Origin of the sequence: Aeromonas sp. S8(2024), assembly GCF_041403085.1 — a bacterium.
Lineage (GTDB): Bacteria > Pseudomonadota > Gammaproteobacteria > Enterobacterales > Aeromonadaceae > Aeromonas > Aeromonas dhakensis.
Window position 1 is genome coordinate 1 of record NZ_JBGLRF010000004.1, and the last position, 221,810, is coordinate 221,810.

The 221,810-nt window shown below is 59.6% G+C and carries 236 protein-coding genes, 5 tRNA genes, 3 pseudogenes, 1 riboswitch and 1 other annotated feature (1 of these 246 running past the window's edge); of the genes and pseudogenes, 107 read left to right on the plus strand and 137 right to left on the minus strand.

Annotated features, from left to right (window positions below; all coding sequences use genetic code 11):
* Positions 1 to 121: 121 nt before the first annotated feature.
* The 3 genes from ACB031_RS12730 to ACB031_RS12740 form a co-directional block, all read right to left on the minus strand.
* On the minus strand, positions 122 to 370 hold the full coding sequence (locus tag ACB031_RS12730; RefSeq protein ID WP_371139684.1) for a hypothetical protein: 249 nt from the start codon (positions 368 to 370) through the stop codon (positions 122 to 124).
* Between the two features lie 186 nt (positions 371 to 556).
* Positions 557 to 1,075: a type VI secretion system effector Hcp1 gene (hcp1, locus tag ACB031_RS12735; RefSeq protein ID WP_010634822.1), complete on the minus strand. Its 519-nt coding sequence runs from the start codon at positions 1,073 to 1,075 to the stop codon at positions 557 to 559.
* Positions 1,076 to 1,305: 230 nt separating this feature from the next.
* Complete coding sequence (locus ACB031_RS12740) at positions 1,306 to 2,076, minus strand: LuxR family transcriptional regulator (protein ID WP_371139685.1); 771 nt, start codon at positions 2,074 to 2,076, stop codon at positions 1,306 to 1,308.
* A gap of 310 nt (positions 2,077 to 2,386) precedes the next feature.
* Between ACB031_RS12740 and ACB031_RS12745 the strand changes: the two genes are divergently transcribed.
* Positions 2,387 to 2,635 carry a hypothetical protein gene (locus ACB031_RS12745; protein WP_336291066.1) on the plus strand — a complete coding sequence of 83 codons (249 nt, stop codon included), beginning with the start codon at positions 2,387 to 2,389 and terminating at the stop codon, positions 2,633 to 2,635.
* A gap of 5 nt (positions 2,636 to 2,640) precedes the next feature.
* Here ACB031_RS12745 and ACB031_RS12750 read toward each other — a convergent pair.
* Positions 2,641 to 2,728 (minus strand) — tRNA-Ser (locus tag ACB031_RS12750).
* A gap of 198 nt (positions 2,729 to 2,926) precedes the next feature.
* Here ACB031_RS12750 and ACB031_RS12755 point away from each other — a divergent pair.
* Positions 2,927 to 3,676: a DsbA family protein gene (locus tag ACB031_RS12755; protein WP_005303647.1), complete on the plus strand. Its 750-nt coding sequence runs from the start codon at positions 2,927 to 2,929 to the stop codon at positions 3,674 to 3,676.
* Positions 3,677 to 3,849: 173 nt separating this feature from the next.
* Here the strand turns inward: ACB031_RS12755 and galE are convergent, their stop codons facing one another.
* From galE to ACB031_RS12860, 21 genes are all read right to left on the minus strand, one after another.
* On the minus strand, positions 3,850 to 4,875 hold the full coding sequence (gene galE / locus ACB031_RS12760) for a UDP-glucose 4-epimerase GalE (protein WP_371139686.1): 1,026 nt from the start codon (positions 4,873 to 4,875) through the stop codon (positions 3,850 to 3,852).
* An 86-nt stretch (positions 4,876 to 4,961) separates the two neighbouring features.
* Positions 4,962 to 5,981, minus strand: a complete 1,020-nt coding sequence (locus ACB031_RS12765) for an FAD-binding oxidoreductase (RefSeq protein WP_371139687.1) — start codon at positions 5,979 to 5,981, stop codon at positions 4,962 to 4,964.
* Positions 5,982 to 6,092: 111 nt separating this feature from the next.
* Positions 6,093 to 7,742, minus strand: coding sequence for a hydroxylamine reductase (gene hcp / locus ACB031_RS12770; RefSeq protein WP_371139811.1), 1,650 nt, complete (start codon positions 7,740 to 7,742; stop codon positions 6,093 to 6,095).
* Between the two features lie 289 nt (positions 7,743 to 8,031).
* On the minus strand, positions 8,032 to 8,499 hold the full coding sequence (locus ACB031_RS12775) for a Dps family protein (protein ID WP_371139688.1): 468 nt from the start codon (positions 8,497 to 8,499) through the stop codon (positions 8,032 to 8,034).
* 125 nt (positions 8,500 to 8,624) lie between these two features.
* The gene (locus ACB031_RS12780) at positions 8,625 to 9,182 is read right to left on the minus strand and encodes a DUF3833 domain-containing protein (RefSeq protein ID WP_371139689.1); all 558 of its coding nucleotides are present in this window, start codon (positions 9,180 to 9,182) and stop codon (positions 8,625 to 8,627) included.
* Positions 9,182 to 9,673, minus strand: a complete 492-nt coding sequence (locus ACB031_RS12785; protein WP_371139812.1) for a chalcone isomerase family protein — start codon at positions 9,671 to 9,673, stop codon at positions 9,182 to 9,184. Before ACB031_RS12785 ends, ACB031_RS12780 begins: the two co-directional genes overlap by 1 nt.
* A gap of 16 nt (positions 9,674 to 9,689) precedes the next feature.
* Positions 9,690 to 9,908: a TIGR02450 family Trp-rich protein gene (locus ACB031_RS12790; protein WP_005303669.1), complete on the minus strand. Its 219-nt coding sequence runs from the start codon at positions 9,906 to 9,908 to the stop codon at positions 9,690 to 9,692.
* Positions 9,905 to 10,384 carry a DUF2878 domain-containing protein gene (locus tag ACB031_RS12795; RefSeq protein WP_371139690.1) on the minus strand — a complete coding sequence of 160 codons (480 nt, stop codon included), beginning with the start codon at positions 10,382 to 10,384 and terminating at the stop codon, positions 9,905 to 9,907. Before ACB031_RS12795 ends, ACB031_RS12790 begins: the two co-directional genes overlap by 4 nt.
* Positions 10,385 to 10,386: 2 nt before the next feature.
* Positions 10,387 to 11,643: a class I SAM-dependent methyltransferase gene (locus ACB031_RS12800; RefSeq protein WP_371139691.1), complete on the minus strand. Its 1,257-nt coding sequence runs from the start codon at positions 11,641 to 11,643 to the stop codon at positions 10,387 to 10,389.
* Positions 11,643 to 12,425, minus strand: coding sequence for a DUF1365 domain-containing protein (locus tag ACB031_RS12805; RefSeq protein WP_371139692.1), 783 nt, complete (start codon positions 12,423 to 12,425; stop codon positions 11,643 to 11,645). The genes ACB031_RS12800 and ACB031_RS12805 overlap by 1 nt, the downstream gene beginning before the upstream one ends.
* The gene (locus ACB031_RS12810) at positions 12,422 to 13,681 is read right to left on the minus strand and encodes an NAD(P)/FAD-dependent oxidoreductase (RefSeq protein ID WP_371139693.1); all 1,260 of its coding nucleotides are present in this window, start codon (positions 13,679 to 13,681) and stop codon (positions 12,422 to 12,424) included. The genes ACB031_RS12805 and ACB031_RS12810 overlap by 4 nt, the downstream gene beginning before the upstream one ends.
* The gene (locus ACB031_RS12815; RefSeq protein WP_371139694.1) at positions 13,678 to 14,412 is read right to left on the minus strand and encodes an SDR family NAD(P)-dependent oxidoreductase; all 735 of its coding nucleotides are present in this window, start codon (positions 14,410 to 14,412) and stop codon (positions 13,678 to 13,680) included. The genes ACB031_RS12810 and ACB031_RS12815 overlap by 4 nt, the downstream gene beginning before the upstream one ends.
* Complete coding sequence (locus ACB031_RS12820; protein ID WP_371139695.1) at positions 14,409 to 14,837, minus strand: nuclear transport factor 2 family protein; 429 nt, start codon at positions 14,835 to 14,837, stop codon at positions 14,409 to 14,411. The genes ACB031_RS12815 and ACB031_RS12820 overlap by 4 nt, the downstream gene beginning before the upstream one ends.
* 1 nt (position 14,838) lies before the next feature.
* The gene (gene phrB, locus ACB031_RS12825) at positions 14,839 to 16,260 is read right to left on the minus strand and encodes a deoxyribodipyrimidine photo-lyase (RefSeq protein WP_371139696.1); all 1,422 of its coding nucleotides are present in this window, start codon (positions 16,258 to 16,260) and stop codon (positions 14,839 to 14,841) included.
* Positions 16,257 to 17,144 (minus strand): MerR family transcriptional regulator, encoded by an 888-nt coding sequence (locus ACB031_RS12830; RefSeq protein WP_371139697.1) that lies wholly within the window; start codon positions 17,142 to 17,144, stop codon positions 16,257 to 16,259. Before ACB031_RS12830 ends, phrB begins: the two co-directional genes overlap by 4 nt.
* Before the next feature lie 63 nt (positions 17,145 to 17,207).
* Entirely contained in the window at positions 17,208 to 18,152 is a 945-nt protein-coding gene (locus ACB031_RS12835) for a YbgA family protein (RefSeq protein WP_371139698.1), read from the minus strand.
* A gap of 172 nt (positions 18,153 to 18,324) precedes the next feature.
* Positions 18,325 to 18,954 carry an outer membrane beta-barrel protein gene (locus ACB031_RS12840; RefSeq protein ID WP_010634840.1) on the minus strand — a complete coding sequence of 210 codons (630 nt, stop codon included), beginning with the start codon at positions 18,952 to 18,954 and terminating at the stop codon, positions 18,325 to 18,327.
* 183 nt (positions 18,955 to 19,137) lie between these two features.
* Positions 19,138 to 19,686: a DUF3157 family protein gene (locus ACB031_RS12845; protein WP_005303701.1), complete on the minus strand. Its 549-nt coding sequence runs from the start codon at positions 19,684 to 19,686 to the stop codon at positions 19,138 to 19,140.
* Between the two features lie 94 nt (positions 19,687 to 19,780).
* Positions 19,781 to 20,653 (minus strand): hypothetical protein, encoded by an 873-nt coding sequence (locus ACB031_RS12850; protein ID WP_017784403.1) that lies wholly within the window; start codon positions 20,651 to 20,653, stop codon positions 19,781 to 19,783.
* Positions 20,654 to 20,698: 45 nt separating this feature from the next.
* Entirely contained in the window at positions 20,699 to 20,977 is a 279-nt protein-coding gene (locus tag ACB031_RS12855) for a DUF6482 family protein (RefSeq protein WP_201880242.1), read from the minus strand.
* Positions 20,978 to 21,001: 24 nt separating this feature from the next.
* Entirely contained in the window at positions 21,002 to 21,601 is a 600-nt protein-coding gene (locus ACB031_RS12860; protein WP_017779208.1) for an HAD family phosphatase, read from the minus strand.
* 169 nt (positions 21,602 to 21,770) lie between these two features.
* Positions 21,771 to 21,905, plus strand: a sequence feature (Phe leader region).
* Between the two features lie 39 nt (positions 21,906 to 21,944).
* Between ACB031_RS12860 and pheA the strand changes: the two genes are divergently transcribed.
* A complete protein-coding gene (gene pheA, locus ACB031_RS12865; protein WP_017763932.1) occupies positions 21,945 to 23,117 on the plus strand; it encodes a prephenate dehydratase in 1,173 nt (390 codons plus the stop codon).
* Positions 23,118 to 23,223: 106 nt separating this feature from the next.
* Here pheA and ACB031_RS12870 read toward each other — a convergent pair whose 3' ends face one another.
* Positions 23,224 to 23,652, minus strand: a complete 429-nt coding sequence (locus ACB031_RS12870) for an LPP20 family lipoprotein (protein ID WP_005303718.1) — start codon at positions 23,650 to 23,652, stop codon at positions 23,224 to 23,226.
* A gap of 15 nt (positions 23,653 to 23,667) precedes the next feature.
* Positions 23,668 to 24,288: a FlgO family outer membrane protein gene (locus tag ACB031_RS12875; protein ID WP_214454159.1), complete on the minus strand. Its 621-nt coding sequence runs from the start codon at positions 24,286 to 24,288 to the stop codon at positions 23,668 to 23,670.
* 194 nt (positions 24,289 to 24,482) lie between these two features.
* Between ACB031_RS12875 and ACB031_RS12880 the strand changes: the two genes are divergently transcribed.
* The 7 genes from ACB031_RS12880 to ACB031_RS12910 all read left to right on the plus strand — a co-directional run bounded on the left by ACB031_RS12880 (position 24,483) and on the right by ACB031_RS12910 (position 32,647).
* The gene (locus tag ACB031_RS12880; RefSeq protein WP_005303724.1) at positions 24,483 to 25,637 is read left to right on the plus strand and encodes a flagellar assembly protein FlgT; all 1,155 of its coding nucleotides are present in this window, start codon (positions 24,483 to 24,485) and stop codon (positions 25,635 to 25,637) included.
* A gap of 50 nt (positions 25,638 to 25,687) precedes the next feature.
* Positions 25,688 to 25,764 (plus strand) — tRNA-Arg (locus tag ACB031_RS12885).
* A gap of 968 nt (positions 25,765 to 26,732) precedes the next feature.
* The gene (locus ACB031_RS12890; RefSeq protein ID WP_371139699.1) at positions 26,733 to 27,929 is read left to right on the plus strand and encodes a transcriptional regulator; all 1,197 of its coding nucleotides are present in this window, start codon (positions 26,733 to 26,735) and stop codon (positions 27,927 to 27,929) included.
* A 571-nt stretch (positions 27,930 to 28,500) separates the two neighbouring features.
* Positions 28,501 to 29,757 carry a transcriptional regulator gene (locus ACB031_RS12895; protein WP_371139700.1) on the plus strand — a complete coding sequence of 419 codons (1,257 nt, stop codon included), beginning with the start codon at positions 28,501 to 28,503 and terminating at the stop codon, positions 29,755 to 29,757.
* A 166-nt stretch (positions 29,758 to 29,923) separates the two neighbouring features.
* Positions 29,924 to 30,484: an outer membrane beta-barrel protein gene (locus ACB031_RS12900; protein ID WP_139725348.1), complete on the plus strand. Its 561-nt coding sequence runs from the start codon at positions 29,924 to 29,926 to the stop codon at positions 30,482 to 30,484.
* 77 nt (positions 30,485 to 30,561) lie between these two features.
* Entirely contained in the window at positions 30,562 to 31,605 is a 1,044-nt protein-coding gene (locus ACB031_RS12905; RefSeq protein WP_371139701.1) for an OmpA family protein, read from the plus strand.
* A gap of 151 nt (positions 31,606 to 31,756) precedes the next feature.
* Entirely contained in the window at positions 31,757 to 32,647 is an 891-nt protein-coding gene (locus tag ACB031_RS12910) for an alpha/beta hydrolase (RefSeq protein WP_371139702.1), read from the plus strand.
* A gap of 2,919 nt (positions 32,648 to 35,566) precedes the next feature.
* Here the strand turns inward: ACB031_RS12910 and ACB031_RS12915 are convergent.
* The 21 genes and pseudogenes from ACB031_RS12915 to ACB031_RS13015 all read right to left on the minus strand — a co-directional run bounded on the left by ACB031_RS12915 (position 35,567) and on the right by ACB031_RS13015 (position 50,622).
* Positions 35,567 to 36,577, minus strand: a complete 1,011-nt coding sequence (locus ACB031_RS12915) for a reverse transcriptase domain-containing protein (RefSeq protein ID WP_371139703.1) — start codon at positions 36,575 to 36,577, stop codon at positions 35,567 to 35,569.
* Positions 36,570 to 37,097: a fimbrial protein gene (locus ACB031_RS12920; protein WP_371139704.1), complete on the minus strand. Its 528-nt coding sequence runs from the start codon at positions 37,095 to 37,097 to the stop codon at positions 36,570 to 36,572. The genes ACB031_RS12915 and ACB031_RS12920 overlap by 8 nt, the downstream gene beginning before the upstream one ends.
* A gap of 67 nt (positions 37,098 to 37,164) precedes the next feature.
* Positions 37,165 to 37,908 (minus strand): fimbria/pilus periplasmic chaperone, encoded by a 744-nt coding sequence (locus ACB031_RS12925; RefSeq protein WP_139725346.1) that lies wholly within the window; start codon positions 37,906 to 37,908, stop codon positions 37,165 to 37,167.
* Between the two features lie 32 nt (positions 37,909 to 37,940).
* Positions 37,941 to 40,433: a fimbria/pilus outer membrane usher protein gene (locus ACB031_RS12930; protein WP_371139705.1), complete on the minus strand. Its 2,493-nt coding sequence runs from the start codon at positions 40,431 to 40,433 to the stop codon at positions 37,941 to 37,943.
* A gap of 88 nt (positions 40,434 to 40,521) precedes the next feature.
* Entirely contained in the window at positions 40,522 to 41,082 is a 561-nt protein-coding gene (locus ACB031_RS12935) for a fimbrial protein (protein WP_371139706.1), read from the minus strand.
* Positions 41,083 to 41,763: 681 nt separating this feature from the next.
* Positions 41,764 to 42,123, minus strand: a complete 360-nt coding sequence (locus ACB031_RS12940; protein ID WP_371139707.1) for a hypothetical protein — start codon at positions 42,121 to 42,123, stop codon at positions 41,764 to 41,766.
* Positions 42,124 to 43,014: 891 nt separating this feature from the next.
* The gene (locus ACB031_RS12945; protein WP_309946063.1) at positions 43,015 to 43,434 is read right to left on the minus strand and encodes a hypothetical protein; all 420 of its coding nucleotides are present in this window, start codon (positions 43,432 to 43,434) and stop codon (positions 43,015 to 43,017) included.
* Positions 43,435 to 44,165: 731 nt separating this feature from the next.
* Positions 44,166 to 44,588 (minus strand): type IV toxin-antitoxin system YeeU family antitoxin, encoded by a 423-nt coding sequence (locus tag ACB031_RS12950; protein ID WP_371139708.1) that lies wholly within the window; start codon positions 44,586 to 44,588, stop codon positions 44,166 to 44,168.
* Between the two features lie 2 nt (positions 44,589 to 44,590).
* Entirely contained in the window at positions 44,591 to 44,905 is a 315-nt protein-coding gene (locus ACB031_RS12955; protein ID WP_371139709.1) for a hypothetical protein, read from the minus strand.
* Between the two features lie 49 nt (positions 44,906 to 44,954).
* On the minus strand, positions 44,955 to 45,347 hold the full coding sequence (locus tag ACB031_RS12960; protein ID WP_371139710.1) for a hypothetical protein: 393 nt from the start codon (positions 45,345 to 45,347) through the stop codon (positions 44,955 to 44,957).
* A 1-nt stretch (position 45,348) separates the two neighbouring features.
* On the minus strand, positions 45,349 to 45,891 hold the full coding sequence (locus ACB031_RS12965; protein WP_371139711.1) for a hypothetical protein: 543 nt from the start codon (positions 45,889 to 45,891) through the stop codon (positions 45,349 to 45,351).
* An 82-nt stretch (positions 45,892 to 45,973) separates the two neighbouring features.
* Positions 45,974 to 46,261, minus strand: a complete 288-nt coding sequence (locus ACB031_RS12970) for a hypothetical protein (protein WP_371139712.1) — start codon at positions 46,259 to 46,261, stop codon at positions 45,974 to 45,976.
* Positions 46,258 to 46,620, minus strand: a complete 363-nt coding sequence (locus tag ACB031_RS12975; protein WP_371139713.1) for a hypothetical protein — start codon at positions 46,618 to 46,620, stop codon at positions 46,258 to 46,260. Before ACB031_RS12975 ends, ACB031_RS12970 begins: the two co-directional genes overlap by 4 nt.
* Positions 46,617 to 46,832 (minus strand): hypothetical protein, encoded by a 216-nt coding sequence (locus ACB031_RS12980; RefSeq protein WP_371139714.1) that lies wholly within the window; start codon positions 46,830 to 46,832, stop codon positions 46,617 to 46,619. Before ACB031_RS12980 ends, ACB031_RS12975 begins: the two co-directional genes overlap by 4 nt.
* Positions 46,832 to 47,338, minus strand: coding sequence for a hypothetical protein (locus tag ACB031_RS12985; protein ID WP_371139715.1), 507 nt, complete (start codon positions 47,336 to 47,338; stop codon positions 46,832 to 46,834). The genes ACB031_RS12980 and ACB031_RS12985 overlap by 1 nt, the downstream gene beginning before the upstream one ends.
* A 183-nt stretch (positions 47,339 to 47,521) precedes the next feature.
* Positions 47,522 to 48,019: a DNA repair protein RadC gene (radC, locus tag ACB031_RS12990; RefSeq protein WP_371139716.1), complete on the minus strand. Its 498-nt coding sequence runs from the start codon at positions 48,017 to 48,019 to the stop codon at positions 47,522 to 47,524.
* A gap of 87 nt (positions 48,020 to 48,106) precedes the next feature.
* A pseudogene (locus tag ACB031_RS12995) lies at positions 48,107 to 48,407 on the minus strand (hypothetical protein).
* Complete coding sequence (locus ACB031_RS13000) at positions 48,382 to 48,810, minus strand: hypothetical protein (protein ID WP_323943754.1); 429 nt, start codon at positions 48,808 to 48,810, stop codon at positions 48,382 to 48,384. The pseudogene ACB031_RS12995 and the gene ACB031_RS13000 overlap by 26 nt, the downstream one beginning before the upstream one ends.
* Positions 48,811 to 48,820: 10 nt before the next feature.
* The gene (locus ACB031_RS13005) at positions 48,821 to 49,246 is read right to left on the minus strand and encodes a DUF2787 family protein (RefSeq protein ID WP_371139717.1); all 426 of its coding nucleotides are present in this window, start codon (positions 49,244 to 49,246) and stop codon (positions 48,821 to 48,823) included.
* 86 nt (positions 49,247 to 49,332) lie between these two features.
* Positions 49,333 to 49,779 (minus strand): hypothetical protein, encoded by a 447-nt coding sequence (locus ACB031_RS13010; RefSeq protein ID WP_371139718.1) that lies wholly within the window; start codon positions 49,777 to 49,779, stop codon positions 49,333 to 49,335.
* A 51-nt stretch (positions 49,780 to 49,830) separates the two neighbouring features.
* On the minus strand, positions 49,831 to 50,622 hold the full coding sequence (locus tag ACB031_RS13015; protein ID WP_371139719.1) for a hypothetical protein: 792 nt from the start codon (positions 50,620 to 50,622) through the stop codon (positions 49,831 to 49,833).
* 147 nt (positions 50,623 to 50,769) lie between these two features.
* Here ACB031_RS13015 and ACB031_RS13020 point away from each other — a divergent pair, with 147 nt between their 5' ends.
* Positions 50,770 to 51,114 (plus strand): helix-turn-helix domain-containing protein, encoded by a 345-nt coding sequence (locus tag ACB031_RS13020; RefSeq protein WP_043118721.1) that lies wholly within the window; start codon positions 50,770 to 50,772, stop codon positions 51,112 to 51,114.
* Here ACB031_RS13020 and ACB031_RS13025 read toward each other — a convergent pair.
* From ACB031_RS13025 to ACB031_RS13040, 4 genes are all read right to left on the minus strand, one after another.
* On the minus strand, positions 51,103 to 51,672 hold the full coding sequence (locus tag ACB031_RS13025) for a lecithin retinol acyltransferase family protein (protein ID WP_371139720.1): 570 nt from the start codon (positions 51,670 to 51,672) through the stop codon (positions 51,103 to 51,105). The two genes, ACB031_RS13020 and ACB031_RS13025, sit on opposite strands and share 12 nt — an antisense overlap.
* An 11-nt stretch (positions 51,673 to 51,683) precedes the next feature.
* A complete protein-coding gene (locus ACB031_RS13030) occupies positions 51,684 to 52,634 on the minus strand; it encodes a DUF932 domain-containing protein (protein ID WP_371139721.1) in 951 nt (316 codons plus the stop codon).
* 139 nt (positions 52,635 to 52,773) lie between these two features.
* Positions 52,774 to 54,612 (minus strand): DUF262 domain-containing protein, encoded by a 1,839-nt coding sequence (locus ACB031_RS13035; protein WP_371139722.1) that lies wholly within the window; start codon positions 54,610 to 54,612, stop codon positions 52,774 to 52,776.
* Positions 54,613 to 55,029: 417 nt separating this feature from the next.
* Positions 55,030 to 57,033, minus strand: coding sequence for a UvrD-helicase domain-containing protein (locus tag ACB031_RS13040; protein ID WP_371139723.1), 2,004 nt, complete (start codon positions 57,031 to 57,033; stop codon positions 55,030 to 55,032).
* A gap of 379 nt (positions 57,034 to 57,412) precedes the next feature.
* Here ACB031_RS13040 and ACB031_RS13045 point away from each other — a divergent pair.
* The 3 genes and pseudogenes from ACB031_RS13045 to ACB031_RS13055 all read left to right on the plus strand — a co-directional run.
* Positions 57,413 to 57,676, plus strand: a pseudogene (locus ACB031_RS13045) (transposase); the annotation flags it as partial.
* 67 nt (positions 57,677 to 57,743) lie between these two features.
* Positions 57,744 to 58,895, plus strand: a complete 1,152-nt coding sequence (locus tag ACB031_RS13050; RefSeq protein WP_371139724.1) for an IS30 family transposase — start codon at positions 57,744 to 57,746, stop codon at positions 58,893 to 58,895.
* 9 nt (positions 58,896 to 58,904) lie between these two features.
* A pseudogene (locus ACB031_RS13055) lies at positions 58,905 to 59,798 on the plus strand (IS3 family transposase); the annotation flags it as partial.
* Between the two features lie 63 nt (positions 59,799 to 59,861).
* Here the strand turns inward: ACB031_RS13055 and ACB031_RS13060 are convergent.
* The 3 genes from ACB031_RS13060 to ACB031_RS13070 form a co-directional block, all read right to left on the minus strand.
* Positions 59,862 to 61,562 carry an ATP-dependent endonuclease gene (locus ACB031_RS13060; RefSeq protein WP_371139725.1) on the minus strand — a complete coding sequence of 567 codons (1,701 nt, stop codon included), beginning with the start codon at positions 61,560 to 61,562 and terminating at the stop codon, positions 59,862 to 59,864.
* 241 nt (positions 61,563 to 61,803) lie between these two features.
* The gene (locus tag ACB031_RS13065) at positions 61,804 to 62,682 is read right to left on the minus strand and encodes an inovirus-type Gp2 protein (RefSeq protein ID WP_371139726.1); all 879 of its coding nucleotides are present in this window, start codon (positions 62,680 to 62,682) and stop codon (positions 61,804 to 61,806) included.
* A gap of 258 nt (positions 62,683 to 62,940) precedes the next feature.
* Entirely contained in the window at positions 62,941 to 63,153 is a 213-nt protein-coding gene (locus ACB031_RS13070) for an AlpA family transcriptional regulator (protein WP_125729704.1), read from the minus strand.
* A 476-nt stretch (positions 63,154 to 63,629) separates the two neighbouring features.
* On the opposite strand from ACB031_RS13070, the gene ACB031_RS13075 reads away from it, so the two are divergent.
* Positions 63,630 to 64,697: a hypothetical protein gene (locus tag ACB031_RS13075; RefSeq protein WP_371139727.1), complete on the plus strand. Its 1,068-nt coding sequence runs from the start codon at positions 63,630 to 63,632 to the stop codon at positions 64,695 to 64,697.
* A gap of 295 nt (positions 64,698 to 64,992) precedes the next feature.
* Here the strand turns inward: ACB031_RS13075 and ACB031_RS13080 are convergent, their stop codons facing one another.
* Together ACB031_RS13080 and ACB031_RS13085 are read right to left on the minus strand one after the other, a co-directional pair.
* Positions 64,993 to 66,261, minus strand: coding sequence for a site-specific integrase (locus ACB031_RS13080; RefSeq protein WP_139725321.1), 1,269 nt, complete (start codon positions 66,259 to 66,261; stop codon positions 64,993 to 64,995).
* Between the two features lie 340 nt (positions 66,262 to 66,601).
* Complete coding sequence (locus tag ACB031_RS13085; RefSeq protein WP_017763931.1) at positions 66,602 to 67,402, minus strand: DeoR/GlpR family DNA-binding transcription regulator; 801 nt, start codon at positions 67,400 to 67,402, stop codon at positions 66,602 to 66,604.
* Positions 67,403 to 67,657: 255 nt separating this feature from the next.
* Here ACB031_RS13085 and ltnD point away from each other — a divergent pair, with 255 nt between their 5' ends.
* The 10 genes from ltnD (at position 67,658) to ACB031_RS13135 (ending at position 79,699) form a co-directional block, all read left to right on the plus strand.
* On the plus strand, positions 67,658 to 68,566 hold the full coding sequence (gene ltnD / locus ACB031_RS13090; protein WP_371139728.1) for an L-threonate dehydrogenase: 909 nt from the start codon (positions 67,658 to 67,660) through the stop codon (positions 68,564 to 68,566).
* Positions 68,563 to 69,813 (plus strand): 3-oxo-tetronate kinase, encoded by a 1,251-nt coding sequence (gene otnK / locus ACB031_RS13095; RefSeq protein ID WP_017784398.1) that lies wholly within the window; start codon positions 68,563 to 68,565, stop codon positions 69,811 to 69,813. The genes ltnD and otnK overlap by 4 nt, the downstream gene beginning before the upstream one ends.
* The gene (locus tag ACB031_RS13100; RefSeq protein ID WP_010634854.1) at positions 69,806 to 70,438 is read left to right on the plus strand and encodes an aldolase; all 633 of its coding nucleotides are present in this window, start codon (positions 69,806 to 69,808) and stop codon (positions 70,436 to 70,438) included. The genes otnK and ACB031_RS13100 overlap by 8 nt, the downstream gene beginning before the upstream one ends.
* A 61-nt stretch (positions 70,439 to 70,499) precedes the next feature.
* On the plus strand, positions 70,500 to 71,273 hold the full coding sequence (gene otnI / locus ACB031_RS13105) for a 2-oxo-tetronate isomerase (protein ID WP_371139729.1): 774 nt from the start codon (positions 70,500 to 70,502) through the stop codon (positions 71,271 to 71,273).
* A 35-nt stretch (positions 71,274 to 71,308) separates the two neighbouring features.
* Positions 71,309 to 72,253, plus strand: a complete 945-nt coding sequence (gene denD / locus ACB031_RS13110) for a D-erythronate dehydrogenase (protein WP_371139730.1) — start codon at positions 71,309 to 71,311, stop codon at positions 72,251 to 72,253.
* Positions 72,250 to 73,752 (plus strand): GntP family permease, encoded by a 1,503-nt coding sequence (locus ACB031_RS13115; RefSeq protein ID WP_371139731.1) that lies wholly within the window; start codon positions 72,250 to 72,252, stop codon positions 73,750 to 73,752. Before denD ends, ACB031_RS13115 begins: the two co-directional genes overlap by 4 nt.
* A 94-nt stretch (positions 73,753 to 73,846) precedes the next feature.
* On the plus strand, positions 73,847 to 74,743 hold the full coding sequence (locus ACB031_RS13120) for a DMT family transporter (protein WP_371139732.1): 897 nt from the start codon (positions 73,847 to 73,849) through the stop codon (positions 74,741 to 74,743).
* Between the two features lie 118 nt (positions 74,744 to 74,861).
* Positions 74,862 to 76,799, plus strand: coding sequence for a methyl-accepting chemotaxis protein (locus ACB031_RS13125; RefSeq protein ID WP_371139733.1), 1,938 nt, complete (start codon positions 74,862 to 74,864; stop codon positions 76,797 to 76,799).
* A gap of 507 nt (positions 76,800 to 77,306) precedes the next feature.
* Positions 77,307 to 78,752 carry an OprD family outer membrane porin gene (locus tag ACB031_RS13130; protein WP_017763925.1) on the plus strand — a complete coding sequence of 482 codons (1,446 nt, stop codon included), beginning with the start codon at positions 77,307 to 77,309 and terminating at the stop codon, positions 78,750 to 78,752.
* Positions 78,753 to 78,871: 119 nt separating this feature from the next.
* Entirely contained in the window at positions 78,872 to 79,699 is an 828-nt protein-coding gene (locus tag ACB031_RS13135; RefSeq protein WP_371139734.1) for an SDR family oxidoreductase, read from the plus strand.
* A gap of 144 nt (positions 79,700 to 79,843) precedes the next feature.
* Here ACB031_RS13135 and ACB031_RS13140 read toward each other — a convergent pair whose 3' ends face one another.
* Positions 79,844 to 80,176 carry a DUF1904 family protein gene (locus ACB031_RS13140; RefSeq protein WP_362850388.1) on the minus strand — a complete coding sequence of 111 codons (333 nt, stop codon included), beginning with the start codon at positions 80,174 to 80,176 and terminating at the stop codon, positions 79,844 to 79,846.
* Between the two features lie 87 nt (positions 80,177 to 80,263).
* Here ACB031_RS13140 and ACB031_RS13145 point away from each other — a divergent pair, with 87 nt between their 5' ends.
* From ACB031_RS13145 to ACB031_RS13160, 4 genes are all read left to right on the plus strand, one after another.
* Positions 80,264 to 81,157: a TraB/GumN family protein gene (locus ACB031_RS13145; protein WP_371139735.1), complete on the plus strand. Its 894-nt coding sequence runs from the start codon at positions 80,264 to 80,266 to the stop codon at positions 81,155 to 81,157.
* Between the two features lie 167 nt (positions 81,158 to 81,324).
* Positions 81,325 to 81,474: a DUF3149 domain-containing protein gene (locus ACB031_RS13150; RefSeq protein ID WP_010634864.1), complete on the plus strand. Its 150-nt coding sequence runs from the start codon at positions 81,325 to 81,327 to the stop codon at positions 81,472 to 81,474.
* A gap of 153 nt (positions 81,475 to 81,627) precedes the next feature.
* A complete protein-coding gene (smrA, locus tag ACB031_RS13155) occupies positions 81,628 to 82,206 on the plus strand; it encodes a DNA endonuclease SmrA (RefSeq protein ID WP_010634865.1) in 579 nt (192 codons plus the stop codon).
* 133 nt (positions 82,207 to 82,339) lie between these two features.
* Entirely contained in the window at positions 82,340 to 83,818 is a 1,479-nt protein-coding gene (locus ACB031_RS13160) for a carboxypeptidase M32 (protein WP_371139736.1), read from the plus strand.
* Positions 83,819 to 83,889: 71 nt separating this feature from the next.
* On the opposite strand, the gene ACB031_RS13165 is transcribed toward ACB031_RS13160, so the two are convergent.
* The gene (locus ACB031_RS13165) at positions 83,890 to 84,291 is read right to left on the minus strand and encodes a VOC family protein (protein ID WP_005303759.1); all 402 of its coding nucleotides are present in this window, start codon (positions 84,289 to 84,291) and stop codon (positions 83,890 to 83,892) included.
* Positions 84,292 to 84,492: 201 nt separating this feature from the next.
* Between ACB031_RS13165 and ACB031_RS13170 the strand changes: the two genes are divergently transcribed.
* The 3 genes from ACB031_RS13170 (at position 84,493) to ACB031_RS13180 (ending at position 87,436) form a co-directional block, all read left to right on the plus strand.
* Complete coding sequence (locus tag ACB031_RS13170) at positions 84,493 to 86,046, plus strand: AlkA N-terminal domain-containing protein (protein ID WP_371139737.1); 1,554 nt, start codon at positions 84,493 to 84,495, stop codon at positions 86,044 to 86,046.
* Positions 86,043 to 86,522, plus strand: a complete 480-nt coding sequence (locus tag ACB031_RS13175) for a methylated-DNA--[protein]-cysteine S-methyltransferase (RefSeq protein WP_371139738.1) — start codon at positions 86,043 to 86,045, stop codon at positions 86,520 to 86,522. The genes ACB031_RS13170 and ACB031_RS13175 overlap by 4 nt, the downstream gene beginning before the upstream one ends.
* 125 nt (positions 86,523 to 86,647) lie before the next feature.
* A complete protein-coding gene (locus ACB031_RS13180) occupies positions 86,648 to 87,436 on the plus strand; it encodes an SIR2 family protein (RefSeq protein ID WP_371139739.1) in 789 nt (262 codons plus the stop codon).
* A 177-nt stretch (positions 87,437 to 87,613) separates the two neighbouring features.
* Here the strand turns inward: ACB031_RS13180 and ACB031_RS13185 are convergent, their stop codons facing one another.
* From ACB031_RS13185 to ACB031_RS13200, 4 genes are all read right to left on the minus strand, one after another.
* Positions 87,614 to 87,985: an ASCH domain-containing protein gene (locus tag ACB031_RS13185; protein ID WP_017763918.1), complete on the minus strand. Its 372-nt coding sequence runs from the start codon at positions 87,983 to 87,985 to the stop codon at positions 87,614 to 87,616.
* A gap of 110 nt (positions 87,986 to 88,095) precedes the next feature.
* Positions 88,096 to 89,955, minus strand: a complete 1,860-nt coding sequence (locus tag ACB031_RS13190; protein WP_371139740.1) for a U32 family peptidase — start codon at positions 89,953 to 89,955, stop codon at positions 88,096 to 88,098.
* Between the two features lie 102 nt (positions 89,956 to 90,057).
* Positions 90,058 to 90,666 (minus strand): LysE family translocator, encoded by a 609-nt coding sequence (locus tag ACB031_RS13195; RefSeq protein WP_026140962.1) that lies wholly within the window; start codon positions 90,664 to 90,666, stop codon positions 90,058 to 90,060.
* Between the two features lie 128 nt (positions 90,667 to 90,794).
* Complete coding sequence (locus ACB031_RS13200) at positions 90,795 to 91,736, minus strand: LysR family transcriptional regulator (protein WP_324038818.1); 942 nt, start codon at positions 91,734 to 91,736, stop codon at positions 90,795 to 90,797.
* A gap of 201 nt (positions 91,737 to 91,937) precedes the next feature.
* On the opposite strand from ACB031_RS13200, the gene ACB031_RS13205 reads away from it, so the two are divergent.
* From ACB031_RS13205 to ACB031_RS13255, 11 genes are all read left to right on the plus strand, one after another.
* Positions 91,938 to 93,026, plus strand: a complete 1,089-nt coding sequence (locus tag ACB031_RS13205; protein ID WP_017763914.1) for a ketoacyl-ACP synthase III — start codon at positions 91,938 to 91,940, stop codon at positions 93,024 to 93,026.
* Between the two features lie 299 nt (positions 93,027 to 93,325).
* Entirely contained in the window at positions 93,326 to 94,540 is a 1,215-nt protein-coding gene (locus ACB031_RS13210; protein ID WP_005303776.1) for a methyl-accepting chemotaxis protein, read from the plus strand.
* Positions 94,541 to 94,549: 9 nt separating this feature from the next.
* On the plus strand, positions 94,550 to 94,918 hold the full coding sequence (locus ACB031_RS13215; protein ID WP_005303778.1) for a response regulator: 369 nt from the start codon (positions 94,550 to 94,552) through the stop codon (positions 94,916 to 94,918).
* A gap of 14 nt (positions 94,919 to 94,932) precedes the next feature.
* Positions 94,933 to 95,259 (plus strand): STAS domain-containing protein, encoded by a 327-nt coding sequence (locus tag ACB031_RS13220; protein ID WP_017779183.1) that lies wholly within the window; start codon positions 94,933 to 94,935, stop codon positions 95,257 to 95,259.
* Between the two features lie 26 nt (positions 95,260 to 95,285).
* Entirely contained in the window at positions 95,286 to 97,499 is a 2,214-nt protein-coding gene (locus ACB031_RS13225) for a chemotaxis protein CheA (RefSeq protein WP_371139741.1), read from the plus strand.
* Between the two features lie 15 nt (positions 97,500 to 97,514).
* Positions 97,515 to 99,437, plus strand: a complete 1,923-nt coding sequence (locus ACB031_RS13230; protein WP_017782066.1) for a methyl-accepting chemotaxis protein — start codon at positions 97,515 to 97,517, stop codon at positions 99,435 to 99,437.
* Positions 99,438 to 99,449: 12 nt separating this feature from the next.
* Positions 99,450 to 100,022 (plus strand): chemotaxis protein CheW, encoded by a 573-nt coding sequence (locus ACB031_RS13235; RefSeq protein ID WP_017763910.1) that lies wholly within the window; start codon positions 99,450 to 99,452, stop codon positions 100,020 to 100,022.
* A gap of 65 nt (positions 100,023 to 100,087) precedes the next feature.
* Positions 100,088 to 102,259, plus strand: coding sequence for a methyl-accepting chemotaxis protein (locus tag ACB031_RS13240; protein WP_371139742.1), 2,172 nt, complete (start codon positions 100,088 to 100,090; stop codon positions 102,257 to 102,259).
* Between the two features lie 56 nt (positions 102,260 to 102,315).
* Positions 102,316 to 103,119 (plus strand): protein-glutamate O-methyltransferase CheR, encoded by an 804-nt coding sequence (locus ACB031_RS13245; RefSeq protein WP_010634880.1) that lies wholly within the window; start codon positions 102,316 to 102,318, stop codon positions 103,117 to 103,119.
* Between the two features lie 10 nt (positions 103,120 to 103,129).
* Positions 103,130 to 103,600: a chemoreceptor glutamine deamidase CheD gene (gene cheD / locus ACB031_RS13250; protein ID WP_017779177.1), complete on the plus strand. Its 471-nt coding sequence runs from the start codon at positions 103,130 to 103,132 to the stop codon at positions 103,598 to 103,600.
* A 10-nt stretch (positions 103,601 to 103,610) separates the two neighbouring features.
* Entirely contained in the window at positions 103,611 to 104,672 is a 1,062-nt protein-coding gene (locus ACB031_RS13255) for a chemotaxis response regulator protein-glutamate methylesterase (protein ID WP_371139743.1), read from the plus strand.
* A gap of 47 nt (positions 104,673 to 104,719) precedes the next feature.
* Here the strand turns inward: ACB031_RS13255 and ACB031_RS13260 are convergent, their stop codons facing one another.
* Complete coding sequence (locus tag ACB031_RS13260; protein ID WP_371139744.1) at positions 104,720 to 105,952, minus strand: cysteine desulfurase-like protein; 1,233 nt, start codon at positions 105,950 to 105,952, stop codon at positions 104,720 to 104,722.
* Positions 105,953 to 106,287: 335 nt separating this feature from the next.
* Between ACB031_RS13260 and ACB031_RS13265 the strand changes: the two genes are divergently transcribed.
* From ACB031_RS13265 to ACB031_RS13295, 7 genes are all read left to right on the plus strand, one after another.
* Positions 106,288 to 106,372, plus strand: a tRNA-Tyr gene (locus ACB031_RS13265).
* 31 nt (positions 106,373 to 106,403) lie between these two features.
* Positions 106,404 to 106,488 (plus strand) — tRNA-Tyr (locus ACB031_RS13270).
* A gap of 31 nt (positions 106,489 to 106,519) precedes the next feature.
* Positions 106,520 to 106,604, plus strand: a tRNA-Tyr gene (locus ACB031_RS13275).
* Between the two features lie 134 nt (positions 106,605 to 106,738).
* Positions 106,739 to 107,011, plus strand: coding sequence for a hypothetical protein (locus ACB031_RS13280; RefSeq protein ID WP_005303800.1), 273 nt, complete (start codon positions 106,739 to 106,741; stop codon positions 107,009 to 107,011).
* A gap of 738 nt (positions 107,012 to 107,749) precedes the next feature.
* Positions 107,750 to 108,487, plus strand: coding sequence for an EAL domain-containing protein (locus ACB031_RS13285; RefSeq protein WP_258120208.1), 738 nt, complete (start codon positions 107,750 to 107,752; stop codon positions 108,485 to 108,487).
* 219 nt (positions 108,488 to 108,706) lie between these two features.
* The gene (gene yegQ / locus ACB031_RS13290; RefSeq protein WP_005303943.1) at positions 108,707 to 110,071 is read left to right on the plus strand and encodes a tRNA 5-hydroxyuridine modification protein YegQ; all 1,365 of its coding nucleotides are present in this window, start codon (positions 108,707 to 108,709) and stop codon (positions 110,069 to 110,071) included.
* 1 nt (position 110,072) lies between these two features.
* A complete protein-coding gene (locus ACB031_RS13295; RefSeq protein WP_005303946.1) occupies positions 110,073 to 110,321 on the plus strand; it encodes a YfhL family 4Fe-4S dicluster ferredoxin in 249 nt (82 codons plus the stop codon).
* Between the two features lie 81 nt (positions 110,322 to 110,402).
* Here the strand turns inward: ACB031_RS13295 and alr are convergent, their stop codons facing one another.
* Positions 110,403 to 111,476, minus strand: a complete 1,074-nt coding sequence (gene alr, locus ACB031_RS13300; RefSeq protein WP_017784372.1) for an alanine racemase — start codon at positions 111,474 to 111,476, stop codon at positions 110,403 to 110,405.
* Positions 111,477 to 111,652: 176 nt separating this feature from the next.
* Positions 111,653 to 113,047, minus strand: a complete 1,395-nt coding sequence (dnaB, locus tag ACB031_RS13305) for a replicative DNA helicase (protein ID WP_010673258.1) — start codon at positions 113,045 to 113,047, stop codon at positions 111,653 to 111,655.
* A gap of 445 nt (positions 113,048 to 113,492) precedes the next feature.
* Between dnaB and ACB031_RS13310 the strand changes: the two genes are divergently transcribed.
* The 6 genes from ACB031_RS13310 (at position 113,493) to ACB031_RS13335 (ending at position 119,999) form a co-directional block, all read left to right on the plus strand.
* Complete coding sequence (locus ACB031_RS13310) at positions 113,493 to 114,353, plus strand: Tim44 domain-containing protein (protein ID WP_005303956.1); 861 nt, start codon at positions 113,493 to 113,495, stop codon at positions 114,351 to 114,353.
* A gap of 158 nt (positions 114,354 to 114,511) precedes the next feature.
* The gene (locus tag ACB031_RS13315; protein WP_371139745.1) at positions 114,512 to 116,053 is read left to right on the plus strand and encodes an EAL domain-containing protein; all 1,542 of its coding nucleotides are present in this window, start codon (positions 114,512 to 114,514) and stop codon (positions 116,051 to 116,053) included.
* 233 nt (positions 116,054 to 116,286) lie between these two features.
* On the plus strand, positions 116,287 to 118,125 hold the full coding sequence (locus ACB031_RS13320) for a bifunctional UDP-sugar hydrolase/5'-nucleotidase (protein ID WP_371139746.1): 1,839 nt from the start codon (positions 116,287 to 116,289) through the stop codon (positions 118,123 to 118,125).
* Positions 118,126 to 118,211: 86 nt separating this feature from the next.
* Positions 118,212 to 118,553, plus strand: coding sequence for a DUF2956 domain-containing protein (locus tag ACB031_RS13325; RefSeq protein ID WP_005303965.1), 342 nt, complete (start codon positions 118,212 to 118,214; stop codon positions 118,551 to 118,553).
* A gap of 127 nt (positions 118,554 to 118,680) precedes the next feature.
* Positions 118,681 to 119,016, plus strand: coding sequence for a hypothetical protein (locus ACB031_RS13330; protein WP_005303968.1), 336 nt, complete (start codon positions 118,681 to 118,683; stop codon positions 119,014 to 119,016).
* Positions 119,017 to 119,129: 113 nt separating this feature from the next.
* Entirely contained in the window at positions 119,130 to 119,999 is an 870-nt protein-coding gene (locus ACB031_RS13335) for a tetratricopeptide repeat protein (protein WP_274437888.1), read from the plus strand.
* 81 nt (positions 120,000 to 120,080) lie between these two features.
* Here ACB031_RS13335 and ACB031_RS13340 read toward each other — a convergent pair whose 3' ends face one another.
* On the minus strand, positions 120,081 to 121,487 hold the full coding sequence (locus ACB031_RS13340) for a sigma-54 dependent transcriptional regulator (RefSeq protein WP_005303974.1): 1,407 nt from the start codon (positions 121,485 to 121,487) through the stop codon (positions 120,081 to 120,083).
* Between the two features lie 139 nt (positions 121,488 to 121,626).
* On the minus strand, positions 121,627 to 122,433 hold the full coding sequence (gene fkpA, locus ACB031_RS13345) for an FKBP-type peptidyl-prolyl cis-trans isomerase (RefSeq protein ID WP_005303977.1): 807 nt from the start codon (positions 122,431 to 122,433) through the stop codon (positions 121,627 to 121,629).
* Positions 122,434 to 122,552: 119 nt separating this feature from the next.
* Here fkpA and ACB031_RS13350 point away from each other — a divergent pair, with 119 nt between their 5' ends.
* The gene (locus tag ACB031_RS13350; RefSeq protein WP_371139747.1) at positions 122,553 to 123,521 is read left to right on the plus strand and encodes a WD40 repeat domain-containing protein; all 969 of its coding nucleotides are present in this window, start codon (positions 122,553 to 122,555) and stop codon (positions 123,519 to 123,521) included.
* A gap of 14 nt (positions 123,522 to 123,535) precedes the next feature.
* Complete coding sequence (locus ACB031_RS13355) at positions 123,536 to 123,751, plus strand: SlyX family protein (RefSeq protein ID WP_005303987.1); 216 nt, start codon at positions 123,536 to 123,538, stop codon at positions 123,749 to 123,751.
* 61 nt (positions 123,752 to 123,812) lie between these two features.
* Here ACB031_RS13355 and ACB031_RS13360 read toward each other — a convergent pair whose 3' ends face one another.
* Together ACB031_RS13360 and ACB031_RS13365 are read right to left on the minus strand one after the other, a co-directional pair.
* Positions 123,813 to 124,451 carry a peptidylprolyl isomerase gene (locus ACB031_RS13360; protein WP_005303992.1) on the minus strand — a complete coding sequence of 213 codons (639 nt, stop codon included), beginning with the start codon at positions 124,449 to 124,451 and terminating at the stop codon, positions 123,813 to 123,815.
* Positions 124,452 to 124,683: 232 nt separating this feature from the next.
* Positions 124,684 to 124,890 (minus strand): YheV family putative zinc ribbon protein, encoded by a 207-nt coding sequence (locus ACB031_RS13365; RefSeq protein ID WP_005303994.1) that lies wholly within the window; start codon positions 124,888 to 124,890, stop codon positions 124,684 to 124,686.
* Between the two features lie 39 nt (positions 124,891 to 124,929).
* On the opposite strand from ACB031_RS13365, the gene ACB031_RS13370 reads away from it, so the two are divergent.
* The 4 genes from ACB031_RS13370 to ACB031_RS13385 all read left to right on the plus strand — a co-directional run bounded on the left by ACB031_RS13370 (position 124,930) and on the right by ACB031_RS13385 (position 128,088).
* The gene (locus ACB031_RS13370) at positions 124,930 to 125,616 is read left to right on the plus strand and encodes a hypothetical protein (protein WP_371139748.1); all 687 of its coding nucleotides are present in this window, start codon (positions 124,930 to 124,932) and stop codon (positions 125,614 to 125,616) included.
* A 182-nt stretch (positions 125,617 to 125,798) separates the two neighbouring features.
* A complete protein-coding gene (locus ACB031_RS13375) occupies positions 125,799 to 126,698 on the plus strand; it encodes a chemotaxis protein (protein ID WP_005304001.1) in 900 nt (299 codons plus the stop codon).
* Positions 126,699 to 126,754: 56 nt separating this feature from the next.
* The gene (locus ACB031_RS13380; protein WP_267996555.1) at positions 126,755 to 127,738 is read left to right on the plus strand and encodes a hydrolase; all 984 of its coding nucleotides are present in this window, start codon (positions 126,755 to 126,757) and stop codon (positions 127,736 to 127,738) included.
* Between the two features lie 107 nt (positions 127,739 to 127,845).
* Positions 127,846 to 128,088: a YheU family protein gene (locus ACB031_RS13385; protein ID WP_005304010.1), complete on the plus strand. Its 243-nt coding sequence runs from the start codon at positions 127,846 to 127,848 to the stop codon at positions 128,086 to 128,088.
* A gap of 425 nt (positions 128,089 to 128,513) precedes the next feature.
* Here the strand turns inward: ACB031_RS13385 and ACB031_RS13390 are convergent, their stop codons facing one another.
* Positions 128,514 to 129,860 (minus strand): UDP-glucose/GDP-mannose dehydrogenase family protein, encoded by a 1,347-nt coding sequence (locus tag ACB031_RS13390; RefSeq protein ID WP_005304013.1) that lies wholly within the window; start codon positions 129,858 to 129,860, stop codon positions 128,514 to 128,516.
* Between the two features lie 221 nt (positions 129,861 to 130,081).
* Between ACB031_RS13390 and arnB the strand changes: the two genes are divergently transcribed.
* The 9 genes from arnB (at position 130,082) to ACB031_RS13435 (ending at position 139,137) form a co-directional block, all read left to right on the plus strand.
* Entirely contained in the window at positions 130,082 to 131,218 is a 1,137-nt protein-coding gene (gene arnB, locus ACB031_RS13395) for a UDP-4-amino-4-deoxy-L-arabinose aminotransferase (protein WP_005304016.1), read from the plus strand.
* A 6-nt stretch (positions 131,219 to 131,224) separates the two neighbouring features.
* Entirely contained in the window at positions 131,225 to 132,202 is a 978-nt protein-coding gene (gene arnC / locus ACB031_RS13400) for an undecaprenyl-phosphate 4-deoxy-4-formamido-L-arabinose transferase (RefSeq protein WP_201892860.1), read from the plus strand.
* Complete coding sequence (gene arnA, locus ACB031_RS13405) at positions 132,202 to 134,193, plus strand: bifunctional UDP-4-amino-4-deoxy-L-arabinose formyltransferase/UDP-glucuronic acid oxidase ArnA (RefSeq protein ID WP_371139749.1); 1,992 nt, start codon at positions 132,202 to 132,204, stop codon at positions 134,191 to 134,193. Before arnC ends, arnA begins: the two co-directional genes overlap by 1 nt.
* Positions 134,186 to 135,085: a 4-deoxy-4-formamido-L-arabinose-phosphoundecaprenol deformylase gene (gene arnD, locus ACB031_RS13410; protein WP_371139750.1), complete on the plus strand. Its 900-nt coding sequence runs from the start codon at positions 134,186 to 134,188 to the stop codon at positions 135,083 to 135,085. Before arnA ends, arnD begins: the two co-directional genes overlap by 8 nt.
* Positions 135,086 to 135,154: 69 nt before the next feature.
* The gene (gene arnT, locus ACB031_RS13415; protein WP_371139751.1) at positions 135,155 to 136,798 is read left to right on the plus strand and encodes a lipid IV(A) 4-amino-4-deoxy-L-arabinosyltransferase; all 1,644 of its coding nucleotides are present in this window, start codon (positions 135,155 to 135,157) and stop codon (positions 136,796 to 136,798) included.
* Positions 136,798 to 137,142, plus strand: coding sequence for an EamA family transporter (locus ACB031_RS13420; RefSeq protein WP_005304030.1), 345 nt, complete (start codon positions 136,798 to 136,800; stop codon positions 137,140 to 137,142). Before arnT ends, ACB031_RS13420 begins: the two co-directional genes overlap by 1 nt.
* Positions 137,139 to 137,552 (plus strand): 4-amino-4-deoxy-L-arabinose-phosphoundecaprenol flippase subunit ArnF, encoded by a 414-nt coding sequence (arnF, locus tag ACB031_RS13425; protein ID WP_126882488.1) that lies wholly within the window; start codon positions 137,139 to 137,141, stop codon positions 137,550 to 137,552. Before ACB031_RS13420 ends, arnF begins: the two co-directional genes overlap by 4 nt.
* A 166-nt stretch (positions 137,553 to 137,718) precedes the next feature.
* On the plus strand, positions 137,719 to 138,588 hold the full coding sequence (locus tag ACB031_RS13430) for a phosphoribulokinase (protein ID WP_010634905.1): 870 nt from the start codon (positions 137,719 to 137,721) through the stop codon (positions 138,586 to 138,588).
* Between the two features lie 15 nt (positions 138,589 to 138,603).
* Positions 138,604 to 139,137 (plus strand): DUF4136 domain-containing protein, encoded by a 534-nt coding sequence (locus ACB031_RS13435; protein WP_010634906.1) that lies wholly within the window; start codon positions 138,604 to 138,606, stop codon positions 139,135 to 139,137.
* 62 nt (positions 139,138 to 139,199) lie between these two features.
* Here the strand turns inward: ACB031_RS13435 and ACB031_RS13440 are convergent, their stop codons facing one another.
* A complete protein-coding gene (locus tag ACB031_RS13440; protein ID WP_005304042.1) occupies positions 139,200 to 139,496 on the minus strand; it encodes an MliC family protein in 297 nt (98 codons plus the stop codon).
* Between the two features lie 49 nt (positions 139,497 to 139,545).
* A complete protein-coding gene (locus ACB031_RS13445; RefSeq protein WP_005304045.1) occupies positions 139,546 to 139,950 on the minus strand; it encodes an OsmC family protein in 405 nt (134 codons plus the stop codon).
* A 311-nt stretch (positions 139,951 to 140,261) separates the two neighbouring features.
* Here ACB031_RS13445 and crp point away from each other — a divergent pair, with 311 nt between their 5' ends.
* Both crp and ACB031_RS13455 read left to right on the plus strand, forming a co-directional pair.
* Positions 140,262 to 140,900, plus strand: a complete 639-nt coding sequence (crp, locus tag ACB031_RS13450) for a cAMP-activated global transcriptional regulator CRP (protein ID WP_005304048.1) — start codon at positions 140,262 to 140,264, stop codon at positions 140,898 to 140,900.
* 126 nt (positions 140,901 to 141,026) lie between these two features.
* Entirely contained in the window at positions 141,027 to 141,827 is an 801-nt protein-coding gene (locus tag ACB031_RS13455) for a putative RNA methyltransferase (protein ID WP_043171033.1), read from the plus strand.
* Between the two features lie 59 nt (positions 141,828 to 141,886).
* On the opposite strand, the gene ACB031_RS13460 is transcribed toward ACB031_RS13455, so the two are convergent.
* The 4 genes from ACB031_RS13460 to ACB031_RS13475 all read right to left on the minus strand — a co-directional run bounded on the left by ACB031_RS13460 (position 141,887) and on the right by ACB031_RS13475 (position 152,814).
* Positions 141,887 to 143,809, minus strand: a complete 1,923-nt coding sequence (locus ACB031_RS13460; protein ID WP_371139752.1) for a glycoside hydrolase family 19 protein — start codon at positions 143,807 to 143,809, stop codon at positions 141,887 to 141,889.
* A 75-nt stretch (positions 143,810 to 143,884) separates the two neighbouring features.
* Positions 143,885 to 146,263, minus strand: a complete 2,379-nt coding sequence (locus ACB031_RS13465; RefSeq protein WP_371139753.1) for a M66 family metalloprotease — start codon at positions 146,261 to 146,263, stop codon at positions 143,885 to 143,887.
* A gap of 68 nt (positions 146,264 to 146,331) precedes the next feature.
* Complete coding sequence (locus ACB031_RS13470; protein WP_371139754.1) at positions 146,332 to 148,941, minus strand: glycosyl hydrolase family 18 protein; 2,610 nt, start codon at positions 148,939 to 148,941, stop codon at positions 146,332 to 146,334.
* A gap of 110 nt (positions 148,942 to 149,051) precedes the next feature.
* Positions 149,052 to 149,139, minus strand: a riboswitch (cyclic di-GMP riboswitch).
* 174 nt (positions 149,140 to 149,313) lie between these two features.
* Positions 149,314 to 152,814, minus strand: coding sequence for a NahK/ErcS family hybrid sensor histidine kinase/response regulator (locus ACB031_RS13475; RefSeq protein ID WP_371139755.1), 3,501 nt, complete (start codon positions 152,812 to 152,814; stop codon positions 149,314 to 149,316).
* 219 nt (positions 152,815 to 153,033) lie between these two features.
* Between ACB031_RS13475 and ACB031_RS13480 the strand changes: the two genes are divergently transcribed.
* Genes ACB031_RS13480 through ACB031_RS13490 form a run of 3 tightly spaced genes read left to right on the plus strand, consistent with a single transcriptional unit; the run spans position 153,034 to position 155,077 of the window.
* Positions 153,034 to 153,645, plus strand: coding sequence for a DUF2975 domain-containing protein (locus tag ACB031_RS13480; RefSeq protein ID WP_042009128.1), 612 nt, complete (start codon positions 153,034 to 153,036; stop codon positions 153,643 to 153,645).
* A 7-nt stretch (positions 153,646 to 153,652) separates the two neighbouring features.
* Complete coding sequence (locus ACB031_RS13485) at positions 153,653 to 153,862, plus strand: helix-turn-helix transcriptional regulator (protein ID WP_005304071.1); 210 nt, start codon at positions 153,653 to 153,655, stop codon at positions 153,860 to 153,862.
* Between the two features lie 6 nt (positions 153,863 to 153,868).
* Positions 153,869 to 155,077 carry a hypothetical protein gene (locus ACB031_RS13490; protein ID WP_319909785.1) on the plus strand — a complete coding sequence of 403 codons (1,209 nt, stop codon included), beginning with the start codon at positions 153,869 to 153,871 and terminating at the stop codon, positions 155,075 to 155,077.
* 74 nt (positions 155,078 to 155,151) lie between these two features.
* Here ACB031_RS13490 and ACB031_RS13495 read toward each other — a convergent pair whose 3' ends face one another.
* Positions 155,152 to 156,306 carry a 3-phenylpropionate MFS transporter gene (locus ACB031_RS13495; RefSeq protein ID WP_371139756.1) on the minus strand — a complete coding sequence of 385 codons (1,155 nt, stop codon included), beginning with the start codon at positions 156,304 to 156,306 and terminating at the stop codon, positions 155,152 to 155,154.
* Between the two features lie 266 nt (positions 156,307 to 156,572).
* Positions 156,573 to 158,666: a TonB-dependent hemoglobin/transferrin/lactoferrin family receptor gene (locus ACB031_RS13500; RefSeq protein ID WP_279700420.1), complete on the minus strand. Its 2,094-nt coding sequence runs from the start codon at positions 158,664 to 158,666 to the stop codon at positions 156,573 to 156,575.
* A 188-nt stretch (positions 158,667 to 158,854) separates the two neighbouring features.
* Between ACB031_RS13500 and ACB031_RS13505 the strand changes: the two genes are divergently transcribed.
* The 3 genes from ACB031_RS13505 to ACB031_RS13515 are packed head-to-tail and all read left to right on the plus strand — an operon-like array spanning position 158,855 to position 160,894.
* Entirely contained in the window at positions 158,855 to 159,838 is a 984-nt protein-coding gene (locus ACB031_RS13505; RefSeq protein WP_371139757.1) for a ChaN family lipoprotein, read from the plus strand.
* 60 nt (positions 159,839 to 159,898) lie between these two features.
* Positions 159,899 to 160,450 (plus strand): cysteine hydrolase family protein, encoded by a 552-nt coding sequence (locus ACB031_RS13510; RefSeq protein ID WP_005304086.1) that lies wholly within the window; start codon positions 159,899 to 159,901, stop codon positions 160,448 to 160,450.
* A 39-nt stretch (positions 160,451 to 160,489) separates the two neighbouring features.
* A complete protein-coding gene (locus tag ACB031_RS13515) occupies positions 160,490 to 160,894 on the plus strand; it encodes a hypothetical protein (protein ID WP_005304090.1) in 405 nt (134 codons plus the stop codon).
* A 71-nt stretch (positions 160,895 to 160,965) separates the two neighbouring features.
* On the opposite strand, the gene hutZ is transcribed toward ACB031_RS13515, so the two are convergent.
* Positions 160,966 to 161,523 (minus strand): heme utilization protein HutZ, encoded by a 558-nt coding sequence (gene hutZ, locus ACB031_RS13520; RefSeq protein ID WP_005304092.1) that lies wholly within the window; start codon positions 161,521 to 161,523, stop codon positions 160,966 to 160,968.
* Entirely contained in the window at positions 161,520 to 162,032 is a 513-nt protein-coding gene (gene hutX, locus ACB031_RS13525) for a heme utilization cystosolic carrier protein HutX (RefSeq protein ID WP_005304096.1), read from the minus strand. The genes hutZ and hutX overlap by 4 nt, the downstream gene beginning before the upstream one ends.
* 168 nt (positions 162,033 to 162,200) lie before the next feature.
* Here hutX and ACB031_RS13530 point away from each other — a divergent pair, with 168 nt between their 5' ends.
* Genes ACB031_RS13530 through ACB031_RS13545 form a run of 4 tightly spaced genes read left to right on the plus strand, consistent with a single transcriptional unit; the run spans position 162,201 to position 165,737 of the window.
* Positions 162,201 to 163,040, plus strand: coding sequence for a hemin ABC transporter substrate-binding protein (locus tag ACB031_RS13530; protein ID WP_371139758.1), 840 nt, complete (start codon positions 162,201 to 162,203; stop codon positions 163,038 to 163,040).
* The gene (locus tag ACB031_RS13535; RefSeq protein ID WP_005304101.1) at positions 163,037 to 164,068 is read left to right on the plus strand and encodes an iron ABC transporter permease; all 1,032 of its coding nucleotides are present in this window, start codon (positions 163,037 to 163,039) and stop codon (positions 164,066 to 164,068) included. Before ACB031_RS13530 ends, ACB031_RS13535 begins: the two co-directional genes overlap by 4 nt.
* A 14-nt stretch (positions 164,069 to 164,082) precedes the next feature.
* On the plus strand, positions 164,083 to 164,871 hold the full coding sequence (locus ACB031_RS13540) for a heme ABC transporter ATP-binding protein (RefSeq protein ID WP_126882500.1): 789 nt from the start codon (positions 164,083 to 164,085) through the stop codon (positions 164,869 to 164,871).
* A 50-nt stretch (positions 164,872 to 164,921) separates the two neighbouring features.
* Positions 164,922 to 165,737: an ABC transporter substrate-binding protein gene (locus tag ACB031_RS13545; RefSeq protein ID WP_139431513.1), complete on the plus strand. Its 816-nt coding sequence runs from the start codon at positions 164,922 to 164,924 to the stop codon at positions 165,735 to 165,737.
* On the opposite strand, the gene ACB031_RS13550 is transcribed toward ACB031_RS13545, so the two are convergent.
* A complete protein-coding gene (locus ACB031_RS13550; RefSeq protein WP_005304112.1) occupies positions 165,725 to 166,351 on the minus strand; it encodes a YitT family protein in 627 nt (208 codons plus the stop codon). The two genes, ACB031_RS13545 and ACB031_RS13550, sit on opposite strands and share 13 nt — an antisense overlap.
* A gap of 323 nt (positions 166,352 to 166,674) precedes the next feature.
* Between ACB031_RS13550 and ACB031_RS13555 the strand changes: the two genes are divergently transcribed.
* The 4 genes from ACB031_RS13555 to ACB031_RS13570 all read left to right on the plus strand — a co-directional run bounded on the left by ACB031_RS13555 (position 166,675) and on the right by ACB031_RS13570 (position 170,095).
* Positions 166,675 to 167,694 (plus strand): NAD-dependent epimerase, encoded by a 1,020-nt coding sequence (locus ACB031_RS13555; protein ID WP_017782096.1) that lies wholly within the window; start codon positions 166,675 to 166,677, stop codon positions 167,692 to 167,694.
* Between the two features lie 210 nt (positions 167,695 to 167,904).
* Entirely contained in the window at positions 167,905 to 168,093 is a 189-nt protein-coding gene (locus tag ACB031_RS13560) for a hypothetical protein (protein WP_005304119.1), read from the plus strand.
* A 208-nt stretch (positions 168,094 to 168,301) separates the two neighbouring features.
* Positions 168,302 to 169,156 (plus strand): transglycosylase SLT domain-containing protein, encoded by an 855-nt coding sequence (locus tag ACB031_RS13565; protein ID WP_371139759.1) that lies wholly within the window; start codon positions 168,302 to 168,304, stop codon positions 169,154 to 169,156.
* A 108-nt stretch (positions 169,157 to 169,264) separates the two neighbouring features.
* Complete coding sequence (locus tag ACB031_RS13570) at positions 169,265 to 170,095, plus strand: 5'-methylthioadenosine nucleosidase (RefSeq protein ID WP_371139760.1); 831 nt, start codon at positions 169,265 to 169,267, stop codon at positions 170,093 to 170,095.
* Between the two features lie 89 nt (positions 170,096 to 170,184).
* Here ACB031_RS13570 and ACB031_RS13575 read toward each other — a convergent pair whose 3' ends face one another.
* From ACB031_RS13575 to ACB031_RS13585, 3 genes are all read right to left on the minus strand, one after another.
* On the minus strand, positions 170,185 to 170,694 hold the full coding sequence (locus ACB031_RS13575) for a YgjV family protein (RefSeq protein ID WP_324043799.1): 510 nt from the start codon (positions 170,692 to 170,694) through the stop codon (positions 170,185 to 170,187).
* Positions 170,695 to 170,751: 57 nt separating this feature from the next.
* Positions 170,752 to 171,327 carry a Crp/Fnr family transcriptional regulator gene (locus ACB031_RS13580; RefSeq protein WP_201970388.1) on the minus strand — a complete coding sequence of 192 codons (576 nt, stop codon included), beginning with the start codon at positions 171,325 to 171,327 and terminating at the stop codon, positions 170,752 to 170,754.
* 326 nt (positions 171,328 to 171,653) lie between these two features.
* A complete protein-coding gene (locus ACB031_RS13585; RefSeq protein WP_371139761.1) occupies positions 171,654 to 171,938 on the minus strand; it encodes a hypothetical protein in 285 nt (94 codons plus the stop codon).
* Positions 171,939 to 172,120: 182 nt separating this feature from the next.
* On the opposite strand from ACB031_RS13585, the gene ACB031_RS13590 reads away from it, so the two are divergent.
* A complete protein-coding gene (locus ACB031_RS13590; RefSeq protein ID WP_337076708.1) occupies positions 172,121 to 172,495 on the plus strand; it encodes a helix-turn-helix transcriptional regulator in 375 nt (124 codons plus the stop codon).
* A gap of 27 nt (positions 172,496 to 172,522) precedes the next feature.
* On the opposite strand, the gene ACB031_RS13595 is transcribed toward ACB031_RS13590, so the two are convergent.
* Genes ACB031_RS13595 through ACB031_RS13640 form a run of 10 tightly spaced genes read right to left on the minus strand, consistent with a single transcriptional unit; the run spans position 172,523 to position 180,193 of the window.
* The gene (locus ACB031_RS13595) at positions 172,523 to 172,705 is read right to left on the minus strand and encodes a hypothetical protein (protein WP_317676483.1); all 183 of its coding nucleotides are present in this window, start codon (positions 172,703 to 172,705) and stop codon (positions 172,523 to 172,525) included.
* Between the two features lie 12 nt (positions 172,706 to 172,717).
* Positions 172,718 to 173,347 (minus strand): hypothetical protein, encoded by a 630-nt coding sequence (locus tag ACB031_RS13600; RefSeq protein ID WP_337076707.1) that lies wholly within the window; start codon positions 173,345 to 173,347, stop codon positions 172,718 to 172,720.
* 24 nt (positions 173,348 to 173,371) lie between these two features.
* A complete protein-coding gene (locus ACB031_RS13605; protein WP_337076706.1) occupies positions 173,372 to 173,632 on the minus strand; it encodes a hypothetical protein in 261 nt (86 codons plus the stop codon).
* A gap of 44 nt (positions 173,633 to 173,676) precedes the next feature.
* Complete coding sequence (locus tag ACB031_RS13610; protein WP_371139762.1) at positions 173,677 to 175,155, minus strand: hypothetical protein; 1,479 nt, start codon at positions 175,153 to 175,155, stop codon at positions 173,677 to 173,679.
* The gene (locus ACB031_RS13615) at positions 175,155 to 175,808 is read right to left on the minus strand and encodes a putative phage tail protein (protein ID WP_337076704.1); all 654 of its coding nucleotides are present in this window, start codon (positions 175,806 to 175,808) and stop codon (positions 175,155 to 175,157) included. The genes ACB031_RS13610 and ACB031_RS13615 overlap by 1 nt, the downstream gene beginning before the upstream one ends.
* A complete protein-coding gene (locus ACB031_RS13620; RefSeq protein ID WP_371139763.1) occupies positions 175,799 to 176,854 on the minus strand; it encodes a baseplate J/gp47 family protein in 1,056 nt (351 codons plus the stop codon). The genes ACB031_RS13615 and ACB031_RS13620 overlap by 10 nt, the downstream gene beginning before the upstream one ends.
* Positions 176,847 to 177,257, minus strand: coding sequence for a phage GP46 family protein (locus tag ACB031_RS13625; protein WP_337076703.1), 411 nt, complete (start codon positions 177,255 to 177,257; stop codon positions 176,847 to 176,849). Before ACB031_RS13625 ends, ACB031_RS13620 begins: the two co-directional genes overlap by 8 nt.
* Positions 177,258 to 177,261: 4 nt before the next feature.
* Positions 177,262 to 177,777, minus strand: coding sequence for a phage baseplate assembly protein V (locus ACB031_RS13630; RefSeq protein ID WP_211067186.1), 516 nt, complete (start codon positions 177,775 to 177,777; stop codon positions 177,262 to 177,264).
* Entirely contained in the window at positions 177,777 to 178,844 is a 1,068-nt protein-coding gene (locus ACB031_RS13635) for a phage baseplate assembly protein (RefSeq protein WP_371139764.1), read from the minus strand. The genes ACB031_RS13630 and ACB031_RS13635 overlap by 1 nt, the downstream gene beginning before the upstream one ends.
* The gene (locus tag ACB031_RS13640) at positions 178,841 to 180,193 is read right to left on the minus strand and encodes a DNA circularization N-terminal domain-containing protein (protein WP_337076701.1); all 1,353 of its coding nucleotides are present in this window, start codon (positions 180,191 to 180,193) and stop codon (positions 178,841 to 178,843) included. The genes ACB031_RS13635 and ACB031_RS13640 overlap by 4 nt, the downstream gene beginning before the upstream one ends.
* A 207-nt stretch (positions 180,194 to 180,400) precedes the next feature.
* Between ACB031_RS13640 and ACB031_RS13645 the strand changes: the two genes are divergently transcribed.
* Positions 180,401 to 180,697: a TM2 domain-containing protein gene (locus ACB031_RS13645; RefSeq protein ID WP_337076700.1), complete on the plus strand. Its 297-nt coding sequence runs from the start codon at positions 180,401 to 180,403 to the stop codon at positions 180,695 to 180,697.
* Positions 180,698 to 180,739: 42 nt separating this feature from the next.
* Here ACB031_RS13645 and ACB031_RS13650 read toward each other — a convergent pair whose 3' ends face one another.
* The 23 genes from ACB031_RS13650 to ACB031_RS13760 all read right to left on the minus strand — a co-directional run bounded on the left by ACB031_RS13650 (position 180,740) and on the right by ACB031_RS13760 (position 196,442).
* Positions 180,740 to 182,821: a phage tail tape measure protein gene (locus ACB031_RS13650; RefSeq protein ID WP_337076699.1), complete on the minus strand. Its 2,082-nt coding sequence runs from the start codon at positions 182,819 to 182,821 to the stop codon at positions 180,740 to 180,742.
* Positions 182,822 to 182,970: 149 nt separating this feature from the next.
* Positions 182,971 to 183,246, minus strand: a complete 276-nt coding sequence (locus tag ACB031_RS13655; RefSeq protein ID WP_317676494.1) for a phage tail assembly protein — start codon at positions 183,244 to 183,246, stop codon at positions 182,971 to 182,973.
* The gene (locus ACB031_RS13660) at positions 183,243 to 183,599 is read right to left on the minus strand and encodes a phage tail tube protein (protein ID WP_371139765.1); all 357 of its coding nucleotides are present in this window, start codon (positions 183,597 to 183,599) and stop codon (positions 183,243 to 183,245) included. Before ACB031_RS13660 ends, ACB031_RS13655 begins: the two co-directional genes overlap by 4 nt.
* Positions 183,600 to 185,093, minus strand: coding sequence for a phage tail sheath subtilisin-like domain-containing protein (locus ACB031_RS13665; protein WP_371139766.1), 1,494 nt, complete (start codon positions 185,091 to 185,093; stop codon positions 183,600 to 183,602).
* Positions 185,093 to 185,317, minus strand: coding sequence for a DUF2635 domain-containing protein (locus ACB031_RS13670; RefSeq protein ID WP_337076696.1), 225 nt, complete (start codon positions 185,315 to 185,317; stop codon positions 185,093 to 185,095). The genes ACB031_RS13665 and ACB031_RS13670 overlap by 1 nt, the downstream gene beginning before the upstream one ends.
* A 2-nt stretch (positions 185,318 to 185,319) precedes the next feature.
* Positions 185,320 to 186,003, minus strand: coding sequence for a hypothetical protein (locus tag ACB031_RS13675; RefSeq protein ID WP_076362403.1), 684 nt, complete (start codon positions 186,001 to 186,003; stop codon positions 185,320 to 185,322).
* A complete protein-coding gene (locus ACB031_RS13680) occupies positions 186,000 to 186,521 on the minus strand; it encodes a hypothetical protein (RefSeq protein WP_317676500.1) in 522 nt (173 codons plus the stop codon). Before ACB031_RS13680 ends, ACB031_RS13675 begins: the two co-directional genes overlap by 4 nt.
* Before the next feature lie 12 nt (positions 186,522 to 186,533).
* Entirely contained in the window at positions 186,534 to 186,899 is a 366-nt protein-coding gene (locus tag ACB031_RS13685) for a head-tail adaptor protein (protein WP_371139767.1), read from the minus strand.
* Positions 186,896 to 187,216: a head-tail connector protein gene (locus ACB031_RS13690; protein ID WP_371139768.1), complete on the minus strand. Its 321-nt coding sequence runs from the start codon at positions 187,214 to 187,216 to the stop codon at positions 186,896 to 186,898. Before ACB031_RS13690 ends, ACB031_RS13685 begins: the two co-directional genes overlap by 4 nt.
* Positions 187,217 to 187,218: 2 nt before the next feature.
* The gene (locus ACB031_RS13695) at positions 187,219 to 187,350 is read right to left on the minus strand and encodes a hypothetical protein (RefSeq protein ID WP_371139769.1); all 132 of its coding nucleotides are present in this window, start codon (positions 187,348 to 187,350) and stop codon (positions 187,219 to 187,221) included.
* An 83-nt stretch (positions 187,351 to 187,433) separates the two neighbouring features.
* Positions 187,434 to 187,583: a hypothetical protein gene (locus tag ACB031_RS13700; protein ID WP_371139770.1), complete on the minus strand. Its 150-nt coding sequence runs from the start codon at positions 187,581 to 187,583 to the stop codon at positions 187,434 to 187,436.
* 159 nt (positions 187,584 to 187,742) lie between these two features.
* Positions 187,743 to 189,029 (minus strand): phage major capsid protein, encoded by a 1,287-nt coding sequence (locus ACB031_RS13705; RefSeq protein WP_371139771.1) that lies wholly within the window; start codon positions 189,027 to 189,029, stop codon positions 187,743 to 187,745.
* Positions 189,030 to 189,097: 68 nt separating this feature from the next.
* Complete coding sequence (locus tag ACB031_RS13710) at positions 189,098 to 190,036, minus strand: S49 family peptidase (protein WP_371139772.1); 939 nt, start codon at positions 190,034 to 190,036, stop codon at positions 189,098 to 189,100.
* A complete protein-coding gene (locus ACB031_RS13715; protein ID WP_371139773.1) occupies positions 190,024 to 191,271 on the minus strand; it encodes a phage portal protein in 1,248 nt (415 codons plus the stop codon). The genes ACB031_RS13710 and ACB031_RS13715 overlap by 13 nt, the downstream gene beginning before the upstream one ends.
* Complete coding sequence (locus tag ACB031_RS13720) at positions 191,271 to 191,456, minus strand: hypothetical protein (protein WP_367581761.1); 186 nt, start codon at positions 191,454 to 191,456, stop codon at positions 191,271 to 191,273. Before ACB031_RS13720 ends, ACB031_RS13715 begins: the two co-directional genes overlap by 1 nt.
* Positions 191,450 to 193,171, minus strand: coding sequence for a terminase large subunit (locus tag ACB031_RS13725; protein WP_371139774.1), 1,722 nt, complete (start codon positions 193,169 to 193,171; stop codon positions 191,450 to 191,452). The genes ACB031_RS13720 and ACB031_RS13725 overlap by 7 nt, the downstream gene beginning before the upstream one ends.
* 9 nt (positions 193,172 to 193,180) lie before the next feature.
* Positions 193,181 to 193,666 carry a phage terminase small subunit P27 family gene (locus tag ACB031_RS13730; RefSeq protein WP_033136783.1) on the minus strand — a complete coding sequence of 162 codons (486 nt, stop codon included), beginning with the start codon at positions 193,664 to 193,666 and terminating at the stop codon, positions 193,181 to 193,183.
* A 103-nt stretch (positions 193,667 to 193,769) separates the two neighbouring features.
* Positions 193,770 to 194,030: an HNH endonuclease gene (locus ACB031_RS13735; protein ID WP_232092738.1), complete on the minus strand. Its 261-nt coding sequence runs from the start codon at positions 194,028 to 194,030 to the stop codon at positions 193,770 to 193,772.
* Between the two features lie 110 nt (positions 194,031 to 194,140).
* On the minus strand, positions 194,141 to 194,425 hold the full coding sequence (locus ACB031_RS13740) for a hypothetical protein (RefSeq protein WP_182951511.1): 285 nt from the start codon (positions 194,423 to 194,425) through the stop codon (positions 194,141 to 194,143).
* Positions 194,426 to 194,522: 97 nt separating this feature from the next.
* Complete coding sequence (locus ACB031_RS13745) at positions 194,523 to 195,065, minus strand: DUF2514 family protein (protein WP_371139775.1); 543 nt, start codon at positions 195,063 to 195,065, stop codon at positions 194,523 to 194,525.
* Positions 195,062 to 195,523: a glycoside hydrolase family 104 protein gene (locus ACB031_RS13750; RefSeq protein WP_371139776.1), complete on the minus strand. Its 462-nt coding sequence runs from the start codon at positions 195,521 to 195,523 to the stop codon at positions 195,062 to 195,064. The genes ACB031_RS13745 and ACB031_RS13750 overlap by 4 nt, the downstream gene beginning before the upstream one ends.
* Entirely contained in the window at positions 195,510 to 195,839 is a 330-nt protein-coding gene (locus ACB031_RS13755; protein ID WP_124242064.1) for a phage holin family protein, read from the minus strand. Before ACB031_RS13755 ends, ACB031_RS13750 begins: the two co-directional genes overlap by 14 nt.
* 225 nt (positions 195,840 to 196,064) lie before the next feature.
* Positions 196,065 to 196,442: a hypothetical protein gene (locus ACB031_RS13760; protein WP_371139777.1), complete on the minus strand. Its 378-nt coding sequence runs from the start codon at positions 196,440 to 196,442 to the stop codon at positions 196,065 to 196,067.
* A 1,273-nt stretch (positions 196,443 to 197,715) separates the two neighbouring features.
* Between ACB031_RS13760 and umuD the strand changes: the two genes are divergently transcribed.
* From umuD to ACB031_RS13775, 3 genes are all read left to right on the plus strand, one after another.
* Positions 197,716 to 198,138, plus strand: a complete 423-nt coding sequence (umuD, locus tag ACB031_RS13765; RefSeq protein WP_371139778.1) for a translesion error-prone DNA polymerase V autoproteolytic subunit — start codon at positions 197,716 to 197,718, stop codon at positions 198,136 to 198,138.
* Positions 198,139 to 198,141: 3 nt separating this feature from the next.
* Positions 198,142 to 199,416 carry a translesion error-prone DNA polymerase V subunit UmuC gene (umuC, locus tag ACB031_RS13770; RefSeq protein ID WP_371139779.1) on the plus strand — a complete coding sequence of 425 codons (1,275 nt, stop codon included), beginning with the start codon at positions 198,142 to 198,144 and terminating at the stop codon, positions 199,414 to 199,416.
* A 106-nt stretch (positions 199,417 to 199,522) separates the two neighbouring features.
* Positions 199,523 to 200,008, plus strand: a complete 486-nt coding sequence (locus tag ACB031_RS13775) for a hypothetical protein (protein WP_371139780.1) — start codon at positions 199,523 to 199,525, stop codon at positions 200,006 to 200,008.
* A 256-nt stretch (positions 200,009 to 200,264) separates the two neighbouring features.
* On the opposite strand, the gene ACB031_RS13780 is transcribed toward ACB031_RS13775, so the two are convergent.
* On the minus strand, positions 200,265 to 200,663 hold the full coding sequence (locus ACB031_RS13780; RefSeq protein WP_371139781.1) for a hypothetical protein: 399 nt from the start codon (positions 200,661 to 200,663) through the stop codon (positions 200,265 to 200,267).
* Between the two features lie 475 nt (positions 200,664 to 201,138).
* Between ACB031_RS13780 and ACB031_RS13785 the strand changes: the two genes are divergently transcribed.
* Positions 201,139 to 201,357, plus strand: a complete 219-nt coding sequence (locus ACB031_RS13785; RefSeq protein WP_371139782.1) for a hypothetical protein — start codon at positions 201,139 to 201,141, stop codon at positions 201,355 to 201,357.
* Positions 201,358 to 201,522: 165 nt separating this feature from the next.
* Here ACB031_RS13785 and ACB031_RS13790 read toward each other — a convergent pair whose 3' ends face one another.
* The 4 genes from ACB031_RS13790 to ACB031_RS13805 form a co-directional block, all read right to left on the minus strand.
* Entirely contained in the window at positions 201,523 to 202,065 is a 543-nt protein-coding gene (locus ACB031_RS13790; protein ID WP_371139783.1) for an antitermination protein, read from the minus strand.
* An 86-nt stretch (positions 202,066 to 202,151) separates the two neighbouring features.
* Positions 202,152 to 202,505, minus strand: a complete 354-nt coding sequence (locus tag ACB031_RS13795; RefSeq protein WP_371139784.1) for a DUF1064 domain-containing protein — start codon at positions 202,503 to 202,505, stop codon at positions 202,152 to 202,154.
* The gene (locus ACB031_RS13800; protein WP_371139785.1) at positions 202,502 to 203,491 is read right to left on the minus strand and encodes a DUF968 domain-containing protein; all 990 of its coding nucleotides are present in this window, start codon (positions 203,489 to 203,491) and stop codon (positions 202,502 to 202,504) included. Before ACB031_RS13800 ends, ACB031_RS13795 begins: the two co-directional genes overlap by 4 nt.
* A complete protein-coding gene (locus ACB031_RS13805; protein WP_211067171.1) occupies positions 203,488 to 203,754 on the minus strand; it encodes a hypothetical protein in 267 nt (88 codons plus the stop codon). The genes ACB031_RS13800 and ACB031_RS13805 overlap by 4 nt, the downstream gene beginning before the upstream one ends.
* Before the next feature lie 569 nt (positions 203,755 to 204,323).
* Here ACB031_RS13805 and ACB031_RS13810 point away from each other — a divergent pair.
* Positions 204,324 to 204,872 (plus strand): hypothetical protein, encoded by a 549-nt coding sequence (locus tag ACB031_RS13810; RefSeq protein ID WP_371139786.1) that lies wholly within the window; start codon positions 204,324 to 204,326, stop codon positions 204,870 to 204,872.
* 98 nt (positions 204,873 to 204,970) lie between these two features.
* Here the strand turns inward: ACB031_RS13810 and ACB031_RS13815 are convergent, their stop codons facing one another.
* The 13 genes from ACB031_RS13815 to ACB031_RS13875 form a co-directional block, all read right to left on the minus strand.
* Entirely contained in the window at positions 204,971 to 205,564 is a 594-nt protein-coding gene (locus ACB031_RS13815; protein WP_371139787.1) for a 3'-5' exonuclease, read from the minus strand.
* The gene (locus tag ACB031_RS13820; RefSeq protein ID WP_323938689.1) at positions 205,561 to 205,851 is read right to left on the minus strand and encodes a DUF3850 domain-containing protein; all 291 of its coding nucleotides are present in this window, start codon (positions 205,849 to 205,851) and stop codon (positions 205,561 to 205,563) included. Before ACB031_RS13820 ends, ACB031_RS13815 begins: the two co-directional genes overlap by 4 nt.
* Positions 205,848 to 206,657 carry a Bro-N domain-containing protein gene (locus ACB031_RS13825; protein WP_182951501.1) on the minus strand — a complete coding sequence of 270 codons (810 nt, stop codon included), beginning with the start codon at positions 206,655 to 206,657 and terminating at the stop codon, positions 205,848 to 205,850. The genes ACB031_RS13820 and ACB031_RS13825 overlap by 4 nt, the downstream gene beginning before the upstream one ends.
* Before the next feature lie 48 nt (positions 206,658 to 206,705).
* On the minus strand, positions 206,706 to 207,089 hold the full coding sequence (locus tag ACB031_RS13830; protein ID WP_182951500.1) for a DUF4406 domain-containing protein: 384 nt from the start codon (positions 207,087 to 207,089) through the stop codon (positions 206,706 to 206,708).
* Between the two features lie 101 nt (positions 207,090 to 207,190).
* The gene (locus ACB031_RS13835; RefSeq protein ID WP_371139788.1) at positions 207,191 to 207,397 is read right to left on the minus strand and encodes a hypothetical protein; all 207 of its coding nucleotides are present in this window, start codon (positions 207,395 to 207,397) and stop codon (positions 207,191 to 207,193) included.
* Positions 207,394 to 207,624 carry a hypothetical protein gene (locus ACB031_RS13840; RefSeq protein ID WP_076362432.1) on the minus strand — a complete coding sequence of 77 codons (231 nt, stop codon included), beginning with the start codon at positions 207,622 to 207,624 and terminating at the stop codon, positions 207,394 to 207,396. The genes ACB031_RS13835 and ACB031_RS13840 overlap by 4 nt, the downstream gene beginning before the upstream one ends.
* Positions 207,621 to 208,319, minus strand: coding sequence for a phage antirepressor KilAC domain-containing protein (locus tag ACB031_RS13845; RefSeq protein ID WP_371139789.1), 699 nt, complete (start codon positions 208,317 to 208,319; stop codon positions 207,621 to 207,623). The genes ACB031_RS13840 and ACB031_RS13845 overlap by 4 nt, the downstream gene beginning before the upstream one ends.
* 16 nt (positions 208,320 to 208,335) lie before the next feature.
* Positions 208,336 to 208,596, minus strand: coding sequence for a hypothetical protein (locus ACB031_RS13850; RefSeq protein ID WP_371139790.1), 261 nt, complete (start codon positions 208,594 to 208,596; stop codon positions 208,336 to 208,338).
* Positions 208,596 to 209,090 carry a hypothetical protein gene (locus ACB031_RS13855; protein ID WP_371139791.1) on the minus strand — a complete coding sequence of 165 codons (495 nt, stop codon included), beginning with the start codon at positions 209,088 to 209,090 and terminating at the stop codon, positions 208,596 to 208,598. Before ACB031_RS13855 ends, ACB031_RS13850 begins: the two co-directional genes overlap by 1 nt.
* Positions 209,068 to 210,189, minus strand: coding sequence for a conserved phage C-terminal domain-containing protein (locus ACB031_RS13860; protein WP_371139792.1), 1,122 nt, complete (start codon positions 210,187 to 210,189; stop codon positions 209,068 to 209,070). The genes ACB031_RS13855 and ACB031_RS13860 overlap by 23 nt, the downstream gene beginning before the upstream one ends.
* Entirely contained in the window at positions 210,182 to 210,448 is a 267-nt protein-coding gene (locus ACB031_RS13865) for a hypothetical protein (protein WP_371139793.1), read from the minus strand. The genes ACB031_RS13860 and ACB031_RS13865 overlap by 8 nt, the downstream gene beginning before the upstream one ends.
* 67 nt (positions 210,449 to 210,515) lie before the next feature.
* On the minus strand, positions 210,516 to 211,022 hold the full coding sequence (locus ACB031_RS13870; RefSeq protein ID WP_371139794.1) for a phage regulatory CII family protein: 507 nt from the start codon (positions 211,020 to 211,022) through the stop codon (positions 210,516 to 210,518).
* Positions 211,006 to 211,254, minus strand: coding sequence for a hypothetical protein (locus ACB031_RS13875; RefSeq protein WP_216989049.1), 249 nt, complete (start codon positions 211,252 to 211,254; stop codon positions 211,006 to 211,008). Before ACB031_RS13875 ends, ACB031_RS13870 begins: the two co-directional genes overlap by 17 nt.
* A gap of 105 nt (positions 211,255 to 211,359) precedes the next feature.
* Here ACB031_RS13875 and ACB031_RS13880 point away from each other — a divergent pair, with 105 nt between their 5' ends.
* The gene (locus ACB031_RS13880; protein ID WP_324002473.1) at positions 211,360 to 212,043 is read left to right on the plus strand and encodes a S24 family peptidase; all 684 of its coding nucleotides are present in this window, start codon (positions 211,360 to 211,362) and stop codon (positions 212,041 to 212,043) included.
* 23 nt (positions 212,044 to 212,066) lie between these two features.
* Here the strand turns inward: ACB031_RS13880 and ACB031_RS13885 are convergent, their stop codons facing one another.
* Positions 212,067 to 212,855: a hypothetical protein gene (locus ACB031_RS13885; protein ID WP_371139795.1), complete on the minus strand. Its 789-nt coding sequence runs from the start codon at positions 212,853 to 212,855 to the stop codon at positions 212,067 to 212,069.
* Between the two features lie 1,634 nt (positions 212,856 to 214,489).
* Between ACB031_RS13885 and ACB031_RS13890 the strand changes: the two genes are divergently transcribed.
* The 12 genes from ACB031_RS13890 to ettA all read left to right on the plus strand — a co-directional run.
* On the plus strand, positions 214,490 to 214,627 hold the full coding sequence (locus tag ACB031_RS13890; protein ID WP_252412540.1) for a hypothetical protein: 138 nt from the start codon (positions 214,490 to 214,492) through the stop codon (positions 214,625 to 214,627).
* 35 nt (positions 214,628 to 214,662) lie between these two features.
* Complete coding sequence (locus ACB031_RS13895) at positions 214,663 to 215,418, plus strand: hypothetical protein (protein WP_371139796.1); 756 nt, start codon at positions 214,663 to 214,665, stop codon at positions 215,416 to 215,418.
* The gene (locus ACB031_RS13900; RefSeq protein ID WP_371139797.1) at positions 215,415 to 216,491 is read left to right on the plus strand and encodes a phage N-6-adenine-methyltransferase; all 1,077 of its coding nucleotides are present in this window, start codon (positions 215,415 to 215,417) and stop codon (positions 216,489 to 216,491) included. Before ACB031_RS13895 ends, ACB031_RS13900 begins: the two co-directional genes overlap by 4 nt.
* The gene (locus ACB031_RS13905; protein WP_371139798.1) at positions 216,488 to 218,299 is read left to right on the plus strand and encodes a DNA cytosine methyltransferase; all 1,812 of its coding nucleotides are present in this window, start codon (positions 216,488 to 216,490) and stop codon (positions 218,297 to 218,299) included. The genes ACB031_RS13900 and ACB031_RS13905 overlap by 4 nt, the downstream gene beginning before the upstream one ends.
* The gene (locus ACB031_RS13910; protein WP_324002468.1) at positions 218,296 to 218,454 is read left to right on the plus strand and encodes a hypothetical protein; all 159 of its coding nucleotides are present in this window, start codon (positions 218,296 to 218,298) and stop codon (positions 218,452 to 218,454) included. The genes ACB031_RS13905 and ACB031_RS13910 overlap by 4 nt, the downstream gene beginning before the upstream one ends.
* Positions 218,454 to 218,891, plus strand: coding sequence for a hypothetical protein (locus tag ACB031_RS13915; protein ID WP_324002467.1), 438 nt, complete (start codon positions 218,454 to 218,456; stop codon positions 218,889 to 218,891). Before ACB031_RS13910 ends, ACB031_RS13915 begins: the two co-directional genes overlap by 1 nt.
* The gene (locus ACB031_RS13920; protein WP_216989039.1) at positions 218,867 to 219,061 is read left to right on the plus strand and encodes a hypothetical protein; all 195 of its coding nucleotides are present in this window, start codon (positions 218,867 to 218,869) and stop codon (positions 219,059 to 219,061) included. Before ACB031_RS13915 ends, ACB031_RS13920 begins: the two co-directional genes overlap by 25 nt.
* 85 nt (positions 219,062 to 219,146) lie before the next feature.
* On the plus strand, positions 219,147 to 219,404 hold the full coding sequence (locus tag ACB031_RS13925) for a hypothetical protein (protein ID WP_324002466.1): 258 nt from the start codon (positions 219,147 to 219,149) through the stop codon (positions 219,402 to 219,404).
* Positions 219,404 to 219,868 (plus strand): single-stranded DNA-binding protein, encoded by a 465-nt coding sequence (gene ssb / locus ACB031_RS13930; RefSeq protein WP_276846221.1) that lies wholly within the window; start codon positions 219,404 to 219,406, stop codon positions 219,866 to 219,868. Before ACB031_RS13925 ends, ssb begins: the two co-directional genes overlap by 1 nt.
* A 66-nt stretch (positions 219,869 to 219,934) precedes the next feature.
* A complete protein-coding gene (gene xisR / locus ACB031_RS13935; protein WP_033130544.1) occupies positions 219,935 to 220,144 on the plus strand; it encodes an excisionase family protein in 210 nt (69 codons plus the stop codon).
* Positions 220,120 to 221,427, plus strand: coding sequence for an Arm DNA-binding domain-containing protein (locus ACB031_RS13940; RefSeq protein WP_317676548.1), 1,308 nt, complete (start codon positions 220,120 to 220,122; stop codon positions 221,425 to 221,427). The genes xisR and ACB031_RS13940 overlap by 25 nt, the downstream gene beginning before the upstream one ends.
* Positions 221,428 to 221,455: 28 nt before the next feature.
* Positions 221,456 to 221,810, plus strand: partial view of an energy-dependent translational throttle protein EttA gene (gene ettA, locus ACB031_RS13945; protein ID WP_010634931.1) — the 5' end (the start) only. It continues 1,313 nt past the right edge of the window; only the first 355 of its 1,668 coding nucleotides appear in the window; it begins with the start codon at positions 221,456 to 221,458; its stop codon lies off the right edge, out of view.

The following is a 221,810-nucleotide window of genomic DNA, read 5'->3' on the forward strand; positions in this document are numbered from 1 at the left end:
GTTGAACGGCCGGTTGAGCGCTTCATCCAGTGCAAACTCGGCCACCACAAAGGTACTCTCGGGCAGGGCCCCCACCTTGACGGTAAATTGTAATCCTGTGCTGTCTGCCATGAAGCGCTCCTTAACCTGCCAGTCCGCTGCCCGAGCCAATCACCACGCCGCCGCAGCCGACGGCGGTACCGGTCACGGCGATGGGCTTGCCGCCACACCGTAAAGTACGCAGGCGACCAGAGCTGCTGCGCGGATAGAGGGGATTGTCGGATTTGTCGTAAGGGGCCAGCGGCTTGCCATCGATTCTGGCAACTGTCGATGGGGGAATCCCATCCTGATAGGTGAGCACGTCACCGGACGATGCAATGGTGGAACACATGACGACTGGCCTCTGTTGTGCTTTGCAATAAGGTCGGCTCGCAGCCATATGGCAAAACACAAAAGCTCCGACCGCATCCAGCTGAACGGGTCGGAGAAAGCTTGCACTGGCCTGACGATGGCTGACACTGCCATCACCAGGCCATGGGGTGCACTACAAGGAATAACGGCAATCAGAGATCGAGAATTAGGCCTCGATCGGTGCGCGCCAGTCATCCGCACCGGAAGTACCGGCAACGGTGTGCTCCCAGTCAATCTTGCGATAGGCCAGAGAGACCTGGATCAGCTGGGTGAAGTCAGACTTCGCCGGATCCTGGCAGTGCGGCATCTGGCAATCGATGTCAACGATGGTGGCATCGGTCAGCACGGTAGAGAAGAAGTGCTCCTGCTTGCCCTCGACGGAGGTGCGGTACCACTTCAGGGTCACTTTCGGCAGCATTTCGCCGGAGGCCAGGGAGTTGTACATCAGCGGTACGGCCTTGTTCAGCGCAACGGTGAACTTGAACGGCTTGTGGACACGCTGACCAGCAGGCTGACCGGATTGCGGATCGGTCGGTACGGTGACGACGTGTTGGAATTCTTGCACCAGCATCTCGTCTTCGTGGCCCTGCACGAAGATGTTGCCGACGGAATCGGAAGTGAAGGCACCGGCGGTAATATTGCCCTGGGTTTTACCTTCGATGCTGATATAACATGGAGTTGGCATGAGTTTGCTCCTGATTGGTTGAACGGTAATGACACTCGACCGAACCAGTTAGCAGCGACCATGCCACTCTTTTTTATTCATATTTTTCAAAGCATTAACTAACAATCAAGCAAGCTGGTCTGATGCGTGGCGCAAGAAGTTGCAACCATCAGGTTATTGCACCATAAATTCTTGCACATGCAGTGGAACATCTTGCCATCTACGCAACAAGTTGCTTGCCACAAACAGAATCACTGCTCCTCATCCACATTGGCCACCAGCGCCATCTCCACGTTCAACCTGACCATCCCCTGTTTCAATGCCCATGAGATGGCCTGGCTCTTGCTGCTCGCCCCCAGCTTGTTGACCACATTGTTCAGATGAAACGTCACGGTACGGGGCGTGATCCCGAGGATCTGGGCAATATCGCTCACCTGCTTGCCCTCCGCCGCCCAGCGACACACCTCCAGCTCCCGCAAACTCAACGCATCGTGCGGTGACTGCCCCGCCAGACAGACCCGGGCCACCGCCTCAAAGATATGCATGGAGAGCCAGCTGATAAAGCGCACCGCAGAGAGCCATTGCTGGCTGGTACGAGGCGTACTGGTAATAAAGGAGAGCAGGCCGACATGGCCGTTGGCACCGTGCCAGGGCAGGGTGATACCGTCGCGAATGCCGTACTCGCTGGCCAGCTGCATCACCTCCCAGCCCTGTTCATTACAACGCTCATCATCGTTCACCACATCGGCCCACAGAATGGGCGTGCTTCTGGTCATGGCGCACTTGACGATGGGGTCGATGGCAAAGAAGCCGCTGCCGGTGTAGGTATCCACCCAGGCCTGTGGGCAACCGTTGAAGATGATGACGTCCGGACGCTGGATGGTGCTGGGAAAGATCAGGGCCAAGCGAAAATAGTCGAATCCCATGCGGCCGCTCAGTTCGCGCAGCAGGGTCACGATGGCGCGCTCGTCAGCCGCCGTCTCGAACTGACCGATAAGCTCCAACGCGTGCAGGGTATTCATTTCCGGGGTATGAGGATCATGCACAAGATAAGGTGGCCAAACATGGAAACATACTGAATGTTAACAAGCGTCAATAGATGACACACCCCGGCACATAGGAAAATCAGAACTGCCCCACACTTTATGCTATCGAACCGTAATTTTTGTAATGAAATGCTACAGAAGAACAAGATCGTTCCACCAGCGACCAGTCATGACTCCTACGGATGTTAATCATTGCAACATTCGTCATGGCTGACCTCTCACCGGCGGACCAGCAGTCCTCCACGCTGCCTGCATTACGCAACAAAAGGAGTCTAAGTTGTGGCGGATGAGCCAGCGAGACGGGATCCCCACCGAACTGTGCGAATATCAGGGCCAACGGAGACGATCAAGACGCTGGTTGCCCGGTGATAGTCTCGCAATGAACGCGATCAAACAGGCAGGAAAATCGCAAGCGTCAGCCTTGGCCAACTGTCTGAAAAACGTGGATAAAGATGGCTTGCACAATCAGAGGCAGAATGACAGCGGGGATTTGAATAGCAAAAAGGCCATCCTTTCAGATGGCCTTTTTGGCTGAATAAATGGCGGAGGAGGTGGGATTTGAACCCACGGATGGTCGCCCATCGCCGGTTTTCAAGACCGGTGCATTCAGCCGCTCTGCCACCCCTCCGCGACAGTGCGGCGAATATTACCCATGGCGATCGCCCTTGTAAATCCCCTCACCGCTCGTTTGCCGATTTATTGGGCTAAATGACGTACAAAGCCGTCGATTTGAGCATAACCAGCGCTTTTTCAACCAGATAACTTGACTTGAAAACAGACTCACCCACTATAGTCAGCATCCCGAAATCCCCAGCAAGATGGACTTATGAAAATCAAACATGCCCTGCTTTGTGCCCTGACGGGTGCCACCCTGCTTGCGGCGCCGGTTCAGGCGAGCGAACTGACCAAGAGCGACGTGGAACAGATAGTGCGCGACTATCTGGTCAAGAACCCGGAGATCCTGGTCGAGATGTCCAACGCCCTGCGCGCCAAGCAGGAGAGCCAGCAGGCCGAGAGCGACAAGACCTTGATCAAGGCTCACGCCAAGCAGCTCTATAGCAACCAGGACCCGGAAACCGGCAATCCCAAGGGCAGCCTGACCGTGGTCGAATTCTTCGACTACAACTGCGGCTACTGCAAACGCGCCCACCCGCTGATCAAGCAGCTGCTGGCGGAAGACAAGGACATTCGCTACATCTACAAGCAGTTCCCGATCCTGAGCGAGACCTCCTACTTCGCCGCCCGCGCAGCCCTGGCGGTACAGCTGGGTCAGCCCGACAAGTACCAGGCCTTCCACGAGAAGCTGTACGCCCATCAGGGCCCGCTGGCCGACGAGGCACAGGTGAAGCAGCTGGCAGAAGCAGCTGGCGTCAACTGGAGCAAGGTTGAAGCCAAGATCAAGGATGGCAGCATCGATCAGAATCTCGGCACCAACCGGGCGCTGGCCGAAGCAATGAGCATCTCGGGCACCCCGGCCTTCATCATCGGCGATCAGATCCTGCGCGGCGCACCGCGTGATCTGGCCAGCCTGAAAGGCTTCATCAAGGATGTGCGCGCCGGCAAGAGCATTCAGTAATCCCGCTCCGGTACATAAAAAACGCCCCGGCATGCCGGGGCGTTTTGCTATTCAGGCTGCAAACCATCAGGCCTGATGTGCCGTCGCGAGAAGCTGTCAGCAAGGCGAAGAGCTGCGCAGGGACCCGAGTTTATATGAATAAATGAGGTTCCCGAGCAGCGCATGACCCTTGATCACGGCTTCGCAGCAGGGCCATAACCGTTCGGGTTCTGGCTTTGCCAGCGCCAGGTATCCACCATCATCCGCTCCAGACCGCGCTCGGCCTGCCAGCCCAGCTCGGCACGAGCCTTGTGCGGCTCGGCCCAGCACTCGGCGATATCGCCGGGGCGACGGGGTTTGATCTGGTAGGGAATGGTACGGCCGCTGGCCGCCTCGAACGCCTTGATCATCTCCAGCACCGAATAACCCTGACCGGTCCCCAGGTTGTAGGTAAAGACGCCGGTATCCGACGCGATGCGCGCCAGCGCTTTCAGGTGACCGATGGCGAGATCCACCACGTGGATGTAATCGCGCACCCCGGTACCGTCCGGTGTCGGGTAGTCGTTGCCAAACACCCCCAGCTCCTTGAGCTTGCCCACCCCCACCTGACTGATATAGGGCAGCAGGTTGTTGGGAATACCGTTGGGATCTTCCCCGATAAGGCCGCTCTCGTGGGCGCCGACCGGGTTGAAGTAGCGCAACAGCACGATGGCCCAGCGGGGATCGGATTTGGAGAGATCCCGCAGGATCTCCTCCACCATCAGCTTGGAGCGGCCATAAGGGTTGGTGGCGCTGGTGGGAAAATCTTCCCGCAGCGGTACCGAGGCCGGATCGCCGTAGACGGTGGCCGAGGAGCTGAATACCAGCCGGAACACGCCGGCTTTTGCCATCTCTTCGCACAGCACCAGGGTGCCGGTGATGTTGTTCTGGTAGTAGGTGAGCGGGATCTGGCTCGACTCGCCAACCGCTTTGAGCCCGGCGAAATGGATCACCGACTCGATCTGGTGATCGGCAAACAGCTGTTGCAGGCAAGTCCGATCCAGCACATCCCCTTCGACGAAGATGACCGGCTTGCCGGTGATCAGCTCGACCCGCTTGAGAGACTCGGGGGAGGAGTTGGAGAGGTTGTCCAGCACCACGACCTGTTGCCCGGCGTTCAATAACTCAACCAGGGTGTGGGAGCCGATGTAGCCGGCGCCCCCTGTGACCAGAATTGTCATTTTGTATCCCGCGTTCGACTGAAACTGGAGCTGAGTCTACCCGCCCGGCCCCGCTGCGAAAAGAGCGGGATGCCCATTACCTTCCCTCAATAGTCGACGCAAACATCCCCCCTGACGGTACAGGAGCAGGCCAGTGCCACCCCACTCTCCAGATCCTGCGGGCTGAGAGTCATCACGCTCTGGCGCTCGATCTCGCCCTCCGTGGTGCAGCGACAGGCCCCACATACCCCGGCCCGGCAGGCCGCCATCATGGTCTCCCCCGCCCCCTCCAGCGCCGCCAGCAGGGTCTGCCCCGGCAGTATCTTCACCTTCTTGCCGCTCTTTTTGAGGGTCAGCCAGAAGTGGTCGCTGCCGGCCGCAACTGGCGCCGTGCTCGATGTTGCAGCAGGCAGGCCGAACGACTCCTGGTGCAGCTGCCCGGCGGGCAACCCGAGCGCTGCCAGCATGGTGCTGGCCGCTTCCATGTAGGGGGCTGGCCCGCACAGATAGACGTGGCGACTCAATAGATCCGGTGCCAATTCCTTGAGCATCTCCGGGCTGAGCCGGCCGACCCAGGGATAAGCCGCCGGCGCCTCTTCCCCAACTTTCTCCAGCACTAACGCGTGGCGAACGCCGGCATGAGCAGCGGCCAGCGCAGCCAAGTCGTCTGCGAAGATCACATCCTCTGGCGAGCGGGCGCTGTGAATGAAGCGGATGTCGGCGTCCGGCCGTTTAGCCAGCTCGTCGCGCAGCATGGCCCACATGGGGGTGATGCCGGAACCGGCGCTCAAGAGCAGCGGCCGCTCGCAGGGCAAGGCCGTCAGATTGAAGTCGCCGAACGGGCCATCCACCCGGATCTCGTCCCCCACCTGCAGGGTCTGGTGCAGATGGTGGGAGACCAACCCGACATCCTTGATGGTGACCTGCCAGAAAGGGTCCTGCGGGCTGGAGGAGAGGGTATAGGCACGGCAGTGGGGCTTGCCGTCAATCTCGGTGTGCAGCGTCACGCACTGGCCCGCCAGCACGGCAGACAGGCTGCCCGTCTGCGGCACGAACTGCCAGCTCGCCACGTCGTGGGTATCCGCCCGGCGGCCGATGCACCTGAGGGTGAGGGAGGTGGAGGTCATCGCAAGGCTCCTCTTGTTGAAAAATGTTGGAAAGGGATCGCTAAAAAAAGGCGAGCCATCAGGCTCGCCAAAGGCTTACAACATGCTGAGCGTGTAAGGCTGTCTCTTTGCTCAGGCCGCCAGGATCTCGGCGAGATCGGCTTCTGCAGTGGTGGTGCCCTTGAGGCCAAATTGCTCTTCCAGCACCTTGAGCAGAGCCGGGGTGAGGAAGGCCGGGGCGGTCGGGCCGGTACGGATGTCCTTCACACCCAGCGCCAGCAGGGTGAGCAGAATGACGATGGCTTTTTGCTCGAACCAGGAGAGCACCAAGGTCAGCGGCAGATCGTTGACGCCGCACTCGAACTCTTCGGAGAGCGCCAGCGCCAGCTGGATGGCGGAATAGGCATCGTTGCACTGACCCACGTCCAGCAGACGGGGAATGCCGCCGATGTCGCCGAAGTCGAGCTTGTTGAACTTGTATTTGCCGCAGCCCAGGGTCAGCAACAGGCTGTCCTGCGGGATCGCCTTGGCAAACTCGGTGTAGTAAGCGCGCTCGGCACGGTCACCGTCACAGCCACCGACCAGGAAGAAGTGGCTGATTTCACCGGCCTTGACCTTGTCGATCACCGCAGGGGCAGCCTGCATCAGGGCGTTGCGGGCAAAGCCGATGGTGATGAAGTGCTCCAGCTCAACGTGCTTGAAGCCTTCCAGCGCTTGCGCCTTGGCAACGACGGCGGAGAAATCTTCCCCTTCCAGGTGGGTCACGCCCGGCCAGCCGACGATGGAGCGGGTGAAGATGCGATCCGAGTAGTTGCCCACGTTCGGGTCGATGATGCAGTTGGAAGTCATCACCACCGCGCCCGGGAAGTTGGCAAACTCCTTCTGCTGGTTCTGCCAGGCGGAGCCGTAGTTGCCCACCAGATGCGGGTACTGCTTGAAGAAGGGGTAGGCCAGCGCCGGCAGCATCTCGCCATGGGTGTAGACCTTGATGCTGGTCCCCTTGGTCTGCTCCAGGATGAGCTTGAGATCCACCATGTCGTGACCGGAGACCAGAATGCACTTGCCCGGTACTGGAGTAACGCGTACCTGAGTCGGCTCGGGGTGGCCGAAGGCGGTGGTTTCACCGAGATCCAGCATCTCCATGATTTTGAAGTTGAGCAGGCCAATGTCCATGGCGCACTTGAACAGGGGATCCAGATCGCTCGGATCCGTACCGAGCCAGCTCATGATGCGGTGGAATTCGGCGGCTACCTCGCTGTCTTGCTGATCCAGCACCCGGGCGTGCTCCATGTAGGCGGCAGCGCCCTTGAGGCCGTAGAGGCAGAGCAGGCGCAGCCCCATGATGTCTTCGTTGACCTCGTTCTTGCCGCGGTTGACCGCGGTCTGCGGTGCCTGGGCCAGCTGTTCCAGCAGCTCGCTACCCGGCTCGAAACGGGCGGCAGCAGGAAGTATGTCGGCCTGCACCGCCAGCGGTGCTAGCTTGGCAGCCAGCTGCTGGCGATAGGCCAGCGCCTGATTGACATAGGCCACGATGCGGGCGGAATCGAAGTTGACGTTGGTGAGGGTGGCGAAGAAGGCCTTGGGCACGAAGGCGTCGATCTCGCTGTCGACGATGCCGTGATCGCGGGCGGCCAGCGCCCAGGCGCTCAGCCCCTGCAGGGTATAGATCAGCACATCCTGCAGATCCGAGGTTTCTGCCGTCTTGCCACACATACCTTGTGCATAGGCGCAGCCGTTGCCTGCCGGAGTACGAATTGTCTGTTCACATTGCACACAAAACATCATGCCTCTCCTAATTGGACATTTCAGTTGTTTGTTTTGTGGCGATTCTATTCCCCTCGTGGAAAACTTAATAGGCATTCAATTTGCCAATTCAATTTTCATTGATGCAGATCAAAAACAAAAAAAGCCGCCCAAACAGGGCGGCAAGCGGGTGGATAAAAGGAGAGACAACTCAGGTTTGCAACAGAACACGGTAAGGGAACGGGTCGGGCTGGCGTCTGGTCAGGTAGCACCAGCCCTTGACTTCATCAAGCCGGCATACTTCGTATGCATCCGGCTTGGTTAACTATCAGGCTAAATAAGCGCGCAGCATCCAGACCAGTTTCTCCTGCTGCTGCACATAGTCGGAGAGAATGGACGCGGTCCCTTCATCACCGGCATCGGCGGCCTGCCCCAAGATGCGGCGCTGGGCCACCAGCAGTTCGCGGAAACTCTCCAGCAGGGATTCGACGCAGGCACGACCGTCGTGCAACCCCTTCTGCTCGGCAATGGCGGAAACGTTCAGGTAGTCGCTGAAGCTGTGCAGCGGTACGCCATCCAGGGTGAGGATACGCTCGGCCAAGGCATCGACCTTCAGCAACAGGTCGTTGTAAATCTCTTCAAACTTCAGGTGCAGCTCGAAGAACTGGTTGCCGCGGATGTTCCAGTGGAAGCCGCGAACGTTCATGTAAAGGATCTGGTAGCTGGCCAGCAACTTGTTCAGTTCGGCGACCAACGCTTGTGATTGAACGGTATCAAGACCAATCGGACTCTTCATGTTTCACCTCCAGATTTGACGACCTGGTCATCTTAGAACCCATCAGACTCGAAAGGTAATCGTTAAGACCTAACTGATTGATAGCGAGCGACTATCGTCCACGTTGCCGACTGGGTGAGGCGCACTCATTCAGGCTGCCGCTCGATATAGAGGATCACCTCCCCCAGCTGGATGCCGAACTTGCTGATGGCGGCCCGGTTGATCAAACGATCCTGGTCGAGCAGGTACATCCAGTCATCGAAACTCACCCGCACCACGCTGCCGTCGGGCAGCGCCAGATCGAGCTGATAGCGCCAGTTGAGGGCAAAGCCTGCCGTCTTGCCTACCGCCTCCCCCACCACGTCGGCGGCCGTGCCGCGCCAATGGCCATCCGCCCCCTTGCTCAAGAACCAGGTGCGGGTCTGCTGGCGCCCGTCGTCAAAGTAGAACTGCTCGAACAGCTCCCCCTTGCCCCCCTGCCAGTGCCCGCGCATCTCCACCCGAAAACGGCTGGTCACCTCGCCGCTGCGATCGGTTACCAGACCATGCGCCGTCAGCTTGCCATCGAAGAAGCGAGCGAGATCCCACTCGGGGCCCCGATCGCGATACTCCTCCAGACTGCTGCCACAGCCGGCCAGCAGCAGGAACGGCAACAACAGCAGGTAGCGCCAGGTGCGGGTGTACGACATGAACCTCTTTTGCATCAGAACTCTCCTCGCAGGCTACGGGTAAGCGCCGGATCACGGCTCCCTTCTGCCAGCCAGATGGCGAGGAAGGCCGCCGAAAATTGCGGATCGGCGAGGGTGCCGAGCGGCTTGTCCCGCCACCAGAAATGGCCCGCGCCCCCCTTGTCGACATAGAAGGTGAGCCGATCACCCGCCTTGACATCGGGCCAGAGCGTGGCGAGCCGGCCAAGCCACTCCTGGCGCTGCTGCTCGCTGCCAAGCCCCAGTCGCTGCCACTCGGCGGCGGTGGCGCGCAACAGATCGTCCCGTTCGATGGCTCTGGCGTAAGTGAGGCTGAGCGCCTGAGGATAGTGACCCGGCAGATAGCGGCCGTTCTCGCTGTAGAGGGTGGCGTCATAGAGCTTGAACCAGAGCCAACTCATCTCGCCGCGCCCGACCGGGTGCAGCTGCTGCCAGGGGGTGATCGGGGCTTGCCCGGTCTGGGCGAAAGGGGTCAGCGGTAGGCTCAAGCCTGCCAGCAGCAGGCTAATTCCACCCCATGTGCCAATGGGCAGGATCTTCGAGTTCATGCCAGTCCATCTCCTGTTCCAGCAGCGTGTTGATGTCCTGCATCACCACCTGCTGCAGCTGCCCCTGCGCATCGCGCTGACAGGCCACCACCAGATAGAAACGCTCGGTCAGCTCGTGCTGGCTCTCTTTGGTCCATTTGGAAAACAACAAGGTGTCGGTCGAAAAGGTGTTCATCTCGCTTCACCCTCCAGCTTGACCGTTACCCACAGGAGTACGGGTAACCACCACATCCAGATCACCGCCAGCAGTGCCGCACTGACCCCGATGCCCCAGGGTAAGTGTACTGCCCCCATGGCGGCGCCCGCCACATAGGAGGAGCTGCCACCGACCATGCCGAACAGCCCCTGCTGCCAGCGCGGCAAGGGCCGCAGCCAGCGCAGACCGTGGCAGAGAGTCAGGGCAAAGCCGCACCAGAGCAGCACCAGCCAGAGCGGAAAACCGGCGTTGAAATCAAACAGCCCGAGCTGCCAGAGCAGGGCATCGAGCAGGCTGCCGGCAAGGGCAACCGGGATGAGCCGCCAGTCGTGCCAGCGGCGGGGGGAGAAAAGAAAATGAAGCAGCAGCAGTGCCAACAGCGGGCCCGGCTGCTGCCACTTCACTGCCAGCAACCAGTAGAGGTTGAACCCCAGCAGATGGGCCCACTGCCACATGATCAGAGACCGCCTACGGGCAGATCCCCACTCCAGCCGAGTGGGCCCGGCTTGGCCGCTTCCAGCTGCACCAGGCTGATGGTGCGCTCCCAGAAGCCCCCTTCACAGTAGGCGAAATAGAAGTGCCATAACCGAATGAAGTCCTGGCTGTAGCCGAGAGCGGGCAGCTCGGGCGCCAACGCCAGGAAGCGCTCGCACCAGTGGGTCAGAGTGCGGGCATAGTGGTGGCCGTGATCGTGCAGCCGCACCAGCTGCATGTCGGTCTCGCGCGCCAGCAGCCCCGCCATCTGGGATACGCTCGGCAGGCAGCCGCCGGGGAAGATGTAGCGCTGGATGAAATCAACCCCGCGCAGATACTGGGCGTGGCGCTGATCGGCGATGGTGATGGCCTGAATGAGCAGGCGGCCACCGGGTTTGAGCAGCCGCGACAGCTGGCGGAAATAATCGGGCAGGAAGGCGTGGCCCACCGCCTCGATCATCTCGATGGAGACCAGCTTGTCGTAAGTGCCCTCCAGCTTGCGGTAATCCTCCAGCAGCAAGGTGATGCGATCCCCCAGCCCCTCCCGCGCAATCCACTCCTTGGCATAGTCGTGCTGGGCCCGGGAGATGGTGGTGGTGGTCACCCGGCAGCCGTAGTGACGGGCCGCATAAACAGCGAGGCCACCCCAGCCGGTGCCGATCTCCAGCAGATGATCGTCTGGCCCCAGTGCCAACCGCTCGCAGATGGTGCGCAGTTTGGCCTGCTGCCCCTCTTCCAGGCTGGCCTTGGCATGGGGATAGATGGCACTCGAGTACTGCATGTGGCTGTCGAGAAAACCCTGATAGAGGCTGTTGCCGAGATCGTAGTGGGCGGCGATGTTGGAGCGCGACCCGGTCAGGGTATTGCGGTTAAGCCAGTGACGCACCTTGTTGAACGGGAAGCTGAGCCAGCCGAGGCGCCGCTCCAGACTGTCGAGCAGCGCCAGGTTGCGGGCCAGCAGCCGCACCAGCGCCACCGGATCCGGGCTGGTCCAGAGCCCCTCCACCCAGGTTTCCCCGGCGGCGATGCTGCCCCCCAGCAGCAGGCGGCGATAGAAGGCCGGATCCTGCACCACCAGCTCGGCGTGCAGGTCGGTGCCCGCCACGCCAAAACTGTGACGCTCGCCGCCATCCCACAGCAGCAGCTGGCCGTGTTCGAGGCGCCCCAGCAGATTGAGCAGCAGTTGCCTGGCCCCCTTGTCGATGAAAGAGGCAGAGAGGGTTGATTGCACAAGTTCCATTAGCGGCTCTCCGGATGGCTAAAAATGGGTGTTCGTTTGATAAAAAGACGCAGGGCCTGCCAGTAGATCCCGAGCAGCACCTTCATGGTCATCCAGGGCCAGCGGGCCAGCAGGGCCGCCAGCCCCTTGCGCGACAGCGGCGCCCGGCGCAGTGCCAGGGTTGCGTCAAACAGCTTGGCTTCACCGGATACGGGGTGGCTCTCGATGTGGATCAGTGTCTCCTGCGCGGGCGGGCGAATGCGCCAGTGGTAGCGCATCGCCAGCCCCATGAAGGGGGAGACGTGAAAATCCTTGTCGTGGGGGGCCAGCGCCGCCAGATCCAGCAGGTAGCAGTGACGCTCGTTCCAGGGGGTGTTCGACACCTCTGCCAGCAGATAGCGCGCCTCTCCCTGCCGGTAGCAGAAGTAGAAGTTGACCGGGCTGAAGTAGAAACCGAGGCAACGCACGTTGCCAAGCAGCAGCACCCGCCCCTCGGGTTCGGCATCGCCACCCAGTTCGCTCACCTTCTGCCACACCGCCTGTTTGAGCGGCCCCTCGCTGCCGCGCAGGTAGTCGTCACGTCGAAACGAGAGCAGCCCTGCTCGCTCCACCCCGAACCAGCGCCCGCGATCGAGTTGTGGCAGCTCGTCGAGATCCAGCCCCAGCATGAAGAGGCTGTAGGAGAAGGCATGGGCGCGCGGCGCGAAGCGGCGATGGCGCACCGACCCCTGCCAGATGGCGCTGAGGGTGCCGGTCATGGCCTCGGCACTCGCCTTCTGGCCTGCCAGGACTGCATCGTTCATAGCTCGGCCCCGAACCGCCTGGCTACGTCCAGCGCGCTGCGCACCCCGTCTTCGTGAAAGCCGTTGTACCAGTAGGCGCCGCAGAAGTGGGTGTGCTGCTGGCCGCAGATCTCGGTCCGCCGCTGCTGGGCGGCGATGGAGCTCTGATTGAACACCGGATGGTGGTAGACGAAGCGGCGCAGCACCTTGCTCTCGTCCACCTTGCCTTGCGGATTGAGGCTGACACAGAAGGGCTCTGGCGAGCTCACCCCCTGCAGGATATTCATGTTGTAGCTCACCAGCGGCCGCGCCCCGTCATCCTCCCCCAGCTGATAGTTCCAGCTGGCCCATGCCTTGCGCCGCACCGGCAGGCAGGAGGCATCGGTGTGCAACCAGACATCGTTGGCCTGATAGGGCATGGCGCCGAGAATGGCCTGCTCCCGCTCGCCCGGGTCCGCCAGCAATGCCAGCGCCTGATCGCTGTGACAGGCGAGGATCACCTCGTCAAACCACTCCTCGCCGTAGCTGCTCTGGATCAGCACCCCGTCCGCCAGGCGCCGGATCCCCTGCACCGGGCAGGCCAGGCGAATGTTTGCCTGCCAGCCGGCCGTCAGCGGGCCTATGTATTCCCGCGAGCCACCCGGGATCACATACCACTGGGGGCGATTGGCCACCTCGAGCAGGCCGTGGTTGGCGAAAAAACGCAGAAAAAAGCTCAAGGGGAAGGCGTGCATATCGGCCAGGGTCGATGACCAGATAGCGGCTCCCATCGGCAAAATGTAGTGGCGGGCGAAGTAGTCGCTGAACTCACCCACCTGCAGAAAATCCCCCAGGGTCAGCTCGAGGCCGGCCCCCTGATGTTGCCCATCGGCCAACCAGGCCCGCGCCTCCCGGTTGAAACGCAGGATCTCGGCGACGAAGCCGTAGAAGCGTGGGCTCAGCAGGTTGCTGCGCTGGGCGAACAGGGTATCCAGGTTGTGGCCGTTGTACTCCAGCCCCTGCGGGCTTTTCACCGAGAAGCTCATCTCGGCCGGCTGCCGTGCCACCCCGATCCGTTCAAGCAGCCTCAAGAAGTTGGGGTAGGTGCGATCGTTGAAGACGATGAAGCCGGTATCGATGGCATAGCGGCGCCCCGCCTGCTCCACATCGACCGTGGCGGTGTGCCCACCCAGGGTCGGCGCCGCCTCAAACAGGGTGATGTCGTGCAGCTTGTGGAGCAGAAAACCGGCGGTCAGGCCTGAAATGCCGGAGCCGACGATGGCGATCTTTTTCTTCATGAAGGGCGTCCTTTCGATACGAGTGCGCGGCCAAGGCGCAGCCAGAGCCCCACCGGCAGCGCACCGAGCAGGCGCAGCGACCAGATGAAGCGGCGGGGAAAGTGGATCTGGTGGCGACCGGCGGCGAGCCCGTCCATGATGGCGCGGGAAGCCTCCTCCACCGTCACCAGGCAGGGCATGGGAAAATCATTTTTGGCGGTGAGCGGGGTCTGGACAAAGCCGGGGCGGATCAGGGTCACCCCAATCCCTTTGCCGGCCAAATCCAGACGCAGGGTATCCGCCAGATAGTCGAGGGCCGCCTTGGAGGCGCCATAGGCCTCGGCCCGTGGCAGCGGCAGCCAGCTCACCGAGGAGCTGACGATGGCCAGCCTTGACCCAGCCCCGAGCAGCGGCAAGAAGGCAGCCAGGGCGTGGCCGGTGGCGATGAGGTTGGTCTCGATGACCCGGGCAAACAGGGCGCCGTCAAACCCCTCGTCCACCGTCATGTACTCGCAGTTACCGGCATTGAGGATCAGCAGGTCGATCCATGGCAAGCCGGCGGCCGCCTCGCTCACGGCGTTTGCAGAGCGCCCGTCAAACTGCAGCGGCGTGATGCCGTGGCGCCCCAGTGCCAGCAGCCGCTCACCATCGCGACCACAACCCCACACCTGCCAGCCTGCGCGCCGATAATCGAGCGCCAGCTGAAAGCCGATGCCGGAGGTGGCGCCGGTGATCAGCACCCGGCCGCTCATGCGCCCAGCCTCCCCTTGATGGTGCGCACCACGGCCCCAAGCAGCGGCAACTGCTCGTAGAGCATGGCGCCAAGGTCAAAGTAGTCGCGATGCAGGCACACCTTGCCCGTCTCGTCGAACTCGAGGCGGGTGGCCCCCTCCACCGTCACCGGGGCGCCGCCGCGCAGCCTGGGATGGGAGAAGGTCATGGTCCAGCCGAGCCAGGCCTGTCGCCCCTGTTGCAGCTGGCTGGTGATGACGAAATGGCAGTAGGCCAGGCGCTGATAGAGGGTGGCAAAATAGTCGGTGAGCGCCGCCAGCCCCTCGATGCGGTGAGCAGGGTCGGTAAAGACCACCTCGTTTGCGTAGACCTCGGGCAAACGGTGCAACTCATCTCGGTTTAGCTGCTGATAGAGGGCCACAAAGCGAGCCAGCGACTCATCCATGCTATTTCTCCAGGGCGCGAAACATCTCGATGGCTCTCACCCGGGCAACGGCGTGGTCCACCATGGGGGCCGGATAATCGCGCCGCCCCTTGAGCCGCAACCAGTCGTGGGGCTGGTGCAGATAGGCGGCAGGCAAATCAGCCAGCTCAGAGACCCAGGTACGAATGAACTCCCCTTGCGGATCAAACCGTTGTCCCTGGGTGGTGGGGTTGAAGACCCGGAAATAGGGCGCCGCATCGGCGCCGGTGCCCGCCGCCCACTGCCAGCCGCCGTTGTTGGCCGCCAGGTCGCCGTCGATGAGCTGACTCATGAAGTAATCCTCCCCGAGCCGCCAGTGAATGTGCAGATCCTTGGTGAGAAAGCTCGCCACTATCATCCGCAGCCGGTTGTGCATCCAGCCGGTGGCGTTGAGGCAGCGCATCGCCGCATCGACGATGGGGTAGCCGGTACGTCCCTCACACCAGGCGGCGAAGGCGTCCGGATCCCAGCTCCATGGCAGGGCCGATGTTTCCGGCTTGAAGGGCCGATTCATGGAAAGGGTCGGGATCAGCACCAGCAGGTGGCGATAGAACTCGCGCCAGATGAGCTCATTGAGCCAGACAAAACCGGGCTGGGCCTTGGACTGGGGCCGGTAGCCAAGCCTCTGCTGGAGCGCCGCCACACACTGGCGCGGGCTGATGATGCCGGCCGCCAGATAGGGGGAAAGCACGGAGGTACCCGCGATGGCAGGGAAATCCCGGGTCTCGCCATAATCGAGCACCGCCTGCTCCAGAAAGTCATTCAAAAGACGGCTGGCCTCGGCCTCCCCCACCGGCCAGCGGGGGTCTGCCGTCAGCTCGCCGAGGGCGGCATCCACGAAGTCCCGCTCGGCCAACGGCTGCCACGGCAGCGGCTCGCCACGAGCAGTGGGCGCGCGATGAATGACGAAACCATCCTCGTCGAGGGCCTTGAGCCAGGCACGGCTGAAGGGGGTGAAGACCTTGAACATCTCGCCAGAGCCGGTCAGCACCCGACCGGGCGGCAATACGCAGCAGCCGTTGAACCAGTGACAACCAATCCCCTGTTCTGCCAGCGCGGTAGTGACGGCCTGATCCCGGCGCAGCTCGTCGATCTCGATGGCCTGATTGGCGTAGAGCTGGGTTACCCCCAGCTCGCGGCAAAGATCTGCCAGCACCGCCGGCACCTCGGCAAAAGTCTCCACTCGCAGCAGATGGAGCGGGATGCCGAGCGCAGCCAGCTCGTGGCCCAGCGCATCGACCTGGGCCAGTAGAAAACGCTGACGGACGGGGGCCAGCTTGTGCTGCCGCCACTGGGTGGGGGAGAGGATATAGAGCGCGGTGACCGGTTCATCATTGGCGCAACCGTGACGCAAGGCCGGGTTGTCGGCCAGGCGCAGATCATTGCGAAACCAGACCAGCTTCATGATTTTTTCCTCCCGCGTCCGCCGGCACCAGCCGCTGCTGGCATGTTTGCCATCACCTCGGCAAGGCTCACCTGCCAACCGTGGGCTTGCAGCCACTCGCCATCGTAGAGGCGCCCCAGCTCGCCAAAGAAGCGGGTACCGGCGGGCCAGCCGGCGGCCAGATCCGGCTTGCCAAGGCCGGCCCCCAGCAGCACCAGCCAGGGGGTAACGGCACGCCCCTCCAGCAGGCTGGCATGGCGCGGCTCCACCGCCCCCAGCAGTTGCACCTCATGGCCCTGACCGATCAGCTCGTAGGCGGCCCAGACCAGGTCGAGCGGGCCCACCTGTCCCCAGCTCGCCAGGGTGACCGGCACGCCCTTCTCCTGCTCGATCAGGTGGCGGGCGAAGCGGGTGTGCAGCCAGCCCAGCCACACCTGTTGCAGCAGCTCGCCATCCGGCCGCTCGCGCCACAGCCCGAGCAGCTGCTCCACCAAGGGTTGCAGTACCCGGCTGCGCACCAGCTCGAACGGGTAGCTCGCCAGCAGGTCGTTGAGCTCTGCCTCCGCCTTGCGCTGGTTGAAGGCGAGCAGCGCCTGACTGAACTGCTCCAGGGTCTGCTGCCAGTGATCGCTCACCGGCTGGGCCTGGGGTTCGCTCAGGAGTCCCTTCACCTGCCCGATACTCACCCCCCGCTCCAGCCAGCTCAGGATCTCGCCGATCTGGCGAATGTCCTGTTCGCTGTAGAGGCGGTGGCCCTTCTCGGTGCGGGCCGGTTGCACCAGCCCGTAGCGACGCTGCCAGGCGCGCAGGGTCACGGCGTTGACGCCGGTGAGGCGGGAGACCTCGCGAATGGGGTAGATCCCCTCCTCCGGCGAAGGAGAAGCGGCGTGCGGTAAATCAGACATAACGGCATCCAGCAAAGGTTGAGGGAGAGGCCCCGGCCATCAGTCGGGACCTGCACAGAAAATTCAGAGCCCGTAGCGCAGTTTCAGCGTGTCGGGGTGCGGATTGAGATAAACCTGCTCGGCAAGGTAGGGATTGGGGTACTCGCGCAGGTAGTGGCGGATCAGGGTGAGCGGCACCAGCAAGGGGAATATGCCGGTGCGGTACTTGTCGATGGTATCGGCCAGCTCCTGCTTCTGGGCCGGGGTCAGCACCCGTTTGAAGTAGCCCTGCAGGTGCATCAGCACATTGGTGTGGCTGCGGCGGTTGGCCCGCAGGGTCAGCGCAGTCATCAGCCCCTTGATGTAGCTGTCGGCCACCTGCTGCAGGTCGGCCCTGGCCAGATTGCCGAGCAGCTTGCCAAGCGTCCGGTAGTGGGTGGTGGCGTGGGAGAGCACCAGATACTTGTAGCGGGAGTGGAAGCGGATCAGCGCAGAGGCGGTGATGCCGCGCGCGCAGAGCTGCTGCCAGTCGTGGTAGGCGAAGACCCGCAGCACGAAGTTTTCCCGCAGGATGGGATCGCACAGGCGGCCATCCTCTTCGACCGGCAGCAGGGGATTGGCCTCCATCAGCGCCTTGGCAAACAGGCCGACCCCCTCCTTGGCACTCCCCTCGTTGTTGGCGCCATAGATGCGCACCCGCTCCATGCCGCAGCTGGGGGATTTGGCGCAGAGGATGTAGCCGGAGATGAAGTCGAGCTGGCGCGCCTTCTGCTCGCTGAAGGCGATGAGCTGGTCGGTGACGTCGAAGCTGCCGTTGCTCGCCTCGGCACGGATCTCGCCGTGGCGCTTCACCAGCCGGATGGCGGCGCGGGGCGCGCCGAGACCAATGGCCATCTCGGGACAGACGGGGTGATAGTCAAAGTGGGCACCGAGATCCCGCTCGCAGAAACTGGAACGCTTGTGGCCCCCGTCGAACCGAACCTCCTGCCCCAGCAGGCAGGCGCTGATACCAACCTTGATCTTGTACATGCCATCACTCCTTGTATAAGTCTGAATCAGTTATAGCAGTTATACAAAAAAACGGAAGTTGTATAACTATTGCGGACTGATACGGCGCAAGGATGAAGGGTGGATCAACCGGAAATGAAAAAACCCATGACCGAAGTCATGGGTAAAAATGAAGACACTACAGGAAGGATGATTAGAAGCTGTACTTCACACCCAGGCTGGTGATGGAACCCTGTTGCAGATCCCACTTGCGATAGGTGTAGTCGGCGGTGAGGGCCAGGTTCTGGCTCACCTTGTAGGCGGCGCCCACTTTGAAATCATGCATGTCGTCGGTCATGTTGGCGTAGCGGTAGGCGGTGGAGAGCTCGACGGCGCCGATGTCGTAGCGCAGGCCGGCCTCACCGTACATGCTGCCGCTGTTCTTGCGGGTGATGACGTCCCAGCCGCTGTCTTTGACGTTGGCAGCCACCTGACGCTCCATGGTGTAGCCCATCAGGCCCGCTTCCCCATACAGGTTCAGACCTGTGCTGAGCGGGGTGTAGACACCCAGACCCAGGCTGGAGATGCCCATGCTGTCGTTGCCGCTGTTGCGGGAGGTGTACTCGCTGCCCAGACGACCGTAGAAGTTGGAGCCGAAGCTCTTGGAGAGATCCAGGTTCAGACCGCCGAAGTCGCGGTTGTTGCTATCTTTGCCGCCAATGTAGTCGGACTTGGTGTGCGCCCAGGTCAGACCGCCTTTGGCGTAGCTGAAGGCATCCTCAGCCAGAGCGGAAGTAGAAGCGAAACCGGCCAGAACCAGAACAGAAAGTGCAACTTTTTTCATTTTGATGACTCCATCGTTGAGCTAGTTGAGACCTAGCTGGAATGGGGTCATTGTGCAGAGGACGGGGAGAAATGCCGAGCGGCAAGCTGTTGCCAAACCATGTCAGATGTAAGCAACTGTTGCTGGCGGTTACCGGGTTAACAATCAAGACAGGCTCCGCGAAGGAGCCTGTTGCATGAGGGATCAGCGAAACTCCACTTCCTCAATCTCGACCCGCACCAGGGGTTTGCCGGTGAGACCGGCCGGGCGCGGCACCTCCAGCACCATGGAGGGGCGCTGCTGGCCCTTGCGCAGATAGGACTCCGGCAGACGGTTCTCGCCAACCCAAAAGCGGGCCTCCTGCTTGGCCAGCTGGGCCCCCTGCTCGCTGAACAGGGTGATGCTGCCGCGCACCCGCACCACGTTGCGGGTGCCTGTGTTGCTCACCATGAATTGCAGTTGCAGGGGATCCGAACCTTCCAGCTTGGCGAGCTTGACGCCGATCCCGTCCTTGACGGCCTGGGCCAGCAGATCCGGGTTGTTCATCGCCTGCTCGGTCAGCACCGGCACGGCCACCGTGCCCTGCACCGCGCTGCCGTCGGCGGCGGGCTTGAGCAGCAGGTATTCCCAGGTGAAGTCATCGTTGAGCTGCACTTGGCGACCATCCGGCAGGGTCACCTGGGTGAGCGGGGCGGCCTGTGCCAGCAGGGGCGACAAGCAGAGGGCAACCAGCAGACGGGACAAGGGTTTCATAGGGTGGTGACTCGCGTCGATGGAAAAGGGCGTCAGTATAAAGAGTCCGCCGCACCTTGCCTATGACCGCTCTCACGTTCCTGCCCTCGGCTGCCTAGACCACCAGCTCCTGACGCTCCTCCGCCGGCATCATGTCCAGGGTCACCAGATCGAAGGCCGTGCTCTTGAGGGCGGTGAGGATATCCGGCTGCAGATCGAACGCCCGGGCCCGCAACCGGGCCGGCAGCCGTACCCGGGCCAGGGTGGTGGCCCGATCGCCCAGGGTATGGAAAAACACCTGTGCCTCCTCCAGCCCCATGTCGGCCAGCATCTGCTCCGCCATGTCCACCATCCGCAGATGACGGCGATCCACCAGCTCGGGATCGGAGAAGCGGTGGCTCAGGCAGCCATGGGCGCTCTTGCCCCAGCGTCCCAGCTGACGCTTGTTGAAGCCGTAGCGAAAGTCCCTGTGGGTCATGCCCTGTTTGGCGAACAGCCAGAGGGTGTTGTCCGGCAGGCTGCCGAAGCGACGCAGATACTCCCGCAGCTCCTCGACCGGCGCGGGCAGCAGCATGGGCAGGTGGCTCCAGTCGGTTTCCAGCGCGGTGAGGTGACAGATGTAACGCACCGGATCTATCACCTCGTTGAGGTGGCGCAGGTGATCGCAGAAGATCATCTCATCGGTCTTGATGACCCGCTGCTCGATGCCGTAACGCTGGCAGTAACGCTTGGCGCGGGCCACTTCCTTGCGGCTGCGGGTCGGGCTGTCCAGAGTGATGGCGCGGATCCGGATGCCGCTAGCGCGGCACAGATCCATGCTGTAGCAGGACTCCAGTCGACCGGAGAAGGAGACCGCCAGTTCGCCGTAGCCAGCCAGGGTCTCGATAAGTGACTGCTCCCTGGTCTGAAAGGTCTGATCGTATCCTCGATTCAGCACAACGATATTGGCATCCATAACAACGGCACCGGATGATGAATTGGGCGCCATTGTGCAGTAATAATCCTGAATAAACCCTTAAAGAATGCGGATAAACTAGAATTTAATGATTATTTCATACCAATTATCATCATATTCATCCAGTTGCGCGTCATAAATCCGCAGTTTCGCCTGATGAACCTGGTGCATGCGCAGAAAACCCTCGGCCTGCTCGAGGGAGGCGAACGTCAGCCTGCCCCCCTCGCTGTCGGTGAGGCACTGCATCTCCCCATCCACCTCGACACAGAGCTGATAACCGCTGCCATCCAGACAGGCGATCAGCAGCCCCGCATCCGGATAGTGACTGAGCCAATTGCGAAACCTGCCGTGTTCCATAACTTACCCCGCGTTCCCGCCCGCTCAGGCCGGCAGGTAACCCTGTGTTACCAGCTGCTGGCGACAACTGTATGCATCGGTAAACACCAGGCCGCCGATCCCCTGCGTCTGTGCAGCGGCCACGTTGGCCGGGCTGTCATCGATGAACAGGCACTGCTCGGCCCGCAGATCGAACGACACCAGCAGATAGCGGTAGATATCCGGCTCCGGCTTCATCATCCGTACCCTTGCCGACACCACCTTGCCGCTGAAGAAGCGCCAGAAATCCTGATGTTGCTCCAGCCAGTCGATGCTGGCATGGCCCATGTTGGAGAGTGCGTAAAGAGTGTGCCCCTCCCCGTGCAGTGCCTCTATCAGGCTCAGCATAGCGGGATCCGGCACAAGGGATGGCGGCACCGCCTGCAAAATGGCCAGATTCTCCGCCGTCGACAGGCCGGTTCGCGCCTGTGCCTGACGGGCCATGGTGTGCAGCGACAGGGTCCCCCGGTCCACCTCCAGCCAGTCGCCATGGTTGAACAGTTGCTCCGCCAGCTGCTCCGCCCCGTGCGGCCCCCGTACCGAGCGCACGATACCGACCGGATCCCAGCTCACCACCACTCGTCCCAGATCGAAAATAATCGCCATTCTCACCTCCAGCTCTCTGCATCATTGCGACGGCAAGCGGGTTCATCCGACACGCATTTGCCCCCGCAGGCTCACGCCCTTACCCTGCCCCGTTCGCCACCCACGGGCAAGTTTTACTTGCATCGCACGGTCAAATCCCTTAATGCTTATGGCGTTACCTCAAGGACACACTCATGCACGCACCATTCTTTTTTGCTTTCTCGTTTATCCGGCCCTCATGAGGGAAGGCCAGTCGTCACGTGAAGCACTCGCGTAAACAGAAAGCAAAGACGAATCGAGCCTCCCCTAGCGGAGGTTTTTTTTTTGCAGCCACCACAATCGATTACTTGGATAGGGAACCATCATGGCAACGCTCGACGAGATCAGACAAGACATCACCCAGTTGGATCAGGAGCTGCTCGCCCTGCTGGCCAAACGCAAGACCCTCAGCATCGAGGTCGCCCGCGCCAAGCAGGCCAACCCGCGCCCGATCCGCGATCCCCAGCGCGAGCAGGATCTGCTGGTCGCCCTGATCCAGAAAGGGCGCGGACTGGGGCTGGATGCCCAGTACATCACCCGCATCTATCACACCATCATCGAAGACTCGGTGCTCTCCCAGCAGGCCTATCTGCAGAGCCTGCTCAACCCGGAGCAGCAGGAGCCGATGACCAGCGTCGCCTATCTGGGGCCGCGCGGTTCCTATTCCAGCCTCGCCGCCCGCAAGTACCTGGCTCGCTACAAGGATCAGGTGATCGAGGTGAACTGCCAGAATTTCCGCGAGGTGCTGGATGCGGTGGAGTCGGGCCGTGCCGCCTTCGGCGTGCTGCCCATCGAGAACACCAGCTCGGGCTCCATCAACGAGGTGTACGACGTGATGCAGCACACCAGCCTCTCCATCGTCGGTGAGCTCACCTACCCCATCGAGCACTGCATCCTCACCGCCGTGCCCACCGAGCTGTCCCGCATCAAGACCTTCTACGCCCACCCGCAGGTGTTCCAGCAGTGCTCCCATTACCTCAGCAAGCTGGAAGGGGCGCGCCACGAGATCTGCGACTCCTCCTCCAGCGCCATGATGAAGGTCAAAGAGCTGGCGAGCCCCGAAGCGGCGGCCATCGGCAGCGCGGCCGGCGGCGAGCTGTATGGGCTGGACGTGCTGGCCGAGCAGCTGGCCAACCAGAAGGAGAACTACAGCCGCTTCATCGTGGTGGCGCGCAAGCCCATCGACGTGGCGCCGCAGATCCCGGCCAAGACCACCCTCATCATGTCCACCTCCCAGAAGCCGGGCTCGCTGGTGGAAGCGCTGCTGGTGCTGCGCAACAACGAGATCAACATGACCAAGCTGGAATCCCGGCCGGTGCAGGGCAACCCGTGGGAGGAGATGTTCTACCTGGATGTCTCCGCCAACCTCAACACCCCGTCCATGCAGGCCGCGCTGATGGAGCTGACCAAGATCACCCGCTACATCAAGGTGCTGGGCTGCTACCCGAGCGAAGATGTCAAGCCGACCACAGTGCCGCCGGTGCTGATGGGCGGCTGATCCGCCAAGGTTGGGCCGGCCCGGGTATCAGCCGGCCGACACCGCCCATGAAAAAGGCGACCCTGCGGGGTCGCCTTTTTGTGGTCCATTCGCTGCGGGCAGGCCGTCAGAACTGGCCTGCCATCAGCTGGTTGATGTTGTAGAGGGCGCGAGTATCGAGCTCCATCTCGGTGGCATAGGTGTTGCCGCGGGGATAGGAGGCCACCACCCTGGCGCCGCGCACCATGCCCGCCACCGACACGTCCAGCGAGTTGGAGGTCTGGGTCAGGTCCTTGTAGCTGCTCTGGCCGCGCACCTGCTGACCGTTGAGCTGCTCGGCCAGCTCGCGATAGGCATCCATCTTGGAGGCGCGGATGGCCTGCAACATCTTCTCGGACTGGGAGGGGCCGGGCTGGATGTCGATCACCGCGTAGCCGACCGCCTTGAGTACCGGGAAGTCATCCGGCTTGTTGTTGCCGCCGTAGTTGACCACCCGATTGCCGCCGCTGCACGCCGTCAGCAGCAGGGCCAGCAGGCATCCGAACAGGATTCTCATTGCGTCTACTCCTTGTCAGGGCGTCAGGTTGACCAGATGGCCGCCGGGACGCGCCTGGCTGTCACGCATCAGGTAACCGCGGTTGATCGAGGCCCGGCCAAACGAATTGTTGGCACCGAACAGGTATTTCTGCGGGATCATGCTCTGGGCCGTGGTCTCCACCATCTTGGTCCGCAGGTCGATGATGCGGGCGTTGACCAGGATCCCCTTGCTGTTGCGGCTGAAGGTGCCGACCAGGATGCGGGAGATGGGCAACCGGGGAGAGAGATCCTTGTAGTTGCGGCTCAGCACGAAATCCCCCTGCGGCGTCACCTTGATGCTGCCGGTCAGCTTGAAGTCCACCACCACTTCCCCGCGCCGGTTGAGCTCGTAGATGAAACTCTCCTCAATCTGCTGGCCCATCCAGTTGGTGTCCTGCAGGGTGTCGAGATCGACGAAAGAGGCGACCGCGATGGGCTCGGTCAGGGTGGTGAGCGACTTGCGCTCCATCAGCTGATCGGTCATGCGAGCCACCAGCCAGTTGAGTTCCATCCCCTGCGCCGCCTGGCGCGGATCACCCAGCTCCCGGTTGATGGGGTCGGTGCCGCAACCGGCCAATGCCAGAGCGAGCGCCAACGCCGTGATAAGTTTGTTCATGGATACCTTTCCTGTATCTGCACCTGATTTGTTATCGGTTCGACCGGCCAAAGCTTGAGCCGGGAATGAGGCATGGATCTTGCTAATATTCGCAGTGTGCTGTGCAACCGGCACGGCTCTGTGATCTGTATCGGCCGGCGACTTCGCTTCGACAGGGGTGAATCGCGCCGACCCGCATATTCAAGGTGCTTGTCATGAAATTACCGCTGCTGTTAACCCTGCTGCTGGCCAGTCTGTCGGCCCGGGCCGAGATCATCGAGGCGCAGGGCAGTGCCGCCATCCTGGGTGGGGACGAGGTCTACGCCCGCGAGCAGGCGACCCGCGATGCCCTGCGGCAGGCCCTGCTGGCGAGCGGCGCCGCCGTCTCCAGCATCCAGCGCCTGGAAAACGGCAGCCTGCGCTCCGAGCAGATCCAGATCCGCTCCGGCGGCGACATTCGCCAGTACCGGCTCAAGCGGGAAGAGGTGCGCAACGGCCGCATGTACATCACAGTGATGGCCGACATCCAGGCCGAGCGCCAGATCTGCCAGACCCAGCACTACGCCAAGGATTTGACGCTGGTGCGGCTGCGGCTGCGCTACCCCGAGCAGGCGAGCTACGGCGCCCTCGACGACATGCCCGCCAACCTGTCACGCCGCATGTTCGAGGCGCTGGCCAGCGCGCCGCAAGGGGTGGCCGTGCGCCAGTGGCTGGACGAAAACCTGCGCATCGATCCACTCCACCTGCAACAGGGGGATCGCAGCGCCCTCGAGGAGATCAAGGCGCTCAGCCTGCGCACCGACAGCCAGTACCTGGTGCTCGGCAGCATCGACGATCTCTCCATCGAGCCACAGGGTAACCAGCTGACCAGCTGGTATGAAGATCCCATCCGCAACTTTCGCATGCAGCTCTATCTGTTCGACGGCATCAACGGCAGCCTGCTCGGCCGCAAGGAGTACCAGGGCAGGGCCAACTGGACCTTCGCCAAGCGGGATCAGGTGGGCAGCAGCAGCGGCCAGTTCTGGCAGTCGAGCTACGGTCAGGAGGTCAACTACCAGATCCAGGAGGCGGTGCAGGATCTGGTGGCCCAGCTCAGTTGCGCCCCGGTCACCGCCCGGGTGGTCAGCCAGAACGAGCGCGGCCCCTACATCAATCTCGGCCGCCGCAACGGCGTCCGGCTCGGGGATCAGTTCCGTATCCAGCACGATGCCGATTTCATCGATCCCTATGGCAAGGCACGCATGCTGCGCAACCCGGCCGACGGCCTGTTCGAAGTGGTGCAGGTATTCGAGGATGGCGCCATCATCAGCAGCCAGAACAAATATTCGCCGTTTAACATCCAGATCGGCGATCTGGCAGTATTGGAATAAGAATCAAGGGTTTAAAAGGGAGCCGCTTCTTGTATAATGCCGGCCACAAGGTTCCCGTAGCTCAGCAGGATAGAGCGGTCCCCTCCTAAGGGACAGGCCACTGGTTCGACTCCAGTCGGGAGCACCATATAAAACAAGGGGTTGGCATCGTCATGGTGCCAATCCCTTTGTTGTTTTTGGCTCTGGCGTACTTGTTGGCGTACTTGTTTAACCAGGCTTGCATATCCGGCGTACCGCCTCACCCAATCGTCGGTCACTCCACAGCAAACCCGGCCACTGAGCTGGCGGGCGCAGAACAGGCATGTGTCACTATCATTTCTTGCCATCCAGACACCAAGAAGGCCATCAGGTGTCGTACTGAACAAAGATATTCTGCTTTCTGAATCCAGGCACTTCGCATTGCTAACATGGCCACCAAATTGAGCAACACCTAAAACCCCATTAAGCGTCACACGACGCGTTGAGCCAAGTCCGTGAAAACCATACACGAGATCCTGTCAAACCAGACAAGGTACACAGCACTCAAGCACAAGGTCCAGGTGACTTGAACTCGACCTCACACGCCAGAACAGCGGCACCCTACTGCGATGGCGGATTGACAAAGTAAGGAGGCAGCCCGCTTGGGCTGCCTCCTTCAATTTTTGGCTGTTACTTGGCATAGCCTGGTTGAAATATAACCACCGGTATGAAAATGGTATTCACCTCACAGTTTCCCACAAAAGGGTGTGGTCATCCGACTTTAAACCGAGTAACTAGATTTGGACACACACCGCATTCGCTGGAGTTTTAAATACCAGATACCGGTATGCCTTGCTGACGACGACACCTCCCTCATTAAAATAGCCATACCTCCCCAAGTCTGATTGGAACAAGAGCTCGGATTTAAGCATCGAGTGTCACTCATGTATGAGAAAATAATTTAAATCCGCTGCCAACTTTTAAAAATCGGGTATAAGTATTAAAATAAAATCAGCAAATAACAACAAAAAACACATTAGCACAAGGAACTAACTGGTAGCTATACAACTCACCAATTTGATATGTTACATATAGCAACTATAATTACAGTCATTCTCAGCAGGGGAAAAGTAAATTATGAAAAATGGCTTTATCATAGATGGTTCAATTACTTTCGAACCAGCAAACTATAAGCTGACAATAAATAACAAAGACATTCGACTAAGCCAAAAAGAGTGCCAGGTACTAGAGATTTTATGTTTCAACAGTAATACCGTCGTTGAACGAACTGCATTTATTGAACCAATTTGGGGTAACAGTGCCAGCGGTGATATTGGCCTTAATAAAGCAATCTTGCTACTTCGCAGAAAATTTGAGTCACACAATCTAACAAATTTAATCAACACGGTTCCTAGAGTGGGCTATTCCCTCAATGCTATCATAACGGAACTATCTTACAATGAAGATGATGGATTGATCAGCCAAAGTGTGGATGATGAACAACATACTTCTGAAGATAGTGAGGATGCTGGCAATATAAAAAACAAAAATAAAACACTTTTCTTTATTGCAGCAACAATATTTACACTTCTATCAACAGGATACTTTACCTTAATTAAAAATGACAGTATTGATATTGAGGAGGAAATTGAAATCGGTGAAAACAAAACCTACTTCACCATAGAAAAACCAAACTTTTCTCTATTGGAAAAAACAAACAAACTGCTCAACGATGAAAATAATTATGATTTTCGTGCGCTACTCTCATCTAAAATGTTAAGCATTATATTTTACAACAATCGTATTCCAGTCAACCAGAAAGCTTTCTTGATTGACCAGAGTACTGATATGCATGCACAACTGGTTTGTATTGATGAATACCTGTCAAAAAATATGAAGTATGACAGTGATACACAAAGCGACATACTCAAAGGCATGACCCACAGCATCATTCAATTCTATGGTACATGCCATAAAAATACTATATCGATACTGGCTACACTTTATACCAAGGCCTCACATCTAGGGCATGAGATGGAAAAAGATCATATGGTCCTACAAGAATTTTTATTACAAAACAAAAGTGATGAAGATATATTCCATATCAAAAAATATGTTAATTACATTGGAATTGGTTCTGATAAAATGAAAATGATACAAAAAAGCGTTCTTTCAGATAGTATCAACATAAAGCAAATACACACCCATGAGTTCTATTCTGAATTATTATCAGAGCTTACCAAGAATGAGGTTTCCCATGTTAAAATAGAGCCTCAGCTTTACATTAGCGAAATTTTCGATGGTATGCTTTATTACGCCCAAAAATACCAATAAACAGCCCCCGCCTAATCATACAATATTCCCGTACATCGAAAACCCGTCGGTGTACGGCTATCATCATACCAATATGCTCACCTTTACTATATTAAAAACCATTTGAATCGCCCTTCTCAAGAGCGCGCTGTATGCACGACACATTGTACATATATTGCTCACAACGCTATATTTAAACACCAAAAATTAAGTAATACACTGATTTTAAATGGATTTTTAACGAATCAATAGTAAGTTAAAAATCCATTTCGCATGCGTAAAATATGCAAGTCAAAATAGTCACACGGTTTTTAAAAAATGCGATATATCAACCATAAGCGGCCAAGCCAACATACCATGCAAAAAGATGCATTTCATAGATATAAAATAACTCTCAGGTGTAGATATCTCAGGTGTAGATATAGGCAGCCGAGCATGATGTCTATTATTCTGCTTTCATTTTTTATCACTGCTGTGTTGGAAGTACTTATAGCCTTGTACTTGAATAGTCAGCCAGTTCAGTTTTACAACCTTCCCTAGCATTATATTTCGCAGACTATAGCGTTAGGTCAAGCGCATCATGAGGTACCGTATGAATCAGCACTATATCATCAATAACAATATAACATTTGAATCAAAGCGATACCGTTTGGTCATCAACAACAAGGAAATTACACTGAGTCAGAAGGAAACCGAGCTATTGGAGATGCTCTGCATATCCAGCCTGGCCGTTGTAGAAAGAAACCAATTACTGCAATCAATATGGGGCTCTAGCGAGTCCGCAGACATAGGTCTCAACAAGAATATATTGATGCTAAGACGAAAATTTGAATCTATTGGCATCAATAATGCCATCAAAACAATCCCAAGAATTGGTTACATGTTGCTTTTAGAAGTAAAAAATATAAAAGATGAAGATATACATCAAGCTATCTCTATAGATGAGTCAGAGCACTTAACGCTGGTAGGCGAACAACCAGCCATGGATAATATTTTAATTAGTAAACGAGAGAGCATTACTCCTTACATCCGTATTTCCAAAAAAGTATATATTTATATTGCGGTACTGGTACTCTGCTTCACCGCGATATACTTTTTCATCACTCATAATACAGACGGCGTTTTCAAAACACCACTGGATGATTTCGATCTGTATACCAACCACACCCTTTCACTTTTTCTAAAAAAGGGGTTGAACGTTGACAAACACACAACAATCAAAGCCATCAATGACGTTTTGATACGTGCCAAGCTTAATGCCAAGTTTTATCTGCTGGCTACAGATAGCAATATTTCTATCGCCTCAGTCTCTGGTAATGGCGTGCGCAAGCAATCTAATTTCATTTTGGATAATACAACTGCAGATCTTAACAGAGAACTACCTTGCGCAGTGAATAATTTCATCGAGCATGGCAATGGAGAGAGTAGCCATCATGATCGCTATGGGGAAAAATTAATATCGATGCGCTTTTTTAAAGGTTGTCATGCACAAGACTTCTTGGTTGATGTGCACGTTGTACGCAGCGGGCACCCAGAAAAAATAAAAACGGTTTTGCAAAGTATTTTTGCCAACGACAGCCATCATCGCGCTCTATTCCATTTTGACAGAACCAGTGAGTATGAAAGCATTACCCTACCAGATGGAACCAGGAAGATCATTTTTCATAATGCTCCCTCTCCCCTTGACATCGATAATCTCAATCTAATTGGAGAGAATGAACATATCATAAAACTCATCGCTGAGTTTACGTCAGCAAAAACGACTCATGTTTCGATCGACCAGAAGAACAACATTTACATGAGCGATATCATGGGCGGCATACTCTATGCTGCATCCGAAAAATTATAATAAATTACGAATTATATATAATTACCATTTTTACCAAAAATCACTAGACTGCGATATCGCTTGGTCATGGGTAAAACTTGGCCAAGGAAAATATTTTCATGACTTGACCTTGAAGCGATAGCATCAGGCTGGTTTAGCTTACTTGATTTATTTTAAGGTATACACGATGTCACAAGTAACAAATAGGTACTTGATACTGACCACATTTGTCCTTGGTGTTGGAACCGCTGGCATTTCTCACGCCAATGAAAACTATCTTAGCGAAGGTACTCAAGAAGTCGGCGTTCAGGGTTCCGTTGACTTCGACTACGCAGATAAATACCAGGTCCTGCTCAACACTAACTATGGCTACTTTATTGATAATGGCTGGGAAATTGGTGGTGACATGGATATCAACGCCACCAAATCTTACAAATCCGCAGCCGTCGGTATATTTACCGAATATAACTTCGTCAACTCAAGCAACTTGACGCCCTATATGGGGGTAGGTACCCAGCTCTTGGCTGCCAATTACAACGATGTTGAAAATCATTCCTCAACTGATTCATTCGATGCAACAGCCATGAATATCAAGTTGAGTGCCGGCGTCAAATACTTCATTAACAAAAACGTGGCGCTTACCGCTGAAGTCAACCACAACATAGCAACGGATGACCTGCATATGTCTGGCGGTGATCCAAAACGTTCACTGACCAAGTTTTTGATCGGTACCAAGTTTTATTTCTAATAAACGTAGGCACCTACCACCAACGCCGTTGGTGGGTAATTGCAACAACTGACCTAGTCGAAGATGAGGAGTTAAACATGATCGGAAGAACTCATTATATTATCAGTGGCTTGATGATCGGCCTGGTGTCGCTCCATGCGTCAGCAGATGGTACCTCCAACATCTCTGATGTCTATATGGGGGCCGGTGCAGGATTCACCCATTTTCATGGGCTGAATAAAATAGAAGGGGTTGACTCTGGCAGTGAGGATGCGGCGGCAGCAGACGCATTCCTGGGGTACAACTTCAATGACTATCTCGGGGCCGAGGTTGGTTATCTTTATGCCGGAAGAGGTAATACGGACGGTAACCGGTTTGAAAACCAGGGGGGGACAGGCACCCTGATTGGCCGCCTGCCGCTCGGTGATAACCTCTCCCTCTTCGGGGAGGCCGGTGGTTACTGGAGTCACACCGATGGGCTGGGCGCCAAAGACACCAAGGTCTCGTCGCTCTTCGGCGCAGGTCTGACCTATCAGCTCACCGACTCGCTCGACTTGCAAGCCCGCTGGCGCTACATCCAGGATGTCGCCGATCTGCATAGCAGCGACTACCAGACCAGGATCAAACCCAACCAGAACATGACCACGTTGGAAGTGGTCTACCACCCATTCAGAAGCCATGATGCCCCACCGGTTGCGGTAGCTCCCCTGCCAGCCCCGGCCCCCAAACCCGTGATGGTCGACAAGACCTTCGAGCTCAGCTCGGACGTGTTGTTTGCCTTTGGCAAGGCAGACCTCAAAGAAGAGGGGTTCAAAGCGCTCAAGCAGCTGTATCAGGAGTTGTCAGACAACAGACCCAAAGATGGTGAAGCTCTTGTGATCGGCTATACAGACCGGATAGGTTCTGACAAGGTCAATCAGCGGATCTCCCGGCAACGGGCTGAAACTGTGGCCAACTTCCTGGCCGCACAGGGGCTACCAGCCGGCAAGATCCGGGTAGAAGGCCGTGGTGCGGCCGATCCGCTGACTGGCAGCGAGTGTGACGCCATCCAGAAAAAATCGGCCAAGATCACCTGTCTGGCACCAGACCGTCGGGTAGAGGTTCGCATCAAGGCCATGAAGACAGTGCAAGAGCAACATTGATAAGGAGTCGACACACAAGGGCAAGGATGCCCATCCCGCTCGGCACATCGAGCCAGGTGCGCAGCTTCACCCTGTTAGCCCCTCTACGTCATCATGAACAACGCCTTTTGGATGGATATGAATCACATCCAGCTGTTTAGGAATGCCCGTCATGAAAAGCACCATTCATCAACTCAGTAACGGCATCGTACTGACACTTCGCCATCTGCCACACCAGCGCAACGCTCCCGTCATCATTCTCTGCAATGGCTTGCTCGGAGGCATACAATCAGCCCTGCTGCCCCCCTTTGCCAACGCCTTTACTCGTGCCGGCTTTGCCACCATCACCTTTGACTATTTGGGGATGGGGGAAAGCAGAAGCAGAGCAGGCCCGCAGACACCTGCTGGCCAAGTGGAAGATATCTTGTCGGTTATCGCCTGGGTCAAACGGGGCTCCCCAAAAAGCCTTGATCCTGAGCGCATCGGGCTCTGGGGGCACTGCCTCGGCGCAGGCCATGTGATCACGGCGGCCGCGAACCAGCCTGGTGTGCGCTGCATCGTCAGCCAATCCCCCTTCAGCGACGGGGAAGCGATACTAGCTCCCCTCTTGCATACCGCTGACGCCACCTATCGGGAACAACCTAGCGGCAACCTGCCTCCACAGAGAGCAATCATGGGGGATGATCCCCGGATCCCGTTGGAGAGCCTGCTGACAGACAGGGAATCACGCTATTTTCTTGATGACTTATCGCACCTGCATCCCGACGTGGAGCACCACCTCCCGCTTGCAACATTGCGAACCTTGCTGCGCTACAAACCCATACAGGTAGCCTCGCAAGTTACTTGCCCCAGCCTGGTCGTGCTGGCGCAGGACGATGCCATTACCCCCCTGCGCCAGGGTCAAGCACTCTACGAAACACTGGCCAGCGATGATAAACAGCTCTGCATTATAGGTGAGGCAGGTCACTACCATCTCCATTACGGTGCTGTATTCCAGCAGGTCTTGCGCGCAGCCCTGCAATGGTTTCGTGCTCATATGCTGGCCACTTCCCCCCTCTCTTAGTAAGCAGGCAAGGCCAGGGATCGTCTAATCCCCCTTTCTTACTCCATCATATAATCACCGGGTGGGCGTAGACCTATTTCGTATTACCGGCCGCTGATGATGACGGTCATTGTCACTCGCACGCGCTGATAGCCCCGTCATCATACTAGGGGTTAGCCCCCCCCCATTCCTCTGCTTACTGCGCTTTCGACATCCCCACCACCATATATTACGACTACGAGGTGCGCATACGGTGCATTACTCGGGGGCGGCCGTTTCATAACATGGGTAAGAGTGCCGCCGGGAGCAATCCGAGTGTCGCGGTTCAGCAGGCACTCGCTCGTGATGGATTGCGTTGTGATTGCGCCGCGGGCCAGCAAGTCGGACGAAAAAATTGTTGTCATTTGACAAAAGAAGCCGGGTTGGTATCCGTTCAACCCTGTACCCACAGCTTTCCGATTGGCCAAAAAGGAAGGTGTTATTTCCCAAACAGCAAGTGCCCGTGAAAGAAGTGGTGTATCCCGGCCTCCGCGCACCAAGGGCAATCACCAGCGAATAGCATTCCCCGGGTACTGAACTGAAGGGGGATACGCCGTTCGATGCCTGACTGCATGATTCTCCCCAAGGGGCGACCGGTTATAGCGAGGAAGATTGCTGCCCGATTGGATACGGGGGTGATTCACCAACTCAGTCGAAAGAGATGGTGAGGAGGGAAAGGTGAGAATGCGCGTGAGCCGGTGCATCATTCATTCCACCAATGCCAACCAGTCGTGTTCCGCAGCAGGATGCGGTTAGTGCGTCGCCCGTAAAGCGCGTTCCAGGTGTCTCCCGCATCAACTACTACGCGGGAGCGAGATACAAACGACCCCGCCCGGTGCGTCGTTGGGGCCTTAGAAATTCAGGTGAACACGTGTACACCACGGGATCTGTCATTCGTCATTAGTAGGATTGACGAGCAAGGTGGAGAGGGAGTACATCTCAGTGGGCGACGAGTTTTGAGCCCCTGAGCGTAAGGTGAGACAGGTACGTCAGGGGGGGGTGGCAAAGGAGGGGGGACCGTCAGTCACGTAAGGACCAACTGCCGAGGGTAGGCGGTCACTGGTTACCGTTCCGCACGAGGATGCGCCTCTTCAGTCGGAGAGAAGGCTGAGGATGCCTAACGAGCCGATGCGCGTCTAAGTACGAATCGAGTGCAACATGTAAATGTCGAGTGTCCGATCGGAACAACGAGTTATCTCGGGGGCGTTTGTGCCTTTCGTCCACCCCCTGAGCGTCGTGATTGCCGGTCACCAACAACACAGCTGCTCATCTCCCACAGGCCCAGATAAACGCGGATACTCTGACCATCGCCCAGTCCAATCACCTCCCCTTGGCGATCCATTCGGATCGCAGATATCGACGGCCTAGCACAAGGGGCCCAGGTCACACGCCGAACAGCTGTCCCATCGGAAGGCAGATAACGGTGAATCGTAGCGGACCACAATCCCGCAGGACCGCAAGCACGATCGTTCGGGATATCGTCGGAAACGGCGGAGTGGATAAGGGAGGCAATTGTGGTAAGGGACGTATTGTGTTTGACCAGTGTCCGATCCCCCAAATTCTCCCCCTGTCGGATTGGCGTACATCCCCGTTCCCGCAACGCCGCAGCCAAGTCCGGTTCAGTCAATATGAATGGCCAATGGGAAGAGATTTGGAGCCGAAGTTCCGAGATGTTGCGGATTGGCCGACAGGGTGCAGCATCGTGCACCGTCAACAATCCATCGGCTGGTCACGCTCGTCAGCGATTAGGGTTGGGGGGAGGACGGATCTATACGGGAAGGTGAGGCTCGGATCCATATTGGCTTTCCACCATGCTTATCAGATAGTCGGAATACCCCGCCGAAGGGCGGGGGTTGGTGATAAGAGAGGGAGCCCGGTTGGAGGTCGGTGGCATGTGGTGAGCCGAGCTATACCAAGTGGGAGGGCGTAACACCCCGGGCGCCCGTTGTGAGGCAACGGCTATGTTGAGTCTCTCCGCCGGTCCGGGACCGGGACCCAGGTTTTAGGCAGGATTCATCAGGGTATGTCAATACGAAGCACCCGCTGCGTTGAGAGGAATCCTTCAGACGACACTTTGGCCTCCACTTCGATGATCAGGTTTTCGTTAGCCTGAGTACCGGGAGAAACGTATGGCAGGGGCACCCCTTGAACGGTAAGCGTCACGATCTGCAGCGAAGCGGGGTCGGCGGGGCCAGGCAGCTCGGACACCCGGTACACGACGGGCCGCGAACAGCTGACGTGGACCGCTGTCGTTCCACCCCGCGAACCCCTCCCTCCCGACCCGAGCGAAACGGTGCCGTCAGGTGACTCGAACTGGCAACTAACCTCGGATGGAGGGATCCCAGAGCACAGCCCCAGCGGAAATGTCACAGGGTCTTTAGTATGATGTTTACCCATCGCGGGGGACACAAAAACCCCTACGCACTCCCGCGCCCCATGGTCAGCGGCACACCATCCGTCGTGCGATACGGTGATCGTTTTCGTCATTCCAACAGTAGGTTCATACACCCCGAATATAACAGCGTTTATTGTCCGGAGTTTTTCGATCGGTGTTCCCCTCATGGCATAATCAGTGCGCCAGCTACCACTATTGCCACTACCAACATGGAAGTGATCGCCGGTCGAGTACCATTCATTGGGTACTAGTTGTTGGAGAACGCTGCTAGGGACAGGCACTGCGGTGTAGGTCTCTTTTATTTGCCATTTCTTGCAGTTGTTGTAGTCCACACTGATGCTGGGGATTGGTACAACTACCATACCTGCGGGTTCCGTGGCATGTGTGCTGTGAGCAACCCCTGAAGCACAGACACAACACATCAGGTTCCATATACGCGCGTATGTTTTAATCATGGTGATTGGATTATTTAACACCCTCGTTTGTCGGCTCCAACTCATATTTGTCTATACCCCAGCTGATGAAGATTCGCAGTGCGCCCCGAAGCAACCTTGTGCTGTCGTAGCGCTGCTGCCCCACCGTCGCCGATACATCCGCACTCTTGCCTGGCACTCCTCCTCGGAGTGCCCCTGACGAATAGCTTGCTCATAAAGCCGCAGGGATCGGGTTCGGTATTGTTGCAGGGAGCGGGGGGCTATACCCACCAGTCCCCGCAGGTTAAACCAGCCACCCAGCCAATCGACCCCCTTGGCCAACTTGCCAATCCGGGTCTTGTCCGGGTGCAGTGAAAAGCCCCCCTCGGCCAGATGGCCGCGCAGGGTGGCGATGGCACGACGCAACCGCCAACGGGTGCGAGCCAAAATAATGAAATCATCCATATAACGGGCATAGTAGAGATCCGGCTGCCCGGCAAACTCCGCATCTATGTGATAGAGGAGACTGGCACCAATCAGCGGACTCAATGCGCAGCCACGGCCTATGCCTGTGGTCGGCGTATGAAACTCGCCCCCCTGCTCCACGCTGTAATAGAGATACTGACGGATCAGCTCTCGCCAAACCGGCGAGGGGAGCAGACTGACCACTCGCGCCATCACCTGTTCTTTATCAATATGCTGGTAGTAGCCCCGAATATCGGTACGCATCACAAAGGGGTAGTCCCCTTGCGCTTCGGTTAGAAAGGTATGTAAACGCTGTTTGGATGCTTTTACTCCCATGCCAAGGCCATGCTCGCAGCGTGGATGCAAGGGGAGCCAGGGAGCACTTTGCAAAGCAACCCATTTGAGCACCAGCGCATCTTGCGCCGACCAGATGGCATGCTTGCCCACCACCTGCATGGGGCTCAGGCGATAGCGCCCAGCGAGCACAGACTCCAGCAGTCGTCGCGAAAGTGCGGGCCAATGAAAGCGCACGTGCCAGATATCGGCGTTGGCCGGGTAGTGGCGACGCCGTTTGCAAACCCACTCATAGGCCAGCTGCCAAGCGTGCTCCAGGTGCAACACGGGATACGGATTAGTCATAGTCGATCGTGAAGTTGGCGGTGGCGTTGAACGCGCCCGGAGTCAGACTGGCCTGCCCCGAGGGCAACAGCTGCACATAGGCACCAAAATCAAGCACATTGCTGCCGCTTGCCAATACCTGCGCCCTGCTGGCCTGGTTGAGCGGCAGGGGTTGTCCCCCCTGTTCAAGCCCGATGGCGATACCCTTGGCAGCGCTATCCCCCGCCAAGGCAAGCAAGCTGCTGTTTTCAGCGGCCCCCTGCCCGGCAAAGGTCACCTTGACACTGCCGGCAATGGCCGGGTCGCACTCTTCCAGATGTAACTGAAACGCCTTGCTGGGAGTACGCTGATCACGGAGCAAAGCCTTGTTGACGATGCCACCAAAATCCACCTGGATGGTTTCATCCCCGGGGCGCAGGGAGCAGGGCTGGCTAACCACTTCGGCTGTAATGGTCAGCAGCAGGGTGTCGCTACCCGCCTGTGCGGGTAGCGAAGCCATGAAGAGCCCGCTGAGTGAGAGCAGCAAGAGATGGGGCTTCACACTCCTTGCGTTTTGTCTGGAGGTACGTCTTGCTCGCTGGCTTGACCACAACTGCATGATGCTCCCCTTATCTGGCGTCTTTGACTGGCAACAGGTGACAAGTGCCGGCACATCGATAGCTCAGGGTACGGCGGCCACCGTAGTCATCTACATAGGTGAAGGTGGGTTGCTGGCCGAGTTTGGCAACCCCCAGATTGACCATGGCACTGCTGTTGGGAGAGATCATCACAGGCTCAAAACCCTCTGCACTGCCGGCCTTGATCGAGGTGGCCCCTGCCACGATGGATACGTAGTAAGGCGTCGGGTTGTTGAGCTGGTACTTGCCACCCACCGCTTGTAGCGTGACTTTTTCTTGCCACGGCGCCTTGTTGCTGCCGGGTTCGACCAGCAAGCTGGCCGGGCGATAGAAGAACTTTATCCGGGTCTGCAGCGCCAGTTGCAAGGTATTCGGCTTGTCGCTGCGCGGCGGGATCTCCCGCAAGTTGAAGTAGAACAGGCTCTCTTTATCCTGTGGCAGCAAAGAGACGGCAGGCAACGCCTGCACCTTGAACAGGCTCTCCATGCCCGGTTCCAACCGCTGCACCGGTGGCAACAGGGTAAAGGGACTATTGACCTTCTGACCATTGGCATCCTCCAGCCAGGCTTGCGCCAGATAGGGCAGGGTTTTATTGTTGTTGCGAATAGTCAGACTCATGGACTTGGCCTCTCCCGGGTAGATCACCCGGGTGCGATCCAGTGACACGGCTGCCTGTGTCTGGCCAGCAAGCAGGGTCATCAGCAGAGGCATGGTGTAAAGCAATTTGTTGTTCATCTCGGTTTATCTCAATCAGATTAAAAACAGTATTACTGACAGGTTAGTCTTGCCATCGCCTCCATGGCAGGCAGCGGCGACGGTATATAGAAGCGACAATGCTGATCGCTGCCCCAGCGAGCCTCCACAGCGCTGCCTTCGTGCAAGCCTGCCAGATAAGCCATGCCTTCATCCCCGACCATCCCCAATTGCTGCCCCTTGTCATTGAAGACTTCAGCTGCAAACGGCAGATGTTTGCCATCCCCCTTGACCAGCACAAGCATCCGCTTACTACCCGACAGCATGTCGAAGTGGCGATAGCCGATGGCCCCTTCGGTCAACGTCCCCATGGAAACCGGGGTGCCTATGGGTTCCGCATCATCACTCAATTGATCCACATCGATACTGGTACGTTGACGATAATAACTGGACACGTCAGCCACAACGGCCTTGCCATGCTTGTCAGTAAAGGTGGCGGGGCCGCCTGAATGTACCGGCACCTCGCTGACACCGTCAGTATCAACCATGATCCGGCTCCCCCCCATCATACCCACCCTGTGCATGGTCACCCCCGCCCCCGTCGCGGTGATCCCTCCGTTGATCGAGAGGCCTGCGGCCGTCGAACTACCCGCCTGATGGCTGATATTTGCCATCAGGGTGGTCTTGTCACCGATATGGGTATAAAAACCGCTGGCACTTTCGCCCGTCGGCGAGGTAGATGCGGTGACAGAGTAGCTATTACGCTCATCGGCCCTGTTAAAGAAGCTCACACTGTTGGTGGTTTTCCCCCCCAAACTGGAGGCGCTATAGCTGACATGTTTGTTCAGGCCAAAGGGCACTGACAGGGTGAAATACATGCCGTTATCCGTCAGGTTGCTCTGCTCATTGCGATAAGCAGTCAGCGATGCCGTCAGACCACGCCACTCCATTACGTCAAAGTAATGGGATAACGACACGCTGATACGATCACTGTCCATCTGGGACCAGTAGGACTGATGGGTGTAATCAATATAGGCACCCAGTTGGGCAGCCTTGAACTGCTTGCTGAGCACCACGCTGTACATCTCCTTGGCTCCCCCAAGGTAGTAACGCGAACCTATCTGCTTGGCTGCCATAAAATCGTTCATATTCATGAAGTCGCGTTCGGAAAAACGATACCCGGCAAACGCCACCTGGCTGTCATATTCTTCGAAGTTCTTTGAGTAGTTAACCCGGTAAGAGCCACCGGTTTTTGTTCCTTCTGCCAGATGAGCCCTGGACTCGGTGATATCGAATGAGATAGCACCAAACTGCAATAGATCACGCCCCACCCCAATTGACAGCGCGTCATAACCATCGCTGAGCAGTGCCCCCCCCAGCAGTGACCAGCCATTGCTGACACCCCAGGAAAATTCACCACTGGCAAAAACAGGGCCATCCACTTCATGAGGCTGGCTGCTGACCTTGCCACTGTTGAACTTGTATCGCACAGACCCTGGGCGGGAGAGATAGGGAATATTGGCCGTGTTGACTTGAAACCTCTGCACAGTGCCGTCTTGCTCCTCAACCTTTACATCCAGTTTGCCACTGACACCACTGCCCATGTCCTGGATCCGAAAAGGACCTGACGCCACTTGGGTTTCGTAGATCACACGTCCCTGCTGGCTGATCACCACCTTGGCATTGGTCTTGGCAATGCCAACCACTTCCGGTGCATAGCCTCGCAAGTTCGGGGGCAACATATTGTCATCGGTTATCACGGAAGCACCGGTAAACTGAAAACCGTCAAACATCGAGTTGCCAAGGTCTTGCTCACCCACCATCAGCTTGGCGCCGAGCTCTGACAAGGCCCGATAGGCATATACACGATTGACGTCAAAGTCGCTTTGGGCGTGCTCATCTCCTCCCTGGCTCTCATTACGCTGATAGCGCCCCTGCCAGTCGGCACGTAATCGCCACGTGCCCGTATTTATCCCAGCCACACCATAGGCACTCGCATTGGTACTGTTGCCATTACCATGAGCCGAGTGGCTCTCTTGCAGATTAAGGCCGTAATCAAGCAGTGCACCATTGACCCCCTCATCCCAACGGGAGGGAGGATCCCAAGAATCACTGGCATAATCGCGATAAGCTTGAGGCACAGAGATAGTCAGAGTGTCTTTATTGATCTCCCCCTTGATGACTATGCCTTCGAGAATTGCAGGGTCAAAACAGGCTTGTTCATCCGCCAGCAAACGGGGCTGGCTGGCAAGCAGACGTTTTAACTCTGGTTTCTTCAATCCAAGCTCGCTAGCCAATTCAGCAGTCAGACACAGTTGTGAGCTGTTTTCTGTTTGCTCATAAAAACGAATCTTGCGCTCACCAACCTGCACATTATTCACGATTAGTTGCATGGTATAATCACCAGGAATAATATATCCGGCACGTTTAAATGCACCTGACTCAATACTTTCCTTGTCTTTTACATCGAGAAGGTCAGTATTGAATATAATATCCCCAGCATAAGAACTTTCAGTCCAGCTGAGCATCATGAAAGAAATTGTCAAATATATCAATGTTTGCTTCATAAAATTCAAGTCACAGCTAGGCTAAAGAAATCACGCGTCCCTGCGTGTCATTATCCACATGAACCTTTCGGTATATTTACATTACTATTTACTGATAAGTCATGATGAAGTCGCTGGTCGCGGTAAATTCACCAGGAGTAGCCTTTTCACCACTTTTTAAATTACTGACCAGCTTGGCACCAAACTTCAGATGATTGTCACCGTCAACAAGTGACAAGGCTTTAGTTGGAGTTCCCAATACCACTTCAGAGCCATCCCGCTGACTCACCATGGCAATGGCAGCGCCTTTAGCAATACCATTAAGGGACAGGTGCTTCTTCTCGCTATCATCGGCAATCCCGTTGAAAGTGATCGATGCTGTTTTTGCCGTATCCAAGGAACAACCTTCAAGATGGATATCAAATGGACGCAGCGGACCTTCGCCCTGGTGTTCCAACAAGCTATTTGCTATCTGACCCATTTGAATGGTTTGATCTACACTTTCCGGCGCAATAGAACAGGGAGCATCAATAATGGCACCAACGAACTTGATGACTCCATGTCCTTGGTCAGTCGGTGCACTAGCTGCCGGAGTGCCAGTTCCTTCAGCAAACACAGAAGCTGAAAGCATCAACATCATCATAGTGGAAGCAATAGTTGTTTTTTTCATACTTTATATCCTATTAATAAAAGTTTCTTAATAGTGGTAAAACAGTTAGTTCAATAACTTTCCACCCACCCCTCCAACCTCTGCATGGTTTTAAATGCATAGGTTAAAAGCATATGTATCTTGAAGCAATTCTTTATTGTTCGCTTCCAGATGCATTATCACGTTTTCACGCTGACTCTCGAAATGATCAGGAATCACAACCTGCCAATCGACGACAGCAATTATCAAGATGTTTCACCGACAAATAAACATCCTTTAAAATAATTAAAAATACAAACCAAAACAAACACTTAGAGGCAAACCAAAGGGAATTACGTGTTTGTTTAAAATGCGATTACATGAGCATAATCATGGATGCAATAAATCGTAACCGACCGGAATTCCCATCACCGCCACTTGCATGCTGATTGCAATTTTTTATGGTTATCCGGGAAGAAAACTCTATCTTTATGGCTGCCAGTTTGTCAGGCGAGTTGGCGCTCCATCACACGGCTTTGTGCTTGCATCGGTGCCCCACATTAGATTTCACTCATTGCTCAAAGCACGTAAAAAAAAACGGATTGCACATGCAATCCGTCAAGCCACGATGGGCAACACACACACGGGGTATATTCAGGAACAAGCAACAACAACATTACTGATACAACCTATTCTTTATACTACCTTCAACCTCCTTTCATTTCATACTTGGCTTGAGATATACATTTTGCACCATGGCTTGCTGATCAGCTCACGCCAAATATCAGTCATGCTATAGCGGCCTCCTTGAAAGCAATGCCACACATTTTCCGTTAGAATTGGCCCTCTTCCGGAGATCAATTTATAAGGTCTGATAGCAAGCACTCTGATTGCATACTGCTTACGTTCAACATCCTCTAGCTGGCAAATTTTCACCTGGAAGATATGTTCATACTTAAGGATGGCCTTAATATAATGTTGAATACCATTCAGAGTGACATTCATAAATTTTGCAGCTTCTGTCAAGGCAACCATGCGATTTTCCTCATACAGCCAGTGCACAAGCTTTATGTAGTTGGGCATCTATACCTTTGCATGCATAACAGGAACACCGGCAAAGCCGGGCTTAACTGAGGACCAAGCAAGGTTAAAATTGAACTTGCTCGGGTGCTGTTTTAAGTGGGGAGCCCTGACAATCTGAGCGAAGAAGTTGGCCCCCCCTATCCAATGGGGGACAAACAATCCCTTTTGGATTTTCATATCTTAAAACAGCAATAGCAGACCTTTAAGTTATATAAAAATACTTAGAAATACATGGCACATCATGGTTATTAACCATCCTCCCTGCACTCGCCAAGTCACATTTCTGATTGAATAAACAAGATTCCAAAACATTCCTGTGGCGATTCACCTTTGGCAACTGAGACTTGCCAACTCCCCGCTCATGTCTTACTCGGATATATTGAACAATTGCTATCTCGGCAACCGAGTAAAACACTGATTTCAATGTCACGTCACCGGCACAAGGTCGCAAGAGCTGTTCGCAGATATAACAGTAAGCCCACCATATGCGGTTGGTGAACGTTTCTAAATAGAGAGCGGGCAACAGGCAATACCAATGACCAGTGCAGATAGACACAGAGAGCCGCATTAGCGACTCATTTTGGAAAGATGGGGAATTTAGGTGGCGTGACAAGAGGCAAGAAAGTTAAGACCAGTGAGCAGATGATGCACTGGGGTTCATCATCTGTTCACTGACTTCGACGCCCCGCAATGAGACTTGTGCGTCACCCGACAAGGGACATGTACTATACGGATAGGTGGACATCCGGTACGGCCATCACTCCACCAAGATGGAAAGTGTATCGGCGGCGGTGGATCAAGATCGGAGCTAGGGATATGCACAAGGGCATTCCCCTCACAGGGAGTTATACACTGGATATATTTCCGCTTGCTATTAGACCCATATTGGGTTCACACCACAAGATCATTTGTTGTCCAAACATTATTCACCATTTGCACAACTTGCTTAAATGTAAATGGCTTGGTGATCAAGTATGCATCGAGAAAGCATACCTTTGACTGTAGCTTCCCCAACTGCACATCACTCGCAACGACCACCAGGGATGATGCTCCGTGTTTGGTCAATGACTTGGTCGCTATTACCTCTTCCATTCGTTCAAGCTGCTTCTCTGGTGAATGCTGGTAGGAATCAAGATCATACACGATCACGTCGGATGCATTTTGCTGACTCCTGGCATTGACATGCGATTGCGCTTTGACTCCTGTCCCGCTCAACAGTTTTATTTCATCTACATAGGGATGATTTCTCAATGCAGACCTGATTAACTCTCTGACAGGGTTATAGTCACTGACCACCAATACATTAAACATACTAGATTCCAATTATTATATAATTGCCTCGTAACACGATTTACGTTAATCATTAAAATACGAAAACCTTGATTGTAAATCACATGAAAAAACACAGTAAACTAAAAGTAAAACCAATGAATTTTCATGTGACTTTAGCGTATGCTACGGCAATTCCTACACAGATCCTCATTCTCTAACAATAAATAAAAATACCAATAAAAACAGAAGGTTGATGGCAACCTGGTCATTGTGCACATCGACCCACCCAACCTGCATTTAAAGTAATAATACACAACCCTGGCAATTTCTAAAGCAAACACATCAGCCCGGCCCTCTCATTAGCATTCCATCACGACACACATCGATTTAACCCGATAAAAAACACAGGCCATCTTCTATGGCAACACTCACATCTAATCGAGCAATAGCATCCCTTACAAGAAAAATAACTTTCATACATCTTAAATTATAAGCCACCGACCACGCAGAAATTTATAGGAGGGCCTAAAGCCCCTCTACATTCTGCAATGTTCCTATCAATGCATTGCATTGGCAGCTCAACCAACCAATATCAACAACATGTTGCATACCAGCAGCACGTTATTTGTCTGTAACCACCAGTGGGTCTCACACGAACACGTGATATTACTAAACCGATGACGCGGATTGTCTACCCAAAAAATGAAGGCCACCGATTGGCCTTCCCCATGCTAAACACAGCGCCAATACGAGTAGGCACAAGCACATTGCTACCGTAGGACCTGAGGTGACGCCTGGGTGTCGTGTGTGACGCTCTCGTTTGCAACAGCGTAAATCACTATATAAATGTAGCCATGGCTACCGAGAGAATCGGCTTCACAGGTGAACCCACAGTGCTGAATTGTGGTGCACTGCTGACGTTGGGCGTCCAGTTTACCGGTCAGCAGATCGGTCTCAAGTGCTTTGATAATCTCCGGGAAGTTGGCTTCCAGCCTATCTATTGCCTCCTCTGCCCACTCGCCTACCAGTGAGGCCCGATCTGACAGAAAGTGCAGGCGATGATGCTCTTGAATGAGACGAGCGCCAAAGCGCGGGGTAACGGTATGGGGTAGGCCCCACTGCGCAAAAATCCGGGTGGGCTGGTCTGCTGCTTCATGTTGTTGGCTATTGGTGTGGGTAGTTGTCGTGGTCATGATTAGCGATACCTCAGTTGAATGTCGATGATGGTGCCGGGCACGTTGTGGCGCTGGCGTAGTCTTGTCAGATGCGCCGGGAGGTTGGACAGGCTGGCCAGCCTTCCCCTGTAGAGCCGAGAAAGATTGATGTAGTCGGGATGGCTCACTGTGATGGTCACCTGATGCCCTGACTGCCAGCGACCAAACAGGTGGGCTTTGGCTTCCTTGATGGTGGTGATGCCGGGTACTGGTAAGGTCTGCCGATTGCGCAGATGCAGCTTGTTCAGCTCGGGGGCATAGCAATGCACCTCGAGCCCGGTGATAAGGCGGTTCATGTTCGGTGACTCCAATGATGTCAAGGGCCATCCTGTGAGGGCTGGCCCTTTATGCTATTCGTGGATGAGTAAGACTGTGTTGGGGGCAACGAGCGCAGTCAGCCGTCTCATTGAGCACAGGTTTGCCATTGAGCCGGTCCAGCAGGTGCAGCGAGCCGTACTGGGCTATCAGACGGTCTATGGCCATCTGAGCGCAGGCCGTTCTGCTGGGCTTATTCTCAGGAATTGCGTAACGAGCGGTGAGCCAGCCGCCGAGTAGAGCAATGCGATAACCGCTCGGGATGTGGGTGAGCGAGGTGCTGATGCCCCTCCCGTGAATGAGGAAAGGCACGGCCTGCCCGCCAATGTCGATATCGATGCGTTGACCCTTGAGCTCGAAGGTGGTGAGCTCGCCGGTCTGCGGGTGTTTGCCAGGCACCTTGATGGTGATGTGTTTGGCCATTTCACACCTCCGGCTTGGTTTCAAAGTGGCGGGCAACAACGCCCGCCTCCGGGTCGATGCTGATAAAAGCCGGGGCTTGCGGGTGGTACTGGTAGAGCCGCGCCAGCTCGGCACGAAACGCATCAACGTTCGGCGCAATCACATGACTGGTATCACCCTCGGCATAGGTAAAGGTTTCGAGTTGCTCGGTGTGAATCCACATACCGAAGTACCACGCATCTTCCTCGGTGTCGTACTGCTGCCAGCCTTGGGCCAGTAGCGTCCGGTCGTAGTAGTAACGGTCTGCTTGATGGCTGCCTCGGTCGATGCGGCAACCGGTCACGGTGAGCTCGAACGGGATACGCCCTGCCTTGTGAACCTTCTTGACTCGGCGCAGCAGCTTGAGCGCCTTGGCTCTGCTGCGTTGATTACCGAGTGGATGCGGCTGAGCGGCCCGCAATGCAAGGTGGGTCATTATCTTCGGCGCAGTGTTGTGGTTGAGCTGACCGATGGCAGCAGTCATCTGCTTAGGCGTCAGGGTCTTGTAATCACGCAGGTCGTGCATGGTGTGGTTCCTTCAAATGCAAACAGCCCTTCGGATGTGAGGGGCTGCATGGGGGGGTGGTGTGCAGTTGTGGGGGGATTGTCTATAGCGATTGCTTGAGGTGGATGATGTCTCGCTGATAGCGGCGGCGGTGGCTGTGCCAAATCACCCGCTCGGCAGCAGCCTCCAGTAGCGCGGTGGTCACTGTGCGGGGCAGGACCAGATTTGCCCCGTTCCAGTTATCCAGCTCCAGCACGCCGGAGCTCACCAGACTGGCCAACTGTGTATCGAGCTTGTCGGTCAGCTCCAACGCAATGAACTCCTCGATATGGGCCCGGAGACTGGCGATAGCACTCTCTTGAGCCATTAATGATGCAGTGGACGTTGTCATGTATGGCTGCTCCAATCTGGCGCGTCGTTGCTGCCATGGTTAACGTAGGCACCGACTATCACCCGCTGCCACTCGCCGACCGGTTGGCCCACAGCATTACAGGCGCAGCGAAAGCGAGCGAAGTTAATCTCACGTGGCAGGTGCTCACGCATATCCCGTGGACTGACAAAGAGCGTGGTCTTGTGCAGCACCGGGTTGGGCGCTACCAGTGGGCCGCCGATACGCCGCCCCTCCACATCGTGGGCATAGGCGAAGCTCGGCAGCATCAACTGCTGACTGATGAGTTTGGCAAGTGCTGGATGGGCACACATGGCCTCTGCCACGGCGGCCTGGCTAAAGCTATCGTTGAACTCAATCATTGGTGTTTCTCCAATTCTGCCGATGAACGGTAAGCCGCTGCCAGCAGCGCAAACTGTTCGACTAGGTAACTGATGCTGATGCCAAGCTCATCGCTGACCCCATCACCCAGACGGTGATGCAGGTGTGCCATGTCATCGGCGATGCGTTGAGCCAGGTGGGCCGTTGAGCTCGGTGGTGAGCTTGTCACTGTCAGGGTGATGGAGAGATCCATCACATCTCTCCCCAAGGTGCTTGCTCCCACAGTGACAACCGGGCCAGTACGTCTTGCGCCAGCGCTTGCTGCAACTGCAGTATCACCTTCACCAGCCGGGGAGCCTGCTCAGGGCTGCCGCTCCATTCGCTCGACTGGTACAGGGCGCAGCAGGCGAATTTGTAGAGGGCTATCAGTTCGGTATCGTTAAGTGGTGCCTGGTGGTAACGGTGGGCAGGTTTAAGCGGACTCAGCTTGGTAGATTGGTGCTGGCGTGGTTCCTTCTGGTCCTGCTGACGTCCTAACTGATAGCGATGCCAGACCGCCCGCTGATTGGCGAGCATCATCAGTCGCACTAACCGATCTACCCGCCACGTCCAGGTACTGGTCGTGTCTGCTGGCGGCAGCCACCAGAGGGTGCGCAACAACTCAAGGGTGTAATGAGGCGGCATCGGGGCATTGCAAAAGCGGTGCAACTGCACGGCAAAGGCAAGGTAGTCCTTGCGGTCGATCATGAAGGCAGACATGGGGGTGACTCCTTGAAATGAAAAAGGCCACCTGCAGGGAGGTGGCCTTTTGGGTGATGTCGGAATATCCGGATCATGGTGTTGGACCTGATGATCCGGATTGGCTAATTGCGCAGCTGATGCAGCAGCGCAACTCGATGAGGATATCGAGGGCGGTGAGGTGTGATTTGCCTGGGGTCTGGTTCATAGCAGGTTTCGTTCAGCCAGCGAGACTACGCCCTCGGCACCGACCACCAGATGGTCAAGCAACCGCACATCCACCAGCGCCAATGCCTCTTTGAGGGCCTGGGTAAAGACCCGGTCACAGTGGCTGGGTTCAGGGTCGCCGCTGGGGTGATTGTGCACCGCGATAATGGCCCCGCTGTTAAGCAGCAAGGCCCGCTTGACCACTTCCCGTGGGTAGATACTGGCGCTGTCCAGGGTGCCACGAAACAGCTCCTCAAAAGCCAGTACGCGATGTTGGGAGTCAAGGAACAGTGCACCAAACACTTCGTGCTCCCGATCTTGCAGCAGGGTTTGCAACCGCTCTGCGGCCTGCGTGGTACTCGTAATGGCAGTGCCTTTGGCCAGGCGCTTGCGGGCAATCTGGTTGGCCATATGCAGCAGGTCTTGCTCGGTCACCGGTTCGGTAACGACATAGGTGCCGGGGTATTCCCCTGCCTTGAGTTTGTGGTAACGCATATGGGTTTCTCCAAATAAACAAAACCCCGACACGCATACAGCATGTCAGGGTCAAAGAGAGGTAATTGGGGCACACCGAGGGGGCGTTCAGGTGGCTGTGGGAATGGCTCCGGCTGTCGCGACGGGTTCACTTCACCGGTATCAGCGGTTCGGGCACCAACACGTCTAGCGGGATGGCCAGCGCCAGACTTAATCGCTCTGCCAGTTTGTAAGCGGGGCCGATAGTGTCGTAGTCAGCTACCCAGGTAGCTAGGGCAAGGCCACTGGTCTCTACCACCCGCAGGTAGACGCTGTAGCCCTGCACGGTCAGGCCACTGTCGCGCACCACCTGCGTCTCACCATCTCGATTAATCGCTTCAAGCTCAACGGCGATCGGTTGTTTTGGCATCTTTCGCCTCCTCTTGAGGTAAGGAGTCACTCTCCACGCGATAGCCGTGATGAATGCAGGTACGCTGCAGGTCGGCCAGAAAGCTGCCCAGTACACGAGGCTGTTCAGAGAGCGGGATGGGGCCTGCTTGGCAGCGCCAGAAACATTGGCGCTTGGGGTCCACGCAGATTTCATCCACGGGCTGACTCATGGTGCGCCAGTCCTCGGCATTGGTGAGGGAGAGCAGTTGCCACTGCACGCCAGACCAGCGCACTTGTAAGGTGACTGTGCGGGCTGGTGGGCTATCCGGTGTCAGGTGCAGCAACCAGCGCTCGCCTTGGCGAGTTGGCTGTAGTTTGGCCTTGGCAGCAACCAGCCCCAGCCACTGGCGTGAGAAGTGGGAGAGCGGCAGTTCGTTAGTCATCACACACCTCCTAATCCCCACTGACCGTGACGGTGAAATAGCCCAACTGGGCGTAGCTAATGAAATTGCTCTGCCACATCGCGAACAGTTCGCGAGCTTCCACGCTGGGCAGTGGTCCCCACCCTTGCAGATAGTGTTCGTCATCCAGGAAGTTGAAATCGAGCTCCTTGCAGAGCTCGGCATCCTGGCCCAGTCCCTGGTAGCTGAAGTCGGTGACGTAATCGAACAGCCAGCCATCAAGGCCGCGTATCAAGCGGATCTCGACCGGGTGAGCCCCTCCCTGCTCGGGGCTGTAGGTGGGGCTGCGAAAGTTGAAGGTGAGTTGGGTCAGGCGCTCAAGGTTGAGGCCGATATTGGCAACCTCCTGATTGAGTAACGTGAGCAGCGCTTGGGTAACTGGCAGGGCAAAGCCATCCCGGAAAAAGGGAATAGTCATAAGCGTTCCTTGTCATATATCCAATAAAACGAGGGAGGCATTAGCCTCCCTCTGGGTGTGGTTGAAATGGTGGGTGTAAGCCATCGTCACGGTGTGCCAAAGTCCGGTGATGACCCAGGCGCAATACAGTTGTTATCTGGCGAGCCAATGGCTGGCAGTACCTCTGCAAGGTGGCTGGTGGGCAAATCGATGGGGGGATTTGACGGCAGCAATAGCTCCACCGAGGTTGCGTTGCGAAGTGCTTCCCAGAACGTGGGGAAGTACCCTTGCCGGTAAGGGGCGTCATAGCGTTGACCGTCCACCAGCAAGGCAAACTGACGTTTGCTTTCGCTGCCATAATCACGACCATTCACCGTCGCCAACATGGTGAGCGGCGCATCATCCCGGCAGATGATAGTGAGCAGGGTGGTGCCTGCGAGGGTGACGTTGTAATTCGCCTGCGTACCAGGCCCCCAACTGCGAGACCAGCCATTTTCCTCTGCCCCGACACCACTGGTGGCAAGAGCCACCAGCAGCGCGATAAGTCGGTTCATTGTGGTTACCTTTTAAAAATAACAGGGAGGCTGTTGCCTCCTTGGGTTGGGTTATTGGTCAAACGACAGCGTCTGCTCGCCACCCAGGGTGGTCACAGTGACCTCAAGGGGGTTACAGTCCTCCGGCAGCAGAGAGAGCGTCACTTTGCCGCCAAAGCCCATCCGAAATGGCAGCTTGGCTTTCGGATCGATCTTGCAACTGCCCCGGTTGATCTTGAGGTCGGTGATCACCATCCGGTTGCTGCGGCTGGTGATATCGAGCAGGTACTTGTTCCAGGTCGTTTTGCCGTAATAGGGATTACCGCGTTTTCTCAACTGTACATCGCCCTCCTTCAGCGGTTCGATGTTAGCCAGGTCTTCGTCGAGGACGGCGGCGTCATAGGTCTCTTGTGATTGGCAAGGAAAGCCTGGCGAGCCCAGCGCCGGTAGCGTGCTTGCAATGTTCGCTGTTGGGAACGAAAATTTGCGGCTGCCTTTTTCGCGTTGATATACGCCTAGTTCTTTCGCATTTCTCAGTGCGGTCCAGAGTTCCTCAAAACTTTTCTGGTCTTGAAGAACCCGGTGGCCAATGAAGATCTTGCCATCCACTTCAAAAACGAAATCACTTTGATAGTCCTGAGAGCCGTATTTTCCGACATTCATGATGTCCACATTGATGGTGGCGGGTTTGTTAGGATGACACCGAATGGTGAATGAATCCGCCCGGTTATAGACACCATAGCTATATCCCTCAGTAGCGTTACCAAACTGCTTCCAGCCTGGGGCATCAGCGGCTGACTCACTGAGGGCATGTGCTTGCTGAGTAGCTGCCAGCATTACCAGCAATACCATGGATTTCTTCATGTTTGTTTCCTTCTAAATTGTCTTGATGTAATTCGACCCATTTGGTCCACACTCAACCAAAATCAACCACAAAAGGCGATCCTCATCGTTTTGAGTCCTTCATGTCAACAAGTCCAGGTGTCAACTTTTAGAGTTGAATCTGGAGGTGTGATGGATATCAATCAGGACGCGTTAGCCAAAGCAGTGGGCAGAGCCATTGCTTATCAACGTCAACAACGGGGAATGACCCAAGAGGAAGTCGCGGAACGGCTGCAGATTGGGATGGAGGCGGTATCTCGCATGGAGCGGGGTATTGTGGTTCCGACTATCGTGCGACTGGCTGAGTTGGCACAGATATTTGGATGTGAGCTGACGGACTTGCTCCGTGAAACCAGTTCGCGTCCCCTTGAGCAAGCCGTCAGATTAGCTCACCAACTCGAGCAACTCACCGACGATGATCGTCAGTGGGTCACCGATACCATGACGGCCCTGATGAGCCGCCTAATCCGTTAACCAGTTCCACAGCTTGTGTGCGCCGTAGGCTGCAGCAGCCCCGACAGCCAACGGTGCCCACGCTGGCGCTGTGGACACCCCTACCAATGATGTCAGTGCCGCCGTGGTGGCACCACCAGCTACGGATGAGCTCAGGGAGGCACCTGTTACCCCTGCGGTTGCCACTGAGGTCAGGTGCCCCAGTGAAGATCGCGTGACTTGAGCCGCCAGTAACGTGGCAGCGACCTCAGTGACTTGAGCAGAATGGTGCTGATCTTTGATACACCACATCACGAAGTGCTCACAGTTGTTGAACAGCAGGTTATAACTGCGTTCGCCCAGACGGCTGTGCGCTCGGTTGACACTGTGATCCGGGCTCAGTCGCTGAGGATGGCTCCTGATAATAAAGTCCTTCTCCTGGCAAAACGCCCCTAACGTAGACATGACAACCTGACACGCGTCATGACCAGAAAACGGGCCTTGGTAGTGGATCACCCAATCGTCACCGACGTAGATCCCGTGATGCTCATACCCGATGCGCGGGGAGATAAGGTGGTCGCCATAGTGCAATGAAGACATGTTGCTCTCTCCTATTGCAGCAGGCTGATGGCTTGCGCCAAGGCACGGGATTTGAGTTGTGCCCCTTGGCCAAACCAGGCTGAATCCAGCCGATGATCCTGGCTGCGGGTACGACGATGGTGATCGACGTACTCGGTTACCGCATTGACCAATCCCCACGCGGTGTTGTGCGAGCTGGCCAGCTCGGCACCCATTCCCGCCCCTTGGTAGAGCTCATGCAAACGCTGTACAGGCCGGGTGAGCACAATGCTCTCTTCCTCCACAGGCTGTGCCAGCAGATCACTGAAAAAGCGCAGTGCCTCTTGAGGTGCCACAGGGCGTTGGCTGAGTGCTTTAGCATGCTGACCGAAATGGTCCCACTGGCTTATCCCCAGTCCCAGCGCCTGTTTCACGGCAGTTGCGTCGAACTGGGTTGAGTGGGGCACCTTGATGGCGGCGGACTGGTTACCTACTGCTACCTGCAGGGTGTTGTTGCAGACTACCCGCACCGAGGTGAACTGCGCCGTGGTGCAGAGCGTGCCATCACAACTGGTCGCCAGCAGCAGATAGGACTTCACCAGGTCATCGCCTTTGAGCATCAGGTCCTGGCCAGTCTTGGCCAAAGCCCAGAGTTTGCGACCACCTTTGAGTGAGCCTGCGGTCTCCAGCTCGAAACCACCGGCCTCTACCAAATCTTGATAGAAGTGCAGCACCTCATGGGGCTGTACCACGTTGTAGCGCTGCGATACCACCGACAGCGGTGCTAGGGTATCGGAGCGGTAGAGCACTTTGCTGTCTGGGTAGGTATGAAGGATCGGATTGTCAGGCGAGCCCTGATACAGCACATCGCTTTGCTCGATGGTCCAGTCCATCCCGGCGGCTTGCAGCCAGACATCGAGGGACTGTTGTGGGGGTAAGACATGGCCGAGGCCATGCCAAGGGGTTTGGCCGGTGTAGGCCATAGAATCAATCAAATGAGCCATAGAGATCTCCAATGAAAAAAGGGACTGCCGAAGCAGTCCCTGAGGTAGGTTCATGGAGATAACATATGTCTGACATTTGGTTCACTAGGGGTCTGCGTGCACGTAGTAATAACGCCTAACCTCAATCAATTCACCTATATCAAGGAACATCAACAGGAGTCGTCTTCCAGACATCTTGCGCCAAAGAGATCAGCAGTCCGTGACGTTTTTCGATAGATAAAGCATTCCATGACGGAAACGATTCAAGTTTTGCATTGATCCGCGAGATCGAGGTGTTTTGCCCTACGTTAGTAAGCGTCACCAAACTGCGGGTCAGATAGTTGCCACTCTTGCTGTACTCGACTAGTTTGCCTGTATAGAAGTCATTGCCTGCGACAATGTTAATGGGTTTCTCAAGTAAGGTCAGGTTACCTAATCGATTCTTGTAGTCGTCGTAAAGCATACCTGGATTCTCGGTGTTCCACTTGTCGCGCAGATCATTCTCTGGTTTGTTGGGCAGGATATGCTCTATGTCCAGATTGGTGAACGACGCTAAGCTGCCTGGCACCTTCAATCCACTAAAGGCCATTTCAACATGCTGAGCTAGTCGCGCTAGAAGGTAACGTGTTCTGTACTGCTGCATTGAATACAAGGTGAAGCGTTTGAGAGCATCGGCTAGTTCCTGCGACTTACCAGCCATGTTCCTTTCGAAGCGATCGGCGACGAAAGTATTGAGCTGAATTTTCTGCTTAACAGGGTCAATTATCTCAGCAATCGCACGAAGCTCGTCGGCCCATTGGGAAAAGTTGCGCTCCAGTGCCTTGGTTGGGGTTTTGGTGAAGATATAGTAGAAGAGAAAGCTCTCTAACTGCGCGACAAAATGGTCGAATAAGGACTTGGGAAAATTGGCGGCAGCCAGTAGCAGAACGTAGTGCAAGCTGAATGCTCCCCCGGTCAGCCGCTTGAGACTGTCCATCACTAAACTGGGCTTATTGTTATTACCCAACCCACTGGCAAATGCGAGGTAATGCTCTACGTTGCGGGTCACCTTTCGGACGAACTCAAAAGGCTTATTGGCATAATCACACAAGGCCGCGTTTTCCCCGACTACGAACCAGTCGTAGATTTCATCTTCGCGCACAACTGAGTCACCGCGCTCATTTTTGATAACGTAGTTGGCCATCAAGAAGTAGCGCAGGAAGCGTAGCGGCTTTTCCTTGGACTTCTCCAGTGGTTTGGTAATCCTCTTCCACTCATCTTTGAGTTGAGTGAACTGGGTTTGTTTGACCTGCGTGAATAGCAGGTTTTTCAATAAATCCATCGGGTTGAGACCTACGCCGCGCTCGTTAATCGTCTCGAAAATTTTCAGAGCGCTGCTGACATCGGTTGATATCTGGATGAATACCACGTTGTTGGCTAGATAGCCCCAGTATTTTTTAAGCTTGGCGACATCGTCGTAGTTGTCTTTCAGGTAGCGGTATAGGGTACTGTAGGCATTGACCAAATTTTCCAGTGACCCAAAGCTGGCGATGCCTGCAGCCTGAATACCTGATCGAACCGTCTGTGGCTCAGAGTCCAATTCCACCAGTTTAGCCATCACTTCACCTGCGTTCTCGTAACGCGGCTCCAGTTTTAAATTGGAACGAACCTCGCCATCGCTGTCCACATAGCTGGTCGAGATCAGCCCGGAAATCATCTGCCGTTGAGGTTCACCTTGAAACAAAAGTTTTAGAGCACACAGTAGCAGGAAGAAGGTAGTCAGACGTTGCTGACCATCGATGACTTCGTAATGATTCTTTTGATCCGTTGGGGACACCAGTATTGTTCCGATGAAATATTCCCGCGTAGTGCCAACATCAATCTGTTCGCCGATGTCCTCCAGCAACTGATGTACTTCTTTATCCGTCCAGACATACTCGCGCTGGTAGTCTGGGACTATGTAGAAGCATTCTCTGAACGCTTCCTCAATACTGTATTTATGATTTTCGATACGAGCCATGCTTGTCCCAGTTTCCTTCTGATATAGCCTTGACTAGGGCTGTTGTCTTTTTAGCGAAAAAACGCATGGCATGGTGATGGGTAAAATCTACTTCAGCAAAAAAGTAATCTCCTTAGCCACGCATACCGAGAAGATGCTATCAGATAATCAATTGAAGCTGCTATTCCACGTCATGTTGAACTCCACAGAAACCCCCTGACAGCAGTTCAGGGGGAAACTGGTGAAGAAGGGCAGACCAGTCAAGCTCTCGTGGTACAGCTCAAATACACTGTGTGTGGCTCTGGCAAGTTGCTGTACCGTCATTCGTGGTTCCAAGTCGGGAGCCAATAAGATACTCCCCCCGAAAGTCCCAGAGAACCCAGCTCTTGAGCTGCTTTATCTAAATACACAGGTGCCTCAGCGAAATTGCGACGTGGTTTATTGCACCGCAGAATCAGTTGTCAGTTCTAAAATTGTCCATCCTGCAGCCTGGAGTGCAGCCCTCCGCTTTTCTCCTGCAGCACCCTCTCCCAAAGTGCTCTGGCGTATGGCCAAGCACAGCATATGGGTTGGCCGGGTCATCCCCACATACATCAACATCATGTCTTTCTTAGCACTGTCCGGTGGCCTCTTGAGCGCGCCTTTCCCTTGCTCGATCCACGGCATGAGCTTTTGAATGAAGTGAGTCTTTCTGAAGGTTTCCAAGATCAGGGTCGCAGAGTGGGTTTTGCCCTTCTCCGAATGGATGGATGACATCCGGATATCGACCCCATCGTTGCCATCTTGGAAACGGTACGTGTTGACTAGCGGCCCTCCGCTTTCTCCGGCTTCAGTCGCTACTGGAACAGGCTCCCAGGCAAGGTATTGGTGGCTCTGGTGATTAGCGGCCACGCCCTCGGCATCATGAAGAGCCGAGGCCAGTAGCAACAGTTTCGGAGTGATAACTGTCACCCAATCTTGCTGCGTAACTTCAGATGATACGAAGAGCATCTGTTGCAGGTTCTCACGATACAGTGCAAAGGCCTCTGGCTTGGTTGCGAGCTTCTCCTCTATTGAGGCTTTATGACGGCCTCTCAATTGCACCGAGCTGTTTGGGTACGCCAGCTCGCCGAGGTTGGCCAGGCAGGAAGCCAGCAATTCGACAGCTGATGAGGCAGTGGGCTCTCGCATTACATAACGTCGAGCGATGTGGGCGCCTTCTGCAAACGAACGTGGCTTGAAAGAAGTCTTGGTCGTATCAGACCGATAGGATGGCCAGTAGTGCTCCAAGGCTTTTGGGTACTGGTTCTGTTTGAAGTTTTCAAGTCGATGCACGGCGCCGACGGCGAACACACCCGCTTTTCGGGTTTCTTTCGGCAGATGCTTCAGTACCAGTTTGCCGAATTCATCCAACACCCCAGACGCATCGTCATCTGGGAAGACAATAATCGTATTTGGAACAGTGCCTGGGGTACGTGGTGCTCGAAGACCTATCAATCCATTGGTGATGGGGACGTAGGCAAATGGGTTGGCGATTGATGCAATTGCCTGATCAAAGCGGAAACTACTGGCGATCTCCAGCTGACGCCCACTGTCAGGGAACGGATCTGACAGAGGCGCCTTCTTCTCGAAGATTTCCTGGTTTGGGTCGCCCACTCTAATGACCCTAACGTCCGGATCATCGCGGGGAAAGACCCGCTCAAGGACGCCAGCTTGGTCAAGTTGCGTGTCTTGCATCTCATCAATCAGAACGCATGGGAAGCGGATGCGCAACGCGGCTCCCACCTCCTCTTCCTGATCGAGCAATGCGTGCCCTAGTACAAACACTTCATCGAAGCAGAAGTAACCGGCCTTGGCTGCCCCACTGAATGATTTCACAACACTCTTGTAAGTCGGGGTATGCGGTGCAAACCCAATGTCTTCATCACCAAGCGGCTGATCGAAATCGGCAGATCGGACCCGCAGGCTGAGAAGGCTTTTGAATTTTTTCTCGAAGGCTGCTTGTGCACCTAAATGTTCGCGGTACGTGAGTTCCCTACGACGGGCTTTATGGGTGGCCTCATCATCAATGGCCTGCAGCGAAATCCCTTTCGAACGTAGCCATGGCGAGGCTAGGAATCGGCCAGTGAAGCCATGAATAGTGTCGATGTAGTGAGGAAAGCGCAGCAGCCGTTGCCCGACCTCAGTGCCGCCGAGACGTTTTTCGATCTCCTCTCGGGCGGCATTGGTGTGCGAAAGCACGCAGATACCCTGTATGCGGCTCTTCCAATGACGAGCCAGGATCGCGAGCTTTGCGACAACCAGCGTTGTCTTGCCGCTCCCAGGACATGCGGCCACGTCCACGGTACCCATGGACTTCAAGAAATTGCGACGGGGTTCATCCAACACCTCCAAGCCCATCAACTCAATGACCCAGTCCACATCTGCATCGGTGATAGGGGCAACCAGTTGGTTTAGTGTCATTTGGCAGCCTCTTCCAGCGAATCTTCGGTGTCAAAGCTAGGGGCGGTGGGGATAATCGCCGGACGAACGGGCCTGGTAGTGCTCAAGCTAGAACCCTGAGTCGCATATTCAATCGCGTGAACAACATAGGCGGGTAGCAGGCCCCGAAGCTTGTTGACATCCAGGGAACCATCTTCGAACCGCTGCTCGACCAAGTCAATCAGGTGCTGCGCCGCGATCGCTTTAGAAGCTCTTTTGAACAGCTTGTAGATCGCGGAACATCGAGCTTCCGCGGAATCATAAGTGGTCTGGATCGTTTCGAAGGCTATGTCTGTAGTGGTCTAATCATCCCGGACACCATTTTAGGTGGTACAGTCGCCACCCAGACCTGAGGTGTTCAATGACAAGATTACGTCTCTCATTTACTGCCGAGTTCAAGCTGGAAGCCGCATCCCTGGTGCTCGACCAGGGATATTCTGTCCCCGAAGCCAGCCGTTCACTGGATGTCGGTGAAACCGTGCTTCGCCGCTGGGTTCAGCAGCTTCAATCCGAACGAACTGGCACAACCCCGATCAGCAAGGCGCTGACCCCGGAGCAGCAAAAAATCCAGGAGCTGGAAGCCCGTATCAACCGGCTCGAGCGCGAAAAGGACATTCTAAAAAAGGCTACTGTAGATTCAATTGATCAACGCAACAACCATGTGAAAGCATGCCGTTGCGGAGGATTGTTGAATGAAGCGAACATTTACAGCAAAGGAAAAAGCGTTTGTTTTTGATCTGTGGAAGCGCGGAACAGGCTTCAGTGAGATAGCGAGAGCCTTGGATTCGAAGCCCGGTACCATTTTCACCATGTTGAGGGACACGGGAGGCATCAAACCGCGCGAGCGTCGTCGAGCAGTGGCTCACCTGACGTTATCTGAACGTGAGGAGATTCGAGCCGGTCTATCAGCAAAAATGAGTATTCGTGCCATAGCGCGCTCCCTTAACCACTCTCCTTCAACAATCTCTCGGGAAGTTCAACGCAATCGTGGCAGACGCGGCTACAAAGCTGTTGATGCCAATAATCGCGCTAATCGAATGGCTAAGAGACCCAAGGTATGCCTTCTGGAGCGGAACCCACAACTGCGAAATCTGGTGCTGGATAAACTCGAGTTAAAATGGTCTCCGGAGCAGATATCTGGGTGGCTCAGAAGAACGTTCCCTCGCCAGAACATGATGCAGATATCCGCCGAGACGATTTATAAAACGCTCTATTTTCGCAGTCGAAGTGCGCTGCACCACCTTCTTGTCAAACATCTGCGCCGTTCTCATAGCCTACGCCATGGAAAACGTCATACACGCAAGGGGGAAAGAGGCACCATCAATATTGTTAACGGCATGTCAATCCACGAGCGCTCCAAGCACATCGATAACCGACGATCTTTCGGCCACTGGGAGGGCGATTTGGTGTCCGGTACGAATAACTCTCACATAGCCACACTTGTAGATAGAAAATCGCGCTATACAGTTATTCTCAAACTAAATGGAAAGGATGCAGGATCAGTAAATCAAGCACTTATAAATAAATTCCAAGAACTGCCACCCACGCTTAGGCTGTCCCTGACGTGGGATCGCGGCATGGAACTGGCCAAGCATCTTGAGCTTACTGCTAGTACAGGAGTAAAGGTTTACTTCTGCGATCCTCAAAGTCCCTGGCAACGGGGCACGAACGAGAACACCAATGGACTGATACGACAGTTCTTCCCCAAAAAGACATGCCTTGCCCAATATTCCCAGCAGGAGCTGGATATGGTGGCGGCCCAACTAAACAGCAGACCGAGGAAGACCCTGAAATTTAAAACACCCAAAGAAGTTATTGAAAAGGGTGTTGCGTTGACAAGTTGAATCTACAACTGCTCTCTTGATGGCGGACGAATTCACACGTACGCGCTGATAGACCGATTAAGGGAGCAAGCCCCCATCACCCTGGTCTGCTGCGCTTTTGATGTTCCCACGTCCTGTTTTTACGACTATCAGGCTCGCAAACGGGTGATTAACCGTGAGCGGATGCAACAACGCAGCGAGTTGCGCCGCTTGTTCAAAGCGAGCCGGGACTCGGCTGGCAGCCGCGCCTTGATGTCGATGATGCAAGAGTTGGGACATCAGATTGGTCGATTCAAAGTGCGCAGTCTGATGGAGGAAGCCGGGCTGGTATCCAAGCAGCCCGGCGCTCATCGCTATCAGGTTGCCCGGTCTGAACGACAGGATATTCCCAATCTGCTGGCCCGTGAGTTTGATGTTCAGCAGCCCAATCAGGTGTGGTGCGGCGATATCACCTATGTCTGGACCGGTGGCCGTTGGCATTACCTGGCAGCTGTGCTTGACCTCCATGCCCGCCGGGTCGTGGGCTGGGCGATGTCTGACAAGCCCGATGCAGAGCTGGCAGTAAAAGCGCTCGAGATGGCCTATCAGCAACGAGGTTGCCCATCAGGCGTGCTGTTTCACTCCGACCAGGGCAGCCAATATGGCAGCCGGGCATTTCGGCAACGGCTGTGGCGCTATCGCATGACCCAGAGCATGAGTCGTCGTGGTAACTGCTGGGATAACGCCCCGATGGAGCGGTTGTTCAGGAGCCTGAAGTCAGAGTGGCTCCCTGTGACGGGATACATGAGCCTGCGGGAAGCGAAACGGGATATCAGTTATTACCTGATGGATTACTACAACTGGCGGCGTCCACATCAACACAATGACGGGATACCGCCAGCAAAAGCCGAAGATCGGCCTAACCAAGTGTCCGGATTTAGTTGACCACTACAGTCCGCCTTTTCTAGCAAGGTGACTTTGGTCTCCTTGCCTTCTTCGACCTTCTCCTCATTGAGAGCGAAGTACGCTGCGTGATGGACTTCCTTCGAGAGCCCCTTGAATGCCAAGTCGTATTCTAGTGTCCAGTGATCGGCCACGAAGGTGCGCACACATTGTCCATCGCTCTCCGTTCGCTTCTCGCGGTGCTCCTTTAGACCAGTTTGACTGGTCAGCAAGGGTTGTACCGAAATCTTTCATTGCACGCCAGCGTCGATTGGCCTTGTCTGGCCAAACATCCTCATTTACTCCCTTCAGGTTTAAAATCTTGGGGGCACAGTCCGGCATCACATCCATATCAGTTATACATGCCGTCGGTACGGTGATCTCGCCCTTGGACGTATCCTTACGCTGCAGAATCTTTGAATAGCGCCGCAGCCCCACTCCCCCCACGTTGATGATTGAAACGCCGTGCTTGGTGAGATCCCTCCCCAGCCGTCTTGCTAGTGACGGCAGCAGAATAGCTTCTGCATCGCCTTCAACGACGAGCAGTCCCTTGGCGAAGAAAAGGCTCGCCTTGGTAACGTCCAGAAAGCGACTGAGGAAGCGATAGTCATCTGGTGCTAGGCAGGTTTGCTCTTCCGCCAGGGAGAACGCCTGCTGCCGTTGCATTAGAATTAGGTTCTGTAGAGGAATTTTCGAACTTAGGTTGGGACTGTGGGTGCTCAAAATGATTTGAACTGGTCTCAAACCTGTAGTTGGTTGAGCCGCAGCCTCAAGAAATTCCATCAATTGGAGCTGGCGCTGCGGATGCAAGTGCGCTTCTGGTTCTTCAATGAGGAGAAGCGGAAGGCCATCAGGCTCTTTGCCGAGAAGCAATAACTCACAGGCCATGAACAAAACATTATTTGAACCAAGCCCGTAGACTCCACGGGCTTCACCTGTGGTTTGATCCAATAGTCCCAGTTCCAAGCGTTCCAGAATCTGTTTGAGTTTGGCAGGATCAGAGCCTGCCTCGCCAAACCCGATGCGGCTTGTCAAAGGCTGACCAGCAAGTGATAGCGGGCGCAGGTACGTGTCGTTGATTTCCTTCTGGGCGGAGACAATTGCGCTATGACTGTTCACCAAGTGGCGAAGATAGTCGCCCATGCCTGCAATGCTGAGGGCTTCAGCGTCAGCAAGAGCAGTCGGAAGTGCTGCAGGATCAAATAGATTGCCAGCGTCAATATTGGGAAAACTGCTCAGTACTTGGGACAACCGAGAGTTTCTGCCTGGTGACATCTCCCGCTCTGCGTCGCGCAGCGGTTTCAGATACGCAGTGGCTAGTAGTTGCCGCACACCTACGTCCAGAGATGGCCCTTCTCCGTTTTCACCAGAACGAACCGAGATATCGACCCATTTGCGGGTTGAGGCAGAGGCAACAATACGGCGAGCTGACCAGTGAACGTAGAGTCTTCCCACGCCGCCCTTGTAAGTCACGTATTCAGCGAAAGCGCCGAGTTCCGCAGGGCTCAGCCCTGAGAGAGTGCATCTGAGGGTGATGACATCCGCCTGGGTACCATCGTTGGCGATGTGAAAATCCTCGATCTGCAGTCTGAGATATTCAGCATCACGGGTTTGCAGAACGTAGCGGATCGCATCGATGACGGCAGTTTTTCCTGCGTCGTTTTCACCAAGGAGGGCAGTGACACCTTCGTTGAACTGTATGTTCAACGCATGGCCTGCAGCGCCAAACTGGCGAAAGTTTTCGATTTTCAAAGCCGAAAGGTACATAACACAACCTTGATCCTGAAGTAGGAGCAGAATGAGTCGTTCTGCCCCTGCTTAGTTGGGATTATTCTTCCTGGGAGCGGCCGCTATGTGTCATGAAAGCCTGTAAAAAGGCTGCTCAATGAGCGCATAAGGCATCACACGTAGTTCCGCAGGAAGATGTGTCGTAATCAACATCCTGTATTACACCAGTCGTCTACCTAACCGTATCACCCGATTAGAAGATGTGGGAGTCAATAAGATACTATCCCCAGCGTTCCCTGAGAACCCTGGGTCTCCCACCTTTCCCTCTTCTGTGAGGCATCTCCATTTTTCCCACGCTCCTAAAGCGCTCATGCATCTCAGCCAGTAGTGCTTCATCAAACTTGAGCAAATAGCTCAGCGCATTATGCAATAGCAGATGACGTTTTTCTAAGTCATCGCAACGCACCATCCCAATACCGTATGCTCCCCACTCCTCATATTTATTCCTGCCCGCATTACAGTTGTAATATGTCCTGGGTTCACGACTCAGTGATTTCCAGCCCTCACCTAATTGACGCCCAAGGCTAATGTCACCCTGGACTTTATTGCCATTGAATATAAACGCCATATGGTAGTGATAGCCTCTGGCCACTCCATACTCTAACTTCCATACATACCCTAAAAGATTACGATAGCGACGTTTTACCGCTCTTAGGTACGTGTCTCTATCATATATCGCTTCCTCGATAGTCATGGTGCCTTTAATTTCATCACCATAGTGAACATCCACCCTGACCACCAGGAGTTTAGAATGTAGCCTAAATAGTTTGTTGATATAATCGTGGACACTAGTGCTATTACGTGCTTCAGACCGTTTCAGATTGCGTAATCGCTTCTGATGCAGAGGCATATCCAACTCCTCCAAGAACTCCTCTATAACGTCTTCTAGTTCGGGAGATAAGTGCCTATCTACATGTATCTCTCGATAAGGGTAAAAGTATCTCAAGAACAGCTCAACCGAGGGATGAGCAGACTTAGCATCTCTGTAGTGATAGTAATGTCTGGCAACTGAATTCATTGCTTTTTGGAAATCATGGATATTTATATTTGAATAGTTAGATTTCAAGGCTTTAATAAACTGCAGGATATGGACAGACATGAGTAATCCCTCAATGAAGAGTAGGCTTAATGTTATAAGGGGAGAGTATGGTTAACTAAGGTTAAGTAGTTAGTAGATGGGTATAATGTTGATTGACATTAAATAATATAAACACCTTAACCTGCGTTAATTAATGCGTATCTCTCCGTAGGCATGCTTGCGAAGATAAAGACATTTAACAATGTGTGTTTGTCGTTATAGCTGTTAGTTGGGAACAAACAATCAACAGGTTAACTTATGGAGCCTTTATCGCTTAAATTAAAACCCTCTCATTGATGCTTGTACTTGAAACCAAGCATCAATTTCATGTTCAAACCAGCCGACAGCTGACAAGCCCAACTTAAGTGGCTTTGGGAAATTTGGGTCATAGCGAGGGGATTTCTTGCTGATACGGTCATATATAGTTGAGCGGGCAAGGCCGGTCTTTTGGATAACGTCTTTGATGCGCAGTACTTTGGGGGAAGTGTTCATGGTGTACTCCTGATGGTATGGGTTTCGTTCATCAGAAGGGATTAGTCGTTAGAAAAAACAGTAATCAGCCTCGGTACGGGGGTATCAGGAAGGCCAATGATGAAGACCCGCGATCTAGGGTCAGCATATGAGGTGGTTGCATTGATGGTGGCGAAGGCTGATCGTCGATGACTTAAACAGGACGTAGACTAGGGAGAAAAAGAGGCGTTTTGCACGGGGTTCAAGAGTGTTTGCGTCTTCACTTAGCACGCATAGAGATACATTAAATCATCATTGCATGGACTTATTTTCTTCTTTAGATGTTGTGCAAATAACATTAAGATATACTAAAAAAAATCATGATATCTACACACAAACAATACGACGATAGAGACCCACAGGAGTCATCGCGGCACCATACGAGACCCCGCAGGGGGGGGAGGTTTTATGTGCGAAACTTGTGACTTTATTGTTTGAATTTTTTGATGGAGGTTGGTATGGGAACTCAAAATAACTTGTGGTTTGAAAAGAAAGATCACAGAGCGATGTTGTTTCTCTACAATAGATTTATTGAGAATGCGGGTTTTTATAATGATAATTCGCCAAGATTTATGGCTAGGGAGACTACTTCTGCTACACCCCCAAAAATAATCAGTGAGTTGACCGACTTTGTGGGTTTTGTTGTAGATAGGAAAGGCGAGAGACAAGACCTTATAGATGCATTGACGTTTTTTAAAATAAATTTCAATAGAGATGAGATCAATGACCCGATTAAGGTAAAAAATTTAATGCTAGAGGTTTTTTATCAGTCATGCCTTGGGGATAAGGACTTTGCTTGGATCTCTAATTCTGATGATAGGCTAGTAAATTTCATCTGGGCATCAATTTTATTAATTAATGATGAAGTTCAATTTCGCGATGGTGTATTTCAGTCTATATCAATAGATAAGACTGAGCCACGAAGTAGACTTGCAGACGCATTTACTAATGAGTCATTATATTCTTCACTATGTTTAGTAAATCACCCAACATCTAATCGGGATAAGATTTTAAATATAACCTTGTTTTTCGATTTGTGTCGACTTAGCCTAAGAAAAAAAACAAGCCTGATGAATATTTTAAAATCTCGCTGGGGCGAAATAAAAAACAGTTCTAAAATTATAAATTGGTTATCCAAGAATGAAGGTCTATGGGGTTGGGCATGGGACTATGCTTTTTCAAGGTATTTAAACTGCAGAGAGCCATTATGGTTAGAGTTAAACTCAACCGAAAGTTCTGAAATAGAAAAAAGTAAAAAAATGGCTTTGATAACTTTTTATGATCTTCTAAGGCTAGAGCATCAACTGTTAGTTATCAGTGAATTGAAAAAGTCAGGTGCTCAGCAAAAATACAGAATGAAGCTACAAGGGGAAGATGCACAACGGAAGATGGTTCAAATATCCATGAGCGTTTCGACTAAAGAAAAATTGAAAAAATTAGCAGAAAGAGAAAATCAAAAAATGAATACCATTGTTGAAACGTTAATCAACGAAAGGTATTTGCAATTGTATGGTGACAATAAGTAACTCTTTCAATAGATGTACAGATCTAAATAGCTGTTCCGAATAGTAGATCACTGGAGGAAGGGAACTCAGTCCAGTTTGTGCGATCTCATTAGTCGCTGTACATGTGTACAGATCTAGTTATCACCTGACACCGGCCTCAAACCGGTGTCTTGTTTACGCTACTTTAGTGCGCACTTCCTTCGGTATCAATTTCATCCCTTCTTAAATATGCTCTAGGGGGCCTGCCCTTACATTATCTTGCACTGATGTGGCAGCTGGGTGCTGTAGATAGACGCTACTTCACCCTATATTTGCTCTATATTACGATCTCGGTGGCAACAAGCTCCCCCCAGCTCAACCACAGTGCCCGAGTCTTCTCCTCATGCTTTGACCGGTGGTAGATCCTCACCAGCTTGTTTACCGGCTGGTGGTTCAGACAGACTTCAATTATCCGCTCTTCAGCACCAAGCCGCTCAGCCCAATTCGTTGCTGCACTGCGTCTCAGGTCATGCACGGTGAAAGGTTCCATATCGGGCAACAATCGAGCTTGTAGTCTCCTCACTGCTCTGGTGATCGAGTCTTCCAATATCGGTTTGTCAGGGGTTCTGACTGATTCGAACACAAACTCTCCGCTCCGCTGGGTCTGGATAATATCCAGCGCCAGTTGGCTCAAGTACACTGTGTGAGCTCTGCCATTTTTGGTTTCAGGAATAGTCCAGACACCATTCACTACATGTGAGCGTTGCATCTGGGCTACCTCTCCGCGTCGCGCTCCCGTCAGAATGAGCAACTTGATCGCAGCCGCTGCAGATGGAGAAATGAGATTAAACCGCTTGGCACCTTCAACCACTGATTGATCCGCAAGCTCTCCATCTATGGCTTTCCACAACTGCCGCAGTTCAGGGATAGTCAACCAACGCTCGCGGGTCCGGGTTTCGATATTGAAATCTTTAGGCCGTAATAAGCGAGCAGGATTATTCGGGATTAGGTGGTGAATTCTCGCATAATCCAGGGCTAGACTGATCGTCGTGAGCGCTTTGCGGATCTCTTCTCCACGGCTTTTAAGGGCTTTTCCTGATGCTGGCTTGGATGTTCTTCTAGCCAATTCCAAAGCTTGGGCCAGATGAGCGGTGGTGAGATCAGATAACCGTACGTTATCAAGATGTTTCTTGAGATGTCGCTCCCAGCGCTGGCGGTGACGCAGTAAGGTCAGGGGCTTCAAATCACCGGTTTCCTCGCGAAAATCCAGCCAACGTTCAACAACCACTCCGACCGTTAACACAGCTTCATTAGCCGCTTTTTCTGCAGCTTTCTGAAGCCTTGGATCGATCCCTCTGTCCACAAGCGCAATGGCCTCTTTATGAGCTTGCCTCGCTTCTGCCAAACTCATTGCCGGATAATTACCGAGTGTCATTTTTTGCTGCTTACCGGCGATGTAATAGCGATAAAGCCAGCTCTTAGTTGGTCTACCCAACCTGGCCTCAACGGAAAGGCCGGAGCCATAACGAGACTTCACTGCACAAACGATCCGATCCTTCCCCTCCGGTGGAGTGAGGGCTGCAATCTCTCGGTCTTGGTTAAACATCAAAACTCCAATCTGGCGTACTTGCTGGCGTACTTGCTGGCGTACTTGTTTAGCATCCTATAAGATTAAATAAATTTGTACAGCCTTAGACAACAAAACAACTAAGATACTGATAAATGAGGATTTACAATGAAATCAAAAGATACCTTTAGACAGCATAAAACAGATTAAAGCGCCCCTCCTAAGGGACAGGCCACTGGTTCGACTCCAGTCGGGAACGCCATACAAAACAAGGGGTTGGCATCGTCATGATGCCAACCCCTTGCTCGTTTTCGGTCAAGGCCGCCGTTCGGCCGATGGCGGGTGCGTCGGCAGCCCGTCGCCACCGACCCAGCCCGGACTAACCTGCCAGCTCAGTGGAATAGTGTGCATCCCCTCCCAGCGGAACCAACGTGAGCCTGACACCGTGCTGGGCCAGCACCTCGCGCGCACTCTCGGGCAGTTGCCCGTCGCTGATGACCTGATCGATTGCTTCCCAGCCCACCACGTTGAAGGTACCCACCTTGCCGTATTTGGAGGAGTCGCAGATAAGTATTCGGGTCGCTGCAGCCTCCACCACGGCGCGCTTGACCGGCACCTTCTGCTCGCTGGGAGTGGAGATCCCCAGGGCATCCCAGGAGGAGGCCGACAAGAAGGCCACATCAAGGTGCAGATTGCGCAGGAAGTGGGCGGTCGCCTCGCCGGCGCAGGACTGGTTCTCCCGAATGACCTGCCCACCGGTGTGGTAGAGGCGGCCACGGCCGTGCTCGATCAGGTAGGCACACACCATGAAATCGTTGGTCACTATCATCAAGTCTTCCCGCGGCGCCAGCTCGCGGGCCAGCTCGAGGGAGGTGGTACCCGCATCCAGATAGACGGAGCTGCCCGCGGCCACCTGCGCCGCGGCACTGTGCGCAATGGCGAGCTTCGCCTCCTGCATCAGGCTGCGCTTGGTGGCGTGGGAGGGCTCGCTCTTGATCCGCTCGGAGAGGCTCACGCCCCCCGACACCGAGAGGACTCGCCCCTGCTCTTCGAGCTTCTGGATATCGCGCCTGATGGTCATGTGGGATACCTGCAGCCGTTCGGTCAGTTCCGTGATGCTGACGGCACCGCGCTCGGCCAGCAGGTGCAGGATCTGTTGCTGTCTCTCTACGGGGATCATGGGCAATCCGTAACGCTAAAACGAGCACCCATGTTACCCCAGCGGGATGGGAAATTTTGATAAAAAAGCAAATCAAGGCTCACAATTCACAACAAATCACATCTCAATCGCCACCAAAGTCACTCAATCGGCTCCCAATCGCTTTGAATAACAAAAATTAACATCATTGAAGTTAAATTTTGTGACAGCTGCCTGATATTTCACCACCACAAGCCCCTACTATCGGTTCATTCGTTGTAATCGAGGAACTGACAGATGAGCAGACCCTATCACGTTGCCGTCATCGGCCTGGGTGCCATGGGCATGGGCGCCGCCCGCTCCTGCCTGCGGGCCGGGCTCACCACCTACGGCATCGATCTCAATGCAGAGGCGCGCAACCAGCTGCAACAGGCCGGCGCCGCCGCCGTCATGGCCGATGCCCGCCCCCTGGCGGAGACGCTCGATGCGGTGTTGCTGCTGGTGGTCAACGCCGTTCAGGTGCGCAAGATCCTGTTTGGCGAGCACGGCCTCGCCGCACATCTCAAACCGGGCACCGGCATCATGATCTCCTCCACCATAGCCGCAGAAGAGGCCGCAAGCTTGGCTCGCGAGCTCGCCGCGCTGGATCTGCCGATGCTGGACGCCCCGGTCTCCGGCGGCGCCATCAAGGCCGAGGCCGGCGAGATGACGGTGATGGCCGCCGGCGCCGATGCCGCCTTCGACAAGCTGGCTCCTGTGCTCGATGCGGTGGCCGGCAAGGTCTACCGGGTCGGCAGCGAACCGGGCCAGGGCAGCACGGTCAAGATCGTTCACCAGTTGCTGGCCGGCGTGCACATCGCCGTGGCCGCCGAGGCCATGGCGCTGGCCAGCCGGGCCGGCATCTCGCTCGATCTCATGTACGACGTGGTGACCCACGCCGCCGGCAACTCCTGGATGTTCGAAAACCGCATGGCCCGGGTGCTGAGCGGCGACTACCAGGCCCGCTCGGCGGTGGACATCTTCGTCAAGGATCTCACCCTGGTAGCCGACACGGCGCGAGAGCTGCACTTCCCGCTGCCGCTGGCGAGCACCGCCCTCAACATGTTCCTCGCCGCCAGCAACGCCGGCCACGGCAAAGAGGATGACAGCGCCGTCATCAAGATCTTCGACGGCATCACCCTGCCAGGCGCGGAGGAGGCACGATGAAACTGGGCGTGATTGCAGATGACTTTACCGGGGCCACCGACATCGCCGGTTTTCTGGTGGAAAACGGCCTTGCCACCCTCCAGCTTGCCGGCATCCCACCGGCGGTGGATCTCAGCGGGATCGATGCCGTGGTGATCAGCCTCAAGAGTCGCTCCTGCCCGGCGGACGAAGCGGTACGCGACTCGCTGGCGGCCCTCGACTGGCTCAAGGCGCGCGGCTGCCCGCGCATCTATCAGAAGTACTGCTCCACCTTCGACAGCACGGCGGCCGGCAACATAGGCCCGGTCACCGATGCCCTGCTGGCAGCACTGGAGAGCCGATTCACCCTGATCTGCCCGGCCCTGCCGGTAAACGGTCGCACCGTCTATCAGGGCAACCTGTTTGTCGGCGCCCAGCCACTGGCCGAGTCGGGCATGCGTCACCACCCCATCACTCCGATGACCGACAGCAACCTGCTGCGGCTGATGGAAGGGCAGGGTTCAGGGCACGCCGGACTGGTGCCCTTCACCACCATAGCGCAGGGCCCCGCAGCCATTGCCGACGCCTTCGAGCAGCTAACACAAGCTGGTGTGCGCTACGCCGTGGTCGACACCCTCACCGAGCAGCACCTGCTGGATATCGCCGCGGCCGCCATCGAGATGCCGCTGGTGACCGGCGGCTCCGGGCTCGCCATCGGCCTGGCCAGGTTGCTCGGCAACGGCAATCCGGCCGCCGCCCGCGCCGCGGGAAGACCGCTCGGCACCCGCGCCGTGGTGCTGTCAGGCTCCTGTTCCGAGATGACCAATCGCCAGGTGGCCCGCTATCGGGAGGTGGCACCGGCACTGGCCCTCGACGTGGTCGCTTGCCTGACGCAAGCCGACTACCCGGCCGAGCTGGCCCGCTGGGTGCTGGATCAGCCTTCGTCACCCGCCCCCATGATCCACGCAACCACCAGCCCGGATCGGCTGGCCGAGATCCAGGCCCGCCATGGCCGCGACGCGGCGAGCGAGGCGGTGGAGCAGTGCTTTGCCCGCCTCGCCGTGCTGCTGCGCGCCGCCGGCATAGACAGCTTCATCATCGCCGGCGGCGAGACCTCGAGCCGGGTCACCCAGGCCCTCGGCGTCGCCGCCTTCCACATAGGCCCGCAGATCGCCCCCGGCGTGCCCTGGGTGCGAGCCACCGACGCCCCCCTCTCGCTGGCCCTCAAATCGGGCAACTTCGGTGACGAGACCTTCTTCAGCCGGGCACAGGAGTTTTTCCATGACTGAACAGGCACTGCGCGACACCATGGTGATGCTGGGTGCATCCCTTTTCCAGCGAGGCTATGCCACCGGCGGCGCCGGCAACCTCTCCGCCAAACTGCCGGACGGCACCCTGCTCGCCACCCCGACCGGCTCCTGCCTCGGCCGGCTCGATCCTGCGCGTCTCGCCCGGGTGAGCATGAGTGGCGAGCACCTGGGGGGCGATCGCCCCTCCAAGGAGGTGGCCTTCCACCTCGCCATCTACCACAACAAGCCGGACTGCCAGGCCGTGGTGCACCTGCACTGCACTCACCTGACCGCCCTCTCCTGCCTGGAGGGGCTGGATCCGGCCAATGTGATCCGCCCCTTCACCCCCTACTACGTGATGCGGGTCGGCCAGCTGCCGCTCATTCCCTACTACAAGCCGGGGGATGCCCGCATCGCCGAGGAGCTGGGGCGCCGCGCCCCCGAAGGCAACGCCTTCCTGCTGGCCAACCACGGCCCCGTGGTGACCGGCAAGGATCTGGTGGACGCGGTCAACAACATGGAGGAGCTGGAGGAGACGGCGCGTCTGGCACTGCTGCTGCACGGCCAGCGGATCCGCTACCTGAGCGAACCCGAGATCAACGAATTGAGGAGTCTGAAGCCATGAGCCAACTCTGGTCCGTCCCTCTGACCCGATACAAAAACAACGTATTGAGGAGCATCACATCATGAGCAAGTTTGCCGCCAACCTCACCATGCTGTTTACCGAGCTGCCGTTTCTGGAGCGCTTCGCGGCGGCCCGCGAGGCCGGCTTCGCCGCGGTGGAGTTTCTGTTCCCCTATGAGTGGCCGGCCGCCGAGCTGGGGCGCCAGTTGCAACTGCACGGTCTGACCCAAGCGCTGTTCAACATGCCGCCGGGCAACTGGGCGGCAGGGGAGCGCGGCATGGCCGCCATCCCGGGGCGGGAGGCCGAATTTCGCGCCCACCTGCCAAGCGTGCGCGACTACGCCCTGGCGCTCGGTTGCAGCAAGGTGCACGCCATGAGCGGCATCGTCGATCCGGCACAGAGCCTGGCAGCCCACCGCCAGACCCTGATCGACAACATCCGCTTCGCCGCCGACTTCCTGGCCGAAGACGGCATCAAGGTACTGCTCGAGCCTCTCAACGATCGGGACGTGCCCGGCTACTTCCTGGCCCACCAGCTCGACGCCCTGGCCCTGGTGCAGGAGATAGACAGGCCCAACGTGGGGGTACAGCTCGATCTCTACCACGCCCAGATCATGGACGGAGATCTCACCCGTCTCATCGGCAAGCTGGGCCCGGCCATCGGCCACGTCCAGATCGCCTCGGTGCCGGATCGCCACGAGCCGGACGAGGGGGAGATCGCCTACCCACACCTGTTCAAGGTGCTGGAGCAGGCGGGTTACCACGACTGGATCGGCTGTGAATACAACCCCAGAGGCAACACCCGGCAAGGCCTGACCTGGCTGGCACAACAATAACGACCCTACACACGAACGAGTCTGAGGATAGCAAGATGCAGATCATCATCACTGGCGGAGGCGGCTTTCTGGGACAGAAGCTGGCCCGCGCCCTGTTGCACAGTTCCTTACCTTTCAGCGAGCTGCTGCTGGTGGACATTCAGGCGCCACCAACCTTGGCCGACCCGCGAGTGCGCTGCCTGCAGGCGGATCTGACCGCCCCCGGGGTGGCCGAGTCTCTCATCAGCGAACGCACCGCCGTGGTCTATCACCTCGCCGCCATCGTCAGCAGCCACGCGGAGCAAGATTTCGATCTCGGCTGGCAGGTCAATCTGGACACCACCCGCAGCCTGCTGGAGGCGTGCCGCCATGCCCGGCCGGGCATCCGCTTCGTCTTCACCAGCTCGCTGGCCGTCTATGGCGGCCCGCTGCCCGAGCTGGTGAATGACGGCACGGCGCTGACCCCCACCTCCTCCTACGGCGCCCAGAAGGCGATGGGGGAGCTATTGGTCAACGACTACAGCCGCAAGGGTTACGTCGACGGCCTGGCGCTGCGCCTGCCCACCATCTGCGTGCGGCCGGGCAAGCCGAACCGCGCCGCCTCGTCGTTTGTCAGCAGCATCATCCGCGAGCCGCTGCAAGGAGAGAACGCCCTCTGCCCGGTGAGCCCGGAGCTGCGCCTGTGGCTCTCGAGCCCCGCCACCGTGGTGGCCAACTTCCTGCTGGCCGCCACCCTGCCAAGGGGGGATGCCCGCAGCATCAACCTGCCCGGCATCAGCGTCACCGTCGGCGAGATGCTGATGGCGCTGACCCAGGCGGGTGGCCAGGCGGCGCGGGATCGGGTGCAGTTTGCCGCCGACCCGGCCATCGAGCGCATCGTGGCCAGCTGGCCGGGACGCATCGACAACCAGCGCGCCAGCGCCCTCGGTTTCATGGCAGACAGGACGTTTGCCGAGATCATCGACAGCTTTATCACCCATGACATGCAGGAGGCATCATGAGCGACATCCCAACCCCCATCATAGGTCTCATCATCGCCGTCTTCGTGCTGGTGTTTCTGGTCATCCGCACCCGGGTGCACGCCCTGATCGCCATGCTGGCGGCAGCCTGCATCGCCGGGATCACCGGCGGCATGAGCATCGACAAGACCCTCACCGTCATCACCCAGGGCTTTGGCTCCACCCTCGGCAGCATCGGCATCGTCATTGGCCTGGGGGTCATGATGGGCCGCCTGCTGGAGGTGTCGGGGGCCGCCGAGCAGATCGCCTACAGCTTCATCAAGTGGCTTGGCAAGCGGCGTGAAGAGTGGGCGCTGGCCATCACCGGCTACATCGTCAGCATCCCCATCTTCGTGGACTCCGCCTTCGTCATCCTCTATCCGGTGGCCAAGGCGCTGGCGAAAAGCGGCAAGCGCTCCCTGCTCACCCTGGGGGTGGCGCTGGCGGGCGGTCTGGTGGTGACTCACCACACGGTACCACCGACCCCGGGCCCGCTCGGCGTAGCCGGCCTGTTTGGGGTGGACATAGGCGCCATGCTGCTGATGGGCATGGCCCTGGCCATCCCCTGCGTGGTGGGCATCGTCTTCTACGCCCAGTGGCTCGACAAGAAGTACCCCGAGTTTGCCCAGCAGGTGCAAAAGACCCCGGACGAGCTGCAGGTCACCTATGAGCAGTACCTCAAGGAGAAGGAGGGCAAGACCCTGCCGAGCCTGACCCTGTCGCTGCTGCCGATCCTGGTGCCCATCGTGCTCATCTTCCTCAAGGCCATCTTCACCACCCTCGCCACCCTGGAGGGGATGGACGGCCTGATGGCGAACCCGCTGGTGCAGGGCATCAACTTCATCGGCACCCCCATCATAGCGCTGGCCATCAGCGTGCTGCTGGCGGTCTACACCCTGGTGCCGCACATGGACAGACACGCCACCGCCGCCCGCCTCGAGGAGGGGCTGCAATCCGCCGGCATCATACTGCTGGTGACCGGGGCCGGTGGGGCGCTGGGGGCCGTGCTGCGCGACAGCGGTGCGGGCCAGCAACTGGCCGAGCAGATCGCCCTGCTGCCCATCTCCCCCATCCTGATCCCCTTCATCGTGGCGACCCTGGTGCGCCTCATCCAGGGATCCGGCACCGTGGCCATGGTGACGGCGGCCTCCATCTCCGCCCCAATCCTGGCGCAGATCCCCGGGGTCAACATGCTGCTGGCCGCCCAGGCCGCCACCATGGGGTCGCTCTTCTTCGGCTACTTCAACGACAGCCTGTTCTGGGTGGTCAACCGGATGATGGGGATCTCGGACGTGAAACAGCAGATGATCGTCTGGTCCATCCCGACCACCATCGCCTGGGCCATCGGCGGCACCGGCGTCGCCCTGCTCAACCTGCTGTTCGGCTCCGGCGGCACCTGGCTGGATCCCTTGCTGCCCCTGCTGGTGCTGGCGCTGATCATCTGGGGCGTGCGTCGCCAGCAGTTGCCCGCCATCAGCAACGCGGTGGCCGACAGCAAATAATCGCACTGCCATACCACCGGGGTATGGCCACCAGGGAGGGCCGGTCTGCTAGACTGGCCCTCTTTTTGTTCATTCATCTGCAAAGGAGTGTCGGATGTCTGCTGCTTCGTGGTGGGACAAGTCCACCGGGCTGGCGCTGCTGACCATAGTGCTGTGGGCCTCGCTGGCGGCGCTCACCTCCCGGGTCACCAGCGTGTCGCCGCTGGTGCTGGTGGGGCTGGTGCTGTTTTTCTGCGGGGCGGGCGCCCTGCCGTTCTGGCGTCAGTGGCGGGCTCGTCCGGTCAACTGGCTGGTAACCATCAGCGCCCTGCTGCTCTACCACCTGCTGCTGTTCATGAGCTTTCGCCACGCCCCCGTGCTGGAGGCGAACCTCATCAACTACCTCTGGCCGCTGTTCATCATTCTGTTCACCCCCTTGCTGCTGCCGGGTCACCCGCTGCACGGCCGTCACCTGCTGGCCGGCGCCCTGGGTCTGGCCGGCTCGGTACTGGTGATGGTGAACGGCGAGCTGCAGCTGCAACAGGCCTATCTGCCGGGCTATCTGCTGGCACTGGGGGCCGCCATCGTCTGGGGTGCCTACTCGGTGCTCTCGCGCCGGCTGCCGCCGGCCCCGGCGGTGATGACTGCGGCGGCCTGCCTGCCCGCCGGGCTGCTGGCGCTGTTGCTGGCCTGGCTGCTGGAGGGACCGCTGCCGGTGGCCCGCATCCCGACCGGTGACTGGGGCCTCATCATCGGGCTGGCACTCGGCCCCATGGGGGCGGCTTTCGTCACCTGGTATCTGGCGCTGCGGGACGGGGATCCGCGCCGGATCGGGGCGCTGGCCTATCTGACGCCGCTGCTGAGCACCCTGCTGCTGGTGCTGCTCAATGGCGAGCAGCTGACCCCCCGTCACCTGCTGGCCGGCGCCCTCATCATGGGTGGCGCCCTGCTCGGCATGCTGGGCAAGCCCCCGGCCCGCCACCAGCAGGAGGCCCCCGCCCTGCGGCCGTAAGCCAGCCCTCTCGACAGTCAGTCCGGGCAGCCGGGCTGACTGTCATAAAAGCGCCATCTCTGCTGCTTAAGCTCACGCCGACGCCCATCGCCGTGGTTCAACAAGCAGGAATGCTGCCGTGAAAATTGCCCATTACGCCTCCCTCTCTTCTCTCGCTCTGCTGCTGGTCGCCGCCGTGCAGGTCGCTGCCCTCTGGCACGGCTGGCAACAGCTGAACCTGGCCGAGCAGGCCCAGCACCAGCACGAACGGCTGCAGCAGCGGCTCACCGGTACCCTGCAGGGCACCCTGCGCGACTACCTCGCCAGCGGCGATCCGCTGCGGCTGACCGAGGCCGAAGGGGTGCGCAAACAGGCGCTCGCCCAGCTCTCCCAGCAGGATGGGGCGCTCACCGCCCCGCTGCGCACCCTGCTCGAGCAGATGGGAGCGCGCATCGACAGCGACTATCTGGCGGCGGGCAAGCTCTCTGGCAACAGCCAATGGCTGCTGCAAAATGCCGAGAACGAGCTGACCAATCAGGCCAGGGCGCTGCTGCGATACGGTCAGCAAGGGGTGACGGGGAGCGACCCGGCCAGCGCCGAGCGCTATCGCCAGCTGGCAGGCGACCTGCTGGCGGCCCTGCCGGGGCTCGCTCACCTGCGCCAGAGCTACATGGAGCAGGCCAGCCCCAAGCTGCTGGAAGGGTTGCGGTTCGAGCTGGCGGCCCTGCAAAAACAGGCCGAGCAGCTGGCGGCCCTGCCGAGTCTGGCGCTTTTCGAGGCTCCTCCCGCCGACGAGTTCACCCTGGGGGAGCCGGAGCGCAAGGAGCTGGGAGATCTCCCCAAGGCCGAGCTGATCTCCCTGCTCAAGCGCTACCCGCAGGAGCTGGAAAACAGCCGCAAGGCGCTGCAACAGCAGCAGCAGGCGCGCCAGGCGGTGCAGCAGGACATTGACCAGATGCTGCAGGCCACCGGCCAGATGGGCAGCGAACTGGCCGCCGCCCGCCAGGCGGTGAACCAGCGGCTGGCCGCCATCCTCGGCAGCCTGGCGCTCTGTCTGGTGCTGGTGGCTCTGCTGTTTGCGCTGGTGCAGCGCCGCTGGCTGGTCAGGCCGCTGCTGCGCCTGCGCGCGGCCTTCCTGCAGCTCGACGAGACCGGGCAGGCCGAGACCCTGCCAGAGGGGCGCGAGCGCAACGAGCTGGCCGACATCGTCGCCAGCTACAACCGCCTCATCCTGCGCCTGCAACAGGATCAGCAGCAGAAAGAGGGCCAGCTGTCGGCGGTGTCGCAAAGCCTGCAGGGAATGGTCAACCAGGTGCAGGAGATCCATCACAGCACCCGCACCACGGAGCAGGCGGTGGACGAGAGCGATCTGATGATGAGCGAGCTGAACCAGCTGGCCGGCGAGGTGCACCAGGTGGCCGCCGAGATAGCGCAGCACGCCCAGCACAACGAGCACTCCATGAGCCAGAGCGAGCAGCTGGTGGGGGGCATGTTGCAGGCCACCGCCCAGACCGGGCTTGCCATCGACGAGAGCGGTGGCGCCCTGGCCCAGCTCAAGCGTTCGGTGGAAGATGTGACCGCCATCGTCGACGTGATTGGCCACATCTCCCAGCAGACCAACCTGCTGGCGCTCAACGCGGCCATCGAGGCGGCCCGGGCCGGGGAACAGGGGCGCGGTTTCGCGGTGGTGGCCGACGAGGTGCGCCACCTCTCCGCCGATACCCAGCGCTCCCTTGGCCAGATCACCGAGATCCTGACCAGACTGACCCAGGCGGGGGATCAGCTCGGCACCGTGCTGGCGCGGATCACCGCAGAGGCTGCCGCCCAGCGTCAACAGGCGGAGCAGCTGCGCCAGACCACCCAGGCGGTGCGGGAGATGGCGCGCAGCACGGCGGTCATCGCCCTGCAGGGGGCCGACAATGCCAAGAGCCAGGAGCACAAGCTGGCCAGTTTTGCCGATCTCATCGGCCGCATCAGCCAGCACGCCCGCCAGGGCAGCCGCCTCTCGGTGCAGGTGTCGGAGCACATCCACCACCAGGCCAGCCAGATCCCGCGCATCCTCGGCCACCAGGCCTGAGCCGTGCCGGTTTGCCCGGCGCCCCCTACCCGGCCCCTACCATCGCGCAGGGGTTTATCTTTTTTTGTGGCACAAAATTATCTGTTATCCGCAGGTTAACGAGGAAAGATCCCTCTGCACAGTGCGATCCGTCCGGATCGGCCGGCAATTTCATCTGAAAACGTTGTCATCGCCGTTATGAGCGGGCTGGGAGTGTCCACAACGAGCGTCATGATTATTTGCACTCGGTCATATTTTTGAAACTTGGTGGGAACTTTCCATTGATATTTCGCACCGCGAACGTACTCTTGAGCTGTCCGATAGCCAAGTATCGGAACACAAAAAACAAACTATGTGATGAACAGAACTGCACCCACCGCAGATGTGCCAAGACGTCGCGGCCGCAGCCGACATACTCGAACTTTTTGCCCTTCGGGGTCTTGATTGCAATGCCAATACCGAGCGGCGGGCACCTGCCTGACTGCCGGACAAAAAAAGCTAAGTCCATAAAATCAGGAGCAATACAAAATGGAAAAAGTGATCTTCAAACGTGCCGCATTGAGCGCAGCCGTCGTTGCGGCCATGCTCGCCCCCGGTATGGTGTTGGCTGCCGACGAAGCAGGTCCCGCCTATGCAGCCGCCGCCAGCAAATTCTATGAAGAAGGCAAACTCAACGGTGGTCTCTTCTACTTCCAGCGTGATCGTCAGCGTATCGACGGCGACCCCACTGCCAAGAACAAGGAAGGCAAGTACCAGTCCAACCTGAGCCACGCCACTACCCAGGCCTCCCTGAACTTCAACTCCGGCTACGCCTGGGACGTGGTGGGTATCGATGTGGGCGGTTTCGGTGCCTATGACCTGGCCGTGACCGAGAACCATCCGGTCAACCAGGAGAACGAATTCTCCTTCGCCGGCAACAAATGGGGCGAAAACTACAAGGACGGTTCCCCGGAAGGCGGCTTCAGCCTGGCCAACGCCTCACTGAAATTCAAGGCGCTGGACGGTGCCCTCACCGCCAAGGGCGGTCTGACCCAGCTCTACGTACCGGGCGTGATCGGCGTGAACTGGTCCTATCAGCCGGGTACCTACCGTGGTGGCCAGATTGAAGGCAACTTCGGCGGCCTCTACCTGACCTACGCCATCGCCGACGAGTACAAATCCCCCTGGTACAAGGAGACCCAGAAGTTCTCCCGCGCCAAGGCATGGATGGATCCGTTCGCCGATGAAAACGTCATCGACTACATCCAGGGCGTAGCGGCCCGTTACACCTTCGAAAACGGCACCTCCATTACCGGTTCTTACGGTAACTCCGAAAACTACATGGACAGCTACCACTTCAAGCTGGCCCACAAGTTTGACGTGCTGGGCGGTCTCTCCACCAGCTACCAGTTCTACGGCTCCGACACCGAGACCTATCAGAAGGGCGGTGCCGACATAGAGACTTACGACGGCCTGGCATGGCAGCAAGCGCTGACCGCCGCCTGGGGCATGGGCCCGTACGGCTTCCGTCTGGAAGGTCTGTGGACCAAGGCCGAGGGTAACGAAGGCAACTACCTGCCCCGTCTGACCCGTGGCTACGGCAACTCCCAGGGCGCGAACGAAATCTGGTGGGATTCCCGCTCCGACTGGAACGCCAACAACGAAAAAGCGCTGTTCTTCGGCGTGACCCGCTCCCTGGATGACCTGGTGGGTGCACCTGGCTGGTCCGTCGGTGTCTCCGGTGCCTACGGCTGGGATATCCAGAAAGGCGACGGCACCAAGGCCACCAACGGTGAAGATACCGAATGGGCAGCCAACTTCGACGTCATGTACACAGTGCAGGATGGCAAGCTGAAGGGCACCCTGTTCAAGCTGCACTACACCGATTACAACAACGACATCAGCCAGGGCGGCGGTTGGACCGAATACCCCAACATCTTCGCCTCCGAGAAAGACGTCAAGTTCCACATCATCATGCCGTTCACCATCCTGTAAGCAAGTGGTTGAAGTTAGCAAACCGGGCCGATTGGCCCGGTTTTCTTTTTTCTGATCAGCGGGTTAACATGCAAAGCCGCAGACGCTTATGCCTGCACCGTCACCACAAGGATGCGTCCATGTCCCGCTTCGTTCTGATCACCGGCTGCTCCAGCGGCATCGGCCTGGCCGCCGCCAAGGCGCTCGGCCAGCACGGCTACACCGTCATCGCCTCCGCCCGCAAGGCCGAGGACGTGGAGCAGCTGCGCCAGCTGGGTTTGCTGGCCGTCGAGCTGGACTTGGCCAACGAGGCCAGCATAGAGAGGGGCGCGGCCGAGGCGCAGGCACTGGCTGGCGGTCGCCTGTATGGCCTGTTCAACAACGGCGCCTACGGTCAGCCCGGCGCGCTGGAGGATCTGCCCACCCAGGCACTGCGCGAGCAGTTCAACACCAACCTGTTCGGCTGGCACCACCTGATTCGCCAGCTGCTGCCGGCCATGCTGGCGGCCGGCGAGGGGCGCATCGTGCAGAACAGCTCGGTGCTGGGACTGGTGGCCATGAAGTATCGCGGCGCCTACAACGCCAGCAAGTTCGCGCTGGAAGGGTATACCGATACCCTGCGCCTGGAGCTGGCCGGCAGCGGCGTGCAGATCAGCCTGATCGAGCCCGGCCCTATCGATACCCGCTTTCGGGCCAATGCCCGCGCCGCCTTCCTGCGCCACATAGATCCCGCCACCAGCCGCCATCAGGCCGCCTATCAGCAGACCCTGGGCCGGCTGGAGCGTGAAGGGGGTGCCCGCGGTTTTACTCTGCCAAGCGAAGCCTGCATCGCACCGCTGCTGCACGCACTCGGCAGCCCGCGCCCAAAACACCGCTACCCGGTCACCTTCCCGACCCGGCTGTTCGGAGTACTGCGCCGCCTGTTGCCAAGCCGCCTGCTCGACCGGATCCTCGCCAAGTCGGCCTGACGGCAACCGCTTCGCCACCCGGCACGCCCGCAAGCAGCCTGCAGCCAGGGGCGACGACGAGCATCGTCGCCTTTCGTCTCATCTCCACCAACCGACACCAGAGTGGCCTGAATCAGCCAAGCCGCCATCCCTGGCAGTCCCCGCTCAGTAGTGCTGGCCGTTGCTGTAATAGCAGCTCTTGACGATGGGCAGCACCTGCACCACCACATAGGTCTGCTCCCCCAGCACCGCTTTCAGATGGCGGGTGATCAGCGCCGCAGCCGCGTCCTGCAGCTCCTGCGGGCGTTCGAACCAGACCAGCTCGACAAACGGAAAGCCGGTTTCGCGCTCCCCCTCGCGCACCCAGTGGCTGTCGATGCACTCCAGAGTGACGAACTCAGGTTTGCCCCCGGTGAGGGTGCAGAGATCTGCCAGCAGAGGGGTGCTTATCTGCTTGAGGGTGTCGACGGAGACGGCCCGAAAACGAAGGTGGGGCATGGGAAAACCTCTTGGCTGTGACAAATGAGGACTTATCATAGGGGTTATTGTGACGAAGAGAAGCCATCCGCTGACATAAGGTGCCCCATGAGACTCCATCGCCTGCTGCTCCCCTTCCTGCTCTGCCTGCTGCTACCGCTGAGCGCCTTAGCCGACCCCGCCTTCTATCGGGTCAGCAAGGGCGATCAACAGCACTGGCTGCTGGGCTCCATCCACGCGGGCAAGCCCTCGCTCTATCCGCTGCCCGACCCCATCGAGCGGGCCTGGCAGCAGAGCCGCGCCCTGGTGCTGGAGGTCGATCTGACCCACATCAGCCAGCAGCAGTGGCAGGAGATGGGGGCCATCACCCGGCTGGTGGACGGCAAGACCCTCAAGGAGCACATACCGCTCGACCTCTACCGGCGCACCATCATCGCCGCCGGCCAGAACGGCCTGACCGAGAACATGCTGGCCCCGCTGCGCCCCTGGTTCGCCGCCATCACCCTCACCCAGGCGGCGCTGGAGCGCACCGATTTTCGCAGCGCGCTCGGGGTGGATCAGCACTTCGCCAAACAGGCCACCGACGGCGGCAAGCCCATCATCGGCTTCGAGACCCTGCTCGAGCAGCTTGGCTACCTCGCCAGCGTCGGTGACAACCAGACCCTGATGCTGGAGAGCACCCTGGACGAACTGCCCGAGCTCGAACGCGGTTTTGGCGAGGTGATGAAGGCGTGGGAAGAGGGGGACGAGGCGACCCTCATCAATCTGCTCAAATCGGAGATGGCACCGCCCAAACTGCAGGCCTGGCTGGAACAGACCCTGCTGGCGGAGCGCAACCACAACTGGCTGAAGAAGTGGTCCACCCTGCCGAACGAGAGTTTCATCGTGGTAGGGGCGCTGCATCTTTACGGCGACCAGGGGCTGCTCGCCCTGCTGGAGCAGCAGGGCTGGCGCATCACCCCGCTCACCGAGCCAGGCCCGCGCAAGCCTGCCCGCCAATAGGCGCCGACGGGGCCACACCGGCCCCGTAAGGGTCTTGAACTGGGAGGAGGCTCACAGATCCGGCTGCCGATTAAATAACCACAAGGGGACTTGATCGAGATCATCTCTTTGCTCCCAAAGAGGTATCTATCATGCCTGTCATCAATGGGATGACAGGAGTGCACGAGATGGATTTTTGGATGAACCTGATGTTCGGCAACAGCGTGGGACTGATGTCCATGTTGGTGATTATCGGTACCTTCCTGCTGATCAGTTCCTACGCGGCCTATTTCATCTACAAGGTGATGAACGCCAAGCCGCCGAAAGAGGGCCAATAAGCCTGCGTCAGGCGATCCCCGATCGCCTGATCCCGCCCTCGCCTCCCCTTTGCTCAGGGTCTGAGCAGACCCGCGCCACTGCCGCGCCCGCCACTTTCAGATCCGCCCCCGCCCGCTATAATGGCCGCTCATTCCACCTGCGGGGAGCCTGCCGTGTCTCAAAACGACGAACTCTCACTGTTTCGCAATGAAGTGGCCGATGTGCGCCCCATTCGCAACGACCATGTCCGCCTCCAGACGGCCAGCAGCCCGACCGACGCCCAGCTGGCGCGGCGCCAGGCCGCCACCGCCGAACAACTCGCCCTGGATCACCTCAGCATGGAAGCGGTCGAGATGCTCGACCCCCACGCCATCGTCGGCTTCAAGCGTGACGGGGTGCAGGAGGGGGTCTACAAGAAGCTGCGGCTCGGCAAATACGAGCTGCAGGCGAGCCTGGATCTGCACCAGAAGACCCTGAACGAAGCGCGCCAGAGCCTGGTGCAGTTCATTGCAGATTGCGAACTACGCGACATCCGTTGCCTGCTGATCCTGCACGGCAAGGGAGAGCGCAGCACGCCGCGCGCCCTGCTCAAAAGCTATGTCAGCGCCTGGTTGCCGCAACTGCCGGCGGTGATGGCCATGCACAGCGCCGAGCGTCGCCACGGCGGCGGTGGCGCCCTCTACGTACTGCTGCGCAAGAGCGAGCGCAAGAAGGCGGAGAACCGCGAACGCCACCAGAAGCGGCTCGGCTAGCCAGCGCCCGTCATCTGGTCAGTCATCCTAGGCCAGGGTGGTAAAACGCACGAGGGCAGTGTTAGCATCGATCGGCCCCGAGCATGCCAGGTACGGGGTGTACGCCATCAGGGACGATAACAAGGATAATCCCATGTCATATCAGAAACTTGAACAACATCAGCAACAGCTGCACCGGCTCTCCCACCTCTCGGCCATCTGTGGCTGGGATCAGGCCGCCATGATGCCGGAGGGGGGCAACGAAGCCCGCGCCGAGGCCATGGCCGAACTGGGACTGCTGATCCACCACAAGCGCACCGCCCCCGAGCTGGGCGACTGGATTGCCAAGGCCGAGAGCGAGCCGCTGGACGAAACCCAGCGTGCCAACCTGCGCGAAATCAAGCGCCACTGGCAGGATGCAAGCCTGCTGCCCGGGGATCTCGTGGAGGCGCTGTCGCTCGCCGGTAGCAAGTGCGAGCACGCCTGGCGCCGCCAGCGCAAGGAGAACGACTGGGCCGGCTTTGCCCCGAACCTCGCAGAAGTGGTGAAACTGTCGCGGGAGGTCGCCTCCTTACGTGCCGAGGCGCTCGGGGTGCGCCCCTACGACGCCATGCTGGCGCTCTATGAGCCGGGCATGACCAGCGCCCGGCTCGACGAGATCTTCGGCGATCTGACCGGCTGGCTGCCGAACCTGATCCAGACCGTGAGCGAACAGCAAAAGAGCGAAACCATCCTGATCCCGCAAGGCCCCTTCCCCATCGCCGCCCAGCAGGCGCTCGGCCAACAGGTGATGGGGCTGCTCGGCTTCGATTTTGCCCATGGCAGGCTCGATGTGAGCAGCCACCCGTTCTGCGGCGGGGTGCCGACCGACGTGCGCATCACCACCCGCTACAACGAGCAGGAGTTCGTCTCCAGCCTGATGGGTATCGTCCACGAAACCGGTCACGCCCGTTACGAGCAGGGCTTGCCGCGCCAGTTGCTGGGCCAGCCAGTGGCCGAGGCGCGCTCCATGGGCATTCACGAGAGCCAGAGCCTGTTCTGCGAGATGCAGCTCGGCCATGATCCCGCCTTCCTCACGCTGCTGGCGCCGCACATTCGCGCCCACTTCGGCGAGCAGGCGGCGTTGGCGCCGGCAAACCTGGTCAAGCTCTACAACCGGGTCGAGCCCGGCTTTATCCGGGTCGATGCGGACGAGGTGACCTACCCGGCCCACGTCATCCTGCGCTACGAGCTGGAGCGCGATCTGATGGAGGGTCGTATCGAGGTGGCAGACATCCCCGCGCTGTGGGACGCCAAGATGCAGCAGTGGCTGGGGCTCTCCACCCAGGGCAACTACCAGAATGGCTGCATGCAGGACATTCACTGGACCGACGGCTCGTTCGGCTACTTCCCGAGCTACACGCTCGGTGCCATGTATGCGGCGCAGCTGCGCTTCGCTCTCGAGCGGGAGCTCGGCAACATGGGCGAGCTGATCGCGGCGGGCCGCCTGCCGGAGATCTTCGCCTGGCTGGGCCGCCACATCTGGTCCCAGGGCAGCCGCTACAGCACCGACGAGCTGGTCAGCCGCGCCACTGGCGAGGCGCTGAATCCGCACTGGCTGCGCAAACACCTCGAGCAGCGCTATCTGAAATAAGGGGCCGGCTCGCCCGCCAGCTGATAACAAACGGGGCCTCGCGGCCCCGTTTTTCATGGCGGCGTGGCGCCTCAGCGCCCGTCCGGCACGCCAATAAACTCGCGCAGCTGCAAGATGTTGCCCTCGGGGTCAAACGCATTGCGCACCACGAAGCCTGGGCCTGACCACTGCTGCGGCAGCAGGCCGCCACCGAGATCGGCCGCTTTCGCCTCCGCCCAGGCGAGGCTAGGCACGGTGAAAAACAGCTTGATAGCGCCCTGCTCGCGCAGCTGCGGCGGCGTGGTGATGACCACCTGCTCAGCATAGGGAGCGGGGATCGCGTGCAGCAACAGCTGGATGTCGGCGTTTTCTTGCACGATCAGCTCGTCACTCTGGCTGCGGATCTCCATCTGCAGCAGGGTGCGATAAAAGTGGCTCAGCAGGCCGGGATCCCTGGCGTAGATCAGGGCGCCGGCACGTGCGGGTCCTGGCATGGCTCTCTCCTCCTTGGATGTTGTCAGCCCAGATTCGCACACTTGCCCCCTCAAACCGATCTGTTTTTCATACCGTGCACACGGCATCGGCTTTATTTCAATTGCTGTCCGTTTCTGGCTAGTCATAGCCTTCGTTCCTGCTTAGTCTCTCACTCATCCGGGCCGCCGTGCCCACCCCGTTTTCGGCACAAGGAGCCACCGATGCCAACAGATCCCGCCATGACGATGCCGCCGGCCCCAGAGGATGAGGCAGACCTGCCGCTCAGCGCCGAGCAGTGCCATGCCGCCCGCCTGGCCCGCGATGCACGTTTCGACGGTCGCTTCTTTACCGGCGTGCTCTCCACCGGCATCTACTGCCGGCCTGTCTGTCCGGCGCGGCCACCGCACGAGCACAACGTGCGCTACTTCCAAAGCGCCGCCGCAGCGGAGCAGCACGGCCTGCGCCCCTGCCTGCGCTGCCGGCCTGAGCTCGCGCCCGCCGCCCTCGGCGATCTGCCACCGACGCTGGCACGCCTGCTGGCCCGGATCGATCGCGGCGAGCTGGCGGAAGGCTCGCTCACTACCCTGGCAGAACAGGCCGGCATCAGTGAGCGCACGCTGCGCCGCCAGTTCGAGCAGCACCTCGGTGCTTCGCCAAAACAGGTGGAGCAGACGCGCCGGCTGCTGCTCGCCAAGCAGCTGTTGACCGAAACCCGGCTGCCCATCACCGACATCGCGTTTGCGGCAGGTTTTGCCAGCATTCGCCGCTTCAACGACGCCTGGCAGCAGGCGTACGGCTTGGCGCCGCGGGCGCTGCGTCGTCAGTGTGAGCCAACCGACGACGCCACCGCCCTGCCGCAGGCTGAAGATGGCGCACTGCTCACGCTGCAACTGCCCTACCGCCCCCCTTACGACGTGGCGGCCATGCTGGCGTTCTACCGGCTGCGCGCCATTCCGGGGTTGGAGCGGGTAGATGACGAGGTGTATGAACGCTGGCACCGGGTCGGCGATCGGCTCGCACGGGTGCGCATCAGCCAGGGCAAGGGGCACAGCCTGCAGCTCAGCGTCCATGATCTGCCGCCCGCCGCACTGCCGGATCTGCTGTATCGGGTGCGCCGGATGTGGGATCTCGATGCCGACATGCAGCGCATCGGTGCGCGGCTCGGGCAGGATCCGCTGCTGGCACGCCTGCAGGCATGCTGGCCGGGCGTTCGGCTGCCCGCCGGCTGGGACGAGTACGAGGTGATGCTGCGCGCCATCGTCGGCCAGCAAGTGTCAGTCAAGGGGGCCATCACCATACTCGGGCGGCTGGTGGCACGCACCGAGGCGCAATTCGGGGTGGCGCAGTTGCCCACCCCCACCCAGCTGTGCGAGCTCAATCTGGACGGTATCGGCATGCCCGGCAGCCGGATAAGAACGCTGCAGGGGCTGGCACAGGCGCTGGCCAGCGGCGAGTTGAACTTGACCTGCGCCAGCGATGAACAACTGCTGGCGCTACCCGGCATCGGCCCCTGGACGGTCGCCTACTGGCGGCTGCGCTGCGGACTGGACCCGGATGCCTTCCCCGCCTCGGATCTGGTATTACAAAAAGCGCTGGGAGGCGGCACCAAGTTGCCGGTAAAGGAAGTACTGGCCCACAGCAAAGGGTGGCGACCCTGGCGCGGCTACGCGGCGAGCTGGCTGTGGCATGCCATGAGCGAGCAGCCGGCACTGTTGACCGAGTCAGCACCAGGCGGCGCAGCAAGCGACAACCAAGCTGAGGAGACAACCCCATGATCCGTTACGACTTCTTGCCCAGCCGCTGCGGCGATCTGCTGGTGGCCATCGACGAGCGCGGTCTGGTGCACGTGGACTTTGTGGCGGGGCTGCGCGCACTGCCCGAGATGCGCGACTGGCAACAGGACAAGACGGCGCTGGCCCCTTTTCTCGCACAATTTGAGGCCTATTTTGCCGGCAGCCTGCAACGCTTCACCCTGCCGCTAGCACCAAGAGGCACGGCGTTTCAGCAAGCGGTCTGGCAGGCGCTGTGCGACATCCCCTACGGCGAGACCCGCAGCTACAGCGACATCGCCCGCGCCATCGGCAAGCCCAATGCGGTGCGGGCGGTGGGGGCTGCCAACGGCCGCAACCCGCTCTCGATCATCATTCCGTGCCATCGGGTGATCGGCCAGAACGGCAGCCTGACCGGCTATGCGGGGGGACTGGAGATTAAAAAGGTGTTGCTGCAACTGGAGAATATCAGTGAAAGATAATGTAATGCCTATAAGCCATAGACACTATCTATCATAAAATAATATCCACCGCAGATTTACGATTTCATCGATTTTTCTAACCCGAGTATAGTGGCAGAACCATATTTATTAAGGAGAGATTAAATATGGAGCAGCTACTATCTGCCTTTAGACAAGGCAATGTCATTCTTTTTGTAGGGGCCGGGGTATCGATGAACCTTGGTCTTCCATCATGGTCAACCCTGCTCGACAAGATCGCCAAGGATCTGGGCTATGAGCCTGAAATATACAAGTCTTTTGGCGATCACTATGCGCTGGCAGAATATTATCGTTTGCAGAAAGGCAGCATAGGCCCTTTAAGAAGCTGGATGGACAGAGTTTGGCATTCGCCTGACATTGATATTTCAACGTCCAAAGTCCATGAATACATTGCCAAAGCTAACTTTCCGATAATATACACCACCAACTATGACCGCTGGATAGAGCATGCCCTCTCATATTATGGCAAGCCATTTACCAAAATCGCATCGGTATCAGACTTTACCAGAATCAAAAGTGACAAGGTGCAAATTGTAAAATTCCATGGTGATTTTGATGATGACAAGTCCATTGTCATTGATGAGACAAGCTATTTTGAGCGGCTTGAATTTGAAACACCACTGGATATAAAACTGCGTTCGGATGTGCTGGGTAAATCAGTGCTGTTTATCGGGTATAGTTTGGCCGATATCAACCTGAGGCTTTTATTTTACAAACTTTCCAAATTATGGAAAGCCAACCGGGCGGGTGATGCCCAGCCGAAATCGTATATTTTCTCGGCCAGGTCGAATCCGGTACAAGAGGCCGTCCTTGAGCAATGGGGGATCAGCATGATCTCATCTGAAAAAGAGAACCCAGGAGAGGCATTAGAGGCGTTTCTGAATAAATTCCAATAATTGAAAATCTTGAAGGCACCTCCCCGCACCGGCAATCCAGCAGGGGCGCCATCCTTGTACATGCTGCTCGCACTGCGCAGCATCGAAGGGGCTGTGCGGCCACCTCACCACCTCCGATAACACTCTCCATGGGGATCAACCCACAAGCCGATGCCTGTTCCTCTACCCAGCCCTGTTTTAGCCGCAATGTGCGCCCAGAACGCCCGAGCCGTCTACCTCATACAACTTCCTCTGCGCCGGCACCACGGGCCCATCGACCACAGGACGCACGTTGGACAGCCGCCATGCAAAGTAACCCGGCTCCCAGCCCCCGGAGCAGGCGGCCAACACCTCATCGGGTTGCCACTCATGGGCCTCCTCGATATCAACCAGGGCGACCGCTCGACCGGCCGGATCCACAGGATGATCGGCGCTGAGGTATCGGCCATTTTCAACGATCAGCAGGTCGCGAATGGGCAGTGAGGGAGGCAACCACGAGCGAACTTCGAGCGTCTTCTTGCCCGAAGCAATATTGGCGCCATGGGGCGCCACGATGGAGAGTGCGAGCATAGGTCCTTCCTTGCAGCTTGCTGGGGATCCCTGGCACAGGATGATACCTCAAGGTAAAGCGGGTCACACAACCCCAGCCATGTGCATGAAACCTGACTGCGTCATGCTCCTCAGCGTTTCAAACTCCCCATCACGTGCATTTCACAGCGGTGACAGTCAAAGCGCAGGCGGAAGGTGTCCTTGCCCATCTTGAGCTCCAGTGGCTCGGCTTTGAGGCCGGGTACCTCGTTCGGGCAGAGGTTCTGGCTGTAACGGATGCAGTGTTTGGTGATCATCAGCACCACTTCCCGCTCCTCCTTGTTCGCCTCATAGGCGGGGGCGATGCGCTCCACCCCGTGCTCGCGGAAGAACTGCTCGGCCGCGCTGTTGAGCACGTTGCCAAGGTAGGAGAGACGGTGCTGGGGATAGTGGATATCCCGCAGCGCGATGCGCCGCTCGGGGCGCGGGTAGCCGGCCAGACGGGCAGCCTCCAGCGCGGCGATGCCATCCCGGCGCAAACCGTTGAGCATGGATGCGGCAATGAATAGCGGGTGAGTAAACGCCAACTCAACCTTGCGCGCCACGAACAGGGTATTGCCGAGTTTGCCGAGCTGATCCCGCGCCTGTTGCAGTGCCCGTTCCGGGTTGTCGGCCGGCTGCTTGTCGCAGGGGAGCGTCACCGCGGCGCTGATGCCCTGCTCGTCGGTAAGCGTGAGGCGCAAGCCCTCATCACACTCTGCCAGCACCATATCGACCCGGATGCGGCGATCGGCGCTCGCCTTCTCCAGCACCTTGCTGAACTCCTGATCGTGGTTGCGGTAGATTTCGGTACCCACCTTCAGCCCCGGCATGCGCTCTGACAGGAGTAACTGCTTACCTTCTACTTTGTTCAGGCGCATCCCCACCAGCTCGTTGTTCGACTTGAAGAAGCCAAGGCCATCGCCGTTGTTGAGGGTGACCTGCTTGCCGTCGATCTCGATGCCATCCCTGGTGATACTGGTGACCCGGCCCAGCGGCTCGCCCACGTATTTCGGGCTCTTGGTGGCGTCGATCCCGGGCTGGCGACCATGGAGGAAGTAATCGGTGCTGCCGCGGTTGAAGCTCTTCTTCGGATCCGGCGTGAAGCTGTAGCTGCAGCGGCCGGCCGAGGAGGCCACCAGATCGCTGCGGCGCTCCAGAATGGCGTCGAGCTTCTGCCGATACCAGGCGGTGACGTTCTTGACGTAATCGAGCCCCTTGAGGCGCCCCTCGATTTTGAACGAGCGGATCCCCGCTTCGATCAGCGCCTCCAGGTTGTCGGTCTGATCCATGTCCTTGAGGGAGAGCAGGTGGCTGTCAGCCACCAGCACCTCGCCATCCGGCTTTTGCAGCGAGCAGGGCAGGCGGCAGAGCTGGGCACATTCGCCGCGGTTGGCGCTGCGGCCGGTCCGGGCATGGCTGATGTTGCACTGACCGCTGTAGGAGACGCAGAGCGCACCGTGGATAAAGAACTCCAGCTGCACATTGGTGGCCGCACTGATCTCGCGGATCTGCGCAAGGGACAGCTCGCGCGCCAGCACCACCTGGGAGAAGCCCACATCCTGCAGAAATTTCACCTTCTCCGGGGTGCGGTTATCGGTCTGGGTACTGGCATGGAGCGCGATGGGGGGCAGGTCGAGCGCCAGCAGCCCCATGTCCTGCACGATCAGCGCATCGGCCCCCGCTTCGTAGATCTGGTGGGTCAGCCGTCGGGCCTGCTCCAGTTCGTGATCGTGCAGCAGGGTGTTGAAGGCAACGAAGACCTGGGCGCCGAAGCGATGGGCATGGCGCGCCAGCGCTTCGATATCCTCGAGGGAGTTGCCCGCCGCGCTGCGGGCGCCAAAGGCAGGGCCGCCCATGTAGACGGCGTCGGCACCGTGATTGATGGCTTCGATGCCGTAGGCGAGGTTCTTGGCCGGAGCCAGTAGCTCCAACCGGTTGTGGTGGCTTAACGGGTGCTTGTTCTGGTGCATGGTCTCGGAGTCAGAGCGGACAGCAAATGGGCGCCACTCTAGGGCATTGCCACCCTCCCCGCCTTGATCCCGCTTAAGATCACCGCAAAATACAGGATTGGATCAGAGCACCACCTTCAGGGCCAGCCCCAGCAGCACCAGACCGCTTACCTTGTCGATGACGAAGGACTTGGCCTTGAGCCAGGCCAGCACGGGACCACGAGAGAGCACCAGCGCCACCAGCACATACCAAATCGCATCTATGCCACCGGCGGTGAGCATCATGATGCCCCCCTCGCGCCAGCCGGTGTCGGCATGCACAAACTGACTGAACAGGGCGATGAAGAAGACCGCGAGCTGGGGGTTGAGAAAGGCCACCATAAAGCCTTCGAAGGCGCCTTGCCGACCGCGCAGCTGGTGCACCTCTTCACTCACCTCCCCCTTGACGGGTTTGGCCAGCAACGCCTTGACCCCGAGCCAGGCGAGAAACGCCGCACCGCCGTAGCGAATTACGTCAAACAGCAGCGGGGTCTGAGTGATCAGGATGGCGAGGCCCAAAGCCGTTATCAGCGCATAGATGCCGACTCCGAAGCCGTGGCCAAGGGCGGTGGCCACGCCGTGCCCCTGCCCTCCCTGCACCGTGTTGCGGATGATCAGTGCCAGGCTCGGCCCCGGGCTGATGGCGCCCATCACGCAGATTGCGGCCAGAGCCAGCCAACTCGTCAATTCCATTGTGTTCCTTGTCTCAAGCGGAATATGAATGTCTGCGCTCAGGGTAAAGGGCCCCTGGTTATGCCAGAAGTGAAAGTTGGGAATAGAACCCATAGCCAATGGCTATAGGCCAACACAAGCGTCTGTTGCTAGCGGGGCGGGTTCAACACCTTGCGGCTCGCCGCCACCGTGCGCTGCAGGTGCTCGCGCAGGAAGGGATAGGCCAGTTCGCGAAACCACTTGTGGGCCGGATCCTGATGGTGGCGCTGATGCCACAGCAGATGATACTGCTGGGTGCGGCTGGCAAACGGCAGATCACAAAAGTGCAGAGCATGCTCGCAGGAGAGCTGCCAGGCGATATGGGCCGGGGTGGTCAGCAGGCAGTCGGTGCGCAGCAACACCTCCACCGCCGCCTGAAAGAAGGGCACCCGGGCAAACCAGCGCCGACTCAACCCCTGGGGTGCCAGCACCTGCTCCACCGGGCTGTCCTTGTCGCCCCCGCCGCTCACCTGCAGGTGGGGCCAGGCGAGGTAGTCATCGAGACTGAGCGAGCGCCCCGCCAACGGATGGTTGCTACCCATCAACACCACCAGCCGATCTTCCCCCTGATGCAGGCCGCGGATCTGATCCGGCACCAGTTCGGTGATGGTGGAGACCATGTCCAGCTCGGATTGCCACAGCTGCGGCAGCAGGCGCTTGTCCCACAGGCTGTACTCCAGCGCTGCCAGCGGCGCCTCCCTGGCCAGCGCCGCGCAGATGTCCGGCAGGATATGCTGGGCCACGTAATCGGAAGAGGCGAGCCGGAACACCCGCTCGCAGCGGCTCGGGTCAAAACCGGGAGCCTCGTAGAGTCGCTCCAGCGCACCGAGGGAATCCGCCAGCTGGGCGGCCAGCGCCTCGGCCCGTGGCGTCAGCAGCCAGCGCTGCCCCTCCCGCACCAGCAACTCGTCGCCAAACTCGCTGCGCAGCTGGCCCAGCTGCTTGCTGATGGAGGGCTGGCTCAGGTGCAGCAGCTCCGCCGCCCGGCTGATGTTGCGGGTCTCCAGCAGCACCTTGAGGGTGGGCAGCAGGTTGAGATTGGCTTTGTGCAAGGGGAGGTTCCATCCAGTGGCGAAGCCCTATCTTAGGGCAGCCAAGCCTCGTGGTTTAAGCGAAATTTCCCGCCGGCCCCCGCAACCTGGCGTGACCCTGCAGCCAGATAACCATGACCACAAGATGACAGTGGTTGCCCCGTGCGGCATAATTGCGCGATTTTCCGCCCGCGGGCGATCCACTTGAGAAGCGGTAACAAGATGAAATACGCCAATATCACAGGCTGGGGCAAATGCTTGCCTCCCTCCGTACTGACCAACGACGACCTCAGCACCATCATGGATACGTCGGATGAGTGGATCTACCCGCGCACCGGCATCAAGGCTCGCCGCATCTCCCACGTCAGCACTTCCGATCTGGCCACCCTGGCCGGCCGTCGTGCACTGGCCTGCGCCGGGCTGGAAGCCAGCGACCTCGACGGCATCATCTTGGCCACCGCCACGCCGGACAACCTGCTGCCGAGCGCCGCCTCCGCAGTGCAGAAGAAGCTGGGCGCCACCAATGCCGCCGTGTTCGACCTCAACGCCGCCTGCACCGGTTTCGTCTACTCCCTCTCGGTCGCCACCTCGCTGGTACAGACCGGCATGATGAAGAAGGTGCTGGTGATCGGCGCCGAGCGCCTCACCTATCTGCTGGACTGGGCCCGTCGCGATACCGCCGTGCTGTTTGGCGACGGCGCCGGCGCCGTGGTGATCGAGGCGAGCGAGCAGGAGAGCGGTCTCATCGCCAACAAGCTGGGCTGTGACAGCGAGGCGCGCGAGATCCTGCACGTGCCGAACTTCGGTACCGACCGGGTGCGTTTTGCCGACATCGACGGCCTCTTCACCTTCAACTTCGAAGGCCAGGAGATCTTCAAGCGGGCCGTACGCGGCATGGGCGAAGCCACCAACACGGTACTGGCACAGGCCGGTATCGCACCGGAGCAAATCGATCTGATCGTGCCGCACCAGGCCAACATCCGCATCATCGAGACCCTCGCCAAGCGCATGAACGCGCCGATGGAGAAGGTGATGGTCAACATCGAGCACTACGGCAACACCTCCGCCGCCACCGTGCCCATCGCCCTGTGCGAGGCACTGGAGCAGGGCCGCGTCCAGCCGAACAGCTATCTGCTGACTGCCGCCTTCGGTGCCGGCCTGACCTGGGGCGCCGCCATCATCAAGTGGGGCGATCGCGTGACACCCATCAAGGCGTGCGAGGCCGAACTGCCGCCGTGCGACAAGAGCGCGCTTGAGCTTATCGCCCATGCCGTGGAAGGGTGCCAAAAAGCCCACGCCAACGAGGCATAAAGCCGCCCGCACAACGCCGAGAGCCTGTCATATGCAGGCTCTTTTTCGTTCTATCCTCCTTCCTTATTGTGCAGATACGCCATTCCCCGCCAGCAAGGGGCTGCAAGCTGCCAAGCGTCCCCTCCATATTCCATTTTTCTCAGTAACCCCAATCAAGAAAGAGCAATTTGTAACCAGGCGATTTTTTTGCGCTAACCTTACTGAGTTATTGATAATTAGCGGGTTGCGCTTGGCTCATTCAGTCTGACTGAAATGACGGCTCACCCTCTTCACATTCAAGAGCAGGGGCGAGTTTGCGTATGACAGACAACACACGGGCACACACCTTAGCCTTCTGGGAGCCGGTCAGCTGGGCTTGCGGCCTTGGCCTGGGCCTGTTCAGCACCCTGCTGTTGCTGCTCGCGGGCAGCCCCCTTCCTTATCTGCTGGCCAACCTGGCGGCTGCACTGGCCGCCACCCTCTGGAGCGCCCGCCACTACCACGCCAAACCTGCCGACAAAGAGAGTGAGGCGAAGCAGACCCATCCATTTGCCGATAACGGACTCAACCACTCCATCATCGGGCTCGAGCAGGTATGTGAAAAAGCGGTGCCTATCTGGTCGCAACAAATTGAAAACTCTCGCCAGCAAACCGAAGGAGCCATGATCGATCTCACCCAGCGCTTCGCCGGCCTGACCACCAAACTGGAAGAGGCGGTCGCCGCCTCCCACAATGCCGCCGGCGATCTGGGTGGTGAAAAATCGGCCGGCATGGCCGCCGTGCTGGCTCAGAGTCAGGCCCAGCTCAATCAGGTAATCACCATCATGCACTCCACCCAGGCCAACCGCGATGCCATGCTGGCGGAGATCAAGACGCTCACCGCCTACACCATAGAGCTCAATACCATGGCGCTCGACGTGGCCAAGATAGCCTCCCAGACCAACCTGCTGGCCCTCAACGCCGCCATCGAAGCGGCCCGGGCCGGTGAGGCTGGTCGTGGCTTCGCCGTGGTGGCTGACGAGGTGCGCACCCTGTCGCGCCTCTCCAGCGAGACCGCCCAGAAAATGACCGACAAGGTCGACACAATCAATGCCGGTATCGGCCGCGCCTTCCAGATTGCCGAAAGCGCGGCCGGGCGCGACCAGGTTGCCGTCAGCGATGCCGAGCACGCCATCGAGCAGGTACTGGAACGCTTTCGGATGGCCACCACCAGCTTGGCAGAATCCGCAGCCCTGTTGCAGAGCGAGAGCAGCGGGATCCATCGCGAGATCTCCGATGTCATCGTTTCGTTACAGTTCCAGGATAGGGTCAGTCAAATCCTCAGCCATGTGCGTCAAAACATGGACAGCCTCAACGACCACCTGGTCTCGTCACGCAACAGAACACACCAGTCAGGCCCTATCCGGATCGATGCGGAGAGCTGGTTGGCGGACATGGAGCTCTCATACGCCACCGATGAACAACGCAACATTCATCATGGTCGCCAGCACCAGGCGGCAACCCCATCCAGCAATGCTGATGTCACTTTTTTCTAGGAGAGAGATATGCCCAAAACAGTCCTGATCGTGGATGACTCGGCCACCATACGCCAGGTCGTAGGCATGACGCTCAAGGGAGCCGGTTACGAGGTGATGGAGGCCAGTGACGGCAAGGATGCCCTCAAAAAGCTCGACGGCAAGAAGATCAACCTCATCATTAGTGACGTCAACATGCCGAACATGGACGGCATCAGTTTCGTCAAGGAGGCCAAGAAGCTGGCCAGCTACAAGTTCACTCCGGTGATCATGCTGACGACAGAGTCCCAGGACAGCAAGAAGCAGGAGGGACAGGCCGCGGGAGCCAAGGCCTGGGTAGTCAAGCCGTTCCAGCCGGATCAGATGCTGGCTGCCGTGGCCAAGCTCATCATGCCCTGAGCCGGGAGGCGTTCATGCCGCTGCAAATCGAAACGGGTGAGCACAAGTGTGTCGTGACCATCTCGGGCGAGATGACCATCTACACAGCAGCCGAGCTGAAACAGGCGCTAACACCCCTGCTCTATCGCCAGCAGGAGCTGGAACTGAACCTCTCCCAGGTCAGCGAAATGGACAGCGCCGGTTTGCAGCTGCTGCTGGCGGCCAAGAAGACGGCGCAGCAGGGAGGCTATCCGCTGCATCTGGTCATGCACAGCCATGCCGTGCTCGATGCCCTTGAGCTATGCCAGCTGGCGGCCTTCTTCGGTGATCCCACCCTCATTCCCCACGCCGATCACGCCTAACCGGTTCCGCGGACAAGGAGTCATTCGTGAGCATCAATCTTGATCAGGCCCTGCAAACCTATATCGCCGAGGCGCGCGAGCTGCTGGAGGAGATGGAGTCCGCGCTGCTGACCCTGGAGAACGACCCGGACAATGGCGAGCTCATCGGCGCCATCTTCCGGGCGGCGCACACCATCAAGGGTTCCGCCGGCTTGTTCGGCCTGCAACCCATCGTCAGCTTCACCCACATCGTCGAGGACCTGCTTGATCAGGTGCGCAACCAGCAGCTGGCGATCAGTGAAGCGCTCATCAAGGATCTGCTGGAGAGTCGGGATCACATCGAACGCCTGGTCAGCCTGGTAGCTGAACAGGGGGAAGCCCTTGGTGCGGATGAACAGGCTCAGGATGAGTTGCTGCGGCGCAATCTGGCCCGTCACCAAAGCGGCAACCAGACCACGCTGCCGGAGCGGACCCAGCCTGCCGATGCCGATCCGGTCAGCAAGGAGGAGGGTCATGTCAGCGCTACCTCCCTGTGGCACATTTCCCTGCGCTTTGGTCCTGACGTACTGCGCAACGGCATGGATCCCACCTCTTTCCTGCGCTACCTCGGTACCATGGGCACCCTCTGCGCCATCGAGACCATTCACCATGCCCTGCCGGAGTGGGAACACTTCGATCCGGAGAGCTGTTACCTCGGCTACGAGATCGATCTGGACTCCCAGGCCGACAAGAGTGCCCTGAGCGACGTGTTCGAATTCGTGCGAGACGACTGTCTCATCAGCATCTTGCCGCCCCACAGCAAGATCGCCGAGTACATAGCGCTCATCAACGCCCTGCCGGAAGACAACGAGATGCTGGGGCAACTGCTGGTCAAAACAGGCGCACTGACGGCCGGCGAGCTTGCGCTCGGCCTGCAAGCCCAACATGAACAGCCGCAGGCCGACACCAACAAGCTGGGGGAGATCCTGATCGCCCAGGGTGCCGTCAACGAAATGGTGGTGGACGCCGCGCTCAAGAAACAGAATCAGAGCAAGGAGAACAAGAACAAGGAAGGACGTTATGTCCGGGTCCACGCCGACAAGCTGGATGAGTTGATCAATCTGGTGGGAGAACTGGTCGTGGCCAGCTCCGGCGCCAACCTGCTGGCCCAGCGTTCACGGGACAGCCAGCTGCAGGAGGCCAATTCCACCATTGCCATGCTGGTCGAAGAGATCCGCGATGGTGCCCTGCGCCTGCGCATGGTGCCCATCGGCGATACCTTCAACCGCTTCCAGCGGGTGGTGCGGGATGTCAGCCACGAGCTGAACAAGGACATAGCGCTGGTGATCACCGGCGGCGACACCGAGCTGGACAAGTCTGTGGTGGAGAAGATCGGCGATCCCTTGATGCATCTGGTGCGCAATGCCATGGATCACGGCATAGAAGCGGCCGAGAAACGGCTGGCGGCCGGCAAGCAGGCACGGGGCACCCTGACCCTCAACGCCTATCACGACTCCGGCAGCATTGTCATCGAGATCCAGGACGATGGTGCCGGCCTCAACAAGGCCAGGATCCTGCAAAAAGCGCAGGAGCGGGGGCTGGCAGCAGCCAATGCCACCCTGTCGGATCAGGAGATCTACCAGCTCATCTTCGAGCCCGGCTTCTCCACCGCGGAGGCCATCACCAATCTCTCCGGACGCGGGGTGGGCATGGATGTGGTCAAACGCAATATCCAGGCCCTGCGTGGCAGCGTCGAGCTGGACAGCAAGCCTGGCCTCGGCACCCGGGTGCAGATCCGGTTGCCGCTGACTCTGGCCATCATCGATGGTTTTCTGGTGCGCGTCAGCACCACTTACTACGTTATCCCCCTCGACATGGTGATCGAGTGCGTGGAGCTGACCCAGAGCGCGCTGGCCGATACCCAGGGGCGCAACTACATCAATCTGCGTGGTGAAGTGCTGCCATTCGTCCGGCTGCAGCACTACTTCGATGTCGAGGGAAGCCGTGGCCGCCGGGAAAATATCGTGGTTGTCAGCCACGGCGGCAAGAAATCTGGATTGGTGGTCGACGAGCTGCTGGGAGAGTTCCAGACCGTCATCAAACCGCTCGGCAAGCTGTTCCAGCGCCTGCAGGGGATCAGCGGCTCCACCATTCTGGGTGGCGGCGAGGTAGCCCTCATTCTGGATATTCCCTCTCTGATCCAGCATGCCATCGACCAGGAGCTGGGCCAGCTGAGCCAGTACGCCATTCCACGTCTGCAATCCCAACCAAGAGTCAATTAACATCAGGAGCCTGACATGTTCAAAAACTCCACCATCAAGATACGACTCACCATTCTGCTCTGTCTGCTCTGCGTACTGCTGTTCGGCGTAGGAGTGCTCGGGCTCTACAACATGCATAGCAGCAACAAAGGGCTGCAGCGGGTCTACAACGACCGGGTGGTGCCGCTCAAGCAGCTCAAAACCATCTCGGACAACTACGCCGTCGCCATCATAGACAATGTCAACAAGGCCAATGCCGGTCTCGTCAGCGCCGAGGAGGCGTTGCAGCAGATCCAGCATGCCCAGCAGCAGATCAAGCTGGAGTGGCAACACTATCAGGCCACCAAGCTGACCGCAGCCGAACAGAAGCTGTCGGCCGAGGCCAACAGCCTGTTCAATACCGCGGATCGAGACATCACCAGGCTGGAGGCCTTTCTCTCAAATCAGCATGGTGTCATTGCGGATACGCTCAATGAGTTTGACGGCAAGCTATATAGCTCCATCGACCCCATCGGCAGCAAGATAACCGAGCTGGTCAGCCTGCAGCTCGACGTTGCCAAATCAGAATACGAACAGGCCCAGGCCTGGTATGACGTCATGCTGCTTACCATGATGGCTGTGGTCGCCGCCGGCATGGTGGCTGCAGCCTGGTTTGGCATCGTCCTCATTCGCAGCATCATCTCTCCCATCAACCAGGCCCTGCAGGTTGCCAACCACCTGGCGGACGGCAATCTCGACGTCACCATCGACATCGGAGCCCACGATGAAGCCGGCCAGCTGTTGCTGGCCATGCAGAACATGGTCAACAAGCTGACGTCCCTCATTACCGACATAGAAACGCTGGTGACCGCCGCCGTCGAACAGGGGGATTTCAGCTACAAGATTGAACTGGACGGACGGCAGGGTTACATCAAGCGCCTCTCCGAACTGCTCAATCGTCTCTCCAACGTGACCGACACCAGCCTCAACGACGTGATGCGCATTGCCACCGCCCTGTCGCAGGGTGACCTCACCCAGAAGATTGAGCAGCCCTACCCGGGAATTTTCGGTCAGACCAAGGATGGCCTCAACAGCACCATCGCCGCGCTGACCGCCATCATCGAGGAAGTTCGCAACGCCGCCGACAACCTGACCAACGCCTCCAACCAGGTCAGCACCACGGCCCAGTCCCTCAGCCAGGCCACCAGTGAGCAAGCGGCCAGCGTGGAAGAGACCAGCGCCTCCATCGAACAGATGAGCGCCAGCATCAACCAGAACACGGACAACGCCAAGGTGACCGACAACATGGCGAGCAGCGCCGTACTGGAGGCCACCGAAGGGGGCCGTTCGGTACAACAGACGGTTGCCGCGATGCAGCAGATCGCCCGCAAGGTCAGCATCATCGACGACATCGCCTACCAGACCAATCTGCTGGCGCTCAATGCCGCTATCGAGGCGGCCAGGGCCGGTGAACATGGCAAAGGCTTTGCTGTGGTCGCCGCCGAGGTCCGCAAGCTGGCCGAACGCAGCCAGATCGCGGCGCAGGAGATAGGCGAACTCTCGTCAAGCAGCGTCGATACCGCCGAGAAGGCGGGCAGTCTGCTCGACAAGATAGTGCCCTCCATTCGCAAGACCTCCGATCTGGTGCAGGAGATCAACGCCGCCTCCGGGGAGCAGGCCAGCGCCGCCAACCAGATAAGCCTTGCCATGAGCCAGCTCAATCAGGTGACCCAGCAAAATGCTGCCAGCAGCGAGGAACTGGCCGCCACTGCAGAAGAGATGAGCTCCCAGGCCAACGAGCTGCAGCAGACCATGGACTTTTTCTCCCTGCAAGGCAGCGGCCGCTCACCCAGACAGGTCGAAAACCTGCACAAGGGGGTGCCTCCCAGAGGCAAGTTTGTGATGCCGGCCCAGCCCCCGTTGCATGGCAATGCGGCTGCGCAACCGCAGGTTGACGAAACCGATTTTGTCCGCTTTTAACCGGAGAGCCTCATGAGCATGTCTACCGAAGTGGTCGCCCAGCCTGGCACGCTGGTACATGACAATCAGGGTGATGCCCAGTACCTGACTTTTCTCATCAACGGCGAGATGTTTGCCATCAACATTCTCGGGGTCAAAGAGATCATCGAATACGGCAACATCACCCCCATCCCCATGATGCCGAGTTTTATCCGGGGTGTGATCAACCTGAGGGGCGCCGTCGTCTCTGTGGTGGATCTCAACGCCCGTTTTGGCAATGCCCCCTCCAGCATCACTCGCCGCAGCTGCATCGTGATCATCGAGAACGTGCACCCGGACGACCCGGAACACGGCAATCAGGACATTGGCGTGGTGGTGGACTCCGTCTCCGAGGTACTGACCATCCCCTGCAACGAGATTGAGCCGCCACCAAGCTTCGGGGCCCGCATCCGGGCCGACTTCATCAGCGGCATGGGCAAGGTCAACGGCAAGTTCGTCATTCTCATCAATACCGAGAAGGTGCTCTCCATCGACGAGATGGCCCAGCTCAGCGAGCTGACCCAACAGCAGGAACGGCTGCTGGAACAAAAACCACAAACGCCATGACAACAACATAAATCAGCGTTTCGCTCCACCACACAGCAATGACATGTCGCACAAGGATAAGGCCCATGACTCAATCACTCTTTGGCAATCTGTTTGGCAACGGCAATGCTCATGCCTTGCTGCAGGAACAACTGCGCCAGTTGACTGGTGCAACCCGCACCCTGGCTCAGGGGATCCAGCAAGGCAAACAGTCCGCCCAGCTAGAGCTGGATACGCTCACCGGCCCTCTCAAGGAGCTCTGCCAGGAGTTCAATGCCGTACTGGGGTTGCTAGGAGATCGCCTTGGCAGTGCGCTCGCCGCCCGCGAGGCCAATCAGGCGCTCTACGAAGAAAACCTGCGAGTGCGCAAGGCGCTGGATGGTGCCTCGACCAATGTGATGATCGCCGATACCAATTTGAACATCGTCTACATGAATGAAGCCGTGCTGGCCATGCTGGGACTGGCAGAGTCGGATATTCGCAAGGATCTGCCGAGCTTCGACGTCAGGCACCTGATGGGCAAGAACATCGATACTTTCCACAAGGAGCCCTCCCACCAGCGCAACATGCTGGCCAAGCTGGACAAGACCTACCGCACCCAGATCACGGTCGGAGGCCGCACCTTCTCCCTGATCGCCAACCCCGTTTTCAATGACAGTGGCGAGCGGCTCGGCTCCGTGGTTGAGTGGGCCGACCGCACCAAGGAGATCGCCATCGAGAATGAAGTGAAAGCTGCCAATGCCGCCGCCAAGCAGGCGGCCGCCGAAAGTCTGCGAGTCAAGAAGGCGCTCGACGGGGCCAGCACCAACGTGATGATCGCCGATACCGATCTCAACATCATCTACATGAACGAAGCGGTCAGGGAAATGCTGGGCCAGGCCGAAACCGACATCCGCAAGGAGCTGCACCACTTCAACTCGGCCAACCTGATGGGCGCCAACATCGACAGCTTTCACAAGAATCCGGGCCATCAACGCAGCATGCTGGCCAAGCTGAACAACACCTACCGTACCCAGATCATGCTGGGGGGACGCACTTTCGCCCTCATCGCCAACCCGGTATTCGGCGACGATGGCGAGCGGCTGGGCTCCGTGGTCGAGTGGTCGGATCGCACCAAGGAAGTCGCCATCGAGCGGGAGATGTCGGAAATCGTCCAGTCCGTCATCAATGGCGAACTGCACCGCCGCATGGATCTCACCGGCAAGAGCGGCTTCTTCCAGAACCTTGGGGAGGGGATAAATCGTATCGCCGAGGTGATCGACACCAGTCTCAACGACGTGATCAGGGTGGTTCAATCACTGGCGCGCGGGGATCTGACCCAGCACATAGAGGCCGATTACCCCGGCGTATTCGGCACGACCAAGGACTCCCTCAACCAGACCATCGTCTCGCTCACCAACATTGTCACCGAGGTGCTGGGGGCATCCGACAACCTCTCCAGCGCCGCCGAGCAGGTCAGCGCCACCGCCCAGTCCATCAGCCAGTCCAGCAGCGAGCAGGCTTCCAGCATGGAGGAAACCAGCGCCTCCATCGAGCAGATGAGCGCCAGCATCAACCAGAACACCGACAACGCCCAGGTTACCGATGGCATGGCCAGCAAGGCGGCCAAGGAGGCGGTGGAAGGCGGCGAGGCGGTCAAGCTCACGGTCGATGCCATGAAGCAGATTGCCAAGCGCATCGGCATCATAGATGACATCGCCTACCAGACCAATCTGCTGGCCCTCAACGCCGCCATCGAGGCCGCCCGGGCAGGCGATCACGGCAAGGGTTTCGCCGTGGTGGCTGCCGAGGTACGCAAGCTGGCGGAGCGCAGCCAGGTAGCGGCCCAGGAGATTGGCGAGCTGGCCTCAAGCAGTGTCGACATGGCGGAGAAAGCGGGCCGTCTGCTCGATCAGATGGTGCCCTCCATCAACAAGACCTCGGATCTGGTGCAGGAGATCAGCGCCGCCTCCGCCGAGCAGTCAACCGGCGTCAGCCAGATCAACATCGCCATGAACCAGTTGAGCCAGGTGACCCAGCAGAACGCATCCTGCAGCGAAGAACTGGCCGCCACCGCCGAGGAGATGAGCAGCCAGGCCGAACAGCTGCAACTGGCGATGGAGTTCTTCACCCTGGAGCGGCACAAGCTCAATGCCGGCCAGAAGGTGGCAGCCACCCGCACCGGCCCCCGTGGCCGCTTCATACTCGAGAACAGTGCCGCAGAGGGTAGTGGCAACCTGCCCCGACCCCACAATGACGGTGACTTTGTTCGCTTCTAACCCGGATGCGGGTGAGTGGAACTCACCCGCATCCCGTTTGTATCGGGAGTCCTTCCTTGTATCAGACCCAGTTGCATGATGATGAATTTGCGCAGTTTCAACGCTGGATCCACCAGACGGCGGGGATCGATCTGTCGCCGGCCAAGAAGGCCCTGGTCGCCAGCCGATTGTCAAAACGGCTCTGTTACTATGAGCTGGAGAGCTATGGCGACTATTTCAGCCTGATCATGCACAACCGCGGCAGTGAACTGCAGATTGCGCTCGATCTGCTCACCACCAACGAGACCTACTTTTTTCGCGAACCCAAGCATTTCGAGTTTCTCGGGACCAAGGTGCTGCGCCAGTTGCCAAAAGAGCGGATGGTTCGGATCTGGAGCGCAGCCAGCTCTTCCGGCGAAGAGCCCTACAGCCTGGCCATGACCCTGGCCGACCATCTGGAGCTGGGTAACTGGGAAGTGATCGCCTCGGATATCTCGACCCGGGTACTGGAACAGGCGAGAACGGGGCTCTATCCCATCGAACGGGCCCACAACATCCCGCTGCCATTGTTGATGAAGTACTGCCTGAAAGGGGTCGGCTTTCAGGAGGGCACCTTCATCATCGATCGCAAGCTGCGCGAGAAAGTGCAGTTTTACCATATCAACCTGAATCAGGAGTTGCCTGACATCGGGCTGTTCGACGTCATCCTGATCCGCAACGTGATGATCTATTTCAACCGGGAAACCAAGGGACAGGTGCTGCAGCGGCTGGTGCCGCGCCTGAGAAAAGGGGGCTATCTCATCGTCAGTCACGCCGAGAGCCTGAACGGCCTGCCCCACGGCCTGCAACTGGTATCCCCTTCCATCTATTTGAAACCTTGAGTTTTTCAGTATGAAAGAGGTCATGCTGCAACCGGGCGAGTTCTTCTTTGGGCAGGATGACGCCATCATCCGCACCCATCTTGGCTCCTGCGTGGCCATTACCATGTGGCATCCGGAGCAGAAGCGAGGTGGCATGTGCCATTACATGCTGCCCAGCCGCGGCCACAGCGCACCGGGTCTGGACGGTCGTTATGCCGATGAGGCAATCCAGCTTTTTATCCACGAAATAGGCAAGCACCCCGCCCCCATCCACGAATACGAGGTCAAGCTGTTTGGCGGCGGCAACATGTTTATAGAACAGCAAACGCTCAACACCATGAATGTGGCCATCAAGAACATCAAGGCGGCCTGGCAGCTGACCCAGCACCTGGGCCTGACCATCAAGGCCCATCATCTTGGCCATGCGGGACACAGAAGTCTGATTTTCGAGCTGGCCAACGGCAATGTCTGGGTACGTCATCATCGCTTGCCACACCGCTAAGGGGACGGGAATGAAACAGATAAGAGTCATGCTGGTGGATGATTCCGCCGTGGTGAGGCAGGTGTTGCAGGCCATTCTCGAGCAGGAGCCCGATATCAAGGTGATTGCCACCGCCTCCGACCCGCTGTTTGCACAAGAGAAGCTGAAGAAGGAGTGGCCAGACGTGATCGTGCTGGACGTGGAGATGCCACGTATGGATGGCATCACCTTCCTCACCAAGATCATGGCCGAGCACCCCACCCCAGTGGTGATCTGCTCCTCCCTGACCGAGAAGGGGGCGGAAACCACGCTGCAGGCGATGGCCGCCGGCGCCGTCGACATCATCACCAAGCCCACGGTCGGTCTGAAAAGCTTTCTGCAGGAGTCGGCGCAGGAGCTGGCCATGGCGGTGCGCGCCGCCGCCCAGGCCAATGTCAGACGCCAATTCAGAACCCAGTCCACCACGGTCGCCCCCAAGCTCAATGCCGACGCCATCATGGCGCCAGCCAGCCAGCATGCCATGGCCCAGACCACGGAGCGGATCGTGGCGATCGGCACCTCCACCGGCGGCACCCAGGCACTGGAGGCCGTGCTGACTACCCTGCCCCGGGTCTGCCCGGGCATCGTCATCGTGCAGCACATGCCGGAGAAGTTCACCGCCTCCTTTGCCGAGCGGCTCAACAACCTGTGCCAGATAGAGGTGCGGGAGGCCAGAAGCAACGATCGGGTGATCCCCGGGCTCGCGCTCATCGCCCCCGGCGGCAAGCACATGCTGCTCAAGCGCAGCGGCGCCTACTATCACGTCGACGTGATGGACGGCCCCCTCATCAACCGCCACCGTCCTTCGGTGGACGTGCTGTTTCGCTCGGTGGCCAAGTTTGCCGGCAGCAATGCCACCGGCATCATCATGACCGGGATGGGAGATGACGGTGCGCGTGGGCTGCGCGAGATGCTGGAGGCAGGTGCCAATACCTTTGCCCAGGATGAGGCCTCCTGCGTGGTCTTCGGCATGCCCAAGGAGGCCATCAAGCTCGGCGCCGCCCGCCATGTCCTGCCACTGCAGGATATCCATCACGCCATCGTGGGCCGCTAGCAGACAGATGAGCTGACACAGCCCGGCCTGACCCGGGCTGTGTTGTTTCAATGTGGCATGTCGTCGAGCAGGGCGAACAGGCGATCAATCTCCGCCGAGGTGTTGTAGTGCATGCAACCTATTCGCAGCACACCGTCGCTCACCCCCAGCTGCTCCACCAGCGCCAGCGCATAGAAGTGGCCGGCCCAGCTGCACACCTGATGCTGCCCCAGAAACTCGGCCATCTCGGCTGGGCTATGACGGCTTGAAGTGAGGGCGAAGGTAGGAGTGCGCCCCTTGCTGCCCTGAATGCCGTGCAGGGTGAACCAGGGGCGCTCGGCCAGCCTGGCCAGCAGATGCTCGCTAAGCTGCCGCTCATGGGCCTGGCTGCGGGCAAACGCCAGATCGAGGCGAGCTTCCAGCTCATGCTCGGTGCCGTCCAGCCCGGATAGGGATGCCAGATACTCTACGGTCGCTTCTACTCCCGCCAGCGCCTCCCAGCTCTGGGTACCGGTTTCCCACTTGTAGGGCGCCACATCTTTGGCCGGTTCAACCTTGTAGGGGGTGAAATGCGCCAGGTGGCGATGCTTGCCGAAGAGGATGCCGAGGTGCGGGCCGAAAAATTTGTAGGCGGAACAACCGAGGAAGTCGCAATCCCAGGCCTGCACGTCGATGCGCTCGTGGGGCGCAAAGTGCACCGCATCTACATAGAGCAGGGCCCCCACCCCGTGCACCGCATCGGCGATACGCGGAATGTCGACCAGACTACCCGTGGTGTTGGAGGCCGCTGTCACCGCCACCAGCCGGGTTTTGGGCCCGAGCAGGCTGAACAGATGCGCATAGTCCAGTCCGCCGGTGGCCAGGTCCACCCTTGCCTGATGCACCACCACGCCGCGATCCGCTGCCGCTTGCTGCCAGCTGGAGACGTTGGAGTAGTGATCGAGCGCGCTGACGATAATCTCGTCCCCCGCCTGCCACTCTCTGGCCAAGGCACGACTCAGCGCAAAGGTCAGGGTGGTGAAGTTGGCGCCGAACACTATCTCTTCAGCCCGCTCCGCCCCCAGCAAGGCAGCCACCGCCAGCCTGGCCCGCAGGGCCTGCTGCTCGGTCGCCCTGGCCGAGAAAAAGGGGCCGCCCAGATTGGCGTTGAAGCGGCCGAGGTAATCTGTCATGGCCGTGAGCACGGCGTGTGGTACCTGGGCCCCGCCGGGGCCGTCAAAAAAAACGGGGGTTTTGCCTTCAACCAGCTGATTGAGAGCGGGGAACTGGCCGCGCAACACGGCGATATCGAGAGCCTGCATAGGAGAAGTCCACAATCCATGTTAACAGTTGAATAACATGGCGAGAGTAAAATGCGGCAGCAGCAATGTCCATCAGCGAAGCGGTCAGCCATCACACTTACAAAATAAGGTGAGTTTTTCAGTATAAAACGCTGCCTGATGGCAACCGGCTGGTACGGCACCCAGCCTCGCCACCATCGTGATCAATGCCAGACAGCAGCAGGGAAGTCGTTGATAAGCGTGAAAAATGAGCGACAAATATCAAAAAATGACCGAATGATACTTTTTTGTCGCCAGATATGCCCGCAAGGGGTTCACAAAGAGCGAAGATCTGATAGTATGCGCCTCGCACTTGGGGAGGGGTTCCCGAGCGGCCAAAGGGATCAGACTGTAAATCTGACGGCTCTGCCTTCGAAGGTTCGAATCCTTCTCCCTCCACCATTCAAGTGCAACAATCAGGAAAATACCCCGTGGAGGGGTTCCCGAGCGGCCAAAGGGATCAGACTGTAAATCTGACGGCTCTGCCTTCGAAGGTTCGAATCCTTCTCCCTCCACCATCTTCCTGAACAATTTGTGTAGTACCCCTGTGGAGGGGTTCCCGAGCGGCCAAAGGGATCAGACTGTAAATCTGACGGCTCTGCCTTCGAAGGTTCGAATCCTTCTCCCTCCACCATAATTCAAGAAAACCCGGCCTAGTGCCGGGTTTTCGCTTTTCACGCATCTATCCATTTGACACTGTCAGATCTGACAATTGCCTGTGGGCCCGCTTTTAGAAACAGTATTGCCATATCGTTCAAGGACATGACCATGTTTGAGATCTGGGATGAAGCAGGGCAGGCGAAAGGATTGAACCTGCAGCAGTTGCAGCAGCGGCTGACCAGCTACCGGGGTGAGGTGATGGTGCGTTATATCAACCGCATCGGCTTGCCGACCACCCTGTTTCTGACGGTCGACAAGGGCCTCGCCTATCAGCGTTTCAAGGCAGACACCCCCCTGCTCGACTGGGACTGGCTGGCACAGGCCATAGAGCCAGAACAGCGCAAAACCCCATTGCTGCCGCTTGAGGCCGTTGCCCGCTGATAGTCAGCGCCCGCGATACCGTTACATGCAGAAAAGAATTCAATCTCGGCGTTTATTTTAAAAATTCTGTCCAAGACTTTTACCACAAGCTATTCACTATAGCTGGCCATGCGGCGGGATATATTTTATCAACCAAGCAGTACATTTTTTTAATTCCCACCACCATCCCCCCCATCATTATCCCTGCGAAACATCCCGCCAAGCTATGGCTCAATAAAAACAACCTTGATAAAAGACATTGAAAACTCGCCATCAATATTTTTGATCAGTCACCAAGTCTGTTTCTCATAAACATTCGATTTTCCCCTCCCCTGCTGGCCTGGTTGATGACCCCAGAGGGAACGCCACCTAAGCCCTGCCGGCTTTGCTCTGCTCAAGTGGTAACCAAGGCAGGCCGGCTAGCAGGTAATCCAATGAATGGCAACCCTCGCCAACAGCTTGGCACCCGCCAGTTTGCGTGCCCAATTTTTACCAAATCATGCTGACCTGCCATACAGCGTTGACATACTTGTTCAAGCCGACATTTAGGTACTGTTATTTAATTCCAGAATCCGGTTAACTTCTCTTCTGCATTACTATATGCAGTCAGGAAGCATTGATTTTATATAAACATATTTCATCTAGGCACGTAAATATATCCATTCGGCTAACTCACCCATATTATCAGAGAATTCCTACAGAACATTCCGCGCTCCCTCCGCTATTATCCACGGCCATATCCGTCAACAGGTGAGTGCCGTGTTTGCATTTCAAGAAGAGTACCCAATGAGTGACATGGCAAGCATCCCGGTGGCCGAGCTTGCTGTGCCCTTCTATCAGCCGATCATAGGGCGAGATCATCAGGTCAAGGGTTATGAAGTGCTGGCCAGACGCTGGGATCCGGCTCAGCTGAGTTATCAGGGCATCGATTTTCTCTCCCTCAGTGAGGAGCAGTCACTGCATCTGGACATCGTCATGCTCAGAGCCGTCATGCGGGATCTGCCGACCCTGGCAAAGGCGGGCTCCTATCTGCTCTCCATCAACCTCAACCCGACCCTGAGCAGCCCCACCTATCAGAACCTGTTGCTGCTGGTGTTGATGCAGGCGCGCAAGCTGGGGATCGAGATCTGGTTCGAGGTGCTGGAGCACGCCCCGCTGCACCCTCCGCATCGGGCGCTGATCGAGGTGCTGCGCGAGCACGGTGCCCACATCGCCTGCGACGATTTTGGCACCCAGGCCTGCAACTTCCAGCGAGTGATGGCGCTACCCTACGAGATCATCAAGCTGGATCGCTCCCTGCTGCTGCAAGCCAGCAAGACACCCCATGCCCTGCGCATGCTGACCGGTCTGGTGGAGTACCTGCAGCGGCTTGGCATGAAGGTGGTGTGCGAAGGGGTCGAAACCCTGCAGCACATCGAGACAGCCAACCGGCTCGGCTGCGACTATCAGCAGGGCTACGCCTACGCCATGCCTTCCCCCCTCTCCCGCTGGGCCTGAGCGGCCCATTTTACCCGTCGACTCGCGCCGGGGATGATTCCCTGCCAAATTGCATGATGCGGTGAGGGCGAGTACAATCTCGCACCCGGTTTATCCGGCCGATGCCGGGTATGCCGTGACCTGGTGTACGGTGTGAGTATCCACTCCCGGCGCAGCTCAACCCATACGACGCCATCAGGTGGCGCCGTCCTGATTTGCAATCAGACATAAGAGTCCGACATGTTTAAACCAGAATTGCTCTCCCCCGCAGGTTCCCTCAAGAACATGCGTTACGCCTACGCCTATGGCGCCGATGCCGTCTATGCCGGCCAGCCCCGCTACAGCCTGCGGGTGCGCAACAACGAATTCGATCACGAGAACCTGCAGCTCGGCATCAACGAAGCCCATGCCCTCGGCAAGCAGTTCTACGTGGTGGCCAACATCCAGCCCCACAACTCCAAGCTCAAGACCTTCATCCGCGACATGCGCCCCGTGGTGGAGATGAACCCGGATGCGCTGATCATGTCCGACCCCGGTCTCATCATGATGATGCGTGAAGCCTTCCCGGACATGCCCATTCACCTCTCGGTGCAGGCCAACGCGGTCAACTGGGCCACGGTGAAGTTCTGGCATCAGATGGGCCTGACCCGTGCCATCCTCTCTCGCGAGCTGTCGCTGGACGAGATCGAAGAGATCCGCATGCAGGTGCCGGAGATGGAGCTGGAAGTGTTCGTCCATGGGGCGCTGTGCATGGCTTATTCCGGCCGCTGCCTGCTCTCCGGCTACATCAACAAGCGCGATCCCAACCAGGGCACCTGCACCAACTCCTGCCGCTGGGAGTACAAGGTGCACGAGGGTAAAGAGGACGAGGTGGGCCAGATCGTCCACCGTCAGGAGCCTATCGCCGTGCAGAAAGTGGACCCGACCCTGGGTGCCGGCAAACCGACCGATGCGCTGGTGCTGCTGGAAGAGTCCAACCGCCCGGGCGAGTACATGAGCGCGTTCGAGGACGAGCACGGCACCTACATCATGAACTCCAAGGATCTTCGCGCCGTCGAGCACGTGGAGCGGCTGACCAGGATGGGCGTCCATTCGCTCAAGATCGAAGGCCGTACCAAGTCCTTCTACTACTGCGCGCGCACCGCCCAGGTCTATCGCAAGGCCATCGATGATGCGGTAGCCGGCCGGCCGTTTGACCGCAGCCTGATGGGCACCCTCGAGAACCTGGCCCACCGCGGCTATACCGAGGGCTTCCTGCGCCGTCACAACCACAGCGAATACCAGAACTACGACTACGGCTACTCTGTCTCCGACACCCAGCAGTTCGTCGGCGAGATCACCGGTCGCAACGGCGACATGGTGGAAGTCGAGGTGAAGAACAAGTTCCTGGTGGGCAACAGCCTGGAACTGATGACCCCGCAGGGCAACCTCAGCTTCAATCTGGAGCAGATGCAGAACCGCAAGGGCGAGCTTATCGACACAGCGCCGGGCAACGGCCACGTGGTCTACGTGCCGGTACCGAAGGAAGTGGACGTTAACTACGGCATCCTGCTGCGCAACCTCGGCGAGCGCGAGGACACCCGTCAGCCCCACTCGGCCGCCTGAGATGTCCCTGCTCATCACCGACAAGTGCATCAACTGTGACATGTGCGATCCCGAGTGTCCGAACCAGGCCATCAGCCTTGGCGAGGAGATCTACGAGATCGACCCCAGTCGCTGCACCGAGTGCGTCGGTCACTACGAGAAGCCGACCTGCATCAGTGTCTGCCCTATCGACTGCATCATCTGGGATCCCGCTCACGTGGAAACCGAAGAGCAGCTGATGGAGAAGTTTGTGCGGATGCACCGGCAGTAACATCGGTAATCTGCAGGTCGCAACAACATCATAAAAAAAGCCCCGCATGCGGGGCTTTTTCACGTTTGGCGCTCACGGCACCTAGACGTATTCCATAAAGACCCGGGAGGTAAGCTTGGTGATGAGCTCGTAGGGAATGGTGCCGATCTGGTCGGCCACCCGCTCCACCGGCAAGCCCTCACCCCACAGCACCGCCTCGTCGCCCGCCTTGTCGGTGGCGCCTGGGCCGAGATCCACCGTGGTCATGTCCATGGAGACCCGCCCCACCAGGGGTACGATGCGGCCATTGACCAGCACAGGCGTGCCGTTGGGGGCCATCCGTGGATAACCGTCACCGTAACCGATGGCGATGACCCCGAGCCGGGTATCGCGATCCGACACCCAGTTGGCGCCATAGCCCACCGGCTCGCCCGCCTTGTGATCCCGCACCGCAATCAGTTGTGTCTTGAGGGTCATCACCGGCTGCAGGTCGTAATCCGCCGCCACCGTATTGGGGAAGGGCGAGACGCCGTAGAGGATGACGCCCGGGCGCACCCAGTCGCAGTGGGAGTCCGGCCAGGCCAGGATGCCCGCCGAGTTGGCCATGGCCCGCTCACCCAAAAGCGGCGCGGTCAGCTGGCTGAACAAGTCGATCTGCTCGCGGGTGGTGGGCTGCTCCAGCTCATCGGAGCGGCTGAAGTGAGTCATGATGTTGAACGGCTGCACCACGTTCTTGCACTTGCCGAGCCGCTCGATAAAGGCAGGCATCTCGTCGGCCCGTACCCCGAGCCGGTGCATGCCGGTGTCGAGCTTGAGCCAGGCCACCACGGGGGCAGGCAGCTCGGCCTGCTCCAGCGCTTCGAGCTGCTCCCAGGTGTGCACCGCGGTCTGCAGGTTGTTGGCCGCCAGCACCGGCAGGTCGGCGGCGCTGAAGAAGCCCTCCAGCAGCACGATGGGCTTGACCACGGCGCAGGAGCGCAGCATCAGCGCCTCTTCGATGCGGGCCACCGCGTAGGCGTCCGCATCCACCAGGGTGCGGGCGACCGGCAGCAGACCGTGGCCATAGGCGTTGGCCTTGACCACCGCAATGATCTTGCATTGGGGAGCGTGTCGTTTGACCACGGCGAGGTTGTGGCGCAGGGCCGCTGTATTGATTTGGGCGATAGCCGCTTTCATCTGTTTTCCCTTACGAGGGCATGATAACGCGCCAACGCGTCAGGCACCGGGTGGTGTCAGCCCTCAAATGTCATCGTCTAAGGCCGGACCGGCAGAATTGTCGAACCGGGAAAACTGTTTATGGAACTCTCTTTACCATCATCAGGGGGACGCACGCAGAGCGGGTCACCTGATGATCAGTAGTCATCATCAAACGCCGGACCCGCGTAGTTGTCAAAACGCGAGAACTGCCCCTGGAAGGTGAGCCGCACTCTTCCTATCGGGCCGTTACGCTGTTTGCCGATGATGATCTCGGCGATCCCCTTGTCGGGGCTGTCGTCGTGATAGACCTCGTCGCGGTAGATGAACATGATCAAGTCCGCATCCTGCTCGATGGAGCCCGATTCCCGCAGGTCCGAGTTGACCGGGCGCTTGTCGGCGCGCTGTTCCAGGCTTCGGTTGAGCTGGGAGAGCGCCACTACCGGGCACTGCAGCTCTTTCGCCAACGCCTTGAGGGAGCGGGAGATTTCACCGATCTCCAAAGTACGGTTGTCGGAGAGGCTGGGCACCCGCATCAGCTGCAGGTAGTCCACCATGATCATGCTGATGCCGCCGTTGTCCCGCGCCACCCGACGGGCGCGCGAGCGCACTTCGGTCGGGGTCAGGCCGGAGGAGTCGTCGATGTACATCTTGCCCTTCTCGAGCAGCAGCCCCATAGTGGAGGAGAGACGGGCCCAGTCCTCGTCATCGAGCTGACCGGTCCGCACCTTGGTCTGGTCAATGCGCCCCACCGAGGCGAGCATACGCATGATGATCTGCTCGGAGGGCATCTCGAGGGAGAAGATCAGCACCGGCTTGTCGGCGGTGAGCGCCGCGTGCTCGCACAGGTTCATGGCAAAGGTGGTCTTGCCCATGGAGGGACGGGCCGCGACGATGACCAGATCCGAGCGCTGCAGGCCGGCGGTCATCTTGTCCAGATCGTTGTAGCCCGACGAGACGCCGGTCACCCCGTTGTGGGGGGTTTTGAACAGCTCTTCAATCTTGTCGACGGTCTGCTCGAGGATGAGCTTGAGCGGCTGGGGGCCCTCGTTGGCGCTGGTGCGCTGTTCGGCGATCTGGAACACCTTGCTCTCGGCAAGATCCAGCAGATCGTTGGAGGTGCGGCCCTGGGGCTCGTAACCCGCTTCGACTATCTCGTTGGCGACCGAGATCATCTCCCGCACCACCGCCCGCTCACGCACGATCTCGGCGTAGGCGCTGATGTTGGCGGCACTCGGGGTGTTCTTGGCGATCTCCACCAGATAGGCGAAGCCACCGGCCTCTTCCAGTTGCTCGGAGCGCTCGAGCTCCTCCTGCAAGGTGATGAGGTCAATGGGGTTGCCCGCGTTGGAGAGGCGGGTCATGGCCTGGAAGATCAGGCGGTGCGGGCGGCTGTAGAAATCCTTGTCGATCACCCGTTCGGCGACCCGATCCCAGGCCTCGTTGTCCAGCATCAGGCCGCCCAGTACGGACTGTTCGGCCTCAAAAGAGTGGGGAGGTACTTTCAGCTGTTGTGTCTTGGCGTCTTTTTTCGCCGTCACTTGCTCTGCCATACACATAAAAACCGCAGCGGGAAGGGGACGGGAATTTTACAAAAGAAACCCCGCCATCGCGAGCGCAAATACGCGCTATTCACTTCTCTGTGGCCCAACCGCCCTCCTGTTGGTTGCTGCCATCGCCTCCTGATGTCCGTTGCCGCGCAAAACGGGGCTCAAACCACGATAAAGGGCCAGACCAGGGTCAGTTCACCCTTGCTCTGTCTGGCTTTGCTGCGCAGTTTGCGCTCCTTGCGGCTCAACCGTCTGTTTTTCATGGGACACACTCCTGCCATTGACACCCACACGACGTGGTTCTTCGTTCATGAATAATTCATGCCAATCATGGTACATATCGGCCCAAGCTGCGACACATTTAGGGACATGCAGCCTGCCATGCGCCTCGCTTAGCTTGCCAAAGCAGAGCATGCCCCACCCACAGACGAGAGTGAAAAGAGTCAAAATGAAAAAGATGCTGACCCTGTTTGCCGTGATCCTGGCCATTGGCCTGGGGGCACCTCACGCCGAAGCCAAGAAGTTTGGCGGCGGCAAATCCTTCGGCAAGAGCTACAAGACGGCGCCGGCCCAACCCGCCGCCAAGCCGGTCGACACCAAGAACCCCACCGTGGGCGCCCAGACCCCGCCGAAAAAGAGCGGCATGATGGGTGGTCTGCTGGGTGGTCTGCTGGCCGGCGGCCTGTTCGCCTACCTGCTGGGCAGCGGCGCCTTCGAAGGCCTGCAAGGGATGGACTTCCTGCTGATCGCCCTGCTGGCACTGGGCGGCGTGTTCCTGTTCCGCACCCTGCGCAAGGGCAAGATGGCGGCATCGCAGCAGCAACAGACGGCCTATGCCGGCTATCAGCCGCCCCAGAGTGCGGCTCCCCAGCAGTTCGAGCAGAACCACAGCGCCCCGCAGGCCACCGGTTTCGCCGACAGCGACGTGCCGTTCCGCCTGCCGCCAGGTTTTGACATGAACGGTTTCCTGGCCGGCGCCCGCGATCACTACCGCACCCTGCAGGAAGCCTGGAACAAGAACGATCTGGAGAAGATCCGCGAATACGTCAGCCCCGAGCTGTTCGAGCAGCTCAAGGCCGACCGCGCCGAACTGACCGGTGAGCAGCACACCGAGGTGATGTATGTGGATACCCAGCTGGTGCGCGCCGACTACGGCAGCGACTGGGCCCAGGTGAGCGTGCGCTTCAGCGGCCGCTACATGGATCGCCAGGAGCAGGTCGAGGAGGACATCAAGGAGGTGTGGCACCTCGAGCGCAACCTGGCCAAGGACAATGCACCCTGGCACATCGTCGGCATCGAGCAGCTGTAAGCTCGACCAGCCAGTGATGATGGATAAAGGCGGCCTGCGGGCCGCCTTTGCTTTTTGGTGGTCGCTGAAGCCCCTTGTGGTGGCTAGGAGATTGAGGTGTGATTGTGTAGTATGTCCGACCTTTTTTTGTTCAATTGAACCTTCACGAGGCGTGGTACATGATGTTCCCCTTTCTGCGTAGCAGCAACATGCCTCGTCTCCTGGCCAGCCTGCTCTGCTGCGCCACCCTGATCCTCATCTCCCTTGCCACCCTCTACTGGCAAACCTGGTCGATGACCCGGCAGCAGGCCCAGACCGCCGCCGAGCGCGCCATCACGCAGATCGACAGCGCTCTCTCCCATTCGACCCAGGCGGCCATGGCGGCCCTGCCGCTGGCCAGCCGCCCCTGTCGCGAGGTGGCCCGCGAGCTGCGGGTGCTGGTCGCCACCTCCCCCTATGTGCGCTCGATCAACCTCTCCCGCAACGGCCGCCTCTACTGCTCCTCCATCTTCGACGAGATCGATCTCGAGGACCGGCTGCAGGACGATCGCCACGAGCGGCTCAGGCTGGAGGCCGTGACCCGGCTCGGACGCAAGCCGTCGCTGCTGTTTTATCACCTGAGCGAGGGGAACAACGCCGTGGTGGTCGCCATCAACCCCTATCACCTGAGCAAGCCGCTGCAGTGGCGCCTCGCCGGGGCGCACAGCTGGGTACAGATAGGCGAGCAGTGGCTCGACCTGCGTGGCAAGGTGCACGATGGCCAACCGCCCAGGCTGCGAGGCTTCAACTACCGGCTCGACTCGGCGGCATTCAACTACAGCCTCAATCAGGGATTTTCGCTGAGCGCCGTGCTGACCACCACCTTGCAAAAACAGAGCACCATCATACTGCTGATCCTGCTCCTGGGAGGGCTGGCCGGCCTCGCCACCTACCGCTGGTGGAGCCATATCTCGACCCCTACCCAGGAGCTCAGACGCGCCATCATCAAGCAGGAGTTCATCCCCTATCTGCAACCCATCGTTGTCAGCCAGAGTGGCCAGCTGCACGGCTGCGAGGTGCTGATGCGCTGGCAGCATCACAGCCAGGGGCTGATCCGGCCGGATCTCTTCATCCCGCTGGCGGAGGAGAGCGGCCTCATCATCCTGATGACCCAGACCCTGATGCAGCAGGTGCGGCTGCAGTTCGCCCCCCATGCGGCGGCGTTGCCACCCCGCTTCCACTTCAGCTTCAACATCTGTGCCCGTCACTGCCAGCAGCTGAGCCTGGTGGATGACTGCCGCACCTTTCTCGCCGCCTTCGCCGCCAGCGAGGTCACCCTGGTGCTGGAGCTGACCGAGCGCGAGCTCATCACCCCCAACCAGCTCACCGGGCAGCTGTTTGACGAGTTGCGGCAGATGGGGGTCAGGATAGGGCTGGACGACTTTGGTACCGGCCACTCCAGCCTCACCTATCTGCAGCAGTTTCACGTGGACTATCTCAAGATCGATCAGAGCTTCGTCGCCATGATCGGCACCAACGCCCTCTCCCGCCACATTCTCGACAGCACCATCAACCTGGCGACCCGGCTGGGGTTGAAAACCATCGCCGAGGGGGTCGAGACCCGGGAGCAGGCCGACTTCCTCACCGAGCGTCACGTCGACTACCTGCAGGGCTATCTCTATGGTCGCCCGCTCACCCCGCAACAATTTCTGCAGCGGCTGAACATCATTTCGGCCCCCTGAATCCCGCTCGGGTACGGCAGGGTTGCATCACCCGCCGTGCTGATGGAAAATCCCCGCCGCGCCCCTGTCCTGCTGCGCAAAATCACGCAAACGTTTATTTGCTTTATTAATGTGCAGTAGCTCAAAGGAATCAGCTCTGTTTATTTCCAATTATTACTTTTTGCCTAGAATCGCCACACTCCTGTCATGCAGGAACGATATACAGGACTATAACAACAAGAGGAATATTACCGATGAAGAAGACGCTACTGGCCGTCACTGTCTCTATTACCCTGTTCGGGCTGACCGCCTGCAATTCAGAAAACAGCAGCAAGGAACATATTCCGCTGGATCTGACCATTGCCCACATCAATGATACCCATGCCCACCTCGACCCGACCGAAAATGCCCTGGCGATCCAGCCGAGCGGGCAGGAGCTGTTCAAGTTCAACGCCAAGCTGGGCGGCTATCCGCGTCTGAAGTTCAAGCTGGACGAGCTGCGCAGCCAGGCGACCAGCGAAGGCCGCAACTTCATGGTGCTCAACGGTGGTGACGCCTTCCAGGGCACCCTCTACTTCACCCAGTTCAAGGGGGAAGAGGAGTCCCGACTGCTCTCCGACATGGGTATCGATGCCATGGTGCTCGGCAACCATGAATTCGATCTGGGCAACCAGGCAATTAAAGACTTCGTCTCACGGGTGAATTTCCCGGTATTGGCTTCCAATATGGTGAAATCCAGTAGCGCCACCCTGAAGGACAGCGAGAATATTCACGAATATGTCATTAAGGAAGTCAATGGCGAGAGCGTGGGCATTTTCGGACTGGTGCTGGAAAATATGCATGATATTTCCTCACCGGACAAAGACACCCAATTCCTGCCGATGATTGAGACCGCCCAGAAAATGGTCGACACCCTCAAGTCCAAGGGTGCCAACAAGATCATCATGGTCACCCATATCGGCCTGCAAAATGACCAGGCGGTCGCCAAGGCTGTCAACGGCATCGACCTGATCGTCGGCGGTCACTCCCAGACCTTCCTCGGCGACATCACCGAGCTCAACAGCATCGGCTACACCGCCCACAACCAGAACCCGGCCGACGACAACACCTATGCCCAGATCGTCAACAACCCGGACGGTGGCAAGACCTGTATCGTGCAGGCCGGTGAATGGGCCAAGGGCTACGGCCTGGTCAACGTCTCCCTGAGCAAGGAAGGCGAGCTCACCAAGTGTGAAGGGCGCAACACCCTGATGACCGGCGACGACTTCACCAAGGAAGTGGCCAAGAAGAAGGTTCCGCTGAGCGGCACCGAGCAGACCAACGTGGTCGACTTCATCAGCAAGTCTCCGGTCATCGAGATCGTGCCGGAAGACACCGCCATGCGCGACGTGATCGACACCGAGTACAAGCCGGCCGTGGCCGAGCTCGAGGCCAAGATCATCGCCGACGTGCCGACCAAGTTGCCCCACGTGCGCGTGCCGACCACCCCGGACGGCGCCGGCCTCATCGATCCCCTGGTGGCCGAATCCCTCTACTGGAAGCTCAACAAGCTCAACACCAAGGTGGACTTCACCATCCAGAACGCCGGTGGCGTGCGTGCCGACGTGAACGCGGGCCCGCTCTCGGTCGGTTACGTGATGGGGACCCTGCTGCCGTTTGGCAACAAGATCGCCGCCTTCAACCTCAAGGGCAAGGACGTGCGTGCCACCCTGGAGTATGCCGTTGACTACTCCATCGGTCTGGAGACCGGGATTGCCGCCTCCAGCGGTGCCTTCCCCTACGTCGGCCACCTGAGCTACACCTACGACGGCAAGCTGGCCAAGGGCTCCCGCATCACCAAGCTGGAGATGCTGGACGCCAACGGCCAGTGGCTGCCGCTGGATGACGAGAAGGTCTACCGCGTTGGTGCCAACACCTACATCGCCTCCGGCAAGGATGGCTACAGCGGTCTGCTCAAGCGCGAAGAGCTGCCCAACAAGGGTGACTACGTCGACTCCGGCGTGGGCGAGAACGAGATGTTCATGGAGTACGCCGAGTCCCAGGGCACCCTCAATCCGCTGCCCTATGCGACCGTGACCTACTACAAGCCCTGATCCGGCTCACAAGCTGTTGCAACGGCGCCTGAGGGCGCCGTTTTTATGGCATACTCCCCGCCAATCGATGCCGAGGAGACCTTTTGATGGCGAAGTACGACAAGATTTCCCCCGAGACCCAGCAGGAGGCGATGAAAATTGCCCGCGCCAACCAGAAACCGGGACAGACCAAGGAGCAGACCCAGCTGATCGCCCAGGGGATCCAGAAAGGCATAGACGAATACAAGAAGCAGATGAAGGCGCGGGCCCGCGAGGCCAATCGCCAGAAAAAACTGCAGGCCAAGGCCAAACAGTCTCACCCAGCGCAGCAGGATGAGGAGCAGGACGACATCGTCGAACTGGTGGAAGTGACCCGCCAGCATCCCCTGCCCTGGCTGCTGCTGGGATTGAGCTGGCTCGGCTTTGCCGCCTGGTACTGGCTGCGCTGAGACGCCGCCGGCAAACCTTTGCCTGGGATCTTCTTCACAGCCCGGGCCCTTGTGGCTGGTCATCCCGGCTGCGGGCTGATTAAATCCCACCACTGCTGTTTACCCCCCCTTTTTCAGGATACCCGTTATGAACCCGGCTCCCCTCTATCTGTTGGCCCCCCTGGTGCTGTTTATCGTGACCCTGCTGCTCTATCGCATCTCGCCGCTGCGAGCGGTCGCGGCCGGCAGTGCCCGCTGGTTCATCCTGCCCGCCTTCACCCTCTTCATTCTGCTCATCATCATCAATGGTGCGGCAGACCCGAGCCTGCGCAACCCGGCCTTCCACTGGCTGATGCCGGGGCTCGGCTTTGCCCTCAGCCTGTTTCCGGCCCTGCCCAAGGCACTGGTGCCGCGCCTCGCCATCAAGGAGGGAGCCTTCGCCGCCCTCGGCCTGATGCTGATGAGCCTGGCCATGGTCTACTGACCGGCTGGCCGCTGCCATTGCCATGACTCAAGGGGCGCTCTGTGACGAGGGCCCCTTGTACAAACAATGGCTTGCAGGCATCTTGGTGAAAGGATCGCCAGCAAGGAGGCCAGATGGACAATCCGCCTGATTTCATGGCGCAGTGGGATTACAAGGACCCCGCCGCCACCGCCCTGCGTTTTCATGCTCTGCTGCCCGAGGCGCGCGCCGCCGCCGACCTGCAATACGAGCTGGAGCTGCTCACCCAGATAGCCCGCACCCATTCGCTGCAACGCCAGTTTGCCGAGGCGCACCAGCTGCTCGACGAGATAGAGCCCCGCCTCACCGAAGCGACCCCGCGGGCCCGCCTGCGCGCCCTGCTGGAGCGCGGCCGCACCTTCAACTCCGCCGGCGACAAGGCCAGCGCCAGGACGCTGTTTGAACAGGCGTGGCAGCTTGGGCTCAAGCACAAGGAGCTCTATCTCGCCATCGATGCGGCCCACATGGTGGCCATCGCCGCCCCGCTGGAGGAGCAGAGCCGCTGGCATCAGCTGGCGATGGAGCTGGCGGAACGCAGTCAGGATCCAAAGGTGCGCGGCTGGCTCGCCACCCTCTACAACAATCAGGGTTGGACCCTGTTCGAACTGGGCCGGCTGGATGAGGCCCGTCAATGTCAGCAAAAATGCCTGGCCTGGCACGAGCAGCACCACAATCAGGCCAAGGCCTTTATCGCCCGCTGGAGTCTGGCCCGCCTGAGCCGGGCCCAGGAACAACACGAGCAGGCCCGGGCCGAGCTGACCCAGCTGAAGGACGACATGGCCGCCGCAGGCGCGCCCGAGGATGGCTATGTGTTCGAAGAGCTGGGGGAGAATGCGCTGGCGCTGGATGATCCGGCCGCCGCCGAATACTTCGCCCGCGCCTGGTTTCTGCTGTCGCAGGATCGCTGGCTCAAGGCCAACGAGGCCGAGCGGCTGGCCAGGCTCAAGGCGCTGGGCAAGCTCTAGTCAACCATCGTCAGAAACGCAGCGGGGCGGCCAATGGGCCGCCCCGCACGCTTCATCCCCCGAGGGGGTAGCCTCAGGACGTCAGACCAGGCTCGCCTCTTCCCAGCTCTGTTTCTTGCGATAGATGGTGGAGGGGCTGATCTCCAGCAGGGCCGCCGCCTTGGGAATGTTGCCGTCACAGCTGGCGATGGCCTGCTCTATGGTCTCTTTTTCCACCAGCCAGAGCGGGCGGATCGGGGCATTGGACATCACAGGCTCGGTGCTGCCGACCGGCGCCGGTGCGGATACCGCCAGCGGCAGGCCCCCCCGGCTGCCGTTGAGGGGCGGCGGCAAGATGTCAGGGCTCACCAGCTCGCGGTCGTTGAGCACCACTATGTTGCGCACCACGTTCTGCAGCTCACGCACGTTGCCGGGCCAGGGGTAGTCGAGCAGCACCCGCGCCGCCTCGGCATCGAAATCCTTGAAACGCTTGCTCTCTTCCTTGGCGTAGCTCTGCAACAGGTTGCGCGCCAGCAGCAGTATGTCCTCGCCCCGCTCGCGCAGCGGCGGCAGGCTCAGCGGGATCACGTGCAGCCGGTAGTAGAGATCCTCGCGAAAACGCCCTGCTTTCACCTCCACCAGGGGATCCCGGTTGGTGGCGCAGACGAAGCGCACATCCACCGTCTCCAGCTTGCCGCTGCCGACCCGCTGCAGGGTGCCGGTCTGGATGAAGCGCAGCAGCTTGCTCTGCAGGTCGAGATCCATCTCGCAGATCTCGTCGAGGAACAGGGTGCCGCCATCCGCCAGGCTGGCCGCCCCCTTGCGATCCCCCTGGGCGCCGGTGAATGACCCCTTCACGTGACCGAAGATCTCGCTCTCCATCAGGTCATGGGGAATGGCGGCGCAGTTGAGGGCGATGAAGGGTTGCTCGCGACGCGGGCTGCACTGGTGGATGGCCTCGGCGCACACCTCCTTGCCGGTGCCGCTCTCGCCGGTGATGAACACGGTCGCCTTGCTCGGCGCCGCGCTCTCGATGATGCGATAGACCGCCTGCATCGGCATGGAAGCACCGATGAAACCGGCAAACGAGCTGCGCTCAAAGTTCTCCCGGTACTGGGCCACCAGCGAGCTGAGTTGCTGGTGCTTGAAGGCGTTGCGAACGGTGGCGCACAGCCGCTTGCCGTCAAATGGCTTGGTCAGAAAGTCGAAGGCGCCGAGCCGCATCGCCTCCACCGCCACGTCCACCGAGCCGTGGGCGGTGATCACCACCACCGAGCAGGGCAGCTGCTGTTCGGTGATCTGTTGCAGAATGTCCATGCCGGACATGTCGGGCAGCTCGAGATCCAGCAGCACCACGGGGGGCGGGCTGCTCAGCAGCTGGGCCAGGGCCTGCTGGCCGCAATCAGCCCCCAGCACCTCATAGCCATCCTGGGCCAGATACTGTTCATAGACCACTGCCAGACTGCGGGTATCTTCCACCAGCAGGACTCGGGGTTTGCTTTCCGCCACGGCGCCATCCTTGCAATTGATTTTGTTGTCTATTTCGCCATCTTAGCACAGTTGGCGACTCTCTCTTTTATCCCGCCATTCGGCAGGATATACAAGCAAAAACGGCTCCCTAAGGAGCCGTTTTTTCAACGCGGGCCGTTTACTTCTTGGCGTTCTCGCCATCGGCAGCCGGCTTCTCGATGGCCAGCAGCTCAACGTCGAACACCAGCACGGCGTTGGCCGGGATGGAGCCTGCACCGTGCTCGCCATAGGCCAGCTTGGACGGCAGGAAGAACTTGAACTTGGAACCGACCGGCATCAGCTGCACGCCTTCGGTCCAACCCGGGATCACCTGGTTGAGCGGGAAGGTGGCCGGCTCGCCACGATCGACGGAGCTGTCGAACTTGGTGCCGTCGGTCAGGGTACCGGTGTAGTGTACCTTGACGATGTCGGTGGCCTTCGGCTTGGCGCCGGTACCCATCTTCTCGACCTGGTATTGCAGGCCGGATTCGGTGCTCTTCACGCCCTCTTTCTTGGCGTTGGCAGCCAGGTACTCTTCACCCTTCTTCAGGTTCTCCACCGCATCCTTGTCAGCCTTGGCCTTGGTCAACTCGTTGATCTTGGCATCGTATTGCTGCAGAACCTTCTGGATATCCTCGTCGGTCATCTTGGCTTCTTTGCCCAGACCGTCGGTGACGCCCTTCAGGATCACGGCATTGTCCAGCTTGATGCCGAGCTCCTGCTGGCGCTCCAGGGTATTGGCGATATAACGACCCATGGAGAGGCCAATTGCATAGCCGGATTGCTCTTCAAAGCTCTTGGCTTCAGCCTTGGGGGCCTCTGCCGGCTTGCTGGCTTCTGCCTTGACCTCTGCGGTATTCGCAGCAGTCTTCTCGTCTTTTTGGCAAGCAGTCAGACCTACGGCAACCGCCGCAGCCAACAGGGACACCTTCAGAAAATTGTTCATCAGTTTCTCCAAAACTCTAAATACCGCTCTCGGTTCCTTCGTGAAATGAGAGGTTTATCGTGATAAGCGCCTTATACTAACGCCGTGATCGCAGGTAACGAAAGCATGAGACAGGAAAAATGATAAAAAGTGCCATTTATCTCGTCGCGGTTTGCCTGATACTGACAGGCTGCGAACAGAGCTCATCGCCGGACCGGCAACTGACCCTCGCCAGCCAGGGGCTGCTGAGCGCCGATCTGGCCAGTGACGGCAAGCAGGCCATCGTCTCCAGCCTGGGCCAGGGCACGGTAGTGTGGGACCTGGAGCAGGACAAGGAGCGCTGGCGCTGGCGCCAGTCCGGCAATCCGGACGACTTCGTCATCATTACCCGCTTCTCGGCGGACAACAGCCACGCCGTGACCGCCAGCCTGAATACCTTCGGGATCTGGCGCCTCAAGGATGGCCAGTCCCAAGGCTACTATTCGCTTCCTGAATCCAGGCTGAGGGACATCGCCCTCTCCGCCGACGGTCGCCAGGTGCTGATCGGCCGGGAGGACGGCAAGGCGGAGGTGGTGGACACCCGCACCGGCCGCAGATTGCAATTCCTCGGCCACACCGAGCAGGTCAACACAGTCGACATCTCCCCCAACGGCCGTTACGCCCTCACCGGCGGCAACGACTACAGCGCCTACCTGTGGGATACCCGCAGCGGCCAGGTGGTGTGGCGCTTCAACCACGCCGGCCGGGTGGTATTGGCCAGGCTCGACCCGAGCGGACGGCTCGCCTTCACCGCCGACAGCCGCCAGGCCAGCATCTGGGATCTGACAACCGGCAAGGAGCTGAGCCGGCTGCAATTCGACCACCGCTTCGAGGTCTACACCACGGCGCGCTTTGCCAACGACGGCAAGTGGCTCATCACCGGCGCCCCCTCCCGCCAGCTCTCCCTGTGGCAGGTGAGCGACGGCAGCCTGCTGCAGAGCTGGCGCGTCTCGCCCCATCCCAAGGTGAAACCACCGAGCGCAGTGGTCTACGGCGTGGCTTTGCGCGACAATAGCCACCTTGTCAGCGCCAGCTCCAGCGGCCTGGCCGAAATCTGGACTATCAAGTAAGGACCAAAAGGCCCATGAGTCAGCAATTAAACGATCGCCTCGAAACCCTGGAAAGCCGCCTCGCCTTCGCCGAATACACGGTGGAGCAGCTCAACGAGGAGGTCACCACCCAGGGGCGCGAGCTGGATCGGCTCAAGCATCGGATCCAGCTGCTGGTGGACAAGCTGCAGAGCGTGCAGCCAAGCCAGATCGCCAGCATGGCCGAAGAGACCCCGCCGCCGCACTACTGAGTACGCAGCCATAAAAAAACCCGCGCCAGGCGCGGGTTTTTTATCATCGGCAATGCCGTGATCAGTGCTGATGGCCCTTGCCACCGCAACCGCCGCCACCGCAGCAGCCGCCGTGACCATGGTCGTCGCCGTGGTCATGACCGTGATCGTGGCCGTGATGGCCACCGCCGCAGCAACCGCCGTGTTCATGGTCGTGACCATGATCGTGGTCGTGGCCATGATCGTGACCGCAACCACCGGCACCGTGCACGTGGCCGTGGGCCAGCTCTTCGGCAGTGGCGGCGCGCACGTCCTTGATCTCGACCTTGAAGCCCAGGGTCACGCCGGCCAGCGGATGGTTGCCATCCACCTTGACGAACTCTTCGGACACTTCGACCACGGTCACCGGACGGTGACCTTCGTCGGTCTCGGCCACAAAAGTATCCCCTTCAGACACTTCCATGCCGTCGAACAGCTCGCCCGGCACTTCTTGCACCAGGTTCTCGTCGTACTCGCCATAGGCCTGGCTCGGCGTCAGGGTGACGTCGAACGCCTCGCCCACGCTGCGCCCTTCCAGCTCGGCTTCGAGGCCAGAGACCAGATAACGGGTACCGTGCAGATACACCAGAGGCTCTTTACCGACAGTGGTGTCGATGACTTCACCGTGTTCGTCGGTGACCGTGTATTCCAGCGTAACCACGCTCAGGGGAGCTACTTTCATGTCAGGGATCCTGCGGATAGAAAAAAACGGGCCCAGAATACCTCAAAAAGGCAGACAAGCATATGGTGGGCCCGGCTCAGTCGTGATGAAAAAGCCAGCAGGGGATGGCAATGCAAAGCCGCCCGCCATCCCGTTGGCCGGCACTCATGGGAGTGAGCGGCGCGCTGGCCCGTGCAGACTGGCGGCCGCCATCAGCCCGAGGGATAGGCACCATCTGCGCTCTGCCCCTCCATTATTCCGGGCGAAACACCCCGATCACCTGCTCGGTCTCGCGGGTTACCCTGGCCACCTCGGCCTCGGTCTGCACCTGGGTGTCCCCGCACTCGACGCAGGTCACCTTCTCGACTCCATGCTCCATATACAGCATCATGGTGTCCATTTTGCCGCACGCCGGGCAAACAGCCCCGGCAATGAAGCGTTTTTTACGTCTGGTTTCCATTTTTGTTACCTCCAGGCAGCATCATATCAGGGTTTTTACATGCATCACGCCATCGAACATCAGCATTTTTTCACCCCCCATCTGCAAGTCGGCGTTCGCAAACGCGTGCCGGCAGGGCAACTGCTGCGGATTGCACGGGGTGCGGCACTGCTGCGACTCGGCGCCCATGAGCTGCTGCTGACGGCGGGAAACCACTTCTGGCTCTGTGCCGATGCCCTGGCCGCGTTCAGCCCGCTGGCCGGCTGCCGTTACGATCTGCTGACCTGCTCGGTGCGTGTCGACCAGCCCGCCCAGGCGGGCTGGCTGCAACCCGGCCCGCTGCTGGATCCCCTGTTCGACAGCCTGGCCGACTGGCAACGCCCCCGCGACTGGCACGGCGCCTACGGTCACCGGCTGCAGGTACTGCTCGACGAGCTACAGGGCTGCCCCATCCAGCCGCAGGCGGATGTTGCGCTGCAGACTGCCTGGCAGGGGCTGGCCGCTGGCCTGGCTGGTGGCAACGAGGCATGGCAGCAGGCGCTGGCGCAGCGCGGCCTCAGCGAGCCGGCACTAGCGGCCGATGCCCTGCGGGCGCAGTGGCAGCTGCTGCAGGCGGTGCGTCTGCTCAAGAGCGGCAGCAAGGCTCCTCAGGTGGCGAGCAAACTCGGTTACGAGGATGAGAGCACCCTCGATTGCGCCAGCCAGCAGTGGCTCGGCTGCCCGCTGGCAACCCTGCTCGCGGTCTGACCGCCCCCTCGCAGCTCGGCCCCCGGCGGTTCGCACCAGGGCGGATCGCCGCAATAAATGGATGAAATGAGTCCAGTTTTACGGCAAACGGTCGTTAATAACGGAAGGGCCATTTCTCCTATAATCCTTTATGCTAGGGGCCTGAATCGACTGATACCGTTTTGACTCACAGGACATCTGCCATGAAAAGCAAGGCCAACCAATCCCAGGGCATGTTGCTGTTTCATCTCTCGGCCAAGCAATCCTTCGCCATCGGCACCCTCAAGGTAAAAGAGATAGTGCCCTACACCCAGCTGACGGCCATGCCGCACTCGCACCCGACCGTGCTCGGTGCCGCCAGCATGCGTGGCACTACCATCCCGGTGATCGACATGGCCATGGCGGTGGGTTATCGCCCGATCAGCCAGGAAGAGATGCCGCACTGCTTCATCATCATCACCGACTGCCGCCGCACCCTGGTGGGCTTTCTGGTGCGCGGCATCGACAAGATCACCGAATGCAACTGGCGCGACATAGCGCCGCCCCCCGCCTCCCTCGGCCACAACGTGTTCGTGACCGGCGTGACCCGGGTCAATGACCAGCTGATCCAGCTGCTGGACGTGGAGCTGATCCTCTCCCGGGTCTACCCGGACGACCCCAGCCACCTCTACCCGGTGCTGACCGACGTACAGCGGGAGCGGATCAAGCCGATGCGGATACTGCTGGTGGATGACTCCTCGGTCGCCCGCCGCCAGCTGATGGCAGCGCTCGATTACATCAACATCCCCTACGAGGTGTGCACCAACGGCAAGGATGCGCTGACCCTGATGCAGACCCGGGCCGCCCAGAAGACTCCCATCGACATCCTGGTGAGCGACATCGAGATGCCGGGGCTGGATGGCTACGAGCTGGCCTTCGAGGTGCAGAGCGACGCCAAGCTGGCGGGGGCCTACATCATCCTGCACACCTCGCTCTCGAGCGAGATAAGCGTGGAGCGGGCCCACCAGGTGGGTGCTCACGAGGCGCTGACCAAGTTTGAAGCCAACGAGCTGATCCAGGCCATGCTGCGCGGTGCCGAGCACCACGACAGCCTGCCGGCCTGATCCCGACGGCGGGCAGCCCGGCTGCTCGCCGTTTCCTTTTCTGTCCCGGACCCAGCATGCTGATCGAAAGCCACTTTCACGCCCCCTGGTGGGCGCGCAATCCCCACCTGCAAACCATCCTGCCCAAGTGGCTGCGCCGCCAACCGGCCCGCTTCGTGGCCGAGCGCTTCGAGCTGGCGGACGGCGACTTCGTCGATCTCGCCTGGAGCGGCGAGATCAGCCGGGATGAGCGACCGCTCATCGTGCTGTTTCACGGGCTGGAGGGAAGCATTCACTCCCACTATGCCAAGGGGCTGTTCGCCCACCTGCAACGCCAGGGCAACGAGGCGGTGCTGATGCACTTTCGCGGCTGCAGCGGCGAGCCGAACCGGCTGCTGCAGGCCTATCACTCCGGTGCCATCGAGGATGCCCAGGCGGTGATCGCCGAGCTCGGCCGCCGCTTTCCCGGCAAGCCGCTCATCGCCATCGGCTATTCGCTGGGGGGCAACATGCTGGTCAATCTGCTGGCGCGCGCCTGCCCGAGCGAGCTAAAGGCGGCGGTGGTGATCTCGGCGCCGCTGCGGCTGGACAGCTGCGCCGATCGGGTCAATCAGGGCTTCTCGCGGGTTTATCAGCGTTATCTGCTGGGCACCATGCGCCACAACCTGCAGCAGAAGATCCGGCGGCAGGCGGCTGCCAGCGCCCGCTGGCAGCCGCAGCAGGTGCGCGCCATCGCCACCCTGCGCGAGTTCGACGAGCAGGTCACGGCGCCGCTGCACGGTTTTGACAGCGCCGATCACTACTACCAGCGCTGCTCGGGCCTAGGGATGCTGGCGCAGATCCCCATCCCCACCCTGGTGATCCACGCCGCCGACGATCCCTTCATGACCGAGGCGGTGATCCCGCAGGCGGAGCAGCTCTCCCCTATGGTGCGTTACGAGCTGAGCCGGCGGGGCGGCCACGTGGGCTTCCTGCACGGTACCCCTTGGCGGCCAAGATTCTGGCTGGAGGAGCGGATCAGCCAGTGGCTGCAGGAGCAGACTCAAGGTACGGGCCGGTAGCCATGGCGGCCGCTCTCTCACCTCATCGGCGGGCGGCCAGATAAATCCCTTGCGCTGGCCGACCACAGATAGACAATACCCGCTCTCTGGTAACGGAAGATGAAACCATGATAATCCCCTGGCAAGAGCTGGATGCAGACACCCTCAACAACCTGCTCGAGCACTTCGTGCTGCAGGAAGGCACCGAGTATGGCGAACAGGATGTCAGTCTGGCCGACAAGGTCGACGATGTCAGAGCTCAGCTGCAGCAGGGCGTGGCGGTGATCGTGTACAGCGAGCTGCACGAGAGCGTGAACATAGTGCCCAAGGCGACCCTCGACAGGGCGCAGGTGGACGACCTACCGCAATAGCCTGCCCATTGCCGTTGCGGGCCTGCCACCCTGGCCGCCCTTCTCCCTGTCTGTTCCCGCCGGATCTCCCCGCACCCGATAAAACAACATGGCCCTGCGCGACTGCGCAGGGCCATGTTGACTGGCATTGCTGCCATCTTGCCGAATCTTGTTCATGCCGGTTCTGCAAACACCTTGCGCCCCTAGCGCGGCCTGTCCTGTCTCCCCGATAGCAGATAACGACAAGGTTGACCGCAATAATTAAGCGCCGGGTCATATCGACAAAATAGAATAAATAAAGTGAAGCGCTTCACAATATTAAATTATGATGACAAAACTCGCCCTCACCATAAAAATAGTGAGAGCAATATCTCGCTTCAGCCAATATCCAGCAGATTAATCCGCCACACAGCTGATTATTGATGGCGGCCCAATATGACAAGATGTTATTTCATTACCGATTCGCCCCGGCCTATGGCGTAATAATGGAACCCATGATCTTTCATGCGACCCGGATCAAACAGATTGCGACCATCCACGATCAGGGGTCGCTTCAACGCCTGCTTGATGGCGGCAAAGTTGGGGGCCTTGAAATGGTTCCACTCGGTGCAGATCACCAGGGCATCCGCACCAAACAGGGCGGCCTCCTTGGTGCCCATCAAGCGCAGCTTGTCGCAGTTGCCGTAGATCTGCTGGGCCTCCTGCATCGCCTCGGGATCATAGGCCTGCACGATCGCACCGGCCTGCCACAGCGCCTCCATCAGGGCCCGGCTCGGCGCCTCGCGCATGTCGTCGGTGTTGGGCTTGAACGCCAGCCCCCACAGGGCGATGGTCTTGCCTGCCAGGGTCTCCCCTTCGGAGCGGAAGAACGCTGACAGCAGCTGAAACAGCCGCGATTTTTGCAATTCATTGACCCGCTCCACCGCCCGGATCAGCGGCGTGTCGTACTCCAGCTCCTGGGCCGTGGCCAGCAAGGCTTTGACATCCTTGGGAAAACAGGAGCCGCCATAGCCACAACCCGGGTAGATGAACTGATAGCCGATGCGCTGATCCGAGCCAATCCCCTGGCGCACCATCTCGATGTCGGCGCCGACCCGCTCGGCCAGTCCGGCCATCTCGTTGATGAAGCTTATCTTGGTGGCCAACATGCAGTTGGCGGCGTACTTGGTCAGCTCGGCGCTGCGCACATCCATGAACAGGATGCGGTCATGGTTGCGGTTGAACGGCTCGTAGAGCTCGCGCATCAGCTGACGGGAGGCCTCGTTGGCGGTGCCCACCACGATGCGATCCGGCCGCAGGCAGTCCTGGATGGCGGAGCCCTCTTTCAGGAATTCGGGGTTGGAGACCACGTCGAAGGCGAACGACTGATCCCGCTGCTGCAGGATGCTCTTCACCCTGGCGGTCACCTTGTCGGCGGTGCCCACCGGCACGGTCGACTTGTTGACTATGATGACGGGCCGGTCACGATGCCGGGCAATGGTTTCGGCCACCGTCAGCACGTGGCTGAGATCGGCGGAGCCATCTTCCCCCGGTGGCGTCCCCACCGCCAGAAACTGCACATCACCGTGTTCGACGGCCTGTACGGCATCCGTGGTGAACACCAGGGCGCCGCTCTTGATGTTGCGTTGCAGCAGGGTGTCGAGCCCGGGTTCATAGATAGGGACATGACCGTCCATCAGGGCAGCCACCCGCTGTTCATCGACATCGACACAGATGACCTGGTGACCGACGTCGGCCAGCACGGTGGCCTGAACCAGGCCCACGTAGCCACTTCCAAATACAGTAATGTTCATATTGATACAACCAGAATGTCAGAGAATTTGTAATTTGGAAAAACAGTAGGTTTAGGGGGTTATAAATATTTATCACACTACCTAAGATGTCCGCACCAGTTAATTGTTACCAGCTGTTTCTGGACCATTGCAGGCCCGCTTTTATATCCGTATGTTGAGTAAAACAGTTTGGGGGAGCCCAATTTAATGGGCACTGATTAATATTCTTTGTTGGATCTCATATGCAAGATTTTCTGCCATTTTCACGGCCAGCCATGGGCGATGCCGAGATAAGTGCTGTCTGTGATGTATTGAAATCGGGCTGGATCACCACGGGCCCGAAGAATCATGAACTGGAGCAGCAATTCTGCCACACCTTCGGTTGCCAGCATGCCGTCGCCCTCTGCTCCGCCACCGCCGGTATGCACGTCACCCTGATGGCGCTGGGCATTGGCCCGGGAGACGAGGTGATCACCCCCTCCCAGACCTGGGTCTCCACCATCAACATCATCACCCTGCTGGGGGCCGAGCCAGTCTTCGTCGACGTGGACCCGGATACCCTGATGACCAGCGCCGAGCTGATCGCCCCGCTCATCACCGCCAGGACCAAGGCCATCATCCCGGTGCACTATGCCGGCGCCCCCATCGACCTGGACCCCATCCTCGAGCTGGCCGGCCGGCACGGCATTCCGGTCATCGAAGATGCCGCCCACGCGGTCGGTACCCGCTATCGGGAGCGCTGGATCGGCGCCAGCGGCACCGCCATCTTCTCCTTCCACGCCATCAAGAACATGACCTGCGCCGAAGGGGGCATGCTGGTGACCGACGACAAGGCGCTGGCAGACAAGGTGCGGATGCTCAAATTCCACGGCCTGGGAGTGGATGCCTTTGATCGCATGAGCCTGGGCCGCAAGCCGCAGGCGGAGGTGATCACCCCGGGCTTCAAATACAACCTGGCCGACATCAACGCCGCCATCGCCCTGGTGCAGCTGGCACGCCTGCCCGAGCTCAATGCCAAACGGGCCGAACTGGTGGCCCGCTACCAGGAGCGGCTGGCCGGCCTGCCGCTGGCCCCCCTCGCCGTGCCAGGCTACCCCCACCTGCACGCCTGGCACCTGTTCATGGTGCGGGTCGATCCCGAGCGCTGCGGCCTCGATCGGGATCAGCTGATGCAGGCGCTGCAGGAGCGCGGCATCGGCACCGGTCTGCACTTTCGGGCAGCCCACACCCAGAAGTACTACCGCGAACGCTACCCGACTCTCAGCCTGCCCCATACCGAGTGGAACTCCTCACGCCTGTGCACCCTGCCACTCTTCCCGGACATGACGCTGGCCGACGTTGACCGCGTGGTCGCGGCCCTTATCGACATATTGGAGTAACCAAACGTGAACAACACTGACATCAAGCTGGTTTCGGTGGTCATCCCCGTCTACAACGAGGAGGCCAGCCTGCCCGTGCTGCTGAGCCGGGTCACAGCCGCCTGCGATCAGCTGTCGCAGGATTACGAGGTGATCCTCATCGACGACGGCAGCCATGACGGCTCCACCGAGCTCATCAGCGAAGCCGCCGCCCGCGAGGGCAGCAAGCTGGTCGGGGTGCTGCTCAACCGCAACTACGGTCAACATGCCGCCATCATGGCCGGCTTCGAGACCGCCAAGGGGGATCTGGTGATCACCCTGGATGCGGATCTGCAGAACCCGCCGGAGGAGATCCCCCGCCTGGTGGAGGCCGCCATGCAGGGCTACGACGTGGTGGGCACCATGCGCCGCAACCGCCAGGACTCCTGGTTTCGCAAGACCGCCTCCAAGCTCATCAACAAGTCGGTGCAAAAGGCCACTGGCGTGCACATGAGCGACTACGGCTGCATGCTGCGCGCCTATCGCCGCCACATCATCGACGCCATGCTCTGCTGCCAGGAGCGCAGCACCTTCATCCCCATCCTGGCCAACAGCTTCGCCCGCCGCACCATAGAGCTGGAAGTGGGCCATGCCGAGCGGGCCCATGGCGAGTCCAAGTACGGGCTGATGCACCTCATCAACCTGATGTATGACCTGGTCACCTGCATGACCACCACCCCGCTGCGTCTGCTCAGCATCGTCGGCAGCGTGGTGGCGGGTATTGGTTTCGTCTTCTCCATCCTGCTGATCCTGATGCGCCTGGTAATGGGCGCCGACTGGGCCGCCGATGGCGTCTTCACCCTCTTTGCCATTCTCTTCACCTTTGTCGGCGTGCAGCTGCTGGGCATGGGGCTGCTGGGAGAGTACATAGGCCGCATGTACACAGACGTGCGCGCCCGTCCCCGCTACTTCATCCACCGGATCGTGCGCACCGCCACCACCCCTTCGCAACAGGAAGCTGAATAATGAAAGTCGTCGTCTTTGCTTATCACGATATCGGTTGCACCGGCATCGAGGCCCTGCTCGAGGCAGGCTATGAGATCCAGGCCGTCTTCACCCACGCCGACGATCCGGGCGAGAACCGCTTCTTCGGCTCGGTCGCCCAGCTCTGCGCCGAGCACAACCTGCCGGTCTACTCCCCCGAGGACGTGAACCACCCGCTCTGGATCGAGCGCATTCAGGAGATGGCGCCCCAGGCCCTCTTCTCTTTCTACTACCGCAACATGCTCAAGCAGGCGATCCTCGACATCCCGACCGTCGGCGCCTTCAACCTGCACGGCTCCCTGCTGCCCGCCTACCGCGGCCGCGCCCCCATCAACTGGTGCCTGGTCAACGGCGAGACCGAGACCGGCATCACCCTGCACCAGATGACCGCCAAACCCGATGCCGGTGCCATCGTCGCCCAGCAGGCGGTGACCATTGCCGACGACGACACCGCACTGACCCTGCACGGCAAGGTGCGTCTCGCCGCCCGGGCGCTGCTGGAGCAGGAGCTGCCCAAGCTGCGCGCCGGCGACATCCGCCTCACCCCGCAGGATGAGAGCAAGGCCAGCTACTATGGCCGCCGCACCCCGGCCGATGGCGAGCTGCACTGGCACCGCCCGGCCCGCGAACTGCACAACCTGGTGCGCGCCGTCACCCAGCCCTACCCGGGCGCCTTCAGCTTCGCCGGTGATCGCAAGCTGACGGTGTGGAAGAGCCACTGGCTGGCCCAGCAGAGCGACAAGCAGCCGGGCACCATCCTGAGCCAGGAGCCGCTGCGCATCGCCTGCGGTGAAGGGGTGCTGGAGATAGTGGCCGGTCAGGCCGAAGGGGGGCTCTATGTGCGCGGCGCCCAGCTGGCCCGTGAACTGGGGCTGGTGGAAGGGATGAAAATCGGCGCCAAGGCAAGCAATGCCCTGCGCAAGGCGCGGCTGACCCGGGTGCTGATCCTCGGCGTCAACGGCTTCATCGGCAACCACCTGACCGAGCGCCTGCTCCAGGATGGCGGCTACGAGGTGTATGGTCTGGACATCGGCTCCAGCGCGGTGGATCGTTTCATCGGCCACCCCAACTTCCACTTCGTGGAGGGGGACATCAGCATCCACACCGAGTGGATCGAGTATCACATCAAGAAGTGCGACGTGATCCTGCCGCTGGTGGCCATCGCCACCCCCATCGAGTACACCCGCAACCCGCTGCGTGTGTTCGAGCTCGACTTCGAGGAAAACCTCAAGATCGTCCGCTACTGCGTGAAGTACCACAAGCGCATCATCTTCCCCTCCACCTCCGAGGTGTACGGGATGTGCGACGATCACAGCTTCGATGAAGACAGCTCCCGCCTCATCGTCGGCCCCATCAACAAACAGCGCTGGATCTACTCGGTCTCCAAGCAGCTGCTGGACCGCGTCATCTGGGCCTACGGCAAGAAGGAGGGGCTCAACTTCACACTGTTCCGTCCCTTCAACTGGATGGGGCCGCGTCTGGACAGCCTGGACTCCGCCCGCATCGGCAGCTCCCGCGCCATCACCCAGCTGATCCTCAACCTGGTGGACGGCACCCCGATCCAGCTGGTGGACGGTGGCGCCCAGAAGCGCTGCTTCACCGACATCGAGGACGGCATCGAGGCCCTGTTTCGCATCATCGAGAACAAGGGGAACCGCTGCGACGGCCAGATCATCAACATCGGCAACCCGGACAACGAGGCCAGCATCCAGCAGATGGCCGAGATCCTGCTCGCCAAGTTCGAGGCTCACCCGCTGCGCGACCAATTCCCGCCGTTCGCCGGCTTCAAGCTGGTGGAGAGCAAATCCTTCTACGGCGACGGCTATCAGGACGTCTCCCACCGCCGGCCGAGCATCTCCAATGCCCGCCGCCTGCTGGACTGGGAACCGACCATCGAGATGGAAGAGACCATAGGCAACACCCTGGACTTCTTCCTGCAAGGGGCTGTCACCACGGGAGTCGAGCATGACTGAGGTAGGTCTGCGGATCGACGTCGATACCTTCAGGGGGACCCGTGACGGGGTGCCCCGCCTGCTGCAACTGCTCGACAAGCATCAGGTCAAGGGGAGCTTCTTCTTCTCGGTCGGACCGGACAACATGGGGCGCCACTTGTGGCGCCTGCTAAAACCCCGCTTTCTACTGAAGATGCTGCGTTCCAACGCAGCATCCCTCTATGGGCTGGACATACTGCTGGCCGGCACCGCCTGGCCCGGCAAGTCCATCGGCAAGCAGCTCGGCTCCCTGATGCGCGACACCGACAGCGCCCATCACGAGGTGGGGCTGCACGCCTGGGATCACCACGGCTGGCAGGCCAACACAGGCCGCTGGGACGAAGCCGAGCTGATTCGTCAGACTCGGCTCGGGGTGGATGCGCTCAACCAGATCCTGGGGCGCGAAGTGGATTGCTCCGCCGCCGCCGGCTGGCGGGCCGACCCGCTCACCACCCAGGCCAAGGAGCAGTTCGGCTTTCGCTACAACAGCGACTGTCGCGGCAGCGGCCTGTTTCGGCCCCTGCTGCAGGATGGTCGCCCCGGTACCCCGCAGATCCCGGTCAACCTGCCCACCTTCGACGAGGTAGTGGGTCATCGGGTGACGGTCGACGGCTTCAACCGTTTCCTGCTGGATCAGCTGGCGACCCCACCGGCGCAGGGCCCCCACGTCTACACCATCCATGCCGAAGTGGAAGGGATCGTGATGGCGGATCAGTTCGATGCCCTGCTCGGCGACGCCAGGGCGCGCGGCATCCGCTTCGTGCCGCTCGGGGATCTGTTACCATCGGACCCGACCGGCTTACCTACCGGCCGGCTGGTGCGCGGCACCCTGCCCGGGCGGGAGGGCTGGCTCGGCTGCAAGGCCGAGGCCTGAGATGAATGACGCCACCTCGGGTGGCAGGACTAACCATCGCGCTAATCACACCATGCAACAGAGGATGTCATGACGTTGACCAAGTGGGCCCTGCCCCTGTTCTTTCTCTTCTTTTACCTGCTGCCGCTCGACCAGCGGCCGCTCTGGAGTCCGGACGAAAACCGCTACGCCGAAATAAGCCGGGAGATGGTGAGCACCGGAGACTGGGTGGTCCCCCACTTCCTGGGCCTGCGCTACTTCGAGAAGCCCATCGCCGGCTACTGGTTCAACAGCATCAGCCAGCAGCTGTTCGGTGACACCAACTTCGCCGTGCGCTTTGCCTCGGCCGCCGCCACCGGCCTCAGTGCCGTGCTGATCTTCTGGTTCGCCCTGCAGCTGTGGCAGTGCCGGCGCAAGGCGTTCCTCGCCGGGCTCATCTATCTGTCGCTGCTGATCGTCTACGGCATCGGCACCTACAGCGTGCTGGACGCCATGGTGACCCTCTGGCTCAACGCCGCCATGGTGAGCTTCTACATCATCCGCAAGGAGGGCTCCCTTGCCAGCCGGGTCGGTGGCTATCTGCTGTTCGGCCTCGCCTGCGGCATGGGCTTTCTCACCAAGGGCTTCATCGCCCTGGCGGTGCCCGTGGTGGTCATAGTGCCCTACGTCATCTATCAGCGCCGCCTGCTCGAGCTGGTGCGCTTCGGGCCGCTGGCCATCCTGAGTGCGGCCCTGCTGGCAGCCCCCTGGGCCATCGCCGTGCACCTGCGCGAGCCGGACTACTGGCACTACTTCTTCTGGATTGAGCACATCCAGCGCTTCGCCGCCGACAACGCCCAGCACAAGTCCCCCTTCTGGTACTACCTGCCCATGGGACTGCTCGGCACCCTGCCCTGGCTCGGCCTGCTGCCCAGCGCCCTGCGCAAGGGCTGGCAGGAGCGCAAGATAAACCCGGAGACCCTCTACCTGCTGGCCTGGGTGGTGTTGCCCTTCCTCTTCTTCAGCGTGGCCAAGGGCAAGCTGCTCACCTACATCCTGCCCTGCTTCGCCCCGCTGGCCATGCTGATGGCCGCCAGCGCCGTCGATCTGCTCAAGGAGGGGAAAGAGCGGGCCTTCAAGGTCAACGCCTGGCTGAACGGCCTGTTCGGCCTCATCTGCCTGATCGTGATGGCGGTGCTGGCCTTCTCCCCCCGTCACGCCGTCTATGGCGAGGAGGATCACGGCGCGCTGGCGGTGGCCATGGTGATCTTCGCCGGCTGGAGTCTGCTTGGTTTCGTTCAGCTCAAGGCCATCAGCCAGCGCTGGACCCTGAGCGCGCTCTGCCCCATGGTGCTGGCCATCGGCCTGCCCTGGGCACTGCCGCAATCGCTGATCGACTCCAAGCTGCCGGAGCGCTTCATCGAGGCCAACCAGGCCGTGCTGATGAAGTCAGGCACCCTGCTGGCCAACGACGTGGGGCTGGCCTCCTCCCTCGCCTGGGGCACCCGGCGCAGCGAGATCAACCTGTTCGACAGCAAGGGGGAGGTCCATTACGGCCTCGGCTACCCGGATGCAGCGGGGCGCTACGTGGCCCGCGCCGACTTCCCGGCCTGGCTGGCACAGGCGCGTAAAAATGGCCAGGTGGCCCTGCTGATGAAGACGGATCGCGACGGCAACACCGGGCCCGTGCCCCCCGCCGACGAGACCATCGTCAGCCACCGGCTGACCCTGCTCATCTACCACGGGGCCCAGTGATGGACATACTGCTGCTGTTGCTGGTGTGCCTGCTGACCTGCAGCGGCCAGATGCTGCAAAAGCAGGCGGTCATCAGCTGGCAGCGCCGCCCCTGCAACCACTGGCAGAAGCTGCGTTCCCCCTGGCTCATCGCCAGCGTGGCGGCCCTCGGCTGCGGCATGCTGCTCTGGATCTACCTGCTGCAGCGGCTGCCGCTCGGCATGGCCTACCCCATGCTCAGCATCAATCTGGTGCTGGTGCTGGTGGGCTCCAGACTGTTCTTTCACGAGCAGATCAGCTACCACAACTGGCTGGGGGTGGGCGCCATCATAGTGGGTGCCCTGCTGCTGGGAGGTTTGCTATGAGCAGCTGCCATCAGCAGGCGCTGAAGGGGTATCTCTACGTGCTCGGCAGCATAGTGCTGGTGACGGTGGCCCAGCTCGGCATGAAGTGGGGGGCGATCCAGTTGCCGGCCTGGCAACCGGATCTCGCCCTGATGCTGGCCCATCCGCTGCCGCTGCTGGTGATCCTGGCCGGCATCGGCTGCTATGTGCTGTCGCTGCTCTGCTGGCTGGCGGCGCTGCACTCCACCCCGCTCAACATCGCCTACCCCCTGCTCAGCACCAGCTATGCGCTGGTCTACCTGCTGGCGGTCAACATTCCGCTCTTCGCCGAGCCGCTGGAGCCGGGCAAGGCGCTCGGGGTGCTGTTTATCCTGCTGGGGGCCGTGCTGGTGGGGATCAAGCCTGCGGCTGGCAACAAGCAGGCAGACTAGTTTTTCTCTTGTTTGTCGCAAGGGCTGCCATGGCAGCCCTTTTTTCGTCTGCCGCCGATGCTGGCACGCCAGCGAAGCAGTTGCGCGGCGGTACTGTCAGACCGCACACTTGACCGTACTCGGAACATGCCCTTATAACGGAAACTCCCAAGGAAGAGAGAATTCTATGTCGGCCAAGCATCCCATCATTGCGGTTACCGGTTCGTCCGGTGCCGGCACCTCCACCTCCACCATCGCCTTTCGCTCCATGTTTCATCAGCTCGGTTATCAGGCGGCCGTGGTGGAAGGGGACAGTTTTCACCGCTACACCCGCCCGGAAATGGACGTGGCGATCCGCAAGGCACGCGAACAGGGGCGCCACATCAGCTATTTCGGTCCCGAGGCGAACGACTTCGGCCTGCTGGAGAGCTTCTTCCAGGAGTACGGCCAGAACGGCAGCGGCCAGTATCGGCGCTACCTGCACAGCTTCGACGAGGCGGTGCCCTTCAACCAGATGCCGGGCACCTTCACCCCCTGGCAGAACCTGCCGAACGACACCGACCTGCTGTTCTACGAGGGGCTGCACGGCGGCGTGGTCACCGAGGATCACAACGTGGCCCGCCACGTGGACTTTCTCATCGGGGTGGTGCCCATCGTCAACCTGGAGTGGATCCAGAAGCTCATTCGCGACACCTCGGAGCGCGGTCATTCCCGCGAAGCGGTCACCGACTCCATCGTCCGCTCCATGGACGACTACATCAACTTCATCACCCCCCAGTTCTCCCGCACCCACATCAACTTCCAGCGGGTGCCGACGGTGGACACCTCCAACCCCTTCAGCGCCAAGGTGATCCCGAGCCTGGACGAGAGTATGCTGGTGATACGGTTTCGCGGCATCAAGCAGGTGGACTTCCCCTACCTGTTGTCGATGATCGACGGGTCCTTCATGTCGCGGATGAACACCATAGTGGTGCCGGGCGGCAAGATGGGCTTCGCAATGGAGCTGATCCTGCGCCCGCTGATCCAGCAGCTGCTCGAAACCGGCAAGATCACCTGAGCCAAGGAGCTGACGATGCGGTTAGCATTTATCTCTGTGGGATTGGCCGCCCTGCTGGGCGGCTGCAGCAGCGGCCCCGCTGCACCGACCCTGGAGGCGGGCACCATGGTGGTGCGCCCGGCGGCCAGCTGGCCGTTCGGGGCGACACCGCGCTATGCGCTGGCCGAGCAGTTCCAGTATGCCGGCGACAGCGCCGAGGGCTGGCTGGAGCCGGTCCAGCAGGCGGTCAACCAGGCGCTGGGCAGCAAAGGGTGGCAGAGCGTGCCCCTCGACGAGGCCGACCTCTGGGTCGCCATCGGGGTGGCCGGCAGCAAGGATCTGAGCGACGGCGAGATCTTTGCCCGGCTCGGCATGACGCCCGGGCTGCAGGCCAAGGCCGATGCCCGCAAGGGGACCCTGGCCATAGTGCTGCTCGACCGGCGTACCCAGCAGGCGGTTTGGAGCAGCGCCATCTCCCTGGCCAGCGACGTGGCCATCGCCGAAGGGGATCGCCAGCAGCTGAGCCGGCAGCTGGCTGCCAAGATGCTCGACTCCCTGCCCACCCGCTGAGCTCTTCCTTTGAATGCAAAACGGCCTGCATCAAGCAGGCCGTTGCGATCACACCATGACAGTCACTTGCGCTGGCAAGTCAGCAGGGTTACCCCTTTCTGGCTGAGGATGGCCTGCTTCTCCTGGTTCCAGAAGGTGGTGACACCGTCGGAATACTTGGCACCGGACTCCGCCTCGACCCGGCCCAGCTTGTGGTAGACGCCGGCATAGGGGAACTGCACCATGTCGGCCTGGGCGTCATAGGTCACGGCCAGCATCTCTTCACCACACTGGTACTGGTTGAACTGGTATTGGGTCGGCTGCGGCATGCTGCAGGCCGCCAGTCCCAGCAGGGGGAGCAACACTATCATTTTTTTCATTGCACTTTCCTTATGTCATGGCGTTATTCGATCGGAATAATCACGGCTATCAGGCTTCAACAATTTGATAACTATGGGTAATTTCTACCGCTTTTTCCAACATCAGGGAAACTGAACAATATTTTTCCATCGACAGATCCACCGCGCGGGCCACCTGTTTCTCGGCCAGCCCCTTGCCGGTCACCACGAAGTTGAGGTGGATCTTCTCGAACACCCGCGGTACCGAGTCAGCCCGCTCTCCGGCCAGCTCCACATGACAGGCGGTCACGGATTGACGCGCCTTCTCCAGAATGGAGACCACATCAATTGAGCTGCAACCACCCACCGCCAGCAGGATCATCTCCATCGGGCTGGCACCCTCGCCGGGGTTGGCGCCGTCCAGGATCACCTGGTGACCGGACTCACTCTCGCCCACAAACTTCATGCCTTCCACCCAGCTGACCTTGGCTTTCATTTCACTTTTCCTCTTGATGACGACAGATCTGACCGACATAGCATACCCCAGACGGCGCGACAGCGGCACATATCCGCCATTTTCACGAACTTCCGGGCTAACTAGATCAAAATCAACATCTGATGCCCCCAGCTTCCTTACAATGGCGAACGGAGCGCAGCAGGGGTTGCAAGGGGAGCTGGCAAAAGCCCTCAAAGCCTTGTCAGCACAGACAAAGGCTCTTATCCTACTGCGACTAATACAAGGAATGGCAAGGTTGGCAGCTTGCCCGGACGCACGAGTCCATAAAAAGACACTACAGAGGAATTCTCATGGTCATTGGCAAACCGCAAAGCGATCCCACCCTGGAATGGTTCTTGTCGCACTGCCACATTCATAAGTATCCCGCCAAGAGCACCCTGATCCACGCGGGTGAGAAGGCGGAAACCCTCTACTACATCGTCAAGGGCACTGTGGCCGTCTTGATCAAGGACGATGAAGGCAAGGAGATGATCCTCTCCTATCTGAACCAGGGCGACTTCCTGGGCGAGATGGGCATGTTCGAGGAGAACGAGAATCCCGAGCGTTCCGCCTGGGTGCGTGCCAAGGGCTCCTGCGAAGTGGCCGAGATCTCCTACAAGAAGTTCCGCCAGCTGATCCAGGTCAACCCGGAAATCCTGATGCGCCTCTCAGGCCAGATGGCCAAGCGGCTGCAGCACACCAGCCAGAAAGTCGGCAACCTCGCCTTCCTGGACGTGACCGGCCGGATCGCCCAGACCCTGCTGAACCTGGCCAAACAGCCGGATGCCATGACCCACCCGGACGGCATGCAGATCAAGATCACCCGTCAGGAGATCGGCCAGATCGTCGGCTGCTCCCGCGAGACCGTCGGCCGGATCCTCAAGATGCTCGAAGAGCAGGAGCTGATCTCCGCCCACGGCAAGACCATAGTGGTGTTCGGCACCCGCTGATCCCCGCTACTGGCGGCCCCGCACTGGGCCGCCGGATAAAGAAGGCTGCCACGGCAGCCTTTTCTGATCGCCTCCCCTATAATCCCGAACGCCCCTGCCAGCACGGCTTTCGCCAAGAGAGATCCTATGCACCTTCAATGCCCCATTTGCCGCAGCCCCCTTCAGCTGCATGACGCCTCCAAGGGGCGCTACTGCGCCAACAAGCACCACTTCGATCCCGCCCCGGAAGGCTATCTGGATCTCATTCCCGGCAAGAAGAACCCCAAGGACAGCGACAGTCGCGCCCTGATGCGCGCCAAGCGCCACTTCCTGGAGCAGGGCCACCAGCTGCCGCTGGTCGAGGCGATGGCCAGCCTGCTCGCCTCCCTCGAACCACGCGAGCTGATCCACCTGGGCTGCGGCGAGGGCTACTACTGCCGCGCCCTGGCCGAACGGCTGCCGGGCTGGCAGTTTGCCGGCGTCGACATCGCCAAGAACACCATCTTCGCCGCCAACAAGGCGCAGCCGGAGGGTCAGTTCGTCATCGCCGATCCGGCCCGCGCCCCCATCATGCCGGGTACGGCCCAGCTGCTGCTGGTCAACGATCTCAAGGTCAAGACCGAACTGCTGGTCAACTGGCTGGCACCGGGCGGCTATCTGCTCTACCTGCAGCCGGGGCCGCGCCATCAGTGGCAGCTGAGGGTCAGCCTCAACCCGGTCAGCATGGAACACCCGCTGAGCTGGCCGAGCCTGGCCGGCCTCGACCCCATGGGTCAGCTGCGCTGCCAGTTCAGCATGCAGATGGATCAGGGCCTGCGCGAGCACATTCTGGAGACCAGCCGCCTCGGCTGGCGGGCCAGCGGCGAGCAGCGTCACGCCTTCACCCACCAGGGGCCGGACGCGCTGGAGCAGGATCTGCTGCTGAGCCTGTGGCAAAAGCCGCTGTGAGCGCATTCACCCCATGAAAAAAGGCCCTGACGGGCCTTTTTTATTGCGCAGAATCGCCGTTACAGCTTGATCCAGGCATCGCTCCAGGCCGTGCCCTTGCCGGGCTCATAGGCCCAGGCCGCGCCGGCACACCAGCCGGTGTAGGGATGGGGTTTGCACTGGTAGTTGCCCCCCAGGTTGCTCACCTTGTCACCGGCTTTGTAGGCAGTGCCCTCCTTGTAAGGCGGGTTGCCATCCGGCGGCGTGGTACCGCCGCTGCCCTTGATCAGGATCTCGTGGGTGGCGCTGCGGCTCAGTCCCTTGTCGTCGGTCACCTTGAGCACGAAGCCGTAACGGGTGTCGCTGGCCGGGGTCGGCGGCAGGGTGGCACTCAGAGTGGACTGGGTCAGATCCGAGGCGCTGGCCCCGGCCGGCAGGGTCCAGGCGTAGCTGAGTGGCTTGCCTTCCGGATCGCTCGAGCCCTGGCCGGAGAGCAGCACGGTGGCGCCGCCCAGCGCCTCGCTCGGGCCGCTGATGCTGGCCACCGGCGGCAGGTTGGTGCCACCGCCGTTGTCCTCGATCACCACCTCGGGGAAGAAGTGCTGCACGCAGCGGCTGTAGTCACGCTCCTTGAAGGCGCTGAAACGGGTCTGGTAGCCCACCAGCTTGCAGGCGTAGCTCTTGCCACCGTTGGGGTTGCCCGGTACATAGCTCCAGTCGTTCTCCCAGTAGATGGGCAGGGCGCCGGCACCGGCCTCGTCGAACACCTTCATGTTCTTGCAGCCGAGCACCTCGTCGGCGGGCACCGGCACCCCCAGATACTGGGCCTGGGCCTGGTAGTAGGTGATCCGGTTCTGGGACTGGGCATGTTCGGCCGCACCGCCGCACTCCACCCCGCCGTTGATGATCTGGGTGGTCACCCCGAAGCCCGGCACCAGGCCGTTCTGCCGATCGTGGGCATTGGGCTGCCAGGTGCCGTCGACCACGTGCAGCATGGAGGGCTTGGGCGGCTGCGGGTAGACGAAGAAGAAGACGGCGCTGGCCAGGTTGAGCCAGGTGTCCGCCACTTTTTCCGGGTTGTCCAGCAGGGTGCGCACAGTGCCGAACATGGCCTCGGAGAAGGGGCCGTAGTTGTAGTTGTACGACAGCTGCTTGGCACCGCGACCGAAGTAGCTCTTGAACTCGCCGTTGTCGAACTTGCCGCACGGCCACTGCTGACCCTGCCACACCTCGGGGTTGCACTCGGCGTTGTAGCCGCCGCGCATCTGCTCGGTCCAGCCCATCTCGCGCACCCACACCAGCCCCTGGCGCCACTCGGGCTCGGGTCGCCAGTTCTCGTGGCCGCCGGTCTCCTGGGCGAAGTGGGCGAACATGGTGGCCAGCGACTTGCGGCAGATGGCCTCGGCGTTGCGCCCGTCGCTGTAGTCGCCACAGAAGGCCGGGAACTTGGCCACCGCCTGCAGGAAGCCGCGATAGGTGTACTCCGGCGCCCGCAGCGGGAACAGGAAGTTGAACTGCGATTCGCCGAGCAGCCCCTCCACCCGTTTGACGTTGGCGGGGTTGAGCGGCAGGCCGGGGGCCACCGCCTCGACCACGGCATTGTCGCGGGTGGCGATGGAGGCCTTGACCGCCGTCATGGCCGGGAAGTCGGTGAGCGCCTGCTCCCTGGCATCCAGTTCGCTCTGGCTCAGGTAGACGGGGCTGCCATCGGCGGTACCGCTGCCGCCCTGCTCAGGCGGAGTGACCCCCCCTCCGCCGGCGGGGGGCGTCACCTCACCCTCCCCCATCAGCGCCCACGGCGAGTCCCACTCGTTGGCCACCTGCACTCCCGGGCTCTGGCCCGGATTGGCATACCACTTGGCCTCGTAGATCTGGCCGTTGAAGCTGACCTGGCTGCCGCCGGCATAGCCCTGATTGATGTCATAAGGGGTGGCGGCCCACAACTGGCCACTCAGACAGAGCGCGGCCAGCAGGGTGGCCACAGAGGACTTTCTTGTCATCATATTTACCTCTTGCTAGAGAAGGGCGGGGCTTGGCCCCCGCCCGTGGCACCTCGCGTTGCGCGAGGCGAAAAGGGATCAACGCGTCGTCAGCGGCATGCCGTTGACCGTGTAACCGAGCCCGGCCGGCGCAGACGCAAGCTGGGCCCCGGCCTGTGACTGGTTGCGGCACAGCACGCTGGCGCTGCGCGGCTCGCTCGCGGTCGGCACGTTGACGTGGAACTTGTTCATCACGCTGGCGTTCAGCCTGTGGTTGGCCAGCTTGAAGCGCAGCAGACCGTCGCGGGTCTCCACCTGCAGTTGGCAGTCGCTGTTGCCGAGCCGCTCGCCGTCATCGCCATAGGCAAAACCGTAGGCGCCGTGCAGCGCCGGGTAGAGGTAGCTCGGCAGCTGACCCTGCGGGTCGTAGTAGCCGACCAGGGTGGTCACCGGCACGCCGAAGGCGGCAGGCTTGCGATCTACCGCCAGATCCGCCGGCGCCCCCTCGTTCCAGCGGCTGCCGTCGGAGGTGTAGCTCTTCTTGAAGCCGCGCGAGACGGTGATCTGCTGACCGTTGATGAAGAGGGTGCTGTTGTAGCCGGCATTGTGGTCGATGCTGACGATGCGGCCGCGATTGACCGCCGAGGCCGCCGGCAGCTGGATGTTGCGGGTCCAGTTGCCATCCCACATGGCCACCTTGACCAGATCGTACTCGGCCAGCAGGGCGGCCAGCCTGACCTCACCCAGGTCGCTCACCGGCGCGGTGATCTGCTCGGCGAGAGTGACCCGGTGGCGGTAGGGCTCCATCTTCGCCTGGCTTTCGTTCCACTTGCTGAAGCCGGTGGGCGAGCTGGCGTCAAACACCGCCTTGCTCTCGAGGAAGCGCTGGATGATTGCCGCCGAGTTGGGGGTGTAGAGGGTGAAGCGGTTGAAGCCGGAGAGCGGCTCGCCGCCGGCCATGGCGTCGAAGCCGAACTTGCGGCCATCAAACGGGGCCTGGCACTGGCCGTCCAGGCAGGCGCTCTGGCCGCTGCGGCTCGCAAAGAAGTTGGGGATGAAGCGGTTCTTGTCGCCATCCCAGCCCCAGGTGGCGTTGATCTGGTCGGCGCTGCGGTGCACCGAGCCGGCAAAGCCGCCCACGTAGTGGCCAAGGCCGTAGTTGTGGCCCACCTCGTGGCTGAACTCGTTGCCAAGGGAGGCGTCCAGGGTGACGATGCCGCCCCCGCCGGAGCCGCCATGCACCTGCACCCCGTTGGCGTACTTGCCGCGGCTGTTGTGGGCCGCCAGCTGGGCCACCACGTAGGGGTGGCTGCTCTCCCCCTCCCCGGCGGTGCTGTTGATGCCGTAGTTGGCGTTGTCGATGCCAAGGGAGATGAGCTCCTTGCCGATGCGCTGGCGCATGGTGCCGCTGTGCCAGCCCCCCTCGCTCGGATCAAAGTCGGTGAGCAGGGTGCCATCGGGCAGCATCACTTCCGGCAGCGCCAGCGGCGCATACTGGCTGACGACGAGGCGGCTGGCGGGAATGGTCTGGAAATACTCCCGCTGGGCCTCTTTATCGTTGGCAAAGGCGAACTGGTCGCGCGGGCTGGTCAGCATGCCGATGTCGATGGTGTGAATCAGCAGCTCCCCCGGCGCCCCCACCTTGAGGTCGGTCAGCTCGCCGCTCAGATCCCCCTGGCTCAGGCGCAGGGTGAGGCCGGGCATGATCCACTCGGCCGGCAACACGGCGCTCCAGGCGTCGCTGGCATAGGTGATGCCGTTGTTTTCCAGCTCGCCATCGCGGATCCACTGGCCGCGCACGAACTTGAACTGCTGGCTCTGGCCGCGGGAGAGGGTCACCTGACGGCCGCTGAAGTAGACGGTGGAGTTGTAGCCGGCATTGGAGGCGAGGCGCACCATCTTGCCCTCCAGGCTCGCATCGCGGGGCAAGAAGATGTCGCGCACCCAGCGGCCGTCGGCGGTCTGGATGGTGACCAGGGCATGGGGCTGCAGCTTGCCGAGCAGGAAGGCACCGCTCGGATCGCTCAGCCTGGCCAGCTCGCTGCTGCTGTTGATAAGGGTGCTGGTGCCGGGACCCGGGGTGAAGTCTACCCCCTCCGCCGGCGTTCCTTCCAGGTAGTAGGCGGTCTTGGGCAGGCGGGAGGGCGGCTCCAGCGTGAGGCTGCCGAGCAGCTTGCCGGCGCCGTCGCGGGCCTCTAGCGCCAGCGGCGCCTCGTTGCCGGCCTGCTGCGGGCGTACCAGCAGCAGGCTCTTGCGCAGGGCGGTGAGGCGGGGCTGGTTGTCACCCTCCCGCGGGTGGGCGGGCAGGATCTGGCTCTGGGCAAACTGGACCCCGGCCAGCAGCGATCCCTGCAGATCGTTCTGCGGGTGGGTGGTGTCAAAGACCAGTGGTGTGGGTGGCTGAACGGCGGCCAGCAGCGGGCCGCTTGCCAGGGCTGCGCCGATCAGGCAGGCAAGACGTGTGGTGCATGTGGTCATGGTGGTGCTCTTTTGTTGTTATGGGGGAAAAGGAGGGGCATGTCCTGCATGCCCCTGTGGATGGTGAATTATTTGCAGCTGGCGGCGCCGATGTCCTGCCAGACGTCGTGCTTGCCTGGCTCGTTGCCGCGGGTCCAGTACTGGGCCTTCCACTGGCGACCGTTGTGGCTGGTCACGTCACCTGCGTTGTAGGCAACGTTGGCATCCCAACCCAGCTGCACCTGGCTTATCAGCTTCCACTGATCGGCGCTGCGGCTCGGCTCATTGCCCTGGGTCCAGTACTTGGCCTGCCATACCAGCTGGTTGTGGCTCACCTTCTCGCCACCGTTGTAGGTGGTCGCGGCCTTCCAGGCCGGCCAGTTGGCGGCATCCGGATCGGTGGCATTGCAGTCGCCACTACCGCTGACCGGGGTCACGGTGAGGCGGGTAGCGGCCTGTGCATCCAGTGCGCCGTCGGTCACGGTGACGGTGAGGTCATAACCGGTCTCCACGGTGACGCTGGGGCCGGTCACCACCAGGGTCTTGCTGTTCTGACCGCTGGCGGTGAGCCCGGCCGGCACGCTCCACTGATAGCTCAGGGTGTCGCCATTGGGATCGCTGGCGTTGGCGGTGATGCTCACCTGCTTGCCGGCCTGCACCGAGACCTTGTCCTGCACGGTGACGACCGGCGGCAGGTTGGGCTGTGGCGCCTTGTTGGTCACCACTACCTGATCCTTGGCGCTGAGGTTGTGGTCATCGGTCACGGTCAGCTCGAACACCAGATTGACGTCCTGGCTCACCGCATCGACGGCCACCTTGGCCTTGGCCTGGCTGGCGTCGCTCAGGGTCGCCTTGGGACCGGAGATCTGGGCCCAGCTGTAGCTCAGTACCGCCCCTTCCGGATCGCGGGAGGAGGAACCGTCCAGCACCAGCTCGGCCGGCCCGGTCACCGCGAGATCGGTGCCGGCATTGGCCACCGGCGGCTTGTTGACCGGCGGTGTGCTATCGCCGTGGCCCAGCCCCTCGTGCATGGCGTTGAGAATGTCGCCGTTGTCGGCGTCGATTTCCCAGGCGAACATGCCGCCGAGCTGGTTGGCCAGCACGTACTGCCCCTTGGCCTTGACCGAGCGCTCGTCATCAAAGGTGATGAGCTCGCCAGTGGAAGCCTTGAACACGGACGGTGCCTCGGCCACTTCGTCATAGCTGTACTGCCAGTCGCCGGCCATCTTGCCCTTGGCGATGCCGCGATAATCGATGACCCCCTTCTCCCAGACCCCTTCCGCCTCGGTGCCCGCAATCGGGCCGGTGGCGGTGCCGGTGAAGGGGTTGTTGCCCTGATACCCGCTGACGCCGGTCCAGCCGCGGCCATACATGGCGGCCCCCACCACCACCTTGCCGGGCTCGACGCCCTGACCCAGCAGCGCCTTGACCCCCTTGTCGGTGGTGTACTTGGTATTGGGATCCCAGCTCGACTCGTAGAGCGCGGTCTGGTGACCCAACCCGGTGTTGGTCCAGGCGCCGTTGAAGTCGTAGCTCATCAGGAAGATGTGATTCATGTATTGCTGGGCGGCGCGATAGTCCACCTTGGCAATCTTGTCGCCGCCGGCACTGATGGCGGAGGTGAGCTCATAGGTGCGGCCCGTCTCTGCGCTCAGCTCGTCGAGCATGGCGCGCAGCTCCTTCATCAGCAGCACGTAGGTTTCGCCGTCGGAGGGGCTGCCGAGGTTGGGGTTGGCCCCGAGGCCACCCGGGAATTCCCAGTCGATGTCCACCCCGTCGAAGAATTTCCAGGTCTGCAGGAACTCCTTCACCGAACCGACGAAGGTGTCGCGCTTGGCCTTGTCACCGAAGAAGAAGAAGGGATCTGAGAGGGTCCAGCCACCGATGGAGGGGAGGATCTTCAGGTCCGGATAGGCCTTCTTGAGCGCCATCAGGTTGCCGAAGTTGCCCTTGTAGGGTTCGTCATAGGCGGTGAGATTGCCCTGCCCCATCTGGATGGCGGCCCAGGGATCGTGGATGGAGACCTTGAAGTCCTCACGCCCGGCACAGGAGCGCTGCAGCGCCTCGAAGCTGCCGGAGATCTCTTTGAGGCTGTCGTTGATGCCGTTGCCACCGCAGATCGGGGTGAAGCCATAGAGGATGTGGGTCAGGTTCTGGGCCGGGATCTTGTCCACGGTGAACTTGCGACCATAGACCCCCCACTCCACGTAGTAGGCCCCCATCACCTTGCCGGTCTTGTTGACGTAGGGCTTGTTGTTCTCCTTGAGCGGCGCCTTGAGCGGCAGCAGGTGGCTGCCGTCGGTGTCGGCCACCAGGATCTCTTTCTTGTCGGAGAGGGTGCAGCCGTCGGCGTTGCACAGGGCCACCTGCATCTGGTAGCGGCCCCCCTGGGTGACCTTGAAGTTGGCGGTGCCGGAGGCGGACGCAGCGCCGGACCACACCTCCTTGCCGTCGAGCAGCACCTTGGCGGTCTGTCCGACATCACCGGACCAGAGGTTCCAGCTCACGCTGACCGGGGCACCATCCTTGTGAACCGTCACCAGCTTGTTGTAGGAGGTGGCGGCCTGGTCCACTTCGACGATGGCGAACTTGGTTTCGCCCCAGCCGATGGTGGGTTTACCGGGGGCGGCAGCGAAGGCGGAGGAGGCGCAGAGCCCCCCGACGATCAGTGCCAGTACGGAGGGTTTTGGACTTAACATAGTTGAATATCCTTATTTCGTTCTTGGAATAGATAACGAAAAAGGCAACGCAACCTGACAGGTAACGCAGACAACATCGCACCATGGCTTGGCCCATGGACGAAACAACCTGTGGTGGCCCCGCTATCTTAGGTACCGCTGACCCTTAGACCGGAAGCTTTGCGTCCCGGACTTTCGTCCGGTTTGCCTTTTGCACAACTTGATTTGCGATAAAAATAATCGCGACCTGACTATAAGGGAGTCAAAGGAGAGAGGGCAAACCCCTGATTGATTATTAATAAGTCACTTTTTACCGGTTTTGAGCCTCAAACGAGAAGAAAAGGCACATTTCCGGGTCGGAAAGTGCCGATCTTGCCACTTGAGGGCTGCCGATTAAAAATCGGACGAATTCCCGGATTCGTGATCACCATCAAGTTTGGCCGGCCGCAAGATGCTGTTCATCAGCGCCCGCAGCTTGAGGGGTTTGACCGGTTTGCTGATGTAGCCGTAACCGTGTTCGCGGATCTGCGCCTGCAGCTCGCTCTTGCGATCCGCACTGATGATGATGCCGCCGATGTGGTTGCCGTGAGCGAGGCGCAGCATGTGCAGCGCCTGCAATCCGGTCTTGCCGTCATCCAGATGGTAATCGGAGAGCACCAGCTGCGGCAGGAAGCCGCCGGCGATGAGATCCTCCGCCTGGGCCTGGCTCTGGGCGCACACCACCTCGCAGCCCCAGCGCCCCAGCAGTGACTGCATGGCGATCAGGATATCGCTCTCGTTGTCGATGCAGAGCACCCGGATCCCCTCCAGTTGGCTGTCGCGCTGGGCGGGGGCCGCCACCTGCGTCGTTGCGACAGGACGGGTCGCCAGGTTGAGGGTGACGGCAAACACCGAGCCCGCCCCCGGCCAGCTGCGCAGGGTCAGGTTGTGGCCGAGCACCAGGGCGATGCCGCGAGCGATGGCAAGGCCGAGCCCCAGTCCCTGCTCCCGCGCGGTGCGGGAGTGATCGAGGCGGGAGAACTCGTCGAAGATCGCCTCCTGCTTGTCGGCCGGAATGCCGGGGCCGTTGTCCCACACCTCGATGCGCACCTTGTCACCGAGCCGGCGACAGCCGAGCAGCACCCGGCCGCCCGGGTTGTAGCGAAACGCGTTGGTGAGGAAGTTTTGCAGCACCCGCCGCAGCAGGCGCACGTCGCTGTAGACCACAAGGCTGCTCTCCACCACTGAGAACTGGATCTCCCCCGCCTGGGCCAGCACCCCGAACTCCGCCTTGAGGTTGTCGAACACGTCGCGCAGGGCGAAATCCAGTTTCTTGGCCTTGAACTTGCCCGCTTCGAGGCGCGAGATGTCGAGCAGATCGGTGATGAGATCCTCGGTCGCCCCCAACGCATCGTCGATGTGGCGGGCGATGCGGGCCGGCTCGTCCGCCGGCGGCAGCATCTCCAGCAGGGAGGAGGTGAACAGCTTGGCGGCGTTGAGGGGCTGGGTCAGATCGTGGCTCACCGCCGCCAGGAAGCGGCTCTTGGAGTGGTTGGCCCGCTCCACCTGCTGGTTCACCAGCAGCAGCTGGCGGTTGAGCTCGGAGAGCTCGTGAGTGCGCTCGGCCACCCTTGCCTCCAGGTGTTCGTTGGCCTCGCGCAGCACCCGTTCGGCGTCGCGAAACGGGGTGATGTCGGTGAAGGTCATCACGAAGCCGCCCGCCGGCATGGGGTTGCCCTGCATCTCGATCACCCGGCCATCGGGGCGCTCGCGGGCCGAGATGTGCTGGCTGCCCCGCTGCATGAAGGCGACCCGCCGCGCCACCTGGGCCTCCACATCGCCGGGGCCGCACAGCCCCTGCTGGGCGTTGTAACGGATGATCTCCTCGATGGGGCGGCCCACCTGGATGAGGCCGGGGGGATAGTGGAACAGCTCGATGTAACGCCGGTTCCAGGCCACCAGCCTGAGCTCCCTGTCCACCACCGAGATCCCCTGCCCCATGTGTTCGATGGCCCCCTGCAGCAGGCCGCGGTTGAAGCGAAACACGTCGGAAGCCTCGTCCACTATGGTGGCGATCTCTTCCAATTGCATGTTGCGCCCCTGCAGGGCCGAGGCCAGCACCAGCCGCGCGGACGAGGTGCCGAACACCCCGGCCAGCAGCCGCTCGGTGTGGGCGATGAGCTCGGCGGAGGCCTGCATCTGGGGCGCCAGGGTGCCGCCTCGCTCGCCAGCGAAGCGGCCGAAAGCGCGCTTGACCCGGCTCGAGCCGACGAAGCGGGCCGCCAGCATCTCCAGCTCCTTGACCGAGACCCGCGCCTGATAGAGCGCCGTGGTGTCGCGGCTCGGCTTGCCGACGAAGTTGGCCGCCTGCAGCCGCTCGCTCACCGCCGGACGGGAGAGCAGGGAGCCCGCCACATAGCCGACCAGGTTGAGCAACAGGCTGAGGAAGATGCACCAGGCCCCCAGGCTCAGGTCGCGCACCGCAGGCCAGTCGGGCGGCGCCAGCAGGATCGCCAGCGGCGAGCCGGCCAGCAGGCCGCTCTCCGCCAGCAGGGTGGCGAACCAGAGGCTCACCCCGAGGGCGAGGCCGAGATAGACCCCCTTGCGATTGCCGTGCCGCCAGTAGAGGCCGAGCAGCAGGGCCGGCGCGAACTGGGCCACCGCACCGAACGACAGGTAGCCGATGCGCGACAGGCTGGTGAGATCCCCGAGCCAGAGGTAGAGCCCCCAGGCCGCCAGCAGGATCAGCAGGATGGCGCCGCGGCGCACCTGCAGCAGCAGGCGCACCAGCCGCTCGTCCCGTCCCTGCTGCCAGAAGCGGCGCAGCAGCACCGGCAGCACCAGATCGTTGCTGACCATGATGGCCAGCGCTATGGTGCAGACGATCACCATGCCGGTGGCCGCCGAGGTGCCGCCGAGAAACGCCAGCAGCGCCATGCCGTCGAACCCGAGCGACATGGGGAGGCTGATCACATAGGTATCCGAGGCCATGCCGGCCCCCACCCACTGCTTGCCAGCCAGCGCCAGCGGCCAGATGAAGAGCCCCATCATGAACAGGTAGAGCGGGAACAACCAGCGCGCCCAGTGCAGATCCTGGCCCTGGTTGTTCTCCACCACGGTCACGTGAAACTGGCGCGGCAGGCAGATGACGGCGCACATGGCCACCAGGGTGTAGATGGCGAGCTCCAGCAGGCTGCCCGGCGTTACCGCCACCACCGCATCGAGAAAATCGCTGGCCACCAGGGTGCGGGCCTGGCTCGGCTTGCTGAGGATGAGCCAGAGCGCGAAGCTCCCCACCGCCATGAAGGCGAGCAGCTTGACCACGGACTCGAAGGCGATGGCCACCACCATGCCGCGGTGGTGCTCGGTGGCATCCAGGTGGCGGGTGCCGAACAGTATGCTGAACAGGGCCAGCAGCAGGGCCACCCCGAGCGCCAGCCCGGCGGTATTGCCGGTGGGGCCGGCGGGCACAGGGTTGGCCATCAGCAGATCCAGCCCGGTGACGATGGCTTTGAGCTGCAGCACCAGGTACGGAAGTATGCCCATGATGGCGATCAGCGCGATCACCATGGCCAGGCGCTGGGACTTGCCGTAACGGGCGGCGATGAAGTCGGCGATGGAGGTGATATGTTCGCGCTTGGCCACCAGGATGAGGCGGGCCAGCAGTCGCCAGCCGAACAGGAACACCAGCATGGGCCCCAGGTAGATGGGCACCGGCGACCAGGGCGACTCGCTGGCCTGGCCCACGGTGCCGAAGAAGGTCCAGGAGGTGCAGTAGACCGCCAGCGACAGGCTGTAGAGCAGGGGCTGGCCCTGGAGGCGACGCCGTTTGTTCTTGTCCGCCACGTAGGCGATCAGAAACAGCAGCCCCAGGTAGGAGAGCGACAATCCGATCAGCAACCATCCCTGGTGCATCTGTAACCTCTTGTCCGTGTTGAAGATTCAAGCGCAGCAGCAGCCAGTCTAGAGAGCTGCCCGGAAAATGTCATCTCCTTATTGCGACGAGAATTTATCGTTTTTCAATAAAAAACGGTTGAATAAATATCGAAAAACGATAAACATCAGGCTGTGTTTATTGATAAACGATAACTCGGCGCTACGCGTGGCCCACCCTTTCACTCAAAGAGGTAAGCGATGAAACACAACAAGCTCGAACGCATGAGCAGCCTGATCGAATGGATCCTGCTGGCTACTCTGCTGGCCACCCCCGTCCTGACGGTCATGGGGGTCTGGTCACACCTGATCGGTGGCAGCGACTACCTGCAGCAGGAGCTGCAAGAAGCGCTGAATGTGGAAGAGAGTTCGGTGCTCGGCAAGGTGCCCCTGACCACGGAATCGCTCCCGCAGGCCAGCACCCAGCCCGCCGTTGCCGACTATCCCCTCACCCTGGGAACCCGCCTGCTGGGCACCCTGGTGATGCTGCTGCCGGATCTGGTGTTCATGCTGATGCTGTGGCAGTTGCTCCAGCTGTTTCGCGGCTACCGGCAGGCCATGCTGTTCACCTTCAGCCAGATCCGTCGCTACCAGTGGATCGGCCTGCTGCTCTGCGTCAGCTTCGTCACCAAGATCGGCACGACGCCGCTGCTGGACATAGTGCTCACCCTGCCGGGACCCGAGCTGCACGGCAAGATCAACATCAGCTCGTCGGACTTCCAGCTGCTGCTGGCCGGGCTGATCGTCTCGGCACTGGCCCTGGTGATGCGCGAGGCCAAATTGCTGGCCGATGAACAACAACTGACGGTGTGAGGATCCCATGCCCATCATCATCCGACTCGATGCCTTGCTGGCCGAACGCAAGATGACCGCCCGCGAGCTGGCCCTGCGGGTCAACATCACAGAGGCCAACCTCTCCATCCTGAAAAACGGCCATGCCAAGGCGGTTCGCTTCTCCACCCTGGAGGCGATCTGCCGCGAACTGGGCTGCCAGCCCGGGGATCTGCTGGCCTTCGAGGAGGAGCGTTGATCCCCTATGAGTCGCCATCTCACCCTGTGTGCCCTGTGGTTGCTGCCGCTGTGGGCCTGCGCCGCCGATGACACCAGCGGCCCCCGCTACCACATTGAGCAGGGCAGCCGTGCCAATGAGTTGCAGGTACGCCTCACGATGCAGGGCAATCCCCCTTTTACCCTGCTCCCCCCTCGTCAGTTGCCGGGCAGCACCGCGCCGGTTTCACCCAAGCTGGTCTGTCTTGCAGACAGCCAGCCGGTGGCCCTCAACCAGCCCTTCTCCTGCCAAGAGGTCGGCTGGCAGGTAACCCTCACTCCGGCGCCAGCCCTGGGGGCCGATGCCTCGGCCCAGGCATCGCTGCTGTTTGCCCCCAATCGGTGGCTATTGACCGAATGGGGCAATCTGGTGCGCCAGCGAGGGAGTCACCGAGGGGAAGTCTGTCTGCCGGATGGCAGTTGCCAGCCGCTGCCGGACCTCAACCAGCCGCCGCTGATCCTGCCATTTGGTCTGGCCACAGTGCCCGTCACCGAACGGGATCCCAGGCTGCTGCTCAGCCATGACGAGACGGCCAATCAGCTCGATCTGCCGGCCCTGCAGCAACAAATGAACGAGATCATCGACTATCTGGCTTTCCAGCTCGATGTCACCCCGCCCACTTACCCGTGGCGGCTGGTGTGGCTGGGACGGGATGTGGCGACCCGCTCCCTCGGCGGCGCCGCCGGGGATCAGGTGTTTGTCGCCAACTACCCCACCAGGGATGGCAAGCCGACCCCACAGGCGCCACTGCGTCTGCTGCGCACCTCCGCCCACGAGGCGGTGCACATCCTCAGCACCGCGCCACAGCCCACCTGGGTCAACGAGAGCCTTGCCGAGTACCTTGCCATCAAGGCGCTGCGCCGCTTTCGGCTGCATCAGGTCACGGCGGTCAACGAGCTGGCCGAACGGGGCAAGCAGTTGCCCCATGGCGAGAGCGGCCTCTATCGGGCGGCCCGCGAGGTGATGGCAGGGGATCGATCCTATTACCCGCTCTTTTACGTCAAGGGGAGCGCCTTCTGGGAAACCCTGGACAGGGAGCTGCAGCACAATGACGCCACCCTGGCCCGGCTGCTGCCCCAGCTGGGCTGGCTGCCGGATGGTCGCTTTGATACCGCATCCAATGAGCTGCTTGCTGGCACCATAGGCTCGGAGACCTGGCGCCGTCTGAGCCGCCACTATCTTGGCGAAGCGCGGTAACGCCGCACGCCGCAACGAAAAAGGGAGAGCCATGGCTCTCCCTTTTGCTGTGTGATGATTCATACGGGTCCGCATCAGACCGGAGCATGCCCCTGCCCAGACGGCGCAGCTGGGCGCAGGCGCAGCACGAACACCGGCAGTACCACCAGCACCATCAGGAAGAAGATGCTGCCCCCCAGCGGTTCGTAGAGCAGACCGCACAGGGTCATCAGGGCGGCCACCGTCATGCCGAGCCCCAGCGCCGCATAGAGCGCCTGGGTCGGGATCAGCTGCTCGGCCGGCAGCTGGCGGGTCATGAAGCGCACGGCGCCGAGGTGGCTGACGCAGAAGGTGACCGCATGCAGTAGCTGGCCCGCCACCAACACCAGGATCTCGGTGGAGGCTCCAAGCAGGATCCAGCGCACCACGCAGCCCAGCGCCCCCACCAGGAACAGGGTCTGGGCGCCGAAGCGGTTGAGGAAGCGCTTGTCGGCGGCGAACATGCCGATCTCCGCCACCACCCCCAGCGCCCACAGATAGCCGATGGTGGTGCCGCTGTAGCCCGCCGCCTTCCAGTGAATGGCACTGAAGCCGTAGTAGGCGGCGTGACTGCCCTGCAGCAGGGCCGAGATCAGCAGGAAGCGGCGCACCTGAGGAGACTTGAGGGTATCGAGCAGGGAGGCCTTGGCCCGCTCGCCCTGAATGTCCCGCGGCACCGGGCGCAGCGGCAGCCAGCTGAGCAGCAGCATCAGCAGCAGCCCGGCCACCATGGTGTGCAACACCCATTCGCTGCCAAAATTCCCCACCAGGGCCCCAACCAGGGTCGAGGCGACGATGAAGGCAAAGGAGCCGCACAGGCGCACCTTGCCGTAGTCGAGGTGCGCCTGCACCACCATGCGGGTGGCCAGCGCCTCCCCCACCGGCATCAGGGTCGGGTAGATGAAGTTCGCCACCAGGGTCAGTCCCACCAGCCACCAGAGGTTGTGGCTGAGATAAAAGCCGAGGAAGGCCAGCAGACTGAGCAGGCAGAGCAGGCGGGTGACCGGCAGCAGGTGCCCCGCCCCCTTGATCTGCCCCATCACCATCAGGTTGCCGGCAAAGCGGATCGCCATGCCGGCACCGAGCAGCAGGCCTATCATCTCGGCGCTCACCCCGATCCCCTCCAGCCAGAGCGACCAGAACGGCAGATAGGCACCATAGACGAAGTAGAAAGCACCAAAAAACAGGGCTAACCAGGAGAAGGCGGGCATAGATCCTCGGCAAGGGGGAAGATGGGGCACAAATGATAACCGATTTGCCGGTGGGGATCCTGCGATCCCGGGCGGGAAGCCGTGCAGATAATAGTGAAAAACATCAATAAAATTGAACTATTGGCGCAAGACTGGTGTCTATCGAGTAACACCTCCTCCTGGTTAGTGTTGCAATCCTTCCACCCGCCACCGGCGGGTTTCTTTTTGGCCGTTCGCTGGCGCCATGAAAAAGGGGCCCGCAGGCCCCTTGTCGTGATGGGTATTAATCAGAACACGTACTTGACCCGTGCACTCAGGTTGCGACCCGGCTCGGTCTTGTTGCTGGTGCTGGCACTGGCGCTCTGGCCGGTGATGCTCTCGTAGTTGACGTACTCCTTGTCGAACAGGTTGAAGACGCCCACGTTGAACTGCAGATCCTGCACCGGCTTGAACTGGGCATAGATGTCCACCACGCCCCAGCCTGCGCTCTTGATGTTGTCGTTGCCCTTGGCATCCTTGCCCACCTTGCTCATGTCGTCGGCAAAGCGCAGGGCGGTGTTGATGTTCCAGTTGGCCTGCTCCAGTCGTACCCCCAGGGTCCCCTTGAGCGGGCTCAGGCTGTTGATGTAGTTGCCGTCGCCATCCTTGCCCTCGATGTAGGAGAGGTTACCCCAGACGTTGACCAGATCGTTCAGCCAGTAGTCCGCCTTGGCCTCGGCCCCCTTGGTGGTGGCCTTGTCCAGGTTCTGGTACTGGTAGACGGCGGTGCGCCCTTCGGTGCTCACCTGGCCCAGCTCGATGAAGTCGTCGTACTTGTTGTAGAAGGTGGCCACTTCATAGCTGAAGCCGCCGGCGCTGCCGCGCACCCCCAGATCGATGCCGTCGCTGCTCTCGGGTTTGAGGTTGGTGTTGGGCTCGATGCGATAGCCGTACGCCTGATGGTTCAGGGTGGAGAAGGCGTTGTCATACATGGGGGTCTTGTAGCCGTGGCTGTACTGGGCGAACAGGTTGGCCGCCTCGTGCGCCTTGAATACCAGTCCCAGCTTGGGCGAGAACTCCCCTTCGGAGAAGCGTTTGAGGTTCTCGCCCGTGTAGGCGGGATCCTGATCCGGGTTCATCCGGTAGTAGTCATAACGGGCCCCCGGCGTCAGCACCCAGCGCTCGCCGAACTTCAGCTCATCGAACGCCCACAGGGCGCCGTGCTCTGTGGTGGTGGAGGGGAAGCTCAGCTCGCTGTAGCCTTCAAAATCCCCCGCCACGGTCGGCGCCTTGAAGCGGGTCCGCTCGTTGTCGGTGTGCTCATACTCCAGGCCCCAGGCCAGGCGCTGGCTATCCAGCGCCTTGCTGAACTTCACCTGGGCGCCCAGGCTCTTCTGCTCGAAACCGTTGTGATCCAGCGAGTTCTTGGTCACATAGGGGTTGGTCGGCCGCACCGGGTATTTGGAGGAGGCGTACTGATCCATGGTCTGCTTGGTGCGGGCGTAGTAGAGCTTGCTGTCGATGCGATCGACCCAGGGCGCCTGCAGGGCGATGCCGTGATCCAGCACCAGCGACAGGTTGTCGGTATCCTTGTCGGTGATCGGCTGGTTGAAGACAGAGCCCGCCTTGGTGAGGTCGACCGCGTCGGGGTCCTGACCCTCGGTGAAGTAGTCGACGGTCAGCTTGAGGAACTGGCTATCGCTCAGGTTCCACTGGCTCTTGAACAGCACGGCCTGACTGACGATGTCGAACTCGTTCTTGTCGCTGTCGTAGTTCTGGGTCACCCCGCCGTCACGCCAGGTGTAGCGCAGCAGGTTTTCCAGCTCGCCGGTACGCAGGGCACCGGTAAAGCCCGCCATCTTCTGGTGGCTGCTGGAGGCATAGCCGGAGGTGGCGTCCAGATAGCTGTCGCGCCCCTTGAGGAAATCCGCCGCATCCTTGGTGGTGATGGCGATGACGCCACCCAGCGCATCGGAGCCGTAGGCGGCCGAGGCCGGCCCCTTGACCACCTCGACCTGCTTGATCATGTCGGTGTCGAAATAGCTCTGGCCCACGCCGCCGTTCTTGTAGGCGTCGTTCTCGCGCACGCCGTCGCGCACTATCTTGACCCGGTTCTCGCCCATGCCGCGAATGATGAAGGTCTGGGCATCGCCGGCACCGCCGAGGGCGGTGACGCCCGGCTCGTAACGGAACAGGTCGGCGACGTTGCTCACCACCTGCTCTTCAATCTGTTCGGCGGTAATGACCGAGATGGGACCGGAGACATCTTCCAGTTTCTGCTCCATCCGGGAGCCACTGACCACCATGACGTCATCTGCTTTCTTGTCCGCCGCAAAAACCGGGGAAGCGAGGCCGGCCGCCACGGCAAGGGCGACCAGCGATAGGGTGTTGTTATGGGCCACTGCAAATCCTTATTGAGAACTGTTATCAAACAGCAGGCATCTTACTCACCTCTCAACAAAGATCAATAATAAACGGAATCATTCTCATTTTCTTTTGTCATAATTAGGTTCTACACTACGCTCCTCTGTTTTCCCGCCCGCCATGCTGCCATTGTATGGTACAGGCACCTCATTGCTGCGAGACACCCATGACCCGACTTCTGCCCCTGCTCACCCTGCCCCTGCTGCTGGCCGCCTGTGCCACGACGGCCCCCGTCAACGATGCCGGCACCCTCTATCACTATCAGCTCAAGGCCACTCAGGGGGATGCGCTGACCCTGGAGCAGGCCCTGGCCCGGGTGGCGGATGCCGACATAGTGCTGGTGGGCGAGCTGCACACCCACCCGGCGGTGCACCTGCTGCAGGCCAGAATGCTGGCGGGCCTGGCCGACACGGCGCAGGCAGACGGCCGCCCCCTGGTGCTCTCCATGGAGCAGTTCAGCCGCGCCGATCAGCCGGTGCTGGATGCCTACCTGGCCGGTCGCATCGGCGAGGCGGCCCTCATTCGCGACGGCAACGCCTGGCCCAACTACCCGAGCGACTATCGCCCGCTGGTGGAGTTCGCCAAGGCGCACCACCTGCCGATCATCGCCGCCAATGCCCCCAAACCACTGGTGAGCTGTGTCGGCCAGGAGGGGCCGGCCTGGTTGGATCAGCTGCCCGCCAGCCGTCGCAGCCAGCTGGCCCGCACCCTCACCCTCGGCGATGATCCTTATCGCCAGAAATTCATGGCATCGCTCCATCATGGGGATGCCGACGGCAACGCCCGCCGTTTTGCCGCCCAGACCAGCTGGGACGACACCATGGCCGAGAGCATGGTGGATTACCTGCGCAGCCACCCGGGCCGGCGCATCATGCACATCGCCGGCAACTTCCACGTGGAGGGGGGACTGGGGCTGGCCAGCCGCATCGCCAGCCGCAACCCGGCCCTCAAGGTGGCGCTGATCGTGCCTGAGCTGACGGCGCCGCAAGCGGGCAAGGAGCAAGCGGCGGCAGCCGGCCGGGTGGCCGACGTGCGGGTCGGCATCGCCCCCCTGCCGGAACGCTGGCTAAATGCCGATGAAATGAAGCAAGATATGGGCGCACTGCATCAATCCCGCAGTCGTGACTGCAGCCAGTGGCTGCAACCCTGACCTTGCGTCTGAGGAGCCCAGTGGCTGCCACCCTGACAAACAATTGCCCAAGGATTTCATATGGATGTGTTACTGGTCATCGACATGCAACAGGGGCTGTTCACTCAGCCTCGCCATCAGGACGCCCAGGTCATCGCCAATATCAATCGATTGGCCGAGCGCGTGCGGGCAGAACAGGGTCGTGTCATCTATGTGCAGCACGATGCCCCCGGTTCCGAAGTGGATCCCGCCAGTCCGGGCTGGCAGCTGCACGCCGATCTCGCCCCGCAGGGGCATGACAGCCGGGTGCGCAAGACCGCCTGCGACAGCTTTCTCGACACCGAGCTCGGTTTCCTGCTGGCGGAGCAGCCGGTGGACAGGCTGCTCGTCTGCGGCTGTGCCACCGATTTTTGCGTCGACACCACATTGCGCAGCGCCGCCGCCCGCGGTTTTGAGGTGGTGGCGGTGACCGACGCCCACACCACGGCTGACCGGCCCCACCTGAGCGCGGAGCAGATCATCGAGCACCATCACTGGATGTGGCGTCACCTCAGCCTGCCAAAAGGCAGAAGCGTGACCCTGCTCACGACGGATGAGCTGCTCGGCGCCACCCAACCCGAGCCGGCATGTTAATCTGCCCGCTTTGAAGCGATCACCCGATTGGAGTCTTGTGTGCGTCTACTCTCTGCCGTTGCCTTCACGCTGCTGTTACCGGCAATCACCGCCTGCTCGGGCTTGCCGGGGCACCAGCCGGATGGCCCGGCCCCCCTGTTCAGGACCCACATCAACGAGGAGGGGAGCAAGCGCTTCACCTTCGAGGCCGCCCCGCTCGATACCCTGCCCACCCGCCTCCAGAACGATGACGGCAGCAGGCTGAGCAGGAACAAGAGCCTGCTGGAGCGGCGCGAAGCGCTGCAGGATGCCCAGCTCACCCAGGCACTGACCGAACGCAAATACTGCCGCGAAGGCTACATAGTGCTCAGCCAGACTTCCTGGAAGATCCGGGGTGAATGCAACGAGACCGCCACCCGGGCCGACCGCGACGCCTTCCCCAACAAGGCCTCCTGGCAGGATTGAGGGAAAACCGTCCATAAAAAAACGGGCAGCCCCAGGGCTGCCCGTTTTGTCATCTTGGCGATCCGTGCGGCTCAGACCGGTGCATCGGCCGGGCTGGTCAGCTCGGCGCCATTGTCGATGCGCTTGTGCCCTTCCACCAGGTGGACGAAGTCCACCAGCTCGTCGCCGGAGACTCGGAACGCCTGGCCGAAGCCCTTGACGAACAGCCCCTGCTCGGGCTTGAGACGAAACAGCACGAAGTCCTTGAGATTGGAGAGCCCTTTGACTATCTCGCCAAAGCGCCCTTCCAGCGCCGCCACGGCCTTCTCCCAGCGCACGTCGTCGCGGGCCACCACTTCGGCCAGCGCATCGAAGGTGAGGCGTTTGCGGGCAAACAGCTCGCGGGCCCCGTTCTCGTCCTCGATCAGCATCAGCGACACCTTGGGTACCTGTTGCAGGTTGCGGGCGTGGCGGGCGATCTCGGAGATGAGCACATAGTAGCCATCTTCCTGCAGCACGAAGGGGGCATAGCTGGCATTGGGGTTGCCTTCACTGTCCACCGTCGCCAGCTGCAGGGTGCGGCAACCGTCGCGAAACTCGCGGATCTCCGGTTGCAGGCGGTTCTGCAGACGCTCCTGACGTTCACTCATGCTTTGACTTCCTCTTGATACTGGTGGCGCAGGGCCATGAAGCGTTCCACCTGGGCCGGCAGCAGCTGACGCTGCTCGTCACGCCCCAGATAGACCTTGAAAATGCAGCGACCGCTGTGGCCGAAGAACTGGAAGGAGTGCCCCTCCTTGCCCATGAACAGCTTGCTGACCAGAGCAATACCGACCACGTTGTCGAGCTTGAGGTGGCCGTGCATCTCGCCGTCACGCCCCATCAGGTTGTAGTAGCCACGGGCGCTCTTGCCGCGGGGGAAGGGGGCCTTCACCTCGAAGATGGAGCCGTCGGATTCGACGATGGTGGTCACCTGGCCCCAGTCGGCCAGATCCGCCAGCAGGGCTTCTGCCTGCTCGGCGGGCACCAGGGTAACCAGCTCGGCCGGCAGGTGGCGCACCACCTCCCATTCGCTGACGGCCAGCTCGGCGGCGATGGTGGACGGGTGAGCGCCGGGATCTTGTGCCAGCAGCCCATGAATGCGTTGTGCAATGCTCATCGGTTCTCCCTTGGGATGCCTGCGGCATCCCTGTTCTGTCATGGCGGATACTGTAATGAAGGCCCCAAACCAATGCAATTGATAATCGCTTTCATTCTCAGTGCATTTTTTTCGACGGCTTGATATTCTCGGCGGCAATCCCACTTCATTCACCCTTCGGAGGTTAGCATGGGCCGTCGTTTTGCCCTCGCACTCAGCCTGCTCGGCTGCTCAGCCCTGTCCCTGCCCACTCTGGCGCAGGAGCGTATCGTCAGCATAGGCCCGGCCACCACTGAACTCATTCTGGCACTCGGGGGCGAGCAGAGCCTCATCGCCACCGACATCAGCAGCCCGGAGCCGAAGAACCTGCCGCGGGTTGGCTATCACCGCGCCCTCGCCGCCGAAGGGATCCTGAGCTTGGCGCCGACCCGGCTGGTCGGCAGCGACGAGATGGGACCGCCGCCCGCCCTGGAGCAGCTGCGCCGGGCCGGGGTCGCGGTGGACGTGCTGCCCACCGCCCCCACCCTCGCCAACCTCAATCAGCGCATCGATACCCTGGCCTCCCTGCTCAAGGACCCGGCCGCCGGCACCCGTCTGAAGGCCGAGATCCAAACCCAGAGCGAGCAGCTGGCCACCCAGGCCAAGCAGAACAAGCCGCTCAAGGTGGTCTTCCTGCTATTGCACAAGGGCCAGCCCACCAGCATCGCCGGCGGCAACACCACCGCCAGCGCCCTGCTCACCCTGGCCGGCGGCGTCAACCCGGTGGCCCAGCTGCAAGACTACAAGCCCGTCTCCACCGAATCCCTGATTGAGCTGCAGCCCGATCTGGTGCTGGTGAGCGGCCGTGACTGGCAGCAGTATCAGGATCCTGAAACCGTGCTGAGCCAGGTGCCCGCCCTTTCCGCCACCCCGGCCGGCAAGAACAGGGCCATCCACGCCATCGACGGTCACGCCCTGCAAGGGGGGCTCAGCCTCACCTCGCTGCAGCAGGCCAGCCAGATCGCCAAGTGGATCAAGCTGGGTTCATGATGCGTCTGCCACTGCCCTGGCTGCTGTGCCTCACCGGCGGCGCACTGGCGCTGTTGCTGGTCGGGTCGCTGGCCACCGGCCCCATGGCCCTCTCCTTTGGTGAGAGCCTGCGCGCCCTGTTCGCCGGCCAAGGGAGCGGGATTGAGGCCCACAAACTGCTGATCGTGCAGGAGATCCGCCTGCCACGCACCCTGCTCTGCATCGCCGTGGGGGGGATTCTCGGCCTCTGCGGCGCCGTGATGCAGGGGCTGTTTCGCAACCCCCTGGCCGATCCTGGCATCATCGGGGTCTCCGGCGGGGCGGCGCTCGGCGCGGCGCTGGCCATCGTGCTGCTGGCCCCCCTCGGCCAGCAGTGGCAGAGCCTGCTCGGCATCGGCCTGCTGCCCCTGCTCGCCTTCCTCGGCGGCGCGCTGACCACCACCCTCGTCTATCTGCTCGGCACCCGCGAAGGGGGCACCTCGGTCACCGTCATGCTGCTGGCCGGGGTGGCCGTCACTGCCTTGTCCGGCGCCGTGATCGGCCTGCTCACCTATCTCGCCGACGATCAGATGCTGCGCAACCTGAGCCTGTGGCAGATGGGGTCGCTGGCGGCAGGCAAGCCGGTGGACGTGGCGCTGGCGCTGCTGACCCTGGTTGCCCTGCTCATTCTGTTCATGCGCGATGCCAACCCCCTCAACGCCCTGCTGCTGGGTGAAGGGGAGGCCCGCCACCTCGGCATCCAGGTGCAGTCCCTCAAACGGCGGCTGATCCTGCTCACTGCCGCCGGGGTCGGCGTGGCGGTGGCGGTGGCCGGCATGATCGGTTTCGTCGGCCTGGTGGTGCCCCATCTGGTGCGACTGCTGGCCGGCCCCAACCACGTCCGGCTGCTGCCGCTCTCCGCCCTGCTCGGGGCCGCCCTGCTGCTGGGCGCCGACATGCTGGCCCGCACCCTGCTGGCACCGGCCGAGATGCCGGTCGGCATCATCACCGCCCTGCTGGGCGCCCCCTTCTTCATCTGGCTGCTGGTCAAGGGCCGCCGCACCCTTTAACCGGAGGACTCATCTTGTCAACTTCGTCGACCCTGCTGCACTGTCGCCAGCTCAGCCTCAGCCGGGGCGGCCGCCCCATCCTGGACAGGCTAGATCTCAGCCTGCAGGCGGGCAGCCTCACCGCCCTGCTCGGCCCCAACGGCGCCGGCAAGAGCTCGCTGCTCAAGTGCCTCACCGGCGAGCTGGAACATGAGGGGGAGATAGATCTGTTTGGCCGGGAGCGGCGGGAGTGGGCCGGCAACGAGCTGGCCCACCGTGTAGGCGTGTTGCCGCAGAGCTCGTCCCTGAATTTCCCCTTCCTGTGCGAAGAGGTGGTGGCCATGGGCCGGCTGCCCCACAGCGAGCCGACCAGCCGGCGCGACGAGATAGTGCGGGCCGCCATGACCCATGCCGGGGTGGATCATCTGGCCGGCCGCCTCTATCCCGGTCTCTCCGGCGGGGAGCGCCAGCGGGTGCAGTTCGCCCGGGTGCTGGCCCAGATCTGGCAGGCCCCGGAGGAACCGCAACAAGCGCGGCTGCTGCTGCTGGACGAGCCCACCTCGGCGCTCGATCTCAAGTATCAGCACCAGCTGCTCACCATGGCGCGCGCCCTCGCCGCCCGTCATACCGCCGTGCTGGTGGTGCTGCACGACCTCAATCTGGCGGCCCGTTACGCCGACCGGCTGGTGATGCTGGAGCAGGGCAGAGTGATGGCCGACGGCACCCCGCGCGAGGTGCTGACGCCAGATCTCATCGACCGGCTCTACGACTACCCGGCCCGGGTGGTCACAGACCCGCAGGGGATGTATACCGTCGTCCTGTAGGGCGATTTCTCGCTCATACTGCAAGGGTGTCAATCACGGATGCTTGCCCCATGCCTGCTCGTCTGCTGTTGCTCTGGCTCCTCTCCCCTCTCTGTGTTGCCGCCCCCCTGCGTCTGGTCGTCCAGGAGTTTGCCCCCTACAGCTTCATGGGCAGTGACAACCAGCCGACCGGCGCCATGGTGGACATGGTGAAAGAGGCGTGCAGCTACTGGCCTGAAGGATGCCAGATCACGCTGCGCCCCAATCTGCGGGCCAGAAAGGAGCTGGATCTGGGGGAAGTGGACGGCATGTTTCCGCTCGCCTGGAGCGATGCCAGGGCAAAGACGCTGAGCTACTCGGTACCGCTGTGCAAGGCGAGCTGGGGCATCTTTGCCCACGTCGATGAAATTGACGCGCCGCTGACTCTGGCTCGCCTTGGTCACGCACGGATCGGGGTGACCAGAGGCTCCTTCAGCGAGACCTTGCTGCGCCAGCTTGACGACACCCTGCACCAGCAGGGGATCTCCCCGATGCAGCTGGAACTCAACGTCAACGATGATTATGCGAACCTGCTCAAGATAGAGCGACAGGGGCGCTACAACCTCTACTTCTCCAACCTGGATGTGGCCCTCTATCGACTCAACCTCAGTGGCGCCTCGAAGATCAGGCTATGGCAGAAGAGTCACGAGGCGAACTACTACATCGCCTTCAACCGCCAACGCATGAGCGAGGCGCAGCTGGCAGCCTTCAACCAGATCCTGACCCGGCTGGAAGCCCAGGGCAATCTGCTGCGGCACAGGGTGCACTGGGGTCTCTCCTCACCGCTGCCCGATCATCGGCTGCACACCCTTTTTCCACCCGGTTCACAGAGGCCTCACGCCAACTGATAGCGACCCGGCTTGTGGTTGAGTGTCAACACCAGGTTACAGATGATGGCCGCCACCACGGAGAGGGCCAGGATCCAGGGCTGCACCACGAAGAAAGAGGCGATGACGATGGTGCAATCCAGCCCCATTTGCAGCTTGCCGGCGCGGATGCCGAAGCGATCCTGGATAAACAGCGCCAGGATGTTGAAGCCGCCCAGGCTCGATTTGTGGCGAAACATGATGAGCAGCCCCATGCCGATCAGGGTGCCACCGATGAGCGCCGCATAGACCGGCTCAATCTTGCCTATCTGCAGCACGGCATTGAGGTGATCCGTCATGAAGGAGACGGTCGCCACCGAGACGAAGGTGTTGAGGGTGAAGCGCGGCCCCATCCTGAGCCAGGCCAGGGCATAGAAGGGCAGGTTCATGCCGAAGAACAGCAGGCCGAAGCTCAGCCCGGTCACCTGCTGCAGCAGCAGTGCCAGCCCGGCGGTACCGCCGGTGAGCAGGCCCACCTGATGAAACAGAAAGATGCCGAGGGAGACGAAGCCGGCGGCGGTCAGCAGGGCGATGATGTCTTCATAGAGGGGGTGCGCAGTACGAGCGGACTGCGCCGAGACGGGGGTGTTGTCCATAACCGGTATCCAATAGCGAAGTAAAAGAGTGTCTGTTGCCCGCAGGGCGGGCGCGAGCCCTGTCCACAGGGCTTCGTTATGGGATTCAGTCTATTTTTTGCGACCATGATCACAATAGTCACCGCCCACGCCCCGTTTTGGTGCCTGTCATTCTCCATTGACAGCCGCTGCACCAAGATGCAGCATGCCGCGCCTGAGCCGCCCCCACCTTGACGAAAAGGGCGGTTTGCCATGGCACAGACGCGCCGGTTCTGCTACAACGCGCGCAGCCCCAATACCAGCACCACCATCAGGAGCCCCATGATCTGCACAGGACCCCAGCCATGAAGTATCTGGTCACCGGCGCCGCCGGTTTTATCGGTTTTCACGTCGCCAGACGGCTGTGCGAGGCGGGTCATCAGGTGGTGGGGCTGGACAACCTCAACGACTACTACGAGGTGAGCCTCAAAGAGGCTCGCCTGGCGATGCTGACCCCCTTCCCCCACTTTCGCTTCGTAGAGGGCGAGCTGGCGGACCGGGCCGGCATGGCCGCCCTGTTTGCCGAGGGACAGTTCGAGCGGGTGATCCACCTGGGTGCCCAGGCGGGGGTGCGCCACTCGCTGGAAAACCCCTTTGCCTACAGCGAGAGCAACCTCACCGGCATGCTGACGGTGCTGGAGGGGTGCCGCCAGCACGACATCCGGCATCTGATCTACGCCTCCTCCAGCTCGGTTTACGGCATGGGTGAACAGCTGCCGTTCAGTGCCGATCAGCAGGTGGACCACCCGGTCTCCCTCTATGCCGCCACCAAGAAGAGCGGCGAGCTGATGGCCCACGCCTACTCGGCGCTCTACGGCCTGCCCACCACAGGGCTGCGCTTCTTCACCGTCTACGGCCCCTGGGGCCGGCCCGACATGGCCATCGCCAGGTTCACCCGCGCCATCCTGGCGGGCGAGCCCATCGACGTCTACAACCAGGGCGATCTCAGCCGCGACTTCACCTTCATCGACGACATCGTCGAGGGGATCCTCGCCGTCGCCGAGCTGCCACCCCGCCCCAACCCTCACTGGCACGCCGGCGAACAGAGCCCGGCCGAGAGCGCCGCCCCCTACCGCATCCTCAACATCGGTCATGGCCAGCCGGTGCGGCTACTCGACTTCATCGAGGCGCTGGAACAGGCGCTGGACAAGCCCGCCATCAAGCGGATGCTGCCGATGCAGGCGGGCGACATGCACGCCACCTGGGCCGACAGCGAGCCCCTTCACACCCTCACCGGCCTGCGCCCCGCCACCTCCATCGAGGAAGGGGTCGCCGCCTTCGTGCGCTGGTATCTCGACTACTACCAACCCGCTGAGCTGGAGTAGCCATCCCGACCGGACACTGGGTGCGCCCTGCTACGGCCGGCTGAAAATTGTTTGATGAGTTAATGGAATGGCGCCGCACCACCTCCCCCCTTAGGATGGGGATGTGAGGCGGATGGCGGTTTGCCGGGCACCGGCTGGGGTATACTGGCCGCACTTGGTGCCACACGGGCACGCATCCGCCCCCTCACCATGATGAGAAGGAGTCACCTCATGATCCGTATTCTGCTGTTGCTGGGCGCCGCCCTGTCTGCCTACGGACTGCAACAGAGCCATACCCTGATGCCGCTGCTGAGCCTGCTCGGCCTGCTCTCGCTCTGGGTGGCGAGCGAAATTCGCCTGATGTATCGCCAGCTGCCCGCCGCCGAGCCGGACGAGCAGCCCTATCACCTCGACGTCTGAGGGGGCCAGGGACAACTGATTTAGCCACCTCTTTATCGCCACCGACCACCTGGATGCACGGCCAGCCCCTGATAGGACTGCATCGGTCATTGGTTCCATACCGTTTTGATCTCTGGATACCCGGATCCATAACAACAGGATCCACTGGATTAATGGCAGAACGGGCCATGTTCCCCTATATCTTCTGTACCCCAACAGGAGAGAATCCATGTCGAGCCTCAGCGAAAACAGGCTGTTTTTGCTGCTTTTTTTATCGCTGTTGCTGGCCGGTAACGTGCAGGCAGCGGCGCAAAGCAGGGATTTCAGACAGGCACCCAAGGCGCTCAGCGCACTGAAGCAAGGTCAGCAGGCACAGAGTCAGGGCAACCTGACCCAGGCCATCCACTTCTACTGCGCCGCCGCCACCACGGGTAACCCGGAAGGGTATTTTCGCATCGGCCGCCTGCTCGCCACCGGCCCGGGCTCGGTTCGCAACCCCCGCATGGCCAACGCCTACCTGGCCATGGCGATCCGTCTTGGCAACCAGCAGGCCATCCGTTACTACAACAGTCGGGTCGGCAATGCCGTGATGGGGGAGCAGTGCGGCAGCGGCGTCGGCGGATCCGGCGGTTACTTCGCCGCCATCCCCACCACCCCTTTCAATCTGGAGGCCTATCTGGCCCGCCAGTCGCCCGCCAAGCAGAAGCTGGCCAACATGCTGCGCCACGCCGCCAAGCGCCACCACATCGACGAGCGGCTGGTACTGGCCATCGCCATCGCCGAATCCAACCTCGACAGCCGCGCCGTCTCCCCCAAGAATGCCCAGGGGCTGATGCAGCTCATTCCCGAGACCCAGCAGCGCTTCGGGGTGACCCGCCCCTTCGATCCGGAGCAGAACATCAAGGGGGGCGTGGCCTATCTCAAGTGGCTGCACACCCATTTCGATGGCAACTGGACCCTGATGTCGGCGGCCTACAACGCCGGCGAAAAATCGGTGGAGCAGTATGGTGGCATCCCCCCCTATCAGGAGACCCAGCAATATGTGCGGCGGGTGCTCTACTTCGCCGGCCACAAGCAGCCCTGAGCCCGACTCCCTGCCGGCCTGCTATTGACAAAAACCACTCCCTCATTTGCGCAATCGTTTGCCTTTCGATAGGATCCGGCGCTTTCTCGCACGTTCTACAGGTAATCCATGAATTTCATCAAACGCTGCTCGCGCCTGCTCACCCTGTTTGCCCTCTTCTCCTCCGCCGTCGTGGTGGCCAATCCGGCCCCCATCCTGATCCAGGGGGCAATGGACGTCGAAGTCGAGACCCTGGTGGCCGCCCTCAAGGAGAAGCAGGAGCTGACCGTGGGCACCTGGACCTACTGGCAGGGCACCCTCTCGGGTTATCCGGTGGTCATCTCCCGCACCGAGGTGGGACTGGCCAATGCCGCCGCGGCCACCACCCTCGCCATGGAGCGCTTCCGGCCGCGCCTCGTCATCAACCAGGGCACGGCGGGCGGCCACGATCCGGCGCTGCACCGGGGCGACATCGTCATCGGCACCAGGAGCTTCAACATGGGGGCCTACCGCAGTGACCTGACCCCCGCCGAGCAGGGCGTCGATCCGAGCAAATGGCACAACTTCGAGGTCACCATGCGCCTGCGCGACAACGGCAAGCTGGTGGAACACACCGCCTTTGCCGGCGATCCCGAGCTGGTCGGCCGCGCCCTCGGCATGGCTGACGGTTATCGGCACGGTCGGGTGGTTCCCGGCATCATAGGCACCGCCGACGAGTGGAACCGCCAGGTCGCCCGCATCAACTGGCTGCACCAGACCTACCAGACCGCCGCGGAAGAGATGGAAACCTCCTCCGCCGCCCTGGTGGCGGAGGCCTACAAGGTCCCCTTCGTCGGCATCCGGGTGCTCTCCAACAGCGATCTGCACGGCGAGGAGTTCGATCCGCAAACCGCCATCCACTGCCAGCAGTTCGTCATCGACTACGCAAAGGCGCTCATCAACGGCTTCAACAAAGCCTGACATGCCAGAGAGGCCGCCACAGTGGCGGCCTCTTTGCCCTACAACACCCATTCTGCGGCATTACCCGCTTTTTTCTCGGCAGACTGACCTCAGCCGGCAGGTAACACCTTGCGCCCATAGTGGCGGTAGTAGCCCACCAGATTACTGACCAGAAACAGCCCCTCCATCAGCGCCGCCACGGGCGACCCCACCAGCAGGTTGTTGACCAGCCAGCAGAGGGTGCCCAGCAGCATCCAGCGCCGCAGCAGGCGATCATCCGGGCAAAACGCAGCCCGGGTCTGCAGCAGACTGGCCAGCAACCCCAGCAGGGCGAGCGGCCCCTGATAGGTGGCGAGCACCGCGAGGCAGGACAATCCCATAAAAAGCCACATCAATTCGCTGCGCACCCACCAGATGCCGACAAGAAAACGCACGCAGGCCAGCAGCAACAGAGTCGCGGCAGACCACTGTCCCAGCAGCGCGAAATGGGCGCCATTGAGGGCGCAGGAGAGCGCCAGGCAGGCCAGAATGGCCCGGCGCGCCCGCAGCTGAAACGACAGCAGATCCAGCAGCAGCGCCAGGCTCACCACCAGTTGTGACCACAAAAACAGCGACATCATCCCCACTCCAGGCTTGTTCGAGGGGCCCAGCATGGCGGGGATGGGCGAGGCGCGGCATTAACCCGTGTTAATGCGCCGGCGGATCCGCGACAGGGTGACCGGGCTGATGCCGATGTAGTTGGCGAGCTGCACCTGGGTGAGCCGCGCCGGCCAGTGGGGGAAGGTGCGGCAGAGCTCCCGGTAGCGCTCCTCGGGGGAGTGGAGCAGCAAGAAGGCCTCCTTGCGCTCCTTGTAGCAGAGCTGCTGGCGCAGCAGGGCCATGCAGACCGGCTGCCAGGCGGGCTCGTCCAGCAGGGCGAGCGGCACCCGCACCAGTTGCAGCGCCGTGACGGCCTCCAGCTGGTAGCGGGCAGGCGACCCGGTGAGCCAGCTGTCGTAAAGCAGACAGAGCTCCCCTTCGAAGTAGAACTCCTTGCAGCGCTCCTGCCCGTCCCGGGCGTAGTGGCAGGCACGGGTGATGCCCCGCTCGAGGTAGAAAGCCGACTCCTGCATCGCCCCCTGGGCCAGCAGCGGCTGACCCGGCTCCAAGGTCAAACGGGGCAGGTGGCCGGCAAGCGGCTCACCGATGGCGGGTGCCAGCCCCATGGCGGCGAGGGTGGCCGCCAGAGGCGGGGCTGAAGGCTGGCTGGTCATGCAAACTCCGGGGCAAACAGGGCCTTCATCATGCCAAGTTTGGCAGCCCGTTGCAGCAGGCTGTGATGGCCCCGGCAAAGGGGATGGCCGACCGGGTGCCACCTTTGCCCCCCCTCGCCCATTGGTTTACAATCGACGGGTTTTTTGGAACCCGGTTGGCGACCCGCCGACCTGGCCCCACCACGACATCAGTCTGTTAGTGCCAAGACATTAACCTGCTGAAAAGGAAGAGAATTAGCCAATGGCTCAATTTATTTACACAATGAACCATTGGATTTACTGAAAAGCCGCGCAGAGCCTCAAAGAGCCAATAAAAGCTTATAAAATCACATGGTTAAGATTATCACATCTTGGCTGATTGCAGCTTTACATAGCTCTTTTTTTGGCCCCATTTTGGCCCCAAACGCTGAATTCCCACATCTTTTGGCCCCAGGATGGCCCCAAGCCGGCAGCTGATTTCTTGGGGAGATCATGATGATTGTTGCAGTCGGAAGGGCCAACTCTTGGCGGTAACCAACGGCAACATCGAGCATCTCTTTCTCATCATTGGCTTCGGCCGGGAACGGGCCGCAGCATGTGGTACCAATCCTAAAGTACACGTCAAACTCCATCTCTTATGTTCCCTCAATTGCAGATAGATAAATCAGTATCTGGTAAGACCTGCTGAAATCTACAGCTGCATTTGCGGCAAAGATATGGTCAGGCTGCTACGTTATTTCATACATGAAAAACCTGTCAGATCTGACAGGGTCACAAACGAGCACGGGCAACGTTGTAACTCGGGAGTTGCCCAATGAAGAACAGAAGAAAGGCCTATTTGACTGCAGCAGAACAGGGTTATGTTGCCGCCTCAAAGCGCTACTTGGCTGCCATTCTTGCTGAAAAGGGTGTGAGCGAGTCGCAGCTGGAGGAGATGACCGGGATCCCGGTATCAACCCTGAGCCGCTGGTTATCGCAGGAGAGGGGGGAGTTCATGACGCTGGCTGATGCCGCGTTGATCTGCCGAGCTATTGGGATCGATGTGCAGGCCATGCTGCCACCGGCAACCTGGGGCTGCTCACATCCAGAGAGCTCAACGATTGTGGTGTTTTTGATGGGGGTACCGCTGCCGCACTTGAAGTGGTTGGCAGAGACCTATGAGAAAGGATTGGCAGTCATGAGCAAGTAAGCACATGACTGCATTATAGTGCTTCAGTTAATGAGGATCTTGAAGTGCTGGATATCCATTCTCATCTGCAACCAAAATAGCTGAGTTTTGCCCTTTTACGAGTCGCAAGCGCTCTTCATTGGTTATCTCTTTTGCATCACTTGGTATTTCTTCAATGGAGTGGATCGCCGTATCATAAAACCCCATTGTTGAGGCTGAAAAAAATATCATTCATGTCTCCCACTACGCCCCAATGGCGATCCAGTTGGTAGAATAGGTGCCACTAGAACGGCAAACCAGTCTGGTCCTTTCCTTTTTACAGGCTACATATCCTACGTTGCCAGACTCTGCTGTGTAATCACATGACACTGTGGCTCCCCAACAGGCTGTTGGAAATGCTATCGGGAAGGAAATGCCAAAGTCATAAGTTGAAGCACCTATCCCAACCCCCCACTGAATAATCACCCCACCCATCCATGTTGGCAGGCATATATAACCAACAGAGCCAAGCATCATTGATATACCAGCCCTCAGTTTCTTGGGAGTGATTGCAACATCATCGGCTACACCGGCGTTTGTTTGTGACTGGTTAGCAATTTTAATTACGCCATTTACTGTTTCAGTGGCAAGCATTCCTGCCGAGCGAATGATGGACTTTATGGCTGTGACGAGCTGATTATTCTTACTTTTATTCAGAGTTGCTCCGCTGTCGCTGTCTTCAATGACCGCAGCAATTTCCTCCTGAATGGAGTCCAAGAATGTTGCGCTAACCTGGGTTGCTTGTGTGCCGGTCTGCGGGTCACCCTGGGTGAAACCGTCTTTGCCGGCCCCGAACTTGTCTTTCTGACGTGATGAAGTGTCAATACGGTGCATGGAATGCTCCCATTATTTTGTTGACTATGCCCACTTACGGATTGGTGTCTCTGGGTAAGTGCGAAGCACATCGAGTGCCGCGACCAGCGCCGGTGATGTTGTGCGCACATTGACGTGGTAACCAAGAATCCTTTCAAACACCGGTACCGACTCCCCATCAATCAGGGTTACTTCACCAGTTGGGCGGTAAATATCCCCAATCACATCGATGGCCGACGATGCTTCGTAGAACACTCCCGTTTCGGCGTCATGGCTAAAACCCGCGGCCAGAAGTGCGCTGGCCATGGTGGATTCGTCAGTGGCTCGCAGGTATAGGTCTGTCATGTGCATTACTTAATCCCCCTCAACTGCGTGTCAGATGCTGGGCGATTCCATTGGCGGAAGTTGCGCAATCGGATACTTGATACATGACCCCAGCCACCAAGAGACCCTATCTCCAAGCGTTCATAGGCAGCTTCTGATTGACCCGGTTTGATGGTGCAAGGCGTGGATGATTTAACTACCTGGCCTCCGTTGAGGCTGAACGCCACATAGCCTCCGTCATAGTCGAACGTTGCAGAAATGACGTTGCGCTTCTTGAGGGAAAACTTGGTGGTGAATGCCTTCACATAGTCATTGTTGGCCATCAGATTTCCGTCACTCCACACTGCAACAAAGGTGCGGGTCGGGTATGCACCATCACAGAAAAGCGGGATGTAACCCGTTAAGCTGGCGCTGATGACTTCAAACTCCACCGCGTAAGTCCTGCTCCTTCCATAACCCGGGTTATTTGCTGGCCCAGGCAGCCAAACAAGCTCAGCAGCTCTTGTTGCGGCGGCAGTTGTGGTTGGGATGAGAGAGGTCGGCGGCCCCTTTTCAACCTGAACCGACAACACTTCAAAATCGATGCTGCCATCACCAAGCCATTGCGGCTGGCCGCCAACCATAGCCCATATGTATCCTCGCAGGGTGGTGGCGGTTGCCGTCCCTGTGTAGGTGATGACCATGGGTTTGCCAAGTTGTGATGGGGGTACATCGTAGATCACCTTGGTCGGTGCACTGAAGTTGTCACCGCCGATTTGGATCTTGTCGATCCCAGCTCTCAGCGGCACTACTTCAGCGGTGATTGATACGATATCGCCGACAGTGAATCCGGCGGTGTTTTTCAGCCACATGTAATGAGGTCCGTCAGAGGTATCCTCCCTGAACTTGGTGGTTTGAGCCTCCCCAAGAAGTCCGGCTCCTGCTGTCACCTCAACGGTCCCTCTGGTTCCCACGCAGCCGGAGCTGGCGTCATGAGGGAAATTCATGTTGGTAGAGCCTCGCTCTTTGACCAGAAAACCTCCCTCGTAGCGTGGTTCGCCGGCTGGTACGAGGCGCAGCTTTCCATCCTTCTGGCGCTCTGTTGCAGCACTCAGTCTCTCGAATTGCCAATATCGGGCAACGACATCAGCACCAACCAGCACATCCCGCCCCTTGCCGGTAATGAGCCGCAGATTGTCGACCAAGGGAGACCACACATCCGGCAAAGGCATGCCGGCCAGCGCGATCGCATCCTCTACTGTGTCAAGCCCGGTTATCTGCGAGGCCAGTTTGGCTGATTCGTCTGCTGCCTTGGCGCCAGCCATCGCTTGGCTTGCGTAACCGGCGGCCGCATCTGTGCTGGGCTTGAGGTTCTGCTTGACCCGCTCAGCCAGTGTCGGCTGATCGGGGTACCCTGGGACAGGAACCATCTGCCCCTCTTGCCCCACAACGATCTGGTTAAAGGTGCCTATCGTCTGCTCGACGAGCAGGATCGCTTCGGTAGGGTCTTTATCGTTTACTGCCATCAGGTATCTCCAAATCCCAGACAGCATGCTGCACGCATCGCATCAGCGAGGCTGATCATGTTGTCGTGGTCGGTGGTATAGACGAAATTCAGAATGGTGTGAGAGGGCGCCTTCTTGCCGAGGATGCACTGCATGACGGCATCCCCCCAGACGCAGAGCGAACTGCCGGCCACCGAGCCAGCTCGCATGTAGTCAACGTTCATGCGCGGCAGATTGACCTGCCACACATAGCGCCACTCAGGGCCATAGATGGGGGCGCCAACCAGGCTGCCGGCACAAAACACGGATCCGTGGTAGTTGGAGATGGTCGCATCCTGGTAACCCAGCGAGACGAGCAGCTGCAGGTAATATTCAGCGTTGATGCCACCTAGCGAGTGGATCTTGGCGTTGAGTCGCTGCTGGCGCTCCTTGATGGTGGCCGTACCGGGCACTTCACATTCATCCGGCAGGCCGCAGATCCCCTCGTATCTGGTCAGCAGAACGGTGGTTTGCTGCGGGTCCGTCTCTTCCTGAGCCAGCGCATCTGCACGCCCAGTTGTACGGGCCAGTTCTGCTGCGCCGCCGGTGAGCACGGAGTGCTCACCTTCCCATGCTGGGCCATAAGGGAGCAGCTTCTGCAGTTGATCGGCGTAATCTGAGGTAGTCAGTCCCATGTCGTGGTCCCTAGTGCGACCACCTCACCTTTGGCGGTAGTGAACTCTGCTACTGGCGCGAGCAGCTGGTGCTTGTACTCACCATTGGCGGCACTGATGGCCTCCGACAGGCGTGACGGCGCTATGGTCTGCTCAGGCCCGCCCTCTCGACGATAGAACTCGCGCATGGCGGCGGTGACAGCGGCTCGCACTTCGGGGGTGTCAGGGGTTACCTTGATGCGGTGAGCCACCCGCTTGATGTTGATGCCAAGCAAGTAGAGCTCGGCGGCGGCCACCGGTGCCTTTGGCTCGATATGCTGACGGGCGGCATCTATGATGGCCGCTGATGGCACCAGCGCTTCCGAGTTGTCATCAACCAGAAACACCCCAACAGTGCCAGCCCCCATCCAATGGCGATAGCACCAGGCGCGTGTCACCCCGGGCACCTCTTCGGCCCACACCTGGTAATCGGTATCGGATCCGCCCTGCGGGGTGAAGTACCAGCGATCCAGCACTCTGGCCCGCCAGTCATCAATGCTCTCAAGGTCGGTACCACCCTGCACGCTGTCAGCAACCCCGGAGGATGAGAGCCCAGCCACCGGTTCGGAGAGGATCAGCCCCTCGCCATCGTCCAGATTGGTGTGATAACCAGTCTCCGAGCAGGTGATCGGCAAACGCAGCACACCGCCGGATGAAGTGGCTGACTCGGTGGCGACATACTGGATCGGGTTGCTCCCCTGATAGACGGCCACTGCACCGGCAGAGACCGTGATGCCATCGCTGACACCGGAGATACGCAGCCAGCCGGCGGCCGGTTGCGCCTCTTTGCGCGGGCACTTCTTCATGCCGGCATGGCGCAGCAGCCACTGCTCGTCACAGAGATCAGGCAGCATGTTGCGCTCGAGGTATTCGATATGTCCGTTCACCCCGTGTACGGCGCCAGCATAGGCACGGGCGTAGACCTCTGCATCCGAGCGGCGCAGCGGATCATCCAGCTCTGCCATCACATCGGCTCTCACCCGCTGGATAATCTCGCGCAGGGTTGGGCGCAGGGAGTAGCTAGACATTGACGGCCTCCAGAATGTCGGGGATGGTAATTTGCTGATCAGACCCATCAACGGTGAGCGTCACGACCAGTTCGGCGCCGTCAATCTCTCGGCGGTGGCACTCGGCATCGATCCGGGTTACCAGCTCGTCATCTTTCAGCCAGGCCAGCGCCTCCAGGGCGTAGTCGCGGGCCCGCTCGCGCACCTTTGGCAGGTTCTTCTCACGCTTAAGCAGATAGAGACGGCTTCCGATCCGGTCACCGGCCACAGTCGGGTAGCTGTCTCCCCACCACCCGTAAGGACGATCGCTATCATCTGAAGCGCCAGCGCGGCGCCAGGTGAAGAGGCTGATAAACACCGCCCTGTGCAGCGGGTGCACCAGGTCGCCGGAGTCTGTGAGGACGCCGTTGATAGAGATCAGCATGGGGTTACTCCATCCGGGTTTTCGGCTTACCGGTCGGGGTGCCGCCGGGGTGTTCGTGGTCGTTGAATTGGTCGCGCATCTTCTGCATGGTGCCGGTCTTGTCGCTGATCTCGCCGGTACACTCCAGCAGCGGGGTATCGAAGCGAGCCTTGGTCTTGGCCTCAACCTCAAGGGTCAGGGTTTTCACTTCGACGCGGCGCCCCCTGCGCAGCACAATGCGATCACCCTCATCGGTGTAGAGCGCCACCTCCCCTTTTTTGAGCCCCTTTAGCCGGTAGCGCCGATCGGCCACGACCAGCACCACGCCGTGGGACTTGTCGCCATCCGGGAAGACGGCGACATGTTCGGCCCCGTCATGGGGGCAGGAGGTGTAACCATACGGCTCGAGATGCTCGACATCGTCTTTCAGCTCACCGCCCAGCATCTCGATCTGCACCAGTTGGCACTTTGCAGCCGAGTTGACCAGCCTGATCACACCGCGGGATAGCAGGTTGCGGATGGCGCTTTTCAGTTCACGCATCAGAAAATGTCCTCATCCTTGTTCTTGCGGGCGGGCTTGGGATCCGGCACGTCAGGCAAATAAGCATCAGCAGGGCCGACGCGCAGGGTCGCGATAGTGCCGCTATCGGTGCGGCTGTACTCCACCTCGGCGATCACCAGCTCGTCACCGGCAAAGTCGTTGTGGGGGTCAAACACAGGAACAACCATGTTTGGCAGCCACAGCTCGCCTGATTCCTGTCGCCAGCCAGGCACCGTATAGGTCGCCTCTCGCGCCTTGGCCTCGCGGCGGCGGGCCTCGAATTCGCACATGGCGCGGCAGCTGGCAACGCTGGCCTGACCGGTCTGCTTGATCAGCAGCGGGCGATAGCGACCGACCTTTCCGCCGACCTTGTGACTGACCCTGGTCGAGCTGGATTCCCCGAAATCGTCATCGGTGCCTGCTCGCTGCCCTGCAACCCTGTATTCGGAGTGGCAATCGCTCTGATCTTGCGGGGCGCTGCAGCTGAGGATGTTTTTGCCGTAGACCAGCGGCGTGGTGGCTCGCAGGGCACCGACCGCCCCGAAGTGCAGATCGCCGTTGGCATCGTCATAGGCCAGCAGGCGTTGCTGCTGCATCATTCTGTCGATGGCCTCGGCCACCGCCTCCCCCCAGTCCACCGAGAAATCAGAGATGGGGGATTGTCCGGCCGCGCCGAACACCGATACCCCGAACGGCTGGCAGAGCGCAGCAGCAATTTGCTGCGGGGTCTGCCCCCTGAATTGGCGCACTGTGGCGGCGCTGTCGATCAGGTCGCCGGTGCGGGAGCGCCCACGAATGGAGCGGGTGATGCTACGGGCGTCATAACTGACTGGCTTCGCATCGACGTAGCCGGTGAGCACCAGATCGCGGCCTATCAGCACCTCCACCCTGTCGCCCTGCTTAATCCCGGTGGATACCGCTTCAAGCAGCTCGCCCTTTTCGCTGGCCCGCCTGGTGACTTGCACCTCGAAATCGCGAGCCAGCCGGTCGATGCCTGCACTGATCCGCATGGCTGTCCAGCCATACCAGGCATTGCCATTGATCCGCAGGTGATACTCGTCGCTCATGATGCCAGGGTCCGCAGGGGGTCGGGGGGCACAAAGCCCGGGTGAGAGAGGTTGTTCTTGGCGATCAGCTCATCCGCCCGCCCGGCATCGTCATACCACTCTGCAGCCAGCACCAGTGCCGGCATGGTATCGCTCGGGGTGCGCGTCACCAGCTTTGAGGCATGCTGTTGCTGCTGGCGCAGCGTACTGACCAGCTCGCGGCGTAGATCCCGCAGCGCTTGATAGACACCATCGTCGGTAGTGCGCTCGCTCTCCTTGTCGATCGCAGCAATGATGGTCTGGCGAGCTTCCTCCAGTTCATCATGAGTAGGGCTGGTCGAAAGGGATGCGCTGCTGTCAGCAATCTGGCTCTGGCCAGTGCTGTTACCAGTAGTGGCAGCACCAGTGTTTTGCATCGGTTGCCGCGCCACCTCAACGGCGTCGAGCGCCGGAGCTCTGGCCGGAGTGATAGCTGGCTCGCTCGGAGGCGGCATCCGCGCCACCGCCTGAGCGCTGCTGGAGATCAGGTTTACCCTGACCAGTTCGGAGACGCTGTTGGTCAGCCGGTCAGCCTGCTGCTTGTCCTGTGCGGCGGTCGGCCACACGCCGAGCGGCCTGGCGGCCTGAGTTTGCGAGGCCGCTGCGCTGCGACTGGCGAGATTCAGCAACGAGCGGGCGGTGCCGCTTGAGCTGGACCCGGCATCCAGCACCGAGGCCAGCTGACGCGAGAAGATCCAAGCGGTCGAGGGAGGTGGCATCAGCACGCTCAGATCCCCCTGCATCAGCCGCAGGGCGCTCGACATCTTGACGTCGGCACTGTTGAGCATGTCAGCCACACTGCCGAGCAGGGATGAGGCATGTTCTATGGTCGCCATCGACATCCACTCAGGCAGCCCATCAAGGCCGAAGGCTCCGGCAAAGGCACTCTGTGCACGGTCCAGCAAGCTGGTCGAGCGGCCTGAGAGCAATGATGAACCGAGCGGGGTGGCCGTTGGCCACTCATCCTCTCCAGACTCCACAAAGGTGAAGCTGATGACGCACATGCCGCCATCTTGCTTGCTGTGGCTGATGCGCTGTTTGCCCATCACCACCACGTTCATCCGCCCGTACCAGGGGCTCACCAGCTCGCCGGGGCCTACCTGCTCGAGTGCCTCAATAAGCCGATCCCGTTCGGCGATAAAGTCAGGTCCAATCAGGTAGGCTGAGAGGGCATATTCCCGGGTCTCGCGCCCCATGTCCTCGACGCTGGGGGTATCTCGGCCTGGATACTCATGAACCACGGTGCGACGACCGATCTGTAGGTCATCACCGTCTACCTTGAACGCCACCCCGCGAAAGGATGCAGGCTGCAAACGGTCTGTCCAGCTCATAGCACCTCAAAAAGAAAAACCCGCCGAAGCGGGTGTGTTGCAGAGAATATGGTTTCCAGAAAATACGATATTTCGGATGCTTAATAGGGTGATATTACCTAACGTTGATCACGGTCAACAAGAACGCTCACATGACTTATGGCTTGAGATATTTCGGGGAGCTACAATCCCAGACTCAATGTAATCTTTTTACTTTTTGGGGGTTCTATGTCTGATATGGTGTTCTGCCGTGGTTGTGGTAAGGAAATCCACAAAACGGCAGTGTCTTGCCCGAGCTGTGGTGCTGTTACAGGATCAAGCAAAAATCGAGTCACTGCGGCTCTGCTTGCCTTCTTCCTCGGTGGTTTTGGCGCCCACAAGTTTTACCTCGGTAAAACCGGTATGGGGTTCCTCTATTTGATTTTCTGCTGGACCTTCATCCCTGCAATTGCCGCTTTCATTGAGTTCATCATTTATCTCTGCTCAACCGATGAAAGCTTTGCCCTGAAATACGCTGGCAAGTAACCAGCACATCAAGAACCTGCAATCATGACCCGCTTATGCGGGTCATTTTGCATAACGTGAATAACCGACATCCGGCGACATAGACCAGCCAGGTGAGGTTTTGCCCTCATCCACACGCAGGTTTTGCGGGGCGTTTTCAAAGCGCACCACCATCTCACCGGAGACTGGGGCGCCGGTGTTGCTGTTGGCACCAGCGGCTGGCGAGACGGCCGCTAACGGGGATGACGCGCCGAGCCCTCCCTTGCCATCGCTCCAGATCGCGCCGAGGGCATCCCCGCTGCGCTGCCAGATAGACCCAACGCCATCTATGAACCCGCCTACCTTGTCACCTACCCAGCTCATGCCATCCATCAGCGGTTGCAGATAGGGTTGAATCCGCTCCCACATCCCCTTGAACCAGGCCACTATGGGTTCCCAATTTTTGATGATGATCCCGAGTGGATGGAAATCGAGGAACCCCTGCTTCAGAAACTCCCACGCCCAGCCAAAACCGGTCGTCACCGAGCCCCACAGTTCGCTGAACCACGTGCTTATGGCCCCCCAGTTCTGAATGATGAGTCCCAACGGGGTGAAGTCGAGGACCCCTTTCTTCAAGAAAGCCCATACAAGTGAGAAATCTGTTTTCACAGAACTCCATAGATCACCAAGCCAACTGCTGATGGGGCCCCAGTTCTGGATCACGATACCGAGTGGATGGAAGTTGAAAAACAGTTGTCTCAGAGATTCCCATGCCGCGCTGGCAACCACAGTAATTGACTGCCAGACCTTGGCGAACCAAGGGCCAATAGTGTCCCAGTTGGCGATGATCAGGCCGGCCGCCATAGCCACGCCGCGCAGGATCAAGCCAATAGGGGTCGCAGTCATGGCATTGCCGAAGAAGGCCATGGCCACCCCGCCGGCATAAAGCGCCAGCTTCAGAGCCGCGAATCCGGCGGCAATGCCCACCACCCCGCGAATAACCTCTGGGTTGGCAGCGGCAAATTCGCTGAATTTCTCGGCTAAATCGCCAAGCCAGGTGACCGTGTCTTTCGCCTCCCCCTGGAAGGCGCCGCCAATTGCCGCCAGACCATTCACTGCGGTACCGGTCATGGCATCCCACAGGTTTTTCAGGGTACCGAGTTGAGCCCCAACCCGCTGTTGCAGGCTGGCCTGTCGCGCCATCTTCTGCTGGATCTCGTCATATCCGGAGCGCCCCTTGTCGATCAGGGCATTGACCACCTGCAGGGTTTCCGCGTCATCTCCGAAAATCTGCTTGATGATGGTGGTGCGCTGCTGGCTTGTGAGAGATTGCAACTTGTGAAGTTGGGAAAACAGGTTATCAAGCCCGCCAAACTCGCCCTTACCATCAGTGAAATCGAGCTTGATCCCCTTGCGGCTCATCAGGCGGTTGGCTGCGTTGATTTTCTTGCTGTCAAACCCAGCTTGCAGCACCTTGCGGATCGCGTTGCCGGACGACTCACCTGCCATCCCCATCTGGTCCATCATGATCGCCAGCGGCGCCAGAGATTGCGACGCCTTGAGTCCGTCCTTGTCGATCATCTTCAGCACCGAGCTGGTCTTGCTGAAGAAGCTGAGCATGTTGGTGTCATCCACCCCCATATAGAAGGCTTTCTGGATGGTATCAAACAGGCTCATCATGTCTTTTGAGGCAGTGCCAGTGGCGTCCTGCATCTTGGCGGCGAACTCGGCGGCGGCGGCTGGAGCCTTGCCCAACTGCACGGCCAGATAGGCGGTGGCCTCACCCACCCCACCCAGTACGGTTTCGGCACTCAGACCCTGCCGCTGCAGCATGGTCATCATGTCCTGAAAGTCGGCCGTAGTGCCCGGCAGCTTGTTGCCGAGCCCCACAGCAAGATCATTCATTTTCTTGAATTCGGGGCCGACCGAGCCACTAGCATCCATCATCGCGACTTTGAGGCCGGTGGCCGCATTCTCTGACTGGGCAAAGGCGGCCAGGCTGCCGCCCACGGCGGCAGCCAGACCAGCACCGATGGCTGGCGCCCCTTCACCGGCGCTTTTGAGGTCGCGCTGCCAGCTTTTGATGTTTTTGCGGATACCCTTGAGTGCCGGAGACAGTTTGTCTACACCGGTGATCAGGGCTTTGAGTTGAAATTCATTGGCCATAAATCACCCATTTTCGGCCTTCATCAGCCGCTCACACTGGCGCTCCATCAAAGCCAGGGCGTCAAAGTCATGGTGAAGGAAGGCGATGGGGTCACCAGCCTTCCACCACCTCGCCATGTCAAAGTAGCGGTCAAGAATGTCGCGCTCGGTTACCCCTTCAGGAAAAAACCGGCGACGTCCCAGGCGGCATTGTTGAGGTCGGCCGGCTCAATCTGCTCCACGGCGCTGGCCGGGATAGCGCACAGCTCGATCAGATAGCCCTTCACCTTTTTCATGTTGATGCTGACCTCCCCTTCGGGGGTCATGGTGTAGGGCAGGCCAAGGCGGCAAACCTGCTCACCAGTCGGCTTTTTAAGCTCCAGCTTGGCGACCGGCTCGCCGTGCGCCTGAATAGGGGCAGATAGCGTGATGATTTTATGGTTCATTGAAAGAAGCCCTCTTCGGCGTTGAATTGCAGATCGACGGTGCCATCTTCTGGGTTGTAGTTGGCCTCCCCCTCGAGCCAGGCATTTTTAAGCACATGGACCCAGCCATTTGCCAGCTCGGAGGTGATGGTCATGCTGTCACCCTCGATGATCTTCTTCAGCGGGAAACCCTTGGGCACCTTGAACGTCCCCTTCATGTATGGGGCGCGGTGCGTCTCTTTGTAGTCATTGCCGCCGCCGAGATCGGTGATGGTCTCCTTGACCTTGAGGTTGAGGGGGACTTCCATCCCCCCGATCAGCGACAGCTGTTCGCCGTCAACCTTGATGTAGGTAGTACCTGCGATGCGGGCCATTTATGCAGCCTCCTGATATTGCAGACGGAACTGGTTGAGCAGCGCAAAGACGCGCAGACCGTTGACGTAGTCCGGCGGGAACAGCACGTTGACCCGACCGGAATCGCCATCTCGTTCCACGATCAGGTACTGGGCGAACAGCTCGCTGTTTTCGACGATGCCGAGTCGCTCCATGACGCGGTATTCGCCGTTGAGCTCGCCTTTGATCACCGCCGGGGTGACGATGGCCTGCCCCTCACCAAAGCGGGTACCGTCGTTGGCCAGCTTGTGGCGGCCATACTTGCTGGTCACCAAGGTGCGCAACCGGCGGATCACATAGGCGGAGGTGTGCAGGGTCTCGCTATCGAGATAGGAGTTGTCGGCAGCACCGTACTTGTTGCGCTGGTACATGGTGATCGCACGTTCGACCATCATCACGCCAGAACTGGCTGTCTGGGTGGCGATGCCACTGGTCAGCAGCACCTGCCGTTCGGAAATGGTGAAGCGCTTGCCGGTCGGAGCCGGCAGCAGACCATTGAGCTCGCCGGTCTGGGTCGGCCGAGCCGGGTCGACGCGGATAAATACCGCATTGCGGGCACAGCTGGCAGCAGCCACTTCGTACGGCGACGCTGCCGTCAGCGGCTCGACGCCGATAGTGGTGACGTGCTGGCCGTTGCGGGCCTTACCGAAGGTGGAGAGTTCAGAGAGAGTGCCGCGTTTAGCGCTGTAGAGATGGCCGTAGATTTGGCGCAACCACGACCAGCGGCCGGTGGCGTCGTTCATCTCCGCCTCCAGCACATCCAGCGATCCGCTGTCATGCCAGGGAGTGGCGATAAAGTCGAACGGCTCATCACCCATGGCCGCAATGGCAGCGGTCAGATCCGGCGAGCCAGCGCCGTTGCTCATGGCCGTCAGGGCCACGTTGATGCCGTTGGGCAGGGATTCGCCACCCATCACACCACGGTAGTTGAGAGCCAGGTTGATGTCGTTGCCGGTCAGCCCCTTCCATTTCGCGGTGAGGGTCACCACGCCAGCCGAGACGGTGGCAGTCACCGGCAGGCTGGTATCGGCATCAATGGCAGCCTTGATGTTGGATGCCACCGCAGTAGCGGACGCGGTGGCAGACACCCCAGCCTGCACACGCTTGCCTGCGATGTAGAGCGTGACCACTCCGGCAGAGATGGCGGTACCGGTCACCGTGATGGTGGCGGTCGCAGCAGCCCCTGCGCTGGGCTCAGGCACGTCGATCAGCCACAGCTCGCCGAACGAATCGACATTGCGATAGGCAGCCACCATTGCGGCCAGCTGGCTGCCGGCACCGACCAGACCTGCCGCCAGGGCGGGGTTGGTGATCTGCTGCAACTGGTTCTTGCCGGTGGTGACAGAAGCCAGGCCATGGCCCAGCACCAGCGCCCGCAGGGTTTCGCTGGCGCTATTGGCCGCCGAGTTGTCCATCTCCGCATAGAACAGCGGAACCCGCAGATCGGCGGGAATATTGTTGAAGCTGACGGTCATTATTTTGCTCCCTTCTTGCTGGCAGTGACCTGAGGCGTCGCCTCGTCTGCGGGCTCTTGCTCGGCTTCCGGCTCTTTTTCAACCGGAGGTTCGATGACGACATCGCCATCAAGCTGGCGGCGATACCAATACTGATTGGCGATCACCTCGCGCCCTTCAGCGGGCAGCAGGTCGCCGCGGTCAGGATCGGGGACCGATCGACCGTCATTGGGTTTGACGAACATGGTTATTCCTGTGGGGTTGGGGCGAATCCGAGCGGGCTGGCGTCATTCATGGCGTGAGCCAGCTTGAGCATGTTGCTGTAATCGCTGACGAATACGGTGTTGACCGGGAAGTTGAACTGATGCTCGATGATGCGCCACTCTGGCGGCACCACATCCGGGCCCAGCCCCGGGCTGATATAGTCGATACCCCACTGGTCACCGTGACCACATAGCCCCTCAAACTCGGGGAGTGCCTCCAGATCTGTCCATTGGCGGGTATCTTCCGGGCCGATCTCGAACTCGGCCGAGAATTCAAACTGGTAGTAGAGGTGTGCCCGATTCATATCGAGCAGGTTGCCGCCCTGATAGGTAATGCCGTCGTACTTCTTCTCGTCCGGCGACCAGTCTAGCAGGGCCTTCCAGAGCGCCTCTCGCGCCTCCTCTATCACATCAACCGAGGCTTGCCCGCGGGCGTCCTGGGTGTTGTTAACCACCACCACCACGGCGAAGGCGTCGGTGATCTTCTGCCAGTAGTCGGTCTGGCTGCGATTCTCTTCTGCATTGTCATCGAGTGGTATGACGTAGGCGGCTGGCAGGGCCAGCTTGCTGTTCTCGGCCAGCGGCTTGAACTCGGACGCACCGGCCACCCTGCCGCCAAACATGGGGCAGCGCTGGCGAATGGCCGCAATCAGCGGGCTTATCTTCATGTCGGTTTCTCCGGCCTGACCGATGCCCTCAGCGCAGTGAACAAGGTTCGCTGGATTTCGTAGCTGCGGTATTTGAGGGTTTTGGAAAAGTAGTTCTGGCGGGGGGCGATACGCCACGGCGAGCCGCCGCTGGCCCCCTTGCGGTGACTCTTGACCCGTTTGGCGCCACGCCTGACCCCGTAAAAGAGGTATGCCGGGTAAAAGCCGTCGCTCGGGATATCTTTCGATGCCCCTTCGCCCTTGTTGTGGCTGACCTTGACCATAAAGCCCGGGCGGTTGGCGGTCGCTCGCGGCACGAAGTAGCCGATCGATTTGGCCAGATCGCCGGACTGGTAGCCAGGGGCCTGCCCGGCTCCTGATATGGCCCGCCGCGCCACTGCTCGCCGGTTATCGCGCAGCAGGGTGCGGCCGATATCGACAAATGCCCGCCTGACGCGGGCCTTGTTGAAGCGGATCTCCTGCGTGTCCGGGAAATCAACGTGGAGGTAGATGCCTGAATTGGAGTTCTCAAACGACATGGCGACCTCGTGTTATGCCAGCAGGTCAAGCTGCTCCAGTTCGACCAGCGCCCAGACGGTTTCTCCGTTGAGCGGCTCGCAGCGCTTGACCCGATAGACGGCCCCCTTGTGTACCATCTGGTGGTCACAGGTTAGCTGGCGCCAGCGGATCAGGCATTTGTGCGTCACCTTCTCGTCAATCTGCACCCCGGCCTGATAGATGCCGCCGGTGACAGGCATCAGCTTGCCCCAGACGTTGAGATGGTCGTGGTACACCTGCCTAGTGGAAAAATCCTCGGCGGGTTCTTCGGTAACGCGCCGGATCTGCAGGCGGTGCTTGAGCTCGCCTGTACTGGGCGGGCGCATCGAGTTGACGACCGATGACTGTCTGATCTTCATATTGGCATCCTGGTGTAGGGGCCAATCAGGTAGCGAAAGGCAAAGGGAACCTCGACTTTCTCGAAGTCGGAGACCGCCTCGCGGTTGTTGAACCAGTTCGCCACCATCAGCAGACCAGCGGCCTTGAGGTCATCACTGATCACCAGTTGGCGATCCGTCATCTCCGCCTGCAGCGCATCGAGCAGCTCCCGATCGGTATGCTGCTCGATAGCCCGGCGGGCGGCCCCGATGTAGAGGTTAAGCAGCAGATCCTGGCTGGCGTCATCCTCCTCGAGGCGGCACTGGTGCTTCACCTCTCCCAGCGTGATCCACGGCATAACTACTCCTCGGCTTGTCCCGGCTCGGCGTCCGCCAGCTCTTTCTTGATCACCAATTCGGCTTCGGCTGGTGACAGTCGGGTGATGTCACCACGGCTGTAGTTCTTCCAGGGGCCGGTGAAACGCACTAGCACCCGCTCATCATGGGTAGGTGCGGGATCATCGCCGCTCTGCTGCCCGCAATTGGCGTCAGTGGCGCCAGCGGACTGATCACCGGTCAGCGGCGCGGCGCCAGCTCCGGCTGCATCGCCTGGCGCTTGACCTGCTGCGTGGTGGTCAGAATCTGATTCATCGCCTTCGCCAGTTCCGGCGTGGGGATCTTGCCCGGTACCTGCATCGGCATCAGGTTGGGGGGTGTCAGTCGCATTGCTAGTCGGCTCCTGCGGCAGTTCGCTGCCATGTTGCTCGTGATCGGCGTCAGTGGCAGGTGTCTGCCCTGCGCGAGCACCTTTCTGTTGCTTGGCCATGTCGGCTCCTTGTTACAAGGGGATGAGAGAGGGCGCCAGTGCGGCGCCCCGCTGCGGCCTTACCAGGTAACCTTGGTGCCCAGCGCCAGTCCTTCCGGATGACGGAAGCCCACATCGTGGTTGCCGACCAGGCGAATCAGCGACTGGTTGCGTGCAAAGGCGCTGACCAGATCTCCGTTGGTATCCACATAGGTGGCTTCAGTGGAGAAGTCCATGGTCATGTTGTCCTGCTCACCGATCACCACATCGCGCCAATCAGCGAAATAGATCTCTGACTCGTTGGTGCCGGTGCCGAGATTGGCCGGAATGGTGTTGGTATGCGCAATGGGATAACCCTTGAGCAGGCCTTTCTCCATTTCCGGATAGACCTTGTTGCCATTGCCATCACGCAGGCCGAACAGCTTCATCCAGGTGCGCGGGCTAAGCGCCCAACCCGGCATGACCATTTTGCTGTCAGAAGCCATCAACATCAGGATCAGGCCATCAAGGTATTCATCGATAGTGGTCAAACTGACAGCACCTGACCACTCCTTAACCCGGCCTGCTGCAGTTGCAAAATGCTTGAAGCCAGTTGGAGTATCGTTGGTGCCATCATCGCGCAGGAAGGCCTTATCCTCGCGCACGGACATAGCAGAGATGCAATCGTCCAACACCAGCTGCTCAACGTTGAAACCAGCACACCCGATCAGCTGGTTGCTGAGGGGTACCATGGTGATCATGGTCTTGGCGGACAGTTTCACATCACCGAACTGGCTGCCAGTAGCACGAGCATCCTTACCTTCACCAACGTAGCTGGACTGGGCACCGCCAGTCATACGGGCCATAGACAGATTACCGTTTGGCAGCGGCAATACTCGGGCGCCCAGCTTGCGAACTACCGTTTGCGGGCGCAGCAGCTCGATCACTTCGGAGTGCAGGGTCTCGGGGATCAGGGCCCCGCCTGAGCCGGCAGCGGTGCTAATGGCCATGGCCACCTGCTTATCGCCGATCTCTTTAGCTGCGAACTGCTCTGCCATCTTCAGGTCGCCCTTGCCGGCAGCAACAGCCATCGCCATACGGGCAAAACCGGCGCCAGGGTACTGTTTGGCTTCCTGCTTCACATGAACAGCTGGAGGCGCCTGGGAGCCGTGAGCGTTGACCGGTACAGCCAGCTGCGCCATCAGGCTCTCGGCGCTCTCCTGGCGGGCGATGGCGGCGCTGATCTTGTTCGCTTCGCTCTCCAGGTCGGCAAACTGCTGCAGTTGCTCATCGGTGAGCGCAGTGCCGCTGGCTTCCAGTTCTGCCAAGGCTTTGACCTTGGCGGCGATTTCGCCACGCTCGCGGCGGAGGGCTTCGATAGTCTTCATCGATTGGTATCCTTTGGGCATAAAAAAAGCCCCTTTCGGGGCTAGTTGGAATGGGCTCCGCCGCTGGGCTAGAGCTGACTCTGTAATTCGATAGCGCGGGCCCGCAGGCCGATGCTTTGCGCCGGTTTGGTCAGCTTGGCCACGTTGGCAGCCAGGCCGTTGAGATAGTCTTGCGGGTTGGCCAGTTCGTCGGCCAGCCCGTTCTTGACCGCCTCGGCTCCGCTGTAGAGGGTGGCCTCGGTGGCTTTCACCTGCTCGACTGACAGGCCACGATAACGGGCCACCGAGCCGACAAACAGCTCGTAGGCCTGATCCATGCGGTGGTTTATCGCCGCCATGGCCCCATCGCTGAGGGGCTCATGGGGGGTGCCGTCCTTTTTGCGGTCACCGCGGTAGAAGGTGGTGAACTTGAGCCCCACCTCCTCCTCCCACTTGCTCACCTCCATGTGCTCCATGATGACGCCAATGGAGCCGCAGCCGCCGGTTTCACTGACCACCACCTTGCTGCAGGCGGAGGCGATGAAGTAGGCCGCCGAGTAGGCAGAGAAGTTGACCAGCGCGGTGATCGGCTTGATGGTGCGCTTGGCATAGATGTAGTCGGCCAGCTCCTTACATCCGACCGCATGGCCGCCGCCGGAGTTGATGTCGAGCACGATCTCCTTGACCCGCTCATCGGCGAGCGCCGTGGCGATCTGCGCCCGCGCCCACTCGTAGCTGGTCAGTTCGCTGCAGGCGTTATCAATCTGACCGCGCCGGGCCACCAGGATGCCGTGCAGCGGGATCACCGCCAGCCCTTCAATGCGGTACCGCGATTCGCTGCTGGCCTCGAGCTGCTTGGACTCCAGCACATCCGGCAGGTCATCTGCGGCCATCACCTCGATCTGGTTGCCCAGCATGCGGGGCATCAGCAGACTCTTGACCCCGGCCAGCACCTCCTGGGTGACGTAGAGCGGGACCCCAAATGCCTGACTGGCCAGGTGCGGGTAGTTGATCATCAGCTTCGGCATAGAATGGCCTCAATTTCCTTGAATTGTTCCTGGGTCGCCTGGCTGATGCCTTGCGGCAGCTTGCCGGTAGAGACCATGTTGAGCGGGGTCAGGTAGATATCACCACCCTGGATCGGGGGCAGGTTTTCCAACCGGCGGATATCGTTGACGCTGAGCCAGCCCCACTGGCGGCCGAGGGCGTAGGACTCGTAGCGGGATTTCTGGTCTGCCCGCAGCAGGCCAGAGAGGTTGAACTCGATATAGAGATCTTTGCGCTCACTCGGCAGCAGCAGGTCGCGCATCATGGCGGCCTCGATGCGCTTGACCCATGGCAACAAGGTGTAGATGACGAACTGCAGACCCTGGTGCTCGATGTTGTTGTTGGTTGCCCGATCCAGCTCGCCGATCATGTGCGGCGGAATCTTGTACAGGCGGCAGATTTCGATGGCGCCATATTTGCGCGACTCAAGCAGCTGGCTCTGCTCGTTGGTCATCGCCATCTGCTTGTACTGCATGCCCTCCTGAAGGATGGCCACGCCGAAGGAGTTGCGGGCGCCTGAGTAAGTCTCGATAAATTTATTTCTGAAATTATCAAGAAGATCTTGGGTTTTAAGTGGCTTCTCTGGCGCTTCAATAACACCTGACAGAGTGGTGCCATTGGCAAATACCGAGCCGGCATGCTCATCCACTGCCATGGCAAGCCCGATTGCATCCGGGTTGCTCTGGATCGGCGAAACGCCGAGGTAACCATCCAGACTGAAGGCCTTGACATGGTGCACCATCCGCATCGGCAGGATTTGGTTGCTGCCATCGAGCAACTGGTAGTAAGGCAGCCCGTCAGGCCCCTTGAGCACCATCATCTTGTCCGGGTTGACCGGGATCAGCTCGGTGATGTAGCCGTCGCCACTGCGCTCGATCAGGCTGTAGCTGTTGCCGCGCAGGCCAAGGTGGCCCATGCGCTGCTCGTTGAATTCAAAGCTGGTGTCTTTCTGGTTGGGGCAGGCGTGGATAATGTCATACAGCGGGTGGTCGGTCGCCCGGGTGCGGCTGTCGTCGCTGCGCTGGTAGAGCTCGCACGGTAGCTGGGCGATGGATTCAGCCAGCAGGGTGACGCAGGCGCGGACCGTGCCTTGCGCCAGCGCAGACTCCGGCGTGACCATGACGCCCGCCTTGCTGCGCCGCGCCCCTACGCTCGAGATCCACTGACTGAAGTTGCCGCTGCCACCCCTGCGCTCAAACAGGAATGGGAAGAACATCAGTCACCCCCTCGCTGTTTGTTGTGCTGGTGCCAGGCAATGGCACGGCTCAACCAGGCAGACCAGCCCAGCGCCAACAGGCCACCGACCACCCAACCGAGCGGGGCAGACCAGAGCCAGGCGCCATAGGTCAGCGCGGCGGCACCCAGCAGGCCCACCAGAAAGGCGATGATGTTCATCAGCATAGGACGTCCGAAGTTGCGTAAATGGAGTTGGTATTGCCGCGGCCCGCGACCATGGCGCGGCCGATGGCCATCATGAGCGCGACAGCGCCGTCAATTTTCTGATCGGCAGATTCTTTGACAGGTCGCACCACATCATCGTTACCGGGCAGGTTCTTGCCGATCACGTTGCCGATACACCAGGTCATCAGGCTGTTGCCATCGTGATGGAAACGGCCGGACTGAATGGCGGCCTCCAGCTCTCGCATCGGATCTGACATGTTGGTGTAGTTCTGGGTGATGGAGATGGGGGTCAATCCCTCATCTGCCAGATCGTGAGCCAGCGCGGTTGCGCCTGCCGGGTCGAGCGGGACTTCCAGCACGTTGCCACTGGCGGCTGCCTCTTTGGCTACGGCCAGGATTTCGCGATAGTCGATCTCGGCACCCTCTGTGGTGCTGAGCTCGCCCAGATTCATCCACTTCTGGTAACGCTCTGCCAGTCGCCGGTTGTCTGTGTTGAAGGCCGTATCTTCCGGCACCCAGAACTCTGGGGCTATCGAGTAGTAGTGGCGCTTGCCGTCAATATCTCGCCAGAACAGTCTGGCCATGGAGTTCATGTCGAGCTTGCGGGCAAGGTCGAACGAGAGGATCAGCTCCTGCCCCTCGAACTGCTCCAGCGTCAGACTGCGATCTTCACAGGCCTTCCATGCCTCCATGTTGTAGTAGGCGGTTTTGGCCGACACCCAGACGTTGAGATGCTTGGTCTTGAAGATGTTGGCAAAGCGGGCCGACTTGATGGCCTTGGCCTGTTGTGCCAGCAGGTATTCGGCGTAGACGGAGACGCCCATGTTGGGGTTGGCCTTGGCCAGCACCTTGGGATCCGTCCAGTCATCCCCCTCATCAATGGTGTAGATGATGCCGAACAGCTCATCATCCGGCACCGTGCCGGCCAGCATCTCGATCACTTCCCGCCGCTTGTCGTAGCAGGGGCCGTCGATGTTGTAGCCGGCCGTGGTGATGGCCCACATCAGCGGTTGGAGGCGGGCGCCCATACCGGTGATCATGGTGGTGTAGAGGTCATCCGTATCGTGTTCGTGGTATTCGTCCACGATGGCGCAGGATGGCGACTGACCATCACCCGGGTTGCCGATCAGCGGTTCGAAGCGGGCGCCGTCAGACGGGATATTCAGGTTGCTGGCGTTGACCTCGATACCGAAGTGATCGAGCAGCGCCTGGGTGCGCTTGGCCATCAGACGGGCGGGGCGAAACACCTCCCACGCCTGTTTTTCTGTGGTGGCGCCGGAGTAGACCTCGGCGCCGAATTCGTTGTCTGCCGCGAAGCAGTAGAGACCGACCGGCGCAGAGAGAGCCGACTTGCCGTTTTTACGCGGGATCTCGTTGTAGACCTCGCGAAAGCGGCGCAGGCCGCTGCCCTTGCGCACCCAGCCGAACACGCAGCAGATGATGAACATCTGCCACGGCTCGAGGTTCAGGGTCTGGCGCTTGAAGGCCCACTCCCCCTTTGTGTGGGGCATGAGCTGGACGAATTTGGCGGCCCGCTCGGCCTTATCTTTGTCGAAGCGGAACCGAAACTTGGCCGACTTCTCTTTGGCCAGGTCATCAAGGTGGCGCTGGCAGGCCTGGATGACGTAGCGGCAGGCGGGGATCGTGCCGCGAACCACGTCGCGTGCATAGCCGTTCGCTACGTTGACGTAGGGATAACTTTTGCGTGCTGCCATCGGTCATCCCTACAAAGCTGCGAACGGGTTCCCCCCTCCCTGTTTCTTGTTGCCCCCGATCAGGCGTGAGCGGCTGGATGGGTCCAGCCCAAGCAGCGATCCGTAGCTGGTCATCTGCTTGAGTGATTCGTTGGCCACCGTACAGGCGGGGTTTTTGACCGGCCCGCCGGTTGCCCCTTCGACAACCAGGCCGTGTTTGGCGATCTCGATTTCAGCTCTGCGCCAGCGCGAGTATGCCGCGCAGAAGGCCTCGAGGTTGTGCAGGTCGGTGACACAGAGCACCTCGGCACCGCAGAGCTCACGGATCACCATGTCCCACATGGTCGGGGCCCACTGATCCTCTGCCAGCCATTCAGGGCATTCGACATAGAGCAGCGGGGTGAAGGTGGGCTCGGCGTTGTTCAGCGAGCGCTTGCCGGGGTTACCGGCCAGCCGCTTCAGCGCCGTCGGTTTGGGCTTGCGACCTTGACCAGGCGCTCTTGGTGCCCCTGCCATCGCGCCCTCCATTTAAATTTTTAATTTCGCGGGTATAAAAATTCGACCGGGCTGGCAGTCACAGAGGCGAAAAGCTGGAAGGATTTGATCCCCCCCTACCCCATCAGGATTGCCCATGGCGGCCAGCAGAGGCCTCCTGCTGTGTCTTCTGCTTGTGGCAGCACCGGCAGATGGCCTCGAGGTTGCTATCGTCATCCGTGCCGCCTGTGGCCTTTGGCACGATGTGGTCAACGGCATAGGCTTGGGTGATGATCCCCTTGCGAACGCAGGGCTGACACAGCCCGCGGTCGCGCTGCATGATTCGCTCGCGCCGCTTGCGCCAGCTGGCACCATAGCCACGCTCTGCCGATGACTTGGCAGCCACACGCCGCCATCCGACAGCCTGACCCGCATGATCGGCACAATACCCGCCAGGGTTATCAGTCAGGGCGTGACACCCTTTGGCCCGGCAGATCTGCTTGATACGTGGAGGCATCAGACGCCAGCAGGCTGAGCTACAGCTCGAACCAGCGCCATGATGCCAGTTTGTATGTCGGTCTTACCGATGTTCGCCCAGCGCATCGGCTCTGCAGCCTCAAAGCGCTCGAACTCATCTACTGGTCCATGCGACTTGTCGAAATGCTGCTGACCAATCATGGCCGCCAGCTCGGATTGCAGCGCCAGCAGCTCAGTTCCCTTCTCCTTGATGCGGTTCATCAGGTCTATCTCTTGCTGGCTCAGCTCGCGGTAACCTTTGATCTGGCGGTGTTGGTTTTCCATGATGGGTCTCTGCGATGGACAAAATAGGGCGCCGCACCGGGCGCGGTTACACGGGACGACCCGTCAGTTTGGAGAGTGACTCGGCGCGGCAATTCGGTTAATCGGGATTGGTCAGGGAGAGGTAGGCTCTTTGGCAGGCCAAGCCTGATGCTCGAGCGCGGTCATACGCTCTTGCCAGCTCTCCCGCTCGCGCATCAGCCCGGCCGAGCAGGTCGGCGAGCACCACGGCGGACTGTCCGGCTGCATCGCCTGACTGGGCAGTGCCGGAATGGCTGGCGCACTGACTGGCTCTGAGAGCAAGACGGCTGGCTTGCTCGCGCAGGACGACAGCAGCAGCGTCAGCGACAGCAGCGTCGCGTTCAGCATTGGCGATCTGTTTTTCTGCATCTTGTCTCACCTTATCCATATCAGCCTGACGGCGCTGCTCAGCCTCGCGGGCAGCAATCTCGGCATTGGCCCTTGCCGTCGCCAGTTCGGCCGACTGCTTATCCCACTTGGCCGACCACTCCAGCTCTTTTTCGTGTGATCCGCTCGAGTAGCCTTGCTGATAAAGAAGCCACGCCAGAAAGAACATCACTGCCTGGCGCAGCAAAAACCACAATACAGGGTGCGCCTTTAGAAACAGGCGAACCGCATTCATGCCAGTACCCCGCCGAGCTCCTGGAACTTGGCGAGTAGCTTCTCTTTGGAGTGCTCCGGCTGGTTGTAGCCAGCACCCGGCAAAGACGCCCAGATATTGCTGCACTTGTCGATCGCTACACCGATACGGCCAGCCTCGACATCGGCCAGCGCTCGCCGCTCGCGGATCAGCTGAATCGCCCACGTGTCTTGAGATACCGGGCCGAAGTCCGGCAGCGCTAGTTGCACCTTGTAGTGCAGCCAGTGCTTGCTCAGAAACTGATAGCGGCCGGCCGCCGTACTTTTCAGCCCCGGCGCCACCTGGATAGACACGTTCGGGTGCTCGGCATAGCTCGCAAAGGTCTTGCCCGGGTTGACCAGCTTGTCATAGCCATCATCACCACGGCCGATGGTTCCTTCGCTGAATGCCAGCATATCGAGAAAGGCCGCCAGATTGCGGCTGCACTTAATTCGAGCCATTTTTACCACCCTCACCCATCCAGCTGGCTGCACGCTTTTCATAAATCGCCAGCGCCTTGGAGCCCATCAATCCTGCCAAGCCTGACATAAAGCCGCACAGCGGGATCGGCACGTGCATATACCAACTCAGCAGCATGGTCAGCATCCCGGCAAAACCGGAAACCGCCACCTGCGCTGCCGCCTCGCGCCACGCAAAGGGACGCCCCTCGCGCCGGATGGTCTGTATATAGGCAACCAGACCGCCCCACACACTCAAGCCGCCGAATGCCAGATAGGCCAGAAGGCTGTAGCTTTGAGGGTCTTTATCAGGCGTCATAACTTACCTCCACGGCAAAACCGCAACATGGCTCGCGCATGGATGACAGGCCAAGCGGAACAAGGGCTGCTTCAGACATCTACATACCTACCTCCCCGCAGGGCCCAGAAACGAAAAAACCCCGGCTAAGCCGAGGTTTGGAAACAAAATAGAAAAAAGACCGCCCCCTTTCGGGTGCAGTCTTCCATCATTGGGTTTCACTCTACACAAAATTGCTTTTTACTGTCAACTACCTTTCACTGGCTGTTTTTCCCACCACGTATCGAATGATTCAGCCTTGGCCATTCGTTCCGGGGCGCCAATCACTACGGCATGGTGGATCTGACTTATGTCATAGCGGCTCATCTGCATGCCTGCCATGATCGCATATCCGTCTGCTGTGCGTTTTATCCATCGGCTAGGCGTGGTAAACAGTGATGCACACTGCTCAGCCTGGTCACTAGGTAAGATACCATTAAGACCTTCCACACACATTACGGCCTGCGAGTGTGAGATGTAATTCTCAGTTCCCATCACCGCTCCGAATCCATTTGTTAGAAAGTACATCCCATACCCAGCCACAAACATGGCCCCGCCTATGGCTCCCAACATTTTGATATTCATATTGTTTCCTCAAACTCAGTTTTGTTGTATCAACCAGCGTGCAACTACATCCTCCGGCGTTTGCCATCTGCTGCAAAGCGGTCAGTTCTACCCTGCCAGCTCCCATATCTCTCCCACACCTCTCCTGCTCAATCAGCAATTTCAAGAGCGCCGAATTTCCATCACTAAGCAATTGTCCAACACGAAATTCGACAAAGCTTCCTTCGTGAGTTTCGCATGCGAAAATACCTCTCCCCAGCCAATAATGTAGGGAATAATCATTCGTCAACATAATAACGGGCCTCCGGCATCACCTGCTCGGATAAAAATTGAATGCGTCAGTTATTCGGCAGGAGCTGCCAGTGCTCATAATTTACAGATCTGAAATTGAGTCTGTCAACTGATTTCGGAAAGTTCTTTATTAACAAAATCGAGCGATGAAAATTGTTCCATCGGAACAAAGCTACTCTCTGTAGCATTTTTCTACTGCCTGTAGATTATAGTTAAGAAATTTATGAACGTGAGTTTATGTAATACATAAAAGCAATACGTGAAATATCAGACTATCCATCATTGAAGTGTCACGACAATAATAGATAACAATGTTTTTTATACCTGATATAAACATTGCCACCATCCGCTACATCATGGTCGGCCTAACTGGCCTTATCCATCGCATCAAACCATGGTTGCTGGCCACTCACGCCAACACAGCTGCATTAAAGGCTTTTAGGCTGATTACCAATCAAGATTGCAATCTTGATGGGGGCCGGCGCCGGGCGCATCAGCCCCAATCGAACCAACACGATCACCTCAACTACCTCAGAACCTGCATGCCACCTGACTTTAATGGACTATCTACTTTTGTGAGCTCAGCATGATGATATCATCACAAAATCAAATAATCATGGCCGGTTGTTCAGCATCAGATTTTTAATATTGATTGTTAGGGTGTTCATGTGCACCAAAAGTAACCATTGGCGGATGCTATAAAATGATTTTAAGAGTAGCATCATCCGCCACGAAAAAGAGTTTAAGTGAGTTAGTTGCTTAAACACTTTAACGGCACAAGCCTGTCGCCCCCTAAAGCATCTATGCATTGCTTATATAGTATTTTAAAAATGTTTTCCGATACAGAATATGGGTTTGTCACAACAGTACATTTTTAGCCGCTAAAATGATTTTAATGGAGTGAAAGGCTGCCTGGGCAAACCCGCGTTAACCCAACTGGCACCTGATGCGGACGGCAAGGGCCCTTGCTATACTGTACAAAAACACAGTAAGAGTCAGAACCATGCTTGCTATCCCGCACCCATCACCCGACAGCCTTGAGCTGCCGCTGTTCCTGTCGCCTGTCGCCTGTGGCTTCCCCAGCCCGGCCCAAGACTATGTGGAACAGACCATCGACCTGAACCAGATCTGCATCGAGCATCCTGCCGCCACCTTCTACGTGCGCGCCAGTGGGCACAGCATGGTCAGGAAGGGGATCCATGACGGTGACCTGCTGGTTATCGACAGGGCGGTAAAGGCCCGCCACGGCGCCATTGTGCTGGCCTGCCTGGATGGCGAGTTCACCGTCAAGGAACTGCAGGAAACGCCCCGGCCCGCCCTGCTGCCGGCCAACCCCGATTTTCCTCCGATTTATCCGCAAGAAGGGCAGGAGCTGGAGATATTCGGCGTTGTCACTTTCGTGCTCCACAAGACCAAGCTGGGGTAGACCATGCCCACCGCCATCGCCCTGGTAGATGTGAACAACTTCTACGCCTCCTGCGAACGCCTGTTTCGGCCTGATCTGAAGGGCCGGCCCATCGTGGTGCTCTCCAACAATGATGGCTGCGTGGTGGCCCGCTCGGCAGAGGCAAAAGCCATTGGCATCAAAATGGGGGTCCCCTACTTCCAGATCCGCCAGTTCTTCGAGGCGATGGGCGGGATCTGGTTCTCCAGCAACTATGCCCTCTATGGCGACATGTCCCAGCGGGTGATGACCATCCTGGAAGGGATGGCGCCAGCAGTGGAGGTCTACAGCATTGACGAGGCGTTTGTTGAGCTGAGCGAAAGCTGGGCCGGCGACCTGGTGGCCTATGGCCGACAGATCCGCGAACGGGTGCAGCAGTGGACGGGCCTCACCGTAGGCGTCGGCATCGGCCCCACCAAGACGCTGGCCAAGCTTGCCAACTATGCCGCCAAGAAGTGGCCGGCCACCGGTGGCGTGGTGGACCTGCGCGATGAAGACCGGCGGGCCAGGCTGATGGCCATCACCCCGATAGAGGAAGTATGGGGGATTGGCCGGCGGCTGACGGCCAAACTGGAGTCTCAGGGGATCCGCACTGTGGCCGAACTGGTCGCTGCCGACCCCAAGAGCCTGCGGCGCCAATATGGGGTCGTGGTGGAGAGAACGGTGCAGGAGCTGCGGGGGATCCCCTGTGCTGACCTCGAGCAGCTTGCGCAGGCCAAACAGCAGATAATCTGCAGCCGAAGTTTCGGGGAACGAATCACCCAGATCGGCCCCATGCACCAGGCGCTCGCCGGCTATATGGAACGGGCAGCAGAAAAGCTGCGAGCCGAGGGCATGTGCTGCCGCCATGTCACCCTGTTCATCCGTACCAGCCCATTCAGCGACAAGGCACCTTATTATGGCAACCAGGTGAGCACCAGGTTGGCCATGCCCACCCATGACACCCGGGCACTACTGGCCCAGATACCTGCCCTGCTCCCCCGTATCTGGCGAGATGAGCAGCGGTACCAGAAAGGAGGCGTGATGCTGGCCGACTTCACCCCGATGGGCATGCAGCAGGGCGATCTGTTCGCCGGCGACCAGCAAGCCCCACGCAGTGAGGCGCTGATGCAGGTCATCGACAAGATCAACAGAGGGCGGTTGGGGAAGGTCTACTTTGCGGCTCGCGGCCGGGACACCAGAGAGTGGATGATGAAGCGAGAACAGCTCAGTCCACGCTATACAACCAACCTTAACGAACTTCCTAACGTAATAATTTAGTTATGAATTCTCTCTATTGAGAGACCAACAACTGTTACGCAGTACTACAAGGCTGAGATATACTGGCGCCTATCTCAAAATTTGATGGTTAAAGGGATTAAAAACAGTGAGTTGGCGGGGATTTGAAATTGAGGGGGAGTTCAGAGATCTGTCACATCTTGGCAGTTTCGTCATGACTGTAAATGTTGATAGCAGGGATATAGAGCTTATCGTTAGTTTTTTAAGTCATTGTTTTACAGATGAAAAAGGTGGTTTCCGCATGCCATTTAAACATGAGGAAAGATACTGGTCGGAGGAAAGGTATAAAGCGAGCTTTCAACTTAGAGGCCTAATCGAAAAAAACTTTATCACTTCTTACGCAATTCCCTATCTTAACAAAAAAAGGAATGAGCAGTACCACTACATGGAGGCGTACGACTACGCAATCTTCTTTGATATCAACAAGCCCGAAGGCACCGAAGACACACTGAAGCTTAAAATCGTATCCGCGTACGAGCTCGATCAATGGGGGAAGGGCACTGTGCCAAAGGGGAAGCCAAAGAAGGTAAGCTGGATTCTAAGCAGAAGAAATAACAATCAATCTGCTCTATAAGAAACAAAAAAAGCGCATAATGCGCTTTGTTTGCCACTCAAACTGAGTGAAAGTAATCCGGCCTAGTCTATTTACCCCGCTCACAGGCTGGGGGAACCATAAACACTAATTTGCTTTCAGTTACATGGCTCCGACATCGATACCCCCAAGGGGTTCCGGTCAGTATCGACAAGGTCAGTATAATAGAATCCTATTACTCTAGTGGTCAGACCAGTTGGACTGGTGACACCATAATCGCTTTCTTATAGAAAGCTTCCTACTCTCCATCCTCCACATAGCTCAGGGGCTGGACTGACTTTTTCAACGAGCCTCCCCGCGGTGAAGGCATCAACTTCACCAGCTTTATCAGCCGCTGCTGAATCGGCTTCCACTTTGGATCTGACGGGACCTTCTCCACCCTGGGTGCCGGTTCCTGATGAATGCACAGCACCTTGATGAAAATGCGCTTTGGTGCCTTCCCCTCTTCCCTTAATCCACGGCGAACTTTCACGGTCTTGTCCACCCAATCAGAGGTCCGCAGGTAGTTCATCAGCTGGATGGCCTGCGCACTGGTGATGTCAAACGCAGCTGCGACATCGTACAGGTCGAAGAAGTCGCCATAGATCAGGCCCCACCCAGCCACCATCATGGATTTTTCCCTAAGTCTGCTGTCCATTGAGCCCATCCATTTTCCAATACAGATCAAGCTAGTCGATGTCTAACTCCTGCACACACTCAGGGTTGATCGATTTTTCAGTTTCGTGACAACAAAATATTGTGGAAGGAGATTGGTTTAAGTAACACAAAAAAGCAGTGCGTGTTTCGGCAAAAGCACATTACTGAATCATAGCTTTACAGCTAAGGCTTTGTTGCAAAAGGAGAACGCATCAGACAATCCTTTCACCGTCGGATTTGTCCAACAGGCAACTCTGAACGTACAATCGCTCAGTAGGTAAATAGATGTTATCCACAGGGACTCATAAGGACTTACATAATGTCTTGCTCTGCTCTGTTGCGCGATGCTGTTTTTGGTTTTACCGTGTGTGAGGTGGAGCAAAATGACAACATCACTACACCTACAGAACGCGAAACTGGAGCATCCGGGAGGATAAGTGAAATGAAAATGAACCAATGCCCAAAAGGAGGGCAGCATGGAAGAAGAGGAAGTCCGCCGATGTGCGGTGAAAAGCTGCGAGAGCAGTAAAAACAAAGCCCAACAGCTGCGAACTGAAGGGCTTTGGAATCGCTGGAAACCTTGGCTGTGGCAAGCCTTCGGATTCCTGTTTATGGCACTACCCATATGCATCACGAATTGGTGTGATGCTGTACTCAAATTGATTGACACTTACCGTGTAATCTTTGGTCACTGAAGACCTTTGGTGGCGACCTAATGGTTGCCACCATTTTTTGCAAGCTTGAATGAACCAAGCCGACAAACTATTTACGGTGTAAACGTAACTCTGCGCAACCTAGATAGCAAATTTTTTACTCAAAATGGGCTCGTTCGATGCGCTTTGAAGCCTATATTGTCGCCATCACGCCGCCGTCACTCGCTTGTAGAACGCCTCCACCTCACTCTCCTGCACATGGCACCATGCCAGCACCGCCTGATAGAGCGGATACCACTGCTGTTCCCACTCATTGCGGGTCATGGAGCCAAGCAGGGGTTCGATGGCGCGGCGCACCTGGGTGCCCGGGATCGGGCGCAGGCCGGTACCATTGCAGCGCGGACAGGTCTTGTCGATGGCCTTGCCGTGCAGCCGGCTTAGCTCCAGATCACGGATCACCCCGCGCCCCCGGCAGAACTGCGGGTGGCAGGCCGCGCCCGGGGTGTCCACGGTGCGGCAGAAGTGCTGAACCGCCAGCGCAGCCACCGCCTTGAGTGCCAGACCTTGCCGGCGCTCCTTGACGGCCCCCACGTACTTCGGCGCCAACTTGCTGCACTCGGCCATCACCCCGATCACCGCCTTGCGGTGGCTCTCCTTGTCCTTGGTGTAGCGGGCCATCACCAGTGCCAGGCCAACGGCCTCGTATTTCTGCACCAGACCAAGGGCCCCCAGAACATCCGCCTTGGTCAAATGGCTGGCTCCTGTCGAACGAGATTGAATCGCCTGGATCATCACCGAGCGCGGCGAACCGATGGAAATTGCGTACTCGAGCCTCATCAGAATGCCTCCAGTGACCAGCCGGCGCCTTTGCGCTGTACCCCGACGAAGGTGAACATCCAGTGCTGCTTGGCGGCCACCTTGATCTTGACCCGGGCATCGTCCTCCCAGAACCCTTTCACTTCGTGCAGCTCGATCAGCCCATCCCGGCGCACCACCATGAAATCCGGGGTGTAGAAGGTCTTCTCGGCCAGCCGCAGCTTGAGCGGCTCAAACTCGAAGTGCAGCACCTCCCCTGCCAGCATCAGCTGACGCAGGTGGCCGGCATAGGCCTCCTCGGTCTTGTTCATCGAGCCCGGTACCGGCTGCGGGCGGGCCCGCGCCTTCACCACCCTTCCACTGTATGGCGTCATCCAAACACTCCCAGGCCGGCGGCCTTGTTTAACGTCATCGCGACGTGATCCAGCTGGCTGCCGTGGGCTTGCTCCCACTGCTGCCAGCCATTGTTGTGCAATTCCATGTGTGCCTGGTGGCAGAGCGGAAAGGTCATCAGGTCATGGGTCTTGCTGCCCATCACGCTGAGCCCGTGCCCCACCACGTGGTGTGCCTCGATGCCATCAGTCTGGCCGGTCACCACGCAGGGCAGCTGGCGCACGAACGCCAGATAGTTGGCCGACTCCCACCGCTTCATCTTGGGGCGGGGGATGTGCAGCATCGGCGGCTCTGGGTCGATGGCCTTCACCACCGGCTTGGCCTTGATCCTGCCGCGCAGCTCTGCCAGCGGGTCCTGCTCCAGCAGGGCCTCTTGGTTCACCCGATAGCGGGAATCAGTCTCCCGATAACCGCGCCCGGGCACCAGCACCCGCTCTGGCTCCAGCGCCGGCAAGCGGCAGGCATGGCGAACAACGGCGATCGGCAGATGCCCCTGCACCTTGTACACGCTGGCCCACCAACAGAGATCCCGTGCCTGCAACTGGGCAAGCTGTACCCCGCACCAGCCGGCCACCTTGGTCAGCAGCGCCCGGGCGATCGCCTCGGCATGCTGACCAGGGTTGAACGGCAACTGGCCGTCGCGGAACTCGTTATCGTGGTGCCAGCACAGAGGCAGCGGCAGGCCGCCCATCTCGGCGGTGACCGACTCCCCGATGCAGCCATGGCCGATCAGGCACTGGCCCACGCTGCGCAAGGCCAGCTCGCCGCCGGCAGCCTTGACGATGGCGGGATTGAGCAGGGCCCTGGCCAGCTCAGGGAACTGGGATAGCAGATCACCCCCTTCTGGAGCAGGGACGAGCACCGCCGGGCGGTTGGATAGAGAGGTGCGCAGCTTGGCCAGCTCCTCCCCCACCTTCAGCAGCACCACCCCCATCTCTGGCACAAAGACCGGATGGGTCGGCATCATCCCAGCTTCTCCACCATCTCCAACTTATCGAGCAGCGGGCCAAGACGGGCCAGAAGCTGATAACTTGCCGTGCGGCGCAGGGCGGCTGCTTCGGATGCGATAACCCGGCGAGCAGCCTCGGCGGCTGTCAGGCCCGGGCAGGCGGTGTCGATGGAACGGAACAGCTCGGCGCTGGCATTGATGGCGGCCCCGGCAGGGTTGTTGGCCTGCTGCTGCAGGTGCTGCGCTCTGGCCGCGCTGCGGCTCGTGAATTTACTGCTCATGTGACCCCTTTACCTCACGGTAGTGGTTGTGTGGCAATAACACACAAATGAAACCATAAGTTATCAAAAACTGCCTTACCACACCAACAATCATGGTAAACATGCCTGAACTGTCACAAGAAATTGCAAATAAGTAAGTTTCGGTTAACGAGAGGCATCGGGTGTATGAGTCCAGACCCATCTGGAATTTCGGTAACAGTTACTATATTCTAAGCATAAAGGTGGTCATTTCTGACCACTAGTCGCGACCGATGAACAATAATAACAACTCAATAAATAATTGATTTTTATGCACAAAAGGGATTTAGAGTGACTCAGCAGCTATGTGGAGACTGGTTACCTGCAACCATAGAAAAGGCAGGTAGTTTCTTGATAGCGCTGTACGACAGGGCCCCCATAATCAGCAGTGTCTTGCTCGTAATGCTCTTTTCATATCCTTTTTATGCAAAGTTCATTGGATTACTAAGAGCGAAGGCAAACTTACCGACTTCACATCAGATTTCGGAGCGATTCTCACAGCAACAGGAAGTTGGGATGTCCCAACCACCGGTGCCAAGTGGAGAAGAACCATGAATGATATCCTGATCCTTATTGCCGTTAGCCTTTTCTTTGCCTACCTCATCCACTGCAAACGCAGTGCTCTGAAGAGGAAAGCAGAGCTTGCTGCATTACTTGACACCATGCTTCGTGATCACAACTTAACTGAAACCGAAAAAGGCATGGTAAGTGCCTGCTACGATGTGGCGGACTCTTGGTGGGCTATCCCATCAATGTTTTCTGCTGTTCCAGTAGGTTTTTTCACCAGTAAAAAGAGAGCGCATAGACAAAATTGGAGTCAAGAGAACAAAGAGGTAATTGCCAAATTCATGGTTAAATTTGGCGAAACACTTGTTGTTGGCAACCCAATAATGAGCTTTTTGTTCATCATCTGGACTGCGGCATGGGCAGTGATTTTTTTCTTATTTACGATGCTAACTAAATGGCTTTGGGTGGTACTAGCCTTTACCAGCCCTACGTTTGTCCATGCAACACCTACCGACATGGCACAGAGCGTTGTTGCTAGAACGATTTCAGCGCAACAAAATGTGCTTCACAAGCTGCGTCTAACACATCGGTAAGAGTGTGAGGACTTCTCACACTCTTACATACTGCAGAGCAGCCACCAAAAAACCTCATATCGCAGTACAAGTACTCACCCACCTAAATTAATCGCACTTTATGCCACCTCTCCCCTGACCAGCTGACGTTTGAAGCAGGCCAAGATGTCGATCAGGTAGGCGGCTTCATGGCGGGCATCATGCAGGGCGTGATGGCGGATCCCCTCAAATGGCCGCTGGTACTTGGGGTCAATCCCAAGCAGCACTCGGCCCATCCAGACGGCAGTGCGAAGGCTCTGGTTACCTCTGAACCACCATGGCTGCTCCACACCCCACTGCCGGTAGGCATCCTCCAGCAGCACGTTGTCAAACTCACTGCCGTTGCCCATCAACTCGACGGCGGCCGCCTTGCTGAAGTGTCGGGACAAGAAGTTGGACAGCGCCTGCAGCGCATCCACCAGGAACAGCCGGCCAGCATTGCCGAACATCTCCTCCCAGGCTGCTGGGCTCTCCGCCTTTTGCTGCTCCCAGAATGCCAAGGTGTCGTCATCGCGCTGGCGGCCCTGCGCCAGATCGATCCGGCAGTAGAACTCATCAATGGCCTGCAGCCGAGTGACATCGACAATCACCACCCCGATGGAGCCGATCACAGCATCAGCTCCCTTGCCGAGCGTCTCGATATCGACGACGGCGACCAGACTTGGGGTATTCATACTGCATGCTCCTCAGAAGAAAGAGCCGGCTCTGCCATCGCAAAGACGACAAAACCTGGCTGTTGTGCGTAATCCGTGACGTAGGTGATCACTTTGGTGACTGACTTGCCGGTGTAACAAAGTGTGGCCGCCAAGCTGATAGTGCTGTCGAACTCCCGCAGCACCACCAGATCACCCTTTTGGAAGTCACGATCGCTATTATCCCGGATCTCGAAGGTCTTATCCCCTGCGATGACCGCAGCGAAGTAGCGGGGAGCGATCTTCAGCTCGTGAGTGACCTGGCTCATGCCGCCACCTTCCCCAGGCCGACCTTTGCCAGCAGATCGGCAAAGCGGCTCTGGTACCAGTGCGGCGCCGTCTCACGCTGGCAGCGCGGATCCACGATGTTCTTGCCATAACGCAGCCCGGCTGGCGTGATCGACCAGAACTCCTTCTGCTTGTCTGGGGTCTTGCTGGACGGCCGGCTCATCTTGACGATCAGCCCTTTCGACTCCAGCAGCGCGTTGAAATAGCGCACCCCCATGGTCACCCCGTGCTGTTTCAGGCCTTCGGTGGCCGAGAAAGTGGCACGCGAACTGCCGTCAGTGGCGTCGCTCGGCGCGTCGATGGCGTAGGAGGGCAGCAGGTTCGGCAGGCCATGCTGGCGCTGGATGGTCTGCAGCATGCCCAGCTTGCCTGAGTTGCTGACGTTCAGCATGCGGGCGGCGGTCTCGGCAAACAGCAGCTCGACCTGTACCGCCTCCACATTGACTGTCGGACCGGTGGGTACCTGGTACTGGCCGGTCGTGCGCAAGGACGGCAGGACTTCACCGGTGACCCACCGCTTGAAGGCCTTTGCCGCCGGCAACTTGCTGCCGAAGATCAGGGCGTAGACCCCACCCTCATCGAGGAAAGAAACCTCCTGCACCCCGCTGGTTGTGGGGGTGTCGCGTTTCACGACATCCCCTTCATCCACATGGCGCTTCACGGCATCCCGCGCATTGCTGTAGCCCAACGCCTTGCACACATCGACAGCGCAGAACAGCACTCGCCCATCTTCCTGGATCAGGCGCACCTTGCCGAACTCTTCACTGTCAAAACTCAACACCTGCATGTCACTCTCCCGATTGTCATGATGTAGGCCTTGGTCAAATAATACTGTTTAAATATCCAGTAGTTCAATGCCATTGATCCAGATTTGCCCGGCCACGTCACCAACGCTCAACTGGTACAGATCGAGACCAAACGCCTGCGCCCGGGTGAACTCTCGGCGGGCCCCACTGCTCTGCTGCCAGCCGGGGAGAAAGGCCACCGCCTCGCACTCCATCAGCATCGGGATGGCGATCCGCATGTAGGCCTCATGGCACCAACCATCTGGCAGGATCGCCGGGTTCATCACCTGGGCGCCCAGCGACTTCAGGTGCGCCTCTGCGGCAAAGAACGCCGGCCGGTTGAACTCCGGCAAACCGGTCATGGGGCCAGCCACGTAGACCTTTACCCCTTCCAGCAATATCTGCCCTGCCCCCACCTGTGGCTTATTGGTCATCACGGGCCTCCCCGGCCAGGTTGTTCACGGCGGGGGCGCCCGCCGACAGGTTTGCAGCCATGAACAGCGCCACAAACACCAGCATCACCAGAAGCCCCGCCTTAGCCATGACTGGCCTCCCGGGTTCTGGCCGCCAGCTCGCTCAGCTCACGGCAGGCCGTTACCAACCGCGGCTCATCCTCGAACTCGTCCCACTCAAGTTCAGGGCCCACCTCCTGTGCCAACCACTGGCGCAGGGTCAGCCACGCCATCCCCAGCAATGCCAGCCAGGCCAGCGCCAATCCCAGAAACATCCATTCAAGGCTCATCTGCTCCTCCCCCTCCCGGTGGTGGTGTAACGGGCTGCGCGGGTCAGCGCCGCCCCGACAACGTCGGCAGCCTGCTTGGCCACCGGATCAAATCCAGACTCCATAATCTGGTAGAGCGCCATAAAGATCGGGATCCCCGCCTCCCTGGTGCGCTCCACCTCCTCGATGGTCAGCACCGGGGCATACCAATCTCGGGTCGCCGTGTGCTGGGCGTAGTAATGCATCATGCGGCCATCCCTTTCAGGTGCCCGCTGTCGATCAACCGCTTGGTCAGCCACTGCTGGCCCTTGCCGGTGATCAGCGGCTGAAATCCAAGGCGAGTCTCTCCGTGAACCTCATAAGGCTTTTCGGCCACAGTGAAATACCCGCGATCCAGATACTCCTGAAACGGCAAGTTATGGCGATTCCCCCCGCCCATCAGGATCCGCAGCTCACGCAGCACGGCGAAAATCTGCTTCGGACCAAGCCCTACCGTTTTGGCATAATTGCCGATCAATGTCCCCTTGTCAGCCCCGGCTACCAGATCGGCAAACTCAGCTTTTGGCGCCTGGATAGCGATGGTTGCTTGTGCCTGATCCAGCTCCATTGCCAAACGCCCTGCCTCGAGCAGAGCCTCGGCGTAAGTTCGCGGCACCTTGGGCCCTTGCTGTGCCTCCAGCTCCTGCCAGCGGCGGATGATCCGCATGCGCAATACCGCGCTGTACCCTGCGACCAGGCAGAGGCTCTCATCCTTGTCCAGCATCAAGCAGGGCTGGGCTCGCCCCATGCTGTCCAGGTAATCGGCTGACTTTTCAGCCGATTGAATTTCGACCAGCATCTTGCGGATATCGGCCAGCACATTCTTGTGCTCTTTGCCGGTCAGCTCGGCAATCTCCACGCTACTCATCATCGGGCCCGCGCCCATCACCATCATCTCGTTCATGTCATTCTCCCGAATCTCATGCTGACAAACGAACCAGCTCCACCGCCTTGCCCCGGATCCGCGCCGCTTCCGCCCGCGCTCCCTCGGCCCCATCCGTCACCAGGTAATAACCGGCGGCAGTGGTCGCATCGGTCTGGCCCAGCGTATCCAGCGAGTTCGACACCTCCAGGTGCACCCGCTCGCCCACCCAACCCCGCACTGGCGGATAGATGGCAACCCGGCAGAACTCCGCCTCACGCACATCACGCTCAGCATTCGCGTTGAATTGACTGGCCATCACGCCACCCTCCCTGTCACTGTGACGCCGCGCTGACGCAGCTCGTTCTGCAGACTGGCGAGCTCGGCCGCCACCTGATTGGAACCTGCGGTGCCCTCACGCTTGAGCACCCGTACCTCGGCGACCATCTCGCAGGCCCGGATCGAAATGGTCTGCCCGGTCGGCGCGGTTGGCTGGGCTGCCTGCATCATGCTCGCCATCAGCGCCTTCACTTCGGCAGGGCGCGGGGCGAACTGCCGGTCGACCTCATCGGCCAGCTGCAGTACTGCTTCGCGGACCAGGCCGACAGGGAAACCCTTGATGGTCAGGGCCCACGCTTTGGCGGTACCGGCGGCGTTACTGTCCAGCTGGTTGGCGCTGGCCGGCCAGAAGGCAAGCATCATCGGGAACAGCTCGTTGGCCAGGAACAGGGTTAACGGGTCAGCAGCGCGTTGGTCTTGCTGCAGGCTGCCTTGGTGCAGCACAACCACGTCAGAGGATGGTGTTGTCGTCATAGCCGACTCCCGCTGATGCCATGATGGATTGAGCCTGCTTCTGGGCATTGGCCAGGTTTGACATGGGGCGCTTGCGCTCGTAGCCCTCCCACTCGCCGTTCACGCAGCGCGGGCGGCCGATGGAATCCCAGCGCTTGGCAGCAGCCAGGTAGCCGTCGAATTTCTGCGGGGCAAACACGGTCATCGGGCGCAGGTACTCGCTCATTTTCAGGTCGGCAGCCCAGTGAGCGGTCTTGAAGTCCGCCACGAGCTGCAGGTCGGTGACCGAGTAGCCGTCGGCCAGACGGGCGTTGATGTTCTGCAGGGCGGTGGGCTTGGCCTGATAGCGGCGGTCGGCGACAGCGTTGAAGTGCTCCAGCACCTCCCTCGCCTCCTGGCTCACCACCAAGGTGACCTTGCGCTTCCGGTCTCGTTCGGTTTCGTCAGAAACCGGACAAGAGATCTGTTTAAGATCCTCTGTACTATCTAATTCTTTTACTTCTTGTTCTGTTGTCGTGACGGTCGGGGTCCCGATGGGCGCGACAGTCGGCGCGACAGCATCACCACTCAAAGCCGCATCGGTAAAGGCTTTGGGCGGGACACTCGGCACCCCGATGTGCACCCCGATGGGCGCCCCATTTGTCGCGCCCTCAAACTGCTCTGTTGCGAATGACTCGCAATTAGTGGTAACCGGCTGCAGGGCGGCCTGATAGTCGTCGTAGTTGCAGATCTCGATGATGGTGCCCCACGGGGTGCCACGCAGTTCGAGCATCCCCTCTTTGGCGAACCAGCCAAGCAGGCGCTCGGTCGACTTCTTGTCGAGACCACGCCCGCGCTCGTCACACAGCAACTGACCCAGCTCGGTTGCGCTGATCACCAGCTGGCCGCGCATCAGGTGCCAGTCACGGCCCTTGTAGCGCACACAGCCCGCCTCGTAGGCGGCCAGACCGATCAACCGCATCCAGGCCGCCAGCTTGGTGGCGTTACGGGCCCAGTCGGCTTGCAGCAACGAGCGCCAGCACACCACATAACCACTGCGACGGTTGTCACTCATGTTGCTGCTCGCCTTCCTGTTGATAGGGGCGACCGCCGGGGCCGCCAGTCTGATCACCTCACCCATGACTCACCTCCCGGAGAAGTTGCATCAGACACTCAAGGTGGCGGCTTGCCTGCTCTGGGGAGACCGGGATCTTGATGCCGCTACGAAAGCCGCCATACACCAGGAAGGTGCCGCTCTGGCTGCTCACCAGCCTTGGCAGTATGGGGGGAATGACGCTGCGCCTGCGTTGACGTCTTGGCCACTCTTGGCGCGGCCGCTCGACCATAGGCATGCGATTGAACCCTTGCTCAAAGGCATTGTTATCCGTATGCTTTTCCATGTTCACATCCTCTTGCGATGTTTGAACCTGGCCCCGACTGTTAGCGCAGTGCGGGGCCGCCTTGTTTCTACTTGCCGGCGGCGGCCGGCAGATTCCGCACGTTGACGGCGGTGGTGCGGATCAGCCCCAGCACATGCTCGGCGGCCTGGGTGCCGATCCGTTCAATCTGGCCGTGCTCCATCCGGTCGATCACGCCATCAGCCCGGGCGTCGTGGATCGACTGCATGAGCTTGCCGAACACCGACTGGGCCAGCAGCACCTGCTCCACCAGGTCATCGTCGCTGACGACCCCGGCCGGCAGGTCAACCAGCGCTTTGCCGCGGCTGGCAGCCCAAGCTTCCAGAATCCGGTTGTCACCGGTGAGCTCGGTGATTGCGACAGCTTCACCCAGGTTCAGGTGATGGCTGTCGCAATCCGGGTTGAGCTTGTTGGCCAGCACGGTGGCACCCTTGCCCATTAGGCGAGCCAGCTCGCTGATGTTGTGGTGCTGACCGAGCAGGTAAGCAGATGCCAGCACATCAGGACGAGAAACCAGAGGTTTACTTAACGTATTACTTTCAGTTTGCTGTGCCATGATCTGCTCCATGATCTTGTTGGTTCGCGATAGCGGCCAGAATGTCGGCGGCGGTGGTGTCTAGTGGCAAGGCTGAAATGTCAGATTGGCTCAACCCTTGCTTCAGCAAAATCGGGACCCAGGTGGCCGGTACGACATTTCGTTTAAATGCGCGGTGAACGGCTGGAGGGGTCACATTCAGCACCTTTGCTAGTGCTGCTTTGGTCTTGAATCGGTCGAGTAGCGCGTTCATTACGGCGTCCTGTTCGGTTTTTATGCCACCAATGATAACCGAGGATTTCTTTTTTCGACAACTGAAATTCACCATCGAAGCCGTTGACAATAGAAGGAACGAAAAATGCAACCGAGAAGCTCAGAGATGGCTCGTTACGAGGCCGACAAAATAGCGTTTGCCCAGCGCCTGAATGAGGCACTGGAACAGAAGGGATTTGCCGAGCGTGGCCGCGCTGGCAAATTGCAAAGCCTGTTGCGCGATCCGCCATCTATCGTTGCAATTCGCAAATGGTTATCTGGCGACAACCTGCCGGAAGTGAAGCGACTGGGAGAGATATCCCAGATCATCGAACGGTCTGTGCAGTGGATGCTGACCGGTGAAGACAGCAACATCGAGGGATTCTCTGACCAGGTGGCTCTGGTGCCGGTGATCTCCTGGGTGCAGGCTGGCAACTTTTGCAGCAATGGCGATATCCCGCTGCCGCAAGAGGTCGAAGAGCGGATCCCCAGCCCTGTCAGAGTTGGCTACCGAGCTTATGCCGTTCGAGTGAAGGGGGACTCCATGGTCTCTCGCGAGGGTGGTCGCTCCTATCCGGAGGGAACCGTGCTGATCGTAGATCCCGATGTAGAGCCGGAAGCAGGCCGCCGGGTGATTGCCCGGATCGGCGATGAGACCACCTTCAAAGAGCTGGTACGCGATGCAGGCCAATGGCTCCTCAAGCCGCTCAACCCCCAGTACAAGATGATCCCCGTGACCGAAGAGGTCGCCATCTGCGGCGTGGTATGTTGCGCCGTGCAGGAAGAGTAAGGGCGCCCTCGGCGCCCTGCTTGTTACTGCTGTTCAAGGTTGTTGAGCGTCCAACTGTTGATATCGCCAGTTTCACTGCCCCCCTTGAACTTCACATCACAATGCCAGTTGGTTCTCACCATGGCGCCGTAGGCGTTCTGTGAGTCAACGTGCAGCTTGTAGACATAGCGCTGCCTGCCCATACTCCAAGCGCCATCAGAAGAGAATGGGAAATCTGCTGATGATGGTGAGAGCAGCTGCGTTTCAACAAACCGCTTGCACATGATATAGCCCATCACTGACAGGTCTTTGGCATCCAGTTCGTTGAAGTGCCCCCGGAACATCTCGGCATTGTTCTTGTACTCCCGAACGCACCAACCGAAAACATCCTTTACCCCCAGTTCCTTTGATTTGCTGCTCGCATAGTCGCTCAGGCAGGTATAAAACGCCTCTGTCTCCTTCCCGTCTATGGCCGCAGCAGCCACCAGATCACCCACCACCTCTCGGCGCTCATCCGCACCCAGATCAATAAACCAGGACAACTGTCGGTTGTCATAGCTCGCAACCGATTTGCTGGCTGGTTCCGGCTGCTTGGCGGGCTCTTCCGCTACCTTAGCGCTCCCCTCATCCGCTTTGGTCTGCTCTGGCTTCCCATCTCTTGGTACCACGATCATCAACAGCACAAAGCCAACCAGCCAAACGCCAACAGCCCTGAAAAATACCTGCTTGCGGTCAGCGGCCTTTACCCGCGCAGGGTTGACCATGCCAACAAAGAACGCAATGGGGATCACCACCACCAACATCAGCACTACCAGGTTACTTACCGCTTCCATCTTGCCGCCCTTCTTCGCTTATGAATGAGGATTCATTTTACCCCGAACCGGCTAAATGAAAAAAAACCAAAAAAATGAAAACCTACATTTGACACAAAGAAAACCCAAGGTTAGTATCTGACTCATTAAAGGAAACAGAAGATTACCAAGTGCGAAGACAACCCCAGCCGGAGGGCCAGCACAACACTGGCAGCGGTGGCCAACTACCGCTTGGGGACATAACACCGGCAACCGGGCTGACTCACCTCCCCGCTCTCCCCTTGAAAGGTGTAATGCGTGCCGACAAGGGTGACCGGAAAACAAAATCAGTGACCGGCTGGCAGCTGGAAAGACAGCGAAGTTAAAGCGAACGAAGCGAGTGGCGGGTCTGACTCCCCAGCCACCCACCCGGTGAAAGGCCGGGACACAACTGGGATTGCATTGATGAACCAAAAGCCGTGTCGAGCTGAGACACATTAAGCGATGACGGTTCGACGTAGATCAGCTGCGACAGTGCAATCCACAGCTGTGGTGAAGATGGGAAGGTCTTTGCGCCAACCGGCATTCGTAGGGATGCCCCCTAGACCTCGGCCGGTGTCAGACCCGGCCACCACAGCAAACCGTCAGTTGGGCAAGTCGAAAGACCTCAGCGCTGACGCCGGATAGGGTAACCGGAAGGATGCAGGCCAACGAGGCGGCGCTGCAACCACGATCCCGCCTAGTTCGTAGCAACATGCGCAGCGTGTTTATCCGAACCGAGCTTGCTGGAAGGTGAGCGCACAACTGCATTGGCACTGCGCGACCAGCCGCGAAACTGGCACGGAGTGTATAGGCGAAAGGAAGCTTAAGTACCGAGGCTGAACCAGCACCGGCCCAGTGGGTTAGCTTGTTGGGGATGCCCTGATAAATATCGGAGCCTGCTTCTCAGTCAGTGCCAATGACAGTTGTGGTGAAACTCCTGCTGAGGTTTGGCTTGGCCAGTAATGGACCTCTCTAATGGTCTTGGAGACACAGGGAAAAAATAGAGGACGTTGTTGCCCCTCCACCACAATGAACCCGTCATTCCGCTGGCAGCCTTTAACTGAAGCGAGAGACGCCGGATAGGGTAACCGGCAACCAACCCACCGCAGGGTTACGCGGTCGCCTGGTCCCGCTGTGAAGCGCCACCAAGGCCCTCGCCGAGAGGCGACAGTTTCGAAATGGTAGGTCTGCCCGTGAGGGCGCACTGGTGCCGACAACAAGAACGGCTGACTCGCTGTGAAGCGCTCAGCCTCACCACAGGTGCAACGCATGTGGTTACTACTCCTGATGTTGATCTGGCTGCTCGGGCTGGCAGCTGACCAACTTGCAACACCAACCGTCACCCACCTGACGGCGCCATCAAGGGCAGCACCACCGCCCACGCTGGCACAGGGCTCCAGGCCCTGACCAATCAGCCCGACATGTTCTCTCCTGGCCCCGGCAACGGGGCCCTTATCCCACAAGCGATAGCGGCCCAACAGCGGGTCACGGCCTCCTTTTGCCTGTCGCTTGTGTGATGAGTCCCATTTCAGAGATAGCGGAGCCAGCCATGCACCCAAGCGAGTTCATTGCCAAGCACATCAAGGCAACGCTGGAGAAAGAGCAATTCCCCCCCCCATGCGATCTCGCTGGGCGTGGCTGAAGCCAAACGCTATTTCGACCGGACACCCAGCTTTGCCAAAGGGAAGGTGTTCGATGAGTGCCTCAAGGCGGCCCGCGCAGTAGCAAGGATCGCGAAGAAGGCAGAGTCGGCCAAGAAGGCCAAGCCCTGATCCGGGGTACGGGTCGCAACAAGTGAGGAAAAATCATGACCAACGAAATCCAGCAAGCTGATTTACCAACATCACTAGCCCACGGCGCTCCGCTGAGCCCCGAATCATGGGCTGACTTTGTGGCAAGACTGCACCACGACTGCGTTGGTGAAGGTGTTCATGACCACTGCACCGCTGATGCCATCTTCAAAGTCGAATCGCGCGAACGTATCTACGGGATAGATAAAGACTACACCGACAAGCTGGCCGTCATCTTTGACGATAGCGTGTGGTTCAGCCCACAAGAATACTGGGACGACCTTGATGAAGAGGGTCGGACAGAGCTGAACAAGGTTGCCCAGCACTGGAGCGAATGTGACTTCCTTGAGCGCGATGAGGATGACCAGTGGGAGCAGCTTGGCGATCTGGATGACCACAGAGTAACCGGATGGGATGAGTCGTGGGAATACGTCTGCAGCCACTTCACCAAGGATGCGGCAGAGGCGTTTATCGAGCGCAAACGGCACGACTACCGCAAAGGCATTCGGGTCTATGTCGATGCCCAGACCCATTGCTGGGAGTACAACACCATCAAAGAGGGGATTCTGCAGGGGCGGATTGGCCTGACTGATGAACTGCAGCAAGCCAAGGGAGAGCGAGACATGCTGCTGGCTATTGCGAAGCGGCTAGTGCAGTGGAACATCGACTATCCGGTTAACTGTGTCGATGGCTATCTGGGGCTAAAGGCGCTGGATGCAATTATTGCTGAGGCAGTATCTGCCATCGCCAAGGTCAAAGGAGATGTAGCATGAACCACTACGCCCAAGCACTGGCCGAGCTCCAGCTCCAGCCTGACCACGAACTCAAGCAGATCGGCGACCAATGGCAGACTCCCAAGCCGCTGGCCTGGGGCCTGTTCCACCACTTCGCCCCCACCCTGGGGCCGGTGGTGCTCGACATGTTCGCCGACGACTGCAACGCCCTGGTGCCGAACTACTACGACGCCGAAGACAACGTCCTCACCCAGGAGCTGGCCGCCGACCTGCGCCGCCTTGGTGGCGCGGCCTATGCCAATCCGCCCTACTCCCGCCCTTGTGCGGATGATGACGGCAACCCCATCACCGGGATGGAGCCCATCCTCAACTTCTGCCGCGAACAACGGGCACAGGGCGCCAAGATCATGCTGCTCATCAAGGCCGCCACCAGCGAAACCTGGTGGCCGGAGGATGCCGACTTTATCCAGTTCATCAGCGGCCGTATCGGCTTTGAGGTACCGAGTTGGTACGTCCCGCGGGATCCGAAGAAAGACAAGCCCAGCTCCAGCGGTTTCGCCTCGGCCGTTGTTATCTTCGATACCAGCTGGCAGGGCGAGCGCCGCCCCGAAGCGCGCCTGCGCCGTGACGACCTCATCACCACAGGCCAGATCATCCTCGACATGATCCACCGCCAGGCTATCGCGCTCAACGAAGAGGCCAGTCAGGCCATCGCAAAGGCTGTCTCTACCGAGCCAGCCATGCTGCAAGACCAACATGACTTCGCCAATCCGGCGGATTGGGTGCAGCCGGTGGTTACCGAGAGTGAGATCAGCAAGATCGCAACTGAGGTCGCCATGACAACTCTGGGCTTTGATGCAACCGGAAATATCGAGCCGCTGAACGATTGGCAGCAATTCCCAGCCATCAAGTCGGTCATCTATCAGATTGATGAAGCGGATCTGCTTACCCCAGCCAATACCCGCCTTCTGGCTGGCTACATCCGCAATCTGCAGGATGGAGAGGGTGACCAAGAATCCACGCTCAGTGCTGCGACCAAAATGGCCAAACACCTGCTGAATCCGGATCAAGACCAACTGACACTGACTTTGGGTGACGGGGAGGCTGCATGAGCAAATCACTTCGCCGTTCCCGCGCCGTCAGGGCCAAGGTGACCGGGGCCCCGCTCAATCTTGAGTCTGCCATCAACGTGGACCTGTTCGCCGGTGGCGGCGGTGCCAGCACAGGGATCGAGCGCGGGCTTGGGTGCCCGGTGCACATCGCCATCAACCACAACCCCAAAGCGCTCTCCATGCATCAGGCGAACCACCCGGAGGCCCTGCACCTGCAGGAGGATATCTGGGCCGTAGACCCGGTTGCTGTGCTGGCGGGGCGCTCGATCGGTTGGCTGCATGCCAGCCCGGATTGTACCCATCACAGCCAAGCCGCCGGCGGTCAGCCGCGCAAGCAGGAGATCCGCAGCCTGGCCTGGGTGATCACCAAGTGGCTGGCGCTTGGCAAACCTGCCGTGCTCTCCATGGAGAACGTCAAGCAGATGCGCACCTGGGGGCCGCTCGTCGCCAAGCGGGACAAGGCCACTGGCCGGGTCATCAAGCTGGTCGAGGTTCAGCGCGGCAAGAAGACCAAGATCGAGCAGCATATCGCCGAGCCCGGAGAACGGGTGCCACGCCAGCAGCAATACCTGGTGCCGGATCCCAAGCGGGCAGGCCAGACCTGGCGCCGCTTTCTGGCCAGCATCGAGCGCATGGGGTATGAGCTTGACCATACCGTCAAGAATGCCGCCGATTATGGTGCTGCCACCAGCCGCCAGCGCCTCTACCTTGTTGCCCGCCGGGACGGGGAGCCCGTTTGCTGGCCAGCTCCGACCCATTGCAAGGCGCCGGCACCAGGCAGCCATCTCAAGCCGTACCGGGTAACGGCGGATCACATCGACTGGTCTATCCCCTGCCCCAGCATCTTCCTCACCAAGGAAGAAGCCCGGGCACAGGGCCTGAACGTCAAACGCCCACTGGCCGATGCCACCCTGGAGCGAGTGGCGATAGGGGTGATCCGCGAGGTGCTGACCAATCCCAAGCCCTTCATCATTGAGCTGGCCAACTGGTCAGGGCGCGGTGTCGATTCGGTTGATGCCCCGCTGCGCACCATTACCGGCTGGCCAAAGGGTGGCGCGTTCGCAGTCTGCAACCCGAGTCTGGCCCCTCTGGTGGTGCGCCACTTCGGTAAAGGTGGTGAGCACGGGGTGAATGAACCCGCTGCGGCCATCATGGCTGGCGGCGGTGGTAAGTCGATGCTGGCAGCGCCCTTGATGGTGCAGGCCAATGGCGGGTTCAATACGGTGCCAGCCAGATCTGTGGCTGACCCATGCAGCACCATCACATCGAGCGGCAGCCAGCAGCAACTGGCCTCCGCCTTCATGGTGCACCTGCGCAAGAACCTGCCTCCTAGCACTCCGGAGAGCCAGCTCCCCACCATCGTGTCAGCTGGACAGCACCACGCCATGGTGCAGACCGTGATGGCGAGCTCAGGCGAGTTCGGTCTGACACCGGAGCAAGAGGCCGGGGCCCTGCGTGTCAGCGCCTTCCTGATGCGCTACTACTCGAATGGCGGACAGTGGGGGGCCGTCACCGAGCCGATGCACACCATCACCACCAAGGACAGGCTGGCGCTGGTAACAGTGACCTGGTGCGGCACCACCTGGGTGATCGTGGATATAGGCCTGCGCATGCTGGTTCCGAAGGAGCTTTATGGTTGCCAGGGCATGCCACGCCACTACATCCATGACCGCGGCCACGACGGCACCCCGCTCTCCATTACCGATCAGGTGCTGATGGTCGGCAACAGCGTCAGCCCGCCGCCGATGGCGGCCATCGCCAGAGCCAACAATCCGTACAGGCGCCTGCAGGTCAGGAGGGCTGCATGACGAGCTCCAACAGCCAGAAGCTGATCTGCAGCAAAGGGATGAAGAAAGACCGATCGGCTGCTGAAGCACTCAAGCGCCGCCAGAAGAAACGAGCAGAAATCGAACTCCGCCAACTGGCCAACCAGTATGGCATTGACCACCTGGAGATACAGTGATGAGCATCGCGCAGGACGTTGCCGAGTGGATTCACGGCAGAGAAGGCGGGGCCATCAGTGCCGAGGTAGCCGCCGAGTTCTTCCTCACTGTCAGCGAGGCCAGCATTGTGATGGGGCAGATCCACAGAGAGTCCCGCTTCACTACCCGGGTTGAGCACTTCTGTCTGGTTGGGGATAACGGCCGTGGCCGCCACACTCGCCGTCTCTATGTGGACGTGGTGAGGCCGCCGCAGTGGCGCAAGACCCCAGTGATAGGCACTTGCGGGGATCAGGTGGTCCGGTTCGACAGTGTCACCGACGCCGAGACCAAGGGAGGCTTCGTCAGAGTTGCCATCACCCGCTGCCTTGCCGGCCAGCAGGAAAAGCATGGCGGGTACAGCTGGCAGATAGACACCACCAAAGGAGCAGGCAAATGCACCGCTACCGCTACACCCTGAGCGCCGTTACCGAACTGGGCTCTGCGCCGGATCGCCTGACTGGCACCATCGAGGCACACCACCCGATGACCCACCAACAGATCCGGCTGGCCGCCATTGATAAGGCCCCAGCCCAGTATCTCAACTTCAACGAGCTGGAGTACCAGGAGATTGAAACGAGCACAAATTGAAGGGCTGGCAATTCTGGCCGGCGCAGCACTCATTCTGGCCACCCTGGCTGCGATGTAACAGATAACAACTGTCCGGGAGGACACGATGAGCACCAAACTCCACCAACGCAATTACCGCGATGATATGGCCCAGGCCATCCAGCAGGAGCAGTCTGGCAACTTTGCGGATGCTGCGCTCTCCTACAAGAAGGCCCAGCATCACGCCGCCAGCGCCAATATGCTGAGCAAGGCCAAGTTCGCCATGGCCCGCCGCATTTGCTGCCTCAAAGGCGCTAACGATCCCCAGTGGCGCCAAGTAAACGAGAAGTTCCAGCAACTCCACCAGACTCTGGAGGCTCGCTGATGGCCAGCCGCGGTATCAACAAGGTCATCCTGATCGGCAACCTGGGCCAGGATCCAGAAGTGCGCTACATGCCAGGCGGGAACGCTGTCACCAGCATCACGTTGGCGACCTCCGACACCTGGCGCGATAAGCAGACAGGGGAGCAGAGGGAGCGCACTGAGTGGCACCGAGTAGTGTTCATGGGAGTGCTGGCTGAAGTGGCAGGGAAGCACCTGAAGAAGGGCTCCCAGGTCTACGTGGAGGGAAAACTGCAGACTCGCAAATGGCAGGATCAGAGCGGCCAAGAGCGCTACACCACCGAAGTGCTGGTAGACAGCTTCACCGGTGTGATGCAGATGTTGGGAGGAAATGGAGGAGGGAAACAACAGGGCACAAGTAATCAGCCAAGGCCAATTCCACAACCGGCGCAGTCGCCGGCCAACAACGAACCACCAATCGATTATGACGACGATCTGCCGTTCTAGGCCAACGAAAGACAGTGGCCCCATGGGGCCGCTCTTCTCGCCGTGAGGCGTAAAGGAGACAGGAATATGCATCAGAAAGTGGTTGTGATGGAACGCCCCAGCTGGGTTCTGCCTAGGGTTTTGGGGGAGATGTTCGGGTACACTGAGAAGGCCATCAGCGAGAAGCGGAAGAAGGGCCAGCTTATAGAGGGGGTCCACTACAAGTTGGCCCCGGATGGGAAGTATGTCTATCACTGGCGGAGATATGAGGATTGGCTGACCGGAACCAAGAACTGATCGACATCGTTGCTGAAACGCCTGGTGTCGAGCTGCACGGCAAGAGCCTGCGCATCGACTTCCGATTCCACGGCAAGCGATGCCGGGAAACGCTCAACATGCCGGCCACCAAAGCCAACATCAAGCACGCCTCCCGCAAGCGGGAGGCTATCCTGCATGAAATCGCTATCGGTGTCTTCGACTACGCCAAACACTTCCCAGACAGCAAGAATGTCCACCGGTTCGCCGGCACGACCGCAAGCCGGGACATTTCTCTGGGCGACCTGGTAGAGCACTACCTGAAGATCAAGGATGTGGACATAGGTGATAACGCCCGGGGGCGCTATCGCTCCATTCTTGGAATGATGGCTTCAGACCTTGACCACACCAGAATCGTCAGCACCTTCCGAACTGAAGACCTGCAGCAATGGCGCCGCTTCCTGATGACTGAACCGCGGGGGAGAACAGACAAGCCGCTGGCCCCAAGATCTGTCAACTACTACATGATGGTGGCGGCCGGGCTGTTCAACTTCGCCAAGCAGAATGGCTACACCCACCAAGACCTCTCATCGGTTCTCACCAAGGTTGAGGTGATCCGGGACAAACCAGACCCGTTTGACCAAGAGGAGTTCCGGCGCCTGCAAGAGGCTGCAAGGCACGACATGGACGCAATGTGGATTCAGCTGGCTTGCTGGACAGGCATGCGGACAGGCGAGCTCTGCTCACTGGCATGGGAGGATGTTGACCTGGAGCGAGGAGAGCTGCAGATCCGTCGCAACATCACCCAAGCCCGCAACTTCAAGGTACCGAAGACTGGCCATGAGCGCACCATCGTGCTCCTGCCACCGGCAATCGAGGCTCTCCGCCGATTGCGGCCAATGACAGCGATGCGCCAGACCCACTACATCAAAAAGACGCTGCGAGACCGCAGGCAGGTAAATGAGAAGGTCACGTTCGTGTTCAGTCCCGATGTAACCAGCAAGACCCCCGGTCTCAGCATTTGCTACACGGCCTTCACCTTGGGCGACAAATGGGACAGATTGATAAAGAGGGCTGGCATTCGCCGGCGAACCCAATACCATATGCGCCATACATTTGCTTGCTGGATGCTGACCGCGGGCGCCAACCCGGAATGGGTTGCGTCATACCTGGGGCACGAGGACAGCACCATGGTGCGAACAGTCTATGGCAAATGGATCCCCGAGCAAGACCGCGACGAAGCGGACAGGGTTTGGGGCAGACTTGGGGCCAGCTTTTCTGATTTGGCCCCAATACGGCCCCAAGAATTTATTGCATCACGATAACAACCTGTAAATTAAAGAGAATTAGCCAATGGCTCAATTTATTTACACCATGAACCGGGTCGGCAAGGTAGTGCCGCCCAAGCGTCATATTCTCAAGAACATCTCCCTCTCCTTCTTCCCGGGCGCCAAGATCGGCGTGCTGGGTCTGAACGGCGCCGGTAAATCGACCCTGCTGCGCATCATGGCGGGCATCGACACCGAGATCGAAGGGGAAGCCCGTCCGCAGCCCGGCATCAAGATCGGCTACCTGCCGCAGGAGCCCAAGCTGGATCCGGAGCAGACCGTACGCGAAGCGGTCGAAGAGGCGGTCGGCGAGGTGAAACGCGCCATGGCCCGGCTGGACGAGGTCTATGCGGCCTACGCCGACCCGGATGCGGATTTCG

Excerpts from the sequence above, each read along its gene's own strand:
- ACB031_RS12730 (WP_371139684.1), bottom strand. The coding sequence starts at position 370 with ATGTGTTCCACCATTGCATCGTCCGGTGACGTGCTCACCTATCAGGAT.
- hcp1 (WP_010634822.1), bottom strand. The coding sequence starts at position 1,075 with ATGCCAACTCCATGTTATATCAGCATCGAAGGTAAAACCCAGGGCAAT.
- ACB031_RS12740 (WP_371139685.1), bottom strand. The coding sequence starts at position 2,076 with ATGAATACCCTGCACGCGTTGGAGCTTATCGGTCAGTTCGAGACGGCG.
- ACB031_RS12745 (WP_336291066.1), top strand. The coding sequence starts at position 2,387 with ATGAGCCAGCGAGACGGGATCCCCACCGAACTGTGCGAATATCAGGGC.
- ACB031_RS12755 (WP_005303647.1), top strand. The coding sequence starts at position 2,927 with ATGAAAATCAAACATGCCCTGCTTTGTGCCCTGACGGGTGCCACCCTG.
- galE (WP_371139686.1), bottom strand. The coding sequence starts at position 4,875 with ATGACAATTCTGGTCACAGGGGGCGCCGGCTACATCGGCTCCCACACC.
- ACB031_RS12765 (WP_371139687.1), bottom strand. The coding sequence starts at position 5,981 with ATGACCTCCACCTCCCTCACCCTCAGGTGCATCGGCCGCCGGGCGGAT.
- hcp (WP_371139811.1), bottom strand. The coding sequence starts at position 7,742 with ATGTTTTGTGTGCAATGTGAACAGACAATTCGTACTCCGGCAGGCAAC.
- ACB031_RS12775 (WP_371139688.1), bottom strand. The coding sequence starts at position 8,499 with ATGAAGAGTCCGATTGGTCTTGATACCGTTCAATCACAAGCGTTGGTC.
- ACB031_RS12780 (WP_371139689.1), bottom strand. The coding sequence starts at position 9,182 with ATGCAAAAGAGGTTCATGTCGTACACCCGCACCTGGCGCTACCTGCTG.
- ACB031_RS12790 (WP_005303669.1), bottom strand. The coding sequence starts at position 9,908 with ATGAACACCTTTTCGACCGACACCTTGTTGTTTTCCAAATGGACCAAA.
- ACB031_RS12795 (WP_371139690.1), bottom strand. The coding sequence starts at position 10,384 with ATGTGGCAGTGGGCCCATCTGCTGGGGTTCAACCTCTACTGGTTGCTG.
- ACB031_RS12800 (WP_371139691.1), bottom strand. The coding sequence starts at position 11,643 with ATGGAACTTGTGCAATCAACCCTCTCTGCCTCTTTCATCGACAAGGGG.
- ACB031_RS12805 (WP_371139692.1), bottom strand. The coding sequence starts at position 12,425 with ATGAACGATGCAGTCCTGGCAGGCCAGAAGGCGAGTGCCGAGGCCATG.
- ACB031_RS12810 (WP_371139693.1), bottom strand. The coding sequence starts at position 13,681 with ATGAAGAAAAAGATCGCCATCGTCGGCTCCGGCATTTCAGGCCTGACC.
- ACB031_RS12815 (WP_371139694.1), bottom strand. The coding sequence starts at position 14,412 with ATGAGCGGCCGGGTGCTGATCACCGGCGCCACCTCCGGCATCGGCTTT.
- ACB031_RS12820 (WP_371139695.1), bottom strand. The coding sequence starts at position 14,837 with ATGGATGAGTCGCTGGCTCGCTTTGTGGCCCTCTATCAGCAGCTAAAC.
- phrB (WP_371139696.1), bottom strand. The coding sequence starts at position 16,260 with ATGAAGCTGGTCTGGTTTCGCAATGATCTGCGCCTGGCCGACAACCCG.
- ACB031_RS12830 (WP_371139697.1), bottom strand. The coding sequence starts at position 17,144 with ATGTCTGATTTACCGCACGCCGCTTCTCCTTCGCCGGAGGAGGGGATC.
- ACB031_RS12835 (WP_371139698.1), bottom strand. The coding sequence starts at position 18,152 with ATGTACAAGATCAAGGTTGGTATCAGCGCCTGCCTGCTGGGGCAGGAG.
- ACB031_RS12840 (WP_010634840.1), bottom strand. The coding sequence starts at position 18,954 with ATGAAAAAAGTTGCACTTTCTGTTCTGGTTCTGGCCGGTTTCGCTTCT.
- ACB031_RS12845 (WP_005303701.1), bottom strand. The coding sequence starts at position 19,686 with ATGAAACCCTTGTCCCGTCTGCTGGTTGCCCTCTGCTTGTCGCCCCTG.
- ACB031_RS12850 (WP_017784403.1), bottom strand. The coding sequence starts at position 20,653 with ATGGCGCCCAATTCATCATCCGGTGCCGTTGTTATGGATGCCAATATC.
- ACB031_RS12855 (WP_201880242.1), bottom strand. The coding sequence starts at position 20,977 with ATGGAACACGGCAGGTTTCGCAATTGGCTCAGTCACTATCCGGATGCG.
- ACB031_RS12860 (WP_017779208.1), bottom strand. The coding sequence starts at position 21,601 with ATGGCGATTATTTTCGATCTGGGACGAGTGGTGGTGAGCTGGGATCCG.
- pheA (WP_017763932.1), top strand. The coding sequence starts at position 21,945 with ATGGCAACGCTCGACGAGATCAGACAAGACATCACCCAGTTGGATCAG.
- ACB031_RS12870 (WP_005303718.1), bottom strand. The coding sequence starts at position 23,652 with ATGAGAATCCTGTTCGGATGCCTGCTGGCCCTGCTGCTGACGGCGTGC.
- ACB031_RS12875 (WP_214454159.1), bottom strand. The coding sequence starts at position 24,288 with ATGAACAAACTTATCACGGCGTTGGCGCTCGCTCTGGCATTGGCCGGT.
- ACB031_RS12880 (WP_005303724.1), top strand. The coding sequence starts at position 24,483 with ATGAAATTACCGCTGCTGTTAACCCTGCTGCTGGCCAGTCTGTCGGCC.
- ACB031_RS12890 (WP_371139699.1), top strand. The coding sequence starts at position 26,733 with ATGAAAAATGGCTTTATCATAGATGGTTCAATTACTTTCGAACCAGCA.
- ACB031_RS12895 (WP_371139700.1), top strand. The coding sequence starts at position 28,501 with ATGAATCAGCACTATATCATCAATAACAATATAACATTTGAATCAAAG.
- ACB031_RS12900 (WP_139725348.1), top strand. The coding sequence starts at position 29,924 with ATGTCACAAGTAACAAATAGGTACTTGATACTGACCACATTTGTCCTT.
- ACB031_RS12905 (WP_371139701.1), top strand. The coding sequence starts at position 30,562 with ATGATCGGAAGAACTCATTATATTATCAGTGGCTTGATGATCGGCCTG.
- ACB031_RS12910 (WP_371139702.1), top strand. The coding sequence starts at position 31,757 with ATGAAAAGCACCATTCATCAACTCAGTAACGGCATCGTACTGACACTT.
- ACB031_RS12915 (WP_371139703.1), bottom strand. The coding sequence starts at position 36,577 with ATGACTAATCCGTATCCCGTGTTGCACCTGGAGCACGCTTGGCAGCTG.
- ACB031_RS12925 (WP_139725346.1), bottom strand. The coding sequence starts at position 37,908 with ATGAACAACAAATTGCTTTACACCATGCCTCTGCTGATGACCCTGCTT.
- ACB031_RS12930 (WP_371139705.1), bottom strand. The coding sequence starts at position 40,433 with ATGAAGCAAACATTGATATATTTGACAATTTCTTTCATGATGCTCAGC.
- ACB031_RS12935 (WP_371139706.1), bottom strand. The coding sequence starts at position 41,082 with ATGAAAAAAACAACTATTGCTTCCACTATGATGATGTTGATGCTTTCA.
- ACB031_RS12940 (WP_371139707.1), bottom strand. The coding sequence starts at position 42,123 with ATGCCCAACTACATAAAGCTTGTGCACTGGCTGTATGAGGAAAATCGC.
- ACB031_RS12945 (WP_309946063.1), bottom strand. The coding sequence starts at position 43,434 with ATGTTTAATGTATTGGTGGTCAGTGACTATAACCCTGTCAGAGAGTTA.
- ACB031_RS12950 (WP_371139708.1), bottom strand. The coding sequence starts at position 44,588 with ATGACCACGACAACTACCCACACCAATAGCCAACAACATGAAGCAGCA.
- ACB031_RS12955 (WP_371139709.1), bottom strand. The coding sequence starts at position 44,905 with ATGAACCGCCTTATCACCGGGCTCGAGGTGCATTGCTATGCCCCCGAG.
- ACB031_RS12960 (WP_371139710.1), bottom strand. The coding sequence starts at position 45,347 with ATGGCCAAACACATCACCATCAAGGTGCCTGGCAAACACCCGCAGACC.
- ACB031_RS12965 (WP_371139711.1), bottom strand. The coding sequence starts at position 45,891 with ATGCACGACCTGCGTGATTACAAGACCCTGACGCCTAAGCAGATGACT.
- ACB031_RS12970 (WP_371139712.1), bottom strand. The coding sequence starts at position 46,261 with ATGACAACGTCCACTGCATCATTAATGGCTCAAGAGAGTGCTATCGCC.
- ACB031_RS12975 (WP_371139713.1), bottom strand. The coding sequence starts at position 46,620 with ATGATTGAGTTCAACGATAGCTTTAGCCAGGCCGCCGTGGCAGAGGCC.
- ACB031_RS12980 (WP_371139714.1), bottom strand. The coding sequence starts at position 46,832 with ATGGATCTCTCCATCACCCTGACAGTGACAAGCTCACCACCGAGCTCA.
- ACB031_RS12985 (WP_371139715.1), bottom strand. The coding sequence starts at position 47,338 with ATGTCTGCCTTCATGATCGACCGCAAGGACTACCTTGCCTTTGCCGTG.
- radC (WP_371139716.1), bottom strand. The coding sequence starts at position 48,019 with ATGCGTTACCACAAACTCAAGGCAGGGGAATACCCCGGCACCTATGTC.
- ACB031_RS13000 (WP_323943754.1), bottom strand. The coding sequence starts at position 48,810 with ATGACTAACGAACTGCCGCTCTCCCACTTCTCACGCCAGTGGCTGGGG.
- ACB031_RS13005 (WP_371139717.1), bottom strand. The coding sequence starts at position 49,246 with ATGACTATTCCCTTTTTCCGGGATGGCTTTGCCCTGCCAGTTACCCAA.
- ACB031_RS13010 (WP_371139718.1), bottom strand. The coding sequence starts at position 49,779 with ATGAACCGACTTATCGCGCTGCTGGTGGCTCTTGCCACCAGTGGTGTC.
- ACB031_RS13015 (WP_371139719.1), bottom strand. The coding sequence starts at position 50,622 with ATGAAGAAATCCATGGTATTGCTGGTAATGCTGGCAGCTACTCAGCAA.
- ACB031_RS13025 (WP_371139720.1), bottom strand. The coding sequence starts at position 51,672 with ATGTCTTCATTGCACTATGGCGACCACCTTATCTCCCCGCGCATCGGG.
- ACB031_RS13030 (WP_371139721.1), bottom strand. The coding sequence starts at position 52,634 with ATGGCTCATTTGATTGATTCTATGGCCTACACCGGCCAAACCCCTTGG.
- ACB031_RS13035 (WP_371139722.1), bottom strand. The coding sequence starts at position 54,612 with ATGGCTCGTATCGAAAATCATAAATACAGTATTGAGGAAGCGTTCAGA.
- ACB031_RS13040 (WP_371139723.1), bottom strand. The coding sequence starts at position 57,033 with ATGACACTAAACCAACTGGTTGCCCCTATCACCGATGCAGATGTGGAC.
- ACB031_RS13050 (WP_371139724.1), top strand. The coding sequence starts at position 57,744 with ATGAAGCGAACATTTACAGCAAAGGAAAAAGCGTTTGTTTTTGATCTG.
- ACB031_RS13060 (WP_371139725.1), bottom strand. The coding sequence starts at position 61,562 with ATGTACCTTTCGGCTTTGAAAATCGAAAACTTTCGCCAGTTTGGCGCT.
- ACB031_RS13065 (WP_371139726.1), bottom strand. The coding sequence starts at position 62,682 with ATGTCTGTCCATATCCTGCAGTTTATTAAAGCCTTGAAATCTAACTAT.
- ACB031_RS13070 (WP_125729704.1), bottom strand. The coding sequence starts at position 63,153 with ATGAACACTTCCCCCAAAGTACTGCGCATCAAAGACGTTATCCAAAAG.
- ACB031_RS13075 (WP_371139727.1), top strand. The coding sequence starts at position 63,630 with ATGGGAACTCAAAATAACTTGTGGTTTGAAAAGAAAGATCACAGAGCG.
- ACB031_RS13080 (WP_139725321.1), bottom strand. The coding sequence starts at position 66,261 with ATGTTTAACCAAGACCGAGAGATTGCAGCCCTCACTCCACCGGAGGGG.
- ACB031_RS13085 (WP_017763931.1), bottom strand. The coding sequence starts at position 67,402 with ATGATCCCCGTAGAGAGACAGCAACAGATCCTGCACCTGCTGGCCGAG.
- ltnD (WP_371139728.1), top strand. The coding sequence starts at position 67,658 with ATGAGCAGACCCTATCACGTTGCCGTCATCGGCCTGGGTGCCATGGGC.
- otnK (WP_017784398.1), top strand. The coding sequence starts at position 68,563 with ATGAAACTGGGCGTGATTGCAGATGACTTTACCGGGGCCACCGACATC.
- ACB031_RS13100 (WP_010634854.1), top strand. The coding sequence starts at position 69,806 with ATGACTGAACAGGCACTGCGCGACACCATGGTGATGCTGGGTGCATCC.
- otnI (WP_371139729.1), top strand. The coding sequence starts at position 70,500 with ATGAGCAAGTTTGCCGCCAACCTCACCATGCTGTTTACCGAGCTGCCG.
- denD (WP_371139730.1), top strand. The coding sequence starts at position 71,309 with ATGCAGATCATCATCACTGGCGGAGGCGGCTTTCTGGGACAGAAGCTG.
- ACB031_RS13115 (WP_371139731.1), top strand. The coding sequence starts at position 72,250 with ATGAGCGACATCCCAACCCCCATCATAGGTCTCATCATCGCCGTCTTC.
- ACB031_RS13120 (WP_371139732.1), top strand. The coding sequence starts at position 73,847 with ATGTCTGCTGCTTCGTGGTGGGACAAGTCCACCGGGCTGGCGCTGCTG.
- ACB031_RS13130 (WP_017763925.1), top strand. The coding sequence starts at position 77,307 with ATGGAAAAAGTGATCTTCAAACGTGCCGCATTGAGCGCAGCCGTCGTT.
- ACB031_RS13135 (WP_371139734.1), top strand. The coding sequence starts at position 78,872 with ATGTCCCGCTTCGTTCTGATCACCGGCTGCTCCAGCGGCATCGGCCTG.
- ACB031_RS13140 (WP_362850388.1), bottom strand. The coding sequence starts at position 80,176 with ATGCCCCACCTTCGTTTTCGGGCCGTCTCCGTCGACACCCTCAAGCAG.
- ACB031_RS13145 (WP_371139735.1), top strand. The coding sequence starts at position 80,264 with ATGAGACTCCATCGCCTGCTGCTCCCCTTCCTGCTCTGCCTGCTGCTA.
- ACB031_RS13150 (WP_010634864.1), top strand. The coding sequence starts at position 81,325 with ATGGATTTTTGGATGAACCTGATGTTCGGCAACAGCGTGGGACTGATG.
- ACB031_RS13160 (WP_371139736.1), top strand. The coding sequence starts at position 82,340 with ATGTCATATCAGAAACTTGAACAACATCAGCAACAGCTGCACCGGCTC.
- ACB031_RS13165 (WP_005303759.1), bottom strand. The coding sequence starts at position 84,291 with ATGCCAGGACCCGCACGTGCCGGCGCCCTGATCTACGCCAGGGATCCC.
- ACB031_RS13170 (WP_371139737.1), top strand. The coding sequence starts at position 84,493 with ATGCCAACAGATCCCGCCATGACGATGCCGCCGGCCCCAGAGGATGAG.
- ACB031_RS13175 (WP_371139738.1), top strand. The coding sequence starts at position 86,043 with ATGATCCGTTACGACTTCTTGCCCAGCCGCTGCGGCGATCTGCTGGTG.
- ACB031_RS13180 (WP_371139739.1), top strand. The coding sequence starts at position 86,648 with ATGGAGCAGCTACTATCTGCCTTTAGACAAGGCAATGTCATTCTTTTT.
- ACB031_RS13185 (WP_017763918.1), bottom strand. The coding sequence starts at position 87,985 with ATGCTCGCACTCTCCATCGTGGCGCCCCATGGCGCCAATATTGCTTCG.
- ACB031_RS13190 (WP_371139740.1), bottom strand. The coding sequence starts at position 89,955 with ATGCACCAGAACAAGCACCCGTTAAGCCACCACAACCGGTTGGAGCTA.
- ACB031_RS13195 (WP_026140962.1), bottom strand. The coding sequence starts at position 90,666 with ATGGAATTGACGAGTTGGCTGGCTCTGGCCGCAATCTGCGTGATGGGC.
- ACB031_RS13205 (WP_017763914.1), top strand. The coding sequence starts at position 91,938 with ATGAAATACGCCAATATCACAGGCTGGGGCAAATGCTTGCCTCCCTCC.
- ACB031_RS13210 (WP_005303776.1), top strand. The coding sequence starts at position 93,326 with ATGACAGACAACACACGGGCACACACCTTAGCCTTCTGGGAGCCGGTC.
- ACB031_RS13215 (WP_005303778.1), top strand. The coding sequence starts at position 94,550 with ATGCCCAAAACAGTCCTGATCGTGGATGACTCGGCCACCATACGCCAG.
- ACB031_RS13220 (WP_017779183.1), top strand. The coding sequence starts at position 94,933 with ATGCCGCTGCAAATCGAAACGGGTGAGCACAAGTGTGTCGTGACCATC.
- ACB031_RS13230 (WP_017782066.1), top strand. The coding sequence starts at position 97,515 with ATGTTCAAAAACTCCACCATCAAGATACGACTCACCATTCTGCTCTGT.
- ACB031_RS13235 (WP_017763910.1), top strand. The coding sequence starts at position 99,450 with ATGAGCATGTCTACCGAAGTGGTCGCCCAGCCTGGCACGCTGGTACAT.
- ACB031_RS13240 (WP_371139742.1), top strand. The coding sequence starts at position 100,088 with ATGACTCAATCACTCTTTGGCAATCTGTTTGGCAACGGCAATGCTCAT.
- cheD (WP_017779177.1), top strand. The coding sequence starts at position 103,130 with ATGAAAGAGGTCATGCTGCAACCGGGCGAGTTCTTCTTTGGGCAGGAT.
- ACB031_RS13255 (WP_371139743.1), top strand. The coding sequence starts at position 103,611 with ATGAAACAGATAAGAGTCATGCTGGTGGATGATTCCGCCGTGGTGAGG.
- ACB031_RS13260 (WP_371139744.1), bottom strand. The coding sequence starts at position 105,952 with ATGCAGGCTCTCGATATCGCCGTGTTGCGCGGCCAGTTCCCCGCTCTC.
- ACB031_RS13280 (WP_005303800.1), top strand. The coding sequence starts at position 106,739 with ATGTTTGAGATCTGGGATGAAGCAGGGCAGGCGAAAGGATTGAACCTG.
- yegQ (WP_005303943.1), top strand. The coding sequence starts at position 108,707 with ATGTTTAAACCAGAATTGCTCTCCCCCGCAGGTTCCCTCAAGAACATG.
- ACB031_RS13295 (WP_005303946.1), top strand. The coding sequence starts at position 110,073 with ATGTCCCTGCTCATCACCGACAAGTGCATCAACTGTGACATGTGCGAT.
- alr (WP_017784372.1), bottom strand. The coding sequence starts at position 111,476 with ATGAAAGCGGCTATCGCCCAAATCAATACAGCGGCCCTGCGCCACAAC.
- dnaB (WP_010673258.1), bottom strand. The coding sequence starts at position 113,047 with ATGGCAGAGCAAGTGACGGCGAAAAAAGACGCCAAGACACAACAGCTG.
- ACB031_RS13310 (WP_005303956.1), top strand. The coding sequence starts at position 113,493 with ATGAAAAAGATGCTGACCCTGTTTGCCGTGATCCTGGCCATTGGCCTG.
- ACB031_RS13315 (WP_371139745.1), top strand. The coding sequence starts at position 114,512 with ATGATGTTCCCCTTTCTGCGTAGCAGCAACATGCCTCGTCTCCTGGCC.
- ACB031_RS13320 (WP_371139746.1), top strand. The coding sequence starts at position 116,287 with ATGAAGAAGACGCTACTGGCCGTCACTGTCTCTATTACCCTGTTCGGG.
- ACB031_RS13325 (WP_005303965.1), top strand. The coding sequence starts at position 118,212 with ATGGCGAAGTACGACAAGATTTCCCCCGAGACCCAGCAGGAGGCGATG.
- ACB031_RS13330 (WP_005303968.1), top strand. The coding sequence starts at position 118,681 with ATGAACCCGGCTCCCCTCTATCTGTTGGCCCCCCTGGTGCTGTTTATC.
- ACB031_RS13335 (WP_274437888.1), top strand. The coding sequence starts at position 119,130 with ATGGACAATCCGCCTGATTTCATGGCGCAGTGGGATTACAAGGACCCC.
- fkpA (WP_005303977.1), bottom strand. The coding sequence starts at position 122,433 with ATGAACAATTTTCTGAAGGTGTCCCTGTTGGCTGCGGCGGTTGCCGTA.
- ACB031_RS13350 (WP_371139747.1), top strand. The coding sequence starts at position 122,553 with ATGATAAAAAGTGCCATTTATCTCGTCGCGGTTTGCCTGATACTGACA.
- ACB031_RS13355 (WP_005303987.1), top strand. The coding sequence starts at position 123,536 with ATGAGTCAGCAATTAAACGATCGCCTCGAAACCCTGGAAAGCCGCCTC.
- ACB031_RS13360 (WP_005303992.1), bottom strand. The coding sequence starts at position 124,451 with ATGAAAGTAGCTCCCCTGAGCGTGGTTACGCTGGAATACACGGTCACC.
- ACB031_RS13365 (WP_005303994.1), bottom strand. The coding sequence starts at position 124,890 with ATGGAAACCAGACGTAAAAAACGCTTCATTGCCGGGGCTGTTTGCCCG.
- ACB031_RS13370 (WP_371139748.1), top strand. The coding sequence starts at position 124,930 with ATGCATCACGCCATCGAACATCAGCATTTTTTCACCCCCCATCTGCAA.
- ACB031_RS13375 (WP_005304001.1), top strand. The coding sequence starts at position 125,799 with ATGAAAAGCAAGGCCAACCAATCCCAGGGCATGTTGCTGTTTCATCTC.
- ACB031_RS13380 (WP_267996555.1), top strand. The coding sequence starts at position 126,755 with ATGCTGATCGAAAGCCACTTTCACGCCCCCTGGTGGGCGCGCAATCCC.
- ACB031_RS13385 (WP_005304010.1), top strand. The coding sequence starts at position 127,846 with ATGATAATCCCCTGGCAAGAGCTGGATGCAGACACCCTCAACAACCTG.
- ACB031_RS13390 (WP_005304013.1), bottom strand. The coding sequence starts at position 129,860 with ATGAACATTACTGTATTTGGAAGTGGCTACGTGGGCCTGGTTCAGGCC.
- arnB (WP_005304016.1), top strand. The coding sequence starts at position 130,082 with ATGCAAGATTTTCTGCCATTTTCACGGCCAGCCATGGGCGATGCCGAG.
- arnA (WP_371139749.1), top strand. The coding sequence starts at position 132,202 with ATGAAAGTCGTCGTCTTTGCTTATCACGATATCGGTTGCACCGGCATC.
- arnD (WP_371139750.1), top strand. The coding sequence starts at position 134,186 with ATGACTGAGGTAGGTCTGCGGATCGACGTCGATACCTTCAGGGGGACC.
- arnT (WP_371139751.1), top strand. The coding sequence starts at position 135,155 with ATGACGTTGACCAAGTGGGCCCTGCCCCTGTTCTTTCTCTTCTTTTAC.
- ACB031_RS13420 (WP_005304030.1), top strand. The coding sequence starts at position 136,798 with ATGGACATACTGCTGCTGTTGCTGGTGTGCCTGCTGACCTGCAGCGGC.
- arnF (WP_126882488.1), top strand. The coding sequence starts at position 137,139 with ATGAGCAGCTGCCATCAGCAGGCGCTGAAGGGGTATCTCTACGTGCTC.
- ACB031_RS13430 (WP_010634905.1), top strand. The coding sequence starts at position 137,719 with ATGTCGGCCAAGCATCCCATCATTGCGGTTACCGGTTCGTCCGGTGCC.
- ACB031_RS13435 (WP_010634906.1), top strand. The coding sequence starts at position 138,604 with ATGCGGTTAGCATTTATCTCTGTGGGATTGGCCGCCCTGCTGGGCGGC.
- ACB031_RS13440 (WP_005304042.1), bottom strand. The coding sequence starts at position 139,496 with ATGAAAAAAATGATAGTGTTGCTCCCCCTGCTGGGACTGGCGGCCTGC.
- ACB031_RS13445 (WP_005304045.1), bottom strand. The coding sequence starts at position 139,950 with ATGAAAGCCAAGGTCAGCTGGGTGGAAGGCATGAAGTTTGTGGGCGAG.
- crp (WP_005304048.1), top strand. The coding sequence starts at position 140,262 with ATGGTCATTGGCAAACCGCAAAGCGATCCCACCCTGGAATGGTTCTTG.
- ACB031_RS13455 (WP_043171033.1), top strand. The coding sequence starts at position 141,027 with ATGCACCTTCAATGCCCCATTTGCCGCAGCCCCCTTCAGCTGCATGAC.
- ACB031_RS13460 (WP_371139752.1), bottom strand. The coding sequence starts at position 143,809 with ATGATGACAAGAAAGTCCTCTGTGGCCACCCTGCTGGCCGCGCTCTGT.
- ACB031_RS13465 (WP_371139753.1), bottom strand. The coding sequence starts at position 146,263 with ATGACCACATGCACCACACGTCTTGCCTGCCTGATCGGCGCAGCCCTG.
- ACB031_RS13470 (WP_371139754.1), bottom strand. The coding sequence starts at position 148,941 with ATGTTAAGTCCAAAACCCTCCGTACTGGCACTGATCGTCGGGGGGCTC.
- ACB031_RS13475 (WP_371139755.1), bottom strand. The coding sequence starts at position 152,814 with ATGCACCAGGGATGGTTGCTGATCGGATTGTCGCTCTCCTACCTGGGG.
- ACB031_RS13480 (WP_042009128.1), top strand. The coding sequence starts at position 153,034 with ATGAAACACAACAAGCTCGAACGCATGAGCAGCCTGATCGAATGGATC.
- ACB031_RS13485 (WP_005304071.1), top strand. The coding sequence starts at position 153,653 with ATGCCCATCATCATCCGACTCGATGCCTTGCTGGCCGAACGCAAGATG.
- ACB031_RS13490 (WP_319909785.1), top strand. The coding sequence starts at position 153,869 with ATGAGTCGCCATCTCACCCTGTGTGCCCTGTGGTTGCTGCCGCTGTGG.
- ACB031_RS13495 (WP_371139756.1), bottom strand. The coding sequence starts at position 156,306 with ATGCCCGCCTTCTCCTGGTTAGCCCTGTTTTTTGGTGCTTTCTACTTC.
- ACB031_RS13505 (WP_371139757.1), top strand. The coding sequence starts at position 158,855 with ATGACCCGACTTCTGCCCCTGCTCACCCTGCCCCTGCTGCTGGCCGCC.
- ACB031_RS13510 (WP_005304086.1), top strand. The coding sequence starts at position 159,899 with ATGGATGTGTTACTGGTCATCGACATGCAACAGGGGCTGTTCACTCAG.
- hutZ (WP_005304092.1), bottom strand. The coding sequence starts at position 161,523 with ATGAGTGAACGTCAGGAGCGTCTGCAGAACCGCCTGCAACCGGAGATC.
- hutX (WP_005304096.1), bottom strand. The coding sequence starts at position 162,032 with ATGAGCATTGCACAACGCATTCATGGGCTGCTGGCACAAGATCCCGGC.
- ACB031_RS13530 (WP_371139758.1), top strand. The coding sequence starts at position 162,201 with ATGGGCCGTCGTTTTGCCCTCGCACTCAGCCTGCTCGGCTGCTCAGCC.
- ACB031_RS13535 (WP_005304101.1), top strand. The coding sequence starts at position 163,037 with ATGATGCGTCTGCCACTGCCCTGGCTGCTGTGCCTCACCGGCGGCGCA.
- ACB031_RS13545 (WP_139431513.1), top strand. The coding sequence starts at position 164,922 with ATGCCTGCTCGTCTGCTGTTGCTCTGGCTCCTCTCCCCTCTCTGTGTT.
- ACB031_RS13550 (WP_005304112.1), bottom strand. The coding sequence starts at position 166,351 with ATGGACAACACCCCCGTCTCGGCGCAGTCCGCTCGTACTGCGCACCCC.
- ACB031_RS13555 (WP_017782096.1), top strand. The coding sequence starts at position 166,675 with ATGAAGTATCTGGTCACCGGCGCCGCCGGTTTTATCGGTTTTCACGTC.
- ACB031_RS13560 (WP_005304119.1), top strand. The coding sequence starts at position 167,905 with ATGATCCGTATTCTGCTGTTGCTGGGCGCCGCCCTGTCTGCCTACGGA.
- ACB031_RS13565 (WP_371139759.1), top strand. The coding sequence starts at position 168,302 with ATGTCGAGCCTCAGCGAAAACAGGCTGTTTTTGCTGCTTTTTTTATCG.
- ACB031_RS13570 (WP_371139760.1), top strand. The coding sequence starts at position 169,265 with ATGAATTTCATCAAACGCTGCTCGCGCCTGCTCACCCTGTTTGCCCTC.
- ACB031_RS13575 (WP_324043799.1), bottom strand. The coding sequence starts at position 170,694 with ATGATGTCGCTGTTTTTGTGGTCACAACTGGTGGTGAGCCTGGCGCTG.
- ACB031_RS13580 (WP_201970388.1), bottom strand. The coding sequence starts at position 171,327 with ATGACCAGCCAGCCTTCAGCCCCGCCTCTGGCGGCCACCCTCGCCGCC.
- ACB031_RS13585 (WP_371139761.1), bottom strand. The coding sequence starts at position 171,938 with ATGGAGTTTGACGTGTACTTTAGGATTGGTACCACATGCTGCGGCCCG.
- ACB031_RS13590 (WP_337076708.1), top strand. The coding sequence starts at position 172,121 with ATGAAGAACAGAAGAAAGGCCTATTTGACTGCAGCAGAACAGGGTTAT.
- ACB031_RS13595 (WP_317676483.1), bottom strand. The coding sequence starts at position 172,705 with ATGATATTTTTTTCAGCCTCAACAATGGGGTTTTATGATACGGCGATC.
- ACB031_RS13600 (WP_337076707.1), bottom strand. The coding sequence starts at position 173,347 with ATGCACCGTATTGACACTTCATCACGTCAGAAAGACAAGTTCGGGGCC.
- ACB031_RS13605 (WP_337076706.1), bottom strand. The coding sequence starts at position 173,632 with ATGGCCAGCGCACTTCTGGCCGCGGGTTTTAGCCATGACGCCGAAACG.
- ACB031_RS13610 (WP_371139762.1), bottom strand. The coding sequence starts at position 175,155 with ATGGCAGTAAACGATAAAGACCCTACCGAAGCGATCCTGCTCGTCGAG.
- ACB031_RS13615 (WP_337076704.1), bottom strand. The coding sequence starts at position 175,808 with ATGGGACTGACTACCTCAGATTACGCCGATCAACTGCAGAAGCTGCTC.
- ACB031_RS13620 (WP_371139763.1), bottom strand. The coding sequence starts at position 176,854 with ATGTCTAGCTACTCCCTGCGCCCAACCCTGCGCGAGATTATCCAGCGG.
- ACB031_RS13625 (WP_337076703.1), bottom strand. The coding sequence starts at position 177,257 with ATGCTGATCTCTATCAACGGCGTCCTCACAGACTCCGGCGACCTGGTG.
- ACB031_RS13630 (WP_211067186.1), bottom strand. The coding sequence starts at position 177,777 with ATGCGTGAACTGAAAAGCGCCATCCGCAACCTGCTATCCCGCGGTGTG.
- ACB031_RS13635 (WP_371139764.1), bottom strand. The coding sequence starts at position 178,844 with ATGAGCGACGAGTATCACCTGCGGATCAATGGCAATGCCTGGTATGGC.
- ACB031_RS13640 (WP_337076701.1), bottom strand. The coding sequence starts at position 180,193 with ATGAGCTGGACAGACCGTTTGCAGCCTGCATCCTTTCGCGGGGTGGCG.
- ACB031_RS13645 (WP_337076700.1), top strand. The coding sequence starts at position 180,401 with ATGTCTGATATGGTGTTCTGCCGTGGTTGTGGTAAGGAAATCCACAAA.
- ACB031_RS13650 (WP_337076699.1), bottom strand. The coding sequence starts at position 182,821 with ATGGCCAATGAATTTCAACTCAAAGCCCTGATCACCGGTGTAGACAAA.
- ACB031_RS13655 (WP_317676494.1), bottom strand. The coding sequence starts at position 183,246 with ATGAACCATAAAATCATCACGCTATCTGCCCCTATTCAGGCGCACGGC.
- ACB031_RS13660 (WP_371139765.1), bottom strand. The coding sequence starts at position 183,599 with ATGGCCCGCATCGCAGGTACTACCTACATCAAGGTTGACGGCGAACAG.
- ACB031_RS13665 (WP_371139766.1), bottom strand. The coding sequence starts at position 185,093 with ATGACCGTCAGCTTCAACAATATTCCCGCCGATCTGCGGGTTCCGCTG.
- ACB031_RS13670 (WP_337076696.1), bottom strand. The coding sequence starts at position 185,317 with ATGTTCGTCAAACCCAATGACGGTCGATCGGTCCCCGATCCTGACCGC.
- ACB031_RS13675 (WP_076362403.1), bottom strand. The coding sequence starts at position 186,003 with ATGAAGATAAGCCCGCTGATTGCGGCCATTCGCCAGCGCTGCCCCATG.
- ACB031_RS13680 (WP_317676500.1), bottom strand. The coding sequence starts at position 186,521 with ATGTCGTTTGAGAACTCCAATTCAGGCATCTACCTCCACGTTGATTTC.
- ACB031_RS13685 (WP_371139767.1), bottom strand. The coding sequence starts at position 186,899 with ATGAAGATCAGACAGTCATCGGTCGTCAACTCGATGCGCCCGCCCAGT.
- ACB031_RS13690 (WP_371139768.1), bottom strand. The coding sequence starts at position 187,216 with ATGCCGTGGATCACGCTGGGAGAGGTGAAGCACCAGTGCCGCCTCGAG.
- ACB031_RS13700 (WP_371139770.1), bottom strand. The coding sequence starts at position 187,583 with ATGCGACTGACACCCCCCAACCTGATGCCGATGCAGGTACCGGGCAAG.
- ACB031_RS13705 (WP_371139771.1), bottom strand. The coding sequence starts at position 189,029 with ATGAAGACTATCGAAGCCCTCCGCCGCGAGCGTGGCGAAATCGCCGCC.
- ACB031_RS13710 (WP_371139772.1), bottom strand. The coding sequence starts at position 190,036 with ATGCCGAAGCTGATGATCAACTACCCGCACCTGGCCAGTCAGGCATTT.
- ACB031_RS13715 (WP_371139773.1), bottom strand. The coding sequence starts at position 191,271 with ATGTTCTTCCCATTCCTGTTTGAGCGCAGGGGTGGCAGCGGCAACTTC.
- ACB031_RS13720 (WP_367581761.1), bottom strand. The coding sequence starts at position 191,456 with ATGCTGATGAACATCATCGCCTTTCTGGTGGGCCTGCTGGGTGCCGCC.
- ACB031_RS13725 (WP_371139774.1), bottom strand. The coding sequence starts at position 193,171 with ATGGCAGCACGCAAAAGTTATCCCTACGTCAACGTAGCGAACGGCTAT.
- ACB031_RS13730 (WP_033136783.1), bottom strand. The coding sequence starts at position 193,666 with ATGGCAGGGGCACCAAGAGCGCCTGGTCAAGGTCGCAAGCCCAAACCG.
- ACB031_RS13740 (WP_182951511.1), bottom strand. The coding sequence starts at position 194,425 with ATGGAAAACCAACACCGCCAGATCAAAGGTTACCGCGAGCTGAGCCAG.
- ACB031_RS13745 (WP_371139775.1), bottom strand. The coding sequence starts at position 195,065 with ATGAATGCGGTTCGCCTGTTTCTAAAGGCGCACCCTGTATTGTGGTTT.
- ACB031_RS13750 (WP_371139776.1), bottom strand. The coding sequence starts at position 195,523 with ATGGCTCGAATTAAGTGCAGCCGCAATCTGGCGGCCTTTCTCGATATG.
- ACB031_RS13755 (WP_124242064.1), bottom strand. The coding sequence starts at position 195,839 with ATGACGCCTGATAAAGACCCTCAAAGCTACAGCCTTCTGGCCTATCTG.
- ACB031_RS13760 (WP_371139777.1), bottom strand. The coding sequence starts at position 196,442 with ATGAATATCAAAATGTTGGGAGCCATAGGCGGGGCCATGTTTGTGGCT.
- umuD (WP_371139778.1), top strand. The coding sequence starts at position 197,716 with ATGCTTGCTATCCCGCACCCATCACCCGACAGCCTTGAGCTGCCGCTG.
- umuC (WP_371139779.1), top strand. The coding sequence starts at position 198,142 with ATGCCCACCGCCATCGCCCTGGTAGATGTGAACAACTTCTACGCCTCC.
- ACB031_RS13780 (WP_371139781.1), bottom strand. The coding sequence starts at position 200,663 with ATGGACAGCAGACTTAGGGAAAAATCCATGATGGTGGCTGGGTGGGGC.
- ACB031_RS13785 (WP_371139782.1), top strand. The coding sequence starts at position 201,139 with ATGGAAGAAGAGGAAGTCCGCCGATGTGCGGTGAAAAGCTGCGAGAGC.
- ACB031_RS13795 (WP_371139784.1), bottom strand. The coding sequence starts at position 202,505 with ATGACGCCATACAGTGGAAGGGTGGTGAAGGCGCGGGCCCGCCCGCAG.
- ACB031_RS13800 (WP_371139785.1), bottom strand. The coding sequence starts at position 203,491 with ATGATGCCGACCCATCCGGTCTTTGTGCCAGAGATGGGGGTGGTGCTG.
- ACB031_RS13805 (WP_211067171.1), bottom strand. The coding sequence starts at position 203,754 with ATGAGCAGTAAATTCACGAGCCGCAGCGCGGCCAGAGCGCAGCACCTG.
- ACB031_RS13810 (WP_371139786.1), top strand. The coding sequence starts at position 204,324 with ATGAATGATATCCTGATCCTTATTGCCGTTAGCCTTTTCTTTGCCTAC.
- ACB031_RS13815 (WP_371139787.1), bottom strand. The coding sequence starts at position 205,564 with ATGAATACCCCAAGTCTGGTCGCCGTCGTCGATATCGAGACGCTCGGC.
- ACB031_RS13820 (WP_323938689.1), bottom strand. The coding sequence starts at position 205,851 with ATGAGCCAGGTCACTCACGAGCTGAAGATCGCTCCCCGCTACTTCGCT.
- ACB031_RS13825 (WP_182951501.1), bottom strand. The coding sequence starts at position 206,657 with ATGCAGGTGTTGAGTTTTGACAGTGAAGAGTTCGGCAAGGTGCGCCTG.
- ACB031_RS13830 (WP_182951500.1), bottom strand. The coding sequence starts at position 207,089 with ATGACCAATAAGCCACAGGTGGGGGCAGGGCAGATATTGCTGGAAGGG.
- ACB031_RS13835 (WP_371139788.1), bottom strand. The coding sequence starts at position 207,397 with ATGAGCCTTGAATGGATGTTTCTGGGATTGGCGCTGGCCTGGCTGGCA.
- ACB031_RS13840 (WP_076362432.1), bottom strand. The coding sequence starts at position 207,624 with ATGATGCATTACTACGCCCAGCACACGGCGACCCGAGATTGGTATGCC.
- ACB031_RS13845 (WP_371139789.1), bottom strand. The coding sequence starts at position 208,319 with ATGAACGAGATGATGGTGATGGGCGCGGGCCCGATGATGAGTAGCGTG.
- ACB031_RS13850 (WP_371139790.1), bottom strand. The coding sequence starts at position 208,596 with ATGGCCAGTCAATTCAACGCGAATGCTGAGCGTGATGTGCGTGAGGCG.
- ACB031_RS13855 (WP_371139791.1), bottom strand. The coding sequence starts at position 209,090 with ATGACGACAACACCATCCTCTGACGTGGTTGTGCTGCACCAAGGCAGC.
- ACB031_RS13860 (WP_371139792.1), bottom strand. The coding sequence starts at position 210,189 with ATGGGTGAGGTGATCAGACTGGCGGCCCCGGCGGTCGCCCCTATCAAC.
- ACB031_RS13865 (WP_371139793.1), bottom strand. The coding sequence starts at position 210,448 with ATGGAAAAGCATACGGATAACAATGCCTTTGAGCAAGGGTTCAATCGC.
- ACB031_RS13870 (WP_371139794.1), bottom strand. The coding sequence starts at position 211,022 with ATGGCACAGCAAACTGAAAGTAATACGTTAAGTAAACCTCTGGTTTCT.
- ACB031_RS13875 (WP_216989049.1), bottom strand. The coding sequence starts at position 211,254 with ATGAACGCGCTACTCGACCGATTCAAGACCAAAGCAGCACTAGCAAAG.
- ACB031_RS13880 (WP_324002473.1), top strand. The coding sequence starts at position 211,360 with ATGCAACCGAGAAGCTCAGAGATGGCTCGTTACGAGGCCGACAAAATA.
- ACB031_RS13885 (WP_371139795.1), bottom strand. The coding sequence starts at position 212,855 with ATGGAAGCGGTAAGTAACCTGGTAGTGCTGATGTTGGTGGTGGTGATC.
- ACB031_RS13895 (WP_371139796.1), top strand. The coding sequence starts at position 214,663 with ATGACCAACGAAATCCAGCAAGCTGATTTACCAACATCACTAGCCCAC.
- ACB031_RS13900 (WP_371139797.1), top strand. The coding sequence starts at position 215,415 with ATGAACCACTACGCCCAAGCACTGGCCGAGCTCCAGCTCCAGCCTGAC.
- ACB031_RS13905 (WP_371139798.1), top strand. The coding sequence starts at position 216,488 with ATGAGCAAATCACTTCGCCGTTCCCGCGCCGTCAGGGCCAAGGTGACC.
- ACB031_RS13910 (WP_324002468.1), top strand. The coding sequence starts at position 218,296 with ATGACGAGCTCCAACAGCCAGAAGCTGATCTGCAGCAAAGGGATGAAG.
- ACB031_RS13915 (WP_324002467.1), top strand. The coding sequence starts at position 218,454 with ATGAGCATCGCGCAGGACGTTGCCGAGTGGATTCACGGCAGAGAAGGC.
- ACB031_RS13920 (WP_216989039.1), top strand. The coding sequence starts at position 218,867 with ATGCACCGCTACCGCTACACCCTGAGCGCCGTTACCGAACTGGGCTCT.
- ACB031_RS13925 (WP_324002466.1), top strand. The coding sequence starts at position 219,147 with ATGAGCACCAAACTCCACCAACGCAATTACCGCGATGATATGGCCCAG.
- ssb (WP_276846221.1), top strand. The coding sequence starts at position 219,404 with ATGGCCAGCCGCGGTATCAACAAGGTCATCCTGATCGGCAACCTGGGC.
- xisR (WP_033130544.1), top strand. The coding sequence starts at position 219,935 with ATGCATCAGAAAGTGGTTGTGATGGAACGCCCCAGCTGGGTTCTGCCT.